Origin of the sequence: Burkholderia gladioli, from assembly GCF_000959725.1 — a bacterium.
GTDB lineage: Bacteria > Pseudomonadota > Gammaproteobacteria > Burkholderiales > Burkholderiaceae > Burkholderia > Burkholderia gladioli.
Genome location: NZ_CP009323.1, coordinates 3,907,537 through 4,135,487, shown reverse-complemented (window position 1 = coordinate 4,135,487; position 227,951 = coordinate 3,907,537). Strand labels below are relative to the sequence as shown.

Sequence of the window (227,951 nt, the reverse complement as noted above, 5' to 3'; positions counted from 1 at the left end):
GGATTCGGCCATGAAGCGTCGTTCGCCAGTTGCTCGCTCGGGCGTTCAGGGGGCGGCTCCGCCTAGCAAACAGACGTTCGAATCGCCTTATCCGCGCGCCTTTCATGATGGCTATCAGTCGCGTGATCGGCGTGCTATTCCCGTAAAGCCGACGTCTGCACGCAACCAATCGAAGCAAGGAAGGCCGGAAAACGGACAATCAACTGAGTACGCGATCGGTACGAGTTGAAGAAAATCCAATAGGGAAGGCATAAGCCTTCCCGTTCGACATCAGGTTACGAGCTTTAACGCCCTTCAACTGCCTCTCATCACAGTTGACGCGAGCAACAAGCTAGCCCTCTATGCGGCTAACAGCGGCCCACAGTTCGTCTTTTGACAAGGTCATTTGGTTCATAATCGCACGGGCCCGAGGAGTCAAACTGCGGTTCGGCAAGAATGTTTCCTCACTTGATCCCTTGAAGCGGGTGCAAAATTTGTAGTGGATAAGAGCGGAAATGACCTTTTCACAAATCTTCTTGCTTGTCGAATCACCGAAACCCTTATACATGCTGCTTTCCTTCCTCCCGGCTCCCGGCTGCAAGAATAATTTGCGCAAACTCGTGAGTAAGAACGTCTGAGCGACAGAGAGCCCCGCCTGACGAATAGCCGCAAGAGTGCTAACGGACTGATACTGACCGACCGCCGGATTGGAAATCCAAGGCGGCAAATTATCCTCATCTGCCACCCCATCCAAAACGTCGATGACGCAACTCATTAAGTTTATGCCTTGCGGATCTGCGTCAGTTATGTCAAGGCTTCCAACGTAGCAGTCGTTGAGGTTGAAGTTAATTAACTTTGACGATGATAGCGATATTGCATGAAAGCGTCCTTTCTCGATGATCAGACCGCCAAAATCAATCAAATGGCCATCGCAAAGAAATAATGACGACAGCAAGTCCGACAGCAAAACTCTATTTCCCGCGCTATGGTGTCGCTTTATGTAAGCAACAACCGCAGGAATTTGCTTGATGCTTTCGATCCGAGTTGCCACGTAAAACGCACCAAACGATTCAATCGGATGCTTCCATTCAACATTCAAAACTTTGCTGTCACTACCTCCGTATAGCGTCAGCAGGTCCTCTGCCTTCAATCCGTCCAAAATATATGTATCAACGAATTGGCGGTCTAGGCTTTCCGCGCCAATTCGACTCAAGCCCGGAAGGCGCTGGAGAATGATTGCGGACTCATCCGTCGGCGGCCTACCCGTAGTTTTCTCGAACGCCTCATTGATATCTCTGATTGCAATTGGTCCTAGTGCCGTCTTTGTCGCAATGTGGGAGTACAGGCTTCTGATTATTATTGGGTCGAGAATCGGGTTGATTTTCGCTTCCCGCTCGCAAAACGTCGTTAGAAGGATGTCCCAAAAATCTATTTGCCCCGTGCTAGTCGAAAAGAGCGAATCGATGATCGACGGCTCCATGTCTCTGATAATGGTCCCAATAAGTGGCTTTTTCGGAACCCAGGCTGGTAAGTCCGTGATCGTCCTGCCGACCATTTCCGAGAACTGCGAGCCCGTGAGCTCCTGATTACATCTTAAAAATAGAACATCTTTCTGCCCTAGGCCCAAACATTCAAGCAATTCCGCATCGTTGTTGAAATAATGTTCGCGACCCGTTATGAGAACCCCTCCCTTTGCGCGCTGAATAATGTCCTTCACACCAACGAGGGATTGCTTGCGGATTTCGACCAATTTTGTTGGATCGTCGCTCCAAGTTTGCGCGCCGATTTCGTCAAATCCGTCGAGTAGGAATATTGACGCTGGTGAAAAAGCGGTCTTTAAGGAGTCTTGCACCAGATCGATCAATCCTAGATCGGTGAAGTGGCGGGTAATGAACTCGGTCGCCCGCTTCAACCCCCAGTTTTCTTTTAAATTAATAGCAATTGGAAAATGATAGCGCGATTTTGACGGATCGTCGCTCAAATACTCAAAAATTTCCTTTACACATCGACTCTTTCCTGATCCGTAATCACCAATCAGGACGACCACTTTTCCTTGCACGATCTCTTCAGCAATCTTGGCGACACTGTAGGGATCACCTGACTCCGAGAAGTAATTAACCGCAACATAGGATTTAAGGTCGGGTTCTCCGGAATACAAATCAACGGCAGACCCAAACGCCTGCTTTCTTCGGACGTTTTTATAATTTTCATGACCGAGCAAGAAATTAAAATATTGTTCGACCGAAAATACTAAGACGTTAGCGGCCTTGCCAGCCTCTATTAACGAGGGAGTCGGATTTCCGATGGTGACGAAATGACATTTCGGGAAAATATTCTGACTAAAAAAGTGTGGTCGGACTGTATTGAATTTATTGATATCTTTGCGAAGCTTGTCGATATCATCTTCCTTGCTGACCTCGACGATGACGGCGCTACCATCATCCAGATGTATAACGCAATCACATTTGACTCCCGCTATATCTTCCGCGCGCGCAGGGGCGGAGAATTTGATTTCGGCAATTACCCGAACCATCCTTTCGAGATCCTGCCATTTCAATTTTTTCTGAGAAGCCTTTGCCATTTTTATTCGCGCTTTTCCTGTGGGCCAAAGTGGTTAAGTACGATGCGATATGTTGCAGCGCAACCATGCTACTCCACACTTATCACTTCGGCAATTCTGGCGGGCGAACCGAGGCACCTTTAAGCGTCTAATACCGGCGCTTGCGATGCGCGCAACGGTCAAATAACTGCTCTCGTCAGCAGCGCTGCTATACGGTCGTGATCGACCACAAACCCTTTCCCTTACTCGCTGACCGTTGAGTATTGGAAGCGGTCCTTGGGGGAGTCGGGCTGAACGGCGAAAGTGGGTCGAAAGCGGTCGAAACATATCTGTCAGAATTTCCCGCTCCGACGCGATCGACCCCGGACGATAAGCTTCGCTACCCAAACAACCCCCCCAACAACGACAATCGAGGCGATCAAAACCGCCATCATCCCGAGCGCCGGCAAATCGTCCTCATTGGCGAACTCTTCATGCCCTGTGATGCGCAGCAAAACCCGCAATGCATCTTCGAGCGGAGCGGGCATCTCCGCCGACAGCCCGACGACGATATGCGCAAGAACCCACCCACCGACGAGCGTCACGACGAGGTTCAACGCAAACAATCCGATCCTCTTCATTTCACCTGAACCGTGCCATAGGCCTTGAGCATCGATCCAGACACCGGCAAATCGGCCCCTTTCTTCCTCAGAAATTCCGCGAATCGATCGAACGTAACCGGGTTCATGATCGTGATGCAGCCTTCGCTAGAACGGCGCGGCCCCATCGGGTGAATCCGAAAACGCCCGCGCCTTACTTTCCCGACAAAGGTCGTGTCGCCGGTGTTCGCATTCCACAACATTAACCACTTGTTGTGATCGGTGGTACCCCAACCCTGCTTGCCCCAAGCGTCGTAAAACCAGCCGAAATGGCCGCCCGATTGCCGATCGACGATGTAGTACGTCCCTTTCGGAATCGGCCCGACTCCCTTCAAGCCTGTTGCCTCGGGATTGTCACGCGCGTCCCTTTCCGGAAAAGGCCGGAATCGTCCCGAATCCCGGACAATTCAAGGTCGAAACGCGTTTCTTGTTCAAATCGAATGTGCAGCGGATCGGCATGACTGCTCCCTTTGCAAGGGTTTCAAATCCGCGCAGTGTATCGACCAAGCCGATCGCTCCGACCCGCCATTTTCCCCAGGTGCGACAACAACAGCCCAATAAAAAATGCCGTCCCAAGGGACGGCATTTTTTCACCAGGCCAGCTTCTCAAAAGCCAGCCCAAGCACATCAAACGAACCTTACTGAATCTTCGCCTGCGCGCGCAGCTTCTCTTCAAACGCCTGCAGCTTCTGCTGCACCATCTGCTGCGCCAGTTGCGCCTTCACCTGCTCGAACGGCGGCGGGGCGATCGGGCGAACATCATCCACGCGGATGATATGCCACCCAAACTGCGTCTTCACCGGCTCGTCCGTCATCTGCCCCTTCTGCAGGTGCGTGGCCGCATTCGCGAATTCCGGCACGAACGACTTCGGATCCGCCCAATCCAGATCGCCGCCGTTCTTGGCCGAGCCCGGGTCCTTCGAGAATTGCTTGGCCAGGTCCTCGAACTTGGCGCCGGCCTTGATCTTCGCGATCAGATCCTTGGCCTGCTGCTCGTTGTCGACCAGGATGTGATGCAGGTGATACTCGCTACCCGTCGCGCCCTTGGCCAGTTCGTCGTACTTGGCCTTGACCTCGGCGTCGCTCGGCTGGTTCTTCTTCACGAAGTCCTCGATCAGCGCACGCAGCACCACGGTCTGCTGGGCGATCGCCACTTGCTGCTTCACGTCGGGACGGTTCGGCAGGCCTTCCTTGAGCGCTTCCTGCATCAGGATTTCGCGGTTAACCAACTCCTGGCCGACCATCTTGCGCAGTTGCTCGGAATCCTGCTGACCTTGCTGGACGAGCTGAGCGACCATCGCGTCGACGCGCGACTTCGGGATCGGCGTGCCGTTCACCACGGCGACGTTCTGGGCGAAGGCCGGCGCGGCGACGAATGCGGCAGCCGCGACCCACAGGCGGGGGGATTTCAGGATCATCGGGAAGAATTCCTAGCGAAACGAATTATTGTGAAGACACGTTGAACTCATCGGGCGTGTAAGCCACGATCGCGAGCGCGTGAATGCCGCGCCGCATCGCATCAGCGAGCGCATCATACACCAGCCGATGCCGCGCCACGCGGGACTTGCCGGCGAACGCGGCGGCCACGATCGTCACCGTATAGTGCCCGCCTGCCGCGGCACCCGCGTGACCGGCGTGCTCGGCGCTGTCGTCGCTGACATGCAGGGATTCGGGGGAGAGCGCGCTGTTCAGGCGCGCTTCGATCAGCGCGATGCGCCCTTCGGGCGAGGCGCTGAGGAAATCGTCGGACATCGTCATTCGTCTTTCAGGTATTTCGCGAGCCACAGGCTCTGCAGGATGATGAACACGAACATCGCGCCGGTGGTGCCGAACAGCTTGAAGTTGACCCACTGCGACGGCGTGTAGTGATTCACCACGTAGAGATTCACCACGCCCAGCACGGCGAAGAACAGGCCCCAGGCCAGGTTGAGCTTGTCCCAGATCGGATGCGGCAGGCTCAGTTGCTTGCCCATCATCTTCTCGATCAGGTTCTTGCCGAACAGGTAGCGCGCGGCGACCAGGATCACGGCGAACAGCCAGTACAGCACGGTCGGCTTCCACTGGATGAACTTCTCGTCGTGCAGCACCAGGGTCGCGCCGCCGAACACGACGATCACGCCCAGGCTGACCCACAGCATGGTGTCGACCTTCTTGTGGCGGAAGGCCACCCAGGCCACCTGCAACAGCGTCGCGACAATCGCCACGGCGGTGGCGGTGAAGATGCCCCAGACCTTGAAGGCAGCGAAAAACAGGATGATCGGAAACAGATCGAACAGGAATTTCATGGTGATCGGGGCTGCGTGGCGGACCGGGTTCGAGGCGCCCGGGCTGCGCCACCGTTAGGGGCCCCGCCCGGCGGGCCGCGGCGGCACGCAAGACGGGTTTCCGCCGGCGGCTGTTGTCGTGTGGCCGAAGCGCCCGGGCCAGCCCGGGCGACGGCCTCACTTGCCGGCGTCAGGCTCGAAGTTTAACGCAGCCGAATTGATGCAGTAACGCAGGCCGGTCTTGTCGCGCGGACCATCCTCGAACACGTGTCCCAGGTGCGCGCCGCAATTGTTGCAGCGCACCTCGACGCGGATCATGCCGTGCGTGCGGTCCATCTTCTCCTCGATCACCTCGCCGTTGAGCGGCTTGAAGTAGCTGGGCCAGCCGCAGCCCGAGTGGTACTTCGCGCCGGATTCGAACAATGGCGTGTCGCAAACCACGCAGTGATAGATGCCGGCATCTTCCAGGTCAGTGTATTCGCCGGTGAAGGCGCGCTCGGTGGCGGCGTGCTGGGTGACCTCGTACTGCATCGGCGTGAGGCGCTCGCGCAGCTCGGCCTCGTCCTTCTGGTACGGGTAATCGCGGTCGTTGTGATCGTGGGACATGTGGGTCTCTCCAGGGGAATCGGGGCGCCGTCGCTCAGGACGAACAGCTGACCTCGAGCGTGCCGGCCCAGTCCGGCGGCAGCGCGGCGTAGGCTTCGTGTTCCGGTTGCTCGTCGAACGGCCGGCGCAGGATCGCCGCGAGCCGCTCGACTTCCGAATAGTCCTTCTCGGCCGCGCGACGGATCGCGGTCTCGGCCAGGTGGTTGCGCAGCACGTACTTCGGGTTCACGCGGTTCATCGCGGCGGCGCGCTCGGCGTCGTCGCGCGTCTCGTCGGCCAGGCGCGCGCGATATTGCGCGGCCCAGCCGTCGAAGGCTTCGCGGTCGATGAACAGGTCGCGCACCGGCGCATCCGAATTCGCGTCGTGCTTCGAGATCTGCGCGAGGCGCCGGAAGGTCAGCGTGAAATCGGCGTGGCTGCCGTGCATGATCTCGAGCAGCCGGTTGGCCAGCGCGGCATCGCCTTCCTGCTCGAGCGCGAGCCCGAGCTTGGCGCGCATCGCGCCTTCCAGCGCCGGGCCGAAGGTTTCCGGGAAGCGCGACAGCACCGCCTGGGCGTCCTCCACGGCGCGCTCGGTGCGCGGGTCGTCTTCCAGGTCGACGCGTTGCTGGCCGATCAGCGGCAGCAGCGCCTGCGCCAGGCAGAAGCAGTTCCAGTGCGAGATGCGCGGCTGCATGCGATAGGCATAACGCCCCTGCTGGTCGGTGTGATTGCAGATGTGGCCGGCGTCGAAGGCATCGACGAAGCCGAACGGGCCGTAATCGAGCGTGAGCCCGAGGATCGACATGTTGTCGGTGTTCATCACGCCGTGGCAGAAGCCGACCGCCTGCCATTGCGCGACCATCTTCGCGGTGCGCTGCATCACGGCTTCCAGCAGGGCGAGGTACGGGTCCTCGGCCTCGCGGCAGGCGGGGTAGAAGCGGTCGATCACGTGGTCGGCCAGTTGCTTGAGCAGGTCGGGCCGATCGTTCGAGAAGAAATGCTCGAAATGGCCGAAACGCACGAAGCTCTCGGCCACGCGCGTGACCACCGCGGCCGTCTCGACGGTCTCGCGCATCACGGTCTGGTCGGAGCCGATCACGGTCAGCGCGCGGGTGGTCGGGATGCCGAGATGATGCATCGCTTCCGAGCACAGGAATTCGCGGATCGAGGAGCGCAGCACGGCACGGCCGTCGCCCATGCGCGAGTAGGGCGTGCGCCCGGCGCCCTTCAACTGCAGCTCGAAGCGGCGTCCTTCGTGCTCGATCTCGCCGATGTTCAGCGCGCGGCCGTCGCCGAGCTGGCCGGCCCAGACTCCGAACTGGTGTCCCGAGTAAACGCTCGAATAGGGCAGCGCCTCGGCGGGCCAGTCGCGGCTCGGGTTGCCGCAGAACAGCTCGGCGAAGCCCGGCAGCGCGCGGATCGCGGGATCGAGGCCCAGTTCCGCGGCCACGTCGTCGGAGAAGCCGACCACGTAAGGCGCGGGCAGCGGCGCGGCGGGCAGGCGCGTCAGGAATGCGGCGCCCAGCTTGAGGAAGGCATCGTCGCGCGGCGCGGCGAGCGAGGCGGCGAGATCGGGGAGGGTGGCAGCCAAATCGGATTCGCTTCTGGATAACGGCAAGTTGAACGACGAGTCACAAGTCGGTATTGTAAATCCGCGCCGCGCGGGCCGCTTGCGGCGAGGGAGAGGCATCTGTCGTAGTCGGATCCAACCGGGAGAGCTGGACGATGAGCACCACGATGAACCCGCCGCTGCTGGGCCAGATGATGGACATACCCTTGCTGGTGTCGTCCCTGATCACGCACGCGGCGCGCCACATGGGCCATGCCGAGATCGTATCGCGGCGGCTCGAGGGCGATATCCACCGCTACACCTACCGCGATTGCGAACGGCGTTCCCGGCAACTGGCGCAGGCCCTGCTGCGCGCCGGCGTCGAGCCGGGCGAGCGGGTCGGCACGCTGGCCTGGAACGGCTATCGCCACCTGGAAGCCTATTACGGCATCAGCGGGATGGGCGCGGTCTGCCACACGATCAATCCGCGCCTGTTTCCCGAGCAGCTCGTCTACATCATCAACCACGCCGATGACCGTTTCGTGCTGTTCGACATCAGCTTCGCGCCGCTGGTCGACCGGCTCGCGCCGCTGTGCCCGCAGGTGCGCGGCTGGATCGCGATGACCAACGAGGCGCACCTGCCGGCCGCCGCCACGCCGCTGCTGGCGTATGAAACGCTGCTCGAGGCCGAGGACGGCGACTATCAATGGCCGCTGCTCGACGAGCGCCAGGCGTCCTCGCTCTGCTACACCTCGGGCACCACCGGCAACCCGAAGGGGGTGCTCTATTCGCATCGTTCCACCGTGCTGCACGCCTACGCGGCCGCGCTGCCCGACGCGATGGGCCTGTCGGCGCTCGATTCGGTGCTGCCGGTGGTGCCGATGTTCCATGTCAACGCCTGGGGCCTGCCTTACGCGGTGCCGCTCACCGGCGCGAAGCTGGTGATGCCGGGCAAGGACCTGGACGGCAAGTCGCTGCACGAGCTGATGGAGGCCGAGCGCGTGACCTGCTCGGCCGGCGTGCCGACGGTCTGGCTGGGCCTCATCAACTACCTGCGCGAATCGGGCGCCGGCTTCTCGACCATGGAGCGCACGGTGATCGGCGGCTCCGCCTGCCCGCCGGCCATGCTGCGCGCCTTCGAGGACGATTACGGCGTGCAGGTGATCCACGCCTGGGGCATGACGGAAATGTCGCCGCTGGGCACCCTGTCGCGGCTGACCTGGGAGCAGACGCAGCGCGACGAGGCCGCGCGGCGCCGTTCGCTGGAGAAGCAGGGGCGCGTGATCTATGGCGTGGACATGCGCATCGTCGGCGAGGACGGTCGCGAGCTGCCCTGGGACGGCATTGCGTTCGGCGAGCTGCAGGTGCGCGGGCCCTGGGTGGCCGAGCATTATTTCGACGGCAGCGGCTCGCCGCTGGTCGATGGCTGGTTCCCCACCGGCGACGTCGCCACCATCGATGCCGACGGTTTCCTGCAGATCACCGATCGCAGCAAGGACGTGATCAAGTCGGGCGGCGAGTGGATCAGCTCGATCGACCTGGAGAACGTCGCGGTCGCGCATCCGGCCGTGGCCGAGGCGGCCTGCATCGCCTGCGCGCATCCGAGATGGACCGAGCGGCCGCTGCTGGTGGTGGTGCCGCGGCCCGGCATGGACGTCACGCGCGAGGAGCTGCTGGCGTTCTACGCGGGCAAGGTCGCGAAATGGTGGATCCCCGACGACGTGGTGTTCGTCGAGGCGCTCCCGCACACGGCCACCGGCAAGTTGCAGAAGCTCAAGCTGCGCGAGATGTTCCGCGAGCATGTGCTGCCCGGCATCGTGGCCGGCGAATGCCCGCTGGAAGGCGAGCCGCTGCGCCCGGCCGGGCTTTGACGCGAGAGCCCGCATCGAGCGGCGCGTCGTTGCCGTTTCCGCAATCATCGGCGGCCGGGTTTCGCTTCGGGCGATCCGGCCGCCGAAGCTGTTTACCGCGTGGTTCCGACCCGCATCCGGCACCTTCAAGTTGTAATTGAACGATCGTTCTTTTTTGTTGTATGCTGCCCCGGTTTCCTCGCGTGCGGCCACGGCGTCGCGCGCGCACAATCACCGTCGACGCTGACGAAGCGCGGCCTGGCGGCTCGCGCAACCGCATGGAGGCAGACAGATGGCAGTGGACTACACGACTCGTGACGGCGTGGCCGTCATCACGCTCAACAATCCGCCCGTCAACGGGCTCGGCTATTCGACGCGCGCCGGGGTGATGGACGGCCTCGATCGCGCGCTGCAGGACCCGGCGGTGACGGCCATCGTGCTCACCGGCGCGGGCCGCGCCTTCTCGGGCGGCGCCGACATCACCGAATTCAATACGCCCAAGGCGCTCCAGGAACCGAGCCTGCACACCCTGATCGCGGCCGTCGAGGCCAGCGCCAAGCCGGTGGTGGCCGCCGTGCACAGCGTGGTGATGGGCGGCGGGCTGGAACTGGCGCTGGGCGCGCATTATCGGATCGCCGCGCCGGGCACCCAGGTGGCCCTGCCCGAGGTCAAGATCGGCCTGCTGCCGGGCGCGGGCGGCACCCAGCGGCTGCCGCGAGCGCTCGGGCTGGAAACCGCGCTGAACATGATCGTGTCGGGCGCGGCCGTGCCTTCCGAGCAGCTCGCCAAGAGCGGCCTGTTCGACGAGATGGCCGAAGGCGACCTGCTTGAAGCGGCGGTGGCGCTGGCCAGGCGTGTCGGCGCCAAGCCGGGCCCGCATCCGCGCGTGCGCGACCGCAAGATCGAGCACCCGAACGCGGCCGGCTTCATCCAGTTCGCGCGCAACAGCGCGCGCGCCGCCGCGCCGCAATACCCGGCGCCGCACAAGTGCATCGACGCGATCGAGGCCGGCGTGCTGAAGGGTTTCGACCAGGGCCTGATCGACGAGCGCGACGGTTTCGTGGCGCTGGTGCAGACGCCGGAAAGCCGCGCGCTGCGTCATGCCTTCTTCGGCGAGCGCGCCGCCAGCAAGATCCCCGACGTGCCGGCCGACACGCCCGTGCGCGAGATCCGCAAGCTCGGCGTGATCGGCGCGGGCACCATGGGCGGCGGCATCACCATGAACTTCCTCAACGCGGGGTTGCCGGTCACGCTGCTGGAGACCAAGCAGGAGGCGCTCGAGCGCGGCCTCGCCACGATCCGCAAGAACTACGAGGCGCAGGTCAAGAAGGGCAAGCTCAGCGAGGAGAAGCTCGAGGCGCGCATGGCGCTGATCTCGCCGACGCTGTCCTACGAGGACCTGAAGGACGCGGACCTGATCATCGAGGCCGTGTTCGAGGAACTCGGCGTGAAGGAGCAGGTGTTCCGCAAGCTCGACGAGGTGGCCAAGCCCGGCGCGATCCTCGCCTCGAACACCTCCACGCTCGACGTGAACAAGATCGCCGCCTTCACCAGGCGCCCGCAGGACGTGGTGGGCATGCACTTCTTCAGTCCGGCCAACGTGATGAAGCTGCTCGAGGTGGTGCGCGGCGAGCATACCGCCAAGGACGTGCTGGCCACCGTGATGCAGCTCGCCAAGAAGATCCGCAAGACGGCGGTGGTATCGGGCGTGTGTGACGGCTTCATCGGCAATCGCATGATCGAGCAGTACATCCGCCAGGCGCTGTTCATGCTGGAGGAGGGCGCGCTGCCCGCCCAGGTCGATCGCGCGATCGAGGCCTTCGGTTTCGCGATGGGGCCGTTCCGCATGAGCGACCTGGCCGGCAACGACATCGGCTGGGCGATCCGCAAGCGCCGCTACCTCGAGCAGCCCGAGCTGCATTACTCGAAGATCGCCGATCGCCTCTGCGAACTCGGCCGCTTCGGCCAGAAGACCGGCGGCGGCTGGTACGACTACCAGGCCGGCGAGCGGCGCGCCAAGCCATCGAAGCTGGTCGACGAGATGGTGCTGGCCTATTCGAAGGAAGCCGGCGTCGAGCGCCGCAAGATCGCCGACGAGGAGATCGTCGAGCGGCTGGTCTACGCGCTGGTCAACGAAGGCGCGAAGATCCTCGAGGAGGGCATCGCCTCCAAGGCTTCCGACATCGACATGGTCTACCTGACGGGCTACGGCTTCCCGCTCTGGCGCGGCGGCCCGATGCTGTACGCGGACACGGTCGGCCTCTACAACGTCGAGCGCTCGATGCGCCGCTACGCGGCAGGCGCGAACGGCGATGCCTGGCAGCCGGCACCGTCGATCGCGAAGCTCGCGGCGGCCGGCAAGGGTTTCAACGGCTGAAGCGCGCGGAGGATACCAGCATGCATAGCGACGATGTGCTGCTCGTGATCGACGTGCAGAACGATTTCATGCCGGGCGGCGCGCTCGCGGTGGCCGACGGCGACGCGGTGGTGCCGGTGATCAACCGGCTCGCGCGGCGCTTCGAGCAGGTGGTGATCACGCAGGACTGGCATCCGCGCGCGCACGTGTCGTTCGCCGCCAACCACCCGGGCCGCGAGCCGTTCTCGACGATCTCCCTGCCTTACGGCGAACAGGTGCTGTGGCCCGTGCACTGCGTGCAGGACAGCGAGGGCGCTGCGCTGCATAGCGAGCTCGACATCCCGCAGGCGCGGCTGGTGATCCGCAAGGGCCTCGACGCCTCGGTCGACAGCTATTCGGCCTTCGTCGAGGCCGATCGCAGCACGCCCACCGGGCTGGCGGGCTACCTCGCCGCGCTCGGCGCGAAACGCGTCTGGTGCTGCGGGCTGGCCACCGACTACTGCGTGGCCTGGTCCGCGCTCGATGCGCGCGCGGCCGGTTTCGAGGCTGCCGTGATCGAGGATGCCTGCCGCGCGATCGACCTGAACGGCTCGCTGGCGCGGGCATGGCAAGAACTTCAGGCCGCGGGCGTGGCCCGCGTCCAGGCGCAGGCGGTGCTCGCCTGAGCGGGCCGCCTGCGTCGACAACCGTCTACAAGCAATTCGAACCAGGAGACTGGCATGAACGAAGCCGTAATCGTATCCACCGCCCGCACCGGGCTGGCGAAATCATGGCGCGGCGCGCTCAACATGACGCACGGCGCGACGCTGGGCGGGCATGTGGTGGCCGCCGCGGTCGAGCGCGCCAAGCTCGATCCGGCGCGCGTCGAGGATGTGCTGATGGGCTGCGCGAATCCGGAAGGCGCCACCGGCGCCAACATCGCGCGCCAGATCGTGCTGCGCGCGGGCCTGCCCGTGTCGGTGCCGGGCATGACCATCAACCGTTTCTGCTCCTCCGGACTGCAGACCATCGCGCTGGCCGCGCAGCGCGTGATCGCCGGCGAGGGCGAGGTGTTCGTGGCGGGCGGCGTGGAGTCGATCTCCTGCGTGCAGAACGAGATGAACCACCACATGCTGCAGGAAGGCTGGCTGCGCGAGCACAAGCCCGAGATCTACTGGAGCATGCTGCAGACCGCCGAGAATGTCTCCAAGCGCTACGGCATCGCCAAGGAGCGCCAGGACGAATACGGCGTGCAATCGCAACTGCGCGCGGCGGCCGCGCGCGAGGCCGGCCGCTTCGACGCCGAGATCGTGCCGATCACCGTGCTGGCCGGCGTGGCCGACAAGGCCACGGGCCGCCTCCACACGCGCGAGGTCACGCTCTCGTCCGACGAGGGGATTCGTCCCGACACCACGCTGGAAGGCGTCTCGAAAATCCGCTCGGCGGTGCCGGGCGGGGTGATCACGGCGGGCAACGCCAGCCAGTTCTCGGACGGCGCCTCGGCCTGCGTGGTGATGAACGCGAAGCTCGCCGAGCGCGAGGGGCTGGCGCCGCTGGGCATCTTCCGCGGCTTCGCGGTGGCCGGCTGCGAGCCCGACGAGATGGGCATCGGCCCGGTGTTCGCGGTGCCCAAGCTGCTCAAGCAGGCGGGGCTGAAGGTGTCCGACATCGATCTGTGGGAGCTCAACGAGGCCTTCGCGGTGCAGGTGCTGTACTGCCAGGACACGCTCGGGATTCCGGCCGACCGGCTCAACGTCAACGGCGGCGCGATCGCGGTGGGTCACCCCTATGGCGTGTCGGGCGCGCGTCTGGCCGGCCATGCCCTGATCGAGGGCAAGCGCCGCGGCGCGAAGTACGTGGTGGTGACCATGTGCATCGGCGGCGGGCAGGGCGCGGCGGGGCTGTTCGAGATCGCATGATCGCGTGACGGCGAGCTGATCGGCATGAAGGCAAAGGGCGGGCGGCGCTGCGGCGTCGGCCGCCCTTTGTGCTTGGCGCTTGACGATCGCCTTTCAGGCCCCGTATTCGACGACACGCCGCCGAATTCGCCGAATCGTCCGGCCCGCAAGTTTGGTAGGCTTCGGTTCTGGATCAGGGGCGCGCGGCCCGAGCCGGCGCGCACCCGCATCGACATTCACTGAATCCTTGATCGCTAGGCAAGAAGGCAACATGACACAGAAGGCATCGGCACACGCCGCGGCGCGCGAGTCGCGCGGATTGATCGGCCAGACGGCGCGAGGCGCGCGATGAGCCAGGACAGCAGCCCGCGCAAGGCGCCGCCCACCATCGAGAGCCCCTTCGTCGACGCGCTCGGCGTGCAGCTCGTCTCGGCCAAGGATGGCGCCAGCGAGATCGCGCTGCCGCTGGCCGAGCAGCACATGAACACCTGGAGCATCGCCCACGGCGGCGTGACCATGACGCTGGCCGACGTGGCGCTGGCGATGGCCGCGCGCAGCCTGACCGACGACGGCGTGGGCGTGGTGACGGTGGAGATGAAGGTCAACTTCATGCAGCCGGGGCGCGGCGAGCTGCGTGCCTATGGCCGCGTGATGCACCGCTCGACCACCATGGCCTATTGCGAGGGCGAGGTGCGCGACAGCCAGGGCAATTTCGTCGCCAAGGCGATCGGCACCTTCAAGTACATGAAGCGGCTGGCGGTGGGCCGCGATATCGCCCGGCAGCGCTCGCGCACCGATCCGGGCGCGAATCCGGGGCCGAGCGACGCCTGACGGCCCCCGTGGCAGCAGCGGCCCCGATCGGCGACGACGGGGCCGAATCGCGTTGGGCTCGCGCCAGGACGAGGCCGGGAGGTTCCTCTCCGGCGAGGCGGGCGTCATGACATGGAGACAGGAGACAGCGATGACCGACATCAATCGGCAGGTTCTGCTCGTGTCGCGCCCCGAGGGCGCGGCCAGCCTCGACAATTTCCGGCTCGTGGAAACGCCGCTCGCGCCACTGCGCGATGGCGAACTACGCGTGCGTAACCGCTTCCTCTCGCTGGACCCCTACATGCGTGGCCGCATGAGCGAAGCGAAATCCTACGCGGCGCCGCAGCCGCTCGGCGAGGTGATGATCGGCGAGACGGCCGGCGAGGTGATCGAGTCGCGTCATGCCGCTTATGCGGTCGGCGACCGCGTGGTCGGCATGTTCGGCTGGCAGACGCACGGCGTCTCGAACGGCAAGGGGCTGCGCAAGGTCGATGCGTCGCGGGTGCCGCTGTCGGCCCATCTCGGCGTGGTGGGCATGCCGGGCGTGACGGCCTGGTACGGCGTGAATCGCCTGCTCGAGCCGCGCGCGGGGCAGACCTTGCTGGTCAGCGCGGCGAGCGGCGCGGTCGGCGGCGTGGTGGGGCAGCTCGCGCGGCGCGCCGGCGCTCGCGTGATCGGCATTGCCGGCGGCGAGCACAAGTGCCGCTACGTGCGCGACACGCTCGGCTTCGACGCCTGCGTCGACTACAAGGCCGGGCGCCTGGCCGAGGATCTGGCGGCGGCCGCGCCCGACGGCATCGATCTCTGTTTCGAGAACGTCGGCGGCCCCGGTTTCGACGCGACGCTGGCGCTGATGAACGCATTCGGCCGCGTCGCCTTGTGCGGGATGATCGCCGGCTACGACGGCGAGGCCGCGCCGATCCGGCAGCCCGGGCCGATCCTCAGGGCGCGGTTGCGCGTGGAGGGTTTCATCGTCACCGAGCATCCCGAGGTCTGGCCGGCCGCGCTGGCCGAACTGGGCGAGCTGGTGGCGCGTCACGAGCTGCATTACCGCGAGACCATCGCGCAGGGCATCGAGCGCGCGCCCGAAGCCTTCCTCGGCATGCTCAAGGGGCACAACTTCGGCAAGCAGCTCGTCGCGCTGGGCTGAGCCGCGCCTAGGCGCGAAAAGCGAAAGGGCGGCGCGCGGGCATTGCCGCCCATCCTGCGCGGGCAAGCCGCTGCTTGGCCGCTGCTTGGCCGGCGCGTGGCATCATGTGCCGCTATCGTCCACCCTTTGCCTATCCACCGCCGCCCCGATGCCGCTCGATCCCGGAATCGCCCAGGTGCTCGACATGATCGAGCGCGCCCGACGTCCCGCCTACGCCTCCCAGACGCCACAGGCCGCGCGTGCAGCCTACGAGCGCAGTGCGCCGATCCTCGATCTCGCGCCCGCGCCGATGGCCTCGGTGGAGGAGCTGCGCGTGCCGACCCGCGACGGCGAAACGATCGGCGCGCGGCTCTACCTGCCCGAGATGCCGAGCCTGGGCGAGCCGCTGCCGGCGCTAGTCTATTACCACGGCGGCGGTTTCACGGTCGGCAGCCTCGACACGCATGACGCGCTGTGTCGGATGTTTGCGCGCGACGCGTATTGCGCGGTGCTGTCGGTCGACTACCGGCTCGCGCCCGAGGCACGCTTCCCGAGCGCGCACGACGATGCCGAGGACGCCTATGCCTGGCTGCACGCGCATGCCAGCGAATTCGGCGTCGACGCGGCGCGCCTGGCGGTGGGCGGCGACAGCGCGGGCGGCACGCTGGCCGCCGCGGTGGCGGTGCTGGCGCGCGATCGAGGGATCGCGCCGCGGCTGCAACTGCTGATCTACCCCGGGCTCACGGCGCACCAGCAGACGGCCTCGCACGCGCGGCTCGCTCACGGCTACCTGCTGACGGCCGAAACCATCCAGTGGTTCTTCTCGCAGTACGTGCCGAACCCGGCCGATCGCGAGGACTGGCGCTTCGCGCCGCTCGACGGCATGCGCGGCGCGCCGTCCTTCGCGGGCCTCGCGCCGGCCTGGATCGCGGTGGCCGAATACGATCCGCTCTCCGACGAGGGCATCGCCTACGCGGACAAGCTGCGCGCGGCCGGCAATCGTGTCGAGCTGGTCCGCTACGCGGGCATGATTCACGAATTCTTCAAGATGGGCGGGTACGTTCCGGCGGTCCGGCAGGCGCATGCGGACGCGGTGCGGGCATTGCGCGAGGCGTTCGAGCAGGACTGAGCGCCGCCGCGCCGACCAGGTCGACGAGGCGCAGCGATGGAGCGGATCGAGGTGGAAACGGGCGACTGGACGCGGCTCGGCGCCGATGCGGCGCGCATCCGCGACGCAGTGTTCGTGCGCGAGCAGCGCATCGCGCCGGAGCTGGAACTCGACGAGGAGGATCCGCTGGCGCATCACGCGGTGGCCTACCTGGTGCGAGGCGAAGGCGGCGATGACCGAGGCACGCGCCACGCGGTAGGCACCGCGCGCCTGTTGGCCGGCACCACCATCGGCCGCCTGTCGGTGCTGCCGGAAGCGCGCGGCCGCGGCATCGGCACGCGCGTGCTGAGCGCGCTGGTGGCGGAAGCCGCCGCGCGCGGCGAGGCGCGCGTGACGCTCTATGCGCAGCCGGCGGCGGTGCCGTTCTACCGGCAGCGCGGTTTCGACATCGTCGGCGAGCCTTTCGACACGGCCGGCGTGATCCACGTCGAGATGGCGCGCGCGCCCTAGCGGCGAGGCGCGTCGATCTATGCGAATCCTTGCGAGAGGCTGCGCGTCGAAACGGCGCGCGCCGGCCTCAACGCGTGCCGCCCAGCTCCACGTCGAAGCTCATCGCGCGCTCGAAGGCGCCGGGCCGCACGATCCGGTGCGAGCCGTCGTCGTCGCAGCGTTCCTTGATCTCGACCGTCAGCCGCGAGCGCTCCTTGATCGCCACGCGCAGCGCCGTGGTGCCGCGCGTACCGTATTCGGGCGTCTCGATGAAGGCGGCCGACAGCGCGCGCTCGCGCTCCAGCGGAATGCCGGTATGCGGCAGCGCCTCGTCGGCGGCGGTGCGCGTGTCGCGCATGATCTCGATCAGCGCGTCGAGCGAGGGCGCGGCCTCGTAGGTCAGCAGGGTGCCGAGCTCGCTGCGCTTGTGGACCAGCTTGGGCCAGGGCGTGTCGAGCCGCGCGTTGGACAGCCCGTGCACGCCGGCGGCCAGCCGCAGCGGCGCGTCGAGCGCGGTATCGGGCTCGGCCGGCCGGTTGCAGTACCAGGCCAGCTCGCGGCGCCGGCAGTCACCGACCAGCAGGTTGAAGCCGTTATAGAGCGCGGCGGTGCCGGCGATCTGCTCGAGGTAGTCGAGCGGCGCGAGGTTGCGCCCGCCGAGGAAGTCCGACACCAGCTTGCCGCGCGTCGGGGCGCCGGCGCGGATGTCGAAGGGGGCGCGGTAGTTGGTCAGCGCGGCGAAGCGGCCGTCGCGCGAGACGCCGAGCCAGGTGCCGCCGCCTTCCAGGTCGCGCCCGGCCAGCACGCCGGGCACATCCTCCCACCAGGCCAGCGGCGCGCTCGTGCGGCGGAAGAATTCGTCACGGTTCGCGGTGAGCGTCAGCACCGGGCCGTCCTCGGCCTCGGGCTGCCAATCGAATACGATCAGGCACATCAGGTGATTCCCTCACTGGGATCGGGGTGCGCGGACCGGGCACGCGCCGTGGCTCGCGTTGGTCCGCGCGCCACGATAGCACGCGCGCTCAGACTTCGGTGGGGATGCCGTAGGGCAGCGGCAGGAAGGCAAGCGCCGGGCCGTCGGCGGCCCCGAGGTGGACCGTGCCGGATTCCTGCGCGGCCAGCTTGATCTCGGCCAGCGCGTCGACGCCGCCTGCCGGCGCGGCCGCCGCGTTGACGATCATCCCGCAGGGCTGGCCCGGATCCTCGCTGTGGAACAGCTCGATGCCGGCGCGCACCGTGTCGGTCTCGCCCTCGACGTGCACCAGCGCGGCACGGCGCTTGATGGTGCCGCGATACTGGCTGCGCGCGACGATTTCCTGGCCCGGGTAGCAGCCCTTGCGGAAATTGACGGCGCCGATCACGTCGTAGTTGAGCATCTGCGGCACGAACTGCTCGACCACCGGCTGGGTGATGCGCGGCTCGGCGGCGCGGATCTCGAGCCAGTCCCACACGGCCGGCGAGACGCGCGCGAGCTTGCCGTCGAGCACCACGGCGCCGGCCTCGAACTGCTCGTGGCTGGCGATCCACAGGTAGCGCGCGCGGCCGTCGGCGTCGGGCAGCCGGATCAGCGTGCCGGCCGGGCCGTCGAGCTTGGTATGGACGCCGTCGGGCAGCGCCTCGAACAGGCCCGACAAGGCCTCGCGAGCCTCGCCGGCGATGCCGACGGCGACCAGCCCGGCCGCGTCGCTCAGCTTCGCCTTGGCGCGCAGCACGAACATCGACAGGCGCTTCTGCACGGCGGGCTGGATGTCCTTCGAGACCAGCAGGCGCACGCCGGACTCGCTGCGCCAGGCCAGGAACGAGGCCAGCAGGCGGCCCTTGGCGGTGCAGTAGCCGGCCAGCTTCACGCCGGCCGCGTCGAGGTGCTCGATGTCGTTGGTCAACTGGCTATGGAGGAAGGCCGCGGCATCGTCGCCGGCGACATCGATGATGCCGAACTGCGACAGCGGCGCGTAGACGCCGCGCGTGAGCGCCGCCTCGAATTCGGCGGCCGCCGGACGCGGCAGGACGGGCAGGGCGGGGGCAGCCGCGGTCGGCGCCCCGTTGACGATCGGTGTGCTCATGGAAACGGGGAACAGTCAATCCTGACTTTGGCGAAGACAAGCAAGTATTATATGGACCTTCACCGAGTCCCGTTCCGCATGTCCCTACTCTCGAAATGCGCCGCGCTCGCGGCGGCGGCCGTCGTCCTGGCCGCTGCGCTGGCGGGCGGCGGTTATTACTGGGCGAACCAGCCGCTTGCCTTACCGTCACCGACCGTCGATGTCACGATCAAGCCGCACAGCAGCGTCAAGAGCGTCGCGCAGCAGCTCGTGCGCGGCGGCGTGCCCCTGCAGCCGCAGTTGTTCGTGCTGATGACGCGCGTGCTCGGGCTGGACAGCCGGCTCAAGTCGGGCAATTACGAGTTCAAGACCGGCCTGACGTCGTACGAGGTGCTGCAGAAGCTGGCGCGCGGCGACGTCAACGAATACGTCGCGACCATCATCGAGGGCTGGACCTTCAAGCGCATGCGCGCCGAGCTCGACGGCAATCCGGCCCTCGTGCACAGCACGGCGGGCATGAGCGATGCCGAACTGCTGCGCGCGATCGGCGCGACACCCGCTCAGATCGAGCGGGGCAGCGGCGAGGGCTTGTTCTTCCCCGATACCTACCTGTTCGACAAGGGCACCAACGATATCAACCTCTACCGGCGCGCCTACCAGCTGATGCAGACGCGGCTGGACGAAGCATGGCGCATGCGCGCTCCCGGGCTGCCTTATCGCTCGGTTTACGAAATGCTGACGATCGCCTCGATCGTCGAGAAGGAAACCGGCCACGCGGCCGACCGCGCCTACGTGGCGGCGGTGTTCGCGAACCGGTTGCGGATCGGCATGCCGCTGCAGACCGATCCGACCGTGATCTACGGCCTCGGCGACGCTTACGACGGGCACCTGCGCAAGCGGGACCTGCAGATGGACACTCCTTACAATACCTACACGCGCCGCGGCCTGCCGCCGACGCCGATCGCCCTGCCGGGCGCGGCGTCGCTGCAGGCCGCCGTGAACCCGGCCGCCACCCCGGCGCTCTATTTCGTCGCCAAGGGCGACGGCACGAGCGTCTTCTCGGATACGCTCGGCGATCACAACAAGGCCGTGGACAAATACCTACGAGGTCAATGATGGCGCGCGGTAAATTCATCACGTTCGAAGGGATCGACGGTGCGGGCAAGACCACGCACCTCGCCTGGTTCTGCGAGCAGTTGCGCGCGCAGGTCGCCGCCAGCGGCCGCCAGGTGGTGCAGACCCGCGAGCCGGGCGGCACCACGCTGGGCGAGTCGCTGCGCGCGGTGCTGCTGGAGCAGGCGATGGACCTGGAAACCGAGGCCCTGCTGATGTTCGCGAGCCGTCGCGAGCATCTGGCGCGCGTGATCGAGCCGGCGCTCGCGCGCGGCGACTGGGTGGTCTCGGACCGCTTCACCGACGCGACCTTCGCCTACCAGGGCGGCGGCCGCGGCCTGCCGCGCGACAAGCTGGAAACGCTGGAGCGCTGGGTGCAGGGCGGCTTCCAGCCCGACCTGACGATCCTGTTCGACGTGCCGCCCGAGGTGGCCAGCGAGCGGCGCGGCGCGGCGCGCGCACCCGACAAGTTCGAGGCGGAAAGCGACGCCTTCTTCCTGCGCACGCGCGCCGAGTACCTGCGCCGCGCCGAAGAGGCGCCGTATCGCTTCCTGATCGTCGACGCCAGCCAGTCGATCGCCCAGATCCAGCGCCAGCTCGAAGGCGTGCTGGCTTCGCTCTGATCCACCCGCAAAGGGCCGACCCGATGATCTATCCATGGCAAACCGAGGACTGGGACCGCCTGCAGGCGCTGCGCGCGGCCTGGCCGCACGCGCTGCTGCTGCACGGCCAGGCCGGCATCGGCAAGCTGCGTTTCGCCCAGCACCTGGCGCAGGGTTTCCTGTGCGAATCGCCGCTGCCCAAGGGCGAGCCTTGCGGCAAGTGCGCGGCCTGTACCTGGTTCGAGCAGGGCAATCACCCCGACTACCGGATCGTGCTGCCCGAGGCGCTGGCCGGCGAGGCTCCGGGCGCGGTTGCCGACGAGCCCAAGGCTGACGCGGACGAGGGCGGCAAGAAGACCCGCACGCCGAGCAAGGAAATCAAGATCGAGCAGGTGCGCGGCCTGCTCGACTTCGTCGGCGTCGGCTCGCATCGCGGCGGCGCGCGCGTGGTGGTGCTGTACCCGGCCGAGGCGCTCAACGTGGCGGCCGCCAACGCGCTGCTCAAGACGCTCGAGGAACCGCCCTCGGGCGTGCTGTTCCTGCTGGTGTCGGCGCGGCTCGACCGCCTGCTGCCGACCATCATCAGCCGCTGCCGGCAATGGCCGATGACGCTGCCCTCGGCGGCGGACGCCGAGGCCTGGCTGGCGGCGCAGCAGGTGCCCGACGCGGCAGCCTTGCTGGCCGAAGCGGGCGGCGCGCCGCTGGCCGCGCTGGCGCTGGCCGCCGACGAGAACCGGCCGCTGCGCGACTGGACCCTGGCGCAGCTGGCGGCCGGCGCGGGCTGCGATCCGTTCGCCTGCGGCGAGTCGCTGCAGAAGCTGCCGGTGCCGGTGGTGCTGGGCTGGCTGCAGCGCTGGCTCTATGATCTGCTGGCGCAGCGCGCGGCCGGCCAGCCGCGTTATTTCCCCGCGCAGCGCGCGGCGCTCGAACGCTGCGCGGCGGCGCTCGACGCCAACGCCTTCGCGCGTTTCATGAAGACCGTGACGCGCCAGCGCGCGGTCGAGAACCACCCGCTCAATGCGCGGCTCGTGTTCGAGGAGCTGTTCCTCGGCTATCGCGAGCTCTACGCATGAGCCCGGCCGCACAGGCCTGAGCCCAGACAGGAAGCACCGATGTTCGTCGATTCGCATTGCCACATCAATTTCGAAGGGCTCGCCGAGCGCCTGCCCGAGGTGCTCGACAAGATGCGCGAGCACCAGGTCACGCATGCGCTGTGCGTCTCGGTGGACCTCGAGACCCTGCCGCAGGTGCTCGCGATCGCCGAGCGGCACGAGCACATCTACGCCTCGGTGGGCGTGCATCCCGATCACGAGGAGGTGCGGGAACCGACGCTCGCCGAACTCGTCGAACTGGCGGCGCATCCGAAGGTGGTCGCGATCGGCGAGACCGGCCTCGACTACTACCGGCTCGGCGAGCGCACGATCGCCGACATGGAATGGCAGCGCGAGCGCTTTCGCACGCATATCCGCGCCGCGCACGCCACCGCCAAGCCGCTGATCATCCACACGCGCGCCTCCTCGGAGGACACGCTGCGGATCATGGCCGAGGAGCGTGCCTCGGTGCCGGGCGGCGTGATGCACTGCTTCACCGAGCCCTGGCACGTGGCCGAGGCGGCGCTGGCGCAGGACTTCCATATCTCGCTGTCGGGGATCGTCACCTTCAAGAAGGCCGAGGAGGTGCAGGACGTGGCGCGGCGCGTGCCGATCGAGCGCCTGCTGATCGAGACGGACTCGCCGTACCTCGCGCCGGTGCCGTATCGCGGCAAGCCGAATGAACCTGCGTACGTCAGTTATGTCGGACGCTTTATCGCGGCACAGCGCGGCATCAGCGATGAGGCGCTGGCCGCCGCGACCACGCAGAACTTTTTCCGGCTGTTCAAGATCGCCGCCTGATGCGATCGCCGGCCGGAGCAACCCAGGGTAGGAGCCTAACAATATGAAACCGATCAACGGTCTGTCCATGATCCGCCCGGGCGCCGCGCTGCGCGCGCTCGTCCTCGCCGCCGCCTGCGGCACCGGCTTCGCCGCCACGCTCGCGCATGCCGAATCGCGCGACGCGATCGTCAAGGCCGTCAAGTTCGACGATATCGCCGACATCGGCAAGCAGCTCAAGAACGGGCTCGACCCGAACCTGACCGACGAGCGCGGCAATCCGCTGATCGTGATCGCCGCGCGCGAGAAGTCGGACAAGGTGGCCGAGGCGCTGGCCTCGGCACCCAACGTCGACCTGGAGAAGACCGACCCGGCCGGCGAGAACGCGCTGATGATGGCCTCGCTCAACGGCGACCTGCCGCTGGTGAAGTTCCTGGTCGACAAGGGCGCCGAGGTCAGCAAGAAGGGCTGGACGGCACTGCACTACGCGGCCACCAACGGCCACGACGACGTGGTCAGCTACCTGCTCGACAAGTCCGCCTACATCGACGCGGGCTCGCCCAACGGCACCACGCCGCTGATGATGGCCGCGCGCGGCAACCACGACACCACCGTCACCCTGTTGCTCGACCAGGGCGCCGATCCGGCCATCAAGAACCAGGTCGGCGTCACCGCGCTGGAGTTCGCCAAGCATTACCAGGCGCCCGACGCGGTCAAGATCCTGTCCACGCGCACCGTGCGGATCGGCGACGGCCGCCCCGCCAGTGGGGCGGGTGGCCAAAACAGTGCAAAATAGCGGTTTTGGGCGCGGCCTTCGCCGCGCCGCTTTCGTCGTACCGGCCCGAGGCCGCCGACCTGACATAAGGAAGATCCAATGTTGCGGGCTCTGTGTTTTGCCGCCGCGTTCGTCGCGCCGCTGTCGGCGCACGCTTTCACGGCCGGTGATCTCGACAAGCTCTGTGCGAAGACCGACGTGAAGTCGCGCGCCTCGTGCGGCGCGTATATCGAGGGCGCGGCCGACGGCGTGTACAACACGATCGACGCGATCGGCGGCACCACCGGGCCGCGCGTCGGCCAGTACTTCTGCCTGCCGCCCGACATCAAGGCGCAGCAGATGACGGACGCGGTGCGCAAGTACGTCGCCGAGAACCCGAAGATCGTCGACTACAACGCCAGCACGGCCGTCTCGCTCGGGCTCGGCAAGGCGTTTCCCTGCCGCAACGGCAATTGAGGCTCGAGGCCGCCGTGCCCGAGCTGAACTGAAGGCGAGGGCGGCTCCCGGCCCTTTGTCCTGTTCCAAGCAACCCCGGCGGAAGCGGGATCCGCGGATCCCGCCGCCTCCGCCCCAGACGACGACTCCCGCGCGATGACGATGACCATCGATCAACTCGCGGCCATCGCCGATGCGCCGCTCCACTCCTGGCTCGGCACGCTGTTCGTTGCCGCGCTCCTGCTGGCCGTCGTGACCGGCATCCACTGGCTCGGCGCGCGGATTCTGATCCCGCTGGCGCGCCCCTATCCCTTCATGAGCGTGATCGTGCGCTATATCGACCGGCCCGCGCTGGCGGTGCTGGCCTTCCTGGCGCTCGAATTCCTGTCCCTGCAGGTGGCCGACGAACTGAGCCACGCGGGCGGCCTGCGCACGCTCGCGGCGGTCGGCCTGATCATCGCGCTGACCTGGTTGCTGATGCGCCTGGCGGCGGCGGTCGGCGAGGCGATCGTGCAGGCCAACCCGGTCGACCGGCCCAACAACCTGGAGGCGCGCCGCATCCACACCCAGGCGCGCGTGCTGGCGCGCTCGGCGATGGTGGTGGTGGTGATCATCGGCACCGGCGCCGCGCTGATGGCCTTCCCCAATGTCCGGCAGATCGGCGCGAGCCTGCTGGCCTCGGCCGGCGTGGCCGGGCTGGTGGCCGGTATCGCCGCGCGGCCGGTGCTCGGCAACCTGATCGCCGGCCTGCAGATCGGCATCTCGCAGCCGATCCGGCTCGACGACGTGGTGGTGATCCAGGGCGAGTGGGGCCGGATCGAGGAAATCACTGGCACCTATGTTTCCGTGCGGCTGTGGGACCAGCGCCGGCTGGTGGTGCCGCTGCAATGGTTCATCGAGAACCCGTTCCAGAACTGGACCCGCAACAGCGCCGAGATCATCGGCACGGTGTTCCTGTTCGTCGACTACCGCACGCCGCTGGAGCCGCTGCGCAACGAGTTGTCGCGCATCGTCAGCACCGCGCCCGAATGGGACGGCCGGGTGCAGGTGCTGCAGGTGACCGATGCCACCGAGCGCTCGATCCAGTTGCGCGCGCTGGTCAGCGCGCCCGACTCCTCGCTGGCCTGGGACCTGCGCTGCCGCGTGCGCGAGGGGCTGATCGCCTTCCTGCAGGCCCATTACCCGGACAGCTTGCCGCGCGGCCGCATGGAACTGGCCACGCCCGAGCAGGGGCGCGAGCCGGTGCTGCCCTCGTGGATGCCGCACGAGCCGGCGGCCAGCACGGCCGCCAACACGGCGGCCGATCCGACCGCCGCCGAGGCGCCCGCCCCGGAGGTGGTGCGCTGAGCGCCGCCGCCGCCGCTTCCTTCCTCCTTCGCCGAGCGAGCCTCGCATGACCGATCCGAAGCCGGGCGCCGGCCCCTCGATGCCGCCGCTGACCGCGCTGGCGGTCGCCAACTACCGCTCGCTGCGCGACTTCATCGTGCCGCTGGCCGGGCTCAACGTGGTGACGGGCCCGAACGGCAGCGGCAAGTCCAGCGTCTACCGCGCGCTGCGCCTGCTGGCCGATACCGCCCAGGGGCGCGCGATTCCCTCGCTGGCGCGCGAGGGCGGCCTGGCCTCGACCTTGTGGGCGGGCCCCGAGCGCTTCTCGCGCGCGATGCTGGCGGGCGAGGCGCCGGTCCAGCCGCTGGCGCGCAAGGATCCCGTCTCGCTCAAGCTCGGCTTCGCCTGCGAGGATTTCGGCTATGCCATCGACCTGGGCCTGCCGATCGTCTCCGATTCGGCCTTCGGCCTCGATCCGGTGATCAAGCGCGAATGCTTGTGGAGCGGCGCCCTGCTGCGGCCCTCGACGCTGCTGGTCGAGCGGCACGGCGCGCAGATCCGCACCCGCGACGCGGCCGGCGACTGGCGCAGCGTGCCGCAGCCGGTCGCCTCGTTCGACAGCATGCTGACCGAATTCGTCGATCCTTCCGGCGCGCCCGAGATGATCGCGATGCGCGAGCGAATCCGCTCCTGGCGCTTCTACGACCATTTCCGCACCGATGCCGGCGCGCCGGCCCGCCAGGCGCAGGTCGGCACGCATACGCCGGTGCTGGCCGACGACGGCGCCGACCTGGCCGCCGCGCTGCAGACGATCCGCGAGATCGGCGACGCCGAGGCGCTCGACGCGACCATCGACGACGCCTTCCCGGGCGCGCGCCTGGCCGTCGAGACCGGCGGGCGTGGCCGCTTCGAGGTGACCATGCAGCAGCCGGGCTTGCTGCGCGCGCTCGGCGTGGCCGAACTCTCGGACGGCACGCTGCGCTACCTGCTGCTGGCCGCCGCGCTGCTGACGCCGCGCCCGCCGGCCCTGCTGGTGCTCAACGAACCGGAAACCAGCCTGCATCCGGACCTGCTGCCGGCGCTGGGGCGCCTGATTGCCCGCGCGACGGCGCGCTCGCAGGTGATCGTGGTCTCGCATGCGGCGCGCCTGGTTTCCACCCTGGAGCGCGAGGCCGGCAGTTTGTCGCTGGTGCTCGACAAGCGGCTCGGCGAGACGCGCGTCGACGACGAGCAGCTCGACCGCCCGGCCTGGAAATGGCCCGCGCGCTGAGCGGAAAACGGCCTGGACGAGGCAGGGACGCAAGCCATGTTGCGATGCGGTAAGTCCTGCCGAAACCGAATGTATCCGTGCTGTAACAAGGTCCAGAAAATGCAATCTGCCTGCCACCCACTGGCCGGATCGCGAATAATGTCGGATTAGCGGTAGCGCGGCTTTGTGCCCTTTGTGCCGCAGCCCATGGGCGTTCCTGGAGAACATAACGATGAAGATTGCTCAGATCGCGCCTCTGACGGAATCGGTGCCGCCGAAGCTCTACGGCGGCACCGAGCGTGTCGTGTCCTACATCACCGAGGCGCTGGTCGACCTGGGGCACGACGTGACGCTGTTCGCGAGCGGGGACTCGCACACCAAGGCCAAGCTCGACGCGGTATGGCCACGCGCGATGCGCCTGGACGTGTCGATCCGCGATCGCGTGGCGCCGCACATGCTGCTGATGGAGCGTGTGGCGCGCCGCGCCGCCGAGTTCGACGTGCTGCATTTCCACATGGACTACTACTCGTTCTCGGTATTCCAGCGCCAGCCCACGCCGTTCCTCACCACGCTGCACGGGCGCCTGGACCTGCTCGAGCAGCAGCCGGTGTTCGACCTGTTCAATACCGCGCCGGTGGTCTCGATCTCGAATTCGCAGCGCCAGCCGCTGCCGCGCGCCAACTGGCTGACCACGGTACTGCACGGCCTGCCCGACACGCTCTACACGCCGCAGCCGGTGGAGCAGCGCTACCTCGCCTTCCTGGGCCGGATCTCGCCGGAAAAGCGTGTCGATCGCGCGATCCGGATCGCCGAGCGCTGCGGCCTGCCGATTCGCATCGCCGCCAAGATCGACGCGGCCGACGAAGAGTATTTCGAGCGCCGCATCAAGCCGTTGTTCGCGCTGCCGCACGTGGAGTTCATCGGCGAGATCGCCGACGAGCAGAAGGCCGAATTCCTGTCCGGCGCGCATGCGCTGCTGTTCCCGATCGACTGGCCCGAGCCCTTCGGCCTGGTGATGATCGAGGCGATGGCCTGCGGCACGCCGGTGATCGCCTTCAATCGTGGCGCGGTGCCCGAGGTGATCGAGGAGGGGCTGACGGGCTTCATCGTGGAGGACGAGATCGGCGCGGTGGCGGCCGTGAACCGCCTCTCGGCGCTCTCGCGCACGCGCGTGCGGCAGCGCTTCGAGGAGCGCTTCACCTCGCGGCGCATGGCCCAGCAGTATGTCGACGTCTACCAGGCGCTGATCCGCGCGCAGAAGCGCTCGCGCTTCAAGGTCATCGATTCGGCCACCTGAGGATTCAATCCGGCCGCTGCATGGCAAAAAAGGCGCCTCTCGCGAGGCGCCTTTTTCATGTCCGCGGTTGCGCGGCCCTGGCAGAGGCCGCGCAGCCTTGCTGCCTGTCTTACAGGTCCAGCTTGGTGACCTTGGTGCCGTTGATCGACACGTCGCCCATCAGGCCGGCATTGGTCAGCACGATCACCTCGACCGGCGCGGTGGCCGTGTTCGAATCGATCGCGCCATTCGCGCCCATCTTCACCAGCGCGACCGAGGCGTCGGCGCCGGCCGACCAGCCGTCGGTGGCGCGGAACTTGTCGAGCGCGTCCTGCGTCATGAACAGGAACACCACCGCCTTCGATTGCGCGCCGGCCTGCAGGCCGACCGACAGCGAGGAGGTGTTGAAGTAGCCGATCGTGCTGCCGCCCACGCGCAGCGCGCCGTTGCCGGTCTGCGCGCCGACGATGAAGCCGGCCTGCAGCACGCTCGGGAACACCAGGATGCCGCGCGACTTGGCGGCCAGCTCACGCGAGCCCGGCACGGTCGAATAGAGGCGCGAGAGCGTGGCGTTCACGCTGGCGTCGATCGCCTGGCGCTTCGATGCGTTGGTCGACGCGCTGTCGGGCTTGTCCGGCGTGGTGGTGCAGCCGGTGAGCGCGAGGCTGCCGACGATCAGCGCGGCGGCGGCTTTCAACACGAGATTGCGTTTTTGCATCGTTTTTCTCCTTCTCCATCAGGTGTGGTCTTGAGGGTCGTCCCGCCAAAACTGGGCAATGCGTCCGGAGTTATATCACAGCGATCTGCGACTTTTTTCGGCATTTAGGTAAAAAAGCGTCAAATCGTTGAAATTCTTTAAATTGCCATTTTCCGAATTGAATCAGTGAATTCCATTGCCGGTGAAAAGGCTCGGAAAGGGCCTGCCACGGGCCTTCACGGCGGGCCGGCGCGAGGATTTCGGCGGCCGGCGTTTGAATGCGCTGCAACATGGAGCATGCTTAATGCGCGGGCGCGGGGGGATCGACGGGCGGCGCCGGGGCGCGGCCCAGCGCGCGCCGCAACAGGCCGATCAGCGCGCCGCAGGCGAACAGCAACGCGGCCGGTGCCACCCAGTAGCCGATCAGCGCATGCAGCAGGTAGATGGCCAGCGTATGGCGTCGCATCGCGTAGTCGGCCCGCGCGTCCTGCCGGCGCGCGGCATTGGCGGCCAGCACCTCGGCCGGGCAGCCGGCCGCGCGGGCGTCATCGGGCGTGCCGCGGCAACGCGTGGCGAGGCCGGCGGCCTGTTGCGCATCGCTGAGTTGCCAGGTGTCGAGCGCGCGTTCGAGTTCGGCGCGGTTGTAGGCCGATTCGTCCTGGATCTCGCGCACCGCGACGATCGCGACCGGCACGGCCCAGAACACCACCACGATCAACCAGCGACGGATCCAGCGACGACGTCTGCTCGTGCTTGCCATGCTTGTCTCCAGGCTTGCCCGTTCGATGCGCGGGCGTGGCGGGATGGGCGCACGCGGGAGCCGGAGGAAGCCGGCACGGCGGGGCCGCGTGGCGCTCATCCATCATAGGAGAAAATCGGGCCGGCGACGGTGCCGGCCGGGCAGGGGGCTTGGCGGACGCGCGACGGCGCGGCCCAAAGAAAAATGCCGCGCCTGCGAGCAGCAGGGCGCGGCATCGTGGTGCGGGCGGTGGAGCGTCAGGCCGCCGGCTGGTTCGACAGGCAGCTCTTCATGAAGGCCTTGCGATCGTCGCCCTTCTTGCCCGTCGCCTGCGTGTTGCAGGCCTTCATCTTGTCCTGTTGCGACATCTTGCCGGCCGGCTTGGCGGACAGGCAGTCCTTCATGAAGGCCTTGCGCTCGTCGCCGGACTTGCCGGCCGCCTGCGTGTTGCAGGCCTTCATCTTGTCCTGCTGGCTGTTCGCGGCGAAGGCGGGTGAAGCCAGCATGCCGCCGAGCAGCAACGCGGCCATCAGCGATCGGATTTTCATTGGACACTCCCGTTGGGTAATTGGCCCTGTCGTTGACACCTTGCGACGCGCGGCTGCGACGATCGCCGGGCCATTATGGCAAATCGTCTCGAAAATACCAGAACTACCTCCGCACTAACGCGCGGAGCGGCCGGGGCGTTGACGCGGGCCGCCTGCCGAAGTCGGCGCGCCCGAGCGTGGCCGACGGCGATTCAGTGCGATTACAATCGCGGCCATGACACATACGACCATGACACATACGACTTCGCTCCCCACCTCCCCGGCCGCGCCGGCCACGCTGCCGCGCATCGCGGTCCTGGCCACCGGCGGCACCATCGCCGGCGCCGCGCCCGACGCCACCAACACCGCCGGCTACCAGGCGGGCGCCCTGGGCCTCGCCTCGCTGCTCGACGCCGTGCCGGCGCTGGCGCGCGTCGCGCAGATCGAGGGCGAGCAGGTGGCCAGCATCGACAGCAAGGATCTCGAGCCGGCGCTGTGGGCCACCCTGGTGCAGCGCATCGAGGCGCTGGCCGCCGATCCGCGCATCGACGGGATCGTGATCACGCACGGCACCGACACGCTGGAGGAAACCGCCACGCTGCTGCATCTGTGCGTGGCGACCTCCAAGCCGGTGGTGATGACGGCGGCGATGCGCCCGGCCACCGCGCTCTCGCCGGACGGTCCGCTGAACCTGCTGAACGCGGTGACGGTCGCGGCCAGCGCGGCTGCGCGCGGCCGCGGCGTGCTGGTCGCGTTCAACAACAAGATCCACGCCGCGCGCGACGTGGTGAAGACCAGCACCTATGCCGTCGACGCGTTCCAGTCGCCCGAGACCGGGGTGCTCGGCTGGGTGCAGGACGGCCGCGTGGAGTTCGCGCGCGGTATCGTGCGCGATGCGGCCAGCGCGCCGCGCTTCAGTATCGGCGCCTGGCCGGCGGTGGAGATCGTCAGCAGCTACGCGGGGGCTTCGCGCATCGGCGTCGATGCGCTGGTGGCCGCCGGCGTGAAGGGCATCGTGGTGGCGGGCACCGGCAACGGTTCGATCCATGCCACGCTGCAGGCTGCGCTGCAGGAGGCGGCGCGCCGCGGCGTGGCGGTGGTGCGCGCCTCGCGCGTCGGCTCGGGCCACGTGATGCGCAACGGCGCGGCCAACGACGAGGCGCTCGGCTTCGTCAGCGCCGGCTCGCTGAACCCGTTCAAGGCGCGCGTGCTGCTGATGCTGGCGCTGGCGGCCGGCATCGACGACGCGGCGCGCCTGCAGGCGGCCTTCGATACGTATTGAGACGGGGCGCGGCTTCGTCGTGAAAAGCAAACGGGCCGCTCGGCCCGTTTTTTCATGATGCGCAGGGAAATCAGGCAGGGGCGGCGCGTGCCGCCCGCTTGCTACGGACTGCTTGAGGATACGGATCCGACAGGCGGACACCCGACGACGACGTCTGACCGACCAAGGCTTCCCCGGCGTCGCCGGGTGCCGCTGCGGACCCCACCAGCCGCTCTCAGCCCAGAGCGGCCTTCAAACCGCCCGCCGGATCGCTGGATCCGGCGGGCGCCCCACGGTTCGGGCGGCTAGGCCGCCCGTGTCTCGCGCCTGCCTCCGGATTGCCCCGGCGCTTCTCCTCGGCTTATTTCGCCTCGGCGATCTCGAGGTTCGACATGATCTCGAGCGCGCGCACGATCGCCGAGTGATCCCAGGCCTTGCCGCCATGCGCGGCGCACACGCTGAACAACTGCTGGGCGCTGGCCGTGTGCGGCAGCGCCAGGCCGAGGCGGCGCGCGCCGTCGAGCGCGAGGTTCAGGTCCTTCTGGTGCAGTTCGATGCGAAAGCCGGGGTCGAAGGTGCGCTTGGTCATCCGTTCGCCGTGCAGCTCCAGGATCCGCGAGGCCGCGAACCCGCCCATCAGGGCGCGGCGCACGCGTTCCGGATCGGCGCCCGAGCGCGCCGCGAACAGCAGCGCCTCGGCCACCGCCTCCAGGTTCAGCGCGACGATGATCTGGTTGGCGACCTTGGTGGTCTGGCCCGCGCCGTTGTCGCCGACCAGCGAGACATTCCTGCCCATCGCCTCGAACAGCGGCCGGGCGCGTTCGAAGGCTTGCTCCGGGCCGCCGACCATGATGGTCAGCGTCGCGTCGCGCGCGCCCACCTCGCCGCCCGAGACGGGCGCATCGAGGTAGTCGCAGCCGAGCGCGTTGATCTGCCTGGCGAATTCCTGCGTGTCGAGCGGCGAGATCGAGCTCATGTCGATCACCAGCTTGCCGGCCGTCAGCCCCTTGGCCACGCCGTCCTCGGCGAACAGCACGTTGCGCACGTCGGGCGTGTCCGGAACCATCGAGATGATGATCTCGGCGCTGTCGGCCACCGCGCTCGAATTGGCCACCACGCGGGTGCGCTCGCGCAGGTCGTCGGGGATCGGGAAGGCGCCGTTGACCACCAGCGAGTGGCCGGCCTTCAGCAGGTTGCGGGCCATGTGCGAGCCCATGATGCCGAGGCCGATGAAACCGATCGTTGCCATGTGTGGATGTCTCCTGAATGAGGGGTGGGTGGGGCTCAGGCGTATTCGGCGCTGCGCTGCCTCGCCTCGCGCAGCCAGCCGAGGCCTTCGCGCGTGCCCTTGAGCGGCTTGTACTCGCAGCCGACGTAGCCGTCGTAGCCGAGTTCGTCGAGCAGCGCGAACAGGTAGTCGTAGCGGATCTCGCCAGTGCCGGGCTCGTGGCGGCCGGGATTGTCGGCGAGCTGGACGTGCGCGATCGACGGCAGGTTCGCGCGCAGCGTGGCCGCGAGTTCGCCCTCCATGCGCTGCATGTGATAGATGTCGTACTGCAGGAACAGGTTGTCGGAGCCCACCGCGCGGATCACGTCGAGCGCTTCCGACGAGCGGTTCAGCGCGAACCCCGGGATGTCGAAATGGTTGCAGGGCTCCACCAGCAGGCGGATGCCTTCCTGCTGCAGCGCGCGCGCGGCGAAACGCAGGTTCTCGACGATCGTCACCAGGGTCGTGTCGCGCGGCGCGCTGGCCGAGGGAATCCCCACCAGGCAGTTCAGCTGCGGCACCTGCAAGGCCTTCGCGTAGTCGATCGCGCGGCCCACGCCGTCCTCGAATTCCGCGCGGCGATCGGGCAGGCAGGCGATGCCGCGCTCGCCCTGTTCCCAGTTGCCGGCCGGCAGGTTGTGCAGCACCAGCTTGAGCCGGTTGGCCGCGAGCCGCTCGGCCAGCTCGGCCTTGTCGTAGGGATAGGGGAACAGGAACTCGATGGCGTCGAAGCCGGCCTCGGCGGCCGCCTGGAAGCGGTCGGGGAAGGGCAGCTCGGTGAACAGCATGGTCAGGTTGGCGGCGAATTTCGGCATGGCGATGGAATCCGGTCGGTCAGCTGGGTTGGGGAAGCGGGCGCGCGGCGCGGGCTGGATCAGCCCGCCGCGCGCCCCGGGGCACGCTCAGTCGAGCAGCGTGATCGCGGTCGGCGCATGTTCGGCGCGTTCGGCCAGCGGCTCGAACTCGTTGATCGCGTCGATCTCGGCGCCCATCGCGATATTGGTGACGCGCTCCAGGATCACCTCGACCACCACCGGCACGCCGAACTCGGCGAGCAACTGCTTGGCCTGCTCGAAGGCCGGCGCGATCTGCTCGGGCTTCGATACGCGCAGCGCCTTGCAGCCGAGGCCCTCGGCCACCGCGACGTGGTCGACGCCGTAGCTGCCGAGCTCGGGCGCGTTGACGTTCTCGAAGGCGAGCTGCACGCAGTAGTCCATGTCGAAGGCGCGCTGCGCCTGGCGGATCAGCCCGAGGTAGGAGTTGTTGACCACCACGTGCACGTAGGGCAGCTTGAACTGCGCGCCCACCGCCAGCTCCTCGATCAGGAACTGGAAGTCGTAGTCGCCCGAGAGCGCCACGATCGGGCGCGACGGGTCGGCCGCGCGCACGCCCAGCGCGGCGGGGATGGTCCAGCCCAGCGGGCCGGCCTGGCCGCAGTTGATCCAGTTGCGCGCCTGGTACACATGCAGGAACTGCGCGCCGGCGATCTGCGACAGGCCGATGGTGCTGACGTAGCAGGTATCGCGGCCGAAGGCCTTGTTCATCTCCTCGTAGACGCGCTGCGGCTTGACCGGCACCTCGTCGAAGTGGGTCTTGCGCTGCAGCGTGCGCTTGCGTTCCTGGCACTCGGCCACCCAGGCGTCGCGCGCCGGCAGCTTGCCGGCCGCCTTCCATTCGCGGGCCACCTCGATGAACAGCTCGAGCGCGGCCTTCGCATCCGAGACGATGCCGAGATCGGGGCCGAACACGCGGCCGATCTGGGTCGGCTCGATATCGACGTGCACGAACTTGCGGCCCTTGGTGTAGACCTCGACGCTGCCGGTATGGCGGTTGGCCCAGCGGTTGCCGATGCCGAGCACGAAGTCCGAGGCGAGCAGGGTGGCGTTGCCGTAGCGATGCGAGGTCTGCAGGCCGACCATGCCGGCCATCAGCGGATGGTCGTCGGCAATCGCGCCCCAGGACATCAGGGTCGGGATCACCGGCACGCCGACCGTCTCGGCGAACTCGACCAGCAGGTCCTCCGCCACCGCGTTCAGCACCCCGCCGCCGGACACGATCAGCGGCCGCTCGGCCGCCGCCAGCATCGCGATCGCGGCCTCGGCCTGCTTGCGGCTGGCCTTGGGCTTGTAGACCGGCAGCGGCTCGTAGGTGTCGATGTCGAACTCGATCTCGGCCAACTGCACGTCGATCGGCAGGTCGACCAGCACCGGGCCCGGGCGGCCCGAGCGCATCAGGTGGAAGGCCTGCTGGAACACGCGCGGCACCAGGGCCGGCTCGCGCACCGTGACCGCCCACTTGGTGACCGGCTTGGCGATCGATTCGATGTCGACCGCCTGGAAGTCTTCCTTGTAGAGCCGCGCGCGCGGCGCCTGGCCGGTGATCGCGAGGATCGGGATCGAATCGGCCCAGGCCGAGTAGAGGCCGGTGATCATGTCGGTGCCGGCCGGCCCCGAGGTGCCGATGCACACGCCGATATTGCCGGGCGCGGCGCGCGTGTAGCCCTCGGCCATGTGCGAGGCGCCTTCCACGTGCCGCGCCAGCACGTGGCCGATCGCGCCGGAGCGGCGCAGCGCCGAGTAGAACGGGTTGATGGCGGCACCGGGAACGCCGAAGGCGGTCTGGATGCCTTCCTTCTCGAGCACCAGGACGGCGGCGTCGACGGCTCTCATCTTGGCCATGCATGTCTCCTTGGGAATGGCGGATCACGTAGTCGGAGACACTTTATGGTTACGTGAAAGCTTTGATAAGATCGGCTCTCGTCGCTTATTTCGAAACTAAAAGTATCGAATCGCGGCTGCGCCCAGGCGCGGCGGCGCTTCGAGGCATAAGGAGGCAGGCAGTCGCATGGACCGCTTCAAGCAGATCGAAACCTTCGTGAAGGTGGCCGATGCCGGCAGCCTGGCCGCGGCGGCGCTGGAGGAGGGCGTCTCCCCGGTGGTGCTGGGCCGGCGCATCGACGCGCTGGAAAAGCGCCTGGGCGTGAAGCTGATGTACCGCTCGACGCGGCGGCTGGTGGTCAGCGAGGAGGGCGCGGCCTTCCTGGAGCGCTGCCGCGGCCTGCTGGGCGACTGGGACCAGGCCGAGAACGAGCTGGCGGCCGGGCGCCGCGCCGTCAATGGGCACCTGATCGTGTCGGCGCCGGCCGCCTTCGGCCGCAAGCACGTCGCGCCGCTCGCGCCGGAGTTCATCGCCGACAAGCCGGACCTGCAACTGTCCTTCAACCTGACCGACCGCGTGGTCGACCTGGTGCGCGAGGGTTACGACCTGTCGATCCGGATCGGCGGCGCGGTCGACCCGAACTTCGTGGCGGTCAAGCTGGCCACCAATCGCCGCGTGGTGTGCGGCACGCCCGAGTATTTCCGCCGCCATGGCCGCCCGAAGTCGCTCGACGACCTGCTGCGCCACAACTGCCTGGCCTTCAACCTGCAAGGGGGCCAGAACCGCGGCTGGTATTTCCGGCGCAACGGCAAGCTGGTGACGATCCGCGTGGCCGGCAATCTCGACTGCAACGACGGCGAGCTGCTGCACCGCTGGGCCTCGGAAGGGCGCGGGCTGGGCTGGCGCTCGACCTGGGAGATCGCGCGCCAGCTCGAGACCGGCGAGCTGGAGACCGTGCTCGACGAATTCGCGCTGCCGGACTACGACATCCTCGCGGTCTACCCGCAGCAGCGCTACGTCCCGGCCCGCGTGCGCTACTTCATCGACTACCTGCGCGAGGTCTATGCGCGGCCCGGCTACTGGGGCGGCACGCCCTGAGGCGGCGGTTCGGGGCCGGATCGGCGGACCCGCGCGGCGCGCCGGTGGCGGCCCGGTAGCGGGCCCAAAGCGGGCCAGGAAGGAGCCAGGAACCTCAAGTCGTTGAAAACATGGCCGATTCGTGCCACGAAAGCAGGGAAACCATTGCGTGCGTCCCTCATTCGGGTTATGATCTTCGGCTTCTCACTTGCCACACTGGTTCCGACGCCCGGGTGGCTTCAATCCACAAGGAGTGTGTATGCGTCATTACGAAATCGTCTTTATCGTGCACCCCGATCAGAGCGAGCAAGTGCCCGCCATGATCGAGCGTTACAAGTCCACGATCACCACGCGCGGCGGCCAGATCCACCGCGTCGAGGACTGGGGCCGTCGTCAACTGGCCTACATGATCGAGAAACTCGCCAAGGCTCACTACGTCTGCCTGAACATCGAGTGCGACCAGGCTACGCTCGACGAACTCGAACACGCGTTCAAGTTCAACGACGCGGTGCTGCGTCACCTCATCGTCAAGATGAAGAAGGCCGAAACCGGCCCGTCGCCGATGATGAAGGAAGTTCAGCGCGAAGAAGCCAAGAAGGCGGCTGCTGCCCAGCCGACCGAAGCGCAGGCTTAAGACTCACAAGGTCAAGCCACCAAGGATCGCGTCAACCCCGTGAACAGGCTGCAACTGACGGCAAGCGTCGTCGAGCGACAGGCGGTGCGCTACACCCCCGCCGGCGTTCCGATCGCGAGCTGCACCTTGCAACACCGCACGGAGGTCGTCGAGGCAGGCATCCGCCGACAGGTCGAAATGACGATCGAGGCGATGGCGGCCGGCGAGGCCAGCGGCAAGCTGGAAGCCTGCGAGATGGGCGTCGAGACGCTCTTCACCGGTTTCCTGGCGAAAAAGAGCCGCAACGCGCGAACCCTGGTGTTTCACATCACAGCATTGCAGGACATAGGAAAGGACTGAATCATGCCCCGTCCCACTGGCAAGAAATTCGACAAGCGTCGTCAGCAACAAAACCCGCTCTTCAAGCGCAAGAAGTTCTGCCGCTTCACGGCAGCCGGTGTCGAGCAGATCGACTACAAGGACACGGAAACGCTGAAGGACTTCATCGGCGAAAACGGCAAGATCACGCCGGCGCGTCTGACGGGTACCAAGGCGCACTACCAGCGCCAGCTCGACACGGCAATCAAGCGTGCGCGTTTCCTCGCGCTGCTGCCGTACACGGATCAGCACAAGGCCTAAGGCCGGCGACGCAATAAGGAGAATTCGAATGCAAATCATTCTGTTGGAAAAAGTCGCGAACCTGGGTAACCTCGGCGACATCGTCAAGGTCAAGGACGGCTACGCACGCAACTTCCTGATCCCGAATCGCAAGGCTCGCCGCGCGACCAAGGACGCGATCGCTGAATTCGAAGTCCGCCGCGCGGAACTCGAGAAGGTCGCCGCCGAGAAGCTGGCCGCCTCGCAGGCCATCGGCGAGAAGCTGGCTGGCCAGTCGTTCGAGATCACGCAGAAGTCGGGCGTCGACGGCCGTCTGTTCGGCTCGGTGACGAACGGCGACATCGCCGAACTGCTGAAGAAGGCAGGCTACGACGTCGAGAAGGCGCAAGTGCGCCTGCCGGAAGGCCCGCTGAAGATGATTGGCGAGCACGGCGTGCAAGTCGCGCTGCACACGGACGTCGTCGTCGACGTCACGATCAACGTGATCGGCGACCACGCCTAAGCGTCACGTCGTTCAGGCGCGGGCAGCCTCCATCGCCCCGCGCCGTGAAAGGGCAGGGTCCGGGAAACCGGCCCTGCCTTTTTTGTTTTCCGCCGCATTTCATCCGCCCGACGCTGGCGCCCCCCCTCGCATTTCGCGATAATCCCAAGCCATGAACGCGCCGCAAGATCCCCAACTCGAATCGCTGAAAGTCCCGCCGCACTCGGTCGAGGCCGAGCAATCGGTGCTGGGCGGCCTCCTGCTCGACAACGCAGCCTGGGACCGCATCGCCGACTTTCTGTCGCAACAGGATTTCTACCGCTACGATCACCGGCTGATCTACGAGCACATCGGCCGGCTGATCGCCGGCACGCGCCCGGCCGACGTGGTGACTGTCTACGAGGCGCTGGTCACGGCCGGCAAGGCCGACGACGTGGGCGGCCTGGCCTACCTGAACGCGCTGGCGCAGAACACGCCGAGCGCGGCCAATATCCGTCGCTACGCGGAAATCGTGCGCGATCGCGCGGTGCTGCGCCGGCTGGTGTCGGTGGCCGACGAGATTTCCGCCGACGCCTTCAATCCGCAGGGCAAGGAAATCCGCCAACTGCTCGACGAGGCCGAGTCGAAGGTGTTCTCGATCGCCGAGGACGGCGCGCGCGGCACCCAGGGCTTCCTGGAGATCGGGCCGCTGCTGACCCAGGTGGTGGAGCGGATCGACACGCTGTATCACACGGCCAATCCGAGCGATGTGACCGGCACGCCGACCGGTTTTGTCGACCTGGACCGGATGACCTCGGGGATGCATGGCGGGGAATTGATCATCGTGGCGGGCCGGCCGTCGATGGGCAAGGCGCAGCCGCTCGATGCCCGCGTCAAGACCCTGACCGGCTGGAAGGCGATGGGCGAATTGCGGGTGGGCGACATGCTCGCCTCGATCGACGGCAGGCCTTCCTTCGTCACCGGCCGTTATCCGCAGGGCGAACGCCAGGTGCATCGCGTGCGCTTCTCCGACGGCCGCTCGACCGAGTGCTGCGACGAGCACCTCTGGCGCGTCCATTACCGCGGCTGGGACAAGCCGCGCGTGCTGAACACGGCCGAGATCCGCACCCTGCTGACGCGCGAGCGCTATCGCAACCGGCTGTGGATCGACCTGCACGAAGGGGAATTCGGGCGCGCCGAGCCCTTGCCGGTCGATGGCTGGGTGCTGGGCGCCTTGCTCGGCGACGGCGCGCCGGGCGGCACGGCGGTGCGCTTCAGCGTGAAGGCCGAGGCGACCCTGGCGCGGATGCGCGAGCGCGTCGACGCCTGCCTCGAACTCGAGCACGGCGGTCAATACGATTGGCGCATCAAGCGCCGGGCAGCCGGCGGCGAGATCGAGCGGCCGCCCGTCAATCCGCTCGAGGAGGCGCTCGAGGCGCTGGGCCTCTGGGGCTGCACGAGCCATGAAAAGTTCATTCCGCGCGCCTACCTGGACGCCGAGAAATCGGTGCGCCTGGACCTGCTGCGCGGCTTGCTCGATACCGACGGCTGGGTCGAGTCCTGGGGCACGGTCCGTTATTCGACGGCGAGCCCGCAACTGGCGCGCGACGTCTGCGAACTGGCGCGCTCGCTCGGCGCCTGGTGCTCGATCGGCGAGAAGGCGGCCGCCTATACCTGCCAGGGCGAGCGTCGCGACGGCGTGACGGCCTATGTCTGCACCATCAGCCACCCCGATCCGCAGAGCCTGTTCCTGTTCGAGGGCAAGCGCGAGCGCGTGGCGGCAGGTCGCACGCGGCGCAAGATGCCGGTGATCGTCTCGATCGAGCCGACCCGCGTCACGCAAACGCAGTGCATCTCGGTCTCGCATCCGACCCGGCTGTATATCACCGACGACTACGTCGTCACGCACAACACCGCCTTCTCGATGAACATCGGCGAATACGTGGCCGTCGAATACGGCCTGCCGGTGGCGGTGTTCTCGATGGAAATGCCGGGCAGCCAACTGGTGATGCGTATGCTCGGCTCGGTCGGGCGGCTCGACCAGCATCGCATGCGCACCGGGCGGCTGACCGATGAGGATTGGCCGAAACTCACGCACGCGGTGCAGAAGATGAGCGAGGCGCAGCTCTTCATCGACGAGACCGGTGGCCTGAACCCGATGGAGCTGCGCTCGCGCGCGCGACGCCTGGCGCGGCAATGCGGCAAGCTCGGCCTGATCGTGGTCGACTACCTGCAGCTGATGACGGGTTCCTCGCAGGGCGAGAACCGGGCCACGGAAATCTCCGAAATCTCGCGTTCGCTGAAGAGCCTGGCCAAGGAACTCGACGTGCCGGTGATCGCGCTCTCGCAGCTCAATCGCGGCCTGGAGCAGCGGCCCAACAAGCGCCCGGTGATGTCCGACTTGCGCGAATCGGGCGCAATCGAACAGGATGCGGACGTGATCCTGTTCATCTACCGCGACGAAGTGTACAACCCGGACAGCCCCGACAAGGGCACCGCCGAGATCATCATCGGCAAGCAGCGTAACGGCCCGATCGGCTCGGTTCGGCTCACGTTCCTGGGGCCTTACACGAAGTTCGACAACTTTGCCGGTTCGCAGCATTTCCAGAGCGACTAAGCCCCGCTTGTAAAGCCCTGGGCCGCGAAGCGTTGTATCTCGTCGCAGCCCAGGCGATCGCTTCATCCGTATTTCCGGGAAACGGTACAATGACGCCGCTTTTTATGACAGTCATTTGACAAACACCCGGAAAATTCATGTTCGGTCGATTCATGCCCACCGAGGGCAAGTTTTTCGAAATCTTCAATTCGCACGCGAACTTCATCGTGGCCGGCGGCCGCGAGCTCGAATTGCTGATCGACAATCTCGCCGATGCCGAGATCCACAAGCAGAAGGTCCAGTCCGCGGAAAAATCCGCCGACAAGCTCACCCATGAAGCGATCGACCTGCTGCACAAGACCTTCATCACGCCGCTCGACCGCGACGAAATCCACAAGCTGATCACCACCATGGACGACATCCTCGACCTGATGGAGGACGTCGCCACGGCCGTGTCGCTGTACGACGTGCGCGCCGTCACGTCCGAGGCCAGCCAGCTCGCGCACATCGTGCTCGAATCGGCCCAGCACGTGCAGGCCGCCGTGGCGCTGCTGTCCGACATGAAGCAGTCGGCGCGGATTCTCAAGGCCTGCGAGGAAATCGATCGCTGGGAGTCGGAGGCGGACCGCGTGCTGCGCTCGGCCATGTCCAAGCTGTTCCGCGAGGAAAACGACGTCAAGAACCTGATCAAGCTGAAGGCGGTCTACGAGCTGCTCGAGGAGATCACCGACAAGTGCGAGGACGTCGCGAACATCATCGAAGGCATCGTGCTGGAAAACGCCTGAGCCCGACACGATGCATTCGATACAACTCGCCATCTGGGCCGTCGCGACGCTGGTACTGGTCGCGCTCGTGTTCGACTTCATGAACGGTTTCCACGACGCGGCGAACTCGATCGCCACCGTCGTGTCGACCGGCGTGCTCAAGCCGCAACAGGCCGTCGCCTTCGCCGCGATGTTCAACGTCATCGCCTATTTCGTGTTCCACCTGAAGGTCGCGCAGACGGTCGGCAAGGGCACCATCGATCCCTCCATCGTCGATCACTACGTGGTGTTCGGCGCGCTGGTGGGCGCCATCGGCTGGAACATCATCACCTGGTACTACGGCATCCCCTCGAGCTCCTCGCATGCGCTGATCGGCGGCCTGGTGGGCGCGGCGGTGGCCAAGTCGGGCTGGGGCTCCCTGAACCTCGACGGGCTGATGAAGACGGTCGCCTTCATCTTCATCTCGCCGCTGCTCGGCTTCGTGCTCGGCTCGTTGTTCATGCTCGGCGTGTCATGGCTGTATTTCCGTACGCCGCCCAGCAAGGTCGACCGGCGCTTCCGGCGCCTGCAACTGGTGTCGGCCGGGCTCTACAGCCTGGGTCACGGCGGCAACGACGCGCAGAAGACCATCGGCATGATCTGGATGCTGCTGATTGCCACCGGCTATGCCTCGACCACGGCCGATGCGCCGCCGATCTGGGTGATCGCGGCCTGCTACCTGTCGATGGGCCTGGGCACGCTGTTCGGCGGCTGGCGGATCGTGCGCACGATGGGGCAGAAGATCACCAAGCTCAAGCCGGTCGGTGGTTTCTGCGCCGAGCTGGGTGGCGCGCTGACGCTGTTCTCGGCGTCCTGGATGGGGATCCCGGTCTCCACCACGCATACCATCACCGGCGCGATCGTCGGGGTGGGTGCCACCCGCAAGCTCTCGGCCGTGCGCTGGGGCGTGGCCGGCAATATCATCTGGGCCTGGGTGCTGACGATTCCGGCCTCGGCGCTGATCGCCGCGGCCGGCTGGTGGGTCGGGCACCGCGTGTTCTGATCCCGGCACGAGGCGGCATGCCGCCGCCTCGCTCCGCAAAAACGAAGCGCCGCGAGCCGAAAGGCCGCGGCGCTTCGTTTTGGGCGCGCGAGAAGTGCGCGTTGCTCAGGACAGCGCGTCGAGCAGCGCGTACCAGGCGACGCCGGCGCTGATATAGAGCCGCTGCAGCGCATGCAGCGGAATCGGCCGGATCGGCGCGGGCGCGAGCGGCAGCTCGGGCGCGCTGCCGTCGATCGCGTCGGCGAGATGGCGGCCCAGCGTGGTGGCCAGCGCGATGCCGCGGCCGTTGTAGCCGAGCGCGATGGTCAGGCCCGGCGCCGGGCGATGCAGGTGCGGCAGGAAATCGCGGGTAATCGCGATCCGTCCAGCCCAGCGATAGTCGTAGCCGATGCCGCGCAGCTGCGGAAACATCAGGGCCGCCGCGCGTTCGAGATGGGCCCAGTCGGCGGCGGCGCCCGGTTCACGGAACGGCCCGCGCCCGCCCATCAGCAGGCGGCCCGAGGCATCCTTGCGGAAATACAGCAGCAGGCGCCGCGAATCGGAAGCCACCTCGCCGCCCGGCAGGATGCCGCGGCCGATCTCGTCGGGCAGCGGCGCGGTCGCGACGATGAAGCTGTTGGCCGCGATGATCGACTGCCGCAGCCCCGGCCACAGGCCGTCGGTATAACCATTGGTCGCGATCAGCACCTGGGCGGCGCGGATCGTCGCGCCCTGCGCGGTGCGCAGGCGCCAGCCGGCGCCCTCGCGCTCGAGGCCGAGCACGGGTGTGCCGCCATGCAGGATCGCGCCGGCGCGCTGCGCGGCGCGCGCCAGCCCGCGCGCGTAGGCGAGCGGCTGCACGCTGCCGGCGCGCCGGTCGATCCAGCCGCCGATGAAGGCGCGGGTGCCGAGCCTGGCCGCCACCTGCTCGCCGTCGAGCAGTTCGACCGGCGCGCCGCGGCGTTCCCATTGCCGGGCGCGTGCCTGCAGGGTCGGCAGGAGTTTCACCGAATGCGTCGGCTGGACCCAGCCGGCCCGCATCGCGTCGCAGGCGATGCCATGGCGGGTGATCAGGTCGAACACGGTATCGGCGGCGCCACCGGCCATCTCGATCAGGGCATGGCCGTTGCGTTCGCCGAAGCGGCGCAGCAGTTCGTCGGGATCGTACTTGAGGCCGGGGATCACCTGGCCGCCGTTGCGGCCCGAGGCGCCCCAGCCGGGTTCGTGCGCATCGACCACGCGCACCGCGATGCCGCGCTCGGCCAGGTGCAGGGCGCTCGACAGCCCCGTGTAGCCGGCGCCGACGATCGCGACGTCGGTCGCCACCGATTCGGCCAGCGGCGGCGCGTCGACGCCGGGCGGCGCGGTGGCGGCCCACAGCGAGGGCGGCAGGGACGCAGCGAAGGAGGCGCTCATGTCGCGGACACGGTGGAGGAATGAGGATCGAGCATGCGGCGCAGGAAATCACGCGTGCGCGGATGCCGTGGATTGCCGAGCACCTCGGCGGCGGCACCCGCCTCGCAGATCCGGCCGTCGTGCAGGAAGGCGACGCGATCGGCGACCTCGCGCGCGAAACCCATCTCGTGCGTGACCACGATCATCGTCATGCCGTCGGCGGCCAGCTGACGCATCACGCCGAGCACCTCGCCGACCAGCTCGGGATCGAGCGCCGAGGTGGGCTCGTCGAACAGGATCGCGCGCGGCTGCATGGCCAGGGCCCGCGCGATCGCGACGCGCTGCTGCTGGCCGCCCGAGAGCTGCGACGGATAGGCATCGGCGCGATGCGCGAGGCCGACCTTGTCGAGCAGCCGGCGCGCGCGTTCGAGGGCTGCCGCGCGGGATTCCTTCTTGACGTGGACCGGGCCCTCCAGCACGTTTTCCAGCGCACTGCGATGCGGGAACAGGTTGAAGCGCTGGAACACCATGCCGACCTGCGTGCGCAGCGCGTGGATGGTGGGCGAGGCGGGATCCACGCGCTGGCCGTCGATGGCGATGCTGCCGCCCTGGTGCGTCTCCAGCCCGTTGATGCAGCGAAGCAGGGTCGACTTGCCCGAGCCGGACGGCCCGATCAGGCAGACCACCTCACCCGCGCTGACTTCCAGGCTCACGCCCTTGAGCACCTCGGTCTCGCCGAAGCGCTTGTGCAGATCGTCGATGCGGATCATCGCGCCCCCTTCAGGCCGAGGCGGCGTTCGAGCCTGCGCAGGCTCCAGACCAGCGGCAGGCTCAGCGCCAGGTAGAGCAGGGCCACCAGCGTGTAGACGGTCATGTTCTGGAAGGTCGAGGAGGCGATCAACTGGCCGGCGCGCGTCATTTCCGCGACCGTGATGGTCGAGGCCAGCGAGGAATCCTTCAGCATCATCACCAGCGTGTTGCCGTAGGGCGGCAGCGCGATGCGGAAGGCCTGCGGCAGCACCACGCGGCGCATGATCATCGCGCCGCGCATGCCGATCGACTGCGCGGCCTCGATCTGGCCGCGGTCGATGGCCTCGATGCCGGCCCGGAAGTTCTCGGCCTGGTAGGCCGAGTAGGCGATGCCCAGGCCGATGCAGCCGGCCTGGAAGGCCGATAGCTGCACGCCGAGATCGGGCAGCACGAAGTAGATGTAGAACAACTGGACGATGATCGGCAGCCCGCGGATCACGTTGATCACGGCGGCCGCGCCGCCCGACAGCAGGCGGTTCGGCGAGACCCGCATCAGGGCGAAGGCGAGGCCGATCAGCGTGCTCAGCACGAACGAGCAGACGGTGATCTCGACCGTGACGATCGCGCCCTTGAGCAGGATCGGCAGGAAGTCGAGCAGGTTCTGCAGGGACATGGCGAACTCTCCTTGGACGCGACGCGCGGGCGCGTCACTCGACCTGCCATTTCTTGACGATCTGGTTCAGCGTGCCGTCGGCCTTGATCTTGCGGATGCCCTCGTTGAGCTTGTCGAGCGTGTCGCGATCGCCCTTGCGCACCACGAAGCAGACCTGGCCGAGCACCGAGGGCTGGTAGCCCTCGACCAGGCGGATCTTCGGGTTGGGATTCTTCTGCAACTGGTAGGCGAGGATCGGGCGATCGCCGAAGCCGGCCTGGATGCGGCCCAGCGCGACGTCGCGCAGGATGTCGGCGACCGAATCGTAGGTGCGCACCTCCTTGAAGATGCCCTTCTTGTTCAGCGCGTCGACGAAGGCCGTGCCAACCTGGGCGCCCACCACGGCGCCCTTCAGGTCGTCCATCGAGCTGTACTTGCCGGTGTCGCTGGCGGGCACCACCAGCCCCTCGCCGTAGGAATAGACCGTGTCCGAGAAGTCGACCACCTGCTGGCGCGCCGGCGTCTTCAGCATGGCGGCCGAGATAATGTCGATCTTCCTGGTGGTCAGCGAGGGGATCAGGGCGGCGAAGGTGGTCTGCTCGATCTTCACGTCGAAGCCGGCGGCGTGGCCGGTGGCGTTGATCGCGTCGACCAGCAGGCCCTGGATCGAGTTGCTCTTCACGTCGAGGAAGGTGAAGGGCACGCCGGTGGCGGTGGCGCCCACCGTGTAGACGGGCGGCGCGGCCTGGGCCGAAAGGGGCGCGACGGCGGCGGCCAGCGGGGCGAGCGCGCAGGCCAGGACGAGGGCGAAGCGTTTGGCGAACTGAAACATGGGATTGCCTCCTATGCGGAAGACCAGCCGGTCAGAAATCGATGAACACCTACCGAGTCATGGTATTCGAGTCAAAAATATCGATGAAAGATTTTTGCGTATCGATATTCGATATGCTATCGTCGATGCCACATGATGACCATTGGGCGTTTCCATGAGTGAGTCCGACCGGACGCCGGCCGCCGAGGGCGGCGAGGCCAGCAGCGACGCGCTGTTCAATCAGTCGCTGGAGAAGGGCATCGCGGTGCTGCGCGCGTTCGGCGCCCAGCGCCGCTCGATGAGCCTGCAGGAGGTCGCCGACGCGACCGCGATCACCAAGAGTTCGGCGCAGCGGATGATCTACACGCTGGAGCGGCTCGGCTACGTGCGCAAGCATCCGCGCACGCGCCGCTACCAGCTCACGCCGCGCGTGATGCAGATCGGCTTCAGCTACCTGTCGGCGGACATGCTGATCGACGTCGCCAATCCGTTCCTCTCGGAACTGACCAACGTGACCGGCGAAACCACCAACCTGACCGAGCCCGACGGCACGGATATGGTCTACGTCGCGCGCTTCGTCTGTACCAAGTTCGTGCCGATCCACATGCCGATCGGCAGCCGCATCCCGATGTACTGCACGGCTTCGGGGCGTGCTTACCTGGGCGCGTTGCCCGAGCCGGAGGCGCATGCGCTGCTGCTCGCCAGCGAGCGCGTGGCGCATACGCAGTACACCGTCACCGAGATCGCGCCTATCGAGGCGCTGCTCGGCCAGGCGCGGCTGCGTGGTTATGCCTCGAATCGCGAGGAACTGTTCATCGGCGACATGACGATCGCGGCGCCCGTGTTCGACGGCGAGCGGCGGCCGGTCGGTTCGGTGCACGTGGTCGCGCCGTCGAGCCGCTGGAGCATCGAGGAAGCCGAGCGCCGGCTCGCGCCGGCCGTGATCGACTGCGCGCGCGGCGTGTCGAATTCGATCCGGACGCTGGCCTGAGCCAAGCACCCTGGATGGGGGAAGGGGAATCGGCGATGGCGGCCGTGAGCCGCCCGCGTGAAAGCGGCAGGCTCAGTAGCTGCCGTTGGCGAAGCGCGCGATCGGATCGTCGCCGCTGCCGGGGAGGTTGCCGGAGGCGGTCGAGGCGCGGATGATCCGCACGCCTTCGGGCGCTGCCGAGCGGGCCTGCTGAGCAGCGGCGCGGGCGGTTGGCGGGGGTGGCTCGAAGGCATCGGCCGCGGCGTCGATCGGATCCGGCGCGCGGTTCGCTGCCGTTGAGCTTGCCGTTGCCGTGACGGGCGGCGAAGAGAGCGGCGCATATTGCGGCGCGGCCATGCTGGTGTCGACCTCGGGCGCGCGTGGCGTCACGGCCGCGGTGGTGGCGCCGGCCGCGCGGGCCTGCTGCTGCGCGGCCGACAGCGCGGACGGCGGCGGCTCGAACTGATCCTCGCCGGCGGCGGCCGCGAGGCGCGGCGGCGGTGCGGCATCGATGGCTGTCGTCGCGGTCGCGATGGGGGTGGCAGTCGCCTGAATCGGCGTCGGCGCGACACGTGCCGGCGTGTTTTCCGCGCGCGCCGCGGCATAAACGGGCGCGGCGGCCGGCGCCGCCTGCGGCACCGGTGCCGGATCGGGTTGGCGATTGTCGGCCTCGTAGGTTGGCGTGTCGAACGGCGCCGGCGCGTGACGTGCCGGCGCGACGCGCCGGATGCCGTCGAAATGCTTGGCCCAATAAGGGTTCGTCAGGTAGTCGAGACGCACCGTGCCGCCCGTCGAGGGCGCATTCACGAAGCGCAGCTTGCCCACGTAGATGCCGACGTGCGAATGCGGGCGGCCGGTGGTGTTGAAGAACACCAGGTCGCCGGGGGCGATCTCGTCGGGTTCGATCGATTCACCGCGCATGCTCATTTCCGCCGTGGTGCGCGGTAGCGAGACGTTGGCCGCGCGCGACACGATATAACGCACCAGCCCGCTGCAGTCGAAGCCGCTGTCCGGCGTATTACCGCCCCAGCGATAGGGGATGCCGACCAGGCTCATGGCCTGGATCGGGATTTCCTCGCGGCCGATGCTGTGATCGACAAAGTTCGGGAAGCCGCGCGGCGGCGCGTAGGCGCGCGGCGTGGTGATGCGCGGGGCGGCACCGGTGCGCGTCGACGACTGCTGCGGCGCGGTCGAGCACGCGGCGAGCAGGGAAACGACGACGACGGACAGCCAGATTCGCAGCATCGGAAGAGGGCAGGCGCCGAATGAGGCGCCTATCGTATGACCACGGGTAAATCGGATGGTAGTGGCTCCGGCGCGGTTTCGGCAAGGATTCTTCATGAATGACATGAGAAGTTGCCCGATTTTTGAGCAGCGCATTGGAGTTTTTGCGCAAAAACCCTGGCCCCAAATGCCTCATGGTGAAATAGGGGGATGGATCAAGTATTGCCGCCACCATGAAAAAAGCGCTCCCTAGGGAGCGCTTTGGGTGCCGCCGAGCGAAACGCCGCTCAGAGAATGTCGGACGCGTAGTCGGCCAGCCGCGAGCGTTCGCCACGCGCGAGCGTGACGTGGCCGCTGTGGCCCCAGCCCTTGAAGCGGTCGACCACGTAGGTCAGGCCCGAGCTGCCCTCGGTGAGGTAGGGCGTGTCGATCTGCGCGATATTGCCGAGGCAGACGATCTTGGTGCCGGGGCCCGCGCGCGTGACCAGCGTCTTCATCTGCTTGGGCGTGAGGTTCTGCGCCTCGTCGATGATCAGGTACTTGTCGACGAAGGTGCGACCGCGCATGAAGTTCATGCTCTTGACCTTCAGGCGCGAGCGGATCAGCTCCTGGGTGGCCGCGCGGCCCCATTCGCCAGCCGCGTCGTCGGTCTTCTGCAGCACTTCCAGGTTGTCGTCGAAGGCGCCCATCCAGGGCTGCATCTTCTCTTCCTCGGTACCGGGCAGGAAGCCGATGTCCTCGCCGACCGGCACCGTCGCGCGCGTCACGATGATCTCGTTGTAGCGCTTGTCGTCGAGCACCTGGGCCAGGCCCGCGGCCAGCGCGACCAGGGTCTTGCCGGTACCGGCCTGGCCGAGCAGCGTGACGAAGTCGATCTCCGGGTTCATCAGCAGGTTCAGCGCGAAGTTCTGCTCGCGGTTGCGCGCCACGATGCCCCACACGTTGTTCTTGTGGTGGCTGTAGTCGCGCAGCGTCTGCAGCAGCGCCGTCTTGCCGTTGAGCTCGCGCACGATCGCGTGGAAGGTCGGCTCGCCGTTCTGCGGCTCGAGGAACACGAACTCGTTGACCAGCATCGAGGCGACCATCGGGCCCGTCACGCGGTAGTAGGTGGTGCCCGTCTTGGTGTCCTGCCAGCTCTCCATGCCCTTGGCATGCTTGGTCCAGAAGTCCTGCGGCAGCTCGCGCACGCCCGAGTACAGCAGGTCGGTGTCCTCGAGCACCTGGTCGTTGAAGTAGTCCTCGGCGGGCAGGCCCAGCGCGTGGGCCTTGATCCGCATGTTGATGTCCTTCGACACCAGCACCACCAGGCGGTCGCTGCGCTCGCGCTGCAGCGCGCGCACCACGCCGAGGATCTGGTTGTCGGCCTTGCCCTGCGGCAGGCCCTCGACCGGCTCGATATCGTTGAGCGTGGTCTGGAAGTACAGGCGGCCGACCGCTTCGCGGCTGCCCAGGCGCGACAGCGGAATGCCGGCCGTGATCGGGCCGCCGTCGGCCACCAGCGCGTCGAGCGTGCGGCTGACCTGGCGCGCGTTGCGCGCCACTTCGGACATGCCCTTCTTGTGGTTGTCGAGCTCCTCCAACGTCATCATCGGCAGATAGACGTCGTGCTCCTCGAAGCGGAACAGGCTGCTCGGGTCGTGCATCAGCACGTTGGTGTCGAGCACGAACAGCTTCTGCTGCTCGAGCGCGGCGGCCTTGCGTCCGCGTGTGGTCTTGCCGGCCTCGCGCGCAGGAGCGGCGTGGGTCGCGGGCGCGCGGCCGGCGGGTGCCTCGGCGCGGGCGACCGGCGCCGCTGGGGCGGTGGGCGCGGCCGCCGGGGTCGGTACCGGCGTGAGCAGGGCGGCGGTCTGCCTGGACTTGCGGCTGCGCGCCGGCGCCGGGGCGCTGGCGGGCGCGGCGTTGTCGACCGCGTGCAGCGCGGCCGGCGTGTTGGCGGCGGCGGCCATCGGTTCGGCGACGCTGGTGCTGGCGTAGTCGGCCGCGGCGGCGCTGGCCGTGTCCCCTTCGGCGGCGCGTTTCGCGGTCTTGGCCGGACGCGCTTTCACCTTGTATTCGTCGGGCGGCAGCAGACTGCCGAGCTTGCTGGGGGGAGTAGGCAAAGGCATGGTGTCCCTCGAGAGGAATCGTGTCGCTTGGGGTGCGCCGCGGTTCGCATCCTGTCACGCGAGGCGTGCAGTTTGCGCGCGGTGGCGCACAGGAGTATCAAATCGCCGGTTCGCCTAGTTTTCGGTCAGCTCCTTGACGGGAAGAGACGCGGCGGGCGCAGCGTGCCGCAAAAGACCATGAAAAAAGCCGCTGCCCCCGAACAGGGACAAGCGGCTCGGCTTCTTGCTGCGTAGCACTGCGCGTCACGGGCCAACGAAACTCGCGCCGACCGACTGCGCAGCTACGAAAAAGAGTGGACTGACGGGCATTCATTGCGGCCCAATATAACCCGCCTCAAAGCGCTTGTACAGCGCCGAGCACCTCGTCGACGTGGCCCGGCACCTTGATGCCGCGCCACTCGCGGCGCAGTACCCCGTCGCCGTCGATCAGGAAGGTCGAGCGCTCGATGCCGCGCACTTCCTTGCCATACATTTTCTTCAGTTTCATGACGCCGAACATCGCGCAGAGCGTTTCATCGGGGTCCGAGATCAAGGGGAAGGGCAGTTCCAGCTTGGCCTTGAAATTGTCGTGCGAGCGCAGGCTGTCGCGCGAGACGCCGACGATCTCGGCGCCGGCCTTCTTGAACTTCGGGTACAGATCGCGGAACTGCAAACCTTCGGTGGTGCAGCCCGGCGTATTGTCCTTCGGGTAGAAATACAGCACGAGCTTCTTGCCGTTCAGCGCCGACAGCGTGAAATCGCCGCCGGTCGCCGGTGCGGTGAAATCGGGAATTTGACGGTCGATTTCGACGGACACGGGATTCTCCTGTTGTTATCGGCGGCACGACGCTTCGTCGTGCCGGACATGGCGGGAAAGAGGACGGCGCGCCGGCTGGCGATCAGTCGGGCTGGACGATCAGTTCGCCGGAGCGGCCGGGGATCTCGCCCCACGTGACAGGGTACGATGGCAGCGAGTCGAGGTCCAGCGCGGCATGATAGTCGCCCATCGTCGCGAAGGTGTGACCCTGGGCGCGCCAGCCGGCCAGCAGTTGCTCGAACACCGGCGCGAGCTTCTGGCCTTCGAGCTCGGCATGCAGCGTGAACACCTGGTCGTGCGGATTGTGCTCGGTGCGCGCCAGCAGGTGGGCGGCGACGTTCGATTCGTCGATGCCGTCGATGCCGAGCACCTCGTCGAGCGTCGGCAGGGTGGTGGGCAACTGCACGTGATCCAGCGTGCGGCCCGCCAGCACCGGGCGATACGGCCCGTGGCCGCGGCCGTCGGAGGCGTAGCGCATGCCCCAGGCGTCGATCTGCTCGAAGGCGGCCGGGTTCATCTGCCAGCCGGCCGCGCCGTGCGTGACGGGCGGCGCGCCGAAGATCTCGATGAAGCGCGCGTGGCTCTTGCCCATCTCGCGGGCCGTCCACTCGCGTTCACGGCTGCGCACGTTGTCCTGCCAGTAGACGTGGTCCCAGGTGTGGATGCCGCATTCGAAGCCGGCCTCGTGGATCGCGCGCATCTCGCCCACCGCGCGGCGCCCGATGTCGGGCCCCGGCAGCAGCACGCCGTACATCAGCTGGCGGATCCCGTAATGCTCGACCACCGAGGTGCGCGAGACCTTCTTCAGGAAGCCGGGCCGCAGCACGCGGCGCATCGCCCAGCCGGTGTGATCGGGGCCGAGGCTGAACAGGAAGGTCGCGCGCGCGGCATGGCGATCGAAGATGCGCGCCAGGTTCGGCACGCCCTCGCGCGTGCCGCGCAGCGTATCGACGTCGATCTTGAGGACGATGCGGGCCAAGGCGTCAGTTTTGCTGTTCGACCAGGGCGCGCGCGTCGGCCACGTGGCCGCGATACGCCTCGAAGATGTTGCGCAGCGCGTCGTCGAAGGTCGACTGCGGCGCCCAGCCGAGTTCCTGCATGGTGTTGTCGATCTTCGGCACGCGGTTCTGCACGTCCTGGTAGCCGTTGCCGTAGTAGGCGCCGGAGGTCGTCTCGACCAGCTGCACCTGCTTGGCCGAGGCCGCGTACTCGGGGAATTCGGCGGCCAGCTCGAGCATCTTGTTGGCCAGCTCGCGCACCGAGTAGTTGTTGTGCGGGTTGCCGATGTTGTAGATCTTGCCCGAGGCGATGCCGTCCGGGTTCTCGATGATCTTCATCAGCGCGCTGATGCCGTCGTCGACATACGTGAAGGCGCGCTTTTGCGAGCCGCCGTCCACCAGGCTGATGTTCTCGCCGCGCACGATGTGGCCGAGGAACTGCGTGACCACGCGCGAGCTGCCTTCCTTGGGCGTGTAGATCGAGTCCAGGCCCGGGCCGATCCAGTTGAACGGACGGAACAGCGTGAAGTTCAGGCCTTCCATGCCGTAGCCCCAGATCACGCGGTCCATCAGCTGCTTGGAGCAGGCGTAGATCCAGCGCGGCTTGTTGATCGGGCCGTAGGTCAGCGCCGAGGCATCCGGGTCGAACTGCTCGTCCGAGCACATGCCGTAGACCTCGGAGGTCGACGGAAACACCAGGTGCTTGCGATACTTGACGGCCGAACGCACGATCGGCAGGTTGGCCTCGAAGTCGAGCTCGAACACGCGCAGCGGCTGCTGCACGTAGGTGGCGGGCGTGGCGATCGCCACCAGCGGCAGGATCACGTCGCACTTCTTGACGTGATACTCCACCCACTCCTTGTTGATGGTGATGTCGCCTTCGAAGAAGTGCATCCGCTCGTGGTTGACGAGATCGCCAAGCCGATCGGTCTGCATGTCCATCCCGAACACTTCCCAATCGGTGGTTTCAAGAATGCGCTTCGACAGGTGATGGCCGATGAAGCCGTTCACACCGAGGATCAGGACTTTTTTTGCTTTCATGACTGACGGGAAGAATCAATGAACTGCGCGAATTGAGCGGGAGACAGGACCGTCTCGTGGTCCGGACGGCCAGGATGCTGCTCGCGCAGCTCGAGGATGGAGACGGCGCGGCTGTCGCCGCAGACGCCGAATAGCGCATTATCGCTTACGTGCAGCCCCGGCGGCAAATCCCGCGCGGCTTGCGCGGCGGGCGAGCCGGGCGCGGCCAGGCGCGCGCGGGCCACCACGAAGCGGCGGCCGTGTAGCTCGGTGAAGGCGCCCGGATAAGGGGGCGCGACCGCGCGGATCAGGTTGTAGACCTCGGCGGCCGGCTTCGACCAGTCAAGGCGGCCGTCCTCGGGCTTGCGCCCGCCGAAGTAGCTGCCCTGCGAGAGATCGTTCGGCAGGTGCGGCGCCTCGCCGGCCAGCAGCGCCGGCAGCACGCGCCAGAGCGTCTGCTCGGCGGCCACGGTGACCTTGTCGAACACCTGGGCGGCGGTGTCGTCGGGCAGGATCGGCACCGCGGTCTGGCCGAGGATGGCGCCCGCGTCGGGCTTGGCGGCCATCTCGTGCAGGGTCGCGCCGGTCTCGGTCTCGCCGCGCAGCACCGCCCAGTTGGTCGGCACGCGGCCGCGGTACTTCGGCAGCAGCGAGCCGTGCATGTTGTAGGCGCCGCGCGCGGCCAGCGCGAGCAGCGCGACCGGCAGCATGTGCCGGTAGTAAAACGAAAAGATGAAATCCGGTTGCGCGGCGGCCACTGCCTCGCGCAGTTCCGCGCCGGCCGGATCGGCCGGCGTGATCACCGCGATGCCGTGCTCGCGCGCCACCGAGGCGACGCTGCCGAACCAGATGTTCTCGCTCGGACTGTCCTCGTGGGTGACCACCAGGGCGACCTCGACGCCGCGCGCGAGCAGCACCTGCAGGCAGCGCACGCCGACGTTGTGATAGGCGAAGACGACCGCGCGCGGCTTCATCGCGCGGCCTCGCCGGCGGTGCCCGGCAGCGGCAGGTGGGCGCGCTCGGCGCGCTCCTCGAGCACGGTCTGGATCAGGTAGCGCGGCCGCGCGCGCACCTGCTGGTAGATCCGGCCAATGTACTCGCCGAGCAGGCCCAGCGCGAAGATGATCACGCCGAGCAGGAAGAAGGTGATGGCGAACAGCGTGAACACGCCCTGGACTTCCGCGCCGACGATGAAGCGGCGGATCAGCAGCAGCAGGAACAGCGCGGCCGAGCCGATCGAGAGGATCACGCCGACGAAGGACAGCCATTGCAGCGGCACCACCGAGAAGCCGGTGACCAGGTCGAAGTTCAGGCGGATCAGGCTGTACAGCGAGTACTTCGATTCGCCCGCGAAGCGCTCCTCGTGCGCGACGTCGATCTCGGTCGGGTTCTGCGCGAAGGTGTAGGCCAGCGCCGGGATGAAGGTGTTGACCTCGCCGCAGCGGTTGATGGTGTCGATGATCTGGCGGTTGTAGGCGCGCAGCATGCAGCCCTGGTCGGTCATCTTGATGCGCGTGATGCGCTCGCGCAGCCGGTTCATCGCGGCCGAGGCCTTGCGGCGGAACAGGCTGTCCTGGCGCTGCATGCGGATCGTGCCGACGTAGTCGTAGCCTTCGCGCATCTTGTGCACCAGCTTGCCGATCTCCTCGGGCGGGTTCTGCAGGTCGGCGTCGAGCGTGATCACGATCTGGCCGCGCGACTGCTCGAAGCCGGCGAGGATCGCCATGTGCTGACCATAGTTGCCGTTGAGCAGGACCACGCGCGTGGTGTCGGGGCGCTTGCGGAACTGCTCGGCGAGCAGGGCTGCCGAGCGGTCGCGGCTGCCGTCGTTGATGAAGATCACTTCGTACGTTGCATCGAGCGCGTCGAGCGCGGGATACAGTCGGGCGAAGAGCGCGGCGAGCCCGTCTTCCTCGTTGTACACGGGGATGACGATTGAGACTTCCGGGTTCGTGGCGCGTGTTTCAGGGTGAGTCATTTCCGCTTATTTTCCGTATCGTTCGCAAATCTGGTTGATCGCCTCGACCACGCGCCCGACGTCCGCCTCGCTCATCTGCGTAAACAGCGGCAGGGTGACGGTCGACGCGCCGAAGCGCTCGGCGTGCGGGAACATGCCTTCGTGGAAGCCGCGCGCGCGATAGAGCGTGAACAGGTGGATCGCCGGGTAGTGCACGCCCGAGCCGATGCCGGCTTCCTTCAGTTGCGCCATGAATTCGCCGCGCGTGAGCGAGAGCCGCTCCAGCGGCAGCGTGATCTGGAACATGTGCCAGTTGCCGTGCTCGAAATCGGCGAGCGGCAGGCCCACGCCCAGCGCCACCGCCGGGCTCGCCTCGAAGGCGGCGAAATAGGCGCGCGCCAGGCGCCGGCGCTGCTCGGTGAAACGCTCGATCTGCGCGAGCTGGCCGAGGCCGACTCGGGCCGCGACATCGGTCAGATTGTACTTGCCGCCCAGCACGTCGCAGTCCATGCCGTCCAGGCCGGTGCGCGTCACGCCCTGCAGGCGGTACTTCTGGGCCAGGATCGCCTCGTCCTCGTCGTTGAGCACCAGCGCGCCGCCCTCGATCGAGGTGACGTTCTTGTTCGGGTGGAAGCTGAACGAGACGATGTCGCCGAACGCGCCGATGCGCTTGCCCTTCCAGGTCGAGCCGAGCGCCTGCGCGGCGTCCTCGATCACGCGCAGCTTGTGTTCGCGCGCGATCGCGTAGAGCCGGTCCATATCGACCGGCAGCCCGGCCAGATAGACGGGGATCACGGCCTTGGTGCGCGGCGTGATGGCGCGCTCGAGCGCGTCCAGGTCCAAGTTGCGGGTGGCCGGGTCGATGTCGACGAACACCGGCGTGGCGCCCACCTCGAGGATCACGTTGGCGGTGGCGACCCAGCTCGCCGGGGTGGTGATCACCTCATCGCCGGCGCCGACGCCGGCGATGCGCAGGCCGATCTCGAGCGTTGCGGTGCCCGAGTTGAAGCTGCGTACCGGGCGCCCGCCGCAATACTCGGACAGGGCGGCCTCGAAGCGCTGGTTCTGCGGGCCGGTGGTGATCCAGCCGGAACGGAGCACCTCGGTCACGCCCTGGATGGTTTCCTCGTCGATTTCCGGTCGGGTGAGCGGCAAGAACGGCACGGATGTCTGGCTCATGGCGGCGATGGTCTTTAAATGGGGTTGGATCGTATGCGATCCGGCATGCGCATTAAACACTGGTTCGCGAGATTACAACGTCTCTTTTTGTGGGGGGAAGAGGGAGAGGCCGCGATGCCGCGGCTTCGTGCCGTCGCTGGGTCCCTTCCTCGCCCCTTCCGCTCCCTGGCGCTCAGCTGCGCGCGAGCACCAGCACGCCGATCAGGATGATGCCGATGCCGATCAGGCGCTGCATCGACAGCACCTCGCCGAACAGGTACCAGGCGGCGAAGGCGTTGACCACGTAGCCGAGCGAGAGCATCGGGTAGGCGATCGAGACGTCCACGCGCGACAGGCCGACGATCCAGACCACCACGCTCAGCACGTAGCAGCCCAGCCCGCCGATGATCGGCAACTGGGTGGCGATCTTGAAGCCGACCGGGATGATGTTGGCGCGCGAGAATTCGAAATGGCCGACGGCATTGACGCCGGCCTTCAGCAGCAGTTGCGCGCAGGCGTTGAGCAGCACGCCGGTGACGATGCAGACGAGCGAGACGGGATTCATCGGTGCGGCTTTCCTCAGGATTGGGGCTTCTCGACGACCACGCGGCGGTTGTCGCGCGCGATCAGCTTCATCGGCAGGCCGGCCTTGAGCAGCGCCTCGTAGCGCTCGGGGCGCATCACCGCGATCGCGGCGGGCTCGGCGCGCCAGCGGCGCTCCCATTCCTCGATGGTGGGCACCCATTTCTGCGGCTCGCGCGAGATGCCGAACGTGAGTTCGTCCTGGTAGGCCACCAGGGTGGTGGTATGGCCGACGTAGAAAGGCAGCGTGTGATCGAGCATCTCGACTGCGTAGAACGGCGTGTCGGGCGGCAGCCTGGCGAATTCGGCGCGGATCGCCGGCGCCAGCAGCGCGCCCGAGCTGTAGCGGCCGAAGGCGTCGTGGCCGGTGCCGCCGATGGTGCCGAGCAGCAGCCAGGCGAGGCCGAACACGAAGGCGGTGGCGGCGATGCCGGCCTTGCCGCGGCGGTTGACCCACAGCGCCACCAGGGTCAGCACGAAGGCGACTGCCAGCGCCGCCCACACCCAATGCTGGAATTCCACGTACTGCGAATTCGGGGTGCGTTCGTCGCCAAGCTGGCCGAGCACCGCGCAGCCCGCGGCCGCTGCGACCAGGAACAGGAGGTAGCCGATCAGGTGCAGGCGGTAGCGCTCGCGCGCCACCAGCGGCAGGTAGGCGCCCAGCACCAGGGCCAGCGAGGGCGCGATCGGCAGCACGTAGGACACCAGCTTCGAGTGCGAGGCGCTGAAGAACAGGAAGATGAAGCCGCTCCAGACCAGCAGCACCATCATCGGCGCGAAGCCGTTGGGCTGGCGCGGCATGCGCCAGGCGTGGCGCAGGCTCTGCACGGCGATCGACAGCCAGGGCAGGAAGCCCACCAGCAGCACCGCCACGAAGTAGTAGACGGGGCCCGGGCGGTTCTGCTCGGGCGTCAGGTAGCGGCGGAACTGCTGGACCACGAAGAAGAAGTCGAAGAACTCGGGATTGCGCTGCTGCACCAGCACGAACCAGGGCGTGGCGATCGCGAAGAAGATCACCACGCCGCTGACCAGGTGCAGGCGCTTCCACAGCGCCCAGTCGCGCGCGATCAGCGTGTAGAGCACCAGCACCGCGCCGGGCAGGATTACGCCGATCAGGCCCTTGGAGAGCACCGCGAGCGCCATCGAGGCCCAGCACAGCCACATCCAGCCGCGCGTCGCGCCGGTGGCGAGGCCCGGGCGCTGGGCCAGCAGCAGCGCGCAGAGCGTGACCGTCATCCAGAACGACAGGCCCATGTCGAGCGTGTTGAAGTGGCCCATCAGGTTCCAGTACGGCGAGGCGGCCAGCACCACCGCGGCGCACAGGCCCGCCACCGGGTTGAACACGCGCGCGCCGGTATAGCCCACCAGCAGGATCCCGCCGAAGCTGACCAGCGCCGTGTAGAGCCGCGCCTGCCAGGCGCCGATGCCGAACCAGGCGAAGCTCAGGGCATTGAGCCAGGTCTGCAGCGGCGGCTTTTCGAAATACTTGTAGCCGTTGTAGCGCGGCGTGATCCAGTCGCCGGTCACGAACATCTCGCGCGCCATCTCGGCGTAGCGGCCTTCGTCGCTGGGGATCAGGTGGCGCAGCCCGAGCGGGCCGAACCAGATCAGCGCGAGGCCCAGCAGGATCAGTAGGAGTACGGCACGGTTGAGCGGCAGCCTCGATGGCGTATCGGTCATGGAGTCGGTCAGCCTGTCAGACGAACGGAAAACGGAATTCGGAATCGGAAAAGCGGCATGCCGCGGGCGCGGCGCCGCCGGCTTTGTAACGCATCGCGCCTTAACGTTCAATTAAAGACGCTTCGATCCCTCGATGTCGATTCGGATGATGGGAGGGATCGGAGGGATGATGGAGCCAGGCCGGGATGCCGGGACGAGCGGCGCGCCTCAGGCGGCCGGACGTTCGATCAGCAGCGCCGCGGCCACCTTGCGGCCTTCGCCCATCAGGATGTTGTAGGTCCGGCAGGCGGCCTGGAAGTCCATGGTCTCGACGCCGATCCGGCGCGCGGCCAGTGCGGCGGTCAGCCGCGGATGCGGGAAGCGCAGGCGCGCGCCGCTGCCGAAGATCACGACTTCCGGGGACGGATCAAGCAACAGCTCGAAATGGCGGGCCTCCAGCGCCTCGAAGGCGTCGACCGGCCAGGCCACCACGGGCGCGGCCGGCAGCACGATCACGCTGTGCTCGTGGCGTGCCAGGTTGATGTCGACGTAGTCGGGGCCGTAGCCGGTGACGGTATTGAGCGCCTCGCTCGGGTCCTGATGCAGTTTCAAATCGTTGTCCGCGGTATCGGTTGGGCCGGTTGCACCGTTTTGGCCCGCGCCCGGTCGGGGCGGGCCCGGCGGCGCGCCGGCCGCCAGGGGCTCGGGCGGGCGCGCCGCCGGCCGTGCGCGGTGCCGGTGGGCGCCGCCCCGGCCGGCGAGCCGGAATGGTGCATTGCGAAAGCGGGTGAAAATCCGCTAAATTATAACTTTTAAGTCGCCCCCGGGCGGCATTTGCGTCGCGCGTCGCCACAAGCCGCGTCCGGCCGCGCTTCCCGACCGCTTTCCTAGACAGCGCGCATCCACCCGCCGCTTTCCAGTTTCGCCCCCCTTTTCTTGCCCCGCAGGCCTTGCCCAGGAACGTGCCCGCCGTGAAACCGATTCAGAAATCCAACAAGCTGCTCAACGTCTGCTACGACATTCGCGGCCCGGTGCTCGAGCACGCCAAGCGCCTCGAGGAGGAAGGGCACAAGATCATCAAGCTGAACATCGGCAACCTGGCGCCCTTCGGTTTCGAGGCGCCCGACGAGATCATCCAGGACATGATCCGCAACCTGCCGGCTTCGTCGGGTTATTCGGATTCGAAGGGGGTGTTCTCGGCGCGCAAGGCCGTGATGCACTACACCCAGGAAAAGGGCGTGAAGGGTGTCGGCCTGGACGACATCTACATCGGCAACGGCGCCTCGGAGCTGATCGTGATGGCCACCCAGGCGCTGCTCAACAACGGCGACGAGGTACTGCTGCCGGCGCCGGACTACCCGCTCTGGACCGCCGCGGTGAGCCTGTCGGGCGGCACGCCGGTGCACTACATGTGCGACGAGCAGAACGGCTGGATGCCCGATACCGACGACATCCGCCGCAAGATCACGCCGAACACCAAGGCGCTGGTGGTGATCAACCCGAACAACCCCACCGGCGCGCTGTATTCCGACGACCTGCTGCGCGAGCTGATCGCGATCGCGCGCGAGCACGGCCTGCTGATCTTCGCCGACGAGGTCTACGACAAGATCCTCTACGACGGCAAGACCCACACGGCGCTGGCCTCGCTCACCGAGGACGTGATCACGGTCACCTTCAACAGCCTGTCCAAGAGCTACCGCTCCTGCGGCTACCGCGCCGGCTGGATGTCCGTGGCCGGCCTGAACGGCGAGAACCGCGCGCGCGCCAAGGACTACCTGGAAGGGCTCGGGATCCTCTCGTCGATGCGGCTGTGCGCCAACGTGCCGGGCCAGTTCGCGATCCAGACCGCGCTGGGCGGCTACCAGAGCATCAACGAGCTGCTGGTGCCGAGCGGGCGCCTGTATCGCCAGCGCGAGCTCGCCTACGACATGCTGACCTCGATCCCGGGCGTGAGCTGCGTGAAGCCCGACGCGGCGCTCTACATGTTCCCGCGCCTGGACCCGAAGCTCTACCCGATCCGGAACGACCAGGAATTCATTCTCGACCTGCTGCTCAAGGAGCGCGTGCTGCTGGTGCAGGGCACCGGCTTCAACTGGCCCACCCCGGATCACTTCCGCGTGGTGTTCCTGCCGAACATCGACGATCTGACCGACTCGATCAATCGCATCGCGCGATTCCTCGACGGCTATCGCAAACGTCACGCGGCCTGAGCGGCCGCATCCGTCCTTCAACTTCAAAACGCAACCACACGCAGCATGGAACCGATCAAAGTCGCCCTGTTGGGCTTCGGCACCGTCGGCAGCGGCACCTTCGAGGTGCTGCGCCGCAATCAGGAAGAAATCAAGCGGCGCGCCGGCCGGGGCATCGAGATCACGCGCATCGCGCTGCGCAACCCGGCCAAGGCGCAGGCCGCGCTGGGCGGCGCGCGCGTCGATCTGAGCACCGATTTCCAGGCGGTGGTCGACGATCCCTCGGTCTCGATCGTCGCCGAGATGATCGGCGGCACCGGCATCGCCCGCGAGCTGGTGCTGCGCGCGATCGCCAACGGCAAGCACGTGGTGACCGCCAACAAGGCCCTGCTCGCCGTGCACGGCAGCGAGATCTTCGCGGCCGCGCGCGAGAAGGGCGTGATGGTCGCGTTCGAGGCCGCCGTGGCCGGCGGCATCCCGATCATCAAGGCGCTGCGCGAGGGCCTGACCGCCAACCGCATCCAGTACATCGCCGGCATCATCAACGGCACCACCAACTACATCCTGTCGGAGATGCGCGACCGTGGCCTGGACTTCGCCACCGCGCTGAAGGCCGCCCAGGAGCTCGGCTACGCCGAGGCCGACCCGACCTTCGACATCGAGGGCGTGGATGCCGCGCACAAGGCCACCATCATGAGCGCGATCGCGTTCGGCGTGCCGGTGCAGTTCGAGCGCGCCTACGTCGAGGGCATCAGCAAGCTGGCCGCCACCGACATCCGCTACGCCGAGGAACTCGGCTATCGCATCAAGTTGCTGGGCATCGCGCGCCGCACCGAGGCGGGCATCGAGCTGCGCGTGCATCCCACCCTGATCCCCGAGAAACGCCTGCTGGCCAATGTCGAGGGCGCGATGAACGCGGTGGTGGTGCACGGCGACGCGGTCGGCACCACGCTCTACTACGGCAAGGGCGCCGGCGCCGAGCCGACCGCCTCGGCCGTGGTGGCCGACCTGGTCGACGTCACGCGCCTGCACACGGCCGACCCGGAACATCGCGTGCCGCATCTCGCGTTCCAGCCGGAAAGCCTGTCGAACACGCCGATCCTGCCGATCGAGGCGGTCACCAGCGGCTACTACCTGCGCCTGCGGGTGGCCGACGAAACCGGCGTGCTGGCCGACATCACGCGCATCCTGGCCGAATCGGGCATCTCGATCGACGCGCTGCTGCAGAAGGAATCGGACCAGGTCGACGGCGGCAGCGACGAAACCGACATCATCCTGATCACGCACGTGACGGTGGAGCGCAACGTGAACGCGGCGATCGCGAGCATCGAGGCGTTGCCGACGATCCGTTCCAAGGTCACGAAGCTGCGCATGGAAGCGCTCAACTGAGGACGACATGAATTACATTTCGACGCGCGGCGCCGGCATCGGCGAGCGCCATACGTTTTCGGACATCCTGCTGGGCGGCCTGGCCAAGGACGGCGGGCTCTACCTGCCGGCCGAATACCCGCGCGTGAGCGCCGGGGAACTGGCGCGCTGGCGCGAGCTGCCTTACGCGGAGCTGGCCTTCGAGGTGCTCTCCAAGTTCAGCGACGACATCCCGGCCGAGGACCTGCGCGAGCTCACGCGCCGCACCTATCGCGCCGAGGTCTACGCCAACACGCGCCATGGCGAGAACGCCGCCGACATCACGCCGATCAAGACGCTCGGCAGCGAGGGCGGCACCACGCTGGCGCTGCTGGAACTGTCGAACGGCCCGACCCTGGCGTTCAAGGACATGGCCATGCAGCTGCTCGGCAACCTGTTCGAGTACACGCTGGCCAAGCACGGCGAGACCCTCAACATCCTCGGCGCGACCTCGGGCGACACCGGCAGCGCCGCCGAATACGCGATGCGCGGCAAGGCCGGCGTGCGCGTGTTCATGCTCTCGCCGCACCGGAAGATGAGCGCGTTCCAGTCGGCGCAGATGTACAGCCTGCAGGATCCGAACATCTTCAACCTGGCCGTGGAAGGCGTGTTCGACGACGCCCAGGACATCGTCAAGGCGGTCTCGAACGACCACGCCTACAAGGCGCGCCACAAGATCGGCACGGTCAACTCGATCAACTGGGCACGGGTGGTCGCGCAGGTCGTCTACTACTTCAAGGGCTACTTCGCCGCGACCCGCAGCAACGACGAGCGCGTCTCGTTCACGGTGCCCTCGGGCAACTTCGGCAACGTCTGCGCCGGCCATATCGCGCGCATGATGGGCCTGCCGATCGAGAAGCTGGTGGTGGCCACCAACGAGAACGACGTGCTCGACGAGTTCTTCCGCACCGGCAGCTACCGCGTGCGCGGCGCCGAGCAGACCTATCACACCAGCAGCCCCAGCATGGACATCTCGAAGGCCTCCAACTTCGAGCGCTTCGTGTTCGATCTGCTGGGCCGCGATCCGGCGCGCGTGCTGCAACTGTTCCACGACGTCGAGCACAAGGGCGGCTTCGATCTCGCCGCGAGCGGCGATTTCGCGCGCGTGGCCGAGTTCGGCTTCGTCTCGGGCCGCAGCACGCACGCGGATCGCCTGGCGACGATCCGCGATGTCCATGCGCGCTACGCGACCATGATCGACACGCACACGGCCGACGGCGTGAAGGTGGCGCGCGAGCACCTGCAGCCGGGCGTGCCGATGGTGGTGCTGGAGACCGCCCAGCCGATCAAGTTCGGCGAGACGATCCGCGAGGCGCTGGGCCGCGAGGCCGAGCGTCCCGCCGCGTTCGACGGCATCGAGGCGCTGCCGCAGCGCTTCGAGGTGGTGAAGGCCGATGTGCAGCAGGTGAAGGACTTCATCGCCGCGCATACCGGCGGCTGAGGCGCCGGGCGAGCCGCCGGCGGCGAGTGCCGCGGCTCGCGTCGCGCGCCTGGTGTCTCGCCCGCGCGCAGCCGTGGCACGTCACGAGGCCGCGACCGGGCTTGCCCGGCGCGGCCTCGTCGTTTTTGGGCCACCGGACGTGCTGCCGGGCGTTCCGACGGCGCCGGCATGCGCGCCTCGACATGCGCGTCATATCGCACCGTCGCCCGGCTCGCTCGTTACAATGTGGCTTCCGCTCCCCCCACGACCACCCAGATGTCGACTCCCGCTCCCCAGGCCCCCCGTCCCCCCATGCTGTCGACCGCCGACGCGCTCGCCGCGCTGCTCGGCGCGGCGGTGCCGCTGGCCGGCTCCGAAACCGTGCCGACGCTCGACGCGCTCGGCCGCGTGCTGGCCGCCGACGTGGTGTCGCCGCTCGACGTGCCGCCGATGGCGATCAGCGCGATGGACGGCTACGCGGTGCGCGTCGCCGACCTGACGCGCGGCGAGCGCCGCCTGCCGGTTTCGCAGCGGATTCCGGCCGGCCACGCGGCCGAGCCGCTGGCGGCCGGCACCGCGGCGCGCATCTTCACCGGCGCGCCGGTGCCGCCCGGCGCCGACGCGGTGGTGATGCAGGAGCAGGCCGCCGCGGCCGGCGACGAGGTCGATTTCCTGCACACGCCGAAGGCGGGCGAATGGATCACCGCGCAGGGCGCCGATATCCGGCGCGGCGCCGTGATCCTGCCGGCCGGCACGCGGCTCGCGCCGCAGGCGCTGGGCCTGGCGGCCTCGGTCGGCTGCGCGAGCCTGGCGGTGCGGCGCCGCCTGAAGGTGGCGGTGTTCTTCACCGGCGACGAGTTGACCATGCCGGGCGAGCCGCTCAAGCCCGGCGCGATCTACAACTCCAACCGCTTCAGCCTGCGCGGCCTGCTGGAGCGCTTCGGCTGCGAGGTCAGCGACTACGGCATCGTGCCCGATTCGCTCGAGGCGACGCGCGCGACCTTGCGCGATGCCGCGCGCGAGCACGACCTGATCGTCACCAGCGGTGGCGTGTCGGTCGGCGAGGAAGATCACGTCAAGCCCGCCGTCGAGGCCGAAGGGCGGCTCGCGCTGTGGCAGATCGCGATGAAGCCGGGCAAGCCGCTCGCCTTCGGCGCGGTGCGCCGCGAGGCGGCGGGGGCCGAGGCCGGCGGCGAGGCGCATTTCATCGGCCTGCCCGGCAACCCCGTGTCGAGCTTCGTGACCTTCCTGCTGTTCGTGCGGCCGTTCCTGCTGCGGCTGGCCGGCGCCACCCAGGTGGCGCCGCGCGCGCTGTCGCTGCGCGCCGATTTCACGCAGCGCAGCGGCGATCGCCGCAACGAGTTCCTGCGCGCGCGCATCAACGAGGCGGGCGGGCTCGATCTCTACCCGAACCAGAGCTCGGCCGTGCTGACCTCGACCGTCTGGGCCGACGGCCTGATCGACAATCCGCCGAACCACGCGATCAGCGCCGGCGAGACGGTCCGTTTCCTGCCTTTTTCCGAACTGCTCGGCTGAACCCGCCGGGCCTGCGAATCCGATGAAGCGATGAAGATCGAACTGAAATTCTTTGCCAGCGTGCGCGAGGCGCTCGGCGTGGCCGGCGAATCGGTGACGGTGCCCGACGGCATCGCCACGGTGGGCGACGTGCGCGACTGGCTGCGCGCGCGCGGCGGCGCCTGGGCCGAGACGCTGGCCGAGGGCCGCGCGCTGCGCATGGCCTGCAATCACGTGATGACCGACGCGGGCACGCGCATCACGGATGGCTGCGAGGTGGCCTTCTTCCCGCCCGTGACGGGCGGCTGAGGAGGCGCGATGACAAGGCTCAGGGCAAGGGTCCAGACCGGGGATTTCGAGGTCGGCGCGGAATTGGCGGCCTTGCGCGCGCGCAATCCGAAGATCGGCGCGGTGGCCTGCTTCGTCGGCACGGTGCGTGATCTCAACGAGGGCGAGACGGTGGCCGCGCTGGAGCTCGAGCACTATCCCGGCATGACCGAGAAGGCGCTCGAGGCGATCGCCGACGAGGCGATCGCGCGCTGGCCGGGCATTGAGGTGGCGATCATCCATCGCGTCGGCCGGTTGCTGCCGCTCGACCAGATCGTGTTCGTCGCGACGGTCGCCGCGCATCGTGGCGACGCCTTCGCCTCCTGCGAATTCGTGATGGACTACCTGAAGACCGAGGCGCCGTTCTGGAAGAAGGAAAGCACGCCGTCGGGCGAGCGCTGGGTCGATGCGCGCAGCAGCGACGACGCGGCGCTGGCGCGCTGGGGCCTGCGCTCCGGCAACCGGCGCGAGCCGGGCTGAGGGCGGCGGCAAGCCGGGCGACGCGCCTCGGCTGACTTCATTCGGCTCGGCTCGACGAAGGCCAGCCGGCCCGCTACCATCGCGCCTCGCCCGAACTCCCGCGCAGTGTCTCCCCGATCATGACCGAATCCCCACCCGGCGCCATCCTGCTGGTGCCGCAAGACGGCAGTGCCGGCTTGTCCCCTTCGCAACGCAGCTTCAACGCGCTGACCCGGCAGGTGGCCGCGCGCCGCGAGCGGCTGCGCGCCTGGGAGACGGTCTGGCCGCCGTTCCAGCAGCGCTACGTCGAGGAATGGGTGCCGCTCGCGCGCGAACTGAGCGCGCGCGAGACCGAGCTGGTGCGCCAGCTCGATGTCGCCGCCGAGATGAAGGGGCTGAGCCGGGCCGAGCGCGAGCTGGCATCGCAATTGATCGTGCATTTCGCGCGGCCGCTGCTCGGCGCCGACGCGGATCGCGAATTGCGCGCGATCCTCGCCCGCCATGGCGCGGCGGCGATGGGGCAGGCTGCAGGCGATGCCGGCCGTCGTGGCGGCAAGTCGCGCCGGCGCGATGCGGCACCGGCCGAGGATGCCGCGCCGGGGCATGCCGCGGCCGAGCCGCCCGAGGACGAATCCGAGGAAGCGATGATGCTTCGGATCCAGGCCGAGCTGGACGCGCAGGAGGCACGCGCCTCGGCCGACGCGCAGGCGCGCCAGGCCCAGCGTGGCGAGCGCCAGCGGGCCTCGAGCTCGAAGCGCAAGGCGGCCGAGGCGGCGCGTGCCGCCACCGCGCAAGCGCAGCCGGAAAGCCCGGCCGAGGCGGAGGCGGATCGCACCGACACCGAGGCGGTGCCCGAGATGGCGCCGGCGCAGGTCAGCCGCTCGCTGCGCGATCTCTACCGGCGCCTGGCCAGCGCGCTCCACCCCGATCGCGAGCCCGATGCGGACGAACGCGAGCGCAAGACCGCACTGATGCAGCGGCTCAACCGCGCCTACGACAAGCAGGACCTGCTGCAACTGCTCGAACTGGAGCGCGACCTGGGCGCCGCCGATGCGGACCGGCTTGCCGGTGCCGGCGACGAATTGTTGCGGCATTACAACGGCATCCTGAAAGCCCAGTTGGCCTCGCTCGATCGCGAACTGCATCGCGTCGAGGCGGATTTCCGGCATGGCTACGGGATCGGCGCGAATGCCGTGCTGTCGCCCGACACGGCGCTGCGCACGCTCGGCGACGACATCGCCGGCCTGCGTCGCGCGCTGGCCGAGTTGGAGCGCGACTTGCTCGCGCTGCGCGAGATCGGCGCCTTGAAGGACTGGCTGGCCGGCTTCGTCGGCTAGGCGTCGAGGATTCCGGGGAAGGGCTGGCTCAGGCGCCGTCGTCGGCGCCCCGGCCGATGATGCGGGCCGGGAACGGCTCGCCGCGCGGCCGTGCCGGATGCGCGTCGTCGTCGCGTGGTCGTTTCGGCGCGATCGCGTCGAGCAGGGCCTGCTGCTCGTCGGGAATCCGGTAGTCCCAGCCGAAGCGGCTCAACTGCAGGCTTTGCGCGATGCGCAGCGCCGGCTCCATGAAGCGCACCGCGGCGGCCGGCTGGTAGCGCGCCTCGACGGTCCTCAGAAACAGGGCCAGCCAGCGGCTGAAATGCGCCGGCTCGACGCCTTCGAGCGGCTGGTGCCTGGCCTGCAGGTTGCCGCGATATCCCTTGGTGCCGAGCACCAGGTTCGACCAGAACGCGACCATCTTCGGCAGGTGCTCGTCCCAGCGGCCGTCGAGCCGGGCACCGAACACGGGGCCGAGCAGGGGATCGGCGCGCACCTGCAGATAAAACGCGTCGACCAGGCCGCGGATATTGTCCTCGCTCGGCTCGGCCTCGCGCGGGCCGGCGGGCGCGGGCGAGACCGCTTCGGGGGAGGGGCGGGCGGCCAGTTCGAGGGCCGGATTGGTCGGGATCATGGTCGAAGGGAGAACGGGGCCGCTACACTGTCGCGATTTTGTCGCACAATAGCGAACGGCCATCCGCCAAAAAGTGCTTCCAGGGCGCATATTATCGCGCGATTTCCGTTTCGGCAGGCGCCTGTATCCGGCGGCGGCCGCCGACGCTGGCACCTCAACGACACGATCGACTTCGCTCATGAGACTGACCGACTACACCGACTACTCGCTGCGCGTGATGCTGTTCCTGGCGGTGCGCAGCGAAGGCCTGTCGACGATCCAGGAGATCTCGGATGCCTACGGCATCTCGAAGAATCACCTGATGAAGGTGGTGCAGCGGCTCGGCGAGCTCGGCTGGGTCGACACCGTGCGCGGTCGCAACGGCGGCCTGCGCATCAACGCGAATTCGGGGCGGCTGACGATCGGCGAGGTGGTGCGCGCCACCGAGAGCGATTTTGCCCTGGTGGGCTGTTTCGGCGGCGAGGGGCAGGGCGTCGAGCACCGTTCCTGCGTGATCGAGCCGCATTGCCGCCTCAAGGGCGTGCTGTACGCCGCGCGCGAGGCCTTCTTCTCCGAACTGGACCGCCACACGATCGCCGAACTCTCGCGCCCCGCCTCGCCGCTGGCGGCCGCGCTCGGCATCGTGCCGATCGTCGTCGAGCCGGCCTGAGCGCCCGCGCTTCCTCCCAACGGCGGCGTCCGTCGCCATCCAGCCTCGTTTCTCGCTATCCTGACGCAGCCAGGCTGGCGCCGTCATCGAGCCTGGACGCCGCCCGGGCAGACCGAATCCCGCGCCTGCTCCCTGCGCTTCGCCGGGCTCGGGCCCCATTCGGCCAAGCCATGCCGGGCGGGGCTGAACGCCGCAAGGCACACATCTTGCCTAGCGAGCGCTTGAAACCCCGGCAAGCAGCCTCATGTTGGAGCTATTCGAAAATTGGAGGTCTCTTCATGAGAATCGACAAGCTCACCACCAAGTTCCAGGAAGCGCTGGCCGACGCCCAGAGCCTCGCGGCCGGCCGCGACAATCAATACATCGAACCGGTCCACGTGCTGGCCTCGCTGATCGGCCAGACCGACGGCTCGGCGCGCTCGCTGATGTCGCGCACCGGCGTGCACGTGCAGGCGTTGCAAGGCGCGCTGAACGAGGCGATCTCGCGCCTGCCGCAGGTCACCGGCACCGGCGGCGACATCCAGATCGGCCGCGAGTTGGCCGGCCTGCTGAACCAGGCCGACAAGGAAGCGCAGAAGCTCAACGACAGCTTCATCGCAAGCGAAATGTTCCTGCTCGCGGTGTCCGACGACAAGGGCGAGGCCGGCAAGCTGGCGCGCCAGCACGGCATGACGCGCAAGGCGCTGGAAGCGGCGATCGCGGCTGTGCGCGGCGGCTCGCAGGTGCACAGCGCCGATGCCGAGAGCCAGCGCGAGGCGCTCAAGAAATACACGGTCGACCTGACCGAGCGCGCGCGCTCGGGCAAGCTCGATCCGGTGATCGGCCGCGACGACGAGATCCGCCGCTCGATCCAGATCCTGCAGCGCCGCACCAAGAACAACCCGGTGCTGATCGGCGAGCCCGGCGTGGGCAAGACCGCCATCGTCGAGGGGCTGGCGCAGCGCATCGTCAACGGCGAGGTGCCCGAGACGCTGAAGAACAAGCGCGTGCTCTCGCTCGACATGGCCGCGCTGCTGGCCGGCGCGAAGTACCGCGGCGAGTTCGAGGAACGCCTGAAGTCGGTGCTCAACGACATCGCCAAGGACGAAGGCCGCACCATCGTCTTCATCGACGAGATCCATACCATGGTGGGCGCCGGCAAGGCCGAGGGCGCGATGGACGCGGGCAACATGCTCAAGCCGGCGCTCTCGCGCGGCGAGCTGCACTGCATCGGCGCGACCACGCTCGACGAGTACCGCAAGTACATCGAGAAGGATGCCGCGCTCGAGCGCCGCTTCCAGAAGGTGATCGTCGACGAGCCGAGCGTGGAGGCGACCATCGCGATCCTGCGCGGGCTGCAGGAGAAGTACGAGCTGCACCACGGCGTGGACATCACCGATCCGGCCATCGTGGCCGCGGCCGAACTCTCGCATCGCTACATCACCGACCGCTTCCTGCCGGACAAGGCGATCGACCTGATCGACGAGGCCGCCTCGAAGATCAAGATGGAAATCGATTCGAAGCCCGAATCGATGGACAAGCTCGACCGTCGCCTGATCCAGTTGAAGATCGAGCGCGAGGCCGTCAAGAAGGAACAGGACGAGGCTTCGCAGAAGCGCCTGCAACTGATCGAGGAAGAGATCGAGCGGCTGGGCCGCGAGTATGCCGACCTCGAGGAGATCTGGACCGCCGAGAAGGCCGCCGTGCAGGGCAGCGCCCAGCTCAAGGAGGATATCGACCGGGTGCGCGCCGAGATCGCCAAGCTGCAGCGCGAGGGCAAGCTCGAGAAGGTGGCCGAGCTGCAATACGGCAAGCTTCCGCAACTCGAGGCGCAACTCAAGCAGGTTACCCAGGCCGAGGAGCAGGAGCAGCACAATCCGAGCAAGCCGCGGCTGTTGCGCACCCAGGTCGGCACCGAGGAGATCGCCGAGGTGGTGTCGCGTGCCACCGGCATCCCGGTCTCGCGCATGATGCAGGGCGAGCGCGAGAAGCTGCTGCATATCGAGGAAAAGCTGCATGAGCGGGTGATCGGCCAGGACGAGGCGATCAGCGCGGTGGCCGATGCGATCCGCCGCTCGCGCGCGGGCCTGTCGGACCCGAACCGGCCTTATGGCTCGTTCCTGTTCCTGGGCCCGACGGGCGTCGGCAAGACCGAGCTCTGCAAGGCGCTGGCCGGCTTCCTGTTCGATTCGGAGGATCACCTGATCCGCATCGACATGAGCGAGTTCATGGAGAAGCACAGCGTCGCGCGCCTGATCGGCGCGCCGCCGGGCTACGTCGGCTACGAGGAAGGCGGTTACCTGACCGAAGCGGTGCGTCGCAAGCCGTATAGCGTGATCCTGCTCGACGAGATCGAGAAGGCGCACCCGGACGTGTTCAACGTGCTGCTGCAGGTGCTCGACGATGGCCGCATGACCGACGGGCAGGGCCGCACCGTGGACTTCAAGAACACGGTGATCGTGATGACCTCGAACCTCGGTTCGCAAGTGATCCAGTCGATGGTGGGCTCGCCCCAGGAGGCGGTGAAGGACGCGGTGTGGGAGGAGGTCAAGCTGCACTTCCGCCCCGAGTTCCTGAACCGGATCGACGACGTGGTGGTTTTCCATGCGCTCGATCGCAGCAACATCCAGTCGATCGCGAAGATCCAGCTGGCGCGCCTGCACGAGCGGCTGGCCAAGCTCGACATGCAACTGGAAGTGACCGACGCGGCGCTCGACCAGATCGGCAAGGTCGGCTACGACCCGCTGTTCGGCGCGCGTCCGCTCAAGCGCGCGATCCAGCAGGAGATCGAGAATCCGGTGGCCAAGCTGATCCTGGCCGGGCGCTTCGGGCCCAAGGATGTGATCCCGGTCGACGTGCAGGACGGCGAGTTCGTGTTCGATCGCGTCGTGCACTGAGGCGAAGCCGCGCGATTGGCAAGGGCTTCGGGAACCCCGCTTCGGCGGGGTTTTTTTTCGGCCGTCGCTTGTTTCGGCTGTTGCCGGCGGCTCAGCCGGCGCCGAACAGGAAGCGCTCGCAATACACGGCGTCGAATGCGAGCGAGCCCCGTTCGAAATCAGGACTGCGATGGAAGGCCGCCCGCGCGGCCTCGGGCAGCCCGGCCTCGAAATCGGGCGAGAAGACGAAGCCGGATTTCATCGACAGCAGGTACTGCGCGACCTGCTGTCGGCCGTCCGAGGCGCCGAGATCGTGATGGTCGAGGATGCCGTCGCCGTGAGCATTGTCGAGCGCGCCGACGAAGAAGGCGCTCTCGTCGGCGAAGTCGGCTTTCAGCAGGAACACCACGAGGGGTTCGGTGTCGCCCGGTTGGCTCAGGTCCACCACGCCGGAGAACAGGTAGCCGGGCGCCGCGAGCTGGTGGCAGCGCGAGCCGACGGCGGGGCGGCCCGCTTCCAGGCCGGCGCGGACCTGTTCGTAGACGCGTTGCCAGCGCGCGAGCGACTCGCGCAGCTCGGCGAGGTTGCGCTCGACGCGCTCGCTCGCGGCCGCCAGCTCGGCATGCGAGGCCTCGTCGAGCTGGCGCAGTTCGACGGCGATGTCCTGCCAGATCGCGATCTGGCGCTCGGTCTCGTAGGCGCGCTTCTTCAGCGAGCGCAGGTACTGCGCGTTGAGCTGGGTGTCGTCGTAGCGCGTCAGGCCGTTGTCGAGATCGCGGAACAGCAGGTTGTCGTGTTCCTGGCAGTAGCCGAGGAAGGTGGTCGCCGAGCGGGTCGCGACATGCTTGAAGGCGTAGCGATAGGGGTTGCCCGACAGGTCCGGCGCGAGCACGTCGACATAGCGCCGCCCCTCGATGTCGCGCGCCAGGCAGCGCGTGATCTTGCCTTCCGAGATCTCGTGCGACCAGATCGAGGCGCGCGTGCAGCCCGCGTGCCGGCAGGTCCAGGCCGCGTTCTTGCCGGGGCGCGCGAACTTGCCGTAGACGGCGCGCGCGCTCTTCTTGATCGCGTCGCCGGGGTGGCTGAAGAGGATGGCCGAGAGGAAATGCGCGAGCAGCGGATCGTGGATCGCGGCGTCGGAGATGGTTGCCTGGGCGCTGGTGAAGTCCATGCGGCGGCTCGTGAGGGCGGCCGGTTCGCCGGCTCGCGGGTTGCGCCGCCGCGGGCCCGGGGCAGGCTGCGGCCCGGGCCCGCGCCTTCGACCGCGCCCCGGCCTGGCGACCGGACGCGGACGAGGGCTGGCGGCGAATCAGGCGGTCTTGTTGCCGCCGCCGAACAGGCCGGCCAGCTGCGAGAGCGTGCCGAGCAGGTTCGGCGCGTCGACCTGGCCGTCGGCCGGCACGTTGCCGTCCGGGGTGGCGTGATTGACCAGGTGCGGCAGCACCTGGGCCAGCAGGTTCGAGGCCGTCGAGGGATCGACGCCGGCCTTGTTGGCGAGCGAGGTGACGGTGTCCGAGCCGAGCACGTTCTGGAGCGTGTCGGGCGAGATCGGCTGGTTCGCGCCGGTGCCGACCCACGAACCGATCACGTCGCCCACGCCGCCCTGGCGGAACTTCTCGATCAGGCCGTTCAGCCCGCCGGGCTGGTTGTTGACGAATTCGAGCGCGGCGGCGAGCAGTGCGCCCTGATTGCCGCCGCCATTCTGGCCGCCTAGCGCGCCAGTCACCATATCGAGCAGACCCATGATTTCTCTCCGATGCCGGGTTCCCACTTCCTGAAACGGCGCCGCGAGGGCGGCGCCGGGCTTGTGTTCGCGGCCAGCCGCATCTCGCGCGGCGGGCCGACGGGTCAGGCGCCTGACGCGGCCGATGCGGCCTGACTCTTCTTCGACTTCCTGGGCTTCTTGGCCTTGGGCTCCGAGGCGCCGGTCGTGGCGGTTGCCGCGGCCGGGGCGCTGCCTGCCGCCGCGGCGCTGGCGGCGGCCGCCGCCTTGTCCTTCTTGCGCGAGGCACGGCTCGCCTTGGCGGGCTTGGTCGGCTGCGAGGCCGCGTTGGCGGCGGCCGCGCCCGTCTGGGTGGTGCCTGCCGTGGTGGACGGGGCCGGCGCGGTCGAGGTGGACGGCGTGGTCGCGCTCGGCGCGGGCGCCGGCGTGCCGGTGCTGGTGCCGGCCTGGGTCTTGGTGGCGCGCGTGGCGGGCTGGCTGGCCTTGGCGCCGGTCGGCGGCGTCGAGGAGCCGCCGATCGTCAGGCCGGCGGCCTCGAGGTTGGCGACTGACTTCTGTCCGAGCCCCTTGACGCGGCTGGCCAGGTCATCGGCGCTCTTGAACGGGCCGTTCTTGGCGCGTTCGTCGATGATCGCCTTGGATTTCACCGGGCCGAGGCCCTTCACCGATTCGAGCGCGGCCTGGTCGGCGGTATTGACCTCGACGGCCGCCGCGAAGGTGGCGCCCAGCGAGAGCGACAGGGTGAGCAACAGCAGCAGTTTTTTCAGCATGGCAAGGACTCCCCAGTAGAGCGGTGGAACCGCTGTTATGACGGACAGGCGATGATGCGATGCGAACGGCCGATGTCGTGCGATCAAGCATAGGACAAATGCGTGCCCTTTTTGAGGCAGCGCGCGCAGTGTTGCGCATCGCGACGGGGGCTGTAAAGGGGAGAAGGGCCGGCGGCGGGCCGTTTTGACCAAGTTTGACGGAAGCCTCCAGTCGGGCGGTGGATTTCCGGGAGGTCGGGAGCCGCGGGACGCGGGCAGGATGGGCTTTGGCGCAGCCAATCGCGCCGATCGTTTCGCCAGGAAGTATTCGGGCCGCCGTCGCGGCTGGCCCCTTGGCGCACGTCAGGTCGAATCCGGCGGCTGGCGCGGCGCCTGGCCATTCCGGCTCACGCCCCGGCCGGTCGTTCAGCCCGCGTCGCGCAACTGGCGCCGGCTGACGTGGCGCAGGTAGAGCACCAGGGCCGCGCCGGCGATCAGCAGGCTCACGAAGTTGGCGCTCCAGAAGCCGCGCGCGCCGGTCAGCGCGGCCGGCACCCAGCCGCCGACGTCGAAGCCGAGCAGGTAGCCGCCGCCCACCCCGACGCCCCACAGCGCGACCGCGTAGATCACGGTCGGCACCACCGCCACCTTGTAGGCGCGCAGCACGAAGGCGGTGGTGACCTGGATCGCGTCCACGCAGTGGTAGAAGGCAACGATCGTGACCAGCGGCAGGGCGGCGGCCATCACGGCCGGGTTCGGCGTGTAGGCGCCGATGATGCGCTGGCGCAGCAGCAGCACCACGCAGGCATAGCCGATCGCGGTCATCGCCGCGAAGCTCACGCCGTGCCGCGCCAGCAGCCGCCCCTCGTCGGGGCGGCCGGCGCCGAGCGAGCGCGCCACCAGGGTCGAGGCGGCGATGCCGATCGACAGCGGCGTCATGTAGAGCACCGCGCCGAGGTTGCCGGCAATCTGGTGGCCGGCCAGCGTGGTGGTGCCGAAATGCGCGATGAACAGCGCCATGAAGGTGTAGGAGGTCACCTCGATCAGGTAGGACAGCCCCATCGGCAGGCCGAGCTTGAGCAGCGCCTTTTGGCGCTCCCAGGTCGGCGTGCACAAGCGCGCGAAGATGCCCAGCGGCGCGAACACGTTGAGCCGCGTGACCAGGGTGAAGCCGATCAGCGCGAGCGCCCAGTTGATCAGGGTGCTGGCCAGCCCGCAGCCGGGGCCGCCCAGGGCCGGCACGCCCAGGCCGCCGAAGATGAACCAGATGTTGAGCGGGATCTTCAGCGCCAGCGCGCCGATCTGCAGGATCATCGCCAGCCGAGGCTTGCCGGCCGCGTTGGTCAGCGCGTTGTAGATGCGGAACATCAGGCTGGCCGGCAGCCCGAAGGACAGGATGCGCAGGTAGTCGACAGTGCGGTCGTGCAGCTCGGGCGGCGTGTGCGCGAGGCGCAGCAGCAGGTTCGGGAAGTGCAGCAGCAGGAAGCCGGGCACCGCCAGCATCGCCGCCAGCCACATCGCCTGGCGCACTTCCTCGCCGATCTCCTGGAAGTGGCGCGCGCCGTACAACTGGCCCGCGATCGGCTGCAGCGCCGAAAGGATCCCGGTCAGGCCGATGAAGACCGACACGTAGATCGACGAGCCGAGCCCGAGCGCGGCCAGGTCGACGGCCGAGTAGCGGCCCACCATCGCGGTGTCGATCACGCCGAAGGCGATGATCGCGAGCTGGCCGATCAGCACCGGCCAGGCGAGGCCGGCGATGCGGCGGACGTCGGCGAACATGCTCAATCCCGCGCGATGCGGGCGCCGCGTCCCGGATGACGGCGGATCGGCGTCTTGGGCCGCTCGATCCGCTCGTAGAGACGGAAGCGCTCGTCGCGGTCGGCCGCGCGGCGGCCTTCCCAGATCAGCCGCCAGACGTATTCCGACATCGAGCTCGGCTCGCCGTAGTCGGCCGGGTCCTGGCGCAGGATCACGTCGCAGTCGTCGGTGAAGGAGAAGTGCATGTCGCCGAAGTAGGCGAAGGTGGCGATCTGCGCGTCGCCTAGGCGCACCGGCGAGATGCACTCGTAGTCGGCCGGCAGGTGCGCGGCGATCTGCACCGCCACGTCGCGATAGGTCCGGCTGTAGTTGACGAAGGGCAGCCACAGCGTCATCAGCAGCACCCACATCAGGGTGGTGCCGGCGCCCGAGAGCACCACGCTGCGCCACAGCACCTTGGGCTGGCGCGAGATGCGCCAGCGCACCAGCGCGCACCAGCAGAGCGTGGCGATCAGCGCGCAGGCGAAGGCGAGGATGTTGAAGTGCGATTCGTAGCCGGGCACCAGGCGCGCCAGGTTGCGGGCCAGCGGATGCGGGAAGCCGGTGATCGAGGCCAGCCAGACCAGCCACACGAAGCTGCCGAGGATGGTGAAGCTGAGCACCGCGAACCAGTCGATCGCGTTGATCGCGCCACGCTTCAAGGTGGGCAGGGCGAAGGTGGCAAGCACCGCCAGCGGTGGCAGCAGCAGCATGTAGACGCGGTTGGTTTCCTGGCTCTGCAGGATCACCAGCGCGACCAGCGGGGCAGCCACCGCGAGCGGCACGGCGATGTGCGGCCGGCGGCGCCAGCCCTTCCAGCTCACCCAGGCCCAGATTGCCAGCGGCCAGGCCGGCCAGGTGAACAGCGGCAGGTTCTTGGCGGCGTAGCGCAGCACCGCGGTCGGCGGGCCCGAGAAGCGCATCAGGCTGCCGTGCAGCCACTGGTTGAAGAACCAGCTGGCGTCGTCGGGATAGAGCGTGAGGGCGGCGAGCGGCCAGAGCGCGAACAGCAGCACGGCGATCGGCACGCCGACCAGCAGCAGGTGGCGATGCCGGACCTCGGGCGTGGCCAGCATCAGCACGGCGGTGCCGACGATCAGCGCGGCGGCCAGCACCGGGTTGCCGGACAGCAGCAGCAGGCCGACCGCGATGCCCCACCAGGTGGCGCCGTGCAGCGGCTTGTCGGTCAGCCGCACCAGGCCGTAGACCAGCATCGCGACCCAGGCGAACTGGGCCAGTTGCGGGGTGGTTTCATGGCCGCGCTCGGCCAGCCCGAAGCAGGCCAGCAGCACCAGCAGCGCGCCGTCGGCCAGCGTGCGGCCGTAGTCGCGTGGCTCGGGCTCGCCGCCGAAGGCGTACTTGAACGGCTGCACCTCGGGGCGGCGGCCGAGCAGGTAGGCGGTGTACCAGACGAAGGCGCAGGCCACGCAGAACAGGATGCCGGTGGCGATCCGCGAGGCGTTGCTCGCCGAGAACCAGGGGCCGAAGGCCTCGACGCCGAGCGCGCCGAGCCAGTAGCCGAGCGGGCCGTCCGTGGTGATGAACTTGCCGACCAGGTTGGGCAGCAGCCAGTCGTGCAGCGAGCCGCCCGCCATCGTCCACATCACGCCGAAGCCGGCGGCATCCTCGTTCTTCCATGGGTCGCGGGCAAACAGGCCGAAGCCCGCGTAGACCAGGCAGAGCGTGAGCAGCAGCCAGCGCGGCAGGGCGCGCGTGGCGGAGGCGGTGAGACGAACGACAGGCTTCATGCAGTGATTGGCTTGTTATGAGTAGGCGCCGGGCGGCGCCGCTGGGCACTGCCGTGTTACGAGCATCCGGCATTGTAGACGTTGCGCACGGGCGTTGCCGCAAGCCCGGTGCCGCAACACGCGCAGACGAAAAAAGGGCAGCCTGGGCTGCCCTTTTTTCGGTTCGGACCATGCAGGCCGGCGTTGCCGCCGGCCCGGGTCTCGCGCGGCTGGCTTACGAGGAAGCCTTGCCGTTCGCGCGCGAGCCGAACTTGTTCTTGAACTTCTCGACGCGGCCGGCCGTGTCCATGATCTTTTGCTGACCCGTGTAGAACGAGTGCGATTCCGACGAGACTTCGATCTTGGCCAGCGGGTAGGTCTTGCCGTCGAGTTCGATGGTTTCGCGCGTCTGGATGGTCGAGCGCGTCACGAACTTGAAGCCGTTCGACATGTCTTGGAAGACGACTTCGCGGTAATCCGGGTGAATGCCAGGTTTCATGATGTGTCCTGTAATGGAGCGGTAGCCAACCCGCCGCGTCGTCCTGAACCGCAAACGATGCCTGGCGAGCCACTTGCCTAGGGTCGAAAAACGGCGATTATGCCAGAAAATCAGGCGGTTGACGATTTTCGCGCACGGCGCCCGGATTTGTCGCGCGCTTCAGACGGGCGGCAGCTCCGCCAGCGCGCCGGTGCCGGCCGGATCCTGGCGGTAATAGTGCGCGAGCAGCCGGTACAGCTCGGGGAATTCCGCCTCGAAGGCGCTCGGCCGCACGAACAGCGCCTCGCTGCAGACCGCGAAGAATTCGGAAGGGTGGTCGGCCGCATAGGGATCGATCAGCGAGTTGCGCTCGAAGCGCGCCCAGGCGCGATCCGGCACCGCGTCGACGCGGTCGCAGAAACGGTCGTAGGCGTGGTCGAAGACGTTTTCCCAGCGCGTCGCGTCGAGGTGCGGCGCATGCAGGCGGCGAAACAGGGGCGGATGGCCATCGGCCTCGCCGCTGATCATATCGATCTTGTGCGCGAATTCGTGGATCACCACGTTGTAGGCGTCGCTGCCGTCCGACATCTGCACGTCCTCCCAGGACAGGATCACCGGGCCGCCCTGCCAGGCTTCGCCGCTGGCGTCCTGCTCGACCTCGTGGACCACGCCGTCGTGGTCCTCGACGGTCTTGCGGATCACGAACTCGCCTGGATAGACCACCACGCCCACCCAGCCGCGGTAGAGGTCGAGCCCGAGATTGAGCACGGGCAGGCAGGCCTGCACGGCGATGCCGACCGTCATGGCCTCGGTCAGCTCAAGTTCATGCGCGGTCGAGAAGGATTTCTCGGCGAGAAAGCAGCTCGTCATCTCGCGCAGGCGGGCCAGGTCGGCGGCCGGCAGCTTGGCGAGGAACGGCAGCCGGGCGAGCGTGTCATCCCAGAGCGGGTCGGGAATCGGGAAACTGCGCAGCGCGCGATCGCGGCGGCGCGCGTCGAGCCACCGGGAGAGTCGGGAGAGCATCGGAGCGAGGGGCGTGACGAAACAGGCGCACGGTACCTCAATCGATCGCTTTTTGCCAGGCGGCGATCAGGCCGCCGCAGATGGCCACGCCCGCCACGAACAGGAAGCCGTCGAGCGAGGCGAGGAAGGCGGCCTGGCGCAGGAAGGTCTGGTTCAGCGAGGCGAGCGCGAGCGCCTGCGCCTCGCCCGCCGCGTGACCGGCGGCCGCGAAACCGCGCGTCAGCGTGTCGAGCGTTTGCGCGAAGATCGGGTTGAGCGGGCTGGCCTGCTCGAACAGGCGTTCGCGGTGCAGCGCGTCGCGATGCTGCTCGACGATGATCACCGAGGCGGTCGCGAAGGACAGCGTCAACTGCTTGAAGATGTTCTTGAGGCGGTAGCTGTGCGTGTAGTCGTCGAGCGCGAAATCGCGGAAGGTCAGGTTCGCCACCGGCAGCACGATGAACAACAGCAACAGCCCGCGCATCAGCAGCGGGACGGTCAATTGCGCCTCGCTGACCTGGGGCGTCATGCGCGACATCACGAAGGCAGTGCAGGCGGCCAGCGCGAAGCCCGGCACGATGATCCATTTTTTGCGCGTGACGTGTTTCGCGTAGCGCAGGTAGACGAACAGCGCGCTGGCGGCGATCAGCGAGGTGGTGCCGGTCAGGCGCCCGGCGTTCTCGACCGGGTAGCCGAGGCCGGCCTCGAGGAAGCGCGAGCTCAGGTAGCTGAACGAGGTGGTGATGTAGTAGTAGAAGACATAGAGCAGCAGGCCGACCTGGAAGCTGCGCTGGCGGAACGCCGACATGCGCACCAGCGGCGAGGGATGGTTCCACTGCTGGCGCGCGAACCAGGCCAGCGAGGCGAAGCCGGCGAAGCTGAGCACGATCAGCGAGGGCGAGGACAGGAACAACTGGTAGCGCACCTGCTGCATCACGATCTGCAGGGCGCCTTGCGCGAAGGCGAACATCACGTAAGGCCAGATGTGGCTGTTGGTGCGTTCCTCGGGCGGCGCGTGGCCGCTGTCGGGCAGCGCGCCATAGGCCAGCGCCGAGAACAGCAGCGCGGGCGGCACGGTGCAGGCGAACACCGCGCGCCAGGTGAAATGCGCCACCAGCTCGCCGCCGACGATGGGGGCGAGCGAGGTGCCGAGCAGCAGCATGATCAGGAAGGCGCGCGTGGCGCGCGGCCGTTGCGGCGGCGCGTAGGTGATCTGGATCAGGATCCGGCAGGCGCCCATCATCGGGCCGATGAAGTAACCCTGCAGGCCGCGCGCGAAGGCCAGTTGCAGCGAGGTGTCGGCCGCGGTGGCGGCGAGCGCGCCCAGCGCGTAGAGCAGCATGCAGCCGCTGACGTAGCGGCGATGCCCGACGCGATCGATCCACCATTGCTGCTGGAGGATGCCGAGCACGGCCGCCATCGCATAGGTGCTCGAGGACCAGACGAGTTCGTCGGGCGAGGCGTTGATGCCGCCGGCGATATGGCTGGCGAAGAACGAGAAGATCGCGTTGTCGAAGTAGTCGAGGCCGGTGACCAGCGCGATCACCCAGGGAAACAGCTCGCCGCGCAGCGTCTCGATACGCCAGAACGAAGGGCGGGGTGCCACCGTGTTCATGGGCGTGGCTTGCCGGAACGGCTCCGGGCGCGGCGCTCGGGTTGCGCCGCTTGGGTCGGTTTGGCCTGTTTTGCCGCGGCCTGGCGTTTGGCGATCAGTTCATCGGGATTGTCGCCGGCGATGCGCCGCTCGATGTAGTCGAGGTCGTGCCGCAATTCGGCGCGCACCGTCTCGACTTCGCGCAGTTCGCGGCGCGCGGCGGCGATCCGCTCGTCGAGCCGGGCGACCTGCGCGGTCAATTCCGTGTGGATGTCGCGCAGCGAGTTCTCCGAGTAGCGGCGGCGCCCGCCGCTTTCGGCGGCCGGCTCCAGCGGCCGTTTCAGCATCTCGGTGATGCCATGCAGCGAGAAGCCGATCGCGCGCAAGCGCAGGATGCGCGAGAAACGATCGAGGTCGGCCTCGTCGTAGAGACGGTAGCGACCCTCGCTGCGGCTCGGCGTGACGAGCCCGCGTTCCTCGTAGTACTTCAGCGTGCGCGGCGTGACGCCGAGGCGCTCGGCGGCATCGCGCACGGTCAGCAGGCTGGGATCGGAGGGGCGGGGCATCGGCAGCGGCGATTCGAATGGAACCTGGCCGATTCTAGATCAACGTGTACGTTTACGTACAGGTTGGAATGCGCAATAGACCGCTGCGCTGGTTGAAGCGGATGCGAGGGGGCGGGATGCAAAAAAGCCGCCCCAAAGGGCGGCTCTTGCTGGCGCCGGCGCGATGGCCGGCGGTGGGGCGGGGCTTCAGCCGCCGCGGCGCATCAGGTCGAAGAACTCCGAATTGCTCTTGGTCTGGCGAATCTTGTCGAGCAGGAATTCCATCGCTTCGACTTCGTCCATGTCGTGGATGAACTTGCGCAGCACCCAGATCTTCTGGAGGATGTCCGGCTTGATCAGCATTTCCTCGCGACGCGTGCCCGACTTGTTCAGGTTGATCGACGGGTAGACGCGCTTTTCCGCGAGACGGCGCTCGAGGTGCACTTCCATGTTGCCGGTGCCCTTGAACTCTTCGTAGATCACGTCGTCCATGCGGCTGCCGGTTTCGATCAGGGCCGTGCCGATGATGGTCAGCGAACCGCCTTCCTCGATGTTGCGCGCCGCGCCGAAGAAGCGCTTCGGACGCTGCAGCGCGTTGGCGTCGACACCGCCCGTGAGCACCTTGCCCGAAGCCGGGATCACGGTGTTGTAGGCACGGGCCAGGCGCGTGATCGAGTCCAGCAGGATCACCACGTCATGCTTCATTTCCACCAGACGCTTGGCCTTCTCGATCACCATTTCGGCGACCTGCACATGGCGCGTGGCCGGTTCGTCGAAGGTCGAGGCGATCACTTCGCCCGCCACCGAACGCTGCATTTCGGTCACTTCTTCAGGGCGCTCGTCGATCAGCAGCACGAACAGGATCACGTCCGGGTGGTTCTGCTTGATGGCGTGCGCGATGTGCTGGAGCATGACCGTCTTGCCCGACTTCGGCGAGGCCACCAGCAGGCCACGCTGGCCCTTGCCGATCGGCGCGATCATGTCGATGATGCGGCCCGTGACGTTTTCCTCGCCGCGCATTTCGCGTTCGAGCGAAAGCGGCTTGTTCGGGTGCAGCGGCGTGAGGTTCTCGAACATGATCTTGTGTTTCGAGGCCTCGGGCGGCTGCCCGTTCACCTTGTCGACCTTCACCAGCGCGAAATAGCGCTCGCCGTCCTTCGGCGTGCGCACTTCACCTTCGATGGTGTCGCCGGTGTGCAGGTTGAAGCGGCGGATCTGCGACGGGCTGATATAGATGTCGTCCGTGCTCGCGAGGTAGGACATTTCCGGCGAGCGCAGGAAGCCGAAGCCGTCCGGCAGGACTTCGAGCGTGCCGTCGCCGAAAATCGTCTCGCCCGTCTTGGCGCGCTTTTTTAGAATGGCGAACATCAACTCCTGCTTGCGCAGGCGGTTCGCGTTTTCGATCTCCAGACCATTGGCCATTTCGATCAATTCGGAGACGTGCAGAGACTTGAGCTCGGATAAATGCATACGGAGAACCCGCCAGGGAGGAGATGCTACGAAAGATATAGGGAGGAGGGCGAGCGGAATCGCTCAGAGACTTTTGCGTCGGATGGCGACGTCGAATGAAATTCTAGCACACGCCGATTCGGGCCTGCTTTGCCGTTCGGCGCTTGCGCAAAAAGCCTGTTGCCGGTTGGCAACAGGCTTTTTGCGGCAATACGGATTTACAGGTGGCTGTCGAGGAAGGCCGTCAGCTGCGACTTGGACAGCGCGCCGACCTTCTGAGCGGCGACCACGCCGTTCTTGAACAGGATCAGGGTCGGGATGCCGCGCACGCCGAACTTGGCCGGGGTGGCGGTATTGTCGTCGACGTTGATCTTCGCGATCTGCAGTTTGTCGCCGTAGTCCTTCGAGACTTCGTCGAGAATCGGCGCGATCATCTTGCAGGGGCCGCACCATTCCGCCCAGAAATCGAGCAGGACGGGCTTGTCGGATCTGACGACGTCCTGCTCGAACGATGCGTCGTTGATGTGTTTGATCAGTTCGCTCATTTGGTCAATACCTCATTCGTTTCGGGGACTGCCTGCGCTCGCCGGTCTTTGCACCGGCTGCCGGTCCAGGCAGCTCCGCCCCGTGGAACACGGCGGCGTGAAGCGCTTGCAAACCGTGGCTCGCGGGTCACTCGGGCGTCATATTAGCCTAAATTGCTATCCACCGTTGGCGGCGATAGTATCCGCTTCGCGAGTAGGGCTGTCGGCCCTTGCTGGCGACAACAGGGAGATGGGGTAGGCGCTTCGGAATACAAGAGGCGGCGCTCGCCGCGGTAATGCCATGTAATCGCGGCGCGCGTCGATGGCAATGCGGCACATCGGAAAGTGAGTTTCCTATTGTTTATTCTTCCGATTGTTCGAGCGGGCGGGAATGCCTGAATCAGGCTCATGAATCGCGCCTTCCTTTCCTGCGTGTTCGTGTGGATCGATTGCGTTGCAGGGCATCGAATCGCGCGGCCGGCACGGCGTCTCGCGATGCGTACGATAAATCGGTCGCGTTCAGCGTGAAGCGGTGATAGAATTCGCCGTGACGGGCCTCCTCGCATGGTGGGCCGGTGAACCTGGTCAGGTCGGGAACGAAGCAGCCACAGCCGTTTTCCGCCAGTGCCGAGGGTCAGGCTCGTCACCTTCCCCCTTTCTTCCTGTTCGATCAGCTGCCGCCGCGGCGTGTTCGCCTACTCCAGATCCCGATTGTCCTGCCTGCCCGCCACGTTCTACATGGCTGCATCGCGCACGCCGTTCATCTCGGCGCGAGTTCGCGCGGCGAGGATTTCGATGGCCGCTTGCCTGTCGGCGACGCCATACGTTACTGATACAATTTCCCGATGACCTATCAAGTTCTCGCACGCAAGTGGCGTCCGAAGGATTTCGCTTCGCTCGTCGGCCAGGAGCACGTCGTCAGGGCGCTCACGCACGCGCTCGACGGCGGGCGTTTGCATCACGCCTATCTGTTTACCGGTACGCGCGGCGTCGGCAAGACCACGCTGTCCCGGATCTTCGCCAAGGCGCTCAATTGCGAGACCGGCATCACCTCGCAACCCTGCGGCGTCTGCCGTGCCTGCCGTGAAATCGACGAGGGGCGTTTCGTCGACTACGTCGAGATGGACGCGGCGAGCAATCGCGGCGTCGACGAAATGGCCGCGCTGCTGGAGCGCGCCGTGTACGCGCCCGTCGATGCGCGCTTCAAGGTCTACATGATCGACGAAGTGCACATGCTGACGAACCATGCGTTCAACGCGATGCTCAAGACGCTGGAAGAGCCGCCGCCGCACGTCAAGTTCATCCTCGCCACCACCGATCCGCAGAAGATTCCCGTCACCGTGCTGTCGCGCTGTCTTCAGTTCAACCTGAAGCAGATGCCGGCAGGGCATATCGTCATGCACCTCGAGCGCATCCTCGGCGAGGAGCAGGTCGCCTTCGAGCCGCAGGCGCTGCGGCTGCTCGCGCGCGCGGCGCAGGGCAGCATGCGCGATGCGCTGTCGCTGACCGACCAGGCGATCGCCTACTCGGCCAACGAGGTGACCGAGGCGGCCGTGTCGGGCATGCTCGGCGCGCTCGACCAGACCTACATGGTGCGTCTGCTCGATGCGATCGCGGCGGCCGATGGTCCTGAAATCCTGACGATCGCAGACGAGATGGCGCTGCGCAGCCTGTCGTTCTCGACCGCCCTGCAGGATCTGGCGGGCCTGTTGCACCGGATCGCCTGGGCGCAGTTCGCGCCCGCCTCGGTGCTCGACGAGTGGCCTGAGGCTGGCGACCTGCGCCGTTTCGCGGACTTGCTGAGTCCCGAGCAGGTGCAGCTCTATTACCAGATCGCGACGGTCGGGCGCGGCGAGATGGGGCTCGCGCCCGATGAATACGCCGGCTTCACCATGACCCTGCTGCGCATGCTCGCCTTCGAACCGGCCGGGCCGGGCGGCGGCGGGGCGGTGCCGGGTGTATCGCCGGCCGCGGCGGGCAACCGGCGCGCTACGGCACCTGCTGGTGCAGCAGCGGCACCACGCGTAGCCTCCTCGGCGAGTGCCACGCCCGCAGTGCCCGCGATCGAGCCGAAGCCGCTGGCCAAGCCGGCGGCTTCTTCGGTCTCGCCGGCCGCCACGGTGCCTTCGAAGCCGCTGGCCCCCGAGGTGTCAGTGCCGGTCGCGTCGGTCGAAGCCGCCGCGTCGAGCGAGCCGGTGCCGAGCGTCGCGCCGGTAACCGAGCCGCTCGTCGAGCCTGCGCCGGAATCGACCGATGTTCCTGCTTCCCCCGTAGTCGCCCAGACCGACGCTGCCCCGGCTGCCGCCGAGGTTCCGGCCATGCCCGAGCCGGCGGTGGTCGCGCCTGTCGAAGCGAAATCCGAGCCCGCAGCGCCGGTCGAATCCGTCGAACCTGTCGCGGCACCGATCACAAGCCAGCCCACTTTGCCGGCCGTCGTGGTCGAGCGCCCGGCGCCGGCACGCGCCGGCGGCGCCGCCGCGGCGCTGGACGTGCTGCGCAGCCGCGGCATGCGCGTGTCCTCCGCCTCCGATCGCGAGCGTGCCGCCGCCGCGCCTAAATCAGCCGCGCCGGCCCCCAAGGCCGCCGCACCCGCGCCGCGGGTGAACGTGCCGACGCCGCGTCCGCGTCCCGCGCCGGCCGCCGCCGCATCCCAGCCGGTAGGTGCGTCGTCGCCGGATCTTTCGGCGCCGCCCCCCTGGGACGACATTCCACCCGACGATTACCTGCCGATGTCGGCAGACGACAATTACGGCCCGCCGCCCGACGACGGCTACATTCCCGTCTTCGACAGCGGTCCCGACGACGTGCGCGTGGCCCCGCAGCCGGCGCCCGCGCCGGTCGACACGCGGCCGCTGCCGCCGGCCGTGCCGCTCGACGCGATCGGCTACCAGGGTGAATGGCCGCAACTGGCCGCGAGCCTGCCGCTCAAGGGCGTGGCCTACCAGCTCGCCTTCAACAGCGAGCTGACCTCGCTCGAGGGCGGCGCGCTGAAACTGGCGGTGCCGGTGCCGCAATACGCCGATGCCGCGCAGGTCGCCAAGCTGAAGACCGCGCTCGCCGAGGCGCTCGGCAAGCCGGTCGAGCTGAGCGTCGAGGTCGGCCCGGCGCGTCGCACCGCGGCTGCGCTCGACGCGGTCGAGCGCGCCAAGCGCCAGCGCGAGGCCGAGCAGGAGATCGGCGCCGACCCCTTCGTCCAGCAACTGATCCGCGATTTCGGCGCGCGCATCGTCGAGGGCTCGGTGAAGCCGGTCGCCGCCGACGGCGCCGGCGGCGCCGGCGGCGCGCCCACGCTGCACTGATCGCGCGCAGCCCATTCCCTAATCCCGGAACCGGCGCTAAGATCGCGCCGGTCTCACACGAACACCAAGGAGCACGTCCATGATGAAAGGCCAACTCGCCGGGCTGATGAAGCAAGCCCAGCAGATGCAGGAAAACATGAAGAAGATGCAGGAGCAGCTCGCCCTCATCGAAGTCGAAGGCCAGTCGGGCGCCGGGCTCGTGAAGGTCACCATGACCTGCAAGAACGAGGTGCGCCGCGTGGCGATCGACCCGAGCCTGCTCGCGGACGACAAGGACATGCTCGAGGACCTGGTCGCGGCGGCGTTCAACGACGCGGTCCGCAAGGCCGAAGCCACCTCGCAGGAAAAGATGAGCGGCATGACCTCCGGCCTGCCGCTGCCGCCGGGCTTCAAGCTGCCGTTCTGAGGCGGCGTCCCACGTCGACCGGTATCGCATGAAGCAGCCCTCCGCCCTGTCCGCCCTTGTCGAAGCGCTGCGCGTGCTGCCCGGCGTCGGGCCGAAATCCGCGCAGCGGATGGCGTATCACCTGATGCAGCACGATCGGGAGGGCGCCGAGAAGCTCGGGCGCTCGCTGCTGTTCGCCACCGAGCACCTGCAGCACTGCGAAAAATGCAACACCTTCACCGAGTCGCGCATCTGCGAGGTCTGCAGCGATGCCGAGCGTGATCCGAGCCTGCTGTGCGTGGTCGAGACGCCGGCGGACCAGATCATGCTCGAGCAGACGCTCACCTATCGCGGCCTCTATTTCGTGCTGATGGGGCGGCTCAGCCCGCTCGACGGCATCGGTCCCAAGGAAATCCATTTCGACCGGCTGGTGCGCCGCGCCTCGGACGGCATCGTCAAGGAGGTCGTGCTCGCGACCAACTTCACGAACGAAGGCGAGGCGACCGCCCATTACCTTGGGCAGACCCTCAAGGCGCGCGGCCTTTCCGTCACGCGGCTCGCGCGCGGCGTGCCGGTCGGCGGCGAACTCGAATACGTCGACGCGGGCACCATCGCCCGCGCGATGCTCGACCGCCGGTCGATGTAAGCCCCAACGCGGCGCACGCCGCTCCGGAGATTCCACAGATGAGCGCTACCCCAGGCCCGCTCGCGGGCGTCAAGGTGCTCGAGTTCGGCACGCTGATCGCGGGGCCGTTCGCGGCCCGCCTGTTCGCCGAATTCGGCGCCGACGTGATCAAGGTCGAGGATCCCAACGGCGGCGACCCGCTGCGCAAGTGGCGCAAGCTCTATCCCGAGGCGGGCGGCACCTCGCTCTGGTGGGCGGTGCAGGCGCGCAACAAGAAATCGGTCACGCTGAACCTGAAGACGGACGAGGGCCGGCGCATCGCGCAGCAGCTCGCCTCGCAGGCGGACATCGTGATCGAGAATTTCCGGCCCGGCCTGCTCGAGAAGCTGGGCCTCGGCTACGAGGTGCTGTCGGCCGACAATCCGGGCCTGGTGATGGTGCGCCTGTCGGGTTACGGCCAGAGCGGCCCGTATCGCGACCGTCCCGGTTTCGGCGCGATCGCCGAATCGATGGGCGGCCTGCGCCACATCACCGGCTACCCGGAACTGCCGCCGCCGCGCATCGGGATCTCGATCGGCGACTCGATCGCCGCGCTGCACGGCGTGATCGGCGCGATGATGGCGCTGCACCATCGCAACATGAACGGGGGCAAGGGGCAGGTGGTCGATGTCGCGCTCTACGAGGCCGTGTTCAACATGATGGAGAGCGTGGTGCCCGAATACGGCGTCTACGGCATGGTGCGCGAGCGCACCGGCGCCTCGCTTCCCGGCATCGTGCCGTCCAATACCTATGCCTGCGCCGACGGCAGCATCGTGATCGGCGGCAACAGCGACCCGATCTTCAAGCGCCTGATGAAGGCCATCGAGCGCGCCGATCTGGCCGACGACCCGGCGCTCGCCCACAACGACGGGCGCGTGCCCCGCACCCGCGAGATCGACGAGGCGATCGCCGCCTGGCTCGCGCCGCGCACCATCGAGGCCGCGCTGGCGGTGCTCAACGCGGCCGACGTGCCGGCCGGCCGGATCTACAGCGTGGCCGACATGTTCAGCGATCCGCAGTTCGTGGCGCGCCAGATGATCCAGCGCTTTCGCTTGCCGGACGGACAGGAGATCCCGCTGCCCAACATCACGCCGAAGCTGTCCGACACGCCGGGCGATACGCGCTGGCTCGGCCCGGCGCTCGGCGAGCATACCGACGAGGTGCTCGGCGGGCTCGGCTACGAGGCCGCGGCGATCGCCGCGTTGCGCGAACGGCGCGTGATCTGAGCCGCCGCGCGAGACGGCCCCGGGGCGCCCGGGCTGTCGTTCGCGCGCCATCTTTCCTCGGTTACAATCGCCGCATGCGAATCCTACTCAGCAACGACGACGGTTATCTGGCGCCCGGTCTGGCCGCGCTCTACGAAGCGCTGCGGCCGTTCGCCGACGTGACCGTGATGGCGCCCGAACAGAACTGCAGCGGGGCCTCGAACTCCCTGACGCTGTCCCGGCCGCTGTCGCTGCATCGCTCGGCGAGTAGCGGTTTCCACTACGTCAACGGCACGCCGACCGACTCGGTCCACCTGGCGTTGACCGGCATGCTCGAGGAACGGCCCGACCTGGTCGTGTCGGGAATCAACAACGGCCAGAACATGGGCGACGACACGCTGTATTCCGGCACCGTCGCCGCCGCCACCGAAGGCATCATGTTCGGCATCCCGGCGATCGCCTTCTCGCTGGTCGACAAGGACTGGGTGGAACTCGAATCGGCCGCGCGGGTGGCCGCCGAGATCGTCCGCCACTTCATCGCCCGGCCGATGCCGGGCCAGCCCTTCCTCAACGTCAACATCCCGAACCTGCCCTACGAGCAGATCAAGGGCTGGCAGGCGACGCGGCTCGGCAAGCGGCATCCGTCGCAGCCGGTGATCCGCCAGACCAATCCGCGCGGCGAGGCGATCTACTGGATCGGCGCCTCGGGCGCGGCGCTCGACTCGAGCGAGGGCACCGATTTCCATGCCACGGCGAACGGCTACGTGTCGATCACGCCGCTGCAGCTCGATCTCACCGACTCTCAGAAACTGGCCGCGACGCAGGCGTGGACGCGCGCGCGGGGCGAGGCTTCATGAGCGGCGAGCGCGCCAAGCGGTTTCCGCTTGCGCTCGAGGATCTGAAACGTGCACCGCGCAAGAGCGCGGCGCGCCCGAACGAGCGGCATCCGAGCTCGCCGGCGCGCCCGACCCTGGGCGCCTCCGTGGCCGGCTCGCCGGCCCGCCCGGCGGGCCTCGCGCGCGCCGCGCACGGCCATGGCGCGGCCCAGGCGAAAGGACCGGCGAACGCGGCGGGGACGGCTGCCGGCAGTGCGGGAAAACCCGCCGTCGCGGGCGCGCTGGCCCTGACCTCGGAACGGGTGCGCGAGCGCATGGTCGAACGGCTGCGCGCCAACGGCGTCACCGATACGCGCGTGCTGGCGGCGATGGCCGCCGTGCCGCGCCACCTGTTCGTGGATCCGGGCCTGGCGGCCCAGGCCTACGAGGATGCGGCACTGCCGATCGGCCATCAGCAGACGATTTCCAAGCCCTCGGTGGTGGCCCGCATGATCGAGCTCGCGCTCGCCGGGCGCGTTCCCGAGCGGGTCCTCGAAATCGGCACCGGCTGCGGTTACCAGGCAGCCGTACTGAGTCACCTCACGCGCGACGTCTATTCGATCGAGCGCGTGAAGCCGTTGTTCGAACGCGCGAAACGAAATCTCCGGCCGTTGCGCGTGCCGAACATCCGGCTGCATTACGGCGATGGCCGCCTGGGCCTGCCGTCGGCCGCGCCGTTCGATGCGATCGTGATCGCGGCGGCGGGGCTCGACGTGCCGCAGGCGCTGCTCGAGCAACTGACGGTCGGCGGTCGCCTGGTCGCGCCGGTCGGCGCGCAGAGCGGCCAGCCGCAGGTCCTGACGCTGGTCGAGCGGGTCGGGCCGACCCAATGGCGGGAGTCGCGGCTTGATCGCGTTTTCTTTGTCCCTTTAAAATCCGGAGTGATTTGACACTGATGATTACGTTGCGCGCGATGCAAAACAAACAATCGACTATTCCGCTGACATTCGGCCAGCGAATCGGCCAGCGCGCCATCTGTGCAGCCGCACTCCTGCTCGTCGCCGCCTGTGCTTCGCGCATGGACCAGGCGCCGGTGGTGGACCGCTCGGGCGCGGGCGCGATCGGCACCGCGCCGGGTTCGAGCGCGGCGGCCGCGCAGCCTGCGGTGCCGCTCGGCCCGCCGCCGCCGGGCTACTACCGCGTGAAGCCGGGCGACACGCTCTATCGGATCGCGCTCGAGAACGGCCAGAACTATCGCGATATTGCGGCCTGGAACAATCTCGCCAACCCGAACCAGATCGAGGTCGACCAGTTGCTGCGCGTGGCGCCGCCGAACGGCGCCGTCGCCGCGGCTGCGCCCGGCACGCTGCCGCCGCCCGGCAGCTCGAACGCGGCGGTGCCGCCGCTGTCGAGCGGCCCTGCCATGCCGCCGATCTACGGTGCCAACGGCGCGCCCGCCAACGCGGGGCCCTCGACCGCGCCGGCTCCGGCGCCGGCCGATGCCGGCAGCGCGGGCCCGAGCTCGGTCAGTTTCGCCTGGCCGGTGCGCGGCCCGATCCTGAACCAGTTCGACGATTCGAAGAACAAGGGCGTCAATATCGGCGGCGCGGCGGGCACGCCCGTCAAGGCGGCCGCCGACGGGCGCGTGGTCTATGCCGGCAATGGACTGCGCGGCTACGGCAACCTCATTATCGTCAAGCACGACGCAACCTACCTCACGGCGTATGCACACAACCGCGCTTTGATGGTAAAAGAGGGAGATTCCGTCACGAAAGGCCAGAAGATCGCCGAGATGGGTAACAGCGATTCCGACCGCGTGATGCTGCATTTCGAGGTTCGCCGGCAGGGTAAACCTGTCGATCCGCTGAAGTACCTGCCGCCTCAATAGACGAGACGACCATGCCGAAATCGAAGCGCCACGAGCCGCAAGCCGAGTCTGAGAAAATCAGTCGTGCCACGCAAGCATCGGTGGGGCGGTCTGGTGCTTCGAGGGACGACGATGACGATGCCGCAGAGAACGAACGCGACTACGAGGCGCGCGAGTCCGACGCGGAGGAATCCGAGGGCGGCGAGCGCGAATCGGGCAGCGGCGGCCGCGAGAGTGCCCCGGAGGCCGACGATTTCCGTGCCATGCTGCAGGCGGAACTGACCGCCGATACGATCCAGCACTACCTGAACCGCATCAGCGTCAAGCCGCTGCTGACCGTCGAGGAGGAGCAGCGCTATTCGCGACTGGCCAAGGCCGGCGAATTCGAGGCGCGGCAGGTCATGATCGAGCGCAATCTGCGGCTGGTGGTGAGCATCGCCAAGGGCTACCTGAACCGCGGCGTGCCGCTCCTGGACCTGATCGAGGAAGGCAACCTCGGCCTGATGCACGCGATCGAGAAGTTCGACCCGACGCGCGGCTTCCGCTTCTCGACCTACGCGACCTGGTGGATCCGGCAGAGCATCGAGCGCGCCATCATGAACCAGGCGCGCACCGTGCGGCTGCCGGTGCACGTGATCCGCGAACTGAACCAGGTGCTGCGCGCCAAGCGTCACCTGGAAAAGAATTCGATGTCGACGGGCGAGGCGGCCGAGCGCCGCGAGGCCAGCATCGACGACATCGCTTACCTGACCGGCAAGACGGCCGAGGAAGTCACCGACATCCTCGCGCTGAACGAGCACACCGCCTCGCTCGACGCGCCGCTCGACCTGGACCCGGCGAGCAGCCTGCTTGACTTGCTGCCCGACGACCAGAGCCAGTCGCCCGATGCCGAGGTCCAGCATCGCGAGCTCGAGACGCTCACGCGCGCCTGGCTGTCGCGCCTGTCCGACAAGCACCGCCACGTGATCGAGCGGCGTTTCGGCCTGAACAACATCGAGCCGGCCACGCTCGAGGAGCTGGCCGACGAGATGGGCCTGACGCGCGAGCGCGTGCGGCAGATTCAGCAGGAAGCGCTGGTGCGGCTGAAGCGGTTTTTTGCCTCCAATGGCGTTCGCAAGGACGCCGTTCTGTAAAGCGCGGTTCCGTAACTGATTCATGACTCCAATTCTGGTTTTTGACATCGAGACAATTCCCGATGTCGACGGTATTCGCCGTCTCGAAGATCTTCCCGCCGACCTCAGCGACGAGGAAGTGGCCGAACATGCGTTCGAGGCCCGCCGCGAAAAGACGGGGGGCGATTTCCTGCCGCATCACCTGCAACGGGTGGCGGCGATCTCCTGCGTGTTCCGCGACAAGAGCGGCTTCCGCGTGCGCTCGCTCGGTACCGCCGCGGACGGCGAGGCCGCGCTGATCCAGTCCTTCTACCGGACCATCGAGAAATACACGCCGCAGCTCGTGTCGTGGAACGGCGGCGGCTTCGACCTGCCGGTGCTCCATTACCGCGCACTGGTGCACGGCATCGCCGCGCCGCGTTACTGGGACATGGGCGAGGACGATCGCGAGTTCAAGTGGAACAACTACCTGTCGCGCTACCACACCCGGCATACCGACCTGATGGATCTGCTGGCGCTGTACCAGCCGCGCGCGAACGCGCCGCTCGACGCGCTGGCCAAGCTGTGCGGGTTCCCGGGCAAGCTGGGGATGGACGGCGGGCAGGTCTGGGAGGCGTATCGCGCGGGCGAGCTCGAGGCGATCCGCAATTACTGCGAGACCGATGTCGTCAATACCTATCTGCTGTACTGTCGCTTCCAGATGATGCGCGGCGGTCTCACCGCGGTCGAATACGCGGACGAGGTGCAACTCGTGAAGGACAGCCTGGTGGCCGAGCCGGCGCCGCATTGGGCCGAATACTTGGCGGCATTTCCCAAATAATCCAGCGCTTGGTGACGCACGGCGAATCGATTCCGATGAATCGATTCGCCGTTTTTCATTGTGCGTCCCCGGGCGCGCGACCCGCTCAGTTGCGCAATTCGAGCAGGATCGGCTGGTGATCGGAGGCGCGTGTCGTGCTGTCGATCTCGCAGCGCAGGATCCGCTCGCGCAGCGTTTCGGTCACGAACACGAAGTCGCAGGTCAGCGAGCCTTGCTGCCACTGCTGCGTGTCGTAGACGCCGGCCGTCGGCGGTGGCGTCTCGCCGGGATGGGCGTGCATCCAGGCATCGACGAAAGCCGGTGCGCCGTCGATCGGGGCCAGCAGGCGTCGGTAGGCATCGTCGCGCCAGGCGCTGTTGAAGTCCCCGCAGACGACCGCGTCGCGTGCCCGCGCCGATGCCGTGAAGGCGCTGCCGGTCTTTTCGGCGGAGGCCGGGTGCCGCGCGTGGTCGAGCGCCTCGCGATGCTGCTCGCGCAAGGCCTCGACCTGGGCCATGCGCTGCGCCCCCGAATAGAATTCCAGGTGGGTGGTGACGACACGCAGCGGGCCGTGTGCGGTCTGCAGGTTCGCCTCGAGCGCCACGCGCGGCATCGAGGGCACGCTGTCGTCGGCCGGCCAGGGCAGCGTGTGGCGCAGGATCCGCCCCACCGGCAGGCGCGTGGCGATGGCGTTGCCGAACTGGCGCCGCGGCGCGCCGGCGGCTGCTTGGCCAGGATCGGGCGGCAGGTCGACGGCGAGCGCCTCGATCACCGTGTAGCCGGGCAGCAGCGCGGCCAGTTCGGCGAACTGGTCCGCCCCGGGGCCGCCGGGCAGGCTGTCGAAGCCGCGCGTGAGTTCCTGCAGGCACAGCACGTCGAAGTCGGCGAGTGCACGCGCCTCGGCCACGGTGCGGCCGAGATCGACGCGACCGCTCGCGTCCCGACCCCATTGAACGTTCCAGTTGATCAGTTGCATGGCGAATCTCCGATGCGGGGCGGCCATTCGTCTACAATCTCGCCTTCCCACAAACGAATGTCAGGAAAAGCTGGTGTCTGAAGCCGCCCACACTCCCGCGCGCAAGTCCCGGAACGCGCCCGTCGTGCAAGTCAGCGCGCCCATCGAGATCGAATCGCTCGACCACGAGGCGCGCGGCGTCGGCCGCATCGTGAACGAGGACGGCGAGTCCGGCAAGGTGATCTTCGTCGAGGGCGCGCTGCCGGGCGAGCGCGTCACCTATTCGAGCTATCGCCGCAAGGCCAGCTACGAGCAGGCCACCCTGGTCGAGGTGTTGCGCCCGAGCGTGATGCGCAGCGAGCCGAAGTGCCAGTTCTACGGTACCTGCGGGGGCTGCTCGATGCAGCATCTCGACGTGCGTGCGCAGGTCGCGATCAAGCAGCGCGTGCTCGAGGACAATCTGTGGCATCTCGCCAAGCTGCGCTCGGAGGCGATGTTCTCGCCGATCCACGGGCCGTCGTGGGGCTATCGCTATCGCGCGCGGCTGACCGTGCGCAACGTCGCGAAGAAGGGCGGCGTGCTGGTTGGTTTCCATGAGAAGAAGAGCAGCTACGTGGCCGACATGACCAGCTGCGAGGTGCTGCCGCCGCACGTTTCGGCCCTGCTCGTGCCGCTGCGCCGGCTGGTCGAGGGGCTCTCGATCAGCGATCGCATGCCGCAGATCGAACTGGCGGTCGGCTCGAGCGTGACCGCGCTGGTGCTGCGCGTGCTCGAACCGATCAACGCGGCCGACGAGGCGCTGCTGCGCGAGTTCGCCGATGCCCACCAGGTGCAGTTCTGGCTGCAGCCGAAGGGGCCGGATTCGGTGTTCCCGTTATACCCGCTCGACAAGTCGCTCGATTACACGCTGCCGGAATTCAACATCCGCATGCCGTTCAAGCCGACCGACTTCACCCAGGTCAACCATCAGATCAATCGCGTGCTGGTCGGCCGCGCGCTGCGCCTGCTCGCGCCGCGCCGCGAGGACCGCGTGCTCGACCTGTTCTGCGGGATCGGCAACTTCACCCTGCCGCTGGCGCGTCTGTCGCGCGAGGTGGTGGGGATCGAGGGCAGCGAGGCGCTGACCACGCGCGCCCTGGCCAATGCCAAGGAGAACGGCGTCGACGGCCATACCTCGTTCGCCTGCCGCAACCTGTTCGAGGTGACGGCCGACGACCTGCGTGCCCTCGGCGCATTCGACAAGTTCCTGGTCGATCCGCCGCGCGAAGGCGCGCTGGCCGTCTCGAAGGCGCTGGCCGAGATCGCGCAGAGCGGCGAAGGCCCCTTGCCGACGCGGATCGTCTACGTCTCCTGCAACCCGGCCACGCTGGCGCGCGACGCCGGCCTGCTGGTGCACGAGGCCGGCTATCGGCTGCGCGGCGCGGGCGTCGTCAACATGTTCCCCAATACCTCGCACGTCGAATCGATCGCGGTATTCGAGCGCGACTGAGCCGATCTCGAACGGGCATGAAAAAACCGGCCCGAAGGCCGGTTTTTCTTGATCCGCATCGCGGTGATTCCGCTCAGTTGCGGTTGCCGCCGAAGATGCCGAGCAGGGCGAGCAGGTTGGTGAAGACGTTGTACAGGTCGAGGTAGATCGCCAGCGTGGCCGTGATGTAGTTCGTCTCGCCGCCGTTCACCACGCGCTGCACGTCGAACAGCATGTAGGCCGAGAAGATCACGATCGCCAGCACCGACACCGTCAGCATCAGCGCCGGCAGGTGCAGGAACATGTTGGCGACCGAAGCCAGGATCAGCACGATCACCCCGACGAACAGCCATTTGCCCAGGCCCGAGAAATCGCGCTTGCTGACCGTGGCGACGGTGGCCATCGCGGCGAAGATCACGCCGGTGCCACCGAAGGCGAGCATGATCAGCGACGGGCCGTTCGAGAAGCCGAGGATGAAGCTGAGCAGTCGCGACAGCATCAGGCCCATGAAGAACGTGAAGCCGAGCAGCACGAACACGCCGGCGCTGCTGTTCTTGGTGCGCTCGATCGCGAACATGAAGCCGAAGGCGATCGCGAAGAAGGCCAGCAGGCTCATCATCGGGCTGGTGGCCGCGAACAGCGAGAAACCGGTCGCGACCCCGACCCAGGCGCCGAGCACGGTCGGGATCATCGAGAGCGCGAGCAGCCAGTAAGTATTCCGCAGCACGCGGTTGCGGGTTTCGGCCGAGGCCAGCGTACCGCCGCGACCGAAGTTGTACGGATAGTCGTTCATGGTTTCTCCTAGCATGGAACGTGACAGCGATCGGGAACCGGACGCATCGCGATGCGCTGCAGCAATCCGGGCGCCGCACTGCATAAGATCGGTTTGCCGGCCCAAGGTTTCAAGGGCCGCCGAGCAAGAAAACACGGGCGACGCGCAAGTGTCAGCATACCCGGTTTTCGACCTTACGATTGTGTAAGGGTTCAATCGCTATGATACACGGGAACGTGTTACAATAGCGGATTCATTTGAAAACGTAACTTCTTAATTTCTTGGAGTTTTTATGGCAATCGAGCGCACCCTGTCGATCATCAAGCCGGATGCAGTGGCAAAGAACGTGATCGGTCAGATCTACAGCCGTTTCGAAGGCGCTGGCCTGAAGGTCGTCGCGGCTCGTATGGCGCACCTGTCGCGCGGTGAGGCAGAGCAGTTCTACGCTGTCCACGCAGCACGTCCGTTCTTCAAGGACCTGGTCGACTTCATGATCTCGGGCCCGGTGATGATCCAGGTTCTGGAAGGCGAGAACGCTATCCTGAAGAACCGCGACCTGATGGGCGCGACGGATCCGAAGAAGGCCGAAGCCGGTACCATTCGTGCCGATTTCGCTGACAGCATCGATGCCAACGCCGTGCACGGCTCGGACGCGCCGGAAACGGCAGCCGTCGAAATCTCGTTCTTCTTCGCCGGCCTGAACGTCTACTCGCGCTAAGCGGGTAACGGAATCCGGCGCACGCGGCAAGGCAGGGCACCATGACGAGCGAAACTTCCGTCAATCTTCTCGACTTCGACGCCGAAGGCCTCGTCGCGTATTGCGGCAGCCTCGGCGAGAAGCCGTTTCGCGCCAAGCAGTTGCAGCGCTGGATTCATCAGTACAACGCCGCCGATTTCGACGGCATGACCGATCTCGCAAAGTCCTTGCGCGAAAAGCTCAAGGGCCGCGCGATGATCGGCATGCCCGAGATCGCCAGCGATCACGTCTCGTCGGACGGCACGCGCAAGTGGCTGATCGACGTGGGCAACGGCAACGCGGTCGAGACCGTGTTCATCCCTGAAGAAACGCGCGGCACGCTGTGCGTGTCCTCGCAGGCCGGGTGTGCCGTGAACTGTCGGTTCTGTTCGACAGGCAAGCAGGGTTTTTCGCGCAATCTCTCGACGGCTGAAATCGTCGGACAATTGCGCATGGCGGAATTCGCGCTGCGCGAATCGCTCGGGCGTGCCCCCGGGCCGAACGGCAAAGCCGATCGCGTCGTCACCAATGTGGTGATGATGGGCATGGGCGAGCCACTGCTCAATTACAGTGCGGTGGTGCCAGCCATGCGGCTGATGCTCGACGACAACGCCTACGGGCTGTCGCGGCGCCGCGTGACGCTCTCCACCTCCGGCGTGGTGCCGATGATGGACCGCCTCGGCGCCGAACTGCCGGTGGCGCTGGCGGTGTCGCTGCATGCGCCGAACGATGCGCTGCGCGACGAACTGGTGCCGCTCAACAAGAAGTACCCGCTGCGGGAGCTGATGGCCGCATGTCAGCGCTATCTGACCGTCGCGCCGCGGGATTTCATCACATTCGAATACTGCATGCTCGACGGCGTCAACGACACCGACGCGCATGCGCGCGAGTTGCTCGCGGTGACCCGCGACGTGCCGTGCAAATTCAATCTGATCCCGTTCAATCCGTTCCCGGAATCGGGGCTGCTTCGCTCGAAGAACGAGCGGATCAAGCAGTTCTCGCAGATCCTGATCGATGCCGGCGTGGTCACGACCGTGCGCAAGACGCGCGGCGATGACATCGACGCCGCCTGCGGTCAGCTTGCCGGCGCCGTGAAGGACCGCACGCGCCTGGCGGAACGGACGGGAGCGGGAAAGATCATCGAAGTCCGGGCTGTCTGACGGGGAAGTCCGGGCGACGCGAAAGCGATCCGGGGCGGGCTTGGCCCGCCTCTGTTTAACGGTTGCGCTTCGGCGCCGGGCGATGCGCCGGCGCGGTCGCGTAAGTGAAGAAGAATCGACGCGAGGATTAGGATGAGCGAGCCGCAACCGCCAAGAGGCACAGAGACGAACGCCGAGCACAAGCCGGCGTCGGCGGGGTTGGAGTCGTTGGCGGCGGTCGGGGCGCGCCTCGCGCAGCTGCGCGAGGCAAAGGGTTGGTCGGTAGCGGACGTATCCTCTCGCCTGAAGGTGGCGGCGCCGAAGCTGCGCGCGCTGGAGGCCGGCGATATCAGCCAGATGCCGGGCGCGACCTTCGCGGCTGGCGTGGTGCGCAGCTACGCGAAGATGCTCGGCGTCGATCCGGAACCGTTCGCGCAGGCGCTGCGTCGTGAGAAGGGCGTGCCGGAGGTCGATCTGTCGATGCCGGCCTCGGCCGGTACCGGCCTGCCGCGCGGCCGCGTCTCGATTCCGCTCGGCGCGCCCACGCGCGGTCGCACCTGGCTGTGGGGCGTGCTGGCGGTGATCGTGGTGCTGATCGCGGCGGCGATGTGGCATTCGAGCGGCGATTCCGCGAACTGGCTCGCGCGCTTCAAGTCCAATACCGGTGCGGCATCGCCGGCCGCCTCGGAAGCCGGGCAGGCTTCCTCGGTGGCGGCCCAGGCGGCAGCCACCTCCGATACCACCGCGATCGCGGTGGGCGGCTCGACGGTGACGGGCGGTGTCGCCTCGGATGCCGTGGCGAGTGCCGGCGGCAGTGCGCCGGCCACGGACGACGCTGGCGCTTCGGCCGCGGCGCCGGCCCAGCCCGGGTCGTCGGCCGTGGCGCCGGCCGCGGCATCGTCGGCCGATGGCGCGAGCGTTGTCGCGGCGGCCGGCCAGTCGGTGCTCGGCATCACGGTCAAGCAGGATTGCTGGGTCAGCGTGCGTGACAAGAGCGGCAAGGAACTCGTGTCGGCCCTCGTGAAGGCCGGCGAGACGCGCCAGGTGGCGGGCGATACGCCGCTGCGCGTGACGATCGGCAACCGGGCCGGCCTCGAGTCGGTCACGTTCGACGGAAAAATCGTCGATCCGGCAAAATATTCGGCGGGTAAGGGCAACGTCGCGCGCTTCGCGCTGCCCTGACAGCTAGCGTCGTGGCTGACCGGGCACGACGCTTTTTCAATTCGCGCGCCGTCCGCGGGCGGCGCTTCCGGCGTAAATGGATCCAACGATGCAATCCGAAGCTCAATCCCCACGCAGCAGCCAGATTTGTTCCACCGAACCGGTGTTCGGCGGCTCCTTGCCGCGCCGCCGCTCGCACGCGGTGGATGTCCGTTGGGGCGGGAACCTGGTGACGATCGGCGGCGACGCGCCCGTGCGCGTGCAGTCGATGACCAATACCGATACCGCCGACGCGATCGGCACCGCGATCCAGATCAAGGAACTGGCCAACGCGGGGTCGGAGCTGGTCCGGATCACCGTGAACACGCCCGAGGCCGCGGCCGCCGTGCCGGCGGTCCGTGAGCAACTCGACCGGATGGGCGTCGCGGTGCCGCTGGTGGGCGACTTCCATTACAACGGCCACCTGCTGCTGCGCGACTACCCGGCCTGCGCCGAATCGCTCTCGAAGTACCGCATCAACCCGGGCAACGTCGGCCAGGGCGCCAAGCGCGACACGCAGTTCGCGCAGATGATCGAGGCTGCCGCCAAGTACGACAAGCCGGTGCGCATCGGCGTGAACTGGGGCAGCCTGGACCAGGACCTGCTCGCGCGCATGATGGACGAGAACGCCGCGCGCAGCGCTCCCTGGGACGCGCAGAGCGTGATGTACGAGGCACTGATCCAGTCGGCGATCGGCTCGGCCGAGCGCGCCGTCGAACTGGGCCTCGGTCGCGACAAGATCATCCTGTCATGCAAGGTCAGCGGCGTGCAGGACCTGATCGCCGTCTATCGCGAACTGGCCAAGCGCTGCGGCTTCGCGCTGCACCTGGGCCTGACCGAGGCCGGCATGGGCTCGAAGGGCATCGTCGCCTCGACGGCGGCGCTCGGCGTGCTGCTGCAGGAAGGCATCGGCGACACGATCCGCATCTCGCTGACGCCGGAGCCGGGCGCGCCGCGTACCGGCGAGGTGGTGGTCGGCCAGGAAATCCTGCAGACCATGGGCCTGCGTTCGTTCGCGCCGATGGTGATCGCCTGCCCGGGCTGCGGCCGCACCACCAGCACGCTGTTCCAGGAACTGGCGATGCAGATCCAGACCTACCTGCGCGAGCAGATGCCGTCCTGGCGCAAGACCTACCCGGGCGTCGAGAAGATGAACGTCGCGGTGATGGGTTGCATCGTCAACGGGCCGGGCGAGTCGAAGCACGCCAACATCGGCATCAGCCTGCCGGGCTCGGGCGAGAATCCGGCCGCGCCCGTGTTCATCGACGGCGAGAAGGTCAAGACGCTGCGCGGCGAGCGCATCGCCGAGGAATTCCAGCAAATCGTGAGCGATTACGTCGCGCGCAACTACGGCCAGGCAACGGCCGAGCAATAAATCGTCAACCGAAATCAGATGACCGAAACCAAGCGAAAGCTCGAAAAACTGACGGGCGTGAAGGGCATGAACGACATCCTCCCGCAGGATGCCGGACTGTGGGAATTCTTCGAGTCGACCGTGAAGTCGCTGCTGCGCGCCTACGGCTACCAGAACATCCGCACCCCGATCGTCGAGCATACGCAACTGTTTACGCGCGGCATCGGCGAAGTGACCGACATCGTCGAGAAGGAGATGTACAGCTTCACCGACGCGCTGAACGGCGAGAACCTGACCCTGCGTCCGGAGAACACCGCCGCCGTGGTGCGTGCCGCGATCGAGCACAACCTGCTGTATGACGGCCCGAAGCGCCTCTGGTACGTCGGCCCGATGTTCCGCCACGAGCGCCCGCAGCGCGGCCGCTATCGCCAGTTCCACCAGGTCGGCGTGGAAGCGATCGGTTTTGCCGGCCCGGATGCGGACGCGGAAATCATCATGATGTGCCAGCGCCTGTGGGATGACCTGGGCCTGACCGGCATCAAGCTCGAGATCAACTCGCTCGGCCTGGCCGAGGAGCGCGCCGCGCACCGCGTCGAGCTGATCAAGTACCTTGAGCAGCACGTCGAGGTGCTCGACGAGGATGCCAAGCGCCGTCTCTACACGAACCCGCTGCGCGTGCTTGACACCAAGAATCCGGCCCTGCAGGCGATCGCGCAGAACGCGCCGAAGCTGATCGACTTCCTCGGCGAGAGCTCGCGCGCGCACTTCGACGGCCTGCAGCGCCTGCTGAAGGCCAACAACGTGCCGTTCACGATCAATCCGCGCCTGGTGCGCGGCCTCGATTACTACAACCTGACCGTGTTCGAATGGGTGACCGACAAGCTCGGCGCGCAGGGCACGGTGGCCGCTGGCGGCCGCTACGACCCGCTGATCGAGCAACTCGGCGGCAAGCCGACGGCGGCCTGCGGCTGGGCGATGGGCGTCGAGCGGATCCTCGAACTGCTCAAGGAAGAGCAGCTCGTGCCGGAGCAGGACGGCGTCGACGTCTATCTCGTCCACCAGGGCGAGGCGGCGCGCGAACAGGCCTTCATCATCGGCGAGCGCCTGCGCGACACCGGCCTCGACGTGATTTTCCACTGCAGCGCCGACGGCGCGAGCGCCAGCTTCAAGTCGCAGATGAAGCGCGCCGACGCGAGCGGCGCCGCCTACGCGGTGATCCTCGGCGAGGACGAGGTCGCCAACGGCACGGCCGGCGTGAAGGCCTTGCGCGGCGCGGAAGGCGAAAAGAGCGCGCAGCAGACGGTAACGGTCGAGAACTTGACCGAATTTCTAATCAATGCGATGGTTGCATCCGCCGAAGACGGCGACGACTGATCGCGGCGCATCCGCTCGACAACAAGCTGGACAGAAGGAATCGCTAGGCGATGAGTTATCACGACGAACAAGAATCGATTGAAAGCGTAAAAGCGTGGTGGGCCCGCTGGGGCAACCTGACGACCTGGATCCTGACTGCCGTGCTCGTCGTCGTCGCGGCCTGGAACGGCTGGAATTTCTGGCAGCGCCATCAGGCCTCCGAAGCTTCCGGGCTATACGAGGCGGTGCAGCAGGCCGTCACCTCCGGCGACAAGGCGAAGATCGCGCGCGCGGCCGCCGACATGGAAGACAAGTACGGCGGCACCGCCTATGCGCAGATGACGGCGCTGGCGGCGGCCAAGGGCCTGTACATGGCGGGCGATTCGGCTGGTGCCAAGACCCAGTTGCAATGGGCGATCGATCACGCGAAGGACGACGAGTACAAGCAAATCGCGAAGCTGCGCCTGGCCTCGCTGCTGCTCGACGAGAAGTCCTATGACGCCGGCCTGGCACTGCTCAACGGCACGTCCGACGAAGGCTTCAAGGGTCTCGTCGCGGACCGGCGCGGCGACCTGCTGGCGGCGCAGGGCAAGCGCGACGACGCGCGCTCGGCCTACCAGCTCGCGCTCGACTCGCTGCCGAAGGAAGACCAGCGTGCGCGCCAGCTCGTGCAGTTCAAGCTCGACGCGCTCGGTAGCTGAGCGTCCACGCTCGTTCCACAACCCTAGATAGCTTCGCTCACCGATGAATTTGCTGAAACGTAACGCTCTTCCGATCGCCTGTGCCGCTGCCATTCTCGCGCTGTCGGCTTGCTCGGCCACCAAGGACGCGCGCCGCGTGCCGACGCCGCTCACCGAGATCAAGCCCGTGCTCAATGTCCAGCAGGCGTGGAAGACGAGCGTCGGCAAGGGCGGGCGCTATTCGTTCTCGCCGATCGCGGTCGGCGACGCGGTGTACGCCGCAGCCGCCAACGGCACGGTCGAGAAGATCGATGCCAAGACCGGCCAGACCGTGTGGCGCACCAAGCTGCGCTCGGACCTGTCGGCCGGCGTCGGCAGCGACGGCACGCTGACCGCGGTCGGCGCGCTCAAGGGCGGCGTGTTCGTGCTCGGCGCGGACGGCAAGCAGCTCTGGCAGACCAACGTGCAGGGCGAGATCTTCTCGCCGCCGCTGGTCGGCAATGGCCTGGTGATCGTGCGCACCATCGACGGCCAGGTGATCGCCTTCGCCGCGCAGACCGGCGAGCAGAAGTGGGTCTACCGCAGCCGCGCGGTGCCGCTGAACCTGCGCGTGTCGGCCGGCATGACCTTCGCGGGCGACCAGGCCGTGCTGGCCGGTTTCCCCGGCGGCGGGTTGGTGGCCATCAACCTGCAGTCGGGCGACGCCTTCTGGCAGACGCCGGTTTCGTTCCCGAAGGGCGTGACCGAGGTCGAGCGGATCAACGACGTCAGCGGCCCGCCCACCTTGGTCGGCGCACTTACCTGCGCCGTCACCTTCCAGGGGCAGATCGGCTGCTTCGATGCGAACTCGGGCCGGCCGCTCTGGGAGAAGGCTTTCTCGAGCCGCAGCGGCGTGGCGCAGGACGATACCGTGCTGGCTGGCGGCGACGACTGGTCGGTGGTCACGGCCTACGACGTGTCGACCGGCAACCAGCTCTGGCGCAACGACAAGCTCAAGAGCCGCGATGTCGGCGTGCCTTACCTGCTCGGCCATGCGCTGGTGCTCGGCGACTACAAGGGTTTCGTCCACTTCCTGTCGCGTGACGACGGTTCCTTCGTCGCGCGCATGAAGACGGACGGCAGCCCGATCACGGCGGCGCCGGTGCTGGCCGGCGACACGCTGGTGGTGCAGACGCAGGGCGGCGAGCTGTACGGCTTCCGTCCGCGCTGAGCGATCGGTTTGGAATTGCGCGGCCCGGCGCCCGATGGCGCGGGCCGCGCATGTTTTTTGGCGTGGCGATTGCCGCCGATGCCCCCGAGCGGATGGGGCCGGCGCGCTGCCCGGGCGGCATGCCGCCGTGTTCACGCGTTGCGCGAGTCGCACGCGAGCGCCCGTCGCGGCGCGGAATTCGTGCTAATTTTCATTCAACGCAGCCGCCCGTCGCAGCGCATCTCGCGCGCGGCAGGTCTCCCGCTCCTGCGTAATACCGTAGACGACATCAAATGAAACCGGTCATTGCCCTCGTCGGGCGCCCCAATGTGGGGAAATCCACGCTGTTCAACCGGCTCACACGCTCGCGCGACGCCCTCGTCGCCGACCTGCCGGGCCTCACGCGCGACCGCCATTACGGCGAGGGCCGGGCTGGCGCGCGCCCTTACCTGGTGGTCGACACGGGCGGCTTCGAGCCGGTCGCGAAGGACGGGATCCTGCACGAAATGGCGCGCCAGACGCGCCAGGCGGTCGAGGAAGCCGACGTGGTGGTGTTCATCGTCGACGGCCGCAACGGGCTCGCTCCGCAGGACAAGTCGATCGCCGACTACCTGCGCAAGACTGGCCGGCCGATCTTCCTGGTGGTCAACAAGGCCGAGGGCATGAAGTACACGGCGGTCGCCTCCGACTTCTACGAGCTCGGCATGGGCGACCCGCGCGCGATCTCGGCCGCGCACGGCGACGGCGTGACCGACATGATCAACGAGGCGCTGGAAGTCGCCTACGCCGGCCAGCCCGAGGAAGCCGACGATACCCAGGCCTCACGCGGCGTGAAGATTGCCATCGTGGGCCGCCCGAACGTCGGCAAGTCGACGCTGGTCAACACGCTGATCGGCGAGGATCGCGTAATCGCCTTCGACATGCCGGGCACCACGCGTGATTCGATCTACGTCGACTTCGAGCGCAACGGCAAGCCCTACACGCTGATCGACACGGCCGGCTTGCGCCGTCGCGGCAAGGTGTTCGAGGCGATCGAGAAATTCTCGGTGGTGAAGACGCTGCAGTCGATCTCCGACGCCAACGTCGTCATTCTTCTGCTGGATGCGCAGCAGGACATCTCCGACCAGGACGCGCACATCGCCGGCTTCGTGGTGGAGCAGGGCCGCGCGCTGGTGGTGGGCGTGAACAAGTGGGACGGGCTCGATGCTCACACGCGCGATCGCACCAAGGCGGACCTGACCCGCAAGCTGAAATTCCTCGAATTCGCCAAGTTCCACTTCATCTCGGCGGCCGAGAAGACCGGCATCGGCCCGCTGCTGCGCTCGGTCGACGACGCCTATGCCGCCGCCATGAAGAAGCTGCCGACGCCGAAGCTCACGCGCGCGCTGATCGAGGCGGTCGAATTCCAGCAGCCGCGCCGCCGCGGTCCGGTCCGGCCGAAGCTGCGCTATGCGCATCAGGGCGGCCAGAATCCGCCCGTGATCGTGGTCCACGGCAATGCGCTCGATGCCGTCACCGAAACCTACAAGCGCTATCTCGAGAATCGTTTCCGGGAAACTTTCGCGCTGACCGGCACTCCATTGCGAATAGAGTTCCGCTCCTCGGTGAACCCCTACGCGGACAAGGGGCGCGGCGACTAGACCGAACGGCCGGCCCCGGAGCAGGGGAAGCAAAATCGGCTATAGTGTAGCGATTGACGGTGGATCTCTTTTTCTTCACCGCCAATCTAGAAGATCAACCTGCAAAAAAGATGGAGTACGCCATGAGCAACAAAGGGCAATTGTTACAAGACCCGTTTTTGAACGCACTGCGTAAGGAGCATGTGCCGGTGTCGATCTACCTCGTCAACGGCATCAAGCTGCAAGGGAACATCGAATCGTTCGACCAGTACGTCGTGTTGCTCCGTAACACGGTTACCCAGATGGTTTACAAGCACGCTATCTCGACGGTCGTGCCGGCGCGCCCGGTGAATTTCCACCCGGATGCGGAAGCTTCGTCCTAACCCGATTGCCGCGGCTGGCGTCCGTCGCCGCCGGCGATCCACGCCAGCCGCCTTATCTTGACACCCGATAATTTGATCAACGCAGCGTTAGTCGGCATCGATTTCGGCAAGACCGATTTCGAGGCCAGTCTCGAAGAACTCAGCCTGCTCGCCTCCAGCGCGGGTGCCCGCCCCGCAGTCACGCTCACCGGTCGACGCTCCAGCCCCGACGCCGCCATGTTCATCGGCAGCGGCAAGGCCGAGGAACTGCGTCTGGCCTGCGACGCCAACGACGTCGACATCGTCATCTTCAACCACCCGCTCGCCCCCGCCCAGCAGCGCAATCTCGAGCGCACGCTGAACCGCCGCGTGGTGGACCGCACCAGCCTGATCCTCGACATCTTCGCGCAGCGCGCGCGCAGCCACGAAGGCAAGCTGCAGGTCGAGCTGGCGCAGCTGCAGTACCTGTCGACGCGGCTGATCCGCGCCTGGACCCACCTGGAGCGGCAGAAGGGCGGTATCGGCCTGCGCGGCCCCGGCGAAACGCAGCTCGAAACCGACCGCCGGCTGATCGGCGAGCGCATCAAGATGCTGAAGTCGCGGCTCGACAAGCTGCGCCGCCAGCACAACACGCAGCGCCGCCAACGCGAGCGCAACCGCACCATGTCGGTGTCGCTGGTGGGCTACACGAACGCGGGCAAATCGACGCTGTTCAATGCGCTGACCAAGGCGCAGGCCTATGCGGCCGACCAGCTGTTCGCCACGCTCGACACCACCTCGCGACGTGTCTATCTCGGCGACGAGGTCGGCCAGATTGTGGTGTCCGACACGGTCGGCTTCATCCGCGAGCTGCCTCACCAATTGGTGGCCGCGTTCCGCGCCACGCTCGAGGAAACCATTCACGCCGACCTGCTGCTGCACGTGGTCGACGCCTCCAGCGCGGTTCGGCTCGAGCAGATCGAGCAGGTCAACGACGTGCTGCACGAGATCGGCGCGGACGCGATCCGGCAGGTGCTGGTATTCAACAAGATCGACGCGGTGCCCGAGCTGGCGGCCCGCGGCGACGCGGTCGAGCGCGATGAGTATGGTAATATTTCGCGCGTCTTTTTGAGCGCACGCACGGGCCAGGGGCTCGATACGCTGCGCGCCGCCATTGCCGAAATCGCGAGCAGCGATGCGCTTGCCGGCACGGGGTTGCTGCCCGAGCGCGACGTTCGGTTCGATGGCAACGGGCTGACCGAACCGCACGACGACCACACGGTTTCCGAACACGGGCACTGACCGGCAGCCTGCCGGCACAGTCGAGGCCCAATCTGGTGAACAAACTCAGGTGAACGATTACAACGAGCGGAGTTCCTGGCTGCGCAAGCGCCCGATGCTGTCGATCAACGATCCCCGCTGGGGTCGCGGCGAGGGCAATGGCGACAAGTCCCGCAAGAACGACCCGAAGCGTCCGCCGCCCGACGGCGAAGGCCCCCCCGATCTCGACGAAATGTGGCGCAATTTCAACCGGCGCCTGGCTGGCCTGTTCGGCGGCAAGGGCGGCGGCGGCAATCGCGGCTTTCGCCCCGACAACGGTCGCGCGGCGAGGGTTGGCGTCGGCATCGTGATCGGCGTGCTGGTCGCCGTTTATGCCGGCAGCGGCGTGTTCGTGGTGCCCGACGGCCAGACCGGCGTGGTGCTGCAGTTCGGCGAATCTCGCGGCACGGTCGGCCAGGGCGTTCACTGGCGCCTGCCGTATCCGTTCGAGTCGCACGAGATCGTCGATACCGCCCAGATCCACGCCACCGAGATCGGCCGCAACAACGTGGTGCGCGTGGCGAACGTGAAGGATGCCTCAATGCTCACGCGCGATGGCGACATCGTCGACGTGCGCTTCATCGTCCAGTACCGGGTCCGCTCCGCCACCGACTACCTGTTCCGAACCGTCGATCCCGAGCTCGCCGTGCGCCAGTCGGCGCAGGCGGCGATTCGTCGCATCGTGGGCGCCGCGGCGGCCAGCGAAGTGACGGGCGCCGATCGCGACAAGCTGCGCGATCAATTGAGCGCGGCGATCCAGGGTGATCTCGACCGCGAGCAGACGGGCCTGGTGGTGACGGGCGTGGTGATTCAGGCCGCGCAACTGCCCGAGCAGGTGCAGGCGGCGGTCGACGAGATCGGCAAGGCGCGCCAGGAGCGCGAGGCGGCCAAGAATGCGGCGCAGGCCTATGCCGACGATCTGCTGCCGCGCGCGCGCGGCGATGCCGCCAAGCTGGTCGACGACGCGAAAGCCTATGCCGATCGCGTCGTGACGCAGGCACAGGGCGACGCGGATCGCTACAAGCAGGTCTACGCGCAATACGAGAAGGCGCCGGCGGTGGTGCGCGAGCGCATGTACCTCGACACCATGCAGGACATCTACTCGAAGGCCACCAAGGTCTATATCGGCAGCAAGAGCGGCAACAGCCTGGTCTACCTGCCGATCGACAAGATCGTCGAGCAGCAGCGTCAGCGCGCGGCCGAAGCCGCCAGCGGCGCCGCGCCGGCCGCGGCCGGGCAGCCGGCCAGCGCACCCGATGCGGGCAACGCCGCGCCGGCATCCTCCGGTGCCACCGCGGCATCGGTGAGCGCCGCGCCGGCCGCGAGCGCCGCCAATGCCGCCAGCGCGGCGCCCGGCAACGATCCGCTGCGATCGCGCGAGGCGTTCCGCAGCCGGTCGCGCGAAGACGATCTGCAGTAAAGGGGAGCGCCACACATGAATCGAATCGTTGCGCTCGTCATTGCGCTTGTGGTGGTCGCGTTCGTCGCGTCGTCCACCGTGTTCATCGTCGATCCGCGTCACGCGGCGGTGTTGTCGGCCCGCGGCGACGGCGAACCGACCGTGCTGGGCCCCGGCCTGCACGCGAAGCTGCCGGCGCCGCTGCAGACGGCCGTGCTGGTCGACACGCGCCTGCAGACGCTCGAATGGGCCGATCCGCAGAGCTGCACCACGGCCGACAAGCAGGACGTGCTGGTCAGCCCGGCGGTGCGCTACCGGATCGCCGATCCGCTCAAGTACTACGCGAAGACCGAAGGCGGCCTGCGAGATGCGGTGGATCCGCTGCTGGCCTCGCTGAAGGGCGCGTTGACACAGGCGTTCTCGACGCGCTCGCTGGTCGACGCGATCGGCGCGCAACAGGCCATCGCCGACGAAGCCAAGCGTTCGCTGCAAACCGCGGCCGCCGACTACGGCGTCGAGATCGCCGACGTGTCGCTGCTGCGCGTGGACCTGCCCGCCGCCGCGGCCGAGGCTGCCTATCGCCGCATGTCGGTGGCCGAGCGCGAGCGTGCCGATACCGAGCGCGCCGAAGGCGCGGCCGACGCGGAGCGCATCAAGGCCGAGGCGGGCCGCCAGCAACAGCAGATCCTCGCGGACGGCTACCAGTCGGCCCAGCAGATCAAGGGCGAGGGGGACGCGAAGGCCGCCTCGATCGCCGGCGAAGCCTTCGGCCGCGATCCGCAGTTCTACCAGTTCTATGCAAGCCTGCAGGCGTACCGGAACACCTTCCATGCGAACGATGTGATCGTCGTCGACCCGGACAGCGAGTTCTTCCGCTTCATGCGCAGCCCGACGGGCGGCGGTGCTTCCGCGGCGCCGGCTCCCGCTCCCCGCAAACACTGACGCTGAGAAGGGGCGCCGCTTCGCGCGGCGCATCGATACCGCATGGATCTGGCCGGTTCGCTGTTGCTCGCTCTCGCGCTGATGCTGATCATCGAAGGCGCGTTCCCGTTCGTGTTTCCGGTCGCCTGGCGCGACACCTTTCGTAGAATAGCGGAGCGGCCGCCGCATCATATCCGGATCGGCGGCCTGATCGTGATGGTGATCGGCCTCGTGCTGCTCGTCTTCTCGACCTGACGTAGGGCCGTCGATCCGGCCCGTTTTCTCCTGTTTTGACCGATTCCGGCCCATCGGGCCGGATCGCGTCGCGCCGCGTGCGCCGCCGCCTCGCGTGCTGCGCCAAAGGCCCGGTATTTGCACCATCCGATTCCAAATCCGGCGCGCCAGCGCGCGCCGCAGTTTCTGTCGTAGGACCGTGACGATGTCGACCTGGTTACTTCCCGAGAATATTGCCGACGTGCTGCCGTCGGAAGCACGCAAGATCGAGGAGCTGCGTCGCAGGCTGCTCGACCGCTTCCGTTCGTATGGCTATGAAATGGTGATGCCGCCCCTCCTCGAGTATCTCGAGTCGCTGCTGACCGGCGGCGGCAACGATCTGCACCTGCGCACCTTCAAGCTCGTCGACGAGCTGTCGGGCCGAACCCTGGGCCTGCGTGCCGACATGACGCCGCAGGTCGCGCGGATCGACGCGCACCTGCTGAACCGCCAGGGCGTGACGCGCCTCTGCTACGCGGGCAACGTGCTGCATACGCGGCCGCGCGGCCTGCACGCGACGCGCGAGCAGATCCAGATCGGCGCCGAGCTGTACGGCCACGCCGGCCTCGAGGCCGATCTCGAGGTGCAGCAGTTGATGCTCGACGCGCTGCGCCTGAGCGGCATCGGCACGATCCGCCTCGACCTCTGCCACGCCGGCGTGCTCAATGCGCTGTTCTCGCGCGACGCGGTGGCCGCCGCGCGTGGCGAGACGCTGTACGGCGCGCTGGCCGGCAAGGACGTGCCGCTCCTGAACGAACTGACCGAGGATCTGGGGCCGGATACGCGCGCCGCCTTGCGCGCGCTGCCGCATCTGTACGGCGATGCCTCGGTGATCGACGAGGCGCGTCGTCAGTTGCCGGCGCTGCCAGAAATCGCGCGCGCGCTCGACGATCTCGCGCAGCTCGCGGCCCAGGTGCAGGGCGCCGAGGTCGCGATCGACCTGGCCGACCTGCGCGGCTACGCCTATCACAGCGGCGCGATGTTCTCGGCCTACGTCGACGGCGTGCCGAACGCGGTGGCGCGTGGCGGCCGTTACGACCACGTCGGGCAGGCCTATGGCCGCGCCCGCCCGGCCACCGGCTTCTCGCTGGACCTGCGCGAAATCGCGCGGATCTCGCCGATCGAGGCACGCGGCACGGCGATCCTCGCGCCCTGGCGCCAGGACGAGGCGCTGCGCGTGGCGGTGGCCGCGCTGCGCGATGCAGGCGAGGTCGTGATCCAGGCGCTGCCGGGGCACGATCACGTGCTCGACGAGTTCGCCTGCGACCGCGTGCTGGTCGAGCAGGGCGGCACGTGGCTCGTCCAGACCCGCTGAAACAAGCGCGGCGCGGATGTTTCGGGTGCCATATCGTTGACGCGAAACGGAAAAATTCGGAACCCGCGCCGAACCTAGGTAGAATACGTTTTTAACCAGCTAACGAATCAACATGTCTGCCAGCGCAGTGAATGTGACTCCCGGGCGCAATGTCGTCGTCGTGGGAACCCAGTGGGGAGATGAAGGCAAGGGCAAGATCGTCGACTGGCTGACGGACCACGCTCACGGCGTCGTGCGTTTCCAGGGCGGTCACAACGCCGGTCACACCCTCATCATCGGCGGCAAGAAAACCATCTTGCGCCTCATTCCTTCCGGCATCATGCGCGCGGGCACGGCCTGCTACATCGGCAACGGCGTGGTGCTGTCGCCCGAGGCGCTGTTCAAGGAAATCGGCGAGCTGGAAGAGGCGGGCATCGACGTGCGCTCGCGCCTGTTCATCTCCGAAGCCGCCACGCTGATCCTCCCGTACCACGTCGCGATCGACCAGGCGCGCGAAGCCCGCCGCGGCGCCGACAAGATCGGCACCACCGGCCGCGGCATCGGCCCCGCGTACGAAGACAAGGTCGGCCGCCGCGCGCTGCGCGTGCAGGACCTGTTCGACGCGAAGACCTTCGCCGATCGCCTGCGCGAGAACCTCGACTTCCACAACTTCGTGCTGACCCAGTATCTCGGCGGCGCGGCCGTCGATTTCCAGGCCACGCTCGACACGATGCTCGGTTATGCCGATCGTCTCAAGCCGATGGTCACCGATGTCTCGCGCCGTCTCTACGACGCGAACCATCAAGGCCAGAACCTGCTGTTCGAAGGCGCGCAAGGCACGCTGCTCGATATCGACCACGGCACCTATCCGTTCGTCACCTCGAGCAACTGCGTGGCCGGTGCGGCCGCGGCAGGCGCCGGCGTCGGCCCGCAGAAGCTCAACTACATCCTCGGCATCACCAAGGCCTATTGCACGCGCGTGGGCTCGGGCCCGTTCCCGAGCGAGCTCTACGACGCGGACAATCCCGCGCGCCAGAGCCAGGTCGGCCTGACGCTGGCCAACGTCGGCAAGGAATTCGGTTCGGTCACGGGCCGTCCGCGACGCACCGGCTGGCTCGACGCGGCCGCGCTGCGCCGCTCGATCCAGATCAACGGCGTGTCGGGCCTCTGCATGACCAAGCTCGACGTGCTCGACGGTCTCGAGGAAGTGCAACTCTGCGTCGGCTACAAGATCGACGGCAAGGACGTCGACCTGCTGCCGCGCGGCGCGGCCGACGTGGCGCGCTGCGAGCCGGTCTACGAAACCTTCCCGGGCTGGAAGGAAAGCACGGTCGGCATCGATCGCTGGGATGCGCTGCCGGCGACGGCCCGCGCCTACCTGACGCGCGTCCAGGAAGTGGCTGGCGTGCTGATCGACATGGTGTCGACGGGCCCCGATCGCGACGAGACGATCCTGCTGCGTCATCCGTTCAAGGTCTGAGGTTCGCCCGCACGATGACGCAAGCCACGAATCATCACGGCGCTCCGATCGCCATGTCCGATCCTCGCAACGACGACAAGAACCTCTGGGTGGGCTGGGACGAATATCACCGGCTCGTCGAGCTGCTCGCGCTCGCGGTGCACGAATCGGGCTGGAAGTTCGACCAGATCCTCTGCCTCGCGCGCGGCGGCCTGCGCGTGGGCGACCAGCTCTCGCGCATCTACGACCTGCCGCTCGCGATTCTCGCGACCAGTTCGTATCGCGAGGCGGCCGGTACCCAGCAGGGCGATCTCGATATCGCGCAGTACATCACCATGACGCGCGGCAACCTGTCGGGCAACGTGCTGCTGGTCGACGACCTGGTCGATTCGGGCGTCACGCTCGCACGTGTCCAGCAGCATCTGAAGGAGCGTTATCCGTCGGTCACGGCGGTGCGCTCGGCGGTGCTCTGGTACAAGGCCTGCTCGAAGGTCAAGCCCGACTATTTCGTCCAGCATCTGGTGACGAATCCCTGGATCCACCAGCCCTTCGAGGAGTGGGACACGCTGCGTCCGCACAACCTGGTGGCCTGGACCAAGCGCGGCTATACGCAGCGCAACGACGAGGCGGCGCAGTAAGCGACTCGCTCGACACGCCGCGCGAAGCGATCGCGCGGCGCACCGCATCGGCGCCCATGGGCGCCGATTTCATTTTGCGCGCCGGCGCCCCGTCTGCCGGCGCGCTTTCCGTCTAAACGGGGACGCATGCTACACTGGCCGCGCCGCGTCGCATCACGGCAACACCGCGAGGTGGCATTGCGACCCGGTCAGTCTAGAATAGCGCTCGTTTTTCCGACCCCAGAACGGAACGTTACGCTTCCATGACCGACACGAACCATTCGAACACACGCTCTTCCTCCTTGCAGGCTCTCGCCGTCGCGGCGATCGGCGTGGTGTTCGGCGATATCGGCACCAGCCCGCTCTATTCGCTGAAGGAGGCGTTCAGCCCCTCCCACGGGATCCCGCTGACGCAGGCCTCGATCCTCGGGGTGATCTCCCTGCTGTTCTGGGCCATCATGCTGGTGGTTGGCGTCAAGTACGTGCTGTTCGTGATGCGCGCCGACAACAACGGCGAAGGCGGCGTGCTGGCGCTGATGGCGCTGGCGCTGCGCTCGATCGAACCGCGCAGGAATGCCGCCAGGATCCTCATGGCGCTCGGCATCTTCGGTGCCTGCATGTTCTACGGCGACGCGGTGATCACGCCGGCCATCTCGGTGATGTCGGCCGTCGAGGGCCTCGAGATCGCGACGCCGCAGTTGAGCCACATGGTGCTGCCGATCACGGTGGTGATCCTGATCGCGCTGTTCTGGATCCAGCGCCACGGTACCGCGATGGTCGGCAAGCTGTTCGGCCCGATCATGGTGATCTGGTTCCTGACGCTGGCCGCGCTCGGCATCTACCACATCGCGCGCGTGCCGATGGTGATCGCGGCGATCAATCCCTACTACGCCTTCTCCTTCATGTCGGCCCACGTGCTGCAGGCCTACGTGGTGCTCGGCTCGGTGGTGCTGGTGCTGACCGGCGCCGAGGCGCTCTATGCCGACATGGGCCACTTCGGCATGCGCCCGATCCGGCTCGCCGCCTACGTGCTGGTGATGCCCTCGCTGGTGCTGAACTACTTCGGCCAGGGCGCGCTGCTGATGCAGAATCCGAAGGCGATCGAGAACCCGTTCTTCCTGCTCGCGCCCGACTGGGCGCTGTTGCCGCTGGTGGTGCTGTCCACGGTGGCCACCGTGATCGCCTCGCAGGCGGTGATCTCGGGTGCCTATTCGCTGACCAGCCAGGCCATCCAGCTCGGCTACGTGCCGCGCATGAAGGTGCTGCACACCTCCGATCTGGCGATCGGGCAGATCTACGTGCCGGTGGTGAACTGGCTGCTGTTGTTCGTAATCCTCTGCATCGTGATCGGCTTCAAGTCCTCCGATAACCTGGCCGCCGCCTACGGCATCGCGGTGACCGCCACCATGGTGATCACCACCGTGCTGGCCGGTGTCGTGATGATCAACGTCTGGAAGTGGAACCGCCTGCTGGTGGCCGCCATCATCGGCGTGTTCATGATCATCGACCTCGGCTTCTTCGGTGCCAACTTGCTGAAGGTCGCGCAGGGCGGCTGGCTGCCGCTGGGCATCGGCGCGCTGCTGTTCTTCCTGCTGACCACCTGGTTCAAGGGCCGCCATATCGTCAAGGAGCGCACCGCCGCCGACGGCATTCCGCTCACGCCGTTCCTGCAGGGGTTGCTGGCGCATCCGCCGCATCGCGTCTCGGGCACGGCGATCTACCTGACTGGCAGCGACACGCTGGTGCCGGTGAGCCTGCTGCACAATCTCAAGCACAACAAGGTGCTGCACGAGCGCACGCTGTTCCTGACCTTCATCACGCGCGACATCCCCTATGTGCGAGACGAGGAGCGCGTGACGGTGCACGAGGCGGGCGGCGGGCTGTACATCGTCAAGGCCGAATACGGTTTCAACGAGACGCCCGACGTGAAGGCCGTGCTCGAGGACATCGGCCGCAAGCACGACATGTCCTTCGAGCTGATGGACACCTCGTTCTTCCTCGCGCGCGAGACGGTGGTGCCGACCCATCTGCCCGGCATGTCGATCTGGCGCGAGCGTGTGTTCGCCTGGATGCACCAGAACGCCGCGAAGCCGACCGACTTCTTCTCGATCCCGGCCAACCGCGTGGTCGAGCTCGGCACCAAGATCGAGATCTGAGGCTGGAGGTGGCTGCGGCGCCGAGCGCCGCTACCGTTGCTGCCCTCGACGGAGCCGCGCGAGCGCGCGGCTTTTTCTTTTGTGCGCGCGCCATGAAAAAACCCGCATCCGGGGATGCGGGTTTTTCGTTTCCTGCGGGCTTCGAAGCTCAATAGCCCGGGATGGATCAGCGCTTGAGCTTGGCGAAGGCCGCCGCCATCGCGCCGGCCGGCTCCGGCTCGCGCGAGCGCTGCGGCCGGCCGCCCATGCCGCCGCGCGCCGCGCCGCGATCGTTGCCGGCGCCGCCGCGGCTGCCGCTGGTGGCGACGCCGGGTTCGTCGTCCATGCGCATCGTCAGCGCGATGCGCTGGCGCTTCACGTCGACATCGAGCACCTTGACCTTGACCACCTGGCCCGCCTTCACCACCTCGTGCGGATCCTTGATGAACTTGGTCGACATCGCCGAGACGTGGACCAGGCCGTCCTGGTGGACGCCGATGTCGACGAATGCGCCGAACGCGGCCACGTTGGTCACGACGCCCTCGAGCACCATGCCCGGCATCAGGTCGGATACCTTCTCGACGCCTTCGCGGAAGGTCGCGGTCTTGAACTCGGGGCGCGGATCGCGGCCCGGTTTCTCGAGTTCGGACAGGATGTCGCGAACCGTCGGCAGACCGAAACGATCGTCGACGAACTCGGTCGGCGCGAGGCCGGCCAGCGCGTCGCGATTGCCGAGCACGTCGTCGATGCGCTTGCTGATCTTCGCGAGCATGCGCTCGACCACCGGATAGGCTTCCGGGTGGACCGAAGAACGATCGAGCGGGTTCTCGCCGCCGTTGATGCGCAGGAAGCCGGCGGCCTGCTCGAAGGTCTTGTCGCCCAGGCGCGGCACGCGACGCAGATGCTCGCGCGACGGGAACGGGCCGTTGGCGTCGCGGAAATCGACGATGTTGCGCGCCAGCGTGGCATTGAGCCCCGAGACGCGCGCCAGCAGGGCGGCCGAGGCGGTGTTCGCGTCGACCCCCACGGCGTTCACGCAGTCCTCGACCACGGCATCCAGCGAACGCGCCAGCTCGCGCTGGTTGACGTCGTGCTGGTACTGGCCGACGCCGATCGCCTTCGGTTCGATCTTGACCAGCTCGGCGAGCGGATCCTGCAGGCGGCGCGCGATCGAGACGGCGCCGCGCAGCGTGACGTCGAGCTCGGGGAATTCCTTGGCCGCCGTTTCGGAAGCCGAATAGACCGAGGCGCCGGCCTCGGACACCACGATCTTCTGCAGCTTCAGCTCGGGATGGCGCGAGATCAGTTCGCTGGCGAGCTTGTCAGTCTCGCGCGAGGCGGTGCCGTTGCCGATGCTGATCAGCTCGGCCTGGGTCTGCGCGGCCAGGCGTGCGAGCTTGGCCAGCGAGCCGTCCCAGTCGCGGCGCGGTTCGTGCGGGTAGATCGTGTCGGTGGCGAGCAGCTTGCCGGTGCGATCGACCACCGCCACCTTGACGCCCGTGCGCAGGCCCGGATCCAGGCCGATCACGGCCTTCGGGCCGGCGGGCGCGGCCAGCAGCAGATCCTTGAGGTTGCGCGCGAACACGCGGATCGCCTCGCTCTCGGCGTCCTCGCGCAGCTTGGTCAGCAGCTCGGTTTCCAGGTGCGGCTGGACCTTGACGCGCCAGCACCAGCGGCACACGTCGGACAGCCATTTGTCGGCCGGGCGGCTCTGGTTGGCGATGCCGAAATGGCGCGCGATCATCGCCTCGCCCGGATGCGGCACCTGCGCGTCGAGTTCCTCGCCCAGGCCCAGCTTGACCGTCAGCACGCCGGCGTTGCGCCCGCGGAACAGGGCCAGCGCGCGGTGCGAAGGCACCGTCTTGAGCGTTTCCGAATACGTGTAGTAATCGCGGAATTTCTCGCCTTCCTCGTTCTCCTTGCCTTCCACCACGGCCGAGGAGACCACGCCCTGGCCGTGCAGGTAGTCGCGCAGCTTGCCGAGCAGCTCGGCCGTTTCGCCGAACTGCTCGGACAGGATGTCGCGCGCGCCGTCGAGCGCGGCCTTCACGTCGGCCACGCCCTTGTCGGCGTCGACGTAGGCGGCGGCTTCGGCTTGCGGATCGAGCAGCGGGTTGGCCAGCAGCGCCTGGGCGAGCGGCTCGAGGCCGGCCTCGCGGGCGATCTGCGCGCGGGTGCGGCGCTTGGGCTTGTAGGGCAGGTAGAGGTCCTCGAGCACCTGCTTGCTGTCGGCGGTCTCGATGGCGCCGCGCAGCTCGTCGGTCAGCTTGCCCTGTTCCTCGATGCTGGCGAGGATGGTGGCGCGGCGTTCCTCGAGTTCGCGCAGGTACAGCAGGCGCTCCTCGAGCTGTCGCAGTTGCGTGTCGTCCAGATTGCCCGTCACTTCCTTGCGGTAGCGGGCGATGAACGGAACGGTGGAGCCTTCGTCGAGAAGTTGCACGGCTGCCGCGACCTGCCGCGGCTGGACCGCGAGTTCGGAGGCGATGCGTTGAACGATCTTGAGTGCTACGGTTTCCGTCATGGGTAGTGAGTGCGTCTACGGCCTGCTGGAACGCCCGTGGCCGGCGAACCGGGCCGGGCGGGTGAATGGAGCGGGGCATTTTGCCATAAATGCATCGGGGCGCCGCCGCGAGGGCGGCGGTGCGGTGTTAGAATTTGCCCCATGTCCCGCAGCTTTCCTACGACGTTGCCAATCTCCCGTTTACTCGTTGCCGCGCTGGCCCTCGCGCTCGGCGCCGCTTCGTCCGTGGCCGCCGCGCAGGCGGCCGCGTCCGATGCAGCCGTCACGAGCGACACTGTCGCCGCGGCACAGGATCGCGATTTCGATGCCCGCCAAAAAGTGCTCGATCAGCGCACGGCGGAAAACAATTATCGTTATGGCGTGGCCCAGCATGACTGCTACAGCAAGTTCTTCGTCAACAATTGTCTGACCAAAGCGCGTGACACGATGCGTGAGGAGCGTTCGAGCATCAGCCAGCAGCAGCTCGCCCTGAACGACGAGCAGCGCGCGGTGCGCGCCAAGCGCCGTGACGACGAGCTCGCGCTGAAGGCCGCGCAGCAGCAGGCCGAAGCGCCGCAGCGCGCCGCCAGCGAGGCCGCGAGCGCGTCCGCCTATGCCGACAGGCAGCGCGAGAACGAGCTCAAGCGCGCGCAGCGCGACGCCGACGCGCCGCAGCGCGCGGCCAGCCAGCAGGCGTACGATCAGAAGCAGGCCGATTTCCAGAAGAAGCTCGACGATGCCCACGCACAGGCCGCGCAAAAGGCGCAGGAGCGGGCACAGAACGCCGAGCGTTACGCGGACAAGCAGCGCGAGGCCGAGCAGCACAAGGCCGATGTCGAGGAGCGGCAGCGCCAGGCGGCCGAGAAGGCCAAGGAAAAGCAGCAACAGCAACAACAGCAGTAGGGCGTGCCGCGCACGTCGTCACGCCAGACAGCCAGGGGTGGGTATTTCGTTCGGACAGCCAACCCGGCGAATCGCGAGCGGTATCGGAAGGCCGCTGCGTCGAGCCGGTTCTTTTGAGGAGGCGAGCATGCAAACCCGTCAAGCAGAGCTGAAGCAGGAATTGCGCAACCGGCTGGTATCCCTGCAGGAGCAGCACAGTCAGCTGGCACGCGAGATCGAGCTCAAGGAAATGCGCTCTGACATCGACGATCTGGCGCTGCACCGGCTGAAGAAGGAAAAGCTGCTGGCCAAGGACAAAATCATCATGCTGCAATCGCAGCTCGAACCGGATCAGCGCGCCTGAGGGCGGCCTGGCAAGCGCCGGGGCCGCGTCAGGCACCGGAAATGAGGAACCGCTTGCCTTGAATTCACCGCTAGAAGCACCCGCTGACACGCGGCGCGACGAATCGTCCGCCGCGTCTTCGCGCGCGGACACCCCCCATCCCCTTGCCACCCCGAGCCGCAAGCGCGTCAATGAACTCGACGCGATCTTCGGTGAGGGCGGCCTGCTCGCGCGCGTGCTCGACGGCTACCGGCCGCGGGCTTCGCAGATCGACATGGCGCGCGCGGTGGCCGCCGCGATGGAGGCGTCGGCGCGCAAGCTGCCCGAGCCCGAGATCTTCGATGCGCGCAAGCGCCCGGCCCGCAAGCTGCAGGCGGGCGAGACCGCGCCGGCCGGCGACGATGCGCGCGGCGACAGCGCCGCCACCGCCGAGGACGACGGCGCCGACAACACCCTGATCGTCGAGGCCGGTACCGGCACCGGCAAGACCTATGCCTATCTCGTGCCGGCCATGCTGTGGGGCGGCAAGGTGATCGTCTCGACCGGCACCAAGCACCTCCAGGACCAGTTGTTCCAGCGCGACATCCCGACCGTGCGCGACGCGCTCGCCGTGCCCGTCACGATCGCGATGCTCAAGGGCCGCTCCAACTACCTCTGCCATTACTACCTGCAGCGCACGGCCGACAACGGCCGCCTGCCGACCCGGCAGGACACCGCCTACCTGCAGGAGATCGTCCGGTTCGCCAAGCTCACGCGCAGCGGCGACAAGGCCGAACTGGCCAGCGTGCCCGAGACGGCGCCGGTCTGGTCGATGGTCACCTCGACGCGCGACAACTGTCTCGGCCAGGATTGCCCGCACTACAAGGAATGCTTCGTGATGCAGGCGCGCCGAGAGGCGCAGCAGGCCGACGTGGTGGTGGTGAACCACCACCTGTTCTTCGCCGACATCATGCTGCGCGATACCGGCATGGCCGAGCTGCTGCCGAGCGCGAACACCATCATCTTCGACGAGGCGCACCAACTGCCGGAGACGGCCACGCTGTTCTTCGGCGAGACGCTGTCGACCACGCAGATGCTCGAGCTCGCGCGCGATACCGTGGTCGAGGGCCTGGCCCATGCGCGCGACGCGGTGGAATGGGTCAAGCTCGGCGCCGCGCTGGAGCGTGCGGCGCGCGACGTGCGGCTCGCCTTCGCCGACGGCGGCATCGTGCGCGTCTCGCTGGCGCAGCTCGGCGAGGATCATCCCTTGTTCGCCGCGCTCGACGATGTCGATGCCGCGCTCGACGCGCTCGCCTCGGCGCTGGCCGGGCAGGCCGAGCGCGCCGAATCGCTGGGCGCCTGCCTGCGCCGCGCGCGCGAGCTGCAGGGCATCCTGGCCGGCTGGGTCGCGCCCGATGCGGCGGCGGCCAGCGCGGCGAAAACCGTGAAGGAGGTGGCGGCGGGTGGCGAGGCGGCCGAGGCGAAGCGCGACGACCCCGACGAGAAGGTGCGCTGGGTCGAGGTGTTCTCGCAGACGGTGCAACTGCACGAAACGCCGCTGTCGGTCGCGCCGATCTTCGCCAAGCAGCGCGCTGGCGTGCCGCGCGCCTGGATCTTCACCTCGGCGACGCTGTCGGTGCGCGGCGACTTCACCCACTACGCGGCACAGATGGGGCTCAGCTCGCGTCGCTCGATGACGCTGCCCAGCCCCTTCGACTATCCGGCACAGGGCCTGCTCTATGTGCCACGCGACCTGCCGCAGCCGTCCTCGCCGATGTTCACCGACGCGGTGTTCGATGCGGCGCTGCCGGCCATCGAAGCCTCGGGCGGCGGCGTGTTCATGCTCTGCACCACCTTGCGCGCTGTCGACCGGATCGCCTCCAAGCTGCGCGAGACCATCGAGGCGCGCGGCTGGAACATGCCCCTGCTGGTGCAGGGTGACGCGAGTCGCACCGAATTGCTGGACCGCTTCCGCGCCTACGGCAATGCGATCCTGGTCGGCAGCCAGAGCTTCTGGGAGGGCGTGGACGTGCGCGGCGACGCGCTGTCGCTGGTGGTGATCGACAAGCTGCCGTTCGCGCCGCCCGACGATCCGGTGCTGGCAGCGCGGCTCGATGCGCTGACCAAGAAGGGCCTGAGCCCGTTCGCCGTGCACCAGCTGCCGCAGGCGGTGATCACGCTCAAGCAGGGCGCGGGCCGCCTGATCCGCGCCGAGACCGATCGCGGCGTGCTGATGATCTGCGACACGCGGCTGGTCGACAAGCCTTATGGTCGGCGCATCTGGCAGAGCCTGCCGCCCTTCAAGCGCACGCGCGAGATCGACGTGGTGCGCGAGTTCTTCGAGGAGGGCGGGCGCGGCATTCGTGCCTGAACTCGCTTCGGCAGGCGGTTGTCTCGCCATCAAATAAAAAACCCGGCCATGGCCGGGTTTTTTAGTGGGTGCTCGCGGCAGGCCGCCCGCGGCGGGGCAGCCTCGCGAGCGGGCTCAGAACTGCCACCAGGACTTCTTCTTCGCGCCGGGACGGGCATGCCCCGTGATGTACGGGCTGTCCGGGAAGGTGCTGGCCAGCACGCGCTTGGTGTCGTCGGCCAGTTGCGGCTGGTTCAGCCTGCCGTAGGACAGCACCATGATGTGCAGCGCGTCCTCGATCGCCGGCGCGTTCTTGTACTGCGTGATCGCCAGCTGGGCGCGGTTGATCGCGGCCACATAGGCACCGCGGCGGTAGTAGTAGTCGGCGGCGTGCACCTCGTGCGAGGCCAGCGCGTTCACGATGTAGCGCATCCGCGCGGCGGCGTCGGGCGCGTACTTGCTCTTCGGGTAGCGGTCGACGACGATCTTGAACGCGTCATACGATTCGCGCAGCGCCTGCGGATCGCGCTCGCTCATGTCCTGACCCGAGAAGCGGCCGAACAGGCCGAGATCGTCGTTGAAGTGGATCATCCCCTTCAGGTAGTAGGCATAGGCGATGTCCGGGTGATCCGGGTGCAGCTGGATGAAACGGTCGACGGCCTGGTCGGCGGCGCTTGCTTCGTTATCCTTCCAGTTGCAGTAGGCTACGTTGATCTGCGCCTGCTGGGCGAAATGGCCGAACGGATCGCGGCCTTGCAGCGCTTCGAAATATTTCGCGCACTTGCCCCAATCGCTGCCGTTCAGGGCATCCTGAGCCTCTGAGTATAATTTGTTGTTCGACCAGGTCGCCGTTTCGTCGGTCTTCTGCGGCAAGCCGTGGCAGCCGGCGATCAGCGCGGCGGCCGCGGCCAATGCAGCCCACGCGGCCACAGGTTTTGCCACGCGTTTGGTCGAATTCATCATGGTGAATGTGGCTCGCATGTCCTAGCTTTCAGTCTCGGTGACCCAGTCTAAATGACCCGTTCAAGTTCGTTCCGTGCCCGGCCGGGCACGGCAAATGGCGACGATTATAGCCCAAGCTCCACCCCGTCCGACGCATCGGCGGGCGATTCGCTCGACGATGATCTGTCCGGCGAGTCGCTTGCCGCGCCGGCCTGCGCCGCATCGGGCGACGAGGCCCCGCGGGTGGTGGTGGTGCCTGACTCGCTCGCCGGCGAGCGCCTCGACAAGGCGCTCGCCCAACTATTCCCCGAATTCTCGCGCAGCCGCCTGCAGGGCTGGATCGACGAGCAGCGCGTGCGCGTCGACGGCGCGCCGGCCAAGGTGCGCCAGCCGGTGCCGCTGGGCGCGACCATCGAGCTGGTGCCCGACCTGTTGCCCGAGCAGCTCGCGTTCGCGCCCGAGCCGGTGCCGCTGTCGATCGTCTACGAGGACGAAGCCCTGGTGGTGATCGACAAGCCCGCCGGCCTGGTGGTGCATCCCGCCGCCGGCAACTGGAGCGGCACCCTGCTCAACGGCTTGCTGCATCGCTACGGCGAGGCGGCGGCCGGCCTGCCGCGCGCCGGCATCGTCCATCGCCTCGACAAGGAAACCTCCGGGCTGATGGTGGTGGCGCGCACGCTCGCGGCGCAGACCGATCTGGTCCGGCAGTTGCAGGCGCGCACCGTCAAGCGGCGTTATTTCGCGCTGGTGTGGGGGCGCATGCCCGAGAGCGGCACCATCGACGCGCCGATCGGCCGCGATCCGCGCGAGCGCACGCGCATGGCGGTCGTCACGGGCGCCTCGGGCAAGCCGGCCCGCACGCACTTCCGCTGCGTGGATACGGTGCTCTGGCAGAACCAGCCGGTGTCGGCGATCCACTGCGATCTCGAGACCGGCCGCACGCACCAGATTCGCGTGCACTGCGCGCATACCGGCCATCCGCTGCTCGGCGACCCCGTGTATGGCCGCGCACGCGGCAAGCGCTCGGTCGCGGCGCTGCCCGGCGGTTTCGCGCGCCAGGCCCTGCATGCCTGGCGGCTCGGCCTGGTGCACCCGCTCACGGGGCGCTCGATGCAGTGGCGCTGTCCGGTGCCCGACGACATCGCCGAGCTGGCCGCCGCTCTCGGCTTCGGTGCCGAGGACGCCGACTTCGACGACGAGGACGATTACGACGACGATGATTACGATGGCGAGATCATCTACGTACGCGACGATCCGGAAGAGGACTGAATGACCACCATCACGCTGCCCGAGCTGAGCCTCGACGATTGCCTGCAACCCGACTGGCGCGTCGCGCCGCGCGTGCGCGCGCTGGTTTCGACGCGTGACGGCGGCGTGAGCGCCGCGCCTTATGGCAGATGGTCGGCGGAGCAGGGCGATGCGCCCGGCGGCATGAATCTCGGCCTTCATACCGGCGACGATCCGGCCGCTGTCGAGGCGAATCGCGCGCGGCTGCTGGCCTTGGCCGGCCAGCCGCGCGCGGCCTGGCTCGAGCAGGTGCACGGCACCGAGGTCGTGCGCGCCGACGCGGTGCTGGCGGCCGGCCCGGCGGCAGACGCGCCGGTTCGCGCCGATGCCAGCGTGACCGACGTGCCCGGCGCCGTCTGCGTGGTGATGGTGGCCGATTGCCTGCCGGTGTTGTTCTGCGACGCGGCCGGCCGCGCGGTCGGTGCCGCGCACGCGGGCTGGCGCGGCTTGGTGGCGGGCATCCTCGAGCGCACCGCGGCGCAGGTGGCGGCCCTGGCCGGCGTCGAGGCGAGCGGCCTGCATGCCTGGCTGGGCCCGGCGATCGGCCCGCGCGTCTTCGAGGTCGGCGCCGACGTGCACGCGGCATTCGTCGATGCGGCGCTGCCGGACGAGCGCGAAGCGACCGCCCGCGCCTTCGTGGCGGTCGACGGCGCGGCGGGCAAGCACCACGCGGATCTCTACGCGCTGGCGCGCCTGCGCCTGGCGCGGCTCGGCATCATGCAGGCGACGGGCGGCACCGCCTGCACGGTGACCGAGCGCCATCGCTACTACTCCTACCGGCGCGATCGGGTCACGGGTCGCATGGCCGCGATGATCTGGATCAACGACTAGAAGCCTGAAGAGCGGGCCGGCAGCACGGGGGATCGCCCCTCCACGGCCCCTCGCTCATATCGATACGGGTATTTCTTGCCTGGCCCGGTACAAATGCCGGGGGCTTTTTGCTGCGGCGCGTGACATGATTCCCGTCACGGAACCCGGTTAGGCTGAACCGGCTCCAAGCCACTCGCACGTCGCCTCGGGCCGGGCCTCGTCGACGATGTTGCGACGGATTGCCGCATAGTCGCGGCCTCGCGCGTTTTCCCCCGCGGCAGCACATGGGGGAAAACGATAATGATAAAACTACTGCACTGCGGCAGAATCGTGAAGCCACCTCCAGCGTATGATGGCCGGCAGGTCGCGTCGCCGGAAGGTCGTTGACGCAGGATGTCCAGATGCACAGCCAGGAATCACCGGTAAGGCAGGTATGACAGCACCGAAAAATTCGTCGACTTCCTCACAAGCTGACTTCAATCCGGGGCGCCAGACGGCCGATGCGTCCCAGCCGATTCAACAGATGTTCCAGCAGTGGCTCGACGCATGGGGCCGCTTCGCGGAGCCCCTGCGCGCCGCGGCCGGTCAGTCTGCGCAAGCGAATCCGGCTGCTTCCTTTCCCCTTCCGTTCGCCATGCCCAAGCTGCCCGAGTGGCCGGCCGCGGGTGGTGCACCGTTTGCAGCTCAATTCGGCAATCCGTTCAGCGGCCAGTTTGGCAGCCAGTTCGGCGCGGCCTTTCCCGGCGGCGCGGCGCTGCCGGGCATGTCGCTGCCGGTCGCCTCGGTGCCGCCGGCGCGGCTGCAGCAGCTACAGGCCGACTATGCGCGCGAGAGCGCCGAGCTGTTCCGCAAGGCGACCGCCTCGCAGCTCGAGGCGCCCGAGCTGAAGGACCGGCGCTTCAGCGCCGAGGCCTGGAAGGCTTCGCCCGCGCATGCCTTCACGGCTGCCTGGTACCTGCTCAACGCGCGCTACCTGCAGGCGCTCGCCGAGGCGGTCGAGACCGATGCCAAGACGCACGAGCGGATTCTGTTCGCGGTGCAGCAGTGGACCGCAGCACTGTCGCCGAGCAACTTCCTGGCGCTGAATCCCGAGGCGCAGAAGAGCGTGCTCGACACGCAGGGCGAAAGCCTGCGGCAGGGCATGATGAACCTGCTTGGCGATCTGCAACGCGGCAAGATTTCGCAGACCGACGAATCGCAATTCGTGGTCGGCAAGAACCTCGCGAACACGCCCGGCGCGGTGGTGTTCGAGAACGACCTGATCCAGCTGATCCAGTACCAGCCGGTCACGGCGACCGTCTACGAGCGGCCCCTGCTGATCGTGCCGCCCTGCATCAACAAGTTCTACATCCTCGACCTGCAGCCCGAGAATTCGCTGGTCGCGCATGCGTTGGCCAGCGGCCACCAGGTCTACCTGGTGTCGTGGCGCAATGCCGATGCGTCGATCGCGGCCAAGGGCTGGGACGACTACATGAACGAGGGCGTGCTGGCCGCGATCGACACGGTCCAGCAGATCAGCGGCCGCGAGCAGATCAACGCGCTCGGCTTCTGCGTGGGCGGCACCATGCTTGCCACCGCGCTCGCGGTGTTGGCCGCGCGCGGCGAACACCCGGTAGCCTCGATGACGCTGCTTACCGCGATGCTCGACTTCACCGATACCGGCGTGCTCGACGTGTTCGTTGACGAGGCGCACGTGCAGATGCGCGAGCAGTCGATCGGCGGCAAGCACGGCACGGCGCCGGGCCTGATGCATGGCGTGGAGTTCGCCAATACCTTCTCGTTCCTGCGGCCCAACGATCTGGTCTGGAACTACGTGGTCGACAACTACCTAAAGGGCCGCACGCCGGCGCCGTTCGACCTGTTGTACTGGAACAGCGACTCGACCAACCTGCCGGGCCCGATGTACGCCTGGTACCTGCGCCACACCTACCTCGAGAACAAGCTGCGCGAGCCCGGCGCGCTCACCGTGTGCGGCGAGCCGGTCGACCTCACGCGCATCGACGTGCCGACCTTCATCTACGGCTCGCGCGAGGATCACATCGTGCCCTGGCAGACCGCCTACGCCTCGACCTCGCTGCTGACCGGGCCGCTGCGCTTCGTGCTCGGCGCCTCGGGTCATATCGCGGGCGTGATCAATCCACCGGCCAAGAACAAGCGCAGCTACTGGAGCTTCGACGCGCCCGACGCCAAGGAACTGCCGGAACAGGCGCAGGACTGGTTCGACGCGGCGACCGAGCACCCGGGCAGCTGGTGGCCGGAATGGATTGACTGGCTCGACCAATACGGCGGTCGCAAGACCAAGCCGCGCGCCTCGCTGGGTTCGGCGCAGTTCCCGGTGATCGAGCCGGCACCCGGGCGCTACGTCCTGGTAAGGAATTGAAGCAGGAGCATTGACGGATCGCGACAGGCGGCGCACGCTGGCCGTCTGTGCCCCGGCATTTTTTCAACGGAGCGGGTCGCGGTGCGGGCCTGGAGGATGAAGACATGACTGACGTAGTGATCGTATCGGCCGCGCGCACCGCGGTCGGCAAATTCGGTGGTTCGCTGGCCAAGATCGCCGCGCCGGAACTGGGCGCGAGCGTGATTCGCGCCGTGCTGGAACGCAGCGGCGTGGCGCCCGACCAGATCAGCGAAGTGATCATGGGCCAGGTGCTGACGGCCGCATCGGGTCAGAACCCGGCGCGCCAGGCCGTGATCAAGGCGGGCCTGCCCACCGCCGTGCCCGGCATGACCATCAACAAGGTCTGCGGCTCGGGCCTCAAGGCCGTGATGCTGGCCGCCAACGCGATCATCGCGGGCGACGCCGAGATCGTCATCGCGGGCGGCCAGGAGAACATGAGCGCGGCGCCGCACGTGCTGCCGGGCTCGCGCGACGGCTTCCGGATGGGCGACGCCAAGCTGGTCGACAGCATGATCGTGGACGGCCTCTGGGACGTCTACAACAACTACCACATGGGCATCACCGCCGAGAATGTGGCCAAGGAATACGGCATCACGCGCGAGGCCCAGGACGCCTTCGCGGCGCTCTCGCAGAACAAGGCCGAGGCCGCCCAGAAGTCGGGCCGCTTCGACGACGAGATCGTGCCGATCGAGATCCCGCAGCGCAAGGGCGAGCCGATCCGCTTCGCCAGCGACGAGTTCGTGCGCCACGGCGTGACGGCCGAGTCGCTGGCGGGCCTCAAGCCCGCCTTCTCGAAGGAAGGTTCGGTGACGGCGGCCAATGCCTCGGGCCTCAACGACGGCGCTGCCGCGGTGCTGGTGATGTCGGCCGAGAAGGCCAAGGCGCTCGGCCTCACGCCGCTCGCGCGCATCAAGGCCTACGCCAATGCCGGCGTCGACCCGAAGGTGATGGGCATGGGCCCGGTGCCGGCCTCGCGCCGCTGCCTGGAGCGCGCCGGCTGGTCGGTCGGCGATCTCGACCTGATGGAGATCAACGAGGCCTTCGCGGCGCAGGCGCTGGCCGTGCACCAGCAGATGGGCTGGGATACCTCGAAGGTGAACGTGAACGGCGGTGCGATCGCGATCGGTCATCCGATCGGCGCATCGGGCTGCCGGATCCTGGTCACGCTGCTGTACGAGATGCAGAAGCGCGATGCGAAGCGCGGCCTCGCATCGCTGTGTATCGGCGGCGGGATGGGCGTGGCGCTGGCGGTCGAGCGCCCGTGACACCGCCGCGCGGCGCGGTGGGAGCGCGCCGCGCTTGAACCAGGCAGACGACGAAGGAAGCGCCGTCCGGCGCTTCGACAACGATAAATGGAGTGTTCAGTATGACTCAGCGAGTGGCTTACGTAACGGGCGGCATGGGCGGCATCGGGACGGGCATTTGCCAGCGTCTGCACAAGGCGGGTTTCACGGTGGTTGCCGGCTGCGGGCCGAATTCGCCGCGCCGCGCGAAGTGGATCGAGGATCAGAAGGCCCTGGGCTTCGATTTTCACGCCTCCGAGGGTAACGTCGGCGACTGGGAGTCGACCAAGCTCGCCTTCGACAAGGTCAAGGCCGAGGTGGGCGAGGTCGACGTGCTGGTCAACAACGCCGGCATCACGCGCGACGTGGTGTTCCGCAAGATGACGCTGGAAGACTGGCAGGCCGTGATCGACACGAACCTGACCAGCCTGTTCAACGTGACCAAGCAGGTGATCGACGGCATGGTCGAGCGCGGCTGGGGCCGGGTGATCAACATCTCGTCGGTGAACGGCCAGAAGGGCCAGTTCGGCCAGACCAACTACTCGACCGCCAAGGCCGGCATCCACGGCTTCACCATGTCGCTGGCGCAGGAAGTGGCGACCAAGGGCGTGACGGTCAACACCGTGTCGCCGGGCTATATCGGCACCGACATGGTCAAGGCGATCCGTCCCGACGTGCTCGAGAAGATCGTCGCGACGATTCCGGTGCGCCGACTCGGCTCGCCCGACGAGATCGCCTCGATCGTCTCCTGGCTCGCTTCGGACGAATCGGGCTTCGCCACGGGCGCCGACTTCTCGCTCAACGGCGGTCTGCACATGGGCTGAGCCTGCTGGCGCGGCCGCCGTGTGGGGCAGGCCGCGCCGCGGGCTCGACAGATTCCGAGTGCGTTCCGTCCGGCCGCGCGCCGTCGCGGCGGCGAGCGCTGTCATCGCGCCACCCCGGCGCTCACAGGTGTTCCATGACTACTACAAAGAAGACTGCCGAACGACTCATCAAGAAGTACCCGAATCGCCGGCTGTACGACACCGAAACGAGCACGTACATCACGTTGACCGATGTCAAGCAGCTCGTGCTCGAGCAGGAGGATTTCAAGGTCGTCGACGCGAAGAGCAACGAGGACCTCACGCGCAGCATCCTGCTGCAGATCATCCTGGAGGAGGAAAGCGGCGGCGTGCCGATGTTCTCCTCGTCGATGCTCTCGCAGATCATCCGCTTCTACGGCCATGCGATGCAGGGCATGATGGGCACCTACCTGGAAAAGAACATCCAGGCCTTCATCGACATCCAGAACAAGCTCGCCGACCAGTCGAAGAATCTCTACGACGGCAGCAACGCGATGAACCCCGAGGTCTGGTCGCAGTTCATGAACATGCAGGCGCCGATGATGCAGGGCATGATGACGAGCTACATCGAGCAGTCGAAGAACATGTTCGTGCAGATGCAGGAACAGATGCAGAGCCAGGCGAAATCGATGTTCAGCTCGTTCCCGTTCAAGCAGCCGACGCCGTCGGACGATCCGGACAAGAAATAAGCGGCAGCGGGGCCATCGGATGATGGCCCGGTATCGAAACGGCCCGCCTGGTGCGGGCCTTTGTCATGTCCGGCTCTGGGGTTCGAGCGGGGTTCGCCCCTTCAGGCCAGATCCTCGCTGAAGTCAGCGTAGGCCTCCACCTCGTGATGCCGGCGCCCATGCTGGCGCTTCAGCGCGCGCAGCTCGAGCGTCGCCTCGCAGAACGCGTCGCGCAGCCGGCGGATCTGATCCTCGAAATCCTGTCGTTCCTTGAGCAGGTTGGCGACGTAGCGGTCGACCGGGCGCCTGGCTTCGTGCAGCGACAGCGATGGTTCGCAAGCGACGTCGATCGGTGCCGGCGAGGTGTCGAGCGTCGCGAGCGGGCTCGCGCCGCCGGGCAGGGCGATCGGGGCGGCGGCGGGCGGTGTCGGCTGCGGCGCCTCGCTGCCTGGCGTGCTCGCCGTGTCGGCGCGATTGAGCAGACAGCGGTAGCCATAACCGTAGAGCGAGAGGATTTCGCAGCCGTGGCTGCCGTCGAGCTGCAGTTTCTTGCGGATCCGGCTCACGTGGGTCGCGACCGTGCGCGTGTCGATGTCGCTTTGCAATTTCCAGATCCGATTCAATAAGGTTTCATGTGAAATCAATTGATCCGGATGTCGGAAAAAATAGGCGGCCAATTCGAATTCCTTGCGAGTCAGATTGACCGATTCGCCATGCAGCCGAATCTTCGTGGTTTTCGTGTCGAGCGAATAAGCGCCGAAATCGGCACGGTCATTCGAATCGCTTGCATATCGCATGGCCGCGGTCATGATGCGTGACTGGACTTCGGCCTCGCGCATCGGACGCACCAGATAATCGTCGGCGCCGGCTTTCAGCGCCTCGGCGGCCGATTGGCAGGTGTCGCGCGCCGTCATCGCGACGATCGGCACGTGCCAGTCGAAGTGATGCCGGGCCCAGGCGATCAGGTCGATGCCCGACAGATCGGGCAGCACCACGTCGACCAGCAGGAGTTCGAAATCGTTGCGCCTGAGCGCGGCAAAAAAATTATTTCCAGTCTTGAAGAATTCAGGCTGATGACCGTCATTTCGCAACCACGATTCCAGTTGCTTGGTTTGATTGGCCGGACCGCCGAGAATGGCGACTTTCATCGTTTCTCGCCTCGTTCGGTATAGATGCGATTGAAGATAGGAGCCGTTTTTTGCAGTATCCCGTCATGCTAAATCGCTTCGATTGGGAATTTGTAACGAAAAGATACAGCCTGTTGCAGGCATCGGACCCTGAAAGAATCGATTGAAAAGTCCATCGCAAAATCGGAGGAAAGGCGCGCAGGCCAATAAACCGAGCGATCCGGGACAGCACGAACACCTCGGGCATGTCCATTGCGATGCGACATTTTTCGTGCGGCGGCCGGCGTTGGCGGGTCGAACCCGCTGTAACGAATCGTTGCAGTCTGGCGGGGCGCGCATGCGGCGGCGCAAAAGCCGGTCCCGCGCCGCGAGAGGGAGGGCGAATCCATCACGCGGCGGTAGTGCCCGCTCAGTCTTCCATCGAGGCGCGGCCGTCGTTCAGATGCACGCTGGCCCGATCGCTTTTCACCAGTTCGGCGAGCAGGCTTGCGCGTGCCTCGGGCGTGGCCGAGCGCAATTCGCCGGCAAGCGTGCCCGATTCGGGCAGCCTCACCCAGCCGACGATCGCCGAATCCGGCACGCGCGTGGCATTGACGGTCGCGCCGGTCGGATCGTCGTGCCCGTCGGCGGCTTGCCCGGCCTGCAGATGACCGGCCTCGGCCAGCGTATGGGTCAGGTCGTAGGCGCGATCGGTTTCGGCGAAGCGCCGCGTGTCGATCAGGTAGACGTAGCCGCGTTCGCTGGCGCTGCCGCCAGCGGCCTGGGATAGCGCCGTGGACGCGACTTTCGAGGTGGCGACGCCGGATTGCCCGGGATTTCCCTTGTGCTCGCCGAGTCCCTGCGCTTCCAGCAGGTTCGCGTCCTCGTCGAGCGGGCGGGCGCTGCGAAAGCCGCCGTCCTGCCGCAACTGGTTCGGCGAACGCGTATCGCCGCGATAGACGAGGCCGCGATAGCCATACAGCGTTTCCTGCCCGGGAGATACCGTCGAGCGGCCGAGCGCGATGGTCTGGCCCGCGCGCCCCGTTTCGGTGATGAAGCGCCGCAGGTCGGCGAGGCTGTGAATTTCGTCGGTGGCCTGCGCCGAACTCGAGGCGGCGGCGCCGGTCGCGAGGCGCGAAGACGAGGCCGCGGCCTGCGTGGTGGGCGGCGCGGCGCGACTGACCGCCGAGGCGGGCAGCAGGGCCTCGCCATCGGGCAGGTCGATGCCGACCGAGCCGAGCAGGTCCTTCGAGAAGGAGCCGAATTCCAGCTCGGGCAGCCAGTCGCGAGGCTCGTCGTTACCCGTGACGACGGCGTTCGGATCCTGGCGACGGCGCCCCGCGCGCAGCGGCTGGTGCGTCGTGTCTCCCGGCACGGCATTGGGCACGCGCGCCGAGCCGTTGCCGTGCGAATGCGAACGAGCGGCGCGTGCATCGTCGCCGGGCGCGTCGGACGACGTGCTGCCGTCGGTCGACGAACTCGTGCCCGGCGGCTGCCGATCGGCCGGTTGATGCGTCGCGCCGAGCTTTGCGGCATCGCCGCCATGCAGCACGAAGCTGCGCCCGGTCTGCTGATCGTGAACCAGCACGGCGGCGATCCGCGAGGCATCGGCGATGCCGTCGCCACCCGCGATCGTCGGATGCCCGCCGCCCGAGGCCTTGACGATTTTCGCGGTGGCGCCCGGTTTGCCGAAGGTGGCGGCCGCGATCCGCACGATCGTGTCGGCATCGCGCGTCACGTCGACGTGGCGATCGGCCTGGCCGGCGGTGACCTCGGCCAGCACGCGCCGGCGTGCTTCCATCACCTTGCGCGAGCTGGCGCTCGGCGAGGGCGCCGTGCTGCCCGACAACTGCTGGTGCAGGGCATGCAGCATCGAATCGAGCCCGGGCGAGCCGGCGTTATCGATCACATGCGCGCCGGCCTGCTCGAGGCCGAGGCGCCAGGTCAGCGGTTCCCGCGCGTTCGCGGCGTGCTGCGGCATGCGCTCGGCCAGCCTGGTGGCGGCAGCCACACCACGCGGGTCGAGCACGGCATTCGAGAAGCGTCGCCGCAGGTTCTCGCCGAACAGATGCGAGTTGAGCCAGTCGGCGGCCTCGGCCGGCGGTTTGGCGGCGAGTTCCTGGATTTCGGTTTCGCTGAAGCGGAAATCGCGCAAGGTATTGCGCGCGTCCGCCGGGCTGGCCGTGCCGTCGAGTCCGGCCAGTTGCGCGGCGAACAGGCGGGTCGCGTAGACGGGATTGTCCTGCGCGAAACGCGTGGCGAGCTGCTCGGCAATCCGCTCGGGAGCTTGGCCCTGGTAGGCGCGCGTATCGAAGCCGAGTTGCGCGTCGAGGGCCGCGGTATTGCCGCCCGCCGAAAGCCGTTGCGCCAGCGCCGGCAGCGACGCCTTGGGATTGAGCGCGGCGCCTTCGAGGAAATGCCGATTCAGTTGCGCATACACCTGATCCGCCGTGGCGTCGGCCGCGACCTGCGCCAGTTGCGGATTGCCGCTCGCGCGCGCCTCGTCCTGCAGGAAGGTGCGGGCGGCTGCCTGTTGCGCGGCGTTGCCGCTCGCGCCCGTGCTCTGCTCGGCGAGCACGCGCAGGGCGATTCGGGCATTGGCGTCGGGCGCGTGATCCTTGAGCAGGGCCTGGGCCGCTGCCGTGTCGCCCGAGCGCTGCAGCGCGTCGAGCTTGCCGATCTGTGCCGGCGAGAGTGCCAGCGTGTCCTTCATGAACTTCGCGGGATCGGCGAGCCTGGCCGGATCGGCCTGGCCTTCGGCGATCCGTGCGTCGATCGTCGGCATCGCGCGCAGCAGGGCTTCCTCGCGCATCGAGGCGTCGATCGGCCGGGCCTTGCGCGCGTTGATCTCGGCGACGACGCCACGCCGTCCCGCGTAGGCGAGGTAGACGGGGCTCATGACCGCGCGCGAGGCGCTGATCCCGGCGCCCGCGGCCGGATTGACGGCGAGCTCGGCGATCGTCAGCGCGCCGATGGCGGTGCCGTAGCCCATCTGGATCTTCGCGTGCCGCTTCTCCTCCTTCAGCGAGTCGAGCTTGAGATCCTGGTGCGCGAGGATATGCGCGCGCAGCGTATCCGGCACCGCCGGGCGCGCGTGCGTGCGGCCCGTCTGCAGCGGCAGCACCTTCTCGTTGTAGCGCAGCTTCAGCGCGGCGAGGCGGTCGACGCTGGCGCCCTTCGCGAACTGCGAGACCAGCGCGGCGCGGATGTCGGCGCGTTGCGGCCTGGTGGTCGGCAGCGTCGCGTCGGCTTTCCAGAATCGCCACGAACCGAAGTGCAGGGCGGCGTGCAGTTTGGTCCTGTCCTCGGCCGGCAGGGCCTGGTAGTGCTGGATGAAGCCCGCCGCGTCGCCCGATGCCGCGATCGCGCGCAGGCTGCCCGGCGCGAAGTCGGCCGTGTCGATCCCCGCCGCGCGCATCTGCGTCTCGACGGCCGCGACCGCCGGCGCCATCGGCCGGCCCAGCGCCTCGGCGCGCGCCGTCTTCAACTGGTCCATCACGGCCTCGGTGCGCCCGGGCCGCACCTCCATCCCGATGAAGGCGTCGATCACCGCCTCGCGCGCGCCGCGCCGCATGCTGGCGGTGTTGATGTTGCTGGTGCGGCCCAGGTTCAGCACCTGCATCATGTTGCGCTCGCCGGGAAAGTGCAGGACCTGGCGCAGCTTCTGCTGGCCGGCCAGGCCGAGCGTGGCGTGATGCTCCAGGAAACGCGCGATCTCGGGTTCGCCGCGCGTGCGCAGGATCGAGTAGACGTTGGCGTCGAGCTTGTCGCTCGCGAACAGCGCGTCGAGCTGGCGCGTCGCGGCGCTGCCGACATCCTGGCGGGCGCTGGGCGGGCGAGTGACGGCCGAGCGCAGCGCCTGCATGCGGTCCACCGATTGGTTGACGCCGCGGTTCTGCAGCGCGCCGGCGCCGATGTAGGCGGCGCCGCCGGCCAGGCCCAGGGCCCCGTCGGCCGTCAGGGCGCCGCTGCCGTAAAGCGATTTGCCGTGGTCCGCGGCGCTGTGGATGCGGCCAGCGAGGCCGGCGGCGCCGAGGCCGACATCGCGGATCGCGCCCGGGGTCGCCTTGGCCAGCGCCTCCTTGGCTTGCGCGTGCGCGCTCAGCGCATCGTTGCCGGCGAGGGTGCCGGGCCGGGCCTGCTTCGCGTCGGCGTGGGTCTGCGCGACCTTCAGTGTCTTGTTCGCGTAACCGACGCCGGTCGAGACGATATCGAGCGTCTGCGGCAGCATGCCGACGCCGTTGGCGGCGCTCGAAACGGCCTGGGTGGCCGGGTTGGCGCCGTGGAAGGTGCTGACTATCCCGTTGACGGCCGAAGTGGCGTTATTGGCGGCCCAGAGTTCGTAGCCGGCGGAGGCGGTCGGGCCGATCACCGCTTCGGTCTTGTCGAGCGCGGCGCGCGTGCGGTGCGGGTTTTCCTTGCTGCCGCGGTTTTCGTCACCGGCCGCCTTGCGGGTGCCCATGCGCGAGGCCAGGCTGGACAGTGCGTCGAGCGGGCCGCGGCGTGACTGCTGGCTTGGGGCGGGGGCGGCGGGAGTTGTCGACGAGCCCGGATGGGCGGTGCTTGCGGCGGGATCGCCAGGGGCGGTCGCCGACGGCGAAGACGGCAGGCGATTGACTGGCGGCGGCATCCGGGCTCTCAGATGGGCATCGATGTTGGTATGGGCGCCGGACTGGGCGGTGCCGTGCGCGTATCACCAGAGAGTGGCGCACGCCGAAAAACATGTCATCCGGATGACAGGAAGCCGTGTCGCGGGATGCGAAGCGGGAGGCGTCTGTGGATGGCCGGGATGCAGGCTGGTTGTAATCGGTGGTCGATTTGCCGTCTGGCCTCACCGGCTGGCGCCGATTTTGGCTCCCCGGACATAAATCGCTGTAAACTCTCGCTTTTGCCGCCACACCCCCCACAGATTCCCGATGTCCCATACCCCGAAAGTAGGGTTCGTATCGCTCGGCTGCCCGAAGGCCCTGGTCGACTCCGAACAAATCATCACCCAGCTGCGTGCCGAGGGTTACGAAATCTCCGGCACCTATGACGGCGCCGACCTGGTCGTCGTCAACACCTGCGGCTTCATCGACGATGCCGTGCAGGAGAGCCTCGACGCGATCGGCGAGGCGCTGACCGAGAACGGCAAGGTGATCGTGACCGGCTGCCTGGGCGCCAAGAAGAGCGCGAGCGGCGCCGGCCTGATCGAGGAAGTGCACCCGAAGGTGCTGGCCGTCACCGGCCCGCATGCGCTGGGCGAGGTGATGCAGGCGGTGCACAGCCACCTGCCCAAGCCGCACGACCCGTTCACCGACCTGGTGCCGGCCGCCGGCATCAAGCTCACGCCGCGCCATTACGCCTACCTGAAGATTTCCGAAGGCTGCAATCACCGCTGCACCTTCTGCATCATCCCCTCGATGCGCGGCGACCTGGTCTCGCGCCCCGTCGCCGAGGTGATGCTGGAGGCGGAGAACCTGTTCAAGTCGGGCGTCAAGGAACTGCTGGTGATCTCGCAGGACACCAGCGCCTACGGGGTCGACGTCAAGTACCGCACCGGCTTCTGGAACGGCCGCCCGCTCAAGACGCGCATGACCGAGCTGGTCGCCGCGCTCGGCGAGCTGGCCGCGCAATACGGCGCCTGGGTGCGCCTGCACTATGTCTACCCGTATCCGCACGTCGACGAGGTGATCCCGCTGATGGCCGAGGGCGCCTCGCGCGGCCACGTGCTGCCTTATCTGGACGTGCCGTTCCAGCACGCCGACCCGGAAGTGCTCAAGCGCATGCGCCGCCCGGCGAATGCCGAGAAGGTGCTCGACCGGGTGCGCAAGTGGCGCGAGATCTGCCCGGACCTGACGATCCGCAGCACCTTCATCGCCGGTTTCCCCGGCGAGACGGAAGCCCAGTTCGAGACCCTGCTCGACTTCATTCGCGAGGCGGAACTCGATCGCGTCGGTTGCTTCGCCTATTCGCCGGTCGAGGGCGCCACCGCCAACGAACTGGACGGCGCGCTGCCCGACGAGGTGCGCGAGGAACGCCGCGCGCGCTTCATGGAAGTGGCCGAGGAAATCTCGGCGGCGCGCATCGAGCGCAAGGTCGGCCAGACGCTGAAGGTGCTGATCGACGAAGTCAACGCCGAAGGCGGGATCGGCCGCACCGCGGCCGACGCGCCGGAAATCGACGGCGTGGTCTATGTCGAGCCGGTGCAGGGCGCCAAGCGTTACAAGGTCGGCGATTTCGTGCCGGTGACGATCACCGGCGCCGACGGCCACGATCTGTGGGGCGAGGTCGGCGCGGCATGACGGAGTCGATGGCGCCTCGGTGCCCCGAAGTCCTCGCCTTCGGCGAGGCGATGGTCGAATTCAACCAGTCCCAGCCGGGTTCGCCGCAATACCTGCAGGGTTTCGGCGGCGATACCTCGAACTTCTGCATCGCGGCCGCGCGCCAGGGCGCGCGCACCGGTTTCGTGTCGGCGGTCGGCGACGACCATTTCGGCCGGCTCCTGCTCGAGCTGTGGCGGCGCGAGCAGGTCGACACCGCGACGGTGCGCGTCGATCGCTCGGCGCCGACCGGCGTCTATTTCGTCTCGCACGGCGAGCATGGCCACGCCTTCGACTACCTGCGCGCCGGCTCCGCGGCGAGCCGCTACGCGAGCGGCGAGCTGCCGCTCGAGGCGATCGCGGCGGCTCGCGTGATCCATCTGTCGGGCATCAGCTTCGCGATCAGCGCGAGCGCCTGCGACGCGGCCTTCGCGGCGATCGACCATGCGCGCGCGAACGGCGTGCGCGTGAGCTTCGACACCAACCTGCGGCTCAAGCTGTGGCCGCTCGCGCGGGCCCGCGCGGTGATGCTGGAGGCGCTGCGGCGCACCGACATCTGCCTGCCGAGCTGGGACGACGTGACCCTGCTGACCGGCCATGAGGAGCGCGACGCGATCGTCGATGCGCTGCTCGATTGCGGCCCGGCCGTGGTCGCGCTGAAGCTCGGCAAGGACGGCGCCTATGTCGCCACGCGCGACGAGCGGCGCCTGGTGCCGGGCTTCGCGGTCGAGGCGCTCGACGCGACCGGCGCGGGCGACTGCTTCGGCGGCGCTTTCATCGCACGAATCGTGGCCGGCGACGATCCGTTCACGGCCGCGCGCTACGCCAACGCGGCAGCCGCGCTGTCCACGCGCGGTTACGGCGCGGTGGCCCCGATCCCCGAGGCGGACGCGGTCCGCGCCTTGCTCGAGGGCTGATCGCGAGCGCCGCCGGCCGTCCCCGGCGGCGGTGGCCCGCTCGAAGGAATCCTCGATCGCCGCGCCCCGCATCCGTATTACCCTGCGGGTCACCAATCGATGACATCGGAGGCACTATGCAGCAGCGCGAAGTGGTGGTGGTCAGTGGTGTGCGCACCGCGATCGGCGGTTTCGGCGGCAGCCTGAAGGAATTTTCGCCGACCCAGCTCGGCGCGCGCGTGGTGCGCGAGGTGCTGGAGCGCGCGGGCGTGAACGGCGAGGAAGTCGGGCACGTGGTGTTCGGCAACGTGGTGCATACCGAGCCGCGCGACATGTACCTGGCACGCGTCGCCGCGATCGAGGGCGGCATCGCGCAGCACACGCCGGCGGTGACGGTGAACCGCCTGTGCGGCTCGGGCCTGCAGGCGATCGTCTCGGCCGCGCAGAGCGTGCTGCTCGGCGATGCCGACATCGCCGTGGCCGGCGGCGCCGAGAACATGAGCCGCGCGCCCTACACGATGCCGGCGGCGCGTTTCGGGCAGCGCATGGGCGACGCGAAGATCGTCGACATGATGCTCGGCGCGCTGCACGACCCGTTCCAGTCGATCCACATGGGCGTGACGGCCGAGAACGTGGCCGCCAGGTACGGCATCACGCGCGAGGCGCAGGACGCGCTGGCGCTCGAATCGCATCGCCGCGCCTCGCACGCGAGCCGCGCCGGCTACTTCAAGACGCAGATCCTGCCGATCGAGATCGGCTCGAAGAAGGGCACCGTGCTCTTCGATAGCGACGAGCACGTGCGCCATGACGCGAGCGCCGAGGATTTCTCCAAGCTGCGCCCGGTGTTCGCGAAGGAAAACGGCACGGTCACGGCCGGCAATGCCTCGGGCATCAACGATGCGGCCGCGGCCGTCACGCTGATGGAGCGGCGCGTGGCCGAGGCGCGCGGGCTCAAGCCGCTGGCGCGGCTGCTGTCCTACGCGCATGCCGGCGTCGATCCGGCCTACATGGGGATCGGCCCCGTGCCGGCCTCCCGGAAGGCGCTGGAAAAAGCGGGCATCCAGGTTGCGGATCTCGACGTGATCGAGGCCAACGAGGCCTTCGCCGCGCAAGCCTGCGCCGTGTCGAACGAGCTCGGCTTCGATCCGGCCAAGGTCAACCCGAACGGCTCGGGCATCTCGCTGGGCCACCCGATCGGCGCGACCGGCGCGCTGATCACCGTGAAGGCGCTGTACGAACTGCACCGGATCTCGGGCCGCTACGCGCTCGTGACGATGTGCATCGGTGGCGGGCAGGGGATCGCCGCCGTATTCGAGCGCATGGACTGATTGTCGACCCCTGGTAAAAAGGAGCAAGCCGACGTGGCAGCCGCAAGCCGAAACCGATCCCGCATCCGATCCCGCCTCGCGACAGCGTTCGCCTGCGCGCTGGCAGCCGGCGCGCTGCACGCCCAGACGCATCCCCAGCAGCCGCCGGCGGCGGCTACCTCGGGCGCCTCGACCGCGGAGGCGGCGGCGGCCGCCGCGGCGGCCCCTCCCGAGCGCGACGACACGGCGCCCGCCAAGCCGCTGAAGCCGGATCCGGCGCTCGAGAAGCTGCCGCGCTACGACGGCACGCTGGGCGGCCGCGCGATCGTGGCCCATCTCGGCCCGAAGACGGACGAGCCGGGCGTGCACGGCGAATATCGCTACGCCGACACGGGCCAGGTGATCCTGCTGGCGGGCGATCGCGACGGCGATACGCTGGAGATCGAGGAGTCGAACGACGGCACCAATATCACCGGCGTCTGGGTCGGCCATTTCGATGCATCGGGCGCGCTGTCGGCCGATCGCATGAATGCCGACGAATCGGATCCGCAGCCGGTGGTGCTGCGCCCGGCCGGCGGCGCGAGCCACGCGGGGCAGACGGGGCAGAGGGGGCATGCACCGGCGCCGGCCGCGCCCGCTTCCGGTGCCGCGGGTACCGGGGCGGCGCCGCGCGCGGGGCACGCGGTCGGCGGCGTCGGCAATCTCTCCACCTCGGACTGAGCCGGCGCCGACGCAATGCAGCGAGCGGCGCGCCCCGGCCATCGCCGAGCGGGGCGGCCGCCGCGGTGAGCACCGCCTGGTCCGCGCGGTGCCGACCTGTTTCGCGACGCCTTCGCGAACCGCATGACATCTCCACCCAGCCTCGCCGGCGCGTCCGCGCCGACCGGCTCGGCGACGTCGCCGGCGACTGTACCGGGCCAAGCTCCGCGAATCGGGCTACCCTGTGCGGATCGTTTCCCCTGCTTCCTCTCCCTCATATGACCGATACCTCTTCGCCGCGCGCCCTCCAGACCCGCATCGTCCAGCCCGAAGGCGAACTGCCCGCCGGCTGGGCCTCGTTCGTCACGCCGGTGGCGCGCGCCTCGACCGTGGTGTTCCCCGATCTGGCGACGATGCGCGCGCTCGACTGGCGCGAGGACGACAAGTGGCGCTACGGCCTGCACGCCACGCCCACCGCGCTCGAACTGGCACGCCAACTGGCCGTGATCGAGGGCGGCGCGCACGCGCTGCTGCAGCCCTCGGGGCTGGCGTCGATCATGAACGTCTATTTCGGCATCGTGAAGAGCGGCGACGACGTGCTGGTCCCGCACAACGCCTATAGCCCCAACGCCGATCTCGGCAACTGGCTGGCGCGCGATTTCGGCATCAGCGTGCGCTTCTACGATCCGCTGATCGGCGCCGGCATCGCCGAGCTGATCCGCCCCGAAACCCGCCTGCTGTGGCTGGAGGCGCCGGGCTCGGTGACCATGGAAGTGCCCGACGTGCGGGCCATCACGGCGGTGGCGCGCGAGCGCGGCGTGATCACCGCGATCGACAACACCTATTCGGCGGGCCTGGCGTTCAAGCCCTTCGAGCATGGCGTCGACATCTCGGTGCAGGCGCTCACCAAGTACCAGTCGGGCGGCAGCGACGTGCTGATGGGCGCGACCATCACGGCCGAGCGCGCGATCCACGAGCGGCTCAAGCTGGCGCGCATGCGCACCGGCCTGGGCGTGTCGGCCGACGACTGCTCGCTGGTCCTGCGCAACCTGCCGAACATGCGGCTGCGCTTCGAGGCACACAGCCGCAGCGCGCTGGCGCTGGCCAAGTGGCTGAAGAAGCGTCCCGAGATCGCCTCGGTGCTGCATCCCGAGCTGCCCGACTGCCCGGGCCACGAAGCCTTCGCGCGCGACTTCACGGGCGCGGGCGGGCTGTTCTCGGTGGTGTTCGACGCGCGTTATCGTGCCGAGCAGATCGACCGCTTCGTCGAGGCGCTCGAACTGTTCGCGATCGGCTGGAGCTGGGGCGGGGCGCGCAGTCTCGCGATGCCCTACGACATCGCCTCGATGCGGCCGAGCTGGTCGCAGGGCACCCTGGTGCGCTTCTACGTCGGTCTGGAAGAAGAGGCGGACCTGCGCGCGGACATCGAACGCGCGCTGGCCGCGACGCTCGGATAAACGGCGGCATCGCCGGCCCTTCGTCCGGCCGGCGCGCCGAAAAAAATGGCAGATCGGCCGGAGCCGATCTGCCATTTTTCATGGGCCTGGCGGCTTGCGCCGGGGGCGAGCGCGGCGCTTCAAAACAGGCGCAGCAGGCCGTCGAGGCCGACGTGGTCGAATGCGACGCTGGCCGCCTCGCGGACCACGGGCTTGGCGCGGAACGCCACCGAGAAGCCGGCGGTGGCCATCATCGCCAGGTCGTTCGAGCCGTCGCCCATCGCGATCGCGCGCGCGGGCTCGAAGCCGAGCGTCGCGCAGGTCTCGCGCACGGTGCGCGCCTTGACCTCGGCATTGACGATCTCGCCGAGCACCTTGCCGGTCAGCTTGCCGTCGACGATCTCGAGCGTGTTGGCCCGGGTGAAGTCGAGGCCGAGCCGTGCCTTGAGCCGCTCGGTGAAGAAGCTGAAGCCGCCCGACACCAGCAGGGTCTTGAGGCCGGCGGCGCGGGCGCCGGCCAGCATCGCCTCGGCGCCCGGCGACAGTTGCAGCCGCTCCTCGTAGACACGCTCCAGCGCGCTGGCCTCGAGCCCGGCCAGCAGCGCGACGCGACGCGTCAGGCTCTCGTTGAAATCCTTGATCTCGCCGCGCATCGAGGCTTCGGTGATCGCGGCGACCTCGGCCTTGAGGCCGCAGAAATCGGCGATCTCGTCGATGCACTCGATGGTGATCAGCGTCGAATCCATGTCCATCGCGACCAGCCCGAAATCGCCGAGCCGGCGGCCCGCCTCGACGAAGGCGTAATCGAGGCCGTGGGTGCCGCAATAGACGGCGATGTCGGGTGCCTGCGCGCGCTGCGCGCCCTCGATGCGGATCGCCTGTTCGTCGATCGAGGCGAGGCCGGTGCCGCGTGCCAGCGCGAGCAGGGTTTTGTGGTGGACCGGGGACAGCGGCGCGGGGCTCTGGATGACGAGATTCGTGGTCATGACGGGTCGCGTGAGACGGGGACGGCGCGCCTCGCGCGCCGGGAAGGCCGCTATTGTAGCCGGTCGGCGCGGCCCGGCCGCCGGTTTCGGCGCGGCGCCGGGCAGGGCGGCGCCAAGGCCGTGCAGTGCGACGGCCCGGCGCGGATCGTCGGTTTCGTCGTCCTGAGCGATTTCCGGTTTCGGCCGCGCTAGCGCGGCACCCGGGGCGCGACGCCGCCCTCGCGATCCCAATAGGGCGGATCGCCGAAATGCGCGGCGATGAAATCGATGAAGGCGGTCAGCTTCAAGGGCACGAAGGCGCGGCTCGGGTAGACCGCCCAGATCGCCGAGGGCTCGGCGAGCGGGTAGTCGGCCAGCACGGGCACCAGCGAGCCGTCGCGCAGGTTCGGGCCGACGTCCCAGGTGGACTTGATGGCGATGCCGAAGCCGTCCACCAGCGCCTCGCGGATCGCCTCGCCGTTGCTGGCCACCAGGCGCCCGCCGACGCGCACCGTGAGCGGGCCGGCCGGCGTCTCGAAGGCCCAGTCGCGCTGGTCGCCGAGCACCACGCATTCGTGGCGCGCCAGGTCGGCCGGATGATGGGGCGTGCCGTGTTCGGCCAGGTAGGCCGGCGAGGCGCAGACCACGCGGCGATTCACCGCCAGGCGCCGCGCCACCAGGCTCGAATCGCGCAGCGCGCCGAGCCGGATCGCCAGGTCGATGCCCTCGTCGACCAGGTCGACGATCTCGTCGGACAGGCGCAGGTCGATCGAGACTTGCGGGTAGCGGCGCAGGAAGGCCGGGATCACCGGCGCCACATGTTGGCGGCCGAACGAGGAGGACATCGAGATGCGCAGGCGGCCATGCGGCTCGCCGCGCGCCCGGCCGACCGCCGCTCGGGCCGAGTCGGCCGCATCGAGCAGCGTCTGGGCACGCGCGAGGAACAGCTCGCCGTCCTGGGTCAGCGTCACGCGCCGGGTGGTGCGATGCAGCAACCGCGCGCCGAGCTGGCGTTCGAGCTGGGCCAGCCGGCTGCTGGCCACCGTGGCCGACACGCCGAACTCGCGGCCGGCCGCCGAGACATTGGCCAGCAACGCGGCGCGCACGAACAGCGCGACGTCGAGCAGGTCGAGCGGTTTGTCGGCAGGCGTGGTCCGGGGATCGCGAGGCTCGCTCATTATCCGGATTTCCCAAAAAATGTTTCCGGCATTATGTCGGTTTTTCTCCGGGATCGGGCCGCGTAGGATGGCCTCCATCGAAGCATCCGTTTCCCCATCGAGGAGCAAGCATATGAAAGCGATTGGCCTGACCCGTTACCTCCCGATCGACGACCCGCAGTCGCTGGTCGACGTCGAGCTGCCCACCCCCGCGCCGAGCGGCCGCGACCTGCTGGTCAAGGTCGAGGCGGTGTCGGTCAACCCGGTCGACACCAAGGTGCGCGCGCCCAAGGACAAGGTGGAGTCCAGCCCGCGCGTGCTGGGCTGGGACGCGGCCGGCACGGTGGCCGCGGTCGGCCCCGAGGTCACGCTGTTCCGGGTCGGCGATCCGGTCTATTACGCCGGCAGCATTACGCGGCCCGGCGCGAACAGCGAGTACCACCTGGTCGACGAGCGGATCGTCGCGCTCAAGCCGGCCTCGCTCGACTTCGCGGCGGCCGCCGCGCTGCCGTTGACGGCGATCACCGCCTGGGAGGCCCTGTTCGACCGCCTGAAGGTGTCGCCGCAAGGCCGCGACGCGGGCAAGACCGTGCTGGTGATCGGCGGCGCGGGCGGGGTCGGCTCGATCGGCATCCAGCTCGCCAAGCAGCTCGGCCAGCTCACGGTGATCGCCACCGCCTCGCGTCCCGAGTCGGCCAAATGGGTGCTCGAGCTGGGTGCCGACCACGTGGTCGACCACTTCGGCGACCTGCCGGCGCAGATCCGCGCGGCCGGCTTCGAGTCGGTCGACTACGTGCTGGTGTTCAACGATACCGACCGCCATTTCCCGGCGGCCGCCGAGATCGTCAAGCCGCAGGGCGGCATCTGCACCATCGTCGAGAACGCCAAGCCGGTGCCCGTCGAGCAGCTCAAGGCGAAGAGCGCGGCCTTCCACTGGGAGTTCATGTTCACGCGCTCGATGTTCGGCACGCCCGACATGATCGAGCAGCACAAGCTGCTGACCGAGGTGGCGCGGCTGGTCGATGCGGGCACGCTGCGCGCCACGGTCGGCCAGCAGCTCGGCGCCATCAACGCCGCGAACCTGCGCGAGGCGCACCGCCTGCTCGAGGCCGGGCGCGCGATCGGCAAGCTGGTGCTGAGCGGGTTCTGACGCGGCGCGTGACGGGGCGGCGAGGGCGGCGGGTTTGCGCCGGCCGATCCGCCCTGGCCATCTTGCGTTGCAACGACAAAGGCCGCCGCGCGATGCGTGGCGGCCTTTGTCGTCGAGCGTGGCTACGCGACGGCGCGACATGCTGCGGCGCGCCATCGGCGGCCGCGCTCGCGCAGGGCGCCGATGCCTCGTCGCGCCGTGCGCGTGACGCCACCACAACATGCTCCATACAAGCGTCACCGAAGCCGCCGCTTGCGATTAGACTGGATATCCGCGTGCATCGTGTCTTGCCATATAACCAGGCGCCGCCCGCTCGGCGGCGCAATATCAGGAGGACAGCATGAGCCTGCGTATTCCGTGCGTCGCCGTGTGCGCCGTCGCCTTCGCGGCGGCCCTCGCCAGCTCCGCCGCGAACGCGGCGCCGCCGATCAAGGGCAGCGCCAGCGGCGGCAACGACGGCCAGCTCCAGTACACGGTGAAGGTCGATTCGAAGCGCTTCGGCGCCTCCGAGGAAACGCGCAAGATCCGCTCGGGCGAAACCGACGACTTCAACTGGAAGTCGGTGCCGCCCTCGGGCGCGGTGGCGATGCCTGACGGTTGCCCTGATGCCGATTCCCTGCCGCGCGACGCGAACGGCGCGATGGTCCGACAGACCCAGGTGCGGCTCGCGCCCTCGGTCGACGCCAAGGGCATGGCCACGGTGCAGATCAGCTTCCAGGCCAGCGCGCCCGACGGCACCACCTCGGTGAGCGCCGATGGCAAGACCCTGCAGTGCCCGAAGCCGGTTACCGTCAGCGAGGTCAAGCGCGTCTCGCTCTCGACGCGCGGCGGCGCGAAGACCATCGCGATGAGCGACGGCACGCGCGTGACGGTATCGATCCAGCCGTGAGTTGAGTGTCTCGCGCCGCCCGGCGCGGCGGCATTGACCGATGTGATGAAGCGCGACGCGCCGTGCCGGTTGGCGCGGCGCGTTTTTGCGCGTGTCGTGATCGCCTGTCGTAAGCCTCGCCTCGCCTCGCCTTGTCTTGTCTCTCCTCGGCCGCTCGCCGAGGCGCCGTTCAGCGCCGCTTCCTGCGCGGCTTGCGCTCGACCAGGCGCGCGGACAGGAAGCGGTGGTCGGCCGAGAACAGGCGCCGGTAGGTCTGCAGCACCGCGCCGACCGTGCCCAGCGCCGAGGCCGCCGCGATCAGGAACATGACCACGATCTGGTAGCGCACCGCCTGCAGGGGGGGCTGACCGGCCAGCACCTGGCCCGTCATCATGCCCGGCAGGCTGACGATGCCGACCACCGCCATCTGGTTCAGGGTCGGCAGCATGCCGGCGCGCACGGCCTGGCGCGCGGCGTCCCGGGCTGCTTCCCAGCGCGTCGCGCCGAGCGCCAGCGCGGTCTCGATGCGGTCGCGCCGCGCGGTCAGCTCGCCCGTCATGCGTTCGACGCCGAGCCCGACGCCGGTCAGCGCATTGCCGAGGATCATGCCGAGGATCGGGATCGCATACTGCGGCTCGTACCAGGGATGGATGCGGATCACCACGAACAGCCCGACCGCGCCGACCGCCCAGGAACCCGCCCAGATCGACACGATGCTGTCGATGCGCTGGCCCGCGTAGGTGCGCTCGCCGCGCGCGGCGCCGGCGAAGCCGGCCACCAGCGTCATCAGGATCATCAGCGGCAGCACCACGGTCCAGCTCGGATGACCGAACACCCAGCCCAGCACGTAACCGATCGCGAGCAACTGCACCACGGTGCGCACCGCGGCGATCGCCAACTGGCGGCCCAGGCCCAGCGACAGCGCGAAGGACAGCGCGCCATTGACCGCCACCAGCGCGGCGGCGATCGCCACGTCGCCGAGGCTCAGGTCCTGCAGTACCGGGCTCATCGCGCTGCCTCGTCTTGGTCCTGGCTGCCCGGCTCGTCGGCGTCGCCGAGCACGCCGGCGCGCATCCTCACCTGGCGCGAGCCGACCCGGGCCGCCTGCGCCGGATCGTGCGAGACCCACATATAGGCGCGCGCCTCGGGCGCGGCCTCGAACCACGCCGTCACCAGCGTCTCGACCGCGCGCGCCGATTCGGGATCGAGCGCGGCGGTCGGTTCGTCGAGCAGCAGCACCTCGGGTTCGAGCTGCAGCACGCGCAGCAGCGCGGCGATCTGCGCCTCGCCGCCCGACAGTTCGCTGGCGGCCTGGTCGAGAAAATCGTCGGCGCGGCCGGCGCGAATCGCGAGCTCGGCCACGCGGGCGCGATCGAAGCGCAGGTCGCCATAGACGGCCAGCGAATACGGGTAGCGCAGCAGATCCTCGACGCTGCCGTCGTCGAAGGCGGCAGGGCGCTGGCGCAGATAGGCGACGCCGCGGCGGTAGCGCGTGATCGATGCGCGCGCAACCGGTGCGCCGCGCCAGAGCAGGGCGCCGCCGTCGATCGGATCGAGCAGGGCGAGCGCGCGCAGGAACACGCTCTTGCCCGATCCGGACGGACCGGTGACAGCAACGCGCATGCCCGCGGCGAGAAGAAAGTCGGTCGGCGCCACCAACACCCTTTGCGAGACTGGGTCGCGACGGGTCAGGCCGCGGGCTTCGATCAGGCCGGCTGGTGTCATAAATGCAAGAAATGGTAAAGGGAGAAGGACGCCTCGCGCGCGATGCCATAATACCGATAACCTGCTTGCAAGTCGTCTGGCGCGGCCTTGCGCCCGTTGTCTTGTCTCGATAAGAAAAAACTGGAGCCCGGCATGACGCTTACCCGAGTCATCGGCAAATCGGCGGCCTGGATCGTCGGCATCATCCTGGTGCTGATCGCCGCGCTCGTCGTCTTCATCCTCACGTTCGACTGGAATCGCGCGAGGCCGTATATCAACGAACGCGTCAGCACCGAGATCGGCCGGCCGTTCGCGATCCAGGGCGACCTCAAGGTCGGCTGGCGCCGTCCCTCCGGCGAAACCGGCTGGCGCGCCTGGATACCCTGGCCGAGCTTCACCGCCAACAACATCGTGATCGGCAATCCCGACTGGACGAAATCCCCGCATTTCGCCACGCTCGACGCCGCGCATTTCGACCTCGCCGTGCTGCCGCTGCTCGCGCATCGCGTGGTGATCCCCTCGATCGACATCGTCAATCCCGCGCTCGACATCGAGCGGCTCGCCGACGGCCGCAACAACTGGACCTTTTCCTTCAAGCAGTCGGGCGAGCCGTCGACCTGGAAGGTCGAGCTTCACGATTTCGGTTTCGCCAAGGGCACGGTGAGCTATCGTGACGCGATCACCAAGGCCGACCTGAATGTCGCGATCGACACGCTCGGCCAGCCGATCCCGCTCGGCGAGGTGCTCAAGCAGCAGGAGGCCACCTCGCGCGCGGCCTCGGCGCAGCGCGTCGGCAAGGCCGGGGCCGCGCAACTGACGAAGAAGATCGAGGCGGCGTCGGCTGCGGCCGCGGCTTCCGCTGCTTCGGGTGCCTCGTCGGTTTCGATCGCGGCGGCTTCGACGGCCTCGGGCGCATCCGCCGGCGACGCGTCGGTCGCGCAGGCCTCGTCCGCGAGCAGCGCCTCGTCCGCCGATGCCGCGGTGGCTGCCGCCTCGGCGGCCAGCGGTGCCGCCGCCACGCCGCCCGCGCCGACCTATGCCTTCGGCCTGGTGGTGAAGGGCCGCTACAAGAACGTGCCGATCGACGGCACCGGCAAGATCGGCGGCGTGCTCGCGGTGCGCGACGCCACCCGCCCGTTCCCGCTGCAGGCCGACATCAAGGCTGGCGACACGCGCCTGGCGATCGTCGGCACGCTGACCGACCCGATGCAGCTCGCCGCCATCGACCTGCGGCTCTGGCTGCAGGGCACCAGCATGTCGCATCTGTACGCGCTGACGGGCGTCACCCTGCCCGATACGCCGCCCTATGCCACCGAAGGCCGGCTGATCGGCCAGTTCCGCCGCAACGGCAGCACCTTCCGCTACGAGAACTTCGACGGCCGGGTGGGCAGCAGCGACCTGCATGGCACGCTCAGCTATGCGCAGCGCGCGCCGCGCCCGCTGCTCTCGGGCGAGCTGGTCTCGAACCTGCTGCAGTTCTCGGATCTCGCGCCGGTGGTGGGCGCCGACAGCGCCTCGAGCAAGCGCGCGCGCGGCGATACCACCAGGCAGCCTGCCGATCGCGTGCTGCCGGTCGAGACCTTCCGCACCGATCGCTGGAAGGCGCTGGACGCCGATGTGAAGTTCACGGGCCGCAAGCTGATCAAGAACAAGGACCTGCCGATCAGCGATCTCTACACCCATATCGTGATGCAGGACGGCGTGCTCTCGCTCACGCCGCTGCGCTTCGGCGTGGCCGGCGGCACGCTGTCCACCGAGGCGCGGCTCGACGGCAGCGGCACGCCGCTCAAGGGCCGCTTCTCGGTGGCCGCGCGGCACCTGAAGCTCAAGCAGTTGTTCCCGACCGCGAAGGTGATGCAATCGGCCTTCGGCGAGATCAACGGCGACGCCACGCTGGCGGCTTCCGGCAACTCGCCGGCCGCGCTGGCGGCCACCTCGACGGGCGAGGTCAAGGCGCTGGTCACCGACGGCGCGATCAGCCGGCTGCTGATGGAGGCGGCGGGGCTCAACGTCGCCAACGTGGTCTACGAGAAGCTGTTCGGCAATCGCGACGTGAAGATCAACTGCGCGGCGGTCGACTTCGTCGCCACCGACGGCATCCTGAACTCCAAGCTGTTCGCGCTCGATACCGACGACGCCGTGATCCGCGTCGACGGCAACGTGAACCTGCGCGACGAGGGCATGGACCTGCAGATCCATCCGCAGACCAAGGGCTTCCGCGTGTTCTCGCTGCGTTCGCCGCTCTACGTGAAGGGCACCTTCAAGAACCCGAAGGTGGGCGTCAACGTCGGCGCGCTGGCCTTGCGGGCCGGCGCTGCGGTGGGCCTGGGCATCATCAACCCGTTCGCCGCGCTGATCCCGCTGATCGCGCCGAGCAACAACCGCGACGTGCCGTGCTCGGAGCTGTTCGCGCAGCTCAATGCCTCGCAGCAGATGAAGAAGGCGGCCGCGGAGGGCGCGAAGAAGCATTGAAGCGGCAGGCGCCGGCATCGCGCGAGGGGCACTTGGCACCCTTGGTCGGCGCGATGTCGGCGCCTTGCCGGCCGCCCGCCGTCCCTCGCGTGCGCGGGATCTGGCGGTCGTGTCGCATGACGCCAAAATGGGGTCGAGGTCCCGGTCCATTCGCGCGATCCTTGCCTTGCCGCTTCCGAAACACCACGATCCCGCCCGATTTTCCTTCCATCGTGCCGCCCGCGGCACCGAGTACAGCGCGTCACCGAGACCTGCTAAAATGTCGGGTTTACGTCGAACTACCACTTAACAGGCCACGCTGTGCTTTCTACCGCCAACATCACGATGCAATTCGGGCCCAAGCCCCTGTTCGAGAACATCTCGGTCAAGTTCGGGGAGGGCAACCGCTACGGGCTGATCGGCGCGAACGGCTGCGGCAAGTCGACCTTCATGAAGATCCTCGGCGGCGATCTCGAGCCCAGCGGCGGCAATGTCGCGCTCGAGCCGAACATCCGCCTGGGCAAGCTGCGCCAGGACCAGTTCGCCTACGAGGACGTGCGCGTGCTCGACGTGGTGATGCAGGGCCACACGGAAATGTGGGCCGCCATGACCGAGCGCGACGCGATCTACGCGAACCCGGAAGCCACCGACGACGACTACATGCACGCGGCCGAGCTGGAGGCGAAGTTCGCCGAGTTCGGCGGCTACGACGCCGAGGCGCGCGCGGGTGCGCTGCTGCTGGGCATCGGCATCGACGAGAAGCTGCACAACGGCACCATGAGCGAGGTGGCCCCCGGCTGGAAGCTGCGCGTGCTGCTGGCGCAGGCGCTGTTCTCCAAGCCCGACGTGCTGCTGCTCGACGAGCCGACCAACAACCTGGACATCAACTCGATCCGTTGGCTGGAAGACACGCTCAACCAGTACAACTCGACGATGATCATCATCTCGCACGATCGTCACTTCCTGAACTCGGTCTGCACTCACATGGCCGACATGGACTTCGGCACGCTGAAGGTCTGGCCGGGCAACTACGACGACTACATGCTCGCCTCGGCGCAGGCGCGCGAGCGTCAGGCCAATGCCAACGCGCGTGCCAAGGAGCGCGTGGCCGAACTGCAGGACTTCGTGCGCCGCTTCTCGGCGAACAAGTCCAAGGCGCGCCAGGCCACCAGCCGCGCCAAGCAGATCGACAAGATCAAGATCGAGGAATTCAAGCCTTCGTCGCGCCAGAACCCGTTCATCCGCTTCGAGTTCGAGAAGAAGCTGCACAACATCGCAGTGGTGGCGGAAGAGGCGACCAAGAAGTACGAGCGCACCATCTTCAGCAATTTCAACCTGTCGGTGCAGCCGGGCGAGCGCATCGCCATCATCGGCGAGAACGGCGCGGGCAAGACCACGCTGCTGCGCGCGCTGCTCGGCAATCTCGAGCTCGACCACGGCAGCGTCAAGTGGGCCGAGAACGCGAACGTCGGCTACATGCCGCAGGACACCTACGAGGAGTTCCCGGACGACGTCACGCTGATGGAGTGGATCGACAACTACCGCAAGGAAGGCGACGACGAGACCATGGTGCGCGGCACGCTGGGCCGCCTGCTGTTCTCGGCCGACGACATCAAGAAGTCGGTGAAGGTGCTGTCGGGCGGCGAGAAGGGCCGCATGATCTGGGGCAAGCTGATGCTGGGCCGCCACAACGTGCTGCTGATGGACGAGCCGACCAACCACATGGACATGGAGTCGATCGAGTCGCTGCAGATCGCGCTCGAGCAGTTCGAGGGCACGCTGATCTTCGTCTCGCACGACCGCGAGTTCGTCAGCGGCCTGGCCAATCGCATCATCGAGGTGCGCACCGACGGCACGCTCAACGACTTCGGCGGTAATTACGAGGACTTCCTGGCGACGCAGGAAAAGGCCTGATCAAGCTGGCCGGGTTTGCACCGGCTCCGGCCTTTCACGCGAAACGCGGCGATCATCGATCGCCGCGTTTTCTCTTTGGGGCGGCGCCGGGCGCCGGCGGTTCGCTTCAGTGGGTACCGCGCCGATACAGCGCCACCGATCCCGCCAGCAGCAACAGCATGCCGCCGCTGATGCGATTCATCCAGCGCACGCCGCGCTCGCGAAACAGCGCCACCGACCTGATGCCGATCAGCGCATAAGCCGTCATCACGACCACGTCGAGCGCGCCGACCGTCAGCCCCAGCGCGAAGTACTGCGCGGCCACCGGCTGGCCGCGATCGACGAACTGCGGCAGCAGTGCCGTCATGAACAGGTAGTACTTGGGGTTGCTCATCGCGATGAAGAAACTGCGCAGGAACAGCGCGCGACGCGCCGGCGCGACGCGTTCGGGATCGGGCCCGGCAGCCTGGCCCGAGGCGCGCAGCAGCCGCCAGCCGACATAGGCTAGCCAGGCGGCACCGAGCCATTTGAGCGCCACGAACAGCGTCTCCGAGGCGGCCAGTACCGCGCCGAGCCCCAGCGCGACCAGGGTCACGAGCAGCAGGTCGGCGGCGAGCGCGCCGGCCATGCCGAAGCTGGCGCGGCGCAGGCCGAAATGCGAGGCGTTGCTGAGCGCGAGCAGAACGGTCGGCCCGGGCGTGGCGATGCCGGCCAGCATGACGAGGCTGAAGACCAGCAGGGTGGAAAACGTCATCGTGTGCTCCAGAAGAGGGGGCGAGGGTTTGCGGCACGAATCGGCACGGGCGGCACGTGGCGATATTAGCAAGCCGGCGGCTCGGCAACTGCGCGCATCCTCGAGTCCAGCCAGTGCCGCTTGGCCCCGTCGCAGCTTGCGCTTGACGCGCGTCAACCCCCGTATCCGCCATTCCCCGATCATCGAGCCTTCTTCGACGCTGCCCGTACGAGGCTCACCATGACGCTTGCCATTCCCTTCGCCCCGCTGACGATCCGCCGCCGTTCCCTGCTTCCCGTCGTGCAGGGCGGCATGGGCGTGGGCATATCCGCGCATCGGCTCGCCGGCAGTGTCGCGCGCGAGGGCGCGCTCGGCACCATCGCGAGCATCGACTTGCGCCATCACCATGCCGACCTGCTCGCGCGCTGCCGTGCCCGGCCCGATCGCGACACGCTCGAGGCGGCCAACCTCGAGGCGCTGCGCCGCGAGATCGAGCGCGCGCGTAGCTGGAGCGAGGGGCACGGCATGATCGCCGTCAATGTCATGAAGGCGGTGCGCAGCCATGCCGACTATGTGCGCCTCGCCTGCGATGCCGGCGCCGACGCGATCGTGATGGGCGCCGGCCTGCCGCTGGACCTGCCCGAGCTGACCGAAGGGCACGATATCGCGCTGATCCCGATCCTGTCCGACGCGCGCGGCATCGCCCTGGTGCTGAAGAAGTGGATGAAGAAGGGGCGCCTGCCCGATGCGATCGTGATCGAGCATCCCGCGCATGCGGGCGGTCATCTCGGCGTGTCGCGCATCGAGGAGGCCAACGACGCGCGCTTCGATTTCGCGCGCGTGCTCGGCGAGACGCGCCAGACGATCGAGGCGCTGGGCCTCGCGCGCGAGGCGATCCCGCTGATCGTCGGCGGCGGCATCAACAGCCACCAGGCGGTGCGCGAGGCGCTCGGGCTCGGCGCCGACGGCGTCCAGGTCGGCACGCCCTTCGCCGTCACCGAGGAGGGCGATGCGCATCCGGCCTTCAAGCAGGTGCTGGTGCAGGCGCGTCCCGAGGACATCGTCGATTTCATCAGCGTCACGGGCCTGCCCGCGCGCGCGGTGCGCACGCCCTGGCTCGAGCGCTACCTGCGCCACGAGGCGCGGATTCGCAGCAAGCTCGGCGCGCTGCGGCAGCGTTGTCCGACTGCGCTGGAATGCCTGTCGGTCTGCGGCCTGCGCGACGGCATCGAGCGCTTCGGGCACTTCTGTATCGATACGCGCCTGGCCGCCGCGCTGCGCGGCGACGTCGCCAACGGGCTGTTCTTCCGCGGCCGGGAAGCGCTGCCCTTCGGCAACGCGATCCGCAGCGTGCGCGACCTGCTCGCGTTGCTGCTGACCGGCACCGCGCCCGAGCCTGCGACAAACCGTCCTACGTTTTCGCTGGCTTGATGGACGTCAACGCGTCGCCAGGTGTGCCCCCGGACAATCGATACCGTTCTCAGGGGGCTCAAGTCATGAATGAAAAAATCCGTTGCATCGTTTCCGCGCTGGCCTGCGCAGGTGTGTTCGCGATGCTGCCGTCGGTCTCCCAGGCGGCGTCGCCGGGGCAGGGTATCGCGCAGGGCGATGTGCTGATGCGCTTGCGCGCCATCGAAATCATGCCGGCCGATCGCGGCAGCGGCACGCTGTCCGACATCAACGCCGGCGTGAACAACGCGCTGGTGCCGGAACTCGATTTCACCTACATGATTCGTGACTATCTCGGCGTCGAGCTGATCCTCGGTACCTCGCGTCACCAGGTCAATTCGAATCTCGGCCCGCTCGGCGGCGTGAACGTGCTGCCGCCCACGCTGCTGCTGCAATACCACTTCAATCATGCGGGCCGGGTTCGCCCGTACATCGGCGCGGGCCTGAACTACACCTTCTTCTACAACGACGGGCTGCACGTGGGCAGCCAGGGCGTGGCGGTCCACAAGAGCAGCTTCGGGCCCGCGCTGCAGTTCGGCGTCGACGTCCAGGTCAGCAAGCAGTTCTTCGTCAACTTCGACATCAAGAAGCTCTGGATGCATACCGATGCCACGCTCGGCGGCCAATCGATCGGCCGCCTGCACATCGACCCGCTGATCGTCGGGTTCGGTGTCGGCATGAAGTTCTGATCGAACGGATTCAAGCGTTGGGGTTGGGCGGCACGGCGGTTCGCGTGCCGCCTTTTTTGCGTCCGGCGCTCGAAGGGCGAGCCGGCGGCGCGGGCGGGAGGCTCAGATCTTGTCGTACTTGAAGCGCATGGCCGTGCCGTCGAGCGTGATGCGCTCCCATACGGCGGCCTTTTCTTCCTCGCTCATGAAAACCCAGTTGGCCACTTCGAAGGCGGTGCGGCCGCAGCCCTTGCAGACGTCGTCGAACAGGGTCGAGCAGACGCCGATGCAGGGGCTGTCGGGCTTGTCGTGAAGATTGGAGCTCATGGTGCGTCGTTGGGTCGGGGCTGGTGCGGCAATGCGTAATGGTAAAGCATCAGCGCGCGATGCTCACGCCCACCCGCGCGATCCAGTGCTGGCGCTGGTTGTAGTCGAGCAGGTCCTCGCCGTAACCGTTGAAATAGCCGATCCAGACATAACCACCCCAGGCATTGCCGAACAGCTTGGCGAGCGGGTAGGAGAGTTGGGTGTCGACGCTGCCGTACCAGTGGTGGGTGCCCTTGCGCAGCGTGGTAGACAGTTGCCAGCCGTCGGGGCTGCCGTACTTGACGACCAGGTCCATGTAGCCGCGGTAGTCGGCGATATCGCGGTTGTCGCTGATGCCCAGGTAGTAATAAAGCATCGGCGAGACCTGCCAGTGGTAGCTCGTCAGGTCGCCGAATTCCCAGGTGGGCTGCACGAACAGGATGTTGAGGCTGCGCGAATCCGGCCCGGCCTTGCCGTTCGACTCGTGCCCGATCCCGGCGGCGAAGCCCATGCGCGTGAACCAGGGGCTGTGCAGGCCCGTGTCTGCGACGTAGTAGAACAGCCGCGGCTTGTAGCTGGTGTCGCGGAACGGCTTCGAATCGGCCGACAGGTCCCAGATCGAGGTCTGCGTGTAGGCGAAATAGAGATTGTCCAGCAGCGAGCGCGAGGCCGGGTTGTCGGGCATGTGCAGCCGGTACTTGAAGCTGAACTGCAGCTTGGCGCTGACATCGCCGTTGACGCCCACGCCGATGTACATCGGTTCGTAGTACGAGATTCTCGACAACAGGCCTTGCGCGCCGGTGGTCAGCGCGTCGCCGGTCGGCTGCGGCGTGCCGGCGGTGGCGGCCACGCCCGAGGCGGCCGCCGCCACGCCGGCGGGGCTGGCCTGATGCGCCTCGGCGGTTTCGGCGCGTGCCACGGCGAACTGATTGGCGCTGCGGTTCAGCGAAACCACGGCCGCCGAGGCATCGAAGCCCACCGGCGTGATGGTCACCGTGCCGCGCGCGCTGTCCGGCCAGGGCGCGGAAAATCTCACCTTGCGGTATTGGCCGGCCTTCAGCGTGAAGCGCTCGGGCACGCCGGCCTCGCGCAGCAGCTTGACGGGCACCGGCGGCTGCTCGGCATTGGTCACGGTCACCTCGAGCGTGTCGGGCACGCTGACCGGCAGCGCTTTCGTGTCATCGTCCGAATAGATCAGCGTGAGCGTGAGCGGCGCATCGGCCGCGGCTTCGCGCGCCGGTTGCACCAGGGCTACCGTGGCCTGCGCGGTATTGGCCGCGAAGGCCAGTACGACGGCGCAAGCCAGGATGCCGAGCGGGTGCCGGCGAGCGGCGGATGACGGGACGTGAGCGAAAGCGCGGGAAGCGGCGAAAACGGCGAAAGCGGGACGGTGGCGCATGAGATCGATGGATTGACGAGGCACGGTGGAAAGTCGTGTCGCAACACGGATACTGCGCGGACACTGCGAAGGGTCGGCATATTGTAATTCAGTCGCAGGGTCGAATCGGATCGGTGGCGGGAGCCCCGCCCGGCTTGGCCGCGAGCGAGGTGAGGGCGCGCCCCGTGGCGTTTGATCGCAAGCTTCGGTCGCGCCGCCATGGGCCCGGTAACGGTGCGCGTGCCAAGCTGGTTTGCGCGGAGTCGGGCAACGGGTCGAGCCCATCCTCGACCCGACATTTTTTCGGGTGGACAGCCGTCCATAACCCGATAAAATGCGCGCACTTCCCGATCCCGTTCGGGAGCGCGGGCGGCGCGGCGGCCCTGCCGGAAACCGGTGTTCCGTTTGCGCGACAGCGATGCGATTTTTTTGTGACACCACGGGATTAGTGTTACTTTTCGGGGTTTTGAGGGACGGGTTGCCGAGGCGACGCCGTCGTGACGACACAGTCGATACCGGCCGGAGCACGGCCGGACGGGAGAACGGGATGAAAGCAAAGGTGGCAGGCCGGTTGATGGCCCTCTCGCTGTGCGTGGCCGCAACGGCGGCGACGGCCAAGGATACGCAGCTCAATGTGTACAACTGGTCCGACTACATTGCCAAGGACACCATCCCGAACTTCGAGAAGCAAAGCGGCGTCAAGGTCCGCTACGACAACTACGACAGCGACGATACGCTGCAGGCCAAGCTGCTGACCGGCAACTCGGGCTACGACATCGTGGTGCCGACCAGCAACTACGCGGGCAAGCAGATCGCCGCCGGCATCTTCGCGCCGCTCGACAAGTCGAAGCTGCCGAACCTGAAGAATCTCGATCCGCAACTGATGGCCCTGGTGGCCGGCGCGGATCCGGGCAACAAGTACGTGGTGCCCTGGGCCTACGGCACCACCGGCCTGGCCTACAACCTGAACAAGGCGCAGCAGATCCTCGGCAAGGTGCCGCTGGACAACTGGGACATCCTGTTCAAGCCGGAAAACATCTCCAAGCTGAAGGCCTGCGGCGTGTCGGTGCTCGACGCGCCGGACCAGATGTTCGCGGCCGCGCTGCACTACCTGGGCAAGGACCCGATGAGCACCTCGCCGGCCGACTACCAGGCCGCGATGGTGATGCTCAAGAAGATCCGCCCCTACATCACGCAGTTCAACTCCTCGGGCTACATCAACGACCTGGTCGGCGGCGACATCTGCTTCGCGTACGGCTGGTCGGGCGACGTGGTGATCGCCAAGCACCGCGCGCAGGAAGCGAAGAAGCCCTACAAGATCGAGTACTACATCCCGAAGGGCGGCGCACCGGTCTGGTTCGACGTGATGGCGATCCCCAAGGATGCGAAGAACAAGGAAGCGGCCCTCGAGTGGATCAACTACATCGAGGATCCGAAGGTCCATGCGGCGATCACCAACGCCGTCTACTACCCGAGCGCGAACGCGGCGGCACGCCAGTTCGTGAGCAAGGACGTGGCGAACGACCCGGCGGTCTACCCGCCGGCCGACGTGGTCAAGACGCTGTTCCTGCTCAAGCCGCTGCCGCCTGAAATCCAGCGTCTGCAGACGCGGCTCTGGACGGAGTTCAAGTCCGGACGCTGAGCCTCGGCCCGGAATCGAACCCGCCCCATCAAGCCCCTGGTACCCCCGGGGGCTTTGTTCGTCTTCAATCGCCTTTGTCTGGTAACACGCAGGAGTGATGCAGCAGATCATGAATAGCCAGTCGCGCATGCCGTCCGCCGGCGCGCCGTCCCCCGCCGCGCAGGCCGACCACGCCGCGAACTTCGTGCGGATCGTCGACGTGGTCAAGCAGTTCGGCGATACCACCGCGGTGCGCCAGGTCAATCTGTCGGTCGGCAAGGGCGAACTGTTCGCCTTGCTGGGCAGTTCCGGCTGCGGCAAATCCACCTTGCTGCGCATGCTGGCCGGGCTGGAGACCGTCACCTCGGGCAGGATCCTGATCGACGGCGAGGACCTCGCCCAGATGCCGCCCTACAAGCGGCCCGTGAACATGATGTTCCAGTCCTACGCGCTGTTCCCGCACATGACGGTCGAGGCGAACGTCGCCTACGGCCTCAAGCAGGAGGGCGTGCCCAGGGCCGAGTTGAAGGAACGCGTGCGCGACGCCCTCGAACTGGTGCAGATGAGCCGCTACGCGAGCCGCAAGCCGCACCAGTTGTCGGGCGGCCAGCAGCAGCGCGTGGCGCTGGCGCGCTCGCTGGTCAAGCGGCCCAAGCTGCTGCTGCTCGACGAGCCGATGTCGGCGCTCGACAAGCAGATCCGCCAGCGCACCCAGATCGAACTGATCAACATCCTCGACAAGGTCGGCGTCACCTGCATGATGGTCACCCACGACCAGGAAGAGGCGATGACGATGGCCAACCGGATCGCCGTGATGAGCGAGGGCGAGATCGTGCAGATCGGCGCGCCGCGCGAGGTCTACGAATACCCGAACAGCCGCTTCTCGGCCGAATTCATCGGCTCGACCAACCTGTTCGAGGGCAAGGTGGTGGAGGACGAGCCCGATTACGTCTACATCGAGTCGCCCGACCTGCCGTGCCGCATGCACGTGAGCCACGGCATCACCGGGCCGCTGGGCATGGCCGTGACCGTCTCGGTGCGCCCCGAGCGCATCGCGCTCACGCGCAAGCCGGCCGAGGGCGCCTACAACTGGGCGCATGGGGTGGTCGCCAACGTCGCCTACATGGGCGGCTACTCGCTGTACCACATCCGCCTCGACTCCGGGAAGACCGTGATCGCCAACGCCACCAGCCTGGCGCTGTCCGAGATCGACACGCCCGAATGGAACGACGAGATCTACGTGCGCTGGAGCGCCTCGGCCGGCGTGGTGCTGACCTCATGAGCGCGCTGTCGACGTTCCTCCGGTGGCCGGTGCGCAAGCTCGGCCTGAGCGGGCGCGCGGCCGTGATCGCCGGGCCGTTCCTGTGGCTGGTGCTGTTCTTCGCGGTGCCCTTCGTGCTGGTCGTGAAGATCAGTTTCGCGGAGCTCGAGCTCGGCATTCCGCCCTACACGGAGCTGACCTCGTTCGCCGACGGCGCGCTGACGATCAAGCTGAACCTCGCACACTACGCCTTCCTGTTCACCGACAGCCTGTATTTCGCGACCTACGTGAATTCGGTGTGGGTGGCGGCGGTCACCACGCTGCTGTGCCTGCTGCTCGGCTACCCGATGGCGTACTACATCGCGCGCTCGAACCCGGCCTCGCGCAACCTGCTGATGATGGCGGTGATGCTGCCGTTCTGGACCTCGTTCCTGATCCGCGTCTACGCCTGGATCGGGATCCTGAAGAACAACGGCCTGCTCAACAACTTCCTGATCTGGATCGGGTTGATCCACGTGCCGATCGAGCTGTACCGCACCAACGTGGCAGTCTACATCGGCATGGTCTACACCTATCTGCCCTTCCTGGTGATGCCGCTCTACGCGCACCTGGTGAAGATGGACCTGCGCCTGCTGGAAGCCGCCTACGACCTCGGCGCCAAGCCCTGGAAGGCCTTCCTGACCATCACGCTGCCGCTGTCGAAAAACGGCATCATCGCGGGCTGCCTGCTGGTGTTCATCCCGGCGGTCGGCGAATACGTGATCCCGGAACTGCTCGGCGGCGCGAACACGCTGATGATCGGCCGCGTCATGTGGAACGAGTTCTTCAACAACGCGGACTGGCCGATGGCCTCGGCGGTGACCTGCGCGATGGTGCTGCTGCTGCTGGTGCCAATGGCGGCGTTCCAGCACTTCCAGGCGAAGGAACTGGAGGGCCGTCGCAAATGATGCCGAATCGTTATCTGCGCCTGGTCGCGCTGGCCCTCGGCTTCGGCTTCCTGTACATCCCGATCCTGAGCCTGATCGTCTACTCGTTCAACGAGTCGCAGCTGGTGACGGTCTGGTCCGGCTTCTCGACGCGCTGGTACTCGGCGCTGCTGAGCGACGACGAGCTGATCGCGGCCGCCTGGCTGTCGCTGAAGATCGGCGTGCTGACCGCCTGCGCCTCGGTGGTGATCGGCACCTGGGCCGGCTACGTGCTGGCGCGCATGGGGCGCTTTCGCGGCCACGCGCTCTACTCGGGCATGATCAACGCGCCGCTGGTGATTCCCGAGGTGATCCAGGGGATCTCGCTGCTGCTGCTGTTCATCGAGCTGGCCAAGTGGATCGGCTGGCCCGCGCAGCGCGGCATGTTCACGATCTGGCTCGGCCACGTGATGCTGTGCCTGTCCTACGTGGCGATCATCGTGCAGTCGCGCGTGCGCGAGCTCGATCCCTCGCTCGAGGAGGCCGCGCTCGATCTCGGCGCCACGCCGCTGAAGGTGTTCTTCACCGTCACGCTGCCGCTGATCTCGCAGGCGCTGGTGTCGGGCTGGCTGCTGTCGTTTACGCTGTCGATCGACGACCTGGTGCTGTCGGCCTTCCTGTCCGGCCCCGGCTCGACCACGCTGCCGCTGGTGGTGTTCTCGCGCGTGCGGCTCGGCCTGAACCCCGAGATGAACGCGCTGGCCACCTTGTTCATCGCGGCGGTGACGATCGGCGTGGTGGCCGCCAACATGTTCATGCTGCGCAAGGAACGGCGCCGGCTCGCGGCCGCCGTCTGATCCGGGCGAGGCGAGCGCCTCGCCTTTGCGCATGAAAAAGCCCGGCTTCGCCAAAGCGAAGCCGGGCTTTTCGTCGTTGACGAGGCTTGCGAGGGGGCTTCAGCCTTCGCTGATCGCCGGCCGCGCGAACCACTCGCGGCCCTTGAGCATGGCGTTCCAGTAGATCCTCGGCAGCAGGCTCTCCTTCAGGAACCAGGCCAGCCTGGAGGGGCGCGTGCCGTCGTTGAGCCATCCCGGGAAGGTCGGCGCGACCTTGCCGCCATAGAGGAACTCGGCCAGCACCACGCGGCCGCGTTCGACCGTCAGCGGGCAGGAGCCGTAGCCGTCGTAGCGCGCCACGCCGCGCGCGCGGCCGAGCGTGGCCAGCACGTTGTGGGCCACCACCGGCGCCTGCTTGCGCGCGGCCGCCGCGGTCTTGGCATTGCTGGTGTTGGTGGCGTCGCCGAGCGCGTGGATGTTCTCGTAGCGGCGATGGCGCAGCGTGGCCGGGTCGACGTCGACCCAGCCGCCCGCGTCGGCCAGCGCGCTGTCGCGCACGAAGCCCGGCGCGCGCTGCGGCGGCACCACGTGCAGCAGGTCGAACTCGCGCTCGATCTCCTCGCTGCCGCCGCCCTCGGCCTCCGGGCGCGCGCGCCGGAAGCGCGCGAGCTGGGCCGGCCCGTCGACGGCGACCAACTGGTCGCCGAAACGCAGGTCGATGCCGTAGCCGCGCACCGAATCCATCAGCGCGGGCACATAGTCCGGCACGCCGAACAGCACGTTGCCGGCCAGGTGGAACTCGATCTCGATGTCCTTCAGGCGCCCGGCGCGGCGCCAGTGATCGGCCGACAGGTACATGGCCTTCTGCGGCGCGCCTGCGCATTTGATCGGCATCGGCGGCTGCGTGAAGATCGCGCGTCCGCGCGGCAGCGCCTGCACCAGTTGCCAGGTATAGGGCGCGAGGTCGTAGCGGTAGTTCGAGGTCACGCCGTGCTTGCCGAGCGTGTCCGCCAGCCCTTCGATGCCGGCCCAGTTCAGCTCCAGCCCGGGGCACACGATCAACTGCCGGTAGCCGATGCTCGCGCCGCCCTCCAGCGTGATGCGGTCCTGCTCGGGCGAGAACGCGGCGACGGCCGCGCGGATGCGCGTCACGCCGTGCGGCAGGACCGCTTCCATCGGCCGGGCGGTGGCCGGCGCCTCGAACACGCCGCCGCCGACCAGGGTCCAGCCCGGCTGGTAGTAATGCGTGCCGGCCGGATCGACCAGGGCGATGTCGAGCGAGCGCTCGCGCCTGAGCAGGCTGGCCGCGGTGGCGATGCCGGCGGCGCCGGCGCCGACGATCACGATGTCGTGGCGCGCGGCGGGCACGCCGGCGCTGCCGATCGTCGAGGACGTTGCGGACATGGTGCGGACTCCTTCGGGGGAATGCGGGTTGGGGGCGGCGCGGTTCACAGCGCGTCGATCGGCAGCTTCAGGTAGCGAATGCCGTTCGGCGCCGGCTCGGGCAGTTGCCCGGCGCGCATGTTGACCTGCACCGAGGGCAGGATCAGCACCGGCATCGCCAGCGTGGCATCGCGCGCGGTGCGCATCGCCACGAAGCTGTCCTCGTCGATGCCCTGGTGGACATGGATGTTGTCGCGCAGTTGCGCCGCGACGGTGGTCACCACGCACACGGGACGGCCGTCGGGCTGGTAGTCGTGGCACAGATAGAGGCGCGTGTCGGGCGGCAGGCTCAGCACCTTGCGGATCGAGCGATAGAGCGTGCGTGCGTCGCCGCCGGGGAAATCGCAGCGTGCCGTGCCGTAGTCGGGCATGAACAGCGTGTCGCCGACGAAGGCGGCCGTCTCGGCCGGCGCCGAGCCGCCGTCCGCGCGCGCGACCAGGTAGGTCATGCAGGCCGGCGTGTGGCCCGGCGTGTGGATGGCGCGGATCGCGAGCGCGCCCAGCTCGAGCGTGTCGCCTTCGTCGATCAGCCGGTCGAACGGGCGGCCGTCCGCGACGAAGCCGGGGCCGGCATCGAACAGCGCGCCGAACACCTTCTGCACCTGGGTGACGTCGCGCCCGATCGCGATCTCGCCGCCCAGGCGTGCCTGCAGCCAGGGCGCGGCCGACAGGTGGTCGGCATGCACATGGGTTTCCAGCAGCCAGCGCACGCGCGCGCCGAGCGATTCGACGTGCTCGGCGACGCGCTCGGCGCTGGCGTGGCTGGTGCGGCCCGACTTCGGGTCGAAATCGAGCACCGAGTCGATGATCGCGCACTCGTGCGAGCCCGTGTCGAGGACGACATGGGTGGCCGTGCTGGTGGCGGGATCGAAAAACGACTCGACGGTGAAGGCAGGGGCGGACATCGAACGGCACTCCGAAAGCGGAAAACATCGAATCGAGACAAGATGCGTGCCAGCCCACCAAGGCTGGCGCGTGTTTTCCTTAATTATTTGATATGACGGCGATTTTTTCGAGCGCCGGGAAGCGCCGCGCCGGACGGGCGCGGCAGCGTGCGATGAATTGCTGCCATCGATGGCAGTGTCATGGCAGAATTGGCAGTCGCCGCCGTCGGCCTGCCGTGTTGGCGCCGGCGGCGATTCGTTTGTCCTGTGTGTCTGTCCCTTCGCGGCCGCGGCCGCCCGAGCCTGCTTCCATGTCCACGCGTCGTCCCTCCCATCGCTCCATGCCCGCGCCCGATGTTGCCGAGGATGCCGGCCAGCCTCGCGCCGAGCGTGTTGCCGATGCCCGGCGCACGATCCCGATCGTGCCGCTCGAGCCGCTCGCGCCGGCGACGGCCGCCGCCGGTCCATCGGGCGCGAGCGTGCCGGCCACCTCGCCGGCCGGCCTCGGCGCGCTGGTTTCCTACCTCGAGCACGATCCGCAGCCGATGATCGTGGTCGATCCCGACTACCGGATCCTCGCCGCGAACGGCGCCTACCAGCGGCAGTTCGGCGGCGCCGGCCGCGCGCACGTCGGGCGTCACTGCTATCGCGTCTCGCATCACTACGAGGTGCCTTGCGACCAGGCCGGCGAGCATTGCCCGATGCGCGCGGCGCTCGAGTCGGGCGCGGCCTCGCGCGTGCTGCATATCCATCACACGCCGCGCGGGCCCGAGCACGTGGATGTCGAGATGCGTCCGGTGTTCGACGGCGAGGGGGCGGTGGTGGCCTATGTCGAGCGGCTGACCACCGTGCGCAGCGCCTCCGCGCGGCCCAGCGCGGGCGGCCTGGTCGGCAGCTCGGATGCCTTCAACGGCGCCTTGTCGGCCCTGCAGCGCGTCGCGCCCTCGATGCTGCCGGTGTTGCTGCTCGGCGAATCGGGTACGGGTAAGGAGCTGTTCGCGCGGGCCCTGCACGAGGCCAGCCCGCGCGCGGCGGGGCCCTTCGTGGTGGTGGATTGCTCGGGCATCGCCGAATCGCTGTTCGAGAGCGAGCTATTCGGCTACGAGAAGGGCGCCTTCACCGGCGCGAACCAGCGCAAGCCCGGGTTGGTCGAGACGGCTCAGGGCGGCACGCTGTTCGTTGACGAGATCGGCGACGTGCCGGCCTCGATGCAGGTCAAGCTGCTGCGGCTGATCGAGTCGGGCACGTTCCGGCGCGTGGGCGGCATCGAGGCCTTGCGCGCCGACTTCCGGCTGGTCGCGGCGACCCACCAGCCGCTGCGCGAGATGATCGGCGACGGCCGTTTCCGCCAGGATCTCTATTACCGGATCAGCGCCTTTCCGATCGAACTGCCGCCGGTGCGCGAGCGGCCCGGCGATATCGGCTTGCTGGCCGAGTCGATCCTGCGCCGCATTGCAGACGGCCGGCCCGGCGCGCGTCCCTGGACGCTGCACGAAAGCGCGCGGGCCTGCCTCGAGGCCCATGCCTGGCCCGGCAATATCCGCGAATTGCGCAACGTGCTGGAGCGCGCCTGCCTGTTCGCCGACGACGGCGTGATCCGCGCCGAGCACCTGCCGCAGGCGCTGCAGGCGCCGCCCGAGGCGGGCCTCGCGCGCGGCGCGCCCGACGACGACACGCTGCGCCAGGTGGCGCGCAGCTTTCGCGGCTCGCGCAAGGCGCTGGCGGCGCGGCTCGGCATCAGCGAGCGCACGCTGTATCGGCGCATGCGCGCGCTCGGTCTCGCGGGCCGCGACCTCTGATTCCTCGCGGATGCCATCGGCCGAGTGGGCCGCGCGCCGGCTTCAGGCGAGCGCCATCGGCGCGGCGGCGGGCACCGGGTCCAGCGAGGCGCACAGCGGGCGCTGCGCGAAACGCTCGGCCAGGAAGTCGACGAACGAGCGGCTGGTGGTGGAGGCACGCGGGCTGCCTCCCAGCGTGGCGTGGATCGACAGCCGGCGGGTGGGCGAGACGTCGCGCAGCAGCGGCACCAGATGACCGGCGTCGATGTCGTCGCCGGTCACGTCGGTGCCGAGCAGGGCGATGCCGGCGCCATTGACCGCGGCGATCCGCAAGGCTTCCGGCTGGTTGACGCTGAGGTTGCTGTTCAGCGCGACGCGCGAGGCGATGGCGGCCTCGCGCGCGATCGAGTCGAGCGGCCCCGCGCCGTTGCTGTCCTGCAGGATGTTGTGCGCGGCCAGGTCGGTGAGGGTGGCTGGCGTGCCGTTCTCGGCGAGATACGCTGGCGAGGCGACGAACAGGATCTGCGCGGTGGCCAGCGGCCGCGCGAACGGCGAGGCGGGCTTGGTGCTCGAAGGCGTGACCAGGATCGCGATGTCGTAGCGCTCGTCGGCCGGATCGAGCACGCGGTCGGAGATCGCCACGTCGACGTTCACTTCCGGGTAGCGCGCCGTGTAGTCGGTGACCGCGCCCACCAGGTGCCGCAACCCGAACGAGGAGGGTGACACCACGCGCAGCCGCCCGCGCGGCACGATCGCCTCGGTGTTGACCGACTGGCTGGCCTCGTCGATCTCGATCAGCGCCGGCACCACTCGTTCGTAGTACTCACGTCCGGCCTCGGTCAGGGAAACGCGCCGGGTGGTTCGATGCAGCAGCCGGGCGTCGAGCCGGCTTTCCAGATGCGCGACGTGCTTGCTCGCCATGGCCGACGACATGCCCATTCGTTCGGCTGCACCGACGAAGCTGCCGATTTCGACAATATGGCGGAATACCTGCATGCTGACGAGTGTGTCCATTGGAAGCTCGTTCGTATGGTTATTGAGGAAACGGAGTCAAACGGATGCGTTTGAATGGCCCGGAAAAACAATAACACGGCTAATCCACGGGAAAACACTAATCCCTTCGAAATCTCAGACTCTGAGGGTGTTGCGCGGCAAATCAGCGGCGATTACCGTTTGAATGAATCGGAATGTCGTGATCGAAAATTCGATTCACAATCCAGAGGAAGGGGCGGGATGAAAGGCGGAAAGTCGCGTGGGCTGGCCTGTTCGGCACGGGAAATCGCGATTGGATCCTGCTCGGGATGAATCGCGGCATCGGTGGGAATTCGCGGCGTTTTAGTAAAGTGTTGTTTAGTAAAGTTATTGGGAGTTTGTGTTCGAATCCGTCCATTTATTCATCGGACGGAATGCGGGATTCCATTCACGAGACGAAATGATGATATGGAAATCCCGCAATGATGGCAGTGCCGCCGGGCACGCCACCGTCCTTGCCCGCTTCGCCTATTTAGCCGCCGCGTCCGGCGCCGGCTGGGCCGCCACCTTGCCCGCCGGATCCGGCGGCGTGCCCATCGCCTGGAACAGCCGCGCCGTGTCCGCGAGCCGCGAGCTGGTTGCGCGGATCGCATCGAGCTGCGCATTGCGATACTGCTGCTCGCTGGCGCGGCTGGCCGACGGCGGCAGCGCGCCCAGCCGCACGCGGGCCGCGGCGTCGTCGGCGGCGCCGCGCGCGGCCTCGGCCGCGCGGCTGGAGGCATCGAGCGCCTGGGCATCGTTGTCGAGCGCGGCCAGCGAGTCGGCCACGTTCTGGAACGCCGACAGGACCGTGGCCTTGTACTGCTCGACCGCGGCCGCGTAGCTGGCCTGCGCGGCGCGCCGCTGGGCCAGCAGGGCCCCGCCATGGAACAGCGGCTGGGTCAGCGAGGCGCCCACGCTCCAGATGCCGCCCGCGCCCGACAGCGCCAGCGGCCACTTGAAGCCTGCCTGGCCGAGCGAGGCCGACAGCGAGATCTGCGGGAACAACTGGGCGGTCGCCGCGCCGACGGCCGCCGCCGAGGCCTTCAGCGCCGCGTCGGCGGCGCGGATGTCGGGGCGCGTCTCGAGCAGGCGCGAGGGCACCACCACCGGAACGTCCTCGGGCAACTGCAGCTCGGCCAGCGCGAGATCGTCGGGTGCCTGGTCGGGCGTGCGCCCGATCAGCACCGCCAGCGCGTGCCGCGCGCTCAGCCATTGCTGGCGCAGGGCCGGCAGCGAGGCTTCGAGCGAGGCGGCGCTCTGCTCGGCGCCGTAGCTGTCCGAACGCGAGGCTGAGCCGAGCCGGTAGCGGCTCGCGGTGTCGGCGGCCTGCTCCCTGGCGAGCGCGACCAGGCGCTCGGTGGTGCGCAGTTGTTCGCCGAGCGCGGCCGAGGTGATGGCGGCCGTGACGATGTTGGCGGCCAGCGCGCGCCGCGTCGATTCGAGCTGGAAGGCCGTGACGTCGACACGCTGGCGCAGCTCGCGGTTGGCGAAGCGCGCGGCGCCGAACAGGTCGATCGTGTAGTTGGCCTGGAGCTGGCCGACGAACAGGTTGTAGAGCGCGGTCGGCGGGCCGAACGAGGGCACGCCCAGGCCGCGCTCGCGCGCCGTCTGGCCGCCGAGGTCGACGCTCGGCAGCAGCGAGCTGCCGATCTGCGCGCGCAGCTGCTCGCGCGCGGCCTGCAGCGAGTGCTCGGCGGCGGCCAGGTTGGGGCTGGCGCGCAGCCCCTCGTCGACCAGCGCGTCGAGCCGGTCCGAGCGGTATTGCTTCCACCAGTCCGGCACCGGCTGGGCGCCCACCGTGAAGTGCTGGGCCACGCCCTGCGCGGCCACGGTGGATTCGGGCAGCGGCGCGGCGCCGTAATGGGCTGGCGACGGCATGGCGGGCGGCGCGTCGTTCGGCGCGAACAGCGAGCAGCCGCTCAGCGCGAGCGAGGCCGACAGCGCCGCGGCCACCGCCAGCGGGCGCGCCGCATGCAGCGCGGGCTGGCAACGATAGGTCAGGCGTTTCATCGTCAGGCTCCGTGGGACGTGGGTTCGGTCGGCGCTCGCTGCGCGTCGTCGCGCTCGCTCGCCTTGACGCGGAACCAGGTGGCATAGAGCGCCGGCAGGTAGAACAGCGTCAGCACCGTGGCGCTGGTGATGCCGCCCATCAGCGCGGTCGCCATCGGCCCGAAGAAGTTCGAGCGCAGCAGCGGGATCAAGGCCAGCACGGCGGCCGCCGCGGTCAGCGTGATGGGCCGGAAGCGCCGTACCGTGGCGCCGACGATGGCGTCGAAGCGGCCGTGGCCCGCGGCGATGTCCTGCTCGATCTGGTCGACCAGGATCACCGAGTTGCGCATGATGATGCCGAACATCGCGATCACCCCCAGCATCGCCACGAAGCCGAATGGCTGGCCGAACAGCAGCAGGGTGGCGGCCACCCCGATCAGGCCGAGCGGCGCGGTCAGCACCACCATCAGCACGCGCGAGAAGCTCTGCAGCTGGATCATCAGCAGGGTCAGCACGGCGATCGCCAGCAGCGGCATCTGCGCGTTGATCGAGGCCTGGGCCTTGCCGCTTTCCTCGACCGAGCCGCCGATCTCGATCCGGTAGCCCACCGGCAGTTGCGCGCGCAGGCCGTCGAGTTGCTTGTCGATCGCGTGCGTGACGTCGATGCCTTGCGCGCCGCCCCGCACGTCGGCCTGTACCGTGATGGTCGGCTGGCGGTCGCGCTCCCAGATCACGCCGTACTCGAGCGTGTCCTTGAAGCGGCCGAGCGTGCCCAGCGGCACCGGGCCGCTCGGCGTGGGCATGGCCAGTGTGGCGAGCCGGGACGGATCGACGCGATCGGCCTTCGGCGCGCGCAGGTCGACCGCGATCAGCTTGTCGCGCTCGCGATACTGCGTGACGGTGGTGCCCTGCAGGGTCATGGCGAGGAAGTTCGAGACGTCCTGCGAGGTGACGTTCAGCTCGCGCGCCTTCTTCTGGTCGAGCTCGAAGCGCACCGAGCGCTCGGCCGGCTCGTCCCAGTCGAACTGCACGTTCACCGAGCGCGCGTCCTGGCGCACCTGGGCCGCCACCTTCTCGGCGATCGAGCGCACCGTCGCGATGCTGTCGCCGCTGACGCGGAACTGCACCGGATAACCGACTGGCGGGCCGTTCTCGAGCCGCGACAGGCGCCAGCGGATCGCCGGGAACTGCTCGCGCAGGGTCGGCGCCAGCCAGCTGGCGAGCTTCTCGCGCGCCTCCACCGACTTGGCCGTGACCACGAACTGCGCGAAGTTCGGCTGCGCCAGTTGCTGGTCCAGCGGCAGGTAGAAGCGCGGCGCGCCGGTGCCGACGAAGCTGACCGTGTGGTCGATCTCGGGCCGGTTCTCCAGCACCTTCTCCAGGCGCTTGGTCTGCTCCAGCGTGGCGGGGAACGAGGCGCCCTCGGGCAGCCGCACGTCGATCAGCAGCTCGGGGCGGTCCGAGCTCGGGAAGAACTGCTGAGGGATCATCGAGAAGCCGCCCAGCGCCACCACGAACAACGCGACGGTGATGACCAGCACCACGAAGCGGCGCTCGATGCACCAGCCGATCCAGCCGCGCAGCCGCTTGTAGAAGCGCGTGTCGTAGATGTCGTGCGCCTCGTGGTGATCGTCGTGATGCGCGCTCAGCGGCCCCTCGTGGCCGTCGCGCTTGCGCTCGGGCAGCAGGTGGTAGCCGAGCAGCGGAATCAGCACCACCGCGGCGAACCAGGAGGCGATCAGCGCGATCGCCGAGACCTCGAAGATCGAGCGCGTGTATTCGCCGGTGCTCGATTGCGCCAGCGCGATCGGCAGGAAGCCCGAAACCGTCACCAGGGTGCCGGTCAGCATCGGGAAGGCCGTGCTGGTATAGGCGAAGGCCGCCGCGCGGGTGCGACTGAAGCCCTGCTCGAGCTTCACCGCCATCATCTCGACGGCGATGATCGCGTCGTCCACCAGTAGGCCCAGCGCCAGCACCAGGGTGCCCAGCGAGACCTTGTGCAGGCCGATGCCGAACATGTTCATGAACAGCGCCGTGATGGCCAGCACGATCGGGATCGAGATCACCACCACCATGCCGGTGCGCAGCCCGAGCGACACCAGGCTCACCACCAGCACGATGCCGACCGCCTCGGCCACCGCCTCCAGGAAGTCGTCCACCGAATGCGAGACCGCCTGCGGCATGCTCGATACCTCGGCGAGCTTGAGGCCGGCGGGCAGTTGCGTCTGCAACTGCCGGGTGGTGGCCTCCAGCGCCTTGCCGAGCCGGATCACGTCGCCGCCGGGCTGCATGGTCACGCCGATGCCGAGCACGGCGCGGCCGTTCGAGCGCATCTGCGTGACGGGCGGATCGTCGTAGCCGCGCTTGACGGTGGCGATGTCGCCCAGCCGGAAGGTGCGATCGTTGATGCGCACCACCATGTCGGCGAGCTGCTCGACCGAGTCGAACTGGCCGCTCGGGCGGATGTAGACGCGATCGTTCGAGGTGGTCAGTACGCCCGAGGAGGCTACCGCGTTCTGCGCGTTGATCGCCTGGCCGAGCTGAGTCGGCGAGATGCCCAGGCGCGTGAGCCGCGCGTTGTCGACCTCGATGAAGATGCGCTGGTCGGGGTCGCCGAAGTAGTCGACCTTGCCGACGCCCGGCACCCGCAGCAGCACGGTGCGCAACTGGTCCGCGTAGTCGTGCAGCTGGGCGGCCGAGTAGCCGTCGCCGTCGAGGGTCCAGATGTTGGTGTAGACGTCGCCGAACTCGTCGTTGAAGAACGGGCCCTGCACGCCCTGCGGCAGGGTCGAGCCGATGTCGCCGACCTTCTTGCGGATCTGGTACCAGGTTTCCGGCACGTCCTTGACCGGCGCCGAATCCTTCATGGTGAAGAAGATCATCGACTCGCCGGGGCGCGAATAGCTGCGCAGGAAGTCGATGGCGGGGGTTTCCTGCAGCTTGCGGCCGATCCGGTCGGTGACCTGCTCCTGCACCTGCCGCGCGCTCGCGCCGGGCCAGAAGGTGCGGATCACCATCACGCGGAAGGTGAAGGGCGGATCCTCCGATTGCGCCAGGCGCGTATAGGCCAGGATGCCGGCCACGGTGGCCAGCACGATCAGGTAGACGACCAGCGCCTGGTGGCGCAGCGCCCAGGCCGACAGGTTGAAACGGCTTTCCTCGCGCTCGCTCATGACGCGCCGTCCTCCGCGTGCAGCGGCGCCACGGCGCGCACCTTCTCGCCGGCGCTGACGGCATGCACGCCTTGCTGGACCACCCGCTCGCCGGCCTGCAGGCCCTGCGACACGGTGATGGTGTTCTCGCCGTAGCGCGCGATGCCGACGCGGCGCAACTCCAGCGTGTCGTCGCGGCGGATCACCCAGACCGCCGGGTTCGGGCCTTCGTGGAACAGGGCGGTGGAGGGCAGCGTGTAGCGCGCGCCGTCGGCGGCCGTGCCGGCCAGCGCGACGTTGGCGGTCATGCCGAGCCGCACGGCCGGATCCGGCTCGGCCAGCGTGAGACGCACGCGATAGGTGCGGCTTTGCGGATCGGCGGCCGGCGCGATCTCGCGCACGCGGGCCTGGAAGCTGCGCCCGGGCAGGGCCGGCAGCGTGACGCCCGCCTCGTGGCCCGGCTGCAGCACCGCGAGAGTGGTCTCGGGCACGTCGGTCACCACGTCGACGTCGCCCGACCAGGCGAGCTGGTAGACGGCCTGCCCGGCCGAGACGTTCTGGCCGGTATCGGCCTGCTCGGCCGTGATGTAGCCGGCATGATCGGCCACCAGGCTGGTGTATTGCAGCTGGTTTTTCGCCAGCGCCAGTTGTTGCGCGGCCTGGTCGCGCTGCGCGCGCGCCGAGGCATAGGCGTTCTCGGTCTGTTCGAGCTGGGCCGGCGCGATCAGCTTCTCGCGCGCCTGCGCGCGGTCGCGCTCGACCTGCTGCTGGGCATAGGTCAGCGCGTGGCTGGCCGCGTCGAGCTGGGCCTGGGCGCTGGCCGCGTTCTTTTCGGGATCCGAAGGATCGAGATGGGCCAGCACCTGGCCCTTCTTCACGGTATCGCCGAGCCGCACGCTGCGCTCGATGATCTTGCCGCCGATCCGGAACGACAGCGGCGTGGCGTAGCGGGGCTCGATATCGCCGGGCAGGATGGCGGCCGCCGTCGTGCCGTCGGCGGCGATCGGCGTGGCCACCACCGGGCGGGCGGCGGGCGGCGGCCCGTTGTCCTTGGGATGACACGCGGCGACGAGCAGCGCGGCGCCCAGGAGGACGACTGCGCGGGGTCCGGATGCATTCACGGCAACCTCATGAGGAAAGGCGGGCGGAGCCGGCGGGCCTGGCTGGCTCCACCGGGGAACGGCGACGAAAGCTTTCGTTTTCATCTCTGAAACAGCGATGGATTCTAATACACAGTTGTATCTGAATGCAAAGATGAATCGATCGCCGATTGGTGCTAGACTGCGCGCCATGAAACCGAAGCGCTTGACCCGCGAGCAGAGCAAGGACCAGACGCGCGAGCGCCTGCTCAACTCCGCGAACACCATATTTACGAAGAAGGGGTATGTCGCCGCGAGCGTCGAGGACATCGCGGCGGCGGCCGGCTACACGCGCGGCGCGTTCTATTCGAACTTCGGCGGCAAGGCCGAACTGCTGCTCGAGCTGCTGCGGCGCGATCACGAGACGATGCGCGCCGAGCTGCAGCAGATCTTCGACGCGGGCGGCACGCGCGAGGAGATGGAATCGCGCGCGCTGAACTTCTACAGCCGCTTCATCCGCCTGAACCCGGCCTTCATGCTGTGGTGCGAGGCCAAGCTGCAGGCCGCGCGCGACGCCAAGTTCCGCGCCCGCTACACCGCCTTCATGCGCGAGAAGCTGGAGGACATGGCCCATACCATCGCCATGTTCGCCGAGCAGGCCGGCACGCCGCTGCTGCTGCCGCCCGAGCAGCTCGCGGTGGGCCTGATGGGGTTGTGCGACGGCGTGCAGGCGATCCACATCGCCGATCCGAACTACGTCTCGCTCGACATGACCGAGGCGACCCTGGGCGGTTTCTTCGCGCGCGTGGTGCTGGGGCGCGGCGCCAACTGAGCGCTCGTTCTCATTCCTTCGATTTCCCGACCCTCTTCCCGATCGTGCCGCGCGCGGCCATCGCGCGCCGCGCTCAGCGATTGCCGTTGAGCCGGTGATAGGCGTCGAGCAGCGAGGTCTTGTAGACCACGCCGGCCAGCACCGGCGCCTGCGTCGATTCCACCACCGGCAGCCGCTCTCCCTGGAAGCACATGAAATGGCCCAGCGCCGTGCCCAGCGACATGTCGGGCGTGAGCAGCGGAAACGGCGTATGCGCGTAGTCGGCCGCGCTCTTGTGCTGCGTATCGCGGCCCTCGAGCAGGTCGGAGGTGATGTCCTTGAGCGCGACCGCGCCGCGGAAATGCCCCGCCTCGTCACTCACGTAGAGATACTTCACCGGATATTCGAGGAACACGCGTGTCATCTCGGCGACGCTGGCCTCGGGCCGCACAACGGTCTGCGCGGGCTGAATCAGCGCGCGCATCTGGGTCGCCTTCAGGCGCAGCCGCTCCTCCTCCTCGCGATGGCGGCGCAGCGTGATCTCGTACATCGAGGTCTGGCCCAGCGCGCGGGCCGCGAAGTAGGCGACCACGCAGGACACCATCAGCGGCAGCACCACCTGGTAGCTCAGCGTCATCTCGAAGATCATGATGATCGCCATCAGCGGCGCCTGCGTGGCGCCAGCCAGGAAGGCACCCATGCCGACGATCGCGTAGGCGTAGGCGGCCGACACGTGGCCCGGCAGCAGTGCCTGCATGCCCAGGCCGAACAGCGCGCCGCCGGCCGCGCCGACGAACAGGGTCGGCGTGAAGATCCCGCCGATCGCGCCCGAGCCCGAGGTGGCCGCGGTGGCCAGCAGCTTGCAGAGCAGCACGATCACCAGCGCCTGCCAGGTCCAGGACGAATGCAGGATCGAGTTCACCACGCTGTAGCCGTTGCCCCAGACGTCGGGCACCCACACCGAGATGATGCCGACCGCCAGCCCGCCGAGCGCGAGCCGCACCGGCACGGGCACCGGCAACCGGTGGAAGCGCGATTTCGAGGCGGCCAGCAGGCGCAGGAACTGCGGCGCGGCCGCGCCGCACAACAGCCCGAGCGCGACGAAGGCCAGCACCTCGAAACCGGTCACGGCGGGGAACACCGGCATCTCGTAAGGCGGCTTGTAGCCGGCGAACTCGCGCATCGTGATGTTGGCCACCACCGAGGCGACCAGCATCGGCCCGAAGCTCTCCATCGAGATCGCGCCGAGCACGATCTCGCCGACGAAGAAGGCGCCGGCGATCGGCGCGTTGTAGGCCGAGGTGATGCCGGCCGCGGCGCCGCAGGCCACCAGCAGGCGCAGCCGGGGCGGGTCGAAGCGCGCCAGGCGGCCGACCAGCGAGGCGGCCAGCGCGGCGAGCTGCACCATCGGGCCCTCGCGGCCGATCGAGCCGCCGCTGCCGATCGTCAGCAGCGAGGAGGCGCTGCGCCAGAGGCTCTGCCTGACCGGCACGATGCCGTCGCCGAGCGCCACCGCTTCCATGTAGTCGGCGCCGCCCGCCTGTTTCGCGCTGCCACGCTGCGCGGCCAGCAGCACGCAGCCGGCCAGGAAACCGCCCGCGGCCGGCATCCAGATCCGCATGTGCCAGGGCAGGCGCCTGGCCATCTCCACGAAGCTGCCGCTGGCGCCGGAAAAGAGCCGCTGGATGGTGTCGATGCCTTCGCGGAACAGGATCGTGGCGAATGCGCCGCTGATCCCGGCGATCACCGACCAGATCAGCATGGTGTGCGCGTCGGACAGGCGGAACAGCGTTTGCGCGCGCGTGCGCAGCTTGAGCAGGAAGGACAGCACGAGGTCGAGGGGAGCGCGTAGGAAGGCGAGCGCCAGCATAGCACCGCGCCGCGCCGGCCGGACGGGGCCGGCGGGCGCGGCGCGATTCGCCGGGCGAGGGGAGGAGGCGGGACGTTCAGCCAAGCCAGCGCTCGACTAGCCAGGTGATGCCGAAGCCGCCGGCGATCAGCCACACATAGAGCACCAGGCCAGCGCCCAGGGCGCGCGGGCCGGCGGCGCGGATCTGGGCGAGCCGCGTCTCGATGCCCAGCGCCGTCATGGCCATGGTCAGGGCGAAGGTGTCGAGCGTGTTCAGGGTGTGGGTGGTGGCGTCCGGCAGCACGCCGAGCGAGTTGACGATCACGAAGCCGAGGAAGCCGAGCGCGAACCAGGGCACCGCCAGCCGGCGCTTGCCGTGGCCGGCCGCGGCGCCGTCGGCCGCGCGCGCCTGGCGCGCCGAGTGGGCCAGCCAGGCGCCGAGCGCGAGCAGCACCGGCACCAGCAGCATCACGCGGGTCATCTTGACGATGGTCGCGGTATGCGTGACCTGCGGGCTCACGTCGCTGGCCGCGCCGACCACCTGGGCGACCTCGTGGATGGTGCCGCCGAAGAACAGGCCCAGGCCCTGGGCGTCGAGCGGAATCCAGCCGGCGTGATAGGCGAGCGGGTAGGCGAACATCGAGAGCGTGCCGAACAGCACCACGCTGCCGACCGCCATCGCGCTCTGGTGCGGCTTGGATTGCAGGGTCGATTCGAAGGCCAGCACCGCGGCCGCGCCGCAGATCGCGCTGCCGGCCGCGGTCAGCAGGGCCGTGTCGCGATCGAGCTTGAACAGGCGCGTGCCGACCCAGGTACCGATCAGCAGGGTGCTGACCACCATCAGCGCCGAGACCGCCAGCCCCGGCAGGCCCACCTGGGCGATTTCCTGCAGGCTCACGCGCAGCCCGAAGAAGGCCACCGCGATGCGCAGGAGCTTGCGCGCCGAGAAGTTGACGCCGGCCGCCCAGCTGGCCGGCATGCCGTCGCGCAGCGCGTTGCCGTAGACGGTGCCGGCGATGATGCCGACGATCAACGGCGAAAGGCCGAGCCGGGCGATGGCCGGCAGCGAGGACAGGCTGGTGACCGCGGCGGCGAACAGCGCGACGAACAGCACGCCGTTGAGCTGGCCGCGCACCGAGGGCGCGGCGGCATGCGGCAGGGTGGGATTGGCGGTGGACATGGGGTGGTTTCCACGTGTGATTCGATGGTGCTAATCCTAATTTGGATATATCGATATAAAAAATTGTGATTAGTGACATCGATTATCGGGAAATCTGATATTTTCTCGGCATGACCCCGGATCAACTGATAACGTTCGCGACCGTCGCCGAGCTGCGCAACATCAGCCGCGCGGCTGAGTTGCTGCACCTGTCGCAGCCGGCCGTGTCGGGCCAGTTGCGCCAGTTGCAGGACGAGTTCGGCGAGCCGCTCTACCTGCGCGACGGGCGCGGCGTGCGGCTCACGCCGGTCGGCGAGGCGCTGGCGCCGCTGGCCGCCCAGGTGCGCGACGCCTATGCGCAGGCGCGCGCCTATCGCGATGCCGTGCGCGGCGTCGAGCGCGGCACGCTGCGCATCGGCGCGAGCACCACGCCGGCCAGCTACCTGCTGCCCTACCTGATCGCCGAGTTCCGGCCCCTCGCGCCCGGCGTGGCGATCCAGACCATGACCGGCAACACCGCCGACGTGGTGGCCGCGCTCGGCACGCTCGACCTGGCCCTGATCGAGGGGCCGCCCGGCGACGCGCTGCCTTCGGGCACGGCGGTGCACCCCTGGCGCGAGGACGAGATCGTCGCGATCGTGCCGGCCACCCATGCGCTGGCGGCCGCGCCCGGCGAGGCGGTGTCGCTGGAGGCGCTGGCCGGCTCGCCGCTGGTGCTGCGCGAGGCCGGCTCGGGCGTGCGCCAACTGGTCGAGCGCGCCTTCGCGCGGGCCGGCGTGCCGGTGCGCGTGGCGCTCGAGATCGCCGGCGTGGAGGCGGTGAAGGAGGCGGTGCGGGCGGGGATGGGGGTGGGTTTCGTCTCGGCCATGTCGCTGCGCGACGACGCGGCGCTGGTGAAGCGCTCGATCGCGCCGCGACCACTGGTGCGGCGCTTCTCGATCCTGGTGCCGCATGCCGCCACGCCCTCGCGCGTGGCCGCGCGCTTCCTGGCGATGAGCCTGGGATAGCCGGGCGCCTGGCGGCGGCGCGCGCTGGATTTCATTGATAGCTGAGCGTGAAGGTGGCGCGCGCATTGGCGCTGCCCGCGCCGACCTTCGCGCCGGTCTGCACGTAGCGCGCAGTGAGCGGTACCCGCAGGCCTGCCTGTCCCTGGGCGATATTGCCCATGTACCACTGGTTGGTATTGCCGAGCGCGGCCGAGTCGGGCCCGAAGCCGAGCACGGTGTCGTCGCGGTGGATCTCGATGCCGATGCCCGAGGCGGTCGACTCGCGGGTCAGCGACAGGGCGTTCGAGGTGTTGCCGGGCTGGCTGGCGTCGGTCAGCGTCACCCAGGCGTTGGTCGAGGTGCCGGTATCGCCCCCCGAGCAGTTCAGCGCGATCTCGAAGTGCCGCGCGAAGGTGCGGCTGCCGATGCCCGTGAACATCGAGGTGCTCATGGTGCCCATCGGCACCGTCACCTCGGGCGTGGCGACCCGGCAGGTCGGCACCCGCGGCTGGACCCGGACCGGCGAGGCGAAGCGGTACTCGACCAGGATCTCGCCGTTGTCGTTGTCCGCGCGGTATCGCGCGTAGGCACCGCTCAGGTAGCCGCCGGCGGTGATCTCGCCGGTCTTGATCAGCTCGACCGTCATCGAATAGTGTTCGTTCCAGCCCGCGCCGGTGCTCGGCCAGGGGGATAGATGCGGCAGCACGCCCTGGATGCTGATGATGCGCATTCCGATGTTGGGGATCGACGTCGGATAGATCGTGTCGTTCGGCATGCCAACGCCCGTCGTGTAGACGGCGATCGGCGTCTTGCATCGGTAGCTGGGCGACTCGCCGCTTTTCTTGTTGATGAAGCTCAGGCCGCGGCCTTTGGCGCTGTAGATGACACTGCCGACCGGAATCGCGCCGGGCGCGAATTCCGGTGGATCGAAACCCACCATGTGGGCGACGAAATAGTCCGATCCATCACTGGTATTGGAGCTGCAGTTGGCCGACCAGGCGGGGTTCGCGAGGCAGGCCAGCGCAGCGCCGAGGAAAAGCAGTCGTTTCATCGATTTCATGCGTTCTGGGATGGTGCTTCACGCCGGGGCCTGGCTGCAGCCGCGCAGCCGCCCGCCGGAAGCAGCGAGGTAGGCGCTGCGGGCCGGTGCCAGCTTGGTCCGGCCCAACCCGGTGTGCGATCGTCGTCTCGCACGCGTGCTACTGGTAACTGAGCGTGAAGGTCGCGCGTGCATTGGCGCTGCCCGCGCCGACCCTTGCGCCGGTCTGCACGTAGCGCGCGGTGAGCGGCACCCGGATCTCGGCCATGCCCTGGTCGATCCTGCCCAGGAACCACTGGTTGGTGTTGCCGACCGTTGCCGAATCGGGCCCGAAGCCGAGCACGGTGTCGTCGTGGCGGATCTGGATGCCGATGCCCGATGCGCTCGAATTCTGCGTGAGCGACAGCGTGGTGGATGTGTTGCCGGGCTGGCTGGCGTCGGTCAGCGTCACCCAGGCATTGGTGGAGGTGCCTGGGTAGCCGCCCGAGCAAGCCAGCGCGAGGTCAAAACGCCGGGAGAAGGTGGTGCTGCCGATACCCGTGAACATCGCCGTGGTCATGGTGCCCATCGGCACCGTGACTTGGGGCGTGGCGACCCGGCAGGTCGGTATGCGCGGCTGGACCTTGACCGGCGACGCGAAACGGAACTCGACCATGAGCTGTCCATCGACGGTATTGGCCCGATACTGCGCGTAGGCACCGCTCAGGTAGCCGCCGGCGGTGATTTCACCGGTCTTGACCAATTCGATCGTGATCGGAAAGCTTTCGTCCCAGGCGCCGAGAGTGCTGTTGATGGAGCCGGTACCCGGGAAGGTCGAAAGACGCATGCCGATATTGGGTATGGACGTGGGATAGATACGGTCGTTCGGCACACCGATACCTGTCTTGTAGAAAAAAGCGAGCGGCTCCGTGCATTCGAAGCTTGCCGACGGGAATCGCTTGTTGATGAAGTTCAGGCCGAGATCCTGGGAGCGATAGATGACGCCGCCTATCGGGACCGTGCCGGGATCGAAATCGGGGGGGGTGAATCCGCTGACGTGGGCGATGTAGTAGTTAAAGGAGTTATTGGTATCCGACATGCAGCGTATCGCCCACGCCGGGATCGACATGCCCGCCAGCAAGCAGGCAAGGAGCAGCTGTTTTTTCATCGGACCATTCCTTGTGCAGGGTGCGATTCGGCGGCGCTACCGTCGCCACTGACGCTGTTGCTCGACATGTCGGGCGATTCCCGCCTCGATCGTCGCGGTGCGAAATCGGGGGTGCCGCTTTCCAGACAGGGCGCCTCGATGCTTTGCAGCGGCTGGTATCCCGCGACGCGCGTACGCATCGGCAGCGAATACGACAGTCGGCAGGCCATGGTGTCCGCGTCGTTTTCCCATCGCGCCGTCAACTGGCCGCGTTCGGCCAGCCCTCGGGCCAACAGTTTGCCGCCTTGCCCAATCACCCCGACCTCCTTGCCGGCCGCATCGGTGACCATCGCGCCGAACGGCACCGGCGAGCCATCGGCCTGCCGCGCGCGGATCACCGCCGAGCGGCCGTATTCGGTCTTGAACACCAGCAGCGGCACGGCCCCCGCGAGCGGCGCGACGCGCTGGCTGGTCTCCTTCAACTGGACATCGGTCGACAGGCCCTTCGGATCGAGCGAGACGTCGTTCATCGAGAACGGCGTGAGGTGCGGCACCACCGCGTAACCATTGCTGCCCACGCGCACGCCCGAGGCATTGGTCACGCGCGCGCCCTCGGCGTGCTTCGCCTCGACGATCGCGAAGGTTTCCGACAGCGGCTGCGAAAGCGAGATGCCGCCGCGATGCGCGACCACCGCGCCGCGCGCGCCGAGCGAGAGCTGCTGGTAGTCGGCGCTGGCGCCGATACTGCCGCTCAGTTCGCCCCGCGCGCCGCGATGCATGAGGTTGGCGCCGCCGCTGGTGCGCGTGCCGTCGCGCCCGCTGCCGTGATCCACGTTGAGGCCGTAGGAGAGGTTGCCGTCGACGCCGGCCGCGCCGCTCAGGCTGGTGGCCACCTGGGTGGAACCCCGCGAGTCGCGGTTCAGGCTGGTGGACAGCGTGGCCGGCTGCGTGCGGCCGAGCGGAATCGACAGCCCGGCGTAGATCAGCGTGCCGGCCTTGCCCCAGGCGTCGCGCTGACGGCTTGCCGAGACGTTGTAGGCCAGGTTGCGGAAGCTGTTGCTGTAGCCGATCGTGAAATCGAGATCCGAGCCGCGGCGGTTCCAGTAGGTCGCCGTCGAGGCCGTGAGGTTGAGGCTGCCGCCGCGCCGGCCGAGCTGCTGGCTCAGGGTCAGCGAGGCGCGGTTGCGCTGGCGGTAGAGCGCGGTGGTGCGAATCTCGAGCTTGGCCTGGTCGCGCGCGGCCATCGCATCGTTCAGGCCGAAGAAGCCACTGGTCGAATAGCGGTAGGCGGCGATAGCGATATTGGTGCCGGTAGCCGCCACCGTTTTCGCGTAGCTCAGGCGCAGACTCTGCCCGGCATGGCCACGCTCGCCAGGAATGCGGGTGCTGGCGTGCGTGAGATCGAGGCCGAAGGCGCCCCAGCCCGTGGTGAGCACCGCGCCGGCCATCACCGACAGGTAGCCCTGCGCCAGGGTGGCGCCGCCGTAGCCGGTCAGCGTATTGGTCAGGCCCTGCTGCCAGGTCGCCTGGGTGAACAGCGGCCTGCTGTTCGGCAGGTGGCGCAGCGCGCCGGCCGTGAAGCTGTAACGGTGCTGGCCGGGGCGCAAGGACATCGGCACGGCGGCGTAGGGCACCGAAAAGGAGTGCTCGCTGCCGTCCGCCTCGGTGACGAGCACCTTCAGGTCGCCGCCGTAGCCGGTGGGGTAGAGATCGTCTATCTGGAAACCGCCCGGCGCCACGGTGGTCTCGTAGAGCTTCACGCCGTTCTGGGAAATCGTTACCTTCGCGTTGGTGCTGGCCACGCCGCGCACCACGGGCGCGTAACCGCGCTGCGATTCGGGCAGCATGCGGTCGTCGGTGGCCACGCGCAGGCCGCGGAACGCGCTGGTGTCGAACAGCTCGCCCGGCGTGTAGGCATCGCCGATCACGAGCTGCGAGGACCAGGCCGAGAGATCGCGCTGCACGTAGGTCGCGATGTTCTGGTAGCGGCGATGGCCGCGATCGTCCCAGTTGAACGAACCGCCGTGCCGGAAGTGCCAGCGCTGGAGGTTGAAGCCGCCGTCGATGCCGAGATAGCCCTGGGTGGCGGCGCGCGCGTCGCGCGCGCGCGAATGGTAGACGTTGAGGTTGTAGCCGAGCATGGCCACCGGCACACCCGCGCTCCATTGCTTGGGATTGACGTAGCCGCGTGCCTGGCGCCGCATCGAGATCTGCGGGATGCCGAGGTCGAGCCGCAGATCGTTGAAGTCGAAGCTGAACGAGGCCTCGTCGACGGCCTGACCGATGCGCAGACAGGCGCCGTCGTGCGCCAGCGAGGCGAGCCGGCTCGGCCGCAGGCTGGCCAGGTCGATGCCGAGCCGCTCCAGCAGGGCCTGGTCGAAGCAGGGCTGTGCATCGAGCATGCCGGGCGCGGCGCGGAATGGCACCTCGATGCGGCCGGCCCATTGGCCGTTCACGTAGATGTCGGGGCGATACATGCCGGGCCGGACCACGTTGCGCTGCGCGTAGCGCGACACGTCGATCGCGCCGCCGCCGTGGTTCAGGAAGCCGCCTTCGAACTCGACGCGGGCGAATTGCGCCTGGGCGACCTGCAAGGTCGCGCCGTCGGCCATGTCGGCGGTCTCCGCCGCCCGCGCGTCGGCTTCCCAGGCGGAGAAGATCGAGAGCAGCAGCGCGCATGTCGGTTTCAGTCGGGGAACGGTTTCCGCCTGCAATACCCGCATCATCTTGTAGCGTTTCCCGAGGTGGACACGTGAGGCCGCGCGGAACGCAGCGCGCGGCAGACGCGCGGGCGCCGGGTTGCCTGCGGCGGATTCATTGGCCGACCGCCGCGCGGTGGCCATGCGTCGACCCCCAGTCGTCGACGCTGCTGTACAGGACCGTCGCGTTCGGCAGCGCCGTCGCATCCGCGCCGACCAGGGGGAACGACGCGGTTTCGCCGGGCAGCACGTGACCGAAACCCGCCGAGTAGGTCTTGCCGCCGGATTGCAGCTCGACGCCGGCGAGGTTGACGACATAGGCGCTCGGATTGCGGGCCTGCAGCACCGGGCGTTGCGATGCGTCGGTGGCGAGCGTCCATCGCAGGCTGGCCGGTGCGTCGTCCGGGGTGCCGGACAGGTCGGCGGGGCGATACATCATCTTGATGCGTGTGCGGAACGCGAATTGCAGGCGATTCACCTCGTCGCCACCGCTGGTCTTGGGCGGCACGTCCAGCACGTTCAGCCAGAACAGCGATTCGCGGTTCGACGGCAGGGGCTCGCCGGTGTGGATGATGCGCAGCGCCTGGCCCTTGCCCGCTTCGATGCGGAACAGGGTGGGCGTGACCATGAAGGGCACCTCGATGCGTTCCGGCTCGGCCCGCTCGTCGCCGGTGTCGAGCCAGGCCTGGATCAGCGCCGGCTGCTTGCCCTGGTTGCTGAGCTGGATCGTCACCTCCGGCTCGCTCGCGTCGAATACCACGCGTGTGCCGGACAAGGTCACGCTGGCCTGGGCGCAGGCGCAGGCGCAGCAGAGCAGCGCGACGAGTGCCAGCCAGCTCCGGGCGATCGGGCTCGATTTCGTTCTCGACATGGATTTGATTCGCAGTGCAAATTTAAGCGCGCCGGTTGTCGTATCTCATGGATTCGTATGCCGATCACCCGAAGGTGGCCGACAGGCTCAACCGGCGCGGCGCAGGCTCAGGGATAGACGAGCGAGTAGGTGACGAAGGAGTTGGCGGGGCCGCCCGTCACCTTGTCGCCGGTGGCCACGTACTGGGCCGCGAATTGCAGCGTCGCGGTGCCCGTGCCGCCTTCGGCGGCGTCGATGTCGACGACCTGGGTGCCCTGCGTGGAGCTTTCCGCGCCGATCTTGATCGGCGTGTACTTGTCGTTGAGGATCTCGATCTCGACGCCGGTGGCCGCGTTCTCGCCGGTCGGCACCAGGCGGCCGGTGGCGAGATTGACGTTCGGCCCCGGCTCGAACGCCACCGACACCTTGCGCACCGGCGCCGGGACGCTGTTGCCGCCTTCCTTGCGGTCGGTCGTGCAACCCGACAGCGACAGCGTAAACGGGGTCCGGCCAGCGGTGGCGCCCACCGTCGCGAGCTGGCTGGCGGCGGCCGTCGGCAGCGGCACGGTCAGGTCGTTGGTGCCGCCGTTGATCTTGCAGGTCGAGGCGACCACCGAGCCGGTGAAGTTGATGGTGCCGTCCGAGGCGTGGGCAGCCTGCGTGGCGGTGAGCGCCAGCGCGGCGGCCGACATGAGCAGCGGGAAATGTTTCATGTTCATGGAAGTCGATCGTGGAATCGTGAAAAGGCAAGGGATAGCGTGTGCGAGGGATCTATGTCGTGAGTTGACCTCCCGAGTGGTCGAGTGGGGAATTCATGGGCTTGGGGGAAACGGGTGGGATTGGGGCGGGTGTGTCGTTGCTGATGTCGCGGGTAATGTGTGTGACGAGGAAGCTGCCGTTCGCATGTCATGTGGCCGGACGCGAACGGGTGAAAATTTATCAAGACGGGTTGGGTGCGTGAAGCTGACTCGTCTGATTCTGTAAACCATCCCCGGCATATTTTCGATTCGCGCTCCGATCCCGGCGGCCATGGCCTGATCAGGCACTGTTTCTCCGATTGGACCCGTCTCTCAGGGATTTCCTCTATGGCTTGCGACAGACACGAAGCGCACCATTCGCTCCATTGAAATGGAACCGGTTCCAATCGCCAGATTCGGAGCCCAGCATGGAGAGAAGGGCAGACATGGCAGATATCGTGATCGTCGCCAGCGCATACGGGACGGAGGCGATTCGCCGCGACGGGCACCGGGCCTATGTCGGACGGGCGGCCGAGGCGGGCGCCGCCGGCTTCGAGGTGCGCCGCGAACTGTTCGCCGCCGACGAGGACTGCGCGCCGGCCGCGCTCGCGGCGCTGGGCATGGCGATTGCGGCCGCGGGAATGTGGGCTGTCTACTCGACGCCGGCCACGCTCTACCGCGAGGACGGCGCGCTCGATCGCGAGGCGCTCGCGCTGTCGCTGCGCGAGGCCGAGGCGTTGGGCGCGCATTTCCTGAAATTCCAGCTCGGCGGGTTCGCCGGCACCACGCACGCGGCCGAGATCGCCGCCGCCGCGCAGGGCAGCCGCGCGCGGATCCTGGTCGAGAACGGCCAGCTCGCGATGGGCGGCACGCTCGCGCAATTCACCGCGCTGTTCGCCGCGCTGGTCGAGGAAGGCGCGGCCGGCACGCTCGGCATGACCTTCGACATCGGCAACTGGCTGTGGCCCGGCGAGCTGCCGCTGGCGGCCGCCCGGGCCCTCGCGCCGCATGTCGAGTACATCCATTGCAAGGCCGTGACGGGCGAGGGCGCGCGCCGTTTCGCGGTGGCCCCGCAGGCGGCCGACCCGCTCTGCCTGTCGGTGCTCGCGACGCTGCCGCGCGAGGTGCCGCGCGGCATCGAGTTCCCGTTCGACCCGGCCGATCTCGCCGCCGACGCGCGCCGCCGCGTCGCCTGGCTCGAGACCGCCTGATTCCGTATTCCGAAGGAGTTTTCATCATGTCGCAGTCCCCCGTCGAAATCCTCACCTACGGCGAAGCCATGACGCTGTTCGTCGCCAATGCGCCGGGTCCGCTCGCGCAGGCCGAGCAGTTCACCAGGCGGATCGCCGGCGCCGACCTGAACGTCGCGATCGGCCTGGCACGGCTCGGCTTTCGGGTCGGCTACCTGAGCCGCGTCGGCAAGGATTCGTTCGGCCGCCACGTGCTCGACACGCTGGCCCACGAGGGCATCGATGCGTCCTGCGTGACGATCGACGAGCGTTATCGCACCGGCTTCCAATTGAAGGCGCGCAGCGACGACGGCAGCGACCCGGACATCGAATACTTCCGCAAGGGCTCGGCCGCCAGCCACCTGTCGCTGGACGACTATGTCGCCGACTACGCGCTGGGCGCGCGCCACCTGCACCTGACGGGCGTGGCACCGGCGATCTCGTCGACGTCCTGCGAGCTGGCCTTCCACCTGGCCCGCGAGATGCGCGCGGCCGGCAAGACGATTTCCTTCGATCCGAACCTGCGCCCCACGCTGTGGCCTTCGGCCGGGGCGATGGCGCGTACGCTCAACGAACTGGCCTCGCATGCCGACTGGGTGCTGCCGGGCCTGGCCGAGGGCCGCCAGTTGACCGGCCTCGACACGCCGGCCGAGATCGCGCGCTTCTACCTCGCCAACGGCGCGCGCGCCGGCGTGGCGATCAAGCTCGGCGAGGCCGGCGCCTACTACCTGACGGTCGACGGCCACGAGGGAACGGTGGCCGGCGAGCGCGTCGAGCGTGTGGTGGACACGGTGGGCGCCGGTGACGGCTTCGCGGTCGGCGTGATCAGCGGCCTGCTCGAAGGCCGCACGGTGGCCGAGGCGGTGGCGCGCGGCAACCGCATCGGCGCGCTGGCGATCCAGGTGATCGGCGATTCCGAAGGCCTGCCGAGCCGCGAACAGCTCGACCGGCTCGAAGCGGCCGCCGCGCGTGCCGCCCAGGCGGCACCGGCCGCCGCCGCCGAGGCACTCGCGCGATAATTGCCCGCGCGGCGCGTCACGCGCCGCGACGAACCCGATACGGCGCCGCACGCCGAAGGAGACAAGCCCCATGTCCGCAACGCTTCCGATCCGCCGCTGGTGGAAGATCATGCCGATCGTGTTCATCACGTACAGCCTCGCGTACCTCGATCGCGCGAACTTCGGCTTCGCCTCGGCGGCCGGCATCAACCAGGATCTCGGCATCGGCAAGGGCCTGGCCTCGCTGATCGGCGCGCTGTTCTTCCTCGGCTACTTCTTCTTCCAGATCCCCGGCGCGATCTACGCCGAGCGGCGCAGCGTCAAGCGCCTGGTGTTCTGGAGCCTGGTGCTGTGGGGCGGCTGCGCGGCGCTGACCGGCCTGGTCAGCAACATCCCCTCGCTGATGGCGATCCGCTTCGCGCTGGGCGTGGTGGAGGCGGCCGTCATGCCGGCCATGCTGATCTACATCAGCAACTGGTTCACCAAGCACGAGCGCTCGCGCGCCAACACCTTCCTGATCCTCGGCAACCCGGTCACGGTGCTGTGGATGTCGGTGGTGTCGGGCTACCTGGTGCACGAATTCGGCTGGCGCCACATGTTCGTCGCCGAGGGCGTGCCGGCCGTCATCTGGGCGATCTGCTGGTGGGTGCTGGTGCAGGACAAGCCGGCCGAGGCCAGGTGGCTGTCGGCCGACGAGAAGCGCGACATCGAGCGCGCGCTGGCCAGCGAGCAGGCCGCCCTCAAGCCGGTGCGCAACTATCGCGAGGCGTTCCGCCAGCCGGCCGTGCTGCTGCTCTGCGCCCAGTACTTCTGCTGGAGCATCGGCGTCTACGGCTTCGTGCTGTGGCTGCCCTCGATCGTCAAGAACGGTTCCTCGTTCGGCATGGTCGAGACCGGCTGGCTGTCGGCGCTGCCCTACCTGGCCGCCACCATCGCGATGCTGGTCGTGTCCTGGGCCTCGGACAAGCTCGACACGCGCAAGGCCTTCGTCTGGCCGTTCCTGCTGGTCGGCGCGATCGCCTTCGCAGGCTCCTACGCGCTCGGCTCGACCCACTTCTGGCTGTCCTACGCGATGCTGGTGATCGCCGGCGCCGCCATGTACGCGCCCTACGGGCCGTTCTTCGCGATCGTGCCCGAGCTGCTGCCGAGGAACGTCGCCGGCGGCGCGATGGCCCTGATCAACAGCATGGGCGCGCTGGGCTCCTTCGTCGGCTCCTATGTCGTCGGTTATCTGAACGGCGCGACCGGCTCGCCCTCGGCGTCCTATGCGTTCATGAGCGTGGCGCTGGTCGCCTCGGTCGTGCTGACGCTGGTGGTCAGGCCGCATCCCGACGGGGCCTTGCCGCTCGCGCACTCCACCACAGGAAAATGAATCGCATGAGCTACCGTATCGTCGCCTACAAGACCCTGCCCGATGACGTGCTCGCCTACCTGCGCGAGCACGCCGAGGTGATCCAGGCCGAAGGCGCCGAGGCGCTCGCCGAGGCGCTGGCCGATGCCGACGGCGCGATCGGCGCGAGCGTGCCGGTGACCGCCGCGATGCTCGATCGCGCGCCGCGGCTGCGCGCCTGGTCGACCATCTCGGTCGGCTACGACAACTTCGACGTGGCCGACCTCACGCGCCGCGGCATCCTGCTCGCGCATACCCCCGACGTGCTGACCGAGTCGACCGCCGACACGGTGTTCGCGCTGATCCTGTCGAGCGCGCGGCGGGTGGTCGAGCTGGCCGAGTTCGTCAAGGCCGGGCAGTGGAAGAAGAGCATCGGCGAGCCACTCTACGGCACCGACGTGCAGGGCAAGACGCTTGGCATCGTCGGGCTGGGCCGGATCGGCGCGGCGGTGGCGCGGCGTGCCGCGCTCGGTTTCCGGATGCGCGTGCAGTACACCAATCGCAGCGCGAACGCCGAGGCCGAGACGCAGTTCGGCGCGCGCCGCGTGCCGCTCGACGAGCTGCTCGCCACCTCCGATTTCGTCTGCCTGCAGGTGCCGCTGAGCGAGGCGACGCGCCACCTGATCGGCGCGCCCGAGCTGGCGAGGATGAAGCCGGGCGCGATCCTGATCAACGCCGCGCGCGGGCCGGTGGTCGACGAGGCGGCGCTGATCGAGGCGCTGCGCGCCGGCACCATCCGCGGCGCGGGGCTCGACGTGTTCGAGCAGGAACCGCTGGCGGCCGATTCGCCGCTGCTGGCGATGAAGAACGTGGTGGCGCTGCCGCATATCGGCTCGGCCACGCACGAGACGCGTCACGCCATGGCGCGCAACGCCGCCGAGAACCTGATCGGCGCGCTCGACGGCACGCTGCGCGGCAACCTCGTCAACCGCGAACTGCTCGCGCGCTGAGTGCCGGGTTCCGGCGGCGTGCCACCGCCGGAATCGAGACAGGCGCCGGGCATGGAAGGGCGCCGTGGCGCGAGCCTGTTGCCTGCCTGAAACCATCGCCGCCGCATGGTCGGTATCGGATAGTCGCTATCGGCGCGCCGCGCCGCGATAGGTTGCGCAGTGCACCAGAAACCCGGCGAAACGCGGCGAGCCGCGATGTCCGGGGCTCGCCGGCTGACGGCGCGGTGCCTGGTTACCGGGCACCGGCGCGCTCGCCGCAAGCCGCCCGCCGGCCGTCGCGGGCGAACCGAACGGACCCTCGTATCGCCTGACGTCCGGCTGCGTTATGATCCCGCGCTGACTGAGGTCTCGCGTCCCCGGGCCCGGCTGATCCTGGCAAGCCCGTCAGGGACTCGAGGGCCAGCCGCGTTCGTGAACTGGCTGGATATGCCGGGCCAGCCCGGTGTCCATCGGCCGGCAGCCCGCCCCCGGGAGCCGCGGCTCGAGGCCGTCGGCGCAGCAGCCTGCGCTGCCGGCGTCGCCACATGGAGAAACGATCAGTTGAACTGCGTATCCCGATCCGCCCTCGGATCTCCCCGCCGATCCCGCCCGCGCACCTCGCGCGGCGTTCGCCAGCAGGCGCCGCGATGAGCGAAACCCGTTCCCCGGCCGGCGCGCGCCCGGCCACCATCAGCGATGTCGCGCGCGAGGCCGGCACCGGCAAGACCAGCGTGTCGCGCTACCTGAACGGCGAGACCAACGTGCTGTCGGCGGATCTGCGCACCCGCATCGAGGCCGCGATCCAGCGCCTGAACTACCGGCCGAACCAGATGGCGCGCGGCCTCAAGCGCGGCCGCAACCGCCTGCTCGGGCTGCTCGCGGCCGACCTCACCAATCCTTATACGGTCGAGGTGCTGCAGGGCGTCGAGGCGGCCTGCCACGCGCTCGGCTACATGCCGCTGATCTGCCATGCCGCCAACGAGGCCGACATGGAGCGCCGCTACCTGCAACTGCTGACCACCTATCGCGTCGAGGGCATGATCGTCAACGCGCTGGGCGCGCGCGAGGATGCGCTGATGCCGCTGCGCGGCTGCGGGATCCCGACCGTGCTGGTCGATCGGCGCGTGGAGGGTTTCGACGCCGACCTGGTCGGCCTGGACAATACCGCCGCGGTGCGCGCGGGGCTCGCGCACCTGTTCGCGCAGGGTTTCGCCGAAGTCTGTTTCGTGGTGCAGCCGTTCGAGCAGGTGAGTTCGCGGCGCCTGCGCGAGGCCGCGTTCCGCGCGGCGCTGGCCGAGCTGGGCCGCGACCGCGAGGCGGCGCCCACGATCGTCGCCGACCTGGCCGATTGCGAGGCACTGGCCGGCGCGCTGGCCGGGCTCGACGCGCGGCTCGACGCCGCCGCGTCGGCCGGCCGCCGGGTCGCGCTGTTCGCCGCCAACGCGCCGGTGGCGCTGGCGCTTGCGCGTCACCTGCACGCGCGTCACGGCGCCGGCTGGCAGGCCAGGGTGGCGCTGCTGTCGATCGACGATCCCGAATGGGCCGAGCTGCTCGGCATCACCACGATCCGTCAGCCCACCTATGAAATCGGCTATCGCGCGGTCGAATTCGTGCACGACCGGATCGACGGCGCCACCGACGCGGCGCGCGAGGCGCTGCTGCCCGGCGAGCTGGTGGTGCGCACATCGACCGCAAGCTGAGTATCATGCGGGGTCGCGCACCGCTCCGGTGCGCCTGACCGACCAAGGATCGTCATGACTGTTGCCCCCGCCACCCTGGTGGCGCTGATCATCGGCACGCTGATCGTCGCGCTGTTGCCGATCGTTGCGTTCCGCTTGCTGAAATCCCCGATGAAACTGGATCGTCGCGACGCCATCGTCGGCATCGCGGCCTTCATGCTGTTCGCCACCCTGATCGAGCGCGGCGTCTACGCGCTCGCGCCGATGCTGCCGGGCGCCGTGCAATGGCTCTCGCAGCCGGTGGTCTTCGTCGCCTTCGGCATCGCGGTGGCCGCGGTGATCGAGGAGGGCGGCCGCTACCTCGGCCTGCGTTTCGTCGAGCGCCGCTACGGCGCGTCCTCGGGCGACGCGCGCGGGCTCGGCTACGGGATCGGCTTCGGTGGCGCGCAGGCCTGGTTCGTCGGCGTGATCGTGCTGGGCCAGTGGGTCTGGCTGGTGTGGCTCGCGCAGCGCGGCCAGCTCAACCAGCAGCTCTCGACCATGCCGCCCGATCTCGCGCTGCGCATCCAGATGATGCTGATCACCATGTCGGCCTCGACCATCGTGGTGCGCGTGCTCGAATGCCTGGCCGCCTTCACCTTCCAGCTCGCCATGTCGGTGCTGGTGTGGCGCGGGGTGCAGGCGCGCAAGCGCTGGATCCTGCCGCTGGCGATCGTGCTGCACCCGATCGGCGACCTGCCGCTGATGGCCTTCAATGCCGGCGCGATTCCCGTGTCGACGATGGTCACGGCCTACGGCCTGATGACCCTGATCCTGATTGCCGCGCTGGTCCGCTGGTGCCGGCCCGCCACGCGCACCGCCTGAGCCCGACCACCATGGACGACTACCACTACGACTGCGCCAGCGCCGAGTTCGACGCGCTCGCGCATGTGATCTGCGACCTGTTCCCGGAGCAGACGAGTTTCGCCGAGCGCGGCGACGAAGGCGGGCGCTTCCTGTACGTGCAATGGCTGGGGATGCGTTTCGGCTCGGCGCCCAAGCGCATGACGCTGGCGCTGCGCATCGAGTCGGCGGCCTTCGCGCGCTACCTGGCGATGCGGCCGATGCAGCGCGCGCGCAGCCACGCCGTGCTGCGCGCCTATGTCGAGGCCTTCATCGGCTCGCTGGAAGAGCGGCACGCGGAAGGCCAGGCGATCGAGCGCGATACCGAGCTGGTGCTGGGCGAGGAATTCGCCTGAGCGGGTGCTGTGCCGCGGCCGCGGTGATTCCGGGGCGGCGGCGTAAATCGCCGGCGGCCTTGCGCCGCCGGTGCCTTCCAAGGATCGCCGCGCTTACTGCGTGACGCGATAGACTTGCGCGAAACGCTGCGCCTGCACCACGCCGTAGTCGCCGGGCGCGTACTGCATGACCCAGTCGCCGGCCGCGCCGCGCAGCACGTCGCCGTTTTCGGAACGCGCGATCGAGAACGCTGCCTCCATCCGTTTCGCCAGCACCACCGCCGGCCGGTTCCGGTACGGGCCGGCGTCGCCGTGCGCGAGCCCCTCGGCGGCCGGCAGGTACTTGTCGTCGAAACGCTGGCGGGACACCACCCAGCGATCGCCGGTCGAGCCCGTCACGATCGCGTCGCCGGCCGCGTAGCGGTTCGGCCCTTCCAGGCTCATCAGTTCGCCCGCCTCGGCGGCGAAGGCCACTTCCACGGTTTCGTCCTTGACGACGCGTTGCGCGGCGGGATCCGTGCGCAGGTCGATTTGCTTCAGTTCGATCATGGTTCGCGTGCCTGGCTGAGAAAAGCCCGAACTGTAGCTTGAAACCGGCCGGCCGTGGGGCTGGCGGCCTTGGCGCGCCGTCCGGCTCGCCAGGTTCGCGCGGGTTGGCGGCGAGGCTTCTCCGGGCTGGATCGAGCTGCCTCAGGGTTGCTTCGAGGCCACTTCGAGGTCACCTCAGGGCCACGTCAGGACTGCCCCAGGACTGCTTCAGGACCGGCAACCCAGGCGCCGGTATTCGGCTTCCGGCGACGCGCGCCGGTCGTATTCGCCGAGATCGTTGCGCAACTGGCCATCCGGGCCCACGCGGCGCACCACCACGTTGCGGCGATCCGGCTCGGCGATGGCCTGGCCGACCATGCCGGCGAGCTCCTGGCAGCGCGCCGAGGCGGGCGTCGCGGCCGTCGCGCCGCCCTGCAGGTTGCGGGCGAGCGGCGAGGCGAAGCGGGTGGCGGAGGCCGGCGCGGGCGCGGCGGCGCCTCGATGTGCGGCCAGTTGCGCCCAGGCGGGCGGCGCCGCGATCAGCAGCAAGGGGAGCAGGCGGGACAGGAACAGGCGAGCGCGCATGGCATGAATGTCGGTGTTTTGTAAGGAGTCTTCAGACCCGGCTCGCCCGAATCGGTTCACTCCCGCGACATCGGCACCCGCCGCCAATGAAAAAACCGGCCCGCCGCTGTGAAGCGGCGGGCCGGTTCGATGGCCTGCGAGGGCGGGGCGCCAAGGCCCCGCCCAAGGCTTACTGCGCGGCCGGGGCGCTGGCCGCGTCGGCTGCCGGGGCGGCCGGCTTCTTGGCCGCGCCCTTGTGCGGCGCATGCTTGCCGCCTTGCGGGCCGCGATGGTTCCAGCGCTCGCGGAAAGTCTTGTCGGCAATCGCCTTCTGCTCCGGCGAGAGCGCCTCGTACAGCGGGCCGAAGGTGTCGACCAGCTTCTTGGCGCCATCGGCGTTCGCCTGGGCGATTTCCGCGTACTGCTTCACGTCGTCGAGGGCCGTCGCCGAGCTCTTGCCGTCGGCGCGCTCGCCATAGAGGCGGCCCATGGTTTCACCGTTCTCGCGCATCGTGTCGGCGAACGGTTGCCATTGGGCTTCCTGGGCCTGCGTGATCTTCAACTGCTGGTGCAGGTAGGTGATCCGTTCCTCGACGCGGGCCTCGTGACGCGCGGCATGCGCGGCGCCCGGCGTCGAGGCGGCTGCCGCCGCAGCGGAGGCGGGCGTCTGGGCGTGGGCGGCGAGCGAGCCGGTAAGCGCGAACAGCGCGGCGAGAGTCAGCGAGATCTTTTTCATTGGAACTCCTGTGTGGTCGTCAAACGGTATCCGGTGGTGCCTGCGGCCGCCTGATGTCAGGTCGGGTATAGCAAGTCGCGAGCCGGAGACGCGCGCTATTAGTAGCATGCGCAAGGGCAAATGTGCAGCGCGGCGACATCTGCTTACAACCGAAACGAAATCGAAATCGCCGGCGCGGCGGCCCCGTGCGCGGCCGGAATCGCGTGGAAAAGCCCGTTGCGGCGGGCTCCGCGTTTGGGCCGGCGCCGCTTCGGCGCTATCATCGCGACACCTTGTCACGGAATCCGTCATGCGCCCACCTCGACTCGACCAGCTCGACGAACTCGACCGCAACCTCGTCTCGCTGCTGCAGGCGAACGCGCGCGCGAGCGTCGCGGAACTGGCGCGTCAGCTCGGCGTGGCGCGCACCACGGTGATCGCGCGCATCGAGCGCCTGGAGCGCACCCAGGTGATCGCCGGCTACGGCGCGCGGCTCGGCCAGGACGTGCTCGACGCGAGCCTGGTGGCCTATGTCGGCATCATCCTCGCGCCCAAGTTCGGGCAGGACGTGCTCAAGCGGCTCGACCGCATGCCCGAGCTGCAACTGCTGTGCGCGGTGAGCGGCGAATACGACTACGTGGCCTGGCTGCGCGCCGATTCGCCGGGCCGGCTCAACGACCTGCTCGACGAGATCGGCGCGCTCGACGGCGTGGAACGCACCACCACCTCGATCATCCTCGCACGCAAGATCGATCGCGGCACCATCAGCGTCTGAATGCGGCACGGCGCGCGAATCCCGCGCGCCGAGGCAGTCTCCCGGCACAAGCACAAACAAGGATATCGACCACAGGAGCGCAGCGGCCATGAAGACCAGTCAGGCATTTTCCCGTCCCGAACGCTGGTTGCGGCTCGCCTCCTGGGCGCTCGCGATCGTGTTCGCGCTATTCCTCAACATGCTCGGCAGCCTGGTGATCCGCGACCTGATGTTCGCGCCGCGCGGCGGCCCGCCCGAGGCCGCGCAGTTCGCCGACACGGCGCGCGACGCGGCCCTGCGCGACGAGCGGCGCGCGCTGGAGGGCGAGCGCGCCAGCCTGTCGACGCGGCAGGACGCCGCCAACGCGGGCGCCACGCGCGCCCGGCGCGACTACGACAATGCCCGCGAGGCGTTTCGCAACTGGGTGGCCACGCGCACCGCGACCGGCGACAGCAGCCGCAACCCCGAGCTGCTCGCGCGCACCCAGGAACTCGACAAGCTGCAGGCGGCGCTGGCGGGCTGGCAGAAGCAGCAGGACACGCTGGCCGACCAGGCGCACGCGCTGGAACAGCGCTCCAGCGCGCTCGAGACGCGCGCCGAGCAGGCCGGCGGCGAGGCGGACCAGCGCTACCAGGCCGCGCTGCGCCGCTATTCGCTGGCCGTGTTCGGCTGGCGCCTGGCCTTCACGCTGCCGGTGCTGCTGCTCGCCGTGTGGCTGTTCCTGCGCTACCGCCGCGCGCGCTACTGGCCTTTCGTCCATGGCTTCGGGCTGTTCGCGCTGTCGGCCTTCTTCGTCGAGCTGGTGCCCTACCTGCCCGACTTCGGCGGTTATGTGCGGGTGGCGGTCGGCATCGCGCTGACGATCTTCGCCGGCATTTACATGCTGCGGGCCTTCCAGCGCTACGTCGAGCGCAAGCGCGAGGAGATGCAGCGCAGCCAGGACGAACGGGCCCAGTCGATCGGCTACGAGAAGGCGATCGCCTCGTTCCAGAAGAAGATGTGCCCGTCCTGCGACAAGCCCTGGAGTCTCGGCGGCGAGCAGTCGACCTTCTGCATCCACTGCGGCCTGAAGCTGTTCCAGTCCTGCGCCTGCGGCACGCGCAATTTCGCCTTCTTCCCGTTCTGCAGCGGCTGCGGGGCGGCGGTGCAGCGCGAGGAGCCGCCGGCGGCCTCGTGAGGCCCGGCGGCGCGACGAAGCTTGCGCGCGCAACGACCCGCGAGCCGCTTCGCGGGCGGGCGTCTCAATCGTGCAGCGAGTGCACGTGCCGCATCTTGCCGAACAACCAGTCGAACAGGGAATGGCCGTGTTCCTGCTCGGCGGGCAGCGCCGCGGTCAGCTTGCCGAGCTTGTCCTGCCGGTAGGCCAGCAACTGGCACAGCTTCTCGGCCACTTCCGGATGCGCCTTCAGGAACGCGCTCATGTCGTCCTTGCCGAGCTGGAACAGGACCGCGGGCGTCAGCGTGGTGATCGACACCCGCATCGGCAGGCCGGCCAGCAAGCCCGCCTCCCCGAAGGCCTCGCCCGGGCCGACGCGGGCCAGCTCGCGTTCTCCCGAGGCTTCGCGGAACACCACCGACAACACCCCGGTATAGACGATCGCCAGACTGTCCGGCACCGTGTCCGGCGCGAGGATTTCCTGGTTGGCCCGGTATTCGTGCCGTGAAAGACGCTTCGCGAGCTGGGCCACCTCGGCGGCGTCGAGGCTTTCGAACAAAGACACGCGCTTAAGCAGCGCTAGCCTGGCGTCGCCAGCCTCGGCCGCCGGCGCCGGCACGCCCAGCGCGCGCAAGGGCACCCCGGCGGCGGCCAGGTGCCGGTAGCACAGGTCGAACAGCTCGTTGGAGGCGGCGCGCTTGAGCGCCATGTCGTCGACGAAGCCCACCACCTCGTAATGGATCGAGTTGAGCGTCGCGCGCTGCACGCGCGCATAGGCGGCGGGCGAGCGCAGTATCGCGTGGCAGCCGGTCAGCGCCCGCTCCAGCGCGTCCAGCACGGTCCTGGGGCGCGCCTCGGGGTCGATCTCGAGCACCAGCGAGAGACCATGGACCTTGGCCGGGCGGCTGTTGTTCGAGATCTTCGCCTTGGCGGTCAGCGCGTTCGGCACGACCAGGGTATTGCCCTGGCCGGTCAGCAGGTGCGTGGCGCGCCAGTTCATCTCGACGACCATGCCCTCCACGTCGTCGATGACGACCCAGTCGCCCACCGAATAGGGCTCGGTGGTGCTGAGCACGATGCCCGCGAACACGTCGCTGAGCGTGCTCTGGATCGCCAGGCCGAGCACGATGGCCAGCGCGCCCGAGGTGGCGACCAGGCCGCGCACCGGCAGCTCGAGCACGAAGGCCAGCGCCGCCACCGTCGCGGCGAGAAACACGATGGCGCCGAACACGTCCGAGAACAGCCGCTGCTTGCGCCAACTGCGCGGCAGCAGGAGCAGGTCGAGCGAGAGCGTCAGCAGGCGCGCGCCCATCAGCCACCAGATGATTTCGAGGATCTGCGCGAGCCAGTGCAGCCCCGCGGCGTCGCGATACGGCGGCTCGCCGAACGGGCTCATGTCCGCGCTGAACAGCAGCCAGCTCAGGGCCGCGAACAGCGCGAGCCGGATGAACAGGCGGGTTTCGTAGGGGGGAAGCCGGGCGCGCCACACGAGGATATCGGCCGCGACGATGCTCGAGGCCACAATCAGCGGATATTTCACGGGTCGCTCCGGAACCGGGCTTGTCGGAAGTACGGGGGGCGCCGCCGAACCCGGTATCTCCCGGTGTCTCGGCCGAAAAGACGGGCGGGGGCGCAGCCGCTAGCATGCCCGACTCGCCTGGACTCGTCGACTCGATCCGCGCGAAAATCGATCTGCGAAAACACCGGCGATCGCGCGGTGCCGCCGGGGCCTGTCGCCCTGGATCCCGCGCCGCGTTCCGGGGCCAATTCCGACATAAAGTCGAAACGCTTCGTCATATCGACGAATATCGGTGTCGGATCGCATCACTTTCCGTCTATCAACTGTTTTTGCTCGTTCGTACACTCTCCTGCAGGCAGCCGAATCGCCTTCGAACACAACAAACACACGTCAGGAGAGTCACCATGAAGATCGCCATCGTCGGCGCCGGCCTGATCGGCCACACCATTGCCCACCTGCTGCGCGAAACGGGCGACTACCAGGTGGTCGCCTTCGACCGTGACGCCGAGGCGCTGGCCAAGCTCGCCGAGGCCGGCATCGAGACGCGCCGCGTCGATTCGGCCGACGCCAACGCGATTCGCGACGCGCTCAAGGGCTTCGACGCGCTGGTCAACGCGCTGCCGTATTACCTGGCCGTGAACGTGGCCGCAGCGGCCAAGGCGGCCGGCGTCCACTACTTCGACCTGACCGAGGACGTGCGCGCCACTCATGCGATCCGCAGCCTGGCCGAGGGCGCCGAGCATGCCTTCATGCCGCAATGCGGGCTCGCGCCGGGCTTCATCGGCATCGCCGCGCATTCGCTGGTGGAGGGCTTCAGCGAGATCCGCGACGTCAAGATGCGAGTCGGCGCGCTGCCCGAGTACCCGACCAACGCGCTGAAGTACAACCTGACCTGGAGCGTGGACGGCCTGATCAACGAATACTGCCAGCCCTGCGAGGCGATCCGCGACGGCCAGCGCCAATGGGTGCAGCCGCTCGAAGGCCTCGAGCACTTCTCGCTGGACGGCATCGAGTACGAGGCCTTCAACACCTCGGGCGGCCTCGGCACGCTGTGCGAGACGCTGGCCGACAAGGTCGGCACGCTCGACTACAAGTCGGTGCGCTATCCGGGCCACCGCGACCTGATGCAGTTCCTGCTGGAAGACATGCGCCTGGCCAGCGACCGCGACGCGCTCAAGGCGATGATGCGGCGCGCGGTGCCCTCCACCAAGCAGGATGTGGTGCTGGTGTTCGTGACCGTGACGGGCGTGAAGAATGGCCAACTGGTGCAGGACGTGTTCACGCGCAAGATCTTCGCCAACGAGATCGGCGGCATGCCGATGAGCGCGATCCAGATCACCACGGCCGGCGCGATGTGCGCGGTGCTCGACCTGTTCCGCGAAGGTCGGCTGCCGCAACGCGGCTTCGTGCGCCAGGAGCAGGTGCCCCTCGAGGCCTTCCTGAAGAACCGCTTCGGCCGGCTCTACGAAGGCGCGATGACGGTGCCTTCGCACGCCATGGCATGAGCGGGCAGGGCGGCAGGCCCGGATAGGAAAAACGGCCGACGCGGGTGGAAACCACCCGCGTCGGCCGTTTGTATTTCAGGCGCCTTCGCGTGCCGCCCGCCGCGGCTCAGGCGGGCAGCGGCGGCACCATCGCGCTCGGCGCGGGCGGCACGATCGCGTGCAGCAGCGCCTCCACGTCGGCCGCGCCCGGCGCGGTGTTGTCGAACCTCAGCAGTCCTTCGCAGGCCTCGCCGCTCGGCACGAAACGGCGCGCGCGATACTCGTCCCAGTGCGCGAGCTTGTAGGCGTCGTTGGGATTGCCGCGCGCGACGATGCGCTCGCGCGCCATCTCCTCCGAGGTATGCACCCAGACCACGCGCAACTCCACGTCGTGGCCGATGCCCAGCCACTGCCGGTTGAACAGCCGCCCGTCGCGGATCTCGCGCGACAGCGGGCCGACCACCAGCACGCTGATGCCCAGCTCCAGGTTCTCGCGCGCGGTATCGAGCAGGCCCTGGTATTCCGGATCGCGCAGATGCTGCAGGTAGAGCGGGCTGTCGCGATCGTTCGGGTCCTGCGTGAGCGCGCCCATCGCGGCGGCGCTGTAGCGGCCGTAGAGCGTGTCCTTGTCGAGCAGGCAGAAGGCCTCGCCGGTGCTGCGCATCAGCGGGCCGATCAACTGCTTGGCGAGGGTGGTCTTGCCGGTGCCGGCATGACCGCAGAAAAACACCAGGTACTTCACGGGCGTGAGCCTCCGGGGCGGGGTGAGGGGACGATGCCGGGCGCGCGGCCGGGGAGCCGTCGCAAGCCGGAGGAAGGCCGCCGGAAAGGCGATCGTCGGCTGCGCGCGACTGCACGATGATGAGCGCGAAGCCCCGGCCGCGCAAGGCCGGCGAGGCCGGGCGACCTGCTGCGTGGAGCGGGGCGGAACGGCTACACTAGCGGATCGATTCATCGACAGAAACGGACGTTTCCCCCCGACACAATGTTGATCAACTGCGTTGCCTACCAGAATGGCCAGAAGCTGGCCGACATCGACATCGACGACATCAGCGACTACGTGGCCCGCCCCGAATGCTTCGTCTGGGTCGCGCTGAAGGAACCCGAGCCCGAGGAGCTGGAGCGCATGGGCGAGGAGTTCGGCCTGCACGAGCTGGCGCTCGAGGATGCGCGCAACGGCCACCAGCGGCCGAAGATCGAGGAATACGGCGACTCGCTGTTCGCGGTGATGCACACGGTCGAGCTCGATGCCGACGACGAGTTCGAGATCGGCGAGCTGAACGTGTTCGTCGGCCCCAACTACATCCTGTCGATCCGCAACCACACCTCGCACGGCTTCCAGGACGTGCGCGTGCGCTGCGAGCGCGAGCCGCACCTGCTCAAGGAAGGCGCGGCCTTCGTGTTCTACGCGCTGATGGACCAGATCGTCGATCGCTACTTCCCGACCGTGGAGGCGCTGGGCGCCGAGCTGGAGGCACTCGAGGACCGCATCTTCGAGAAATCGACGCCGGCCACCGCACGCGCGATCATCCAGGATCTCTATTCGCTCAAGCGCCGGCTGATGATCGTCTACCAGCACACGGCGCCACTGCTCGAACCGCTCTCGAAGCTGGTCGGCGGGCGCACGCCGCAGGTTTGCAGCGGCATGGAGCATTACTTCCGCGACGTCTACGACCACCTGCTGCGCATCACCAAGACCCTGGAGGCGCGCCGCGAAATGGTGGTGACCGCCGTGCAAGTCGACCTCGGCATGATCTCGCTGGCCGAGAGCGAGGTGACCAAGCGGCTCGGCTCCTTCGCCGCCTTGTTCGCGATCCCGACCATGATCGCCGGGATCTACGGCATGAACTTCAACAACATCCCCGAGCTGCACTGGCGCTTCGGCTTCTATGTCTGCCTGGGCGTGATGGCGATCGGCGATCTCGCGCTCTGGTGGCGCTTCAAGCGCGCCGGCTGGCTCTGAGCGCGGCGGCGCGCGGCGCGTGTCAGGTCTTCGCGTAGTGGCCGGCGGCGACGTTCCACTGGCGCACCTGCCAATGGCGCACCAGCTTGTTCTTCACATAGGGATCGGCATTCGCGAAGGCCTCGGCCGCGGCCGGCGAGGCGCCGGTGAACACCAGCACCGCGCAGTCGGCCGGATCGGCCAGCGCGCCGGCCAGCAGCAACTCGCCGCGCTCGGTGGCGGCCTGGGCCAGCGCCAGGTGTTCGTCGCGATACTGGCCGCGCCGCTCGAGGTAGTTGTCGACCAGGTCGTAGGTCAGCAGGTAGTACATCGTGTCTCCTCCGTTCGGGCTCGGGCGCCGGCTCGGACGCGGCGCGAAAGGTCCAGTATAGGCGCGGCCCCGGGCTGCGCGAACAAATGCTTACGATTCGATACGGTCGCGCCGCGCGCTTCGCGGCACACTGCGCGCGCGCCTGCCCGGGCGCGTCGCGAGGGGCGACGCGCGGGCGGGGCGAGAAGGAAATCCGGATGACGTTTCGAACCTTGTTGCTTGCCGGTGCGCTCGCGCCGGTGCTGGCCGCCTGCGGGTGGTTCCACGACGGCCCCGCGCCGGCCGAGATCGATGCCGCCGTGCGGCAGGCGCTGGACGACGAGAACCACGGCGCGCTCAACAGCTTCCTCGGCCAGCCCTTGCCGGTGGCGGCCGATGTCGCCGCGATCCGCGAGGAGGGCCCGTGCCGCAAGACGGCCGAGCATGCCTATACCTGCGACGTGGTGATCGTCTGGCATTCGGGCAAGTCGGAGGATGCGTCCTCCTCGCGCGCCTCGCTGGTGTTCTCGCGCGACGGGCAGGACCAGTGGCGCACCTATGGCGTGGACGCGGCGCTGGTGACCGGCGCCGCGCATTCGATGGTCGACGATATCCGCCGCGCGTTGCCGGGCAGCGCCGCTTCGACGGCTCAGCAGCAGTGAGGCGGCGCGTCAGTCGCGTCTGAGGACGGATGAAACGGGAAGGGCGGCGCGGACCTGATGGCCCGCGCCGCCCTTTCTTCATGCCGCGCCGCGTTCGGCACCCCGGCAATCGCTCGCCGGTGTGCCGAGAGCCGGCTTACCAGCGGTGGTCGTCGCGATGGTCGTCGCCGCGGTGGTCGCGATCGTCGTAGCGGCGATCGCCCGGCGGGTGGGCGCGGTTCCAGTCGTCACGCGCCCAGTAGCGGCGGCCGTCCCAGTAGCGGTCGCCGTGCCAGCCGATATTGACGTCGACCGCCACGCCCGGCTGCGCATAGGCGGGCGTAGCGGCGTAGCCGCCGCCATATCCCCCACCATACCCTCCGCCGTAGCCCGGATTGGCCGGGTAGGCCACGCAGCCCGTGAGCAGCGAGCCGGCCAGCAGGGCCGGCGCCAGCAAGGCGATCGTCTTGATGTTCTTCATGTCTTTCCCCCAAGCGGTTGGTGTGTTGAGGGGAAGCATAGGGGGAGCGATCGTCACATGCGGTAAAGGATTGCAACCATTGATGACGAACCCGAAACACCGCGCCGGCCGCCTCAGCCGGCGGGTTTCGTCCCCGTCACGGCGGGCAGGGCCGCGGCGCCCGCCTCGGGTGCGTTCTGGATCATCAGCATCTGCGGGCTGGCCAGCGTGATCGAGGCCGCGCGCAGTTGTTTCAGGATCTCGAACAGCAGGTCGCTCTTGGTCGTGGCGGTGATGCGCGGGCTGCTCACGTAGCCCGTCACGCTCAGCGTGATGCCGTCCGGCGTGAGCTGGCTGAAGGTGACCGAGGGCGCGGGCTTCTCCAGGATCGCCGGATGCGCCTGGTAGGCATTCAGCAGCAGGTCGCGCACCTGTTCCGGGTCGGTGTTGAGCGGGAAGGTCAGCATCAGGGTGGCCACGCCCTGGGTGCTGTTGCCCATCGTGACGTTGCGCAGGTTCTGCGAGATCAGCTGCGAGTTCGGCACGATCACGGTCGAGCGGTCGCTCAGCTGGATCTCGGTGGCGCGCACGTTGATGCGGCGGATGTCGCCCTCCACGCCGCTGATGCTGACCATGTCGCCCACCTTCACCGGCCGCTCGGTCAGCAGGATCAGGCCCGACACGAAGTTCTTGACGATCTCCTGCAGGCCGAAGCCGATCCCCACCGACAGCGCGCTGACGATCCAGGCCAGGCTGCTCCACTGCACGCCGAGCAGGGACAGCGTCATCAGCACCAGCAGCACGTAGCCGAGGTTGCTGAACAGCGTGACCAGCGAGGCGCGCATGCCGGGGTCCATGCCCAGGGTCGGCAGGAATTCGTTGTCCAGCCAGCGGCGCACCGAGCGCAGCAGCCAGAAGCCCACCGCCAGCGCCAGCACCGCGTTGACGATGCGGTCCGGCACGATGTTGAGGCTGCGCAGCTTGGTGCCGCCGAGCATGGTCAGCAGGCTGTCGAACAGGTCGCTCGGGGTGGTGCCGAAACCGCCGGTCAGCAGTGACAGCGCGGCCAGCAGCACCAGCACCGCGACGCCGACGCCCGACAGCAGGGTCGAGGCCTGCTCCAGATGGCTGTCGTCCAGCCCGAACAGGTGCTTGATGGTGTTGCCGCTGCGGTACTGCGTCGAGAACAGGCTGGCGAAGGCGTCGCGCGTGATCTGGGTGAGCATGTAGAAGCTGCACAGCACGATCTCGAACCAGACCAGCTCGTAGGTGATGAAGCGCGCCACCGTGATGTAGCCGATCAGCAGCGCGGCCAGCGAGGCGATCACCGCCAGCGATACGCCGGCATGGATCAGCCCGGCCAGGGTCGAGCGCGCCTCGGGCTGCTCGCCGGCGGCCGCCAGCTCGGCGCGCGCGCGGTTGGCGCGCAGCAGGGTGGCGCCGATCGTCAGCGCCACCACCAGGGCCACGAGGCCGCGTCCGAAGATGGTCACCTGCAGGCTGGTGTCGGCGATCCGGTTCAGTTGCTCGAGCGTGCCCGAGACCAGCAGCAGCGCGGCCAGGATGGTCGGGAAGCGGCGCATCGCGAGCGCCACCGGATCGGCGATCGCCGGCAGCCGCCAGCTCGGGTGGCGGGTGCAGAGCAGGGCGCGGCCGAGGCCCGCGATCAGCGCGCAGGTCATCGCCAGTTCGCTGAACTTGGCGGCGAAATCGTCGAGCGCGGGCGTGAGCGCCTCGCCGCGCGTCACCGCGAGATAGAGCAGCTGCACCGCGATGCCGGTCGAGATCACGGTGGCCAGCGCGGTGCTCAGCGCCAGCGCGCTGCGGCGCAGCCGCGTGGCCGGCAGGCGGTTCAGGCAGAACCAGGCGACGCCGTATTCGAGCAGGCGCCGCCCGCCGCTCCAGATCGCGATCGCCAGGCCGAGCAGCAGCACCGTGCCCAGGCGCCGGCCATCCTCCCAGGCGAACGAGAACTGCGCGGCGATCTGGCCGAAGAACTTGTGCAGCCGGTCGATATCCTCCTGCTGCGGCGAGTGGAACGGCGCCCAGAAGCTCGGGCCGAGCAGGCTGCCCGAGCGCAGCGCGAGCTGGTTGCGCAACAATCCGCGGCGCAGTTTCGCGTACTGCTGGTCCAGGTTGGCGAGGTCGTCCTTCTGGGCCACGGCCTGTTTCAGTACCGCGTCGAACTGGTCGCGGCGCGCGTCGAGATCGCTGCGCTGGCGTGCCACCGCCGGCGTCTCGGGCGGCGCGCCCGCCGCCGGCGGCGGCCCGAGCACATCGAGCTGGGCTTGGATCTGCGCGCGTTGCGGCTTGAGCGCATCGATCAGCTTGTCGACGTCGCCGCTGAGTGCCTCGGTGGCGGTATCGGCGGTGTCGATCTGGGTGTTGCTGGTGGCCGTCGAGGTCTGCTGCTTGATGCGGTCCTGCTCGGCCTGCAACTGCTTGAGCGAGGCGATCGCGTCGGCGTAGGAGATCGCCGGCGCGGCGGAGGCGGCGCTGGCGGCCGAGGCCACCAGCGGCTGCGCCTGCGCGGCCGGCATGCCGGTGCCGAGCAGGACCGCCGATAGCAGCAAGAGCGGCAGCATGAGGTGCAGCACGCGCGCGGCCGGCAGCGGCGCGAGCGGGCGGCTCGCGGCCGGCCGCGGGGCCGAGGGCGCGGCCGGCGGCGAGGTCCGCGGCAGCAGCGAGGGCAGCGACGCGAGCGCGCGCGCCAGTCGGGCGGAGAAGAGCATGGCAAACCTTTGTTATCGGCTGGATCGACGGCGTCGGCCACGGCGGCCAGCGGCATGGCTGGCGTCCAGGCCTTCAGCATGCCATCGAGCGCGGGAACGAGATGTTACCGGCTGCCTGTGCGCCGTGCGCGCCGGACAGCGCGGCGCCGGCATGTCGCCGCGGGCCGGCGCCCGGCGGCGAGCCGCGCGGCGCGGGGCTGCCCGGGCCGGCGGGGCGCTTCCGGCGTCACAGATCGTTACGCGCGTTACACCCCCGCGCGAGGTGCCGCCGGTGCCGGCCGCGCGCCCCGGATCGCCCGCCGGGCCTGGTTTTGCGGCCGCCCGACGGGGCCCGGCGGCGAATCGGCCACTGTGGCGTGATCCGCAAACACCCGCTGTTCAGGCGGCGCGATTGTGCGTGACAATCCGCGCACCGGACCCGTGTATCGCGCCCGGCCATGTGCCGGGCCTGCCAAGAACAAAGCATTCGATTGCGAGGCGCCATCATGAGCTTTCCGCAACGCCCGGTCGCGTTCATGCTTGCCGCGACCAATCACGGCACGATGATCGTGAACCGCCACGATCACAACACCACCGAGACCGGCGACGACTACGGCGTCGGCCACCAGTTGCTGCAGAACGGCTGCTTCGACACCAGCGAGGTCGGCTTCACGCTGGCCATGCTGACGCGCCGCCACGAGCTGCACGGCGACGGCGTGGTGGCGATCGACGGCGGCGCGAACATCGGCGTGCATACCATCGAATGGGCGCGCCACATGCACGGCTGGGGCCGGGTGCTGGGCTTCGAGGCGCAGGAGGTGGTGTTCTACGCGCTGGCCGGCAACCTGGTGCTGAACAACTGCCTGAACGCGCGCGCCAAGCTGGCCGCGCTCGGCGAGCGTTGCGGCGAGCTCTCGGTGCCGCAGCCCGACTACCTCTCGCATGCCAGCTTCGGCAGCCTCGAGCTGCGCCCGCGCGAGAACGGCGAGTTCATCGGGCAGCCGATCTCCTACGACACCGCGGTGGGCAGCACGGTGCCGATGATCAGCATCGATTCGCTGGCGCTGCCGCGCGTCGACCTGATCAAGCTCGACATCGAGGGCATGGAGATGGAGGCGCTGACCGGCGCGCGCGACACGCTGCGGCGCTGCCGCCCGATGCTGACGGTCGAGGTGCTGAAGACCGACGCGGCGCTGGTGGAGGGTTTCCTGGCCGAGTTCGGCTATCGCTGCGTGCCGGCCGGGCTGAACCTGATCGCCGTGCATCGCGAGGATCCGGTATCGGCCCACCTGCAGGTGGGCGACGGCGTGCTCTATCTGCGCTGAGCGGGCGGCTGCGCGCCCGGCGAACCCGCGGCTTTCGAATACCCCTGCAGGGCGAGGGGATTGAAATACCGATGTCGATTATTCGAAATATTTCAGTAAGCTCGGCGCCGCAAACGCTTGCGCTTCGGATTCCTGCGAATCCCTGGATGGTTCGGAACCCGAAACGCCGCCGTTGCTGCTGCCGGGCAATTTCGCCGGTTCCGTGAAAACCCGCTAGGGGCTTGCCTTTACGTAGTTGCCGCGAGGTTTTTCGCGGCGCTTTTCCAGTATCATGCGCAATCTCCTGACGACAGACGTGCGATGGGGTTCGCGCGTGCCGAAGCGGTTTTTCGGAGCATCGTCAGAAGCCTGGCGGCTGCGGCGAACCATTTTGTAATGTCGCTCCGGTAGACTGCCGGGCCCTGATACCGGCCTGGCCGGCCATCACGGCAAGCGAAGTCCGCGTTCGGGGCGCGGCCGCAACACGATGGTAACGACGGTAGCGTCAAACTCGCGACAGGTTCCAGCCTGATCCTCAGATTTCATGTCTTCTAGTGATTTACCGCGGCGCGCGGCGCAGGCTTTCGCGCGCGTTCGCCAGACCTTGCGGCTCGACCGCCTCATGTCGCCGCTGCTCGCGCTCGGCATCGGCATCGCCTTGCTGTTCGTGTTCCAGCACCTGTCGGAGACCGTCGACTACAAGTCGGTGATCCGCAACCTGCGCCACCTCACGCTCGGCGAATGGGCCGGCGCGCTCGGCGCCACCGCGCTCAGCTACGTGGCCCTGGTCGCGCGCGACGCGATCGGGCTGCGCTACGTCGGCGCCTCGGTGCCGCGCATCCCGCTGTGGATCGGCACCATCGCCGGCACCGCGCTGGGCAACGCCACCGGCTTCGGCGCGCTGACCGGCGGCGCGGTGCGGGTGCGCGTGTACGGCGCCTCGGGCGTGAGCGCCGCCCAGATCGGCCGCATGACCGTCTTCATGGGCGCCACCCTGGCGCTGGGCATCGTCGGCATGACGGCGCTCGGCATGCTGGGCGGCTCGACGGCGCTGGCCGCGATGCTGCCGGTCGGGCCCGGCTGGCTGCGCGCCGGCGGCGCGCTGGTGCTGGTGCTGCTGGCCGCGCTGGTGGCGCTTTGCGGCAAGGCCCCGCGCGAGATCCGCTCGCGCTGGCGCTGGCTCTCCTTCGACATCCCGGCGCGTCGCGACCTGCTCGGCCAGTTGCTGTTCGCGGTGATCGACGTGGTGGCCGCCGGCCTCGCGCTGTGGTCGCTGCTGCCGCACGGCCATATCGGCTTCGTCACCTTCATCACCGTCTACTCGGGCGCGCTGCTGCTCGGCATGATCGGCCATACGCCGGGCGGGATCGGCGTGTTCGAGGCGGCGATGGCCTTCACGCTCGGCAGCGCGGTGCCGCCCACTTCGATGCTGGCTGCCCTGATCGCCTATCGCGCGATCTATTTCGGCGTGCCGCTGGTGCTGTCGGCCGGGCTGCTGACCGTGTTCGAGGGGCGCGCGATCGGCCATCGCTTCGTGTCGGCCCAGGCCGCCCAGGTCTCGCAGCTCGCGCCGCTGTTCCTCGGCCTGGTCACCTTCGCGGTGGGCGGCATGCTGGTGATCTCGGGCGCCACGCCGGCCTTCTGGCAGCGCATCGCGGTGCTGCGCAACGTGGTGCCTCTGTGGGTGATGGAAGGCTCGCAGGTGCTTTGCAGCGTGCTCGGCGTGTCGCTGCTGTTCGTCGCGCGCGGCCTGCTGCGCCGCCTCGACGCCGCCTGGTGGATGGCGCTGGGCCTCACGCTGGCGAGCCTCGCGCTGTCCTTCTCCAAGGGCCTGGCCTTCGTCGAGGCCGGCGTGCTGGTCGCGCTGCTGGTGCTGCTGCTGGTGTCGCGGCGCCGCTTCAATCGCCATTCCTCGCTGTTCGCCGAGCCCTTCACGATCGGCTGGTTCATGTCGGTCGCGCTGGTGCTGATGCTGGCCGTCTGGGTGCTGCTGTTCGCGTTCCGCGACGTGCCCTACACGCGCGAGATCTGGTCGACCTTCTCGTTCGACGAGCGCGCCTCGCGGGCGCTGCGCGCCACCCTCGCGGCCGGCGTGTTCGCCGCGATGGCCTCGCTCTGGCAACTGCTGCGCCCGGCCGCCGGCCGCTTCGTGATGCCCGAGCCGCAGGACCTGGCCGACGCGGCGCGCATCATCCGCGCCCAGGACCGCAGCGACGTGGGCCTGGCGCTGATGGGCGACAAGAGCTTCCTGTTCTCGCCCTCGCGCGAGGCCTTCCTGATGTACGCCAAGCACGGCCGCACCTGGGCCGCGCTCTACGACCCGGTTGGCCCGCGCGACGAATGGGCCGGGCTGATCAACGACTTCATCCTGCGCGCGCACGCGCACGGCGGGCGCGCCGCCTTCTACCAGGTGCGCGCCGAGGCGCTGCCGCTCTATCTCGACGCCGGCCTCACCCTGGTCAAGCTCGGCGAGGAGGCGCACATCGCGCTCGATCGTTTCGACCTGAAGGGCTCGAACCGCTCGCACCTGCGCTACGCCCTGCGGCGCGCCGATCGCGACGCGATGTCGGTCGAGGTGATCCCGCCACAGGCGGTGCCCGGGATGCTGCCGCTGTTGCGCGAAATCTCCGACGACTGGCTCGACAGCCGCGACGCGCGCGAGAAGAGCTTCTCGATCGCCGCCTTCCACGACGGCTACCTGGCCACCCAGTCGGTGATGCTGGTGCGCCAGAACGACGAACCGGTGGCCTTCGTCACCTTCATGACCACCGATCTCAATACCGACGCGACGGTGGGCGTGATGCGCCACGTGCCCGAGGCCTCGCCCTACGCGATGGAGTACCTGTTCACGCAGCTCGCCCTGCACCTGAAGGAGGCCGGCTTCCGGCGCCTGAGCCTCGGCATGGCGCCGTTCTCGGGCATGGGCTCGGCGCCGATGTCCTCGCTCTGGCACCGCCTGGGCCGCATCGTCTGGCGCTTCGGCGGGCGTTTCTACAATTTCCGCGGCTTGCGCGCCTTCAAGAGCAAGTTCGAGCCGCAATGGGAGCCGCGTTATCTGGCGGCTTCCGGTTCGGTCGGCGTGTTCGTCACGCTGGCCGATCTGTCCTTGCTGGCAGGAGGTCGGCGTTCATGAAGTGGAATGGTTGGGGCCGGGCGGCGGTGGCCGCCGGCATGATGCTGGTGCAGGTCGCGGGCGCCGGTGCGGCGGAATCGGGCAAGGCGGGCGGCAAGCTCGCCGACAAGGCCACGGCGGCGAGCGCCGCCTCGCAGCCGGCCACCCTGGTCGGCAGGATGGGCAGGATGCCCGGCGGGCGCTACGGCGAGGTGAGCGTGGTGCGGCCCGAGGGCGACGTGCATGGTTTCGTGGTGCTGTATTCGGCGGCGGGCGGCTGGAGCGCGGCCGACCAGGCCACCGCCGAGGCGCTGGCCAAGGCCGGCGCGCTGACGGTCGGCGTCGATACCGCGCGTTATGCCGCGAATCTCGCCAGGGACAAGGAAAGCTGCCATCAGCTGGTGGGCGACGCCGAGGCGGTTGGCCACCAGCTCGAACGGCAGTTGAAGACCTCGCGCTACTTCGCGCCGATCGTGGCCGGCATCGGCCAGGGCGGCGCGCTGGCGCGCCAGGTGCTGGCGCAGGCGCCGGAGAACACCATCTCGGGCGCGGTGACGGTGGCGCCTGCCGCCACGCTCGACGCGCGCTTCAGGATGTGCCCGCCGGACCCGACCGTGAGCCGCCGCAAGACGCCCGGTTTCGTCGACAGCGCCGCGACGGGCGACGCCGCGCGCCTGGTGTCGCTGCTCGCGCCGCATCTGCGCGACGGCAGCGCCGACGAGCTCGACGTGTCCGACCTGCCGCTGGTCGAGTTGCCCGCCAGGCCGGGCGGCATGGCCGCCGGCGAGGGCCTGCTGGCGATCGTGATCTCGGGCGACGGCGGCTGGCGCGATCTCGACAAGACCATCGCCGAGGCGCTGCAGAAGGACGGCGTGTCGGTGGTCGGCTGGGACAGTCTGCGTTACTTCTGGAGCGAGAAGACGCCGGCCCAGACCAGCCACGACCTGGCGCGGGTGATGCAGACCTACCTGGCGCGCTGGCACGCCTCGCATGTCGCGCTGATCGGCTATTCGTTCGGCGCCGACGTGATGCCGTTCGCCTACAACCGCCTGGCGCAGCCGCTCAAGGACAAGGTTTCGGTGATCTCGCTGCTTGGTTTCGCGCCCTCGGCCGACTTCCAGATCCGCGTGACGGGCTGGCTCGGCATGCCGGCCAGCGACCAGGCCCTGCAGGTGCGGCCGGAGTTCAACAAGCTGCCGCTCAAGCAGGTGCAGTGCTTCTATGGCGCGACCGAGCAGGACACGCTGTGCCCGGCGCTGGCCGGCAGCGGCGCCCAGGTCATCAAGACCGGCGGCGATCACCATTTCGGCGGCGACTACCTGGCGCTGGAGCGGCAGATCCTCGACGCGCTGCGCAGGAACGCGGCGGGGCGCTGAGCGCGAAAACGCATGTCGATGGTCGCGCTCGGCGGCCGCCCCGGCGCCTCAACCGCGAGGCGCGCAGGCATCCCGCTTGCCGTCTCGCGGCCGTTCTTCTTCCGATCCGGGTTCCAGCGGCGCTTCGGTGCCGTGCCCATCCTGTCTTTTCACCGATTGTTGAAGCCCGTTCATCGCAAGGCGGCGGTGAGGATGCTGTCGGAGGGTTTGCGCCAGGAGGTGAAGCCTTACGGCATTCGCACCACGGTGATCTCGCCGGGCGCGATCGACACCGAACTGCCCGACAGCATCACCGAGCCCGATATCGCCGCCGCGGTGCGCGAGTTCTACGGCATCGCGCTGCCGGCCGATTCCTTCGCGAACCTGCTGGCCTATGTGATCGGGGCGCCGGAGGACGTCGACATCAACGAGGTGGTGTTCCGGCCGACGCGGCAGGAGTTTTGAGGGGGCGCCGCGAGGGCGCCGGAAGACGGGGTTCGAGGGGCGGGATGCGATTCGGCGATCGGCTCAGCCGGCCATGCCGCCCAGCAGCGTATTGGCCGCGATGCGCTTCACCAGGTAGCGCTGGAGGATTGCCGTGTCCGCATCCGAGAGCGCCAGTTCGATACGCCCGGCGCGCATCAGGACCAGGCTGCCGTCGCTGGCGATGGCGCAGGTGAAGGGATCGATGGCGGGATGGGGCGTGGGGGCGGGCGCGGCGTCGGCGGGCAGGTTGGCGGATGCGGGGGCGGGTTTGCCGGACGATCGAGTCGGCGGGTTTGTCTTGCGCTTGTGCTTGCGCGCCAGCTCGAAGACGCTGCCCGCCGGAAGCGCGGCGCGCTTGACGGGAACCACGTCGCTGGCGTCGACCAGCTTCTGGTTCACGCGCTCGACCGAATCGCCGTCGATCTGCTCGGGCAGGTAGTAGGCGTTCATGTGCGCGCCGTCGCGCGTGACCTGCTCGGACAGGATGTTGCCGCTGCGCAGCAGCCGCCACATCGCGTTCGAGACCGGCTTCACGTCATGGGTGCCGATGATGTCGGCCAACTCCTTGGTGGTGACACCGGGCTGTTGCCGGACGGCGGCGAGAATGGCGTCGCGACGGGCCTGCATCACCTTCAGCTTCTTGCTGCTCATGTCTCACTCCATTGAGAATCTTCATGAAGGGAATCTCGTTCGAACAAGTTAAATATTTCTTGTTTGACGAGATTTTGAAACGATCGTTGCCAATCGCTGCGTGATCGTAACAATCCATGCATCTCATAACGGTTCAGGGCGACTGTAAGTCGCGCCCGAATGGCGTGAGCCGAATGGGCGACAGGTGGGCAGGGGGGGAACGAAGCGCGGGTTCTCGTCGTGATTGCGTGACAGGGAGCTCGGGCCACAGGCGCGCTCGATATCTGCGGCTCAATCGGCCGCGGCCAGCGGCGGCAACTCCGCCGCGTATTTCCCCGGCGTGACACCCAGCACGCGACGGAACATCTCGATGAAGGCGCTGACATTGTCGTAGCCGAGTTCGAGCGCGATGGTGGTGACCGGGGTGCCCACCGCGAGCCGCTCCAGCGCGCGCAGCACGCGCGCCTGCTGGCGCCACTGCGCGAAGCTCATGCCGGTTTCCTCCAGGAAGCGCCGGCTCAACGTGCGCGGCGCGATGCCGGCCCAGTGCGCCCAATCCTCGGCTCGGCGCGTGTCCGACAGGTCGGCCGCGAGCGCGTCGGCGATCCTCGCCAGACGCGCGTCGATCGGCCGGGGCAGGCCCAGCGCCTGCGCCGGCGAGGCCGCGATCTCGGCCAGGATCAATTCCGCGATGCGGATCTCGTCGTGACCGAGCGAGCCGCCCGACCAGGTCGCCGCGCGTCGCACCGCCTCGCGCAGCAGCGGGTTGGTGCGGATCGCGCGCGGCGCGGTCGGCAGCGCCGCGCAGGCCGCCTCCTGGACGAACACGCTCCAGCCCGAGAACGGCCCGTAGGAGCGCAGCGAATGCATGTGATGGGGCGGCACCCAGATCGCGTGCGTGGCCGGCACGACCCACTGCTGCGCTTCCAGCCCGACCGACAGCAGCCCGCTCAGCGCACCCACCAACTGGCCGCGCGCATGCCGATGCGCCTCGGTCTCCCGCGCCACGGATTGCGTCAACTCCGCAGCCGCAACTAACGGTCCGCCCGATTCGAGTACGAGAGGTGGGGGGAGCAGGGGATCGCGCATGGCCGAAATTCCGTATCGATTGGCTTCCATACCGGAGCTCGGCCGATTGTATCTCGATAAACTGCCTTTCATCGATGACCAGATCCGCAGCGATCAGACAGGAGAAACCCGATGCGAGCCGAACAATTGTTGCCCGACGAGCAAAACGAAACCAAGCTGGCTGGCGTGACGGTGCGCAAGGGCACCGTCGGCGCGTTCCTGGCCAACGCGCGCGTGCTGGGCACGCCGGATGCGAGCAGGGCGGAACGTGCCGAGGCGCGCGCCGACATCCTCGCCGCGCTGCCGGCGCTGCGCGCGCTGGGCCTGTTCGAGGTGCTCGAGATTCGTGATCCGGCGCTGCGCGCCTGGGTCGAGGCCAACTGAAGCCAACTGAAGCGCATTGAAGCAAACTGGACCGGTGCCGCATCCGGCGCGGTCCGGAACGAACGGAGGAATTCCCCATGAAAGCAGCAATCGTGAAAACGGCCGGCAAGGCGCCCGAGTATGGCGACTTCGAGGCGCCGCGCGCGAGCGCCGGCTGTCGCGAGATTCGCGTCGCCGCCTCGGCGCTGAGCCACGTCACGCGCTCGCGCGCGGCCGGCGTGCATTACACCTCGGATACCGCGGGGCAGGGCCTGCCCTTCGTCGCCGGGGTTGACGGCACGGGCGTCGACGCCGACGGACGACGTGTCTATTTCTTCGGCCCGGTCGCGCCGCACGGCGCGATGGCCGAGCGCACCCTGGTGAGCGACGCGCATTGCCTGCCGCTGCCCGACGCGCTCGACGACGTGACGGCCGCCGCGCTGGCGATCCCCGCGATGTCCTCCTGGGCCGCGCTGAAGGAGCGCGCGCGGCTCGAATTCGGCGAGACGGTGCTGGTCAACGGCGCGACGGGCTCGTCGGGCCGGCTGGCGGTGCAGATCGCCAAGTACCTCGGCGCGGGCAAGGTGATTGCCACCGGCCGCGACGCCACCGCGCTCGGCGAACTGTCGGCGCTGGGCGCCGACGTGCTGGTGCCGCTGGGCCAGGACGAGACGCTCGGCGAGGCGTTGCGCGAGCAGTTCGCGGGCGGCGTCGACATCGTGCTCGACTATCTCTGGGGGCCGAGCGCGCATGCGCTGCTGGGCGCGGCGGCGCGCGCGCTGCCGGACCTGGCCGCGCTGCGCTACGTGCAGATCGGCGCGATCGGCGGCGGCGAGATCTCCTTGCCGGCGGCGGTGCTGCGCTCCACCGCGATCACGCTGATGGGCAGCGGCATGGGCAGTGTGCCGATGCCGATGTTGCTGGAGGCGTTGCGCATGGTGCTCGATATCGCGCCGCGCGCGGGGCTGAGGATCGACACGCGGGCGGTGCCGCTCGCGCAGCTCGGCGAGGTTTGGGCGAAGGCGGATAGCCGCACGCGCACGGTGTTCACGATCGGGGCGTGAGGGGGCGTGCGTGGCTTCGTGATCGGCGCGATTCGCGATGGGCGAGTTTGTCGGTTCGATCGTGACGTTGAGATAAGAAAAGTTATCTCGCCGCTGTTGCGTGACTGCTGACTCTCTTCTTTCAATGGTCACCGTCCCAGACGATCCACGCTGAACGGCACGCGGCGAGCCTTCAAGCCGATTGAGCGAGCAGTCAGAACGAGCGCATCACTGTCGAACGGCTGCTCGCCTCTCGCTGCTGCGTGACGTAGCCGGGCCGTATCGGTAAACGACGTCCTACCGCTGTTTATTTCCGATATCAGGATGAATCGATCGGCGGTGCCAAGCCGTTGCCGCCGGCGCCGCGCAAGTGGACCGGGCCAGCCGACCACATTGGTTTGCCCCGTTTGTCCCACGCACGACGAACATGCATGCCCTTGGCCGTGCCCGAACGCGGACGCATCAGCATGCTCAGAACAGGTGATGGATTCCGCTGAGAAACACCGTCTGCCGTCCGTTAGACGCGGCGCCGATGCCCAGCGTACTGGCCACGGCGCCGTCGCCCGCGGTTTCGAACATCAGGTCGGCGTACACCTGCGTGGTTTTCGACAACGAATACACATTGGCCACCGTGAACTGCGTCCAGCGGCGCCCGTCGAGCGTCGCGGTCCATGCGCCCGCCGCGATTTCCTCGGCGGGTGTCAGGCGCAGATTGGCGCCGCCGTCGAAGCTGCGAAAGTGCTTGCTGCCGCCGTTCGATGCGATCCGTACATCGGTGGAGAGCACATGCAGCATCACCCGCTCGAATCGGTACGATCCGCCGATGCCCATGTCACGCACCTGTTTCGCATTGAAGCTCGCGCCGGGCGCGAGCGCCTGGCCGTTGAACGAAGTCAGTCCAAGGCCGCTCGAGAGCGGCAGCAAGCGGTCGCGATATTCGGAGTACACCGCAATCAGCTTGAGCGGGCCGTTCGTATAGTTGGTGCCCAAGCTGATGCTCCGCCCGCTGGTATTGCTGGCCGCCGCGCCGGGAAATCCATACAGCGCACCAAGCGTCAAGCCGCGATAGTTCGCGCTTTTCCATTTCACCGTGCTCGACAATTGTACGGGCAGGGTGCTGCCGAGACCGTCCAGATTGCCGGGGTGAAACGCGGAGAAATTGCCGAGTAACTGCCCGGTCGAGACCGAGCCGAGCCAATCGAAATTCCAGTCCGTCTGGCGGCCGAGCGTTACCGTTCCGAACGTCGAATCGGCCAGGCCCACATAGGCCTGGCGATTGAAGAACGTGCTGCTGCTTGCCGAGGCCCCCGTCGTCGTGACGAACCCGCTTTCGAGCCTGAACACCACGGAGCGGCCTGCGCCGATCTCTTCGACACCCTGAAAGCCGAAGCGGTCGGCCTGCAAGGTGCCCTGTTCGGCGATATAAGCCGTCGAGCCGTGCAGGTTGCTCACGTAACCGAGGCCCGCATCCAGACTGCCATATAGCGTCACACTGCTCTGCGCTAATGCGGTCGAGGAAACGACGAGCGCGGCCGAGCCCGCGACCAGTGTCGCGTGTAAGGCGATTTTGTGTTTCATGAGGTATGGGTGAGGCGTTGGGAGGAGGGCTGCGAGGAGCGACGAGGCGGAAATCAGGTGGTCCGGATTTTTTCGGCCGATGAGTGGCGCCACGCACCAAACACCAGATTGACCACGATGGCCGTTAGCGTGCCGGCGGCCATGCCGTTGCCCAGCACGATCTGCAGCGAGGCGGGGAACGACGCGTACACGTTGGGTACCAGCACCGGTATCAGCCCGACCACGAGCGCCGCCGCCAGCGTGTACTGGTTGCCTCGCGCATGCAGGTCGACCTTGCCGAGCAGGTTGATGCCCATCACGCCGATCAGCGCGAACACGATCAGCGCGGTGCCGCCGACCACCGGCGCGGGGATCGCGTAAGCGAAACGCCCGAACGGCGCGAACAGGGCGATCAGGATCAGCATCACGCCGGCCATTGCGGTAACGTAACGGGAACGCACGCCGGTGGCCTGCACGACGCCGATATTCTCCGCGCTCGTGATGATGAGCGAGGTGCCGAGCAGCGAGCCCATCAATGACGCGAGCGCATCACCGCGAATCGTGCGCTGCACGTCGCGGCGCATGTCGATCTTCCTGCCGGTGATTTCACCGACGGCGACGGTTTGCCCCGTCGCTTCGGCCATCGAGATCACGCAGAAAATCAGCAGGGGCAGCGCGGCAAGCAAGTCGAAACGCGGCGTGCCGAAAGGCAGCAGGCTCGGCAGTGCGAAGAGCGGGCCGCTCCACAGGTCGGCGGTGGACATCAGCCCCATGGCCCAAGCCATGAAGGTGCCGGCAACGAGCCCGAGCAGCACCGCGATCCTGCCCAAGGTGCCCTTGAGCAGGCGCGCTGCCGCGAGCGTGGCCACGATCGTGGCGAGCGCGAGGCCGAGTGACTGAGGGCGCGCGATGCCCGACGTGCCCGATTGCCCGACCACGATGCCGGCGTAGATCTTGATGAGACTCACCGAGACGAGCAGCAGCATCGCGCCGACCACCACGCGCGGAAAAAATCGCAGGCAGCGCGCGAAGACCGGTAGCACGACCCAGTAGAACAGGCTCGTGAGAATCGCCGCGCCCGCCGCCGTGCGCAAATCGGTTTGCGTCGCGATCATGGCGAACAGCATGGCGGGTGCCCCGCCGGGCACCATCACGAACGGCAGGCGGGCACCCACCGCGCCGGCGCCGAGGGACTGCAGCAGCGTGCCCACGCCGCACGCAAAGAAGGTCGCGCCGATCAGGTGGACCGTCAGCTCCGATGGCAGCGACAGCATGCGCGACACCAGAACGACCGCGGTGACGGGCGAAGCGGCCATCGACAACACGTGTTGCAGGCCGAACAGCACGAGTTGCCAGGCGGGCAGGCGTGCGTCGACGCTATGAATGGCGGGTTCTGGATTCACGTTGTCCTCGGAGTTCGAAGCGCAATGAGGCGCGGTGCTCATCCGCGCAACCACGGCAGTTGCTCGCGGCTGTAGCGGAACGTCTGAAACACGCTGTTCAGTCGACCCGGGCCGGTTCGGCGTGCCGCTTCGTCCGGATATTCGTCGAACCACGGAATCACGTATTCCCATACCACCTCGCCAGCCGGCGTCACTTCGAACAGACGCCCGGTGGCCGACTCCGTGATATGGGTGTTGCCGTTCGCGAGGCGTTGCGCGTTGCCCATGAAGGCACTGTAGAACATGTTCACCATGTCGTCGGCGTATGACCACACCACCTCATGGCTCGCCGGATCGATCTCGAGCACACGCGAGAATGCCACGTGCGAGCCGGTGCGGAAGTTGCCGTTGTCGAACGTAAGAATGTTGCCATTCGCGAGGGCGACGGGCGCGTGCTGATGTGAAACCACGCTCGGCGGAATATGGGTCGTTACGCCGCCCGTGCGCCGGTCGACCGCGATAATGCCCGACGTGGTGCGCAAGCTCATCAGCACCTCGCCTTGCGCATTCACACCAAGCCCGTTGACGAGCGGCCAGTGATAGCGACCGAATCCCGGCGCTATCGGAAAGTCCTCGGGGTTCAGATGCTCCCAGGCCTTCCATTCCCACAGCAGTTCGCCGGCGCGATTCACTTCGCGGATCACGTCGCCGTACATGATCTCGTCGGAGCCGTGCGCCGTGCCGCCGGGCACGCGTTCCGCGAAGCCTGCCGGCACCGGCGCGCACGCGGCGTACAGCAGGTTGCCGTTCGGCAGCCACTGCGCGTCATGGTGGTGAGCGGGGTCCTGGTAACGCCAGACCACCTCGCCCTGCGGCGTGACTTCGTAGAAATCGCCGCCATGCCACATCGACCACGGCGCGTAGCGGTCTTCCGAATCCCCATGGTTGCCGTTGTAACCGAGATTGCCGTTCGGCAGAATCACCGCATGGCGGCCGGGGCGCACCGGCATCCGCCACTCGTGCACGAGCTCGCCGCCCGTGTCGACGAGGTATACGCGGCCACCCGCCGTCTGTGGCGCAATCAGCGTGTAGCCGCCAGCGGACAACTCCGGGTCGTGAGCAATCAGGCCTACGCCGCGGCGCCGCTGGGTGATTTGATCGACTGTGGTGGTCACGTTTTGCTCCGCTAAGATGATGGAGCAAAATCTAGGCTATTCTCGGCGTCAGGAAAATCTGATTGTTCTATACGGGCCGTATGGAAAAACCATACGGTATAGGCATGCGTCCAATATCACAGACATTTCGTTGTTTCGACGAGGTGGTCAGGCGCGGTTCGATCCGCAAGGCAGCTCAAGCGCTGCACCTGACCGCCGCCGCGGTACACCAGCAGATCCTCAATCTGGAGGAACAGGTCGGCTCGCCTCTGTTCGACCGCTTGCCGCGCGGCATGCAACTCACCACCGCGGGGGAGATCATCATTGCCGCGGTGCGGCGAGGTCAGCGCGATTTCGACAATGCGATGACGCAAGTCGAGGATCTGCGCTCACTGCGTCGTGGACATGTGAATCTGGCGGTGTCGCCCTCGTCGGCAGAACGACTGGTGCCCGATGCGATTCAGGCTGCGATGAAGCGCTATCCGGGCGTGACCTATAGCGTGCGATCGGGCAATGGCGAAAGCATCCTGAAGTGGGTGGAAACCGGCGAGGCGGATATCGGTTATGGCCTGCGCCGCAAGCCTCCGCCCGGCGTGGTGGAAGTGCGAGCGTTCGCGCAACATCTCGGGCTCGTCACGCCTCCGGGACATCCGCTCACCAAGTTGCAAAAGCGTCCACGCTTGCGTGAGTGTCTCGACTATCCGCTGATTCTGATGACCCCGGATACCGAGTTGCGATTGATGGTGGATCAGATCGATCATCGCGAGCGCCGCAAGGCGCGTCCGCTGGTGGAGACCAGTTCGGTGGCGATGGTGCGCCGGCTCGTGGCGGACGGCGTGGGCATCGGCTTTCTGATCGCGGAGAACGTCGCGGAAGATGTGGCGCAGCGCAAGCTTGCGTGGACACCCCTTGCCGACGCGGGCGCCCAATCGTCCAGCTGCCTGTATCAACGCTCCGACCTGACGTCCACCGTGGCAATGGGCATGTTCCTGCAGTTTCTCGGCCAGGCGATCGAGACCATCGAGGATCGCTTTCACCTCGCGACGCAAGCGGCCCCGAAACGGGGCACACGACTCACTTGAGCTCGCGTGCCCGTCGGGGACCTTGGCTCCGGCGCGGTGCCTGGATATCGATCCGCGGGGCTTGTTTGCATCGTGCGACTGGAATTGTCGCTTGCGCAGCGGCGCCAGTTCGGGAATATCGACGAAGCATGCCGCAACTGTCGCTCGACCCACTCAGGCTCGCAAGCCTAGGAGATTGTCCGGGTTGGAATTGGTCGCCCCCTCGACGCAGATCATGCGCCGATGCAGACCTGACTTGGCACGTATCGCCAGGCCTTCGGCATATTCAGGCGAGGCATACCATCGTGCTACCGCATCCCGATCGGGAAATTCCGCGATCACGATCGCATACGGCGACCAATCTCCCTCGATGACGTCGATTGCGCCGCCTCGCGCCAAATAACGGCCGCCGTATTTTTCAATCGTTGCAGGGGCCATCGCCAGATAGGCTTTCCAGGCGGCATCGTCCTCTGGCGCAACCGGGCCTACGTCGGAAATGAGATAAGCCGTCATCGTTTTACTCCGGTTTTCATTGTGAATGGACACCACTCGTAGCATCGCGGCGCGAGACAACAAGGAGATCACGAGGCGTTATTGAATACATCACCCGGCAGGCTGCTGAAATGCCTAATCCGAATCGGCTCATGTTATGAATGGCTGTCGCGGTACTACTGGGATGACCTGGCGCACGTCCAGCAGTTCGCAACGGAATGGATGTGGCAATACAATCACGAGCGCCCCAACATGGCGCCTTGGCGGAGTAACACCTAAACAGCGGCTGATGGCCGCCGCATAGCCTCTACTTCTGAATCGCGTTAAAAGAGGGGGGGGATTACCGTAAGCGTGGGTTACTGCATCCTGACGAGACACTTCAGTGAAGTGTCAGTACTTTCCCGCAGGTACTTTCCGTCGTCTCGTTACGCAGGCGCCAGGCAGCGTATGCGTGAGGCGCGAGGACGAGACATTGGGTGCTGTCGACAGCTTCAAGGGCTGGTGTATCAATGGTTCTTCTACAGATGTCGCAGCTCACGCCTCGCCCTTCGCCTGCAGAGATCCGACAGACAAAGTCGCACGCAGATCCATGCAAGGGAGCGGGGCGCAGCCTCGCCTCCGACTTCATGGCAGGGCACGATTGCATTTCGCCTCGGTGCCGGTACGATAGCGACGGGCGGCACTCCCGCCGCCCGAGCCTGACGGAGGCGGCAGAACGAGCATGGACTACGACGTGGCCTGGGATGCCGGCGAGATCGGCTGCGGGGAACTGCTGCTGAAGCTGCGCGTGCGCCTGCGCGACATGCCGGGCCAGGTCATCCGCCTGACCGCGCGCGATCGCGGGGCGATCGAGGATATTCCGTCATACTGCCGCATCACCGGGCACCGGCTGCTGCAGGCCGACCCGGAGCAGGGCGTGTTCTTCATCCGGGCGAAGCCGGCCGGCGCCAGCGCCTGAGCGCCGCCGGTCGTGCCCGGTTTCTCCATCGACGTGTATCAGCAGGAGCCTATCGTGTCTGGAAAATTCGTAGTCAGTCTGACTCGTGCCAAGGACGATACCGACCGCGCGACGGTCGCCTTCGTGGTCGCCAACGCGGCGATCGCCAGCGAGAAGGAAGCGGTCGTGTTCCTCAACATCGAGGGCACGCGGCTCTCGCAAGCCGGTTATGCCGACGATATCCACGAGCCCGGCTTCGCGCCGCTCAAGGAGCTGATGACGAGCTTCGTCGAGGCGGGCGGCAAGATCTACGTCTGCTCGCCCTGTTTCAAGAAGCGCGCGCTCGACGAGGACCAACTGATCCCCGGTGCGAAGATCGTCGGCGGCGCGATGCTGGTGGAATTCATGGGCGAGGCCTGCCCGAGCCTCAGCTACTGAGGTTTCCCGCGCGACCCCGGGTGCGCCGGCGATTCGCGCCGGCGCGGCCCATCGATCCGGATTGCACGCGATGGAAGCCAGCGAGCGTCACACCCACGCGCCGGCCGTCAGCTTCGACGGCGGCGACCTCGATTGCGGCAACGGCCTGTTGCTGCTGATCCGCAAGCATATCGACCCGCTCGAGCGCGGCCAGTTGCTGGAGATCCGCTCGACCGAAACCTCGGTCGAGGGCGATCTGCCGGCCTGGTGCCGCATGACCGGCAACCAACTTGTGTCATGGACGCGGCAGGGCAGGCTGCGCAGTTTCCTGGTCAGCAAGGGCGCGTTCGCGGCCGGGGCGGGGCAGGTGGCCCAGGCCGCTTCGCCCGCTTTGCCGGCTCGCGACGCGCCACGCGAACCGCCGCCGCGCGCGCCGATCGAGATCGTGCCGGTCAACATCCCGGCCTCGCTGCCGGCGCCATCCCCGGCGCCGTCGATCGCGCCGCTGTCGGTGATGGGCATCGGCAGTTGGCCTCGGCCGCGCTGGATGCTGCAGGCGCTGCACGAGCATCTGGAGGGCCGGCTCGACGACGCGGCCTTCGAGGCCAGTGCCGACGATGCCGTGCAACTCGCGCTGGCCGCGCAACTGCGTGCCGGGGTCGATGTCGTCACGGACGGCGAGCAGCGGCGCGACAGCTACGCGAGCTTCGTCGGCGGCCGGCTCGACAACTGCCAGTTGATACCGCTGACCGACCTGCTGCCCTATGTCGACGATCCGCTCGCCTTCGAGCAGGAGTTGCGCGCGCTCGACGTGCCGGCCGGCGAAGTGCGTCATCCGGCCGTGTTCGGCCCGCTCGGGCGCAGTCGGCCGCTGGCCGTGCACGAGCTGACGAGCCTGCGCGAGCTGAGCGATCGCCCCGCCAAGATCGCCTTGCCCGGTCCCTATCTGTTGACGCGCACCATGTGGCTCGAATGCGTGTCGGACCGCGCCTACGCCAGCCGCGAGGCGCTCGCGGCCGACGTGGTGCGGGTGCTGCGCGAGGAACTGGCGGCGCTGCTCGCCAACGGCGCGGCGCTGGTGCAGTTCGACGAGCCGGTGTTGTCGGAGGTGGTGTATGCCGGCGTCACCGGCCAGCGCAGCTTCATGTGCGGCGCCTTGTCGGAGAAGGGCGATCCGCGCGCCGAGCTGGCTTTCGCGCGCGAGCTGCTCAACGCGGTGGTGCGGGGCTTTCCGGCGGAACGGCTGGCGATGCACATGTGCCGCGGCAACTGGAGCACCGACGAGAGCAAGGCGATGACGGGCGACTACGCGCCGCTGGTGGAGACGCTGGCCGCGCTCGAGGTCGGCACGCTGTTCCTCGAACTCTGCACGCCGCGCGCGGGCGAGATGGCGGTGCTGCGGCGCCTGCCCGATCACCAGCGCATCGGGGTGGGCCTCTGCAACCAGAAGCACGCGCATGTCGAATCGCTCGACGAGGTGCTGGGCAAGGCCGAAACGGCGGTCGCGCTGTTCGGTGCCCAGCGCGTGCTGTTCAATCCCGATTGCGGCTTTGCGACCTTCGCCGATGCGCCAGTGAACAGCGGCCGGATCGCCGAGGCCAAGCTGCGCGTGCTGGTGGAGGCCTCGCGGCGGCTGCGCGAGCGGCACGGCGTCTAGCCGAAGGCGAGGGCGAGCGGGGTCGAACCCGCCCGCCGGCTCAATGCTGATGGTCGATATCGAGCCCGTTGAAGCTCACCTGGCTGCCGCCGGCCGGATCCTGGCAGTAGTTGCCGGCCTTGAAGTAGAGGTTGGCGTTGTCGAAGCTCGGGTCCATCTTGACGGTCTTGCTCTGGCCGGCCGCCGAGATGTTCAGCTCGCCGTTCGGCTCCATGCTCATGCTGTACGAGAACTTCTCGCCGGGCTTCACGTCCTTGGCGATCACCACGTCGTGGCGGCCCGCGCTCAGCGAATTCGAATCCATGATGCTGGCGACGATATTGCCCTTGTCGTAATGCAGCTCGACGGGCGGGCGCGGCTTGCCGCTGTCCACGCGCTGGTGGATCTGGCCGATCACCACGTCGCCGTTCGGCGGCAGCTTGTCGACCGAGAGCGTCGCGCTCAGCGTGGACTTGCCGTCGCCCATCTTCCAGGAACTGCCCTCGGCCAGCTCGGAGCGCGGGAAGTTCGAGTGCGCGGTGTGGGCGCCGCCGCCCGGCGGCACGCTGAAGGTCAGCGAGCCGTCGCCGTTGTGCTTGAAGAAGTCGCTGTCGTAGCGCTTGAGCTGGCCGGCGCCGATCGTGTCGACATGGCCGTTGCTGCCGCTCGGCAACTGCAGGCTGCCGAAGCCGTTCAGGTTGACGGCGCCGGGGCCGTTGCCGGGCGCCGGGCCGGAGCTCGCCGCGACACCGCTGGCCGATGCGCCGCCGCCCGTCGAGGCGGGCGTGCCGACGCCGCCCTGGCCGCCGCTGCCGATCGCGCCAGCCACGGGCATGCCGTTGCCACCGCCGCCCATCGAAGGCATCGCCGGCGCACCGCCGCCACCGCTTCCGCCACCGTTTGCGCCTCCACCACCGCCGCCGGACGACGCACCGTTGCCGTTCGGATCCTGCAGCATCTGCATCAGCTCGATCAGCATCTGCTGGATCAGCTGCATGATCGACTGCTGCAGGCTGTTCGCGCTGCCGCTGCCATCGGCGGCGCCCGAGCCGCTCGGATACGCCGTCGAATTCACCGCGTAGTTGTTCTGGATGCCAACCGACATGAATGCTTCTCCGGATCGTGTGAACGGAAATACACGCGCCCTTTGCCGTCGATGAGTCATCGGACGTCAGGGGGCAGCTAATCGATTGTAAGAAGCGCGCGGCGCGCGATTGTCTTCCGAAGGAATCGATGTCTCGCGATGCGAAGCGGTCGGGTCACGCGCTTCGGACGGCCGCGAGTCGGGCGGACATGTCATATGACGACTGTTCCAAATTCGCCTCGCTGAGCGAACTCGTCTATCCCGCGCGTGTCCGGTTCATTTCGTGTCACACTCGCGCGCATGACTTCCCGCCTGCCGTCCCCGCCGAACCCCGCCGATTCGAATTCACCCGGCGACGCTGCCCGCCGGGCGGCGCCCGCCAGCTTCCCCGATGCCGACGAACTCGCGATGCTGCGCGCCTGGTACGAGGGCATGTCGGTGCGCGACGCGGCCGAGCGCTATCTGGGCACGCGCCTGGGCGACGGTCGTTCGGCGCGCGGCCTGCTCGGCACGATCCGCCGGCAACTGGTGGCCGTGGCGACGTGGGCAGGGCGGCGCGACCTGGCGGCCTTGCTGGCGCATGCGCCGGCCGAGCGCGCCAGGCACGCGCGGGCCGTCGCCGAGGCGATCGGGATGCTGCGCCACGCGCGGCCGCCCGAGCCGCAGATCGCCGACGAGATCGACCCCTGGTTGCCCGCGCGCGCGGTGGCCGCGCTGCGTGCGCACGGCATCGCCACGCTGGCCGATCTCACCGTGCGGATTCCGCGCCGTCGTCAATGGTGGAAGGCGATCGCCGGCCTCGGCCCGGCCAACGCCCGCCACATCGAAGCCTTCTTCCGCGCGCATCCGGCGCTGACCGAACGCGCGCGGGCGCTGATTGCCGCGGCCGGGCCCGGCTTGATCGTGCCTTGGGAGCAACTGCGCCTGCCTCACGAGGTGGACGGCACGGCCGGCACCTTCCGCGCGCCGCGCGAGACCTGCACGCTCGACGCCGACAACGACTACAGCGCCGTGCAGGCCTGGCTCTCGCTGCACGAATCCGAAGCCACGCGGCGTACCTATCGCAAGGAAGCCGAGCGGCTGATCCTGTGGGCCATCGTCGAGCGCGGCCGCGCGCTGTCCTCGCTCACCACCGAGGACGCGCTCGCCTATCGCGCCTTCCTGCGCCGACCCGCGCCGGCCGAACGCTGGACCGGCCCGATCCGGCCGCGCCGTGCCGCCGACTGGCGGCCCTTCACCGGCGCCTTGTCGGCGCGCTCGGCCGCGCATGCGCTGTCGGTGCTCGGCGCGCTGTTTCGCTGGCTGGTCGAGCAGCGCTACCTGCTGGCCAATCCGTTCTCGGGCGTGAAGGTGCGCGGCGGCACGCGCGCGGCCGCGCTCGACAGCTCGCGCGTGTTCAGCGACGGCGAATGGCAGATCCTGCGCGCGATCGCCGACGGCCTCGAATGGTCCCTTGGCTGGGAGCCGGCCGCCGCGCAGCGGCTGCGCTTCCTGCTCGATTTCTCCTACGCCACCGGGCTGCGCGTCAGCGAACTGGTCGGGCTCCGGCTCGGCGCGATCCGCAGCGACGCGCGCGAGGATCGCTGGATCCACCTAGTGGGCAAGGGCGGCAAGGCCGCGCGCGTGGCGCTGCCGCCGCTGGCCTGGCAGGCGCTCACGCGTTACGCGCTGGAACGCGGCCTGTCGGCCGTGCCCACGCAATGGCGGCCCGATCTGCCGGTGATCGGCGGCCTCGGCGAGGACGGCGCGGCCGGCATCGGCGGCGTGCGGCTCTGGAAGGTGCTCAAGCGCTTCTTCGGCCAGGTGGCCGATACGCTCGCCGCCGAGCATCCGCCTCTGGCCGACAAGCTGCGTCGCGCCAGCCCGCACTGGATGCGTCACACGCACGCCACCCACGCGCTCGCGCGCGGTGCCGAGCTGACCACGGTGCGCGACAACCTGCGTCACGCCTCGATCTCGACCACCTCGATCTACCTGCACGGCGACGAGATGAAACGCGCCAGGCAACTGGCCGACGCGTTCGGCGCCAAGTCCTGAGGCCTCGATCCGGTGCGATCCTCGCGCGGCGCCTGGTGCAAATACCTGAATCGCGCCCGGCTTTTCGACTGTTTCCCGCTGCGTCGCGCAGGTAGAATGCGTCGCGATACCGGCCGCCCTGCGACGGTGACCAACAACGACGAATCCATGACAATCACCAGCGGTTTCCTGCGGGGGACGATCGCGCTCGCCGGCGCGCTCGCACTCGTTTGCGCGTCGGCCACCACGGCTTGCGCCGCGCCTTCCACGATCGTCGTCGATACCGGCCACACGCCGGCGCACCCGTGTGCCACCGGTGCCAGCGGCCGCGTCGAATACCGCTACAACCTCGATCTGTCGGCGGCGGTTGCCGCCGAACTCGGCGCGCATGGCGAGCATGTGCTGCGCACCTCGGCCGACGGCCGCGAGATCGCCCTGAGCGCGCGCTCGGCCCGGGCGAACGACGCGCACGCGGACCTGTTCGTCTCGATCCATCACGACTCGATCCAGCAGGCCTACCTGGATGCGGGGCGCCAGCGCGAATTCCACGGCTACGCGATCTTCGTGTCCGAACGCAATCCACGCTACGCGGCGAGCCTGCGCTGCGCGCGCGAGATCGGCGAGCGGCTGCGCGCGGCCGGCGAAACGCCTTCGCTCTATCACGCCGATCCGATCCGCGGCGAGAACCGGCCGCTGATCGACGCGCGCCTGGGCATCCATCGTTTCGACGACCTGGTGGTGCTGCGCACGGCGCGCGTGCCTGCGCTGCTGATCGAGGCCGGCGTGATCGTCAATCCGCAAGAGGAGGCGCGGCTTGCCCAGGCGGACACGATCCGGCGCCTGGGCGCCGCGATCGCCGCGGGCATCGAGGCCTGCACGGCGGCCTGATGCGCGCCACCGTCATCTCGTCGAGCGGGAGCTTGCCGCACGCATGAAGTTCGGGACATTCCTCGGCCGAGACGGCAACACGCGCATGTCCGGCGGAACCTGCCTGGACGGAGCCCGCGCAAACGATATGCTTTTTCGGCGGCTCGTGTTCATATGTGAACGCGAGCTGGGGTGCCACCGCCGGCAAGCTTGCGTGCCCGCCAGATGCCGCGAATAGCGGCCTGTCTTGCCCGCTGTTTTTCCGCGGCATGCGAGCCCGATTCGCTTACTATCTGATGTCCGCGGCGACGGAATTTTCCGTCGCCGTTTTATCGACCGATCTTTCGCCATGCAACGACCGGAGACGCGCCTGACCGAACCGCTCGCGGCGCCCGACGAATCCGCCGATCCGGTGCCGCGTCGCTCGGATGCCACGCGCATCGAGCGCGCGATTACGCAGGCCACGCAGCCTGTCTGCCTGTGCTCGGCCGACGGTACGCTGACCTGGACCAATGCCGCTTTCGAGCGCCTGACGGGACGTCGTGCCGGCGTGCCCGGCACCGTGCTGCGCCTGCAATCGATGCTGGTCGCGCCCGGCGATAGCTGGGCATCGCCCAGCATCGACGCGCTGCTGCGCGGCGGCGCGATCTGGCTGCTGCAGCGGCCCGCCGGCGATGGCGTGCCGGTACGCATCGTGCTATCTGCGCTGCTGGCCGGCGAAGGCGAGGGCGGCGCTGCCGCCGCGCCGGCGCTCGGAGCGCCGCGGCGCGCCCGGCGCGAGCTCATGCGCGAGGCGCCACGCGACGATCGAGCGGGCGCCGATGTTGCCGGTACCACGCGCTCGCGAACGCCGTCGCGCCTTGCCGCCGGGGCTGCCGCCAACGCCGTGCCGGCCAGCGTCACCGCCGCCAATCGGCGCGAGCCGGCCGGCGACGCCTGGGTGGTGTTCATGAGCCGCGCGAACAGCGATCCGCCGACCGGCGGCGAGCTCTGGTACGCCGCCAACTACGACGACACCACGCGCCTGCCGAACCGCAAGCTGTTCGCCGAGCGGCTCGACCTGCGCATCGCGCGCGCGCGTGCCACCGACGGCCGCTTCAGCATCGTGCTGCTGGAGATCGGCGGCCTCAGCACGATCCGCAATGCGCTCGGGCTGCCCGGCGTCGAGCTGGCCGTGCGCGTGACGGGCGAGCGCCTGCGCACCAAGGTGCCGCATCTGTATGGCGTGGCGAGCATGGGCGACGGCAAGTTCGCGCTGCTCTGCGACGAGGCGGAGCCGGTGGTGCGGCGGCTGGTGGAGACCATCGTCGCGGTGGCCGGCGAGCCGATCGAATTCGCCGGCGCCGCGCTCAACGTGATCGCCAATGCCGGCACGGCCGCCTATCCCGAGCAGGGCGAGGACACCGATACCCTGATCCGGCGCGCCAACGTGGCCTTGTCCGCGGCGCTGGAAGCCGGCGACGGCATCGCCGTGCCGTTCTCCAGCGCGCTCGAGTTGCGTGCCACGCGCCGCTTCGAGCTGGAGGCGGCGCTCGCGCGCGGCATCGACCGCCAGCAGTTCTGGCTCGCCTACCAGCCCCAGGTCACGCTCGAGACCGGCCGCATCGCGCAAGTCGAGGCACTGCTCAGATGGCGTCATCCGCGCTCGGGCGAGGTCAGCCCGAACGAGTTCATACCGATCGCCGAGGAGAGCGGCCTGATCGACCGCATCGGCGAATGGGCGATCCGCACCGCCTGCCGCGAGATCAGCCGCCTGCATCGCGACAGCGAGGACGCGCCGCGCGTGTGCGTGAACGTCTCGCCGCAGCAGTTCCGGCGCGGCAACCTGCTGGCCATCATCGAGCAGGCGCTCGACGACAGCGGGCTCGCGCCGCACCAGCTTGAGATCGAGATCACCGAGGGCGTGCTGTTCGGCGATACCGAGGCGGCGCTCGACACCGTCTCGTCGATCCGCCAGCTCGGCGTGGAGATCGCCGTCGACGATTTCGGTACCGGCTATTCGAGCCTGTCCTACCTGACGCGCTTCCCGGTCAATCGCGTGAAGATCGACCGCGCCTTCGTCGCGCCGCTGCCCAGCGATGCGCGCAGCGCCGAGCTGGTGGCCGCCATCATCGCGATGGCGCATGCGCTGAAGATGCGCGTGACGGCCGAGGGCGTCGAGACCATCGAGCAGGCCAACCAGTTGCTCGCGCTCGGTTGTGATGAAGCGCAGGGTTTCTGGTATGCGCGGCCGCATAGTTTCGGCTCGCTGCGGACCTTGATCGGGATGTAGGCGGGCGGGGCGCCGCCGTCGCGCCGGATGCGCCCCCTGATGACGAAAAAAATTTCCACTCCCCGCCGGGAATAAGCCCGAATTCCCCGTGTTCACCTTGATGCAAGCCCCTCAACGTCATCAAGGAGTCACATCATGAAGATCCGCCATCTCGCCGTCCTGTCCGCCGTGCTGCTCTCGTCGTTCGCCCATGCCGAAGGCCTGAGCCGCGCCCAGGTGCGCCAGCAACTGATCGAAGCCGAGCAGAACGGCTCGCTCAACTACACCGACGCCTCCTATCCCGAGGTGAGCCCGGTGTTCCGCCATGCGATCGCGTCCAGCGCGGCGGCTACGAGCGCCTACGGCGGCGCGATGAGCGCGAAGACCGAAGGCGGCCATCGCGCGATCGCGTCGACGGCCGGCATGCCCTCGGCCTGCGTCGGCCCGGCCAGCTTCTGCAACATCTACGCCGGCTCCTGATGCGACCCCTGAAAAATTTTTCATCGACGACGGAATATCGGGTCGCGCGCGGTGTTCGCTCCGT

General features: G+C 68.1%; 199 protein-coding genes, 1 other RNA gene and 4 pseudogenes. 119 read left to right on the top strand and 85 right to left on the bottom strand.

All coding sequences use genetic code 11. The annotated features are described in order from the left end of the window. Nucleotides 1-331: 331 nt before the first annotated feature. The 8 genes and pseudogenes from BM43_RS41065 to BM43_RS35085 form a co-directional block, all read right to left on the bottom strand. The gene (locus tag BM43_RS41065; RefSeq protein WP_144417724.1) at nt 332-2,560 is read right to left on the bottom strand and encodes a hypothetical protein; all 2,229 of its coding nucleotides are present in this window, start codon (nt 2,558-2,560) and stop codon (nt 332-334) included. A 311-nt stretch (nt 2,561-2,871) separates the two neighbouring features. Then, the gene (locus BM43_RS35115) at nt 2,872-3,135 is read right to left on the bottom strand and encodes a hypothetical protein (RefSeq protein ID WP_230676271.1); all 264 of its coding nucleotides are present in this window, start codon (nt 3,133-3,135) and stop codon (nt 2,872-2,874) included. A gap of 20 nt (nt 3,136-3,155) precedes the next feature. After that, nucleotides 3,156-3,636: pseudogene (locus tag BM43_RS35110) on the bottom strand (DUF2778 domain-containing protein). Between the two features lie 179 nt (nt 3,637-3,815). After that, entirely contained in the window at nt 3,816-4,595 is a 780-nt protein-coding gene (locus tag BM43_RS35105) for a peptidylprolyl isomerase (RefSeq protein WP_036051232.1), read from the bottom strand. A gap of 25 nt (nt 4,596-4,620) precedes the next feature. Next, entirely contained in the window at nt 4,621-4,929 is a 309-nt protein-coding gene (locus tag BM43_RS35100) for a BolA family protein (RefSeq protein ID WP_025100292.1), read from the bottom strand. Between the two features lie 2 nt (nt 4,930-4,931). Then, nucleotides 4,932-5,462 carry a septation protein A gene (locus tag BM43_RS35095; protein ID WP_013698332.1) on the bottom strand — a complete coding sequence of 177 codons (531 nt, stop codon included), beginning with the start codon at nt 5,460-5,462 and terminating at the stop codon, nt 4,932-4,934. 156 nt (nt 5,463-5,618) lie between these two features. After that, nucleotides 5,619-6,047, bottom strand: coding sequence for a peptide-methionine (R)-S-oxide reductase MsrB (gene msrB / locus BM43_RS35090; protein WP_013698331.1), 429 nt, complete (start codon nt 6,045-6,047; stop codon nt 5,619-5,621). A gap of 34 nt (nt 6,048-6,081) precedes the next feature. Next, nucleotides 6,082-7,647 (bottom strand): protein adenylyltransferase SelO, encoded by a 1,566-nt coding sequence (locus tag BM43_RS35085; RefSeq protein WP_036051234.1) that lies wholly within the window; start codon nt 7,645-7,647, stop codon nt 6,082-6,084. Nucleotides 7,648-7,766: 119 nt separating this feature from the next. On the opposite strand from BM43_RS35085, the gene BM43_RS35080 reads away from it, so the two are divergent. The 8 genes from BM43_RS35080 to BM43_RS35045 all read left to right on the top strand — a co-directional run bounded on the left by BM43_RS35080 (nt 7,767) and on the right by BM43_RS35045 (nt 17,218). Continuing rightward, nucleotides 7,767-9,449, top strand: a complete 1,683-nt coding sequence (locus BM43_RS35080; protein WP_172535112.1) for a 3-(methylthio)propionyl-CoA ligase — start codon at nt 7,767-7,769, stop codon at nt 9,447-9,449. Nucleotides 9,450-9,720: 271 nt separating this feature from the next. Next, nucleotides 9,721-11,805 carry a 3-hydroxyacyl-CoA dehydrogenase NAD-binding domain-containing protein gene (locus BM43_RS35075; RefSeq protein WP_036051239.1) on the top strand — a complete coding sequence of 695 codons (2,085 nt, stop codon included), beginning with the start codon at nt 9,721-9,723 and terminating at the stop codon, nt 11,803-11,805. Nucleotides 11,806-11,825: 20 nt separating this feature from the next. Further along, complete coding sequence (gene pncA / locus BM43_RS35070) at nt 11,826-12,449, top strand: bifunctional nicotinamidase/pyrazinamidase (RefSeq protein WP_036051242.1); 624 nt, start codon at nt 11,826-11,828, stop codon at nt 12,447-12,449. A 54-nt stretch (nt 12,450-12,503) separates the two neighbouring features. After that, nucleotides 12,504-13,682 (top strand): acetyl-CoA C-acyltransferase, encoded by a 1,179-nt coding sequence (locus BM43_RS35065; protein WP_036051245.1) that lies wholly within the window; start codon nt 12,504-12,506, stop codon nt 13,680-13,682. Nucleotides 13,683-14,009: 327 nt separating this feature from the next. Then, nucleotides 14,010-14,492: a PaaI family thioesterase gene (locus tag BM43_RS35060; protein WP_013698325.1), complete on the top strand. Its 483-nt coding sequence runs from the start codon at nt 14,010-14,012 to the stop codon at nt 14,490-14,492. 130 nt (nt 14,493-14,622) lie between these two features. After that, nucleotides 14,623-15,621 (top strand): NADP-dependent oxidoreductase, encoded by a 999-nt coding sequence (locus tag BM43_RS35055; protein WP_036051247.1) that lies wholly within the window; start codon nt 14,623-14,625, stop codon nt 15,619-15,621. A 148-nt stretch (nt 15,622-15,769) separates the two neighbouring features. Next, nucleotides 15,770-16,729 (top strand): alpha/beta hydrolase, encoded by a 960-nt coding sequence (locus BM43_RS35050; RefSeq protein ID WP_036051249.1) that lies wholly within the window; start codon nt 15,770-15,772, stop codon nt 16,727-16,729. Between the two features lie 36 nt (nt 16,730-16,765). After that, nucleotides 16,766-17,218, top strand: a complete 453-nt coding sequence (locus BM43_RS35045; protein ID WP_036051252.1) for a GNAT family N-acetyltransferase — start codon at nt 16,766-16,768, stop codon at nt 17,216-17,218. 67 nt (nt 17,219-17,285) lie between these two features. Here the strand turns inward: BM43_RS35045 and BM43_RS35040 are convergent, their stop codons facing one another. Together BM43_RS35040 and ygfZ are read right to left on the bottom strand one after the other, a co-directional pair. After that, nucleotides 17,286-18,131: an NRDE family protein gene (locus BM43_RS35040; protein ID WP_036051255.1), complete on the bottom strand. Its 846-nt coding sequence runs from the start codon at nt 18,129-18,131 to the stop codon at nt 17,286-17,288. An 88-nt stretch (nt 18,132-18,219) separates the two neighbouring features. Beyond that, nucleotides 18,220-19,260 (bottom strand): CAF17-like 4Fe-4S cluster assembly/insertion protein YgfZ, encoded by a 1,041-nt coding sequence (gene ygfZ / locus BM43_RS35035; protein WP_036051258.1) that lies wholly within the window; start codon nt 19,258-19,260, stop codon nt 18,220-18,222. Nucleotides 19,261-19,338: 78 nt separating this feature from the next. Here ygfZ and mltG point away from each other — a divergent pair, with 78 nt between their 5' ends. The 9 genes from mltG to BM43_RS34990 all read left to right on the top strand — a co-directional run bounded on the left by mltG (nt 19,339) and on the right by BM43_RS34990 (nt 27,907). After that, the gene (mltG, locus tag BM43_RS35030) at nt 19,339-20,355 is read left to right on the top strand and encodes an endolytic transglycosylase MltG (RefSeq protein ID WP_036051261.1); all 1,017 of its coding nucleotides are present in this window, start codon (nt 19,339-19,341) and stop codon (nt 20,353-20,355) included. Then, on the top strand, nt 20,355-20,975 hold the full coding sequence (tmk, locus tag BM43_RS35025) for a dTMP kinase (RefSeq protein ID WP_013698318.1): 621 nt from the start codon (nt 20,355-20,357) through the stop codon (nt 20,973-20,975). The genes mltG and tmk overlap by 1 nt, the downstream gene beginning before the upstream one ends. Nucleotides 20,976-20,998: 23 nt before the next feature. Continuing rightward, nucleotides 20,999-22,027, top strand: a complete 1,029-nt coding sequence (locus BM43_RS35020; RefSeq protein WP_013698317.1) for a DNA polymerase III subunit delta' — start codon at nt 20,999-21,001, stop codon at nt 22,025-22,027. A gap of 39 nt (nt 22,028-22,066) precedes the next feature. Beyond that, nucleotides 22,067-22,846, top strand: a complete 780-nt coding sequence (locus tag BM43_RS35015) for a TatD family hydrolase (RefSeq protein WP_017920195.1) — start codon at nt 22,067-22,069, stop codon at nt 22,844-22,846. 43 nt (nt 22,847-22,889) lie between these two features. Then, nucleotides 22,890-23,621: an ankyrin repeat domain-containing protein gene (locus BM43_RS35010; protein WP_013698315.1), complete on the top strand. Its 732-nt coding sequence runs from the start codon at nt 22,890-22,892 to the stop codon at nt 23,619-23,621. A gap of 78 nt (nt 23,622-23,699) precedes the next feature. Continuing rightward, a complete protein-coding gene (locus BM43_RS35005) occupies nt 23,700-24,056 on the top strand; it encodes a Rap1a/Tai family immunity protein (protein ID WP_013698314.1) in 357 nt (118 codons plus the stop codon). A 135-nt stretch (nt 24,057-24,191) separates the two neighbouring features. Then, the gene (locus BM43_RS35000; RefSeq protein WP_036051264.1) at nt 24,192-25,382 is read left to right on the top strand and encodes a mechanosensitive ion channel family protein; all 1,191 of its coding nucleotides are present in this window, start codon (nt 24,192-24,194) and stop codon (nt 25,380-25,382) included. Between the two features lie 79 nt (nt 25,383-25,461). Next, nucleotides 25,462-26,631 carry an AAA family ATPase gene (locus BM43_RS34995; protein WP_036053364.1) on the top strand — a complete coding sequence of 390 codons (1,170 nt, stop codon included), beginning with the start codon at nt 25,462-25,464 and terminating at the stop codon, nt 26,629-26,631. A gap of 211 nt (nt 26,632-26,842) precedes the next feature. Then, on the top strand, nt 26,843-27,907 hold the full coding sequence (locus BM43_RS34990; RefSeq protein WP_036051266.1) for a glycosyltransferase family 4 protein: 1,065 nt from the start codon (nt 26,843-26,845) through the stop codon (nt 27,905-27,907). A gap of 109 nt (nt 27,908-28,016) precedes the next feature. On the opposite strand, the gene BM43_RS34985 is transcribed toward BM43_RS34990, so the two are convergent. From BM43_RS34985 to BM43_RS34975, 4 genes are all read right to left on the bottom strand, one after another. Beyond that, entirely contained in the window at nt 28,017-28,604 is a 588-nt protein-coding gene (locus BM43_RS34985) for a BPSL1445 family SYLF domain-containing lipoprotein (RefSeq protein WP_013698310.1), read from the bottom strand. A gap of 70 nt (nt 28,605-28,674) precedes the next feature. Further along, nucleotides 28,675-28,875, bottom strand: coding sequence for a hypothetical protein (locus tag BM43_RS41060; RefSeq protein WP_124083859.1), 201 nt, complete (start codon nt 28,873-28,875; stop codon nt 28,675-28,677). 9 nt (nt 28,876-28,884) lie between these two features. Next, on the bottom strand, nt 28,885-29,343 hold the full coding sequence (locus BM43_RS34980; protein ID WP_036051267.1) for a hypothetical protein: 459 nt from the start codon (nt 29,341-29,343) through the stop codon (nt 28,885-28,887). Between the two features lie 236 nt (nt 29,344-29,579). After that, on the bottom strand, nt 29,580-29,870 hold the full coding sequence (locus BM43_RS34975; RefSeq protein ID WP_013698308.1) for a PsiF family protein: 291 nt from the start codon (nt 29,868-29,870) through the stop codon (nt 29,580-29,582). 229 nt (nt 29,871-30,099) lie between these two features. Here BM43_RS34975 and BM43_RS34970 point away from each other — a divergent pair, with 229 nt between their 5' ends. Beyond that, complete coding sequence (locus BM43_RS34970; RefSeq protein ID WP_162184459.1) at nt 30,100-31,131, top strand: asparaginase; 1,032 nt, start codon at nt 30,100-30,102, stop codon at nt 31,129-31,131. Between the two features lie 340 nt (nt 31,132-31,471). On the opposite strand, the gene BM43_RS34965 is transcribed toward BM43_RS34970, so the two are convergent. From BM43_RS34965 to gcl, 3 genes are all read right to left on the bottom strand, one after another. Next, complete coding sequence (locus BM43_RS34965) at nt 31,472-32,359, bottom strand: 2-hydroxy-3-oxopropionate reductase (RefSeq protein WP_013698306.1); 888 nt, start codon at nt 32,357-32,359, stop codon at nt 31,472-31,474. Nucleotides 32,360-32,394: 35 nt separating this feature from the next. Next, nucleotides 32,395-33,192, bottom strand: a complete 798-nt coding sequence (gene hyi / locus BM43_RS34960) for a hydroxypyruvate isomerase (RefSeq protein ID WP_036051269.1) — start codon at nt 33,190-33,192, stop codon at nt 32,395-32,397. 87 nt (nt 33,193-33,279) lie between these two features. Beyond that, the gene (gene gcl / locus BM43_RS34955; RefSeq protein WP_013698304.1) at nt 33,280-35,055 is read right to left on the bottom strand and encodes a glyoxylate carboligase; all 1,776 of its coding nucleotides are present in this window, start codon (nt 35,053-35,055) and stop codon (nt 33,280-33,282) included. Between the two features lie 166 nt (nt 35,056-35,221). On the opposite strand from gcl, the gene BM43_RS34950 reads away from it, so the two are divergent. The 8 genes from BM43_RS34950 (at nt 35,222) to BM43_RS34915 (ending at nt 42,205) form a co-directional block, all read left to right on the top strand. Further along, nucleotides 35,222-36,133, top strand: a complete 912-nt coding sequence (locus BM43_RS34950) for a LysR family transcriptional regulator (protein WP_036051270.1) — start codon at nt 35,222-35,224, stop codon at nt 36,131-36,133. A 238-nt stretch (nt 36,134-36,371) separates the two neighbouring features. Beyond that, nucleotides 36,372-36,746 (top strand): 30S ribosomal protein S6, encoded by a 375-nt coding sequence (gene rpsF / locus BM43_RS34945; RefSeq protein ID WP_013698302.1) that lies wholly within the window; start codon nt 36,372-36,374, stop codon nt 36,744-36,746. A gap of 39 nt (nt 36,747-36,785) precedes the next feature. Then, nucleotides 36,786-37,085, top strand: a complete 300-nt coding sequence (gene priB, locus BM43_RS34940; protein ID WP_025097616.1) for a primosomal replication protein N — start codon at nt 36,786-36,788, stop codon at nt 37,083-37,085. A gap of 3 nt (nt 37,086-37,088) precedes the next feature. After that, nucleotides 37,089-37,364, top strand: a complete 276-nt coding sequence (rpsR, locus tag BM43_RS34935; protein WP_006486248.1) for a 30S ribosomal protein S18 — start codon at nt 37,089-37,091, stop codon at nt 37,362-37,364. 28 nt (nt 37,365-37,392) lie between these two features. Then, entirely contained in the window at nt 37,393-37,845 is a 453-nt protein-coding gene (gene rplI, locus BM43_RS34930; RefSeq protein ID WP_036041092.1) for a 50S ribosomal protein L9, read from the top strand. 151 nt (nt 37,846-37,996) lie between these two features. Beyond that, nucleotides 37,997-40,420 carry a replicative DNA helicase gene (gene dnaB, locus BM43_RS34925; RefSeq protein WP_036051272.1) on the top strand — a complete coding sequence of 808 codons (2,424 nt, stop codon included), beginning with the start codon at nt 37,997-37,999 and terminating at the stop codon, nt 40,418-40,420. Nucleotides 40,421-40,557: 137 nt separating this feature from the next. Continuing rightward, the gene (locus BM43_RS34920) at nt 40,558-41,184 is read left to right on the top strand and encodes a DUF47 domain-containing protein (protein ID WP_013698298.1); all 627 of its coding nucleotides are present in this window, start codon (nt 40,558-40,560) and stop codon (nt 41,182-41,184) included. 10 nt (nt 41,185-41,194) lie between these two features. Beyond that, nucleotides 41,195-42,205: an inorganic phosphate transporter gene (locus tag BM43_RS34915; RefSeq protein WP_017921247.1), complete on the top strand. Its 1,011-nt coding sequence runs from the start codon at nt 41,195-41,197 to the stop codon at nt 42,203-42,205. A gap of 105 nt (nt 42,206-42,310) precedes the next feature. Here the strand turns inward: BM43_RS34915 and BM43_RS34910 are convergent, their stop codons facing one another. From BM43_RS34910 to BM43_RS34895, 4 genes are read right to left on the bottom strand one after another with little or no spacing between them, the layout of a single operon-like run. Beyond that, nucleotides 42,311-43,600: an NAD(P)/FAD-dependent oxidoreductase gene (locus BM43_RS34910; protein WP_036051273.1), complete on the bottom strand. Its 1,290-nt coding sequence runs from the start codon at nt 43,598-43,600 to the stop codon at nt 42,311-42,313. After that, complete coding sequence (locus BM43_RS34905; RefSeq protein WP_036051275.1) at nt 43,597-44,349, bottom strand: amino acid ABC transporter ATP-binding protein; 753 nt, start codon at nt 44,347-44,349, stop codon at nt 43,597-43,599. The genes BM43_RS34910 and BM43_RS34905 overlap by 4 nt, the downstream gene beginning before the upstream one ends. Next, nucleotides 44,346-45,002: an amino acid ABC transporter permease gene (locus BM43_RS34900; RefSeq protein WP_013698294.1), complete on the bottom strand. Its 657-nt coding sequence runs from the start codon at nt 45,000-45,002 to the stop codon at nt 44,346-44,348. The genes BM43_RS34905 and BM43_RS34900 overlap by 4 nt, the downstream gene beginning before the upstream one ends. Before the next feature lie 34 nt (nt 45,003-45,036). Further along, a complete protein-coding gene (locus BM43_RS34895; protein WP_036041087.1) occupies nt 45,037-45,813 on the bottom strand; it encodes an ABC transporter substrate-binding protein in 777 nt (258 codons plus the stop codon). A 154-nt stretch (nt 45,814-45,967) separates the two neighbouring features. Here BM43_RS34895 and BM43_RS34890 point away from each other — a divergent pair, with 154 nt between their 5' ends. Then, nucleotides 45,968-46,783 (top strand): IclR family transcriptional regulator, encoded by an 816-nt coding sequence (locus BM43_RS34890; protein ID WP_013698292.1) that lies wholly within the window; start codon nt 45,968-45,970, stop codon nt 46,781-46,783. Between the two features lie 72 nt (nt 46,784-46,855). Here the strand turns inward: BM43_RS34890 and BM43_RS34885 are convergent, their stop codons facing one another. Beyond that, nucleotides 46,856-48,007, bottom strand: coding sequence for a C40 family peptidase (locus BM43_RS34885; RefSeq protein WP_036051277.1), 1,152 nt, complete (start codon nt 48,005-48,007; stop codon nt 46,856-46,858). Nucleotides 48,008-48,273: 266 nt separating this feature from the next. Beyond that, nucleotides 48,274-50,091: a PhoH family protein gene (locus BM43_RS34880; RefSeq protein WP_036051279.1), complete on the bottom strand. Its 1,818-nt coding sequence runs from the start codon at nt 50,089-50,091 to the stop codon at nt 48,274-48,276. Here BM43_RS34880 and BM43_RS42615 point away from each other — a divergent pair. After that, nucleotides 49,987-50,228, top strand: a pseudogene (locus BM43_RS42615) (hypothetical protein); the annotation flags it as partial. The gene BM43_RS34880 and the pseudogene BM43_RS42615 sit on opposite strands and share 105 nt — an antisense overlap. Nucleotides 50,229-50,425: 197 nt before the next feature. On the opposite strand, the gene BM43_RS34875 reads toward BM43_RS42615, so the two are convergent. The 9 genes from BM43_RS34875 to BM43_RS34835 form a co-directional block, all read right to left on the bottom strand. Continuing rightward, nucleotides 50,426-50,887: a peroxiredoxin gene (locus tag BM43_RS34875; protein WP_025097627.1), complete on the bottom strand. Its 462-nt coding sequence runs from the start codon at nt 50,885-50,887 to the stop codon at nt 50,426-50,428. An 82-nt stretch (nt 50,888-50,969) separates the two neighbouring features. Further along, nucleotides 50,970-51,866 (bottom strand): polysaccharide deacetylase family protein, encoded by an 897-nt coding sequence (locus BM43_RS34870; RefSeq protein WP_036051280.1) that lies wholly within the window; start codon nt 51,864-51,866, stop codon nt 50,970-50,972. 4 nt (nt 51,867-51,870) lie between these two features. Then, nucleotides 51,871-52,926 (bottom strand): bifunctional UDP-4-keto-pentose/UDP-xylose synthase, encoded by a 1,056-nt coding sequence (locus BM43_RS34865; RefSeq protein ID WP_013698287.1) that lies wholly within the window; start codon nt 52,924-52,926, stop codon nt 51,871-51,873. Next, complete coding sequence (locus tag BM43_RS34860; protein ID WP_017920888.1) at nt 52,923-53,879, bottom strand: formyltransferase; 957 nt, start codon at nt 53,877-53,879, stop codon at nt 52,923-52,925. The genes BM43_RS34865 and BM43_RS34860 overlap by 4 nt, the downstream gene beginning before the upstream one ends. Continuing rightward, entirely contained in the window at nt 53,876-54,883 is a 1,008-nt protein-coding gene (locus BM43_RS34855) for a glycosyltransferase (RefSeq protein ID WP_036041083.1), read from the bottom strand. Before BM43_RS34855 ends, BM43_RS34860 begins: the two co-directional genes overlap by 4 nt. Before the next feature lie 6 nt (nt 54,884-54,889). Next, nucleotides 54,890-56,041 carry a DegT/DnrJ/EryC1/StrS family aminotransferase gene (locus BM43_RS34850; RefSeq protein ID WP_036051281.1) on the bottom strand — a complete coding sequence of 384 codons (1,152 nt, stop codon included), beginning with the start codon at nt 56,039-56,041 and terminating at the stop codon, nt 54,890-54,892. A gap of 172 nt (nt 56,042-56,213) precedes the next feature. Continuing rightward, nucleotides 56,214-56,585, bottom strand: a complete 372-nt coding sequence (locus BM43_RS34845) for an EamA family transporter (protein WP_013698283.1) — start codon at nt 56,583-56,585, stop codon at nt 56,214-56,216. A 14-nt stretch (nt 56,586-56,599) separates the two neighbouring features. Then, the gene (locus BM43_RS34840) at nt 56,600-58,282 is read right to left on the bottom strand and encodes a glycosyltransferase family 39 protein (protein ID WP_036051282.1); all 1,683 of its coding nucleotides are present in this window, start codon (nt 58,280-58,282) and stop codon (nt 56,600-56,602) included. Nucleotides 58,283-58,489: 207 nt separating this feature from the next. Then, complete coding sequence (locus BM43_RS34835; protein ID WP_036041080.1) at nt 58,490-58,873, bottom strand: Mth938-like domain-containing protein; 384 nt, start codon at nt 58,871-58,873, stop codon at nt 58,490-58,492. Nucleotides 58,874-59,232: 359 nt separating this feature from the next. On the opposite strand from BM43_RS34835, the gene BM43_RS34830 reads away from it, so the two are divergent. The 7 genes from BM43_RS34830 to BM43_RS34800 all read left to right on the top strand — a co-directional run bounded on the left by BM43_RS34830 (nt 59,233) and on the right by BM43_RS34800 (nt 66,915). Continuing rightward, nucleotides 59,233-60,471, top strand: coding sequence for a pyridoxal phosphate-dependent aminotransferase (locus BM43_RS34830; RefSeq protein ID WP_013698280.1), 1,239 nt, complete (start codon nt 59,233-59,235; stop codon nt 60,469-60,471). Between the two features lie 45 nt (nt 60,472-60,516). After that, entirely contained in the window at nt 60,517-61,839 is a 1,323-nt protein-coding gene (locus BM43_RS34825) for a homoserine dehydrogenase (protein ID WP_036051284.1), read from the top strand. Nucleotides 61,840-61,846: 7 nt separating this feature from the next. Next, nucleotides 61,847-63,298, top strand: a complete 1,452-nt coding sequence (gene thrC / locus BM43_RS34820) for a threonine synthase (protein WP_036041078.1) — start codon at nt 61,847-61,849, stop codon at nt 63,296-63,298. 255 nt (nt 63,299-63,553) lie between these two features. Beyond that, nucleotides 63,554-64,813 (top strand): molybdopterin molybdotransferase MoeA, encoded by a 1,260-nt coding sequence (locus tag BM43_RS34815; protein ID WP_013698277.1) that lies wholly within the window; start codon nt 63,554-63,556, stop codon nt 64,811-64,813. Between the two features lie 30 nt (nt 64,814-64,843). Further along, nucleotides 64,844-65,101, top strand: a complete 258-nt coding sequence (moaD, locus tag BM43_RS34810) for a molybdopterin converting factor subunit 1 (protein WP_017921957.1) — start codon at nt 64,844-64,846, stop codon at nt 65,099-65,101. A gap of 9 nt (nt 65,102-65,110) precedes the next feature. Then, nucleotides 65,111-65,599 (top strand): molybdopterin synthase catalytic subunit MoaE, encoded by a 489-nt coding sequence (gene moaE / locus BM43_RS34805; RefSeq protein WP_013698275.1) that lies wholly within the window; start codon nt 65,111-65,113, stop codon nt 65,597-65,599. A gap of 119 nt (nt 65,600-65,718) precedes the next feature. Next, entirely contained in the window at nt 65,719-66,915 is a 1,197-nt protein-coding gene (locus tag BM43_RS34800; protein ID WP_036051285.1) for a J domain-containing protein, read from the top strand. A gap of 28 nt (nt 66,916-66,943) precedes the next feature. On the opposite strand, the gene BM43_RS34795 is transcribed toward BM43_RS34800, so the two are convergent. Next, nucleotides 66,944-67,528, bottom strand: a complete 585-nt coding sequence (locus tag BM43_RS34795; RefSeq protein WP_226285161.1) for a group III truncated hemoglobin — start codon at nt 67,526-67,528, stop codon at nt 66,944-66,946. Between the two features lie 178 nt (nt 67,529-67,706). Here BM43_RS34795 and BM43_RS34790 point away from each other — a divergent pair, with 178 nt between their 5' ends. After that, entirely contained in the window at nt 67,707-68,177 is a 471-nt protein-coding gene (locus BM43_RS34790; protein WP_013698272.1) for an Rrf2 family transcriptional regulator, read from the top strand. Nucleotides 68,178-68,455: 278 nt separating this feature from the next. Next, nucleotides 68,456-71,053: an ATP-dependent chaperone ClpB gene (clpB, locus tag BM43_RS34785; protein ID WP_036051287.1), complete on the top strand. Its 2,598-nt coding sequence runs from the start codon at nt 68,456-68,458 to the stop codon at nt 71,051-71,053. Between the two features lie 91 nt (nt 71,054-71,144). Here clpB and BM43_RS34780 read toward each other — a convergent pair whose 3' ends face one another. The 11 genes from BM43_RS34780 to trxA form a co-directional block, all read right to left on the bottom strand. Continuing rightward, complete coding sequence (locus tag BM43_RS34780; RefSeq protein WP_036051288.1) at nt 71,145-72,203, bottom strand: hypothetical protein; 1,059 nt, start codon at nt 72,201-72,203, stop codon at nt 71,145-71,147. Nucleotides 72,204-72,341: 138 nt separating this feature from the next. Next, nucleotides 72,342-72,776 carry a YidB family protein gene (locus tag BM43_RS34775; protein WP_013698270.1) on the bottom strand — a complete coding sequence of 145 codons (435 nt, stop codon included), beginning with the start codon at nt 72,774-72,776 and terminating at the stop codon, nt 72,342-72,344. A gap of 104 nt (nt 72,777-72,880) precedes the next feature. After that, nucleotides 72,881-73,525, bottom strand: a complete 645-nt coding sequence (locus tag BM43_RS34770; protein WP_036051290.1) for a ComEA family DNA-binding protein — start codon at nt 73,523-73,525, stop codon at nt 72,881-72,883. Between the two features lie 405 nt (nt 73,526-73,930). Continuing rightward, complete coding sequence (locus BM43_RS34765; protein ID WP_036051292.1) at nt 73,931-75,286, bottom strand: MATE family efflux transporter; 1,356 nt, start codon at nt 75,284-75,286, stop codon at nt 73,931-73,933. A gap of 2 nt (nt 75,287-75,288) precedes the next feature. Next, on the bottom strand, nt 75,289-77,052 hold the full coding sequence (locus BM43_RS34760) for an ArnT family glycosyltransferase (protein ID WP_036039620.1): 1,764 nt from the start codon (nt 77,050-77,052) through the stop codon (nt 75,289-75,291). A 214-nt stretch (nt 77,053-77,266) separates the two neighbouring features. After that, a complete protein-coding gene (locus tag BM43_RS34755; RefSeq protein WP_013698266.1) occupies nt 77,267-77,530 on the bottom strand; it encodes a type B 50S ribosomal protein L31 in 264 nt (87 codons plus the stop codon). Between the two features lie 159 nt (nt 77,531-77,689). Beyond that, nucleotides 77,690-78,532 carry a M90 family metallopeptidase gene (locus tag BM43_RS34750; RefSeq protein WP_036051294.1) on the bottom strand — a complete coding sequence of 281 codons (843 nt, stop codon included), beginning with the start codon at nt 78,530-78,532 and terminating at the stop codon, nt 77,690-77,692. Between the two features lie 37 nt (nt 78,533-78,569). Further along, on the bottom strand, nt 78,570-80,126 hold the full coding sequence (locus tag BM43_RS34745; RefSeq protein WP_036051295.1) for an MFS transporter: 1,557 nt from the start codon (nt 80,124-80,126) through the stop codon (nt 78,570-78,572). After that, a complete protein-coding gene (locus BM43_RS34740) occupies nt 80,123-80,671 on the bottom strand; it encodes a MerR family transcriptional regulator (RefSeq protein ID WP_036051296.1) in 549 nt (182 codons plus the stop codon). The genes BM43_RS34745 and BM43_RS34740 overlap by 4 nt, the downstream gene beginning before the upstream one ends. A gap of 186 nt (nt 80,672-80,857) precedes the next feature. After that, entirely contained in the window at nt 80,858-82,120 is a 1,263-nt protein-coding gene (gene rho / locus BM43_RS34735) for a transcription termination factor Rho (protein ID WP_006402347.1), read from the bottom strand. A 197-nt stretch (nt 82,121-82,317) separates the two neighbouring features. Further along, nucleotides 82,318-82,644, bottom strand: a complete 327-nt coding sequence (gene trxA / locus BM43_RS34730) for a thioredoxin TrxA (protein WP_013698262.1) — start codon at nt 82,642-82,644, stop codon at nt 82,318-82,320. Nucleotides 82,645-83,172: 528 nt separating this feature from the next. Here trxA and ffs point away from each other — a divergent pair. The 10 genes from ffs to BM43_RS34685 all read left to right on the top strand — a co-directional run bounded on the left by ffs (nt 83,173) and on the right by BM43_RS34685 (nt 92,790). Beyond that, nucleotides 83,173-83,271: signal recognition particle sRNA small type (gene ffs / locus BM43_RS37890), an RNA gene on the top strand. A 197-nt stretch (nt 83,272-83,468) separates the two neighbouring features. After that, complete coding sequence (locus BM43_RS34725; RefSeq protein WP_036051297.1) at nt 83,469-85,922, top strand: DNA polymerase III subunit gamma/tau; 2,454 nt, start codon at nt 83,469-83,471, stop codon at nt 85,920-85,922. A 79-nt stretch (nt 85,923-86,001) separates the two neighbouring features. Then, on the top strand, nt 86,002-86,328 hold the full coding sequence (locus BM43_RS34720; RefSeq protein ID WP_013698260.1) for a YbaB/EbfC family nucleoid-associated protein: 327 nt from the start codon (nt 86,002-86,004) through the stop codon (nt 86,326-86,328). Nucleotides 86,329-86,356: 28 nt separating this feature from the next. Next, on the top strand, nt 86,357-86,953 hold the full coding sequence (recR, locus tag BM43_RS34715) for a recombination mediator RecR (RefSeq protein WP_036051298.1): 597 nt from the start codon (nt 86,357-86,359) through the stop codon (nt 86,951-86,953). Between the two features lie 38 nt (nt 86,954-86,991). Further along, the gene (locus tag BM43_RS34710; RefSeq protein WP_017921679.1) at nt 86,992-88,197 is read left to right on the top strand and encodes a CaiB/BaiF CoA transferase family protein; all 1,206 of its coding nucleotides are present in this window, start codon (nt 86,992-86,994) and stop codon (nt 88,195-88,197) included. A 74-nt stretch (nt 88,198-88,271) separates the two neighbouring features. Next, entirely contained in the window at nt 88,272-89,033 is a 762-nt protein-coding gene (gene surE / locus BM43_RS34705) for a 5'/3'-nucleotidase SurE (protein WP_036051300.1), read from the top strand. Next, complete coding sequence (locus BM43_RS34700; protein WP_013698256.1) at nt 89,030-89,941, top strand: protein-L-isoaspartate(D-aspartate) O-methyltransferase; 912 nt, start codon at nt 89,030-89,032, stop codon at nt 89,939-89,941. Before surE ends, BM43_RS34700 begins: the two co-directional genes overlap by 4 nt. 5 nt (nt 89,942-89,946) lie before the next feature. After that, nucleotides 89,947-90,879, top strand: coding sequence for a peptidoglycan DD-metalloendopeptidase family protein (locus tag BM43_RS34695; RefSeq protein ID WP_036051302.1), 933 nt, complete (start codon nt 89,947-89,949; stop codon nt 90,877-90,879). An 11-nt stretch (nt 90,880-90,890) separates the two neighbouring features. Beyond that, a complete protein-coding gene (gene rpoS, locus BM43_RS34690) occupies nt 90,891-91,991 on the top strand; it encodes an RNA polymerase sigma factor RpoS (RefSeq protein WP_013698254.1) in 1,101 nt (366 codons plus the stop codon). A gap of 22 nt (nt 91,992-92,013) precedes the next feature. Continuing rightward, a complete protein-coding gene (locus tag BM43_RS34685; protein WP_013698253.1) occupies nt 92,014-92,790 on the top strand; it encodes a 3'-5' exonuclease in 777 nt (258 codons plus the stop codon). A gap of 85 nt (nt 92,791-92,875) precedes the next feature. Here BM43_RS34685 and BM43_RS34680 read toward each other — a convergent pair whose 3' ends face one another. Beyond that, nucleotides 92,876-93,745, bottom strand: coding sequence for an endonuclease/exonuclease/phosphatase family protein (locus BM43_RS34680; RefSeq protein WP_036051304.1), 870 nt, complete (start codon nt 93,743-93,745; stop codon nt 92,876-92,878). A 73-nt stretch (nt 93,746-93,818) separates the two neighbouring features. Here BM43_RS34680 and rlmD point away from each other — a divergent pair, with 73 nt between their 5' ends. Then, on the top strand, nt 93,819-95,213 hold the full coding sequence (rlmD, locus tag BM43_RS34675; protein ID WP_036051305.1) for a 23S rRNA (uracil(1939)-C(5))-methyltransferase RlmD: 1,395 nt from the start codon (nt 93,819-93,821) through the stop codon (nt 95,211-95,213). Nucleotides 95,214-95,286: 73 nt separating this feature from the next. Here the strand turns inward: rlmD and BM43_RS34670 are convergent, their stop codons facing one another. Then, nucleotides 95,287-95,985 (bottom strand): Bax inhibitor-1/YccA family protein, encoded by a 699-nt coding sequence (locus BM43_RS34670; protein ID WP_036039602.1) that lies wholly within the window; start codon nt 95,983-95,985, stop codon nt 95,287-95,289. A gap of 271 nt (nt 95,986-96,256) precedes the next feature. On the opposite strand from BM43_RS34670, the gene ndk reads away from it, so the two are divergent. From ndk to BM43_RS34585, 17 genes are all read left to right on the top strand, one after another. After that, nucleotides 96,257-96,682, top strand: a complete 426-nt coding sequence (ndk, locus tag BM43_RS34665) for a nucleoside-diphosphate kinase (RefSeq protein ID WP_013698249.1) — start codon at nt 96,257-96,259, stop codon at nt 96,680-96,682. A gap of 41 nt (nt 96,683-96,723) precedes the next feature. Further along, the gene (rlmN, locus tag BM43_RS34660) at nt 96,724-97,860 is read left to right on the top strand and encodes a dual-specificity RNA methyltransferase RlmN (protein ID WP_013698248.1); all 1,137 of its coding nucleotides are present in this window, start codon (nt 96,724-96,726) and stop codon (nt 97,858-97,860) included. 132 nt (nt 97,861-97,992) lie between these two features. Beyond that, on the top strand, nt 97,993-99,021 hold the full coding sequence (locus BM43_RS34655; protein ID WP_036051307.1) for a helix-turn-helix domain-containing protein: 1,029 nt from the start codon (nt 97,993-97,995) through the stop codon (nt 99,019-99,021). An 88-nt stretch (nt 99,022-99,109) separates the two neighbouring features. Then, nucleotides 99,110-100,414, top strand: coding sequence for a flavodoxin-dependent (E)-4-hydroxy-3-methylbut-2-enyl-diphosphate synthase (gene ispG, locus BM43_RS34650; protein ID WP_025097656.1), 1,305 nt, complete (start codon nt 99,110-99,112; stop codon nt 100,412-100,414). Nucleotides 100,415-100,432: 18 nt separating this feature from the next. Beyond that, on the top strand, nt 100,433-101,767 hold the full coding sequence (gene hisS / locus BM43_RS34645) for a histidine--tRNA ligase (protein ID WP_025097657.1): 1,335 nt from the start codon (nt 100,433-100,435) through the stop codon (nt 101,765-101,767). Between the two features lie 50 nt (nt 101,768-101,817). Continuing rightward, nucleotides 101,818-102,447 carry a tetratricopeptide repeat protein gene (locus BM43_RS34640; RefSeq protein ID WP_013698244.1) on the top strand — a complete coding sequence of 210 codons (630 nt, stop codon included), beginning with the start codon at nt 101,818-101,820 and terminating at the stop codon, nt 102,445-102,447. A 43-nt stretch (nt 102,448-102,490) separates the two neighbouring features. Beyond that, nucleotides 102,491-103,636 (top strand): outer membrane protein assembly factor BamB, encoded by a 1,146-nt coding sequence (gene bamB / locus BM43_RS34635; protein ID WP_036051309.1) that lies wholly within the window; start codon nt 102,491-102,493, stop codon nt 103,634-103,636. Nucleotides 103,637-103,908: 272 nt separating this feature from the next. Continuing rightward, nucleotides 103,909-105,255 (top strand): ribosome biogenesis GTPase Der, encoded by a 1,347-nt coding sequence (gene der / locus BM43_RS34630; protein ID WP_013698242.1) that lies wholly within the window; start codon nt 103,909-103,911, stop codon nt 105,253-105,255. A gap of 122 nt (nt 105,256-105,377) precedes the next feature. Beyond that, nucleotides 105,378-105,617: an RNA chaperone Hfq gene (gene hfq, locus BM43_RS34625; RefSeq protein ID WP_006399927.1), complete on the top strand. Its 240-nt coding sequence runs from the start codon at nt 105,378-105,380 to the stop codon at nt 105,615-105,617. Between the two features lie 72 nt (nt 105,618-105,689). After that, entirely contained in the window at nt 105,690-106,877 is a 1,188-nt protein-coding gene (hflX, locus tag BM43_RS34620) for a GTPase HflX (RefSeq protein WP_172535073.1), read from the top strand. A gap of 49 nt (nt 106,878-106,926) precedes the next feature. Next, the gene (gene hflK / locus BM43_RS34615; protein WP_036051311.1) at nt 106,927-108,315 is read left to right on the top strand and encodes an FtsH protease activity modulator HflK; all 1,389 of its coding nucleotides are present in this window, start codon (nt 106,927-106,929) and stop codon (nt 108,313-108,315) included. 15 nt (nt 108,316-108,330) lie between these two features. After that, complete coding sequence (gene hflC, locus BM43_RS34610) at nt 108,331-109,236, top strand: protease modulator HflC (RefSeq protein WP_025097662.1); 906 nt, start codon at nt 108,331-108,333, stop codon at nt 109,234-109,236. A gap of 42 nt (nt 109,237-109,278) precedes the next feature. Continuing rightward, nucleotides 109,279-109,470, top strand: coding sequence for a DUF2065 domain-containing protein (locus BM43_RS34605; RefSeq protein WP_013698238.1), 192 nt, complete (start codon nt 109,279-109,281; stop codon nt 109,468-109,470). A gap of 184 nt (nt 109,471-109,654) precedes the next feature. Then, nucleotides 109,655-110,803, top strand: coding sequence for an ATP phosphoribosyltransferase regulatory subunit (locus BM43_RS34600; RefSeq protein ID WP_036051313.1), 1,149 nt, complete (start codon nt 109,655-109,657; stop codon nt 110,801-110,803). Between the two features lie 112 nt (nt 110,804-110,915). Further along, complete coding sequence (locus BM43_RS34595; RefSeq protein WP_036051314.1) at nt 110,916-112,262, top strand: adenylosuccinate synthase; 1,347 nt, start codon at nt 110,916-110,918, stop codon at nt 112,260-112,262. Nucleotides 112,263-112,276: 14 nt separating this feature from the next. Next, complete coding sequence (locus BM43_RS34590) at nt 112,277-112,879, top strand: phosphoribosyltransferase (RefSeq protein ID WP_036051317.1); 603 nt, start codon at nt 112,277-112,279, stop codon at nt 112,877-112,879. A 242-nt stretch (nt 112,880-113,121) separates the two neighbouring features. Next, nucleotides 113,122-115,014, top strand: coding sequence for a potassium transporter Kup (locus BM43_RS34585; protein ID WP_036051319.1), 1,893 nt, complete (start codon nt 113,122-113,124; stop codon nt 115,012-115,014). Between the two features lie 166 nt (nt 115,015-115,180). On the opposite strand, the gene BM43_RS34580 is transcribed toward BM43_RS34585, so the two are convergent. Beyond that, nucleotides 115,181-117,514, bottom strand: a complete 2,334-nt coding sequence (locus tag BM43_RS34580; RefSeq protein ID WP_036039586.1) for a Tex family protein — start codon at nt 117,512-117,514, stop codon at nt 115,181-115,183. 141 nt (nt 117,515-117,655) lie between these two features. Here BM43_RS34580 and BM43_RS34575 point away from each other — a divergent pair, with 141 nt between their 5' ends. The 3 genes from BM43_RS34575 to yoaA all read left to right on the top strand — a co-directional run bounded on the left by BM43_RS34575 (nt 117,656) and on the right by yoaA (nt 121,068). After that, complete coding sequence (locus BM43_RS34575; RefSeq protein ID WP_036051321.1) at nt 117,656-118,396, top strand: hypothetical protein; 741 nt, start codon at nt 117,656-117,658, stop codon at nt 118,394-118,396. A gap of 127 nt (nt 118,397-118,523) precedes the next feature. Further along, on the top strand, nt 118,524-118,739 hold the full coding sequence (locus tag BM43_RS34570) for an HP1242/YdcH family protein (protein ID WP_013698231.1): 216 nt from the start codon (nt 118,524-118,526) through the stop codon (nt 118,737-118,739). A gap of 58 nt (nt 118,740-118,797) precedes the next feature. Then, nucleotides 118,798-121,068 carry a DNA repair helicase YoaA gene (gene yoaA, locus BM43_RS34565; RefSeq protein ID WP_036051323.1) on the top strand — a complete coding sequence of 757 codons (2,271 nt, stop codon included), beginning with the start codon at nt 118,798-118,800 and terminating at the stop codon, nt 121,066-121,068. 114 nt (nt 121,069-121,182) lie between these two features. Here the strand turns inward: yoaA and BM43_RS34560 are convergent, their stop codons facing one another. Continuing rightward, entirely contained in the window at nt 121,183-122,010 is an 828-nt protein-coding gene (locus BM43_RS34560; protein ID WP_036039581.1) for an outer membrane protein assembly factor BamD, read from the bottom strand. Between the two features lie 51 nt (nt 122,011-122,061). Here BM43_RS34560 and BM43_RS34555 point away from each other — a divergent pair, with 51 nt between their 5' ends. From BM43_RS34555 to phaR, 6 genes are all read left to right on the top strand, one after another. Beyond that, complete coding sequence (locus BM43_RS34555) at nt 122,062-123,258, top strand: RluA family pseudouridine synthase (RefSeq protein WP_013698228.1); 1,197 nt, start codon at nt 122,062-122,064, stop codon at nt 123,256-123,258. Further along, nucleotides 123,259-124,107 (top strand): peptidoglycan editing factor PgeF, encoded by an 849-nt coding sequence (gene pgeF / locus BM43_RS34550; protein ID WP_036051325.1) that lies wholly within the window; start codon nt 123,259-123,261, stop codon nt 124,105-124,107. A 412-nt stretch (nt 124,108-124,519) separates the two neighbouring features. After that, entirely contained in the window at nt 124,520-126,466 is a 1,947-nt protein-coding gene (phaC, locus tag BM43_RS34545; RefSeq protein WP_080742171.1) for a class I poly(R)-hydroxyalkanoic acid synthase, read from the top strand. Between the two features lie 104 nt (nt 126,467-126,570). Further along, nucleotides 126,571-127,752, top strand: coding sequence for an acetyl-CoA C-acetyltransferase (locus tag BM43_RS34540; RefSeq protein ID WP_036051326.1), 1,182 nt, complete (start codon nt 126,571-126,573; stop codon nt 127,750-127,752). A gap of 101 nt (nt 127,753-127,853) precedes the next feature. Further along, nucleotides 127,854-128,594, top strand: coding sequence for a 3-ketoacyl-ACP reductase (locus tag BM43_RS34535; RefSeq protein WP_013698224.1), 741 nt, complete (start codon nt 127,854-127,856; stop codon nt 128,592-128,594). Between the two features lie 134 nt (nt 128,595-128,728). After that, the gene (gene phaR / locus BM43_RS34530) at nt 128,729-129,301 is read left to right on the top strand and encodes a polyhydroxyalkanoate synthesis repressor PhaR (RefSeq protein ID WP_013698223.1); all 573 of its coding nucleotides are present in this window, start codon (nt 128,729-128,731) and stop codon (nt 129,299-129,301) included. Between the two features lie 101 nt (nt 129,302-129,402). Here the strand turns inward: phaR and BM43_RS34525 are convergent, their stop codons facing one another. Both BM43_RS34525 and BM43_RS34520 read right to left on the bottom strand, forming a co-directional pair. After that, nucleotides 129,403-130,428 (bottom strand): response regulator transcription factor, encoded by a 1,026-nt coding sequence (locus tag BM43_RS34525; protein WP_036051327.1) that lies wholly within the window; start codon nt 130,426-130,428, stop codon nt 129,403-129,405. Between the two features lie 388 nt (nt 130,429-130,816). After that, a complete protein-coding gene (locus BM43_RS34520) occupies nt 130,817-134,848 on the bottom strand; it encodes a hypothetical protein (protein ID WP_036051328.1) in 4,032 nt (1,343 codons plus the stop codon). Between the two features lie 454 nt (nt 134,849-135,302). Between BM43_RS34520 and rimO the strand changes: the two genes are divergently transcribed. The 5 genes from rimO to BM43_RS34495 all read left to right on the top strand — a co-directional run bounded on the left by rimO (nt 135,303) and on the right by BM43_RS34495 (nt 141,047). Beyond that, nucleotides 135,303-136,670: a 30S ribosomal protein S12 methylthiotransferase RimO gene (rimO, locus tag BM43_RS34515; RefSeq protein ID WP_036051329.1), complete on the top strand. Its 1,368-nt coding sequence runs from the start codon at nt 135,303-135,305 to the stop codon at nt 136,668-136,670. 8 nt (nt 136,671-136,678) lie between these two features. Then, a complete protein-coding gene (locus BM43_RS34510) occupies nt 136,679-137,605 on the top strand; it encodes a sugar kinase (protein ID WP_036033335.1) in 927 nt (308 codons plus the stop codon). A 116-nt stretch (nt 137,606-137,721) separates the two neighbouring features. Further along, on the top strand, nt 137,722-138,912 hold the full coding sequence (gene bktB / locus BM43_RS34505) for a beta-ketothiolase BktB (RefSeq protein WP_025097683.1): 1,191 nt from the start codon (nt 137,722-137,724) through the stop codon (nt 138,910-138,912). 33 nt (nt 138,913-138,945) lie between these two features. Further along, complete coding sequence (locus tag BM43_RS34500) at nt 138,946-139,611, top strand: hypothetical protein (RefSeq protein WP_036051330.1); 666 nt, start codon at nt 138,946-138,948, stop codon at nt 139,609-139,611. 257 nt (nt 139,612-139,868) lie between these two features. Then, the gene (locus tag BM43_RS34495; RefSeq protein ID WP_036051332.1) at nt 139,869-141,047 is read left to right on the top strand and encodes a cystathionine beta-lyase; all 1,179 of its coding nucleotides are present in this window, start codon (nt 139,869-139,871) and stop codon (nt 141,045-141,047) included. Nucleotides 141,048-141,166: 119 nt separating this feature from the next. Here BM43_RS34495 and serB read toward each other — a convergent pair whose 3' ends face one another. Together serB and BM43_RS34485 are read right to left on the bottom strand one after the other, a co-directional pair. Further along, nucleotides 141,167-142,012: a phosphoserine phosphatase SerB gene (gene serB / locus BM43_RS34490; protein ID WP_013698216.1), complete on the bottom strand. Its 846-nt coding sequence runs from the start codon at nt 142,010-142,012 to the stop codon at nt 141,167-141,169. A gap of 188 nt (nt 142,013-142,200) precedes the next feature. After that, nucleotides 142,201-143,169 carry a LysR family transcriptional regulator gene (locus BM43_RS34485; protein WP_036051333.1) on the bottom strand — a complete coding sequence of 323 codons (969 nt, stop codon included), beginning with the start codon at nt 143,167-143,169 and terminating at the stop codon, nt 142,201-142,203. Nucleotides 143,170-143,281: 112 nt separating this feature from the next. Here BM43_RS34485 and BM43_RS34480 point away from each other — a divergent pair, with 112 nt between their 5' ends. After that, nucleotides 143,282-144,298, top strand: coding sequence for a zinc-binding alcohol dehydrogenase family protein (locus BM43_RS34480; RefSeq protein WP_036051334.1), 1,017 nt, complete (start codon nt 143,282-143,284; stop codon nt 144,296-144,298). Nucleotides 144,299-144,638: 340 nt separating this feature from the next. Next, the gene (locus BM43_RS34475) at nt 144,639-145,187 is read left to right on the top strand and encodes a DUF6013 family protein (protein ID WP_013698213.1); all 549 of its coding nucleotides are present in this window, start codon (nt 144,639-144,641) and stop codon (nt 145,185-145,187) included. A gap of 169 nt (nt 145,188-145,356) precedes the next feature. Here BM43_RS34475 and BM43_RS34470 read toward each other — a convergent pair whose 3' ends face one another. Together BM43_RS34470 and BM43_RS34465 are read right to left on the bottom strand one after the other, a co-directional pair. After that, a complete protein-coding gene (locus BM43_RS34470) occupies nt 145,357-146,175 on the bottom strand; it encodes an ABC transporter permease (RefSeq protein ID WP_036051336.1) in 819 nt (272 codons plus the stop codon). Beyond that, a complete protein-coding gene (locus BM43_RS34465; RefSeq protein WP_036051338.1) occupies nt 146,172-146,891 on the bottom strand; it encodes an ABC transporter ATP-binding protein in 720 nt (239 codons plus the stop codon). The genes BM43_RS34470 and BM43_RS34465 overlap by 4 nt, the downstream gene beginning before the upstream one ends. A 132-nt stretch (nt 146,892-147,023) precedes the next feature. Between BM43_RS34465 and BM43_RS34460 the strand changes: the two genes are divergently transcribed. Together BM43_RS34460 and BM43_RS34455 are read left to right on the top strand one after the other, a co-directional pair. Beyond that, nucleotides 147,024-149,342, top strand: coding sequence for an AsmA family protein (locus BM43_RS34460; RefSeq protein ID WP_036051340.1), 2,319 nt, complete (start codon nt 147,024-147,026; stop codon nt 149,340-149,342). A gap of 300 nt (nt 149,343-149,642) precedes the next feature. After that, nucleotides 149,643-151,235: an ABC-F family ATPase gene (locus BM43_RS34455; protein ID WP_013698209.1), complete on the top strand. Its 1,593-nt coding sequence runs from the start codon at nt 149,643-149,645 to the stop codon at nt 151,233-151,235. 106 nt (nt 151,236-151,341) lie between these two features. Here the strand turns inward: BM43_RS34455 and BM43_RS34450 are convergent, their stop codons facing one another. Then, the gene (locus BM43_RS34450; RefSeq protein ID WP_036051342.1) at nt 151,342-151,968 is read right to left on the bottom strand and encodes a LysE family translocator; all 627 of its coding nucleotides are present in this window, start codon (nt 151,966-151,968) and stop codon (nt 151,342-151,344) included. Nucleotides 151,969-152,187: 219 nt separating this feature from the next. On the opposite strand from BM43_RS34450, the gene BM43_RS34445 reads away from it, so the two are divergent. Next, on the top strand, nt 152,188-153,378 hold the full coding sequence (locus BM43_RS34445) for an NAD(P)H-dependent flavin oxidoreductase (RefSeq protein ID WP_036051343.1): 1,191 nt from the start codon (nt 152,188-152,190) through the stop codon (nt 153,376-153,378). Nucleotides 153,379-153,443: 65 nt separating this feature from the next. After that, complete coding sequence (locus BM43_RS34440) at nt 153,444-154,085, top strand: OmpW/AlkL family protein (RefSeq protein ID WP_013698206.1); 642 nt, start codon at nt 153,444-153,446, stop codon at nt 154,083-154,085. A 102-nt stretch (nt 154,086-154,187) separates the two neighbouring features. Here the strand turns inward: BM43_RS34440 and BM43_RS34435 are convergent, their stop codons facing one another. Continuing rightward, nucleotides 154,188-154,391: a DUF1289 domain-containing protein gene (locus tag BM43_RS34435; protein WP_013698205.1), complete on the bottom strand. Its 204-nt coding sequence runs from the start codon at nt 154,389-154,391 to the stop codon at nt 154,188-154,190. A gap of 49 nt (nt 154,392-154,440) precedes the next feature. Next, entirely contained in the window at nt 154,441-155,769 is a 1,329-nt protein-coding gene (locus BM43_RS34430) for a phospholipase A (RefSeq protein ID WP_036053369.1), read from the bottom strand. 526 nt (nt 155,770-156,295) lie between these two features. Between BM43_RS34430 and BM43_RS34425 the strand changes: the two genes are divergently transcribed. The 4 genes from BM43_RS34425 to BM43_RS34410 all read left to right on the top strand — a co-directional run bounded on the left by BM43_RS34425 (nt 156,296) and on the right by BM43_RS34410 (nt 160,392). After that, entirely contained in the window at nt 156,296-157,390 is a 1,095-nt protein-coding gene (locus tag BM43_RS34425; RefSeq protein ID WP_036051344.1) for a polyamine ABC transporter substrate-binding protein, read from the top strand. Between the two features lie 109 nt (nt 157,391-157,499). Beyond that, nucleotides 157,500-158,651, top strand: a complete 1,152-nt coding sequence (locus BM43_RS34420) for an ABC transporter ATP-binding protein (RefSeq protein WP_036053371.1) — start codon at nt 157,500-157,502, stop codon at nt 158,649-158,651. Further along, complete coding sequence (locus tag BM43_RS34415; protein WP_013698201.1) at nt 158,648-159,577, top strand: ABC transporter permease subunit; 930 nt, start codon at nt 158,648-158,650, stop codon at nt 159,575-159,577. The genes BM43_RS34420 and BM43_RS34415 overlap by 4 nt, the downstream gene beginning before the upstream one ends. Next, a complete protein-coding gene (locus tag BM43_RS34410) occupies nt 159,574-160,392 on the top strand; it encodes an ABC transporter permease subunit (protein WP_013698200.1) in 819 nt (272 codons plus the stop codon). Before BM43_RS34415 ends, BM43_RS34410 begins: the two co-directional genes overlap by 4 nt. Before the next feature lie 99 nt (nt 160,393-160,491). On the opposite strand, the pseudogene BM43_RS34405 reads toward BM43_RS34410, so the two are convergent. Continuing rightward, nucleotides 160,492-161,922, bottom strand: a pseudogene (locus BM43_RS34405) (NAD(P)/FAD-dependent oxidoreductase); the annotation flags it as partial. Then, complete coding sequence (locus tag BM43_RS34400) at nt 161,820-162,719, bottom strand: MBL fold metallo-hydrolase (protein WP_036051346.1); 900 nt, start codon at nt 162,717-162,719, stop codon at nt 161,820-161,822. The gene BM43_RS34400 and the pseudogene BM43_RS34405, both read right to left, overlap by 103 nt. Before the next feature lie 290 nt (nt 162,720-163,009). Here BM43_RS34400 and BM43_RS34395 point away from each other — a divergent pair, with 290 nt between their 5' ends. Continuing rightward, a complete protein-coding gene (locus BM43_RS34395; RefSeq protein ID WP_255222507.1) occupies nt 163,010-164,497 on the top strand; it encodes a sigma-54 interaction domain-containing protein in 1,488 nt (495 codons plus the stop codon). A gap of 42 nt (nt 164,498-164,539) precedes the next feature. Here BM43_RS34395 and BM43_RS34390 read toward each other — a convergent pair whose 3' ends face one another. The 4 genes from BM43_RS34390 to BM43_RS34375 form a co-directional block, all read right to left on the bottom strand. After that, nucleotides 164,540-165,490 (bottom strand): LysR family transcriptional regulator, encoded by a 951-nt coding sequence (locus BM43_RS34390; protein WP_036051350.1) that lies wholly within the window; start codon nt 165,488-165,490, stop codon nt 164,540-164,542. 486 nt (nt 165,491-165,976) lie between these two features. Further along, on the bottom strand, nt 165,977-167,500 hold the full coding sequence (locus BM43_RS34385; protein ID WP_036051352.1) for an efflux transporter outer membrane subunit: 1,524 nt from the start codon (nt 167,498-167,500) through the stop codon (nt 165,977-165,979). A 2-nt stretch (nt 167,501-167,502) separates the two neighbouring features. Next, complete coding sequence (locus tag BM43_RS34380; protein WP_036051354.1) at nt 167,503-170,652, bottom strand: efflux RND transporter permease subunit; 3,150 nt, start codon at nt 170,650-170,652, stop codon at nt 167,503-167,505. Further along, nucleotides 170,649-171,752 carry an efflux RND transporter periplasmic adaptor subunit gene (locus BM43_RS34375; RefSeq protein ID WP_036051356.1) on the bottom strand — a complete coding sequence of 368 codons (1,104 nt, stop codon included), beginning with the start codon at nt 171,750-171,752 and terminating at the stop codon, nt 170,649-170,651. The genes BM43_RS34380 and BM43_RS34375 overlap by 4 nt, the downstream gene beginning before the upstream one ends. A gap of 169 nt (nt 171,753-171,921) precedes the next feature. Here BM43_RS34375 and BM43_RS34370 point away from each other — a divergent pair, with 169 nt between their 5' ends. Then, nucleotides 171,922-172,542, top strand: a complete 621-nt coding sequence (locus BM43_RS34370) for a TetR/AcrR family transcriptional regulator (RefSeq protein ID WP_036051358.1) — start codon at nt 171,922-171,924, stop codon at nt 172,540-172,542. A gap of 73 nt (nt 172,543-172,615) precedes the next feature. Here BM43_RS34370 and BM43_RS34365 read toward each other — a convergent pair whose 3' ends face one another. Together BM43_RS34365 and BM43_RS34360 are read right to left on the bottom strand one after the other, a co-directional pair. Then, nucleotides 172,616-174,352, bottom strand: coding sequence for a ClcB-like voltage-gated chloride channel protein (locus BM43_RS34365; RefSeq protein WP_036053373.1), 1,737 nt, complete (start codon nt 174,350-174,352; stop codon nt 172,616-172,618). A gap of 115 nt (nt 174,353-174,467) precedes the next feature. Then, nucleotides 174,468-175,550 (bottom strand): YeiH family protein, encoded by a 1,083-nt coding sequence (locus BM43_RS34360; RefSeq protein ID WP_036051360.1) that lies wholly within the window; start codon nt 175,548-175,550, stop codon nt 174,468-174,470. Nucleotides 175,551-175,660: 110 nt separating this feature from the next. Here BM43_RS34360 and BM43_RS34355 point away from each other — a divergent pair, with 110 nt between their 5' ends. Next, on the top strand, nt 175,661-176,536 hold the full coding sequence (locus BM43_RS34355) for a LysR family transcriptional regulator (RefSeq protein ID WP_025101532.1): 876 nt from the start codon (nt 175,661-175,663) through the stop codon (nt 176,534-176,536). 31 nt (nt 176,537-176,567) lie between these two features. Here the strand turns inward: BM43_RS34355 and BM43_RS34350 are convergent, their stop codons facing one another. The 5 genes from BM43_RS34350 to BM43_RS34330 all read right to left on the bottom strand — a co-directional run bounded on the left by BM43_RS34350 (nt 176,568) and on the right by BM43_RS34330 (nt 182,948). Beyond that, nucleotides 176,568-177,566, bottom strand: a complete 999-nt coding sequence (locus BM43_RS34350) for a fimbrial protein (protein WP_052409223.1) — start codon at nt 177,564-177,566, stop codon at nt 176,568-176,570. A 148-nt stretch (nt 177,567-177,714) separates the two neighbouring features. Then, the gene (locus BM43_RS34345) at nt 177,715-178,701 is read right to left on the bottom strand and encodes a fimbrial protein (RefSeq protein ID WP_052409222.1); all 987 of its coding nucleotides are present in this window, start codon (nt 178,699-178,701) and stop codon (nt 177,715-177,717) included. Beyond that, nucleotides 178,698-181,406: a fimbria/pilus outer membrane usher protein gene (locus BM43_RS34340; protein ID WP_230676272.1), complete on the bottom strand. Its 2,709-nt coding sequence runs from the start codon at nt 181,404-181,406 to the stop codon at nt 178,698-178,700. The genes BM43_RS34345 and BM43_RS34340 overlap by 4 nt, the downstream gene beginning before the upstream one ends. Nucleotides 181,407-181,494: 88 nt before the next feature. Beyond that, complete coding sequence (locus BM43_RS34335; protein WP_036051362.1) at nt 181,495-182,250, bottom strand: fimbrial biogenesis chaperone; 756 nt, start codon at nt 182,248-182,250, stop codon at nt 181,495-181,497. 107 nt (nt 182,251-182,357) lie between these two features. Further along, complete coding sequence (locus tag BM43_RS34330; protein WP_052409221.1) at nt 182,358-182,948, bottom strand: fimbrial protein; 591 nt, start codon at nt 182,946-182,948, stop codon at nt 182,358-182,360. 464 nt (nt 182,949-183,412) lie between these two features. Between BM43_RS34330 and BM43_RS34325 the strand changes: the two genes are divergently transcribed. The 7 genes from BM43_RS34325 to BM43_RS34295 all read left to right on the top strand — a co-directional run bounded on the left by BM43_RS34325 (nt 183,413) and on the right by BM43_RS34295 (nt 190,429). After that, nucleotides 183,413-184,177: a TIM barrel protein gene (locus BM43_RS34325; RefSeq protein WP_036051364.1), complete on the top strand. Its 765-nt coding sequence runs from the start codon at nt 183,413-183,415 to the stop codon at nt 184,175-184,177. A 26-nt stretch (nt 184,178-184,203) separates the two neighbouring features. Next, entirely contained in the window at nt 184,204-185,214 is a 1,011-nt protein-coding gene (locus BM43_RS34320; protein WP_036051366.1) for a sugar kinase, read from the top strand. A gap of 70 nt (nt 185,215-185,284) precedes the next feature. Continuing rightward, nucleotides 185,285-186,565, top strand: coding sequence for an MFS transporter (locus tag BM43_RS34315; RefSeq protein ID WP_036051368.1), 1,281 nt, complete (start codon nt 185,285-185,287; stop codon nt 186,563-186,565). A gap of 5 nt (nt 186,566-186,570) precedes the next feature. Further along, the gene (locus tag BM43_RS34310) at nt 186,571-187,533 is read left to right on the top strand and encodes a 2-hydroxyacid dehydrogenase (protein WP_036039316.1); all 963 of its coding nucleotides are present in this window, start codon (nt 186,571-186,573) and stop codon (nt 187,531-187,533) included. Between the two features lie 626 nt (nt 187,534-188,159). Beyond that, a complete protein-coding gene (locus BM43_RS34305) occupies nt 188,160-189,212 on the top strand; it encodes a LacI family DNA-binding transcriptional regulator (protein ID WP_036051369.1) in 1,053 nt (350 codons plus the stop codon). Between the two features lie 54 nt (nt 189,213-189,266). Next, complete coding sequence (locus BM43_RS34300) at nt 189,267-190,055, top strand: YhfC family glutamic-type intramembrane protease (protein WP_013698177.1); 789 nt, start codon at nt 189,267-189,269, stop codon at nt 190,053-190,055. An 11-nt stretch (nt 190,056-190,066) separates the two neighbouring features. Beyond that, on the top strand, nt 190,067-190,429 hold the full coding sequence (locus BM43_RS34295) for a DUF3022 domain-containing protein (RefSeq protein WP_036053386.1): 363 nt from the start codon (nt 190,067-190,069) through the stop codon (nt 190,427-190,429). A gap of 93 nt (nt 190,430-190,522) precedes the next feature. On the opposite strand, the gene BM43_RS34290 is transcribed toward BM43_RS34295, so the two are convergent. The 3 genes from BM43_RS34290 to BM43_RS34280 form a co-directional block, all read right to left on the bottom strand. After that, nucleotides 190,523-190,957 carry a PGDYG domain-containing protein gene (locus BM43_RS34290; protein WP_025100463.1) on the bottom strand — a complete coding sequence of 145 codons (435 nt, stop codon included), beginning with the start codon at nt 190,955-190,957 and terminating at the stop codon, nt 190,523-190,525. 207 nt (nt 190,958-191,164) lie between these two features. After that, entirely contained in the window at nt 191,165-191,521 is a 357-nt protein-coding gene (locus BM43_RS34285; protein WP_042285872.1) for a hypothetical protein, read from the bottom strand. 169 nt (nt 191,522-191,690) lie between these two features. Beyond that, entirely contained in the window at nt 191,691-192,236 is a 546-nt protein-coding gene (locus tag BM43_RS34280) for a Spy/CpxP family protein refolding chaperone (protein ID WP_036051370.1), read from the bottom strand. Nucleotides 192,237-192,525: 289 nt separating this feature from the next. Here BM43_RS34280 and BM43_RS34275 point away from each other — a divergent pair, with 289 nt between their 5' ends. Both BM43_RS34275 and BM43_RS34270 read left to right on the top strand, forming a co-directional pair. Next, nucleotides 192,526-192,990 carry an Lrp/AsnC family transcriptional regulator gene (locus tag BM43_RS34275; RefSeq protein WP_013698172.1) on the top strand — a complete coding sequence of 155 codons (465 nt, stop codon included), beginning with the start codon at nt 192,526-192,528 and terminating at the stop codon, nt 192,988-192,990. Nucleotides 192,991-193,078: 88 nt separating this feature from the next. Next, on the top strand, nt 193,079-194,146 hold the full coding sequence (locus BM43_RS34270; RefSeq protein ID WP_036051371.1) for a zinc ribbon domain-containing protein: 1,068 nt from the start codon (nt 193,079-193,081) through the stop codon (nt 194,144-194,146). 64 nt (nt 194,147-194,210) lie between these two features. On the opposite strand, the gene BM43_RS34265 is transcribed toward BM43_RS34270, so the two are convergent. After that, entirely contained in the window at nt 194,211-195,665 is a 1,455-nt protein-coding gene (locus BM43_RS34265; protein WP_036051372.1) for a mechanosensitive ion channel domain-containing protein, read from the bottom strand. A 383-nt stretch (nt 195,666-196,048) separates the two neighbouring features. On the opposite strand from BM43_RS34265, the gene BM43_RS34260 reads away from it, so the two are divergent. Next, the gene (locus tag BM43_RS34260; protein WP_013698170.1) at nt 196,049-197,149 is read left to right on the top strand and encodes a saccharopine dehydrogenase family protein; all 1,101 of its coding nucleotides are present in this window, start codon (nt 196,049-196,051) and stop codon (nt 197,147-197,149) included. A gap of 106 nt (nt 197,150-197,255) precedes the next feature. On the opposite strand, the gene BM43_RS34255 is transcribed toward BM43_RS34260, so the two are convergent. Continuing rightward, entirely contained in the window at nt 197,256-197,870 is a 615-nt protein-coding gene (locus BM43_RS34255; protein WP_017921435.1) for a P-loop nucleotide/nucleoside kinase family protein, read from the bottom strand. Nucleotides 197,871-198,113: 243 nt separating this feature from the next. Here BM43_RS34255 and corA point away from each other — a divergent pair, with 243 nt between their 5' ends. Beyond that, entirely contained in the window at nt 198,114-199,091 is a 978-nt protein-coding gene (corA, locus tag BM43_RS34250; RefSeq protein ID WP_036051373.1) for a magnesium/cobalt transporter CorA, read from the top strand. Nucleotides 199,092-199,113: 22 nt separating this feature from the next. On the opposite strand, the gene BM43_RS34245 is transcribed toward corA, so the two are convergent. Next, the gene (locus tag BM43_RS34245; protein WP_025100457.1) at nt 199,114-199,401 is read right to left on the bottom strand and encodes a YciI-like protein; all 288 of its coding nucleotides are present in this window, start codon (nt 199,399-199,401) and stop codon (nt 199,114-199,116) included. Between the two features lie 197 nt (nt 199,402-199,598). Between BM43_RS34245 and BM43_RS34240 the strand changes: the two genes are divergently transcribed. Next, nucleotides 199,599-200,042 carry a hypothetical protein gene (locus BM43_RS34240; protein ID WP_036051375.1) on the top strand — a complete coding sequence of 148 codons (444 nt, stop codon included), beginning with the start codon at nt 199,599-199,601 and terminating at the stop codon, nt 200,040-200,042. 136 nt (nt 200,043-200,178) lie between these two features. Here BM43_RS34240 and BM43_RS34235 read toward each other — a convergent pair whose 3' ends face one another. Both BM43_RS34235 and BM43_RS34230 read right to left on the bottom strand, forming a co-directional pair. Then, on the bottom strand, nt 200,179-200,502 hold the full coding sequence (locus BM43_RS34235) for a hypothetical protein (protein WP_036051377.1): 324 nt from the start codon (nt 200,500-200,502) through the stop codon (nt 200,179-200,181). Between the two features lie 113 nt (nt 200,503-200,615). Further along, entirely contained in the window at nt 200,616-203,066 is a 2,451-nt protein-coding gene (locus tag BM43_RS34230) for a DUF3772 domain-containing protein (RefSeq protein WP_045577520.1), read from the bottom strand. 632 nt (nt 203,067-203,698) lie between these two features. On the opposite strand from BM43_RS34230, the gene BM43_RS34225 reads away from it, so the two are divergent. The 4 genes from BM43_RS34225 (at nt 203,699) to BM43_RS41045 (ending at nt 209,428) form a co-directional block, all read left to right on the top strand. After that, a complete protein-coding gene (locus BM43_RS34225) occupies nt 203,699-204,517 on the top strand; it encodes an FkbM family methyltransferase (protein ID WP_036051379.1) in 819 nt (272 codons plus the stop codon). Nucleotides 204,518-205,040: 523 nt separating this feature from the next. Next, nucleotides 205,041-207,629 (top strand): bifunctional lysylphosphatidylglycerol flippase/synthetase MprF, encoded by a 2,589-nt coding sequence (gene mprF / locus BM43_RS34220; protein ID WP_017919605.1) that lies wholly within the window; start codon nt 205,041-205,043, stop codon nt 207,627-207,629. Nucleotides 207,630-207,667: 38 nt separating this feature from the next. Continuing rightward, nucleotides 207,668-208,984, top strand: coding sequence for a virulence factor family protein (locus BM43_RS34215; RefSeq protein WP_036053392.1), 1,317 nt, complete (start codon nt 207,668-207,670; stop codon nt 208,982-208,984). Between the two features lie 12 nt (nt 208,985-208,996). Further along, complete coding sequence (locus tag BM43_RS41045) at nt 208,997-209,428, top strand: SDR family oxidoreductase (protein ID WP_111946415.1); 432 nt, start codon at nt 208,997-208,999, stop codon at nt 209,426-209,428. Between the two features lie 63 nt (nt 209,429-209,491). On the opposite strand, the gene BM43_RS34205 is transcribed toward BM43_RS41045, so the two are convergent. Both BM43_RS34205 and BM43_RS34200 read right to left on the bottom strand, forming a co-directional pair. Beyond that, complete coding sequence (locus tag BM43_RS34205) at nt 209,492-210,100, bottom strand: hypothetical protein (RefSeq protein WP_036051381.1); 609 nt, start codon at nt 210,098-210,100, stop codon at nt 209,492-209,494. 270 nt (nt 210,101-210,370) lie between these two features. Further along, nucleotides 210,371-211,168: an AraC family transcriptional regulator gene (locus BM43_RS34200; protein ID WP_036051383.1), complete on the bottom strand. Its 798-nt coding sequence runs from the start codon at nt 211,166-211,168 to the stop codon at nt 210,371-210,373. A 111-nt stretch (nt 211,169-211,279) separates the two neighbouring features. Between BM43_RS34200 and BM43_RS34195 the strand changes: the two genes are divergently transcribed. Beyond that, nucleotides 211,280-211,531 (top strand): hypothetical protein, encoded by a 252-nt coding sequence (locus BM43_RS34195; RefSeq protein ID WP_036051385.1) that lies wholly within the window; start codon nt 211,280-211,282, stop codon nt 211,529-211,531. Nucleotides 211,532-211,608: 77 nt separating this feature from the next. Continuing rightward, nucleotides 211,609-212,574 carry a quinone oxidoreductase family protein gene (locus BM43_RS34190; RefSeq protein ID WP_025100445.1) on the top strand — a complete coding sequence of 322 codons (966 nt, stop codon included), beginning with the start codon at nt 211,609-211,611 and terminating at the stop codon, nt 212,572-212,574. A 450-nt stretch (nt 212,575-213,024) separates the two neighbouring features. Here the strand turns inward: BM43_RS34190 and BM43_RS34185 are convergent, their stop codons facing one another. The 3 genes from BM43_RS34185 to BM43_RS34175 are packed head-to-tail and all read right to left on the bottom strand — an operon-like array spanning nt 213,025 to nt 216,667. Beyond that, nucleotides 213,025-214,131: a porin gene (locus BM43_RS34185; protein ID WP_036051387.1), complete on the bottom strand. Its 1,107-nt coding sequence runs from the start codon at nt 214,129-214,131 to the stop codon at nt 213,025-213,027. A 53-nt stretch (nt 214,132-214,184) separates the two neighbouring features. Then, nucleotides 214,185-215,513, bottom strand: a complete 1,329-nt coding sequence (locus BM43_RS34180; protein ID WP_036053396.1) for a uracil-xanthine permease family protein — start codon at nt 215,511-215,513, stop codon at nt 214,185-214,187. A gap of 38 nt (nt 215,514-215,551) precedes the next feature. Beyond that, the gene (locus BM43_RS34175; protein ID WP_036051388.1) at nt 215,552-216,667 is read right to left on the bottom strand and encodes an aryl-sulfate sulfotransferase; all 1,116 of its coding nucleotides are present in this window, start codon (nt 216,665-216,667) and stop codon (nt 215,552-215,554) included. 104 nt (nt 216,668-216,771) lie between these two features. Between BM43_RS34175 and BM43_RS34170 the strand changes: the two genes are divergently transcribed. Next, nucleotides 216,772-217,728 carry a LysR family transcriptional regulator gene (locus tag BM43_RS34170; protein WP_036051389.1) on the top strand — a complete coding sequence of 319 codons (957 nt, stop codon included), beginning with the start codon at nt 216,772-216,774 and terminating at the stop codon, nt 217,726-217,728. Between the two features lie 153 nt (nt 217,729-217,881). Here BM43_RS34170 and BM43_RS39685 read toward each other — a convergent pair whose 3' ends face one another. Further along, a complete protein-coding gene (locus BM43_RS39685) occupies nt 217,882-218,220 on the bottom strand; it encodes a DUF1330 domain-containing protein (RefSeq protein ID WP_059443147.1) in 339 nt (112 codons plus the stop codon). Nucleotides 218,221-218,355: 135 nt separating this feature from the next. Between BM43_RS39685 and BM43_RS41545 the strand changes: the two are divergent. The 4 genes and pseudogenes from BM43_RS41545 to BM43_RS34155 all read left to right on the top strand — a co-directional run. Beyond that, nucleotides 218,356-218,503 (top strand): annotated as a pseudogene (locus BM43_RS41545) (integrase core domain-containing protein); the annotation flags it as partial. Between the two features lie 417 nt (nt 218,504-218,920). Next, on the top strand, nt 218,921-219,157 hold the full coding sequence (locus BM43_RS34165) for a sulfurtransferase TusA family protein (RefSeq protein WP_036051390.1): 237 nt from the start codon (nt 218,921-218,923) through the stop codon (nt 219,155-219,157). A gap of 54 nt (nt 219,158-219,211) precedes the next feature. Further along, nucleotides 219,212-219,574 (top strand): DsrE family protein, encoded by a 363-nt coding sequence (locus tag BM43_RS34160; RefSeq protein WP_036053400.1) that lies wholly within the window; start codon nt 219,212-219,214, stop codon nt 219,572-219,574. A gap of 70 nt (nt 219,575-219,644) precedes the next feature. Then, on the top strand, nt 219,645-221,210 hold the full coding sequence (locus BM43_RS34155) for a 5-methyltetrahydropteroyltriglutamate--homocysteine methyltransferase (RefSeq protein WP_036051392.1): 1,566 nt from the start codon (nt 219,645-219,647) through the stop codon (nt 221,208-221,210). Between the two features lie 40 nt (nt 221,211-221,250). Here the strand turns inward: BM43_RS34155 and BM43_RS34150 are convergent, their stop codons facing one another. Next, nucleotides 221,251-222,294: a polysaccharide lyase family 7 protein gene (locus BM43_RS34150; RefSeq protein WP_036051394.1), complete on the bottom strand. Its 1,044-nt coding sequence runs from the start codon at nt 222,292-222,294 to the stop codon at nt 221,251-221,253. A gap of 279 nt (nt 222,295-222,573) precedes the next feature. Here BM43_RS34150 and BM43_RS34145 point away from each other — a divergent pair, with 279 nt between their 5' ends. From BM43_RS34145 to BM43_RS34130, 4 genes are all read left to right on the top strand, one after another. Then, nucleotides 222,574-224,310: a site-specific integrase gene (locus BM43_RS34145; RefSeq protein WP_036051395.1), complete on the top strand. Its 1,737-nt coding sequence runs from the start codon at nt 222,574-222,576 to the stop codon at nt 224,308-224,310. A 147-nt stretch (nt 224,311-224,457) separates the two neighbouring features. Beyond that, nucleotides 224,458-225,177 (top strand): N-acetylmuramoyl-L-alanine amidase family protein, encoded by a 720-nt coding sequence (locus BM43_RS34140; protein WP_042285780.1) that lies wholly within the window; start codon nt 224,458-224,460, stop codon nt 225,175-225,177. Nucleotides 225,178-225,505: 328 nt separating this feature from the next. Then, nucleotides 225,506-227,428, top strand: coding sequence for a putative bifunctional diguanylate cyclase/phosphodiesterase (locus tag BM43_RS34135; protein ID WP_042285774.1), 1,923 nt, complete (start codon nt 225,506-225,508; stop codon nt 227,426-227,428). A gap of 135 nt (nt 227,429-227,563) precedes the next feature. Continuing rightward, a complete protein-coding gene (locus tag BM43_RS34130) occupies nt 227,564-227,887 on the top strand; it encodes a DUF4148 domain-containing protein (protein ID WP_036051399.1) in 324 nt (107 codons plus the stop codon). The last annotated feature ends 64 nt before the right edge of the window (nt 227,888-227,951 follow it).

What these genes read in the sequence shown, in the direction of transcription:
- BM43_RS34315 (WP_036051368.1), top strand. Translation starts at nt 185,285, where the DNA reads ATGTCCGCAACGCTTCCGATCCGCCGCTGGTGGAAGATCATGCCGATC.
- BM43_RS34655 (WP_036051307.1), top strand. Translation starts at nt 97,993, where the DNA reads ATGAGCGAGCCGCAACCGCCAAGAGGCACAGAGACGAACGCCGAGCAC.
- BM43_RS34410 (WP_013698200.1), top strand. Translation starts at nt 159,574, where the DNA reads ATGATGCCGAATCGTTATCTGCGCCTGGTCGCGCTGGCCCTCGGCTTC.
- rho (WP_006402347.1), bottom strand. Translation starts at nt 82,120, where the DNA reads ATGCATTTATCCGAGCTCAAGTCTCTGCACGTCTCCGAATTGATCGAA.
- BM43_RS34740 (WP_036051296.1), bottom strand. Translation starts at nt 80,671, where the DNA reads ATGCCCCGCCCCTCCGATCCCAGCCTGCTGACCGTGCGCGATGCCGCC.
- phaC (WP_080742171.1), top strand. Translation starts at nt 124,520, where the DNA reads ATGACAGCACCGAAAAATTCGTCGACTTCCTCACAAGCTGACTTCAAT.
- BM43_RS34995 (WP_036053364.1), top strand. Translation starts at nt 25,462, where the DNA reads ATGCCGCCGCTGACCGCGCTGGCGGTCGCCAACTACCGCTCGCTGCGC.
- BM43_RS34815 (WP_013698277.1), top strand. Translation starts at nt 63,554, where the DNA reads ATGTCGACTCCCGCTCCCCAGGCCCCCCGTCCCCCCATGCTGTCGACC.
- BM43_RS34290 (WP_025100463.1), bottom strand. Translation starts at nt 190,957, where the DNA reads ATGATCGAACTGAAGCAAATCGACCTGCGCACGGATCCCGCCGCGCAA.
- BM43_RS34330 (WP_052409221.1), bottom strand. Translation starts at nt 182,948, where the DNA reads ATGAACATGAAACATTTCCCGCTGCTCATGTCGGCCGCCGCGCTGGCG.
- hisS (WP_025097657.1), top strand. Translation starts at nt 100,433, where the DNA reads ATGACCGAAACCAAGCGAAAGCTCGAAAAACTGACGGGCGTGAAGGGC.
- BM43_RS34790 (WP_013698272.1), top strand. Translation starts at nt 67,707, where the DNA reads ATGAGACTGACCGACTACACCGACTACTCGCTGCGCGTGATGCTGTTC.
- gcl (WP_013698304.1), bottom strand. Translation starts at nt 35,055, where the DNA reads ATGGCCAAGATGAGAGCCGTCGACGCCGCCGTCCTGGTGCTCGAGAAG.
- BM43_RS34700 (WP_013698256.1), top strand. Translation starts at nt 89,030, where the DNA reads ATGAGCGGCGAGCGCGCCAAGCGGTTTCCGCTTGCGCTCGAGGATCTG.
- BM43_RS39685 (WP_059443147.1), bottom strand. Translation starts at nt 218,220, where the DNA reads ATGACGGCTTATCTCATTTCCGACGTAGGCCCGGTTGCGCCAGAGGAC.
- BM43_RS34485 (WP_036051333.1), bottom strand. Translation starts at nt 143,169, where the DNA reads ATGAGCGAGCCTCGCGATCCCCGGACCACGCCTGCCGACAAACCGCTC.
- der (WP_013698242.1), top strand. Translation starts at nt 103,909, where the DNA reads ATGAAACCGGTCATTGCCCTCGTCGGGCGCCCCAATGTGGGGAAATCC.
- BM43_RS34185 (WP_036051387.1), bottom strand. Translation starts at nt 214,131, where the DNA reads ATGAAACACAAAATCGCCTTACACGCGACACTGGTCGCGGGCTCGGCC.
- BM43_RS34225 (WP_036051379.1), top strand. Translation starts at nt 203,699, where the DNA reads ATGAGCTTTCCGCAACGCCCGGTCGCGTTCATGCTTGCCGCGACCAAT.
- clpB (WP_036051287.1), top strand. Translation starts at nt 68,456, where the DNA reads ATGAGAATCGACAAGCTCACCACCAAGTTCCAGGAAGCGCTGGCCGAC.
- BM43_RS34320 (WP_036051366.1), top strand. Translation starts at nt 184,204, where the DNA reads ATGTCGCAGTCCCCCGTCGAAATCCTCACCTACGGCGAAGCCATGACG.
- BM43_RS34840 (WP_036051282.1), bottom strand. Translation starts at nt 58,282, where the DNA reads ATGACCGATACGCCATCGAGGCTGCCGCTCAACCGTGCCGTACTCCTA.
- BM43_RS34425 (WP_036051344.1), top strand. Translation starts at nt 156,296, where the DNA reads ATGAAAGCAAAGGTGGCAGGCCGGTTGATGGCCCTCTCGCTGTGCGTG.
- BM43_RS34415 (WP_013698201.1), top strand. Translation starts at nt 158,648, where the DNA reads ATGAGCGCGCTGTCGACGTTCCTCCGGTGGCCGGTGCGCAAGCTCGGC.
- ispG (WP_025097656.1), top strand. Translation starts at nt 99,110, where the DNA reads ATGCAATCCGAAGCTCAATCCCCACGCAGCAGCCAGATTTGTTCCACC.
- BM43_RS41060 (WP_124083859.1), bottom strand. Translation starts at nt 28,875, where the DNA reads ATGTTGCAGCGCATTCAAACGCCGGCCGCCGAAATCCTCGCGCCGGCC.
- BM43_RS34900 (WP_013698294.1), bottom strand. Translation starts at nt 45,002, where the DNA reads ATGTCCCTGCAGAACCTGCTCGACTTCCTGCCGATCCTGCTCAAGGGC.
- BM43_RS34215 (WP_036053392.1), top strand. Translation starts at nt 207,668, where the DNA reads ATGATGCTGGTGCAGGTCGCGGGCGCCGGTGCGGCGGAATCGGGCAAG.
- BM43_RS35005 (WP_013698314.1), top strand. Translation starts at nt 23,700, where the DNA reads ATGTTGCGGGCTCTGTGTTTTGCCGCCGCGTTCGTCGCGCCGCTGTCG.
- BM43_RS34985 (WP_013698310.1), bottom strand. Translation starts at nt 28,604, where the DNA reads ATGCAAAAACGCAATCTCGTGTTGAAAGCCGCCGCCGCGCTGATCGTC.
- BM43_RS34170 (WP_036051389.1), top strand. Translation starts at nt 216,772, where the DNA reads ATGCGTCCAATATCACAGACATTTCGTTGTTTCGACGAGGTGGTCAGG.
- BM43_RS35045 (WP_036051252.1), top strand. Translation starts at nt 16,766, where the DNA reads ATGGAGCGGATCGAGGTGGAAACGGGCGACTGGACGCGGCTCGGCGCC.
- BM43_RS34750 (WP_036051294.1), bottom strand. Translation starts at nt 78,532, where the DNA reads ATGCTCTCCCGACTCTCCCGGTGGCTCGACGCGCGCCGCCGCGATCGC.
- BM43_RS34350 (WP_052409223.1), bottom strand. Translation starts at nt 177,566, where the DNA reads ATGAAACGACTGCTTTTCCTCGGCGCTGCGCTGGCCTGCCTCGCGAAC.
- BM43_RS34965 (WP_013698306.1), bottom strand. Translation starts at nt 32,359, where the DNA reads ATGGCAACGATCGGTTTCATCGGCCTCGGCATCATGGGCTCGCACATG.
- BM43_RS34465 (WP_036051338.1), bottom strand. Translation starts at nt 146,891, where the DNA reads ATGACACCAGCCGGCCTGATCGAAGCCCGCGGCCTGACCCGTCGCGAC.
- moaD (WP_017921957.1), top strand. Translation starts at nt 64,844, where the DNA reads ATGAAGATCGAACTGAAATTCTTTGCCAGCGTGCGCGAGGCGCTCGGC.
- BM43_RS35080 (WP_172535112.1), top strand. Translation starts at nt 7,767, where the DNA reads ATGAACCCGCCGCTGCTGGGCCAGATGATGGACATACCCTTGCTGGTG.
- thrC (WP_036041078.1), top strand. Translation starts at nt 61,847, where the DNA reads ATGAATTACATTTCGACGCGCGGCGCCGGCATCGGCGAGCGCCATACG.
- BM43_RS34770 (WP_036051290.1), bottom strand. Translation starts at nt 73,525, where the DNA reads ATGCTGAAAAAACTGCTGCTGTTGCTCACCCTGTCGCTCTCGCTGGGC.
- ygfZ (WP_036051258.1), bottom strand. Translation starts at nt 19,260, where the DNA reads ATGAGCACACCGATCGTCAACGGGGCGCCGACCGCGGCTGCCCCCGCC.
- rpsF (WP_013698302.1), top strand. Translation starts at nt 36,372, where the DNA reads ATGCGTCATTACGAAATCGTCTTTATCGTGCACCCCGATCAGAGCGAG.
- BM43_RS35010 (WP_013698315.1), top strand. Translation starts at nt 22,890, where the DNA reads ATGAAACCGATCAACGGTCTGTCCATGATCCGCCCGGGCGCCGCGCTG.
- BM43_RS34535 (WP_013698224.1), top strand. Translation starts at nt 127,854, where the DNA reads ATGACTCAGCGAGTGGCTTACGTAACGGGCGGCATGGGCGGCATCGGG.
- BM43_RS34380 (WP_036051354.1), bottom strand. Translation starts at nt 170,652, where the DNA reads ATGAGCGAGCGCGAGGAAAGCCGTTTCAACCTGTCGGCCTGGGCGCTG.
- BM43_RS34450 (WP_036051342.1), bottom strand. Translation starts at nt 151,968, where the DNA reads ATGACGTTTTCCACCCTGCTGGTCTTCAGCCTCGTCATGCTGGCCGGC.
- BM43_RS35015 (WP_017920195.1), top strand. Translation starts at nt 22,067, where the DNA reads ATGTTCGTCGATTCGCATTGCCACATCAATTTCGAAGGGCTCGCCGAG.
- BM43_RS34470 (WP_036051336.1), bottom strand. Translation starts at nt 146,175, where the DNA reads ATGAGCCCGGTACTGCAGGACCTGAGCCTCGGCGACGTGGCGATCGCC.
- BM43_RS34385 (WP_036051352.1), bottom strand. Translation starts at nt 167,500, where the DNA reads ATGAAACGCCTGACCTATCGTTGCCAGCCCGCGCTGCATGCGGCGCGC.
- BM43_RS34800 (WP_036051285.1), top strand. Translation starts at nt 65,719, where the DNA reads ATGACCGAATCCCCACCCGGCGCCATCCTGCTGGTGCCGCAAGACGGC.
- BM43_RS34895 (WP_036041087.1), bottom strand. Translation starts at nt 45,813, where the DNA reads ATGTTTCAGTTCGCCAAACGCTTCGCCCTCGTCCTGGCCTGCGCGCTC.
- BM43_RS34570 (WP_013698231.1), top strand. Translation starts at nt 118,524, where the DNA reads ATGCAAACCCGTCAAGCAGAGCTGAAGCAGGAATTGCGCAACCGGCTG.
- BM43_RS34200 (WP_036051383.1), bottom strand. Translation starts at nt 211,168, where the DNA reads ATGCGCGATCCCCTGCTCCCCCCACCTCTCGTACTCGAATCGGGCGGA.
- pgeF (WP_036051325.1), top strand. Translation starts at nt 123,259, where the DNA reads ATGACCACCATCACGCTGCCCGAGCTGAGCCTCGACGATTGCCTGCAA.
- trxA (WP_013698262.1), bottom strand. Translation starts at nt 82,644, where the DNA reads ATGAGCGAACTGATCAAACACATCAACGACGCATCGTTCGAGCAGGAC.
- BM43_RS35040 (WP_036051255.1), bottom strand. Translation starts at nt 18,131, where the DNA reads ATGTGCCTGATCGTATTCGATTGGCAGCCCGAGGCCGAGGACGGCCCG.
- BM43_RS34755 (WP_013698266.1), bottom strand. Translation starts at nt 77,530, where the DNA reads ATGAAACCTGGCATTCACCCGGATTACCGCGAAGTCGTCTTCCAAGAC.
- rplI (WP_036041092.1), top strand. Translation starts at nt 37,393, where the DNA reads ATGCAAATCATTCTGTTGGAAAAAGTCGCGAACCTGGGTAACCTCGGC.
- BM43_RS34150 (WP_036051394.1), bottom strand. Translation starts at nt 222,294, where the DNA reads ATGTCGGTTGGCATCCAGAACAACTACGCGGTGAATTCGACGGCGTAT.
- BM43_RS34275 (WP_013698172.1), top strand. Translation starts at nt 192,526, where the DNA reads ATGCGCCCACCTCGACTCGACCAGCTCGACGAACTCGACCGCAACCTC.
- BM43_RS34775 (WP_013698270.1), bottom strand. Translation starts at nt 72,776, where the DNA reads ATGGGTCTGCTCGATATGGTGACTGGCGCGCTAGGCGGCCAGAATGGC.
- BM43_RS35095 (WP_013698332.1), bottom strand. Translation starts at nt 5,462, where the DNA reads ATGAAATTCCTGTTCGATCTGTTTCCGATCATCCTGTTTTTCGCTGCC.
- BM43_RS34235 (WP_036051377.1), bottom strand. Translation starts at nt 200,502, where the DNA reads ATGAAGAACATCAAGACGATCGCCTTGCTGGCGCCGGCCCTGCTGGCC.
- bktB (WP_025097683.1), top strand. Translation starts at nt 137,722, where the DNA reads ATGCAGCAGCGCGAAGTGGTGGTGGTCAGTGGTGTGCGCACCGCGATC.
- BM43_RS34605 (WP_013698238.1), top strand. Translation starts at nt 109,279, where the DNA reads ATGGATCTGGCCGGTTCGCTGTTGCTCGCTCTCGCGCTGATGCTGATC.
- BM43_RS34970 (WP_162184459.1), top strand. Translation starts at nt 30,100, where the DNA reads ATGACACATACGACTTCGCTCCCCACCTCCCCGGCCGCGCCGGCCACG.
- phaR (WP_013698223.1), top strand. Translation starts at nt 128,729, where the DNA reads ATGACTACTACAAAGAAGACTGCCGAACGACTCATCAAGAAGTACCCG.
- BM43_RS34155 (WP_036051392.1), top strand. Translation starts at nt 219,645, where the DNA reads ATGGAAGCCAGCGAGCGTCACACCCACGCGCCGGCCGTCAGCTTCGAC.
- BM43_RS34340 (WP_230676272.1), bottom strand. Translation starts at nt 181,406, where the DNA reads ATGATGCGGGTATTGCAGGCGGAAACCGTTCCCCGACTGAAACCGACA.
- mprF (WP_017919605.1), top strand. Translation starts at nt 205,041, where the DNA reads ATGTCTTCTAGTGATTTACCGCGGCGCGCGGCGCAGGCTTTCGCGCGC.
- BM43_RS34480 (WP_036051334.1), top strand. Translation starts at nt 143,282, where the DNA reads ATGAAAGCGATTGGCCTGACCCGTTACCTCCCGATCGACGACCCGCAG.
- BM43_RS34905 (WP_036051275.1), bottom strand. Translation starts at nt 44,349, where the DNA reads ATGATCCGCATCGACGATCTGCACAAGCGCTTCGGCGAGACCGAGGTG.
- BM43_RS34195 (WP_036051385.1), top strand. Translation starts at nt 211,280, where the DNA reads ATGCGAGCCGAACAATTGTTGCCCGACGAGCAAAACGAAACCAAGCTG.
- BM43_RS34295 (WP_036053386.1), top strand. Translation starts at nt 190,067, where the DNA reads ATGGACGACTACCACTACGACTGCGCCAGCGCCGAGTTCGACGCGCTC.
- BM43_RS34310 (WP_036039316.1), top strand. Translation starts at nt 186,571, where the DNA reads ATGAGCTACCGTATCGTCGCCTACAAGACCCTGCCCGATGACGTGCTC.
- recR (WP_036051298.1), top strand. Translation starts at nt 86,357, where the DNA reads ATGAAGCAGCCCTCCGCCCTGTCCGCCCTTGTCGAAGCGCTGCGCGTG.
- BM43_RS34855 (WP_036041083.1), bottom strand. Translation starts at nt 54,883, where the DNA reads ATGACTCACCCTGAAACACGCGCCACGAACCCGGAAGTCTCAATCGTC.
- BM43_RS34245 (WP_025100457.1), bottom strand. Translation starts at nt 199,401, where the DNA reads ATGTACTACCTGCTGACCTACGACCTGGTCGACAACTACCTCGAGCGG.
- BM43_RS34520 (WP_036051328.1), bottom strand. Translation starts at nt 134,848, where the DNA reads ATGGGCACCCGCAAGGCGGCCGGTGACGAAAACCGCGGCAGCAAGGAA.
- BM43_RS34145 (WP_036051395.1), top strand. Translation starts at nt 222,574, where the DNA reads ATGACTTCCCGCCTGCCGTCCCCGCCGAACCCCGCCGATTCGAATTCA.
- BM43_RS34845 (WP_013698283.1), bottom strand. Translation starts at nt 56,585, where the DNA reads ATGAATCCCGTCTCGCTCGTCTGCATCGTCACCGGCGTGCTGCTCAAC.
- BM43_RS34280 (WP_036051370.1), bottom strand. Translation starts at nt 192,236, where the DNA reads ATGAAAAAGATCTCGCTGACTCTCGCCGCGCTGTTCGCGCTTACCGGC.
- BM43_RS34765 (WP_036051292.1), bottom strand. Translation starts at nt 75,286, where the DNA reads ATGTTCGCCGACGTCCGCCGCATCGCCGGCCTCGCCTGGCCGGTGCTG.
- BM43_RS34190 (WP_025100445.1), top strand. Translation starts at nt 211,609, where the DNA reads ATGAAAGCAGCAATCGTGAAAACGGCCGGCAAGGCGCCCGAGTATGGC.
- BM43_RS34390 (WP_036051350.1), bottom strand. Translation starts at nt 165,490, where the DNA reads ATGGACACACTCGTCAGCATGCAGGTATTCCGCCATATTGTCGAAATC.
- BM43_RS41065 (WP_144417724.1), bottom strand. Translation starts at nt 2,560, where the DNA reads ATGGCAAAGGCTTCTCAGAAAAAATTGAAATGGCAGGATCTCGAAAGG.
- BM43_RS35050 (WP_036051249.1), top strand. Translation starts at nt 15,770, where the DNA reads ATGCCGCTCGATCCCGGAATCGCCCAGGTGCTCGACATGATCGAGCGC.
- BM43_RS34140 (WP_042285780.1), top strand. Translation starts at nt 224,458, where the DNA reads ATGACAATCACCAGCGGTTTCCTGCGGGGGACGATCGCGCTCGCCGGC.
- BM43_RS34260 (WP_013698170.1), top strand. Translation starts at nt 196,049, where the DNA reads ATGAAGATCGCCATCGTCGGCGCCGGCCTGATCGGCCACACCATTGCC.
- rlmN (WP_013698248.1), top strand. Translation starts at nt 96,724, where the DNA reads ATGACGAGCGAAACTTCCGTCAATCTTCTCGACTTCGACGCCGAAGGC.
- BM43_RS34165 (WP_036051390.1), top strand. Translation starts at nt 218,921, where the DNA reads ATGGACTACGACGTGGCCTGGGATGCCGGCGAGATCGGCTGCGGGGAA.
- BM43_RS34270 (WP_036051371.1), top strand. Translation starts at nt 193,079, where the DNA reads ATGAAGACCAGTCAGGCATTTTCCCGTCCCGAACGCTGGTTGCGGCTC.
- BM43_RS34430 (WP_036053369.1), bottom strand. Translation starts at nt 155,769, where the DNA reads ATGCGCCACCGTCCCGCTTTCGCCGTTTTCGCCGCTTCCCGCGCTTTC.
- rpsR (WP_006486248.1), top strand. Translation starts at nt 37,089, where the DNA reads ATGCCCCGTCCCACTGGCAAGAAATTCGACAAGCGTCGTCAGCAACAA.
- BM43_RS34360 (WP_036051360.1), bottom strand. Translation starts at nt 175,550, where the DNA reads ATGTCCACCGCCAATCCCACCCTGCCGCATGCCGCCGCGCCCTCGGTG.
- BM43_RS34825 (WP_036051284.1), top strand. Translation starts at nt 60,517, where the DNA reads ATGGAACCGATCAAAGTCGCCCTGTTGGGCTTCGGCACCGTCGGCAGC.
- BM43_RS34695 (WP_036051302.1), top strand. Translation starts at nt 89,947, where the DNA reads ATGATTACGTTGCGCGCGATGCAAAACAAACAATCGACTATTCCGCTG.
- BM43_RS34460 (WP_036051340.1), top strand. Translation starts at nt 147,024, where the DNA reads ATGACGCTTACCCGAGTCATCGGCAAATCGGCGGCCTGGATCGTCGGC.
- moaE (WP_013698275.1), top strand. Translation starts at nt 65,111, where the DNA reads ATGACAAGGCTCAGGGCAAGGGTCCAGACCGGGGATTTCGAGGTCGGC.
- rimO (WP_036051329.1), top strand. Translation starts at nt 135,303, where the DNA reads ATGTCCCATACCCCGAAAGTAGGGTTCGTATCGCTCGGCTGCCCGAAG.
- BM43_RS34880 (WP_036051279.1), bottom strand. Translation starts at nt 50,091, where the DNA reads ATGCCTTTGCCTACTCCCCCCAGCAAGCTCGGCAGTCTGCTGCCGCCC.
- BM43_RS34135 (WP_042285774.1), top strand. Translation starts at nt 225,506, where the DNA reads ATGCAACGACCGGAGACGCGCCTGACCGAACCGCTCGCGGCGCCCGAC.
- BM43_RS34760 (WP_036039620.1), bottom strand. Translation starts at nt 77,052, where the DNA reads ATGAAGCCTGTCGTTCGTCTCACCGCCTCCGCCACGCGCGCCCTGCCG.
- serB (WP_013698216.1), bottom strand. Translation starts at nt 142,012, where the DNA reads ATGACCACGAATCTCGTCATCCAGAGCCCCGCGCCGCTGTCCCCGGTC.
- pncA (WP_036051242.1), top strand. Translation starts at nt 11,826, where the DNA reads ATGCATAGCGACGATGTGCTGCTCGTGATCGACGTGCAGAACGATTTC.
- BM43_RS34850 (WP_036051281.1), bottom strand. Translation starts at nt 56,041, where the DNA reads ATGAGCCAGACATCCGTGCCGTTCTTGCCGCTCACCCGACCGGAAATC.
- BM43_RS34890 (WP_013698292.1), top strand. Translation starts at nt 45,968, where the DNA reads ATGAGTGAGTCCGACCGGACGCCGGCCGCCGAGGGCGGCGAGGCCAGC.
- rpoS (WP_013698254.1), top strand. Translation starts at nt 90,891, where the DNA reads ATGCCGAAATCGAAGCGCCACGAGCCGCAAGCCGAGTCTGAGAAAATC.
- BM43_RS34865 (WP_013698287.1), bottom strand. Translation starts at nt 52,926, where the DNA reads ATGAAAGCAAAAAAAGTCCTGATCCTCGGTGTGAACGGCTTCATCGGC.
- BM43_RS35105 (WP_036051232.1), bottom strand. Translation starts at nt 4,595, where the DNA reads ATGATCCTGAAATCCCCCCGCCTGTGGGTCGCGGCTGCCGCATTCGTC.
- msrB (WP_013698331.1), bottom strand. Translation starts at nt 6,047, where the DNA reads ATGTCCCACGATCACAACGACCGCGATTACCCGTACCAGAAGGACGAG.
- BM43_RS34345 (WP_052409222.1), bottom strand. Translation starts at nt 178,701, where the DNA reads ATGAAAAAACAGCTGCTCCTTGCCTGCTTGCTGGCGGGCATGTCGATC.
- hyi (WP_036051269.1), bottom strand. Translation starts at nt 33,192, where the DNA reads ATGCCGAAATTCGCCGCCAACCTGACCATGCTGTTCACCGAGCTGCCC.
- BM43_RS34950 (WP_036051270.1), top strand. Translation starts at nt 35,222, where the DNA reads ATGGACCGCTTCAAGCAGATCGAAACCTTCGTGAAGGTGGCCGATGCC.
- BM43_RS35100 (WP_025100292.1), bottom strand. Translation starts at nt 4,929, where the DNA reads ATGTCCGACGATTTCCTCAGCGCCTCGCCCGAAGGGCGCATCGCGCTG.
- tmk (WP_013698318.1), top strand. Translation starts at nt 20,355, where the DNA reads ATGGCGCGCGGTAAATTCATCACGTTCGAAGGGATCGACGGTGCGGGC.
- BM43_RS34305 (WP_036051369.1), top strand. Translation starts at nt 188,160, where the DNA reads ATGAGCGAAACCCGTTCCCCGGCCGGCGCGCGCCCGGCCACCATCAGC.
- BM43_RS34920 (WP_013698298.1), top strand. Translation starts at nt 40,558, where the DNA reads ATGTTCGGTCGATTCATGCCCACCGAGGGCAAGTTTTTCGAAATCTTC.
- BM43_RS34495 (WP_036051332.1), top strand. Translation starts at nt 139,869, where the DNA reads ATGACCGATACCTCTTCGCCGCGCGCCCTCCAGACCCGCATCGTCCAG.
- BM43_RS34440 (WP_013698206.1), top strand. Translation starts at nt 153,444, where the DNA reads ATGAATGAAAAAATCCGTTGCATCGTTTCCGCGCTGGCCTGCGCAGGT.
- BM43_RS35065 (WP_036051245.1), top strand. Translation starts at nt 12,504, where the DNA reads ATGAACGAAGCCGTAATCGTATCCACCGCCCGCACCGGGCTGGCGAAA.
- BM43_RS35020 (WP_013698317.1), top strand. Translation starts at nt 20,999, where the DNA reads ATGATCTATCCATGGCAAACCGAGGACTGGGACCGCCTGCAGGCGCTG.
- BM43_RS34445 (WP_036051343.1), top strand. Translation starts at nt 152,188, where the DNA reads ATGACGCTTGCCATTCCCTTCGCCCCGCTGACGATCCGCCGCCGTTCC.
- ndk (WP_013698249.1), top strand. Translation starts at nt 96,257, where the DNA reads ATGGCAATCGAGCGCACCCTGTCGATCATCAAGCCGGATGCAGTGGCA.
- BM43_RS34915 (WP_017921247.1), top strand. Translation starts at nt 41,195, where the DNA reads ATGCATTCGATACAACTCGCCATCTGGGCCGTCGCGACGCTGGTACTG.
- BM43_RS35060 (WP_013698325.1), top strand. Translation starts at nt 14,010, where the DNA reads ATGAGCCAGGACAGCAGCCCGCGCAAGGCGCCGCCCACCATCGAGAGC.
- hfq (WP_006399927.1), top strand. Translation starts at nt 105,378, where the DNA reads ATGAGCAACAAAGGGCAATTGTTACAAGACCCGTTTTTGAACGCACTG.
- BM43_RS34335 (WP_036051362.1), bottom strand. Translation starts at nt 182,250, where the DNA reads ATGTCGAGAACGAAATCGAGCCCGATCGCCCGGAGCTGGCTGGCACTC.
- BM43_RS34560 (WP_036039581.1), bottom strand. Translation starts at nt 122,010, where the DNA reads ATGATGAATTCGACCAAACGCGTGGCAAAACCTGTGGCCGCGTGGGCT.
- BM43_RS34420 (WP_036053371.1), top strand. Translation starts at nt 157,500, where the DNA reads ATGAATAGCCAGTCGCGCATGCCGTCCGCCGGCGCGCCGTCCCCCGCC.
- BM43_RS34595 (WP_036051314.1), top strand. Translation starts at nt 110,916, where the DNA reads ATGTCTGCCAGCGCAGTGAATGTGACTCCCGGGCGCAATGTCGTCGTC.
- BM43_RS41045 (WP_111946415.1), top strand. Translation starts at nt 208,997, where the DNA reads ATGTCGATGGTCGCGCTCGGCGGCCGCCCCGGCGCCTCAACCGCGAGG.
- surE (WP_036051300.1), top strand. Translation starts at nt 88,272, where the DNA reads ATGCGAATCCTACTCAGCAACGACGACGGTTATCTGGCGCCCGGTCTG.
- BM43_RS34285 (WP_042285872.1), bottom strand. Translation starts at nt 191,521, where the DNA reads ATGCGCGCTCGCCTGTTCCTGTCCCGCCTGCTCCCCTTGCTGCTGATC.
- BM43_RS34685 (WP_013698253.1), top strand. Translation starts at nt 92,014, where the DNA reads ATGACTCCAATTCTGGTTTTTGACATCGAGACAATTCCCGATGTCGAC.
- BM43_RS34395 (WP_255222507.1), top strand. Translation starts at nt 163,010, where the DNA reads ATGTCCACGCGTCGTCCCTCCCATCGCTCCATGCCCGCGCCCGATGTT.
- BM43_RS34670 (WP_036039602.1), bottom strand. Translation starts at nt 95,985, where the DNA reads ATGAACGACTATCCGTACAACTTCGGTCGCGGCGGTACGCTGGCCTCG.
- BM43_RS34435 (WP_013698205.1), bottom strand. Translation starts at nt 154,391, where the DNA reads ATGAGCTCCAATCTTCACGACAAGCCCGACAGCCCCTGCATCGGCGTC.
- BM43_RS34590 (WP_036051317.1), top strand. Translation starts at nt 112,277, where the DNA reads ATGACGCAAGCCACGAATCATCACGGCGCTCCGATCGCCATGTCCGAT.
- BM43_RS34745 (WP_036051295.1), bottom strand. Translation starts at nt 80,126, where the DNA reads ATGAACACGGTGGCACCCCGCCCTTCGTTCTGGCGTATCGAGACGCTG.
- BM43_RS34400 (WP_036051346.1), bottom strand. Translation starts at nt 162,719, where the DNA reads ATGTCCGCCCCTGCCTTCACCGTCGAGTCGTTTTTCGATCCCGCCACC.
- BM43_RS35075 (WP_036051239.1), top strand. Translation starts at nt 9,721, where the DNA reads ATGGCAGTGGACTACACGACTCGTGACGGCGTGGCCGTCATCACGCTC.
- BM43_RS34725 (WP_036051297.1), top strand. Translation starts at nt 83,469, where the DNA reads ATGACCTATCAAGTTCTCGCACGCAAGTGGCGTCCGAAGGATTTCGCT.
- BM43_RS34860 (WP_017920888.1), bottom strand. Translation starts at nt 53,879, where the DNA reads ATGAAGCCGCGCGCGGTCGTCTTCGCCTATCACAACGTCGGCGTGCGC.
- BM43_RS34640 (WP_013698244.1), top strand. Translation starts at nt 101,818, where the DNA reads ATGAGTTATCACGACGAACAAGAATCGATTGAAAGCGTAAAAGCGTGG.
- BM43_RS34475 (WP_013698213.1), top strand. Translation starts at nt 144,639, where the DNA reads ATGAGCCTGCGTATTCCGTGCGTCGCCGTGTGCGCCGTCGCCTTCGCG.
- BM43_RS34240 (WP_036051375.1), top strand. Translation starts at nt 199,599, where the DNA reads ATGACGTTTCGAACCTTGTTGCTTGCCGGTGCGCTCGCGCCGGTGCTG.
- BM43_RS34525 (WP_036051327.1), bottom strand. Translation starts at nt 130,428, where the DNA reads ATGAAAGTCGCCATTCTCGGCGGTCCGGCCAATCAAACCAAGCAACTG.
- bamB (WP_036051309.1), top strand. Translation starts at nt 102,491, where the DNA reads ATGAATTTGCTGAAACGTAACGCTCTTCCGATCGCCTGTGCCGCTGCC.
- hflC (WP_025097662.1), top strand. Translation starts at nt 108,331, where the DNA reads ATGAATCGAATCGTTGCGCTCGTCATTGCGCTTGTGGTGGTCGCGTTC.
- BM43_RS34975 (WP_013698308.1), bottom strand. Translation starts at nt 29,870, where the DNA reads ATGAAAATCCGATCGCTGATGGCCGCGTTGCTGCTCGGCGGCATGCTG.
- BM43_RS34300 (WP_013698177.1), top strand. Translation starts at nt 189,267, where the DNA reads ATGACTGTTGCCCCCGCCACCCTGGTGGCGCTGATCATCGGCACGCTG.
- BM43_RS34585 (WP_036051319.1), top strand. Translation starts at nt 113,122, where the DNA reads ATGACCGACACGAACCATTCGAACACACGCTCTTCCTCCTTGCAGGCT.
- corA (WP_036051373.1), top strand. Translation starts at nt 198,114, where the DNA reads ATGTTGATCAACTGCGTTGCCTACCAGAATGGCCAGAAGCTGGCCGAC.
- BM43_RS34370 (WP_036051358.1), top strand. Translation starts at nt 171,922, where the DNA reads ATGAAACCGAAGCGCTTGACCCGCGAGCAGAGCAAGGACCAGACGCGC.
- BM43_RS35055 (WP_036051247.1), top strand. Translation starts at nt 14,623, where the DNA reads ATGACCGACATCAATCGGCAGGTTCTGCTCGTGTCGCGCCCCGAGGGC.
- BM43_RS34325 (WP_036051364.1), top strand. Translation starts at nt 183,413, where the DNA reads ATGGCAGATATCGTGATCGTCGCCAGCGCATACGGGACGGAGGCGATT.
- BM43_RS34555 (WP_013698228.1), top strand. Translation starts at nt 122,062, where the DNA reads ATGACCCGTTCAAGTTCGTTCCGTGCCCGGCCGGGCACGGCAAATGGC.
- BM43_RS34580 (WP_036039586.1), bottom strand. Translation starts at nt 117,514, where the DNA reads ATGACGGAAACCGTAGCACTCAAGATCGTTCAACGCATCGCCTCCGAA.
- BM43_RS34130 (WP_036051399.1), top strand. Translation starts at nt 227,564, where the DNA reads ATGAAGATCCGCCATCTCGCCGTCCTGTCCGCCGTGCTGCTCTCGTCG.
- BM43_RS34795 (WP_226285161.1), bottom strand. Translation starts at nt 67,528, where the DNA reads ATGATCCCGACCAATCCGGCCCTCGAACTGGCCGCCCGCCCCTCCCCC.
- BM43_RS34680 (WP_036051304.1), bottom strand. Translation starts at nt 93,745, where the DNA reads ATGCAACTGATCAACTGGAACGTTCAATGGGGTCGGGACGCGAGCGGT.
- BM43_RS34710 (WP_017921679.1), top strand. Translation starts at nt 86,992, where the DNA reads ATGAGCGCTACCCCAGGCCCGCTCGCGGGCGTCAAGGTGCTCGAGTTC.
- BM43_RS34600 (WP_036051313.1), top strand. Translation starts at nt 109,655, where the DNA reads ATGTCGACCTGGTTACTTCCCGAGAATATTGCCGACGTGCTGCCGTCG.
- BM43_RS34910 (WP_036051273.1), bottom strand. Translation starts at nt 43,600, where the DNA reads ATGAGCGCCTCCTTCGCTGCGTCCCTGCCGCCCTCGCTGTGGGCCGCC.
- BM43_RS34980 (WP_036051267.1), bottom strand. Translation starts at nt 29,343, where the DNA reads ATGGCAAGCACGAGCAGACGTCGTCGCTGGATCCGTCGCTGGTTGATC.
- BM43_RS34720 (WP_013698260.1), top strand. Translation starts at nt 86,002, where the DNA reads ATGATGAAAGGCCAACTCGCCGGGCTGATGAAGCAAGCCCAGCAGATG.
- BM43_RS34355 (WP_025101532.1), top strand. Translation starts at nt 175,661, where the DNA reads ATGACCCCGGATCAACTGATAACGTTCGCGACCGTCGCCGAGCTGCGC.
- dnaB (WP_036051272.1), top strand. Translation starts at nt 37,997, where the DNA reads ATGAACGCGCCGCAAGATCCCCAACTCGAATCGCTGAAAGTCCCGCCG.
- BM43_RS34575 (WP_036051321.1), top strand. Translation starts at nt 117,656, where the DNA reads ATGTCCCGCAGCTTTCCTACGACGTTGCCAATCTCCCGTTTACTCGTT.
- BM43_RS34510 (WP_036033335.1), top strand. Translation starts at nt 136,679, where the DNA reads ATGGCGCCTCGGTGCCCCGAAGTCCTCGCCTTCGGCGAGGCGATGGTC.
- BM43_RS34540 (WP_036051326.1), top strand. Translation starts at nt 126,571, where the DNA reads ATGACTGACGTAGTGATCGTATCGGCCGCGCGCACCGCGGTCGGCAAA.
- BM43_RS34780 (WP_036051288.1), bottom strand. Translation starts at nt 72,203, where the DNA reads ATGGACTTCACCAGCGCCCAGGCAACCATCTCCGACGCCGCGATCCAC.
- BM43_RS34230 (WP_045577520.1), bottom strand. Translation starts at nt 203,066, where the DNA reads ATGCTGCCGCTCTTGCTGCTATCGGCGGTCCTGCTCGGCACCGGCATG.
- mltG (WP_036051261.1), top strand. Translation starts at nt 19,339, where the DNA reads ATGTCCCTACTCTCGAAATGCGCCGCGCTCGCGGCGGCGGCCGTCGTC.
- BM43_RS34205 (WP_036051381.1), bottom strand. Translation starts at nt 210,100, where the DNA reads ATGAGCAGCAAGAAGCTGAAGGTGATGCAGGCCCGTCGCGACGCCATT.
- BM43_RS35000 (WP_036051264.1), top strand. Translation starts at nt 24,192, where the DNA reads ATGACGATGACCATCGATCAACTCGCGGCCATCGCCGATGCGCCGCTC.
- BM43_RS34885 (WP_036051277.1), bottom strand. Translation starts at nt 48,007, where the DNA reads ATGCTGCGAATCTGGCTGTCCGTCGTCGTCGTTTCCCTGCTCGCCGCG.
- BM43_RS34990 (WP_036051266.1), top strand. Translation starts at nt 26,843, where the DNA reads ATGAAGATTGCTCAGATCGCGCCTCTGACGGAATCGGTGCCGCCGAAG.